Genomic DNA, 225021 nt, shown 5'->3' with positions numbered 1-225021 from the left:
CACCAAACACCCCCGGCGTGTGGCACCGGGGGCGTGTTTGATTACACCTTGATGTTCTGACGGATGTTCCAGCCGAACTTGACCGGACCACCTTCCTTGGTGCCGTCGGCTTTCTGTGGCTGGTAATCCACCAGCACCTTGGCGAAGTTCAGGGTGACGTTTTCAGTCAGGCGATCATCGCCGCCCGAGCCGCCGGTGCTCAGGGACGTGACCAGCACTTCTTCCAGGTTGATGATCATGTACTCGACCTGGCTTTCACCGCCGGCCTTGCGCACGGTCAGCTTGACCTTGTCGATGTGCTTGCCGCTGGCGCAGTGCATCATCAGGTTCGGCGACGCCTTGTCGACGTACTTGGTCAGGGACAGGTCCTGGACGTTGACCTTGCCCGCACCACCGCCGCTGCCCACGTGCATGTTGCCGGACTGGGACATGCCCCAGCTCCAGTTCAGGACATCGATCTCGTCCTTGTGGGCCTTGTCCATGGACTCGCCCTTGATGTCGCCAATCTTGATGAAAATATCAACAGCCATGTTTTCTCCCTGTGTGGTCTCTACCACATTGTTTGGTTGACGCTGACCTTGCGAAATCTGTGAACTCAATGAAGATCTCCTGTGGACCACCCTGTGGCGAGGGAGCTTGCTCCCGCTTGGGTGCGCAGCGCCCACAAGAAGGGGCCGCTACGCGACCCAGCGGGAGCAAGCTCCCTCGCCACAAAGGGCCTCCACAGGAAAGCCCATTTCAACTGTTGTTTACGCGCCCTTGGCCGACGGCAGTTTCGATACCAGGCGCAGCGACACGGTCAGCCCTTCGAGCTGGTAGTGCGGGCGCAGGTAGAACTTGGAGTTGTAGTACCCCGGGTTGCCTTCGACTTCTTCCACGATCACTTCGGCGGCAGCCAATGGATGCTGGGCCTTGGTGGTCTCGGTGGAGTGCGCCGGGTCACCGTCGACGTAGTTGAGGATCCAGTCCTGCAACCAGCGCTGCATCTCGTCCTTCTCTTTGAAGGAACCGATCTTGTCGCGCACGATGCACTTCAGGTAATGGGCGAAACGGCAGGTGGCGAACAGGTACGGCAGGCGCGCGGCCAGGTTGGCGTTGGCGGTGGCGTCCGGGTCGTCGTATTCGGCCGGTTTCTGCAGCGACTGGGCGCCGATGAACGCGGCGAAGTCGGTGTTTTTCTTGTGCAGCAGCGGCATGAAACCGTTCTTCGCCAGTTCCGCTTCACGGCGGTCCGAGATGGCGATTTCGGTCGGGCACTTCATGTCCACGCCACCGTCGTCGGTCGGGAAGGTGTGGGCTGGCAGGTTTTCCACTTCGCCGCCGGATTCCACGCCACGGATGCGCGAGCACCAGCCGAAGTGTTTGAACGAGCGGTTGATGTTCACGGCCATCGCGTAGGCGGCGTTGGCCCAGGTGTACTTGGAGCTGTCGGCGCCGTCGGTGTTTTCTTCGAAGGCGAAGGCTTCCACCGGGTCGGTCTTGGCACCGTACGGCAGGCGCGCCAGGAAGCGCGGCATGGTCAGGCCGATGTAGCGCGAGTCTTCCGACTCACGCAGCGAACGCCAGCCGGCGTATTCCGGTGTGGTGAAGATCTTGGTCAGGTCGCGCGGGTTCGACAGTTCCTGCCACGAGCCCATGCCCATCACGGTTGGCGAGGCCGCAGCGATGAACGGCGAGTGCATGGCCGCGCAGACTTTCGACAGCTCGCCCAGCAGCTCCACGTCCGGTGGCGACTGGTCGAAGTAGTAGTCGCCCACCAGGCAGCCGTAAGGCTCGCCGCCGAACTGGCCGTATTCTTCTTCGTACATCTTCTTGAAGAGCGGGCTCTGGTCCCACGCGGTGCCCTTGAATTTCTTCAGGGTCTTGTGCAGGTCAGGCTTGGAGATGTTGAGCACGCGGATCTTGAGCTGCTCATCGGTCTCGGTGTTGTTGACCAGGTAGTGCAGGCCACGCCAGGCGCTTTCCAGTTGTTGGAAATCCGGGTGGTGGATGACCTGGTTGACCTGGGCGGTGAGCTTGGCGTCGATGGCGGCGATGATCGATTCGATCGACTTGATGGCGTCGTTGGACACCAGGTCGGTCTGCGCCAGGGCTTGCTCGGCCAGAGTGCGCACGGCCGTTTCCACGGCTTCGCGGGCACGCTCGGTCTTGGGTTTGAATTCTTGCAGCAGCAGGGACGCGAACTCGCTGGTTTCTTCGGTTGCGCCCAGGTTCTGCACGCCTTCGCGGGCTGTATTGTCAGTCATGATCATTGGTCCTGTGCTGGCTTCGGCGCGCTCGCCAGGGCCTGCAACAGCGCTGGGTCCTTGATCGCCTTCATGATGATTTCTTCGGCACCGGTCTTGCCGTCCATGTAGGTCAGCAGGTTGGCCAACTGGGTGCGCGCTTCGAGCAGCTTGTTCAGCGAGTCGACCTTGCGGGCGACGGCCGCCGGGCTGAAGTCGTCCATGCTTTCGAATGTCAGGTCCAGGCTCAGGTTGCCTTCGCCGGTCAGTTCGTTAGGCACATGGAACGCCACGCGCGGCTGCATGGCCTTGAGGCGCGAGTCGAAATTGTCGACGTCGATTTCGAGGAACTTGCGGTCGGCCACCGGTGCCAGAGGCTCGGCGGGCTTGCCGGCGAGGTCGGCCATGACGCCCATGACGAAGGGCAACTGGACCTTTTTCTCGGCGCCGTAGAGCTCGACGTCGTACTCGATCTGCACTCGAGGCGCGCGGTTGCGCGCGATGAATTTCTGAGAACTTTGCTTCGCCACGTTGCTGCTCCTGGTCGCTTGAGCGACGGTGTTGGCGTCATCGGGGGTACCGGTGACGTGACTGCGTGATCCGCTCGCTTTTTATTCGCTGTCTGGGCCGCGCAGGTTTTCAAATTGACTCATGCCGTCGGGAATCAGGTTGCGCACGATGGCCGCGAAGTCGGCGTGCACCAGATTCTTGGCCCGGTTCAACAGCACCGGCAGCGGGCTGGAGGGCTCATGACGGGTGTAGTAAGCGAGAATCCGGTCCAGGCTGCGCAGCACGTCGTCGCGGTTGTTGATGTCGCCGCTGACGGTGCTGGTGTTGGTATTGCGCGGTGCGCTTGGCGCGCTGGCATATTCTGTTGTTGCGTCGCTGTCATCGCTGACAGGGTCGGCCTGGGCACTGTCGCCGCTCTGCGGGGCGAACTGACCGAGAATCTGCAGGGCCATCTTCAGCGGCTGCTTCAACGGGCCGAGGTCCACGCCTTGGGCGGAACCGACCTGGTCGCTGACTTGCTGCTCGATGGCTTCGGCGGCGCTGCGGGCTTCGAGCAGGGCGGCGCGGGTGATTGCCAACTGCTCGGGATCGCTGTCGAGCAGGGCCCCGGCGAGCTGTTCGGCGCCGAGGTTTTCATCCGGAAAACTTTGCAGGCCGCTGGCGTTGGCGGCGGCGCGCAGGCTGACGGCACCGAAGGTGCGCGAACGGGTGAGGATGCTTTCGCGTAACAGGCGGATGGTGACATCGGACGTCAGGCCAGCGAGGGCGTTGATGCGCACGGTGGGGTCGTTGTCGTCATCGGCGTCCAGGCGCGGATGCAGTTCGGCCCAGTATTGCTTGAGCAGCTCGCTGATCAGCGTCAGCACACGGGCCATGCCCGGCAGGCCTTCGAGGGCCAGGGAGCTTTGCATCAGGAAATGGGTGATGCGCAGGTCTTTGCTGCGTTGCAGCAGGTCCAGGCTCTGCTGCTGGATGCTGCGCCATTCAGGCGGTTCGGCAGGCAGGATCGAATCGCCCATGCTGCGCTCGGGTTGGCCCCGGGAGTCGCGTTCCAGGCGCAGGAAATCCGCGTCATATTCCAGGTCTTCACCGCACGGCGAAGTCGCGGAAACGGCGGCGAGCAACAAAGGCACATCCACTTGGATCGATCTCCCTATCACCCGCTTGAAGAAGTCGGGCAGTTCACACGCAAGTTTCGGATGAAACTCCACATGTTCCTTGACGGTAATGGCCCTTTAAGTCTTGGATGATCTTAAAGTGCCATCATGTATATTCAAGAAGTTGTGCATTTTTGGTGTAGTACTTATCGCTTGTCAAGGTAAGCTATTTCGCCTGTGTATGCCCTATGTAACAGTTGTGATGCGCTTAACAGCCTGCCCGACCCATCGGTCGAAGCGGCGACTGACGTGGGGTTTTTGTCACGCAAGCCGGTTATGATCAGCAATCATGCTGGCAAAAAGCCGTTTCCACGGTTGTTGGCAAGGTTGCCGGCGGGTCGTCAGGGCCTGAACCCTCACTCCCGCCCGCGCGCGAAGTATTCAGCAAGGAGGCAAGATGCCGCTGTGTTTGACTATCACTAGTTATCACAAAATTACCCCAGGCCAGTGTTCTGAAAAGTCCATGGATCAGGGGGTGATGGCAATTGGCCGTAATTCCGATAATGACTGGGTATTACCGGACCCTGAACGTCTGGTTTCCGGTAAACATTGCGTTATTCAATACAAAGATGGGCGCTATTACTTGACCGATAACAGCACCAATGGTGTGGAATTGGTCAAGGCTGGCGTGCGCTTGCGCAAAGGTAACAGCGAGCCCTTGCAAGACGGTGAAGTGATCCGCATCGGCGATTATGAAATCCAGGCCCGCGTCGATTTCAGCCTGCCGGTCACCGACAGTAACCCGTTCGCCGAGTCGCCCAGCAGTTTCGAAGCCTTGATGGGGCAGCAGAGCGCCCCCGCGTATGCGCCGTCGCCGATTCCCGGCCCATCACCGGTCCAAGTGCCTGCGCATTTCCAAGGTGTCTCGGCCATGGATACCCTGCCGGACCTGTTCGATTTCCTGGCCCCGAGCAGTGTCCCGCCGGCCACCCAGCCTGACCATGTCCCGGCTGAGCAACACAATTTCCTTCCGCCGACGCCGATTGCCCGACCGAGCCCACCGCCGGTGATCGAACCGGTGGCACCGCCGTCCGCTTCGGTGATCCCGGACGACTGGGACCCGTTCAGCGACAAGCCTGCGCCGGTGGCGGTTGCCCCGCTGCCCGTGGCCCCGCAACCTGTGTCGCCGCCCCCCGTGGTTGAGCCGGTCGCGACGCCTGTTGTGCAGCCGCCGCTCGTCGACATCTTTGCTGAAATCAGCGCGCCGCCGCCGGCCCCCGTGCCTGAAGCGTCGGTCACCCGCGTCGAGCCTCCGGTCGCGCCAGTTGCCCCAGTCGCTCCCACCGCTGCGGTCGAATCTGCCCAACCCGATTTGCTGCAAGCCTTCCTGCGCGGTGCCGGGCTGGATCAGTTGCGCCTGGACAAGGCCAACGCCGAAGCGCAGATGGAAAACATCGGGCGCAGTTATCGCTTGATGGTCGAAGGCCTGATCGATGTCCTGCGCGCCCGCAGCAGCCTCAAGGGCGAGTTCCGCATCCAGCAGACGATGATCCAGCCGGTGGAAAACAACCCGCTGAAGTTCGCCCCCAATGTCGATGAAGCCCTGCTGTTGCTGTTGCGCCACGGCAACCAGGCATTCATGGCCCCGGACGCGGCGGTGCGCGACAGTTTCGATGACTTGCGGGCCCACCAACTGGCGGTGATGGCTGGTGTGGAAGCGGCCATCAAGCATTTGCTGGGGCGCTTCGAGCCGTCGCAACTGGAAGAGCGCATGGCCAAGCCCGGTGGGCTGTCGGGCATTTTCAGCGGCTCGCGACAGGCGCAGTACTGGCAGCAATTCACCGAGCTCTACAGCAACATTTCCCGGGAAGCCCAAGAGGATTTCCAGGACCTGTTCGGTCGCGAGTTCAGTCGCGCCTACGAAGAACACAGCACACGACAGCGACGCCGTTGAGCGGCGTCGCCTTATAACAATACTGATCAAGTCAACAACGGATAGCTCAAACGTCATTGAGGACGCAGGATGATTCCCAGGTTTTTACTCGCAGTTGCCACCGTGCTTCTGCTGACGGCGTGCGCCAAGGATGCGGCCAACCCCCAGCCCGAAGAAGCTGAGGCCGACACCGCCGCCATCGAGCTGCATTTCCATGCCATTGCCGGCCTCAACCCCGGCGCCACCGGCCAACCGGCCCCGGTCCGGGTGCGCATTTTCGAACTGAAAAATGCCGCGACCTTTGGCCGTTCCGATTATTTCGCCCTGGCCGAACGGGCCCAGGCCACGCTCGGCGCCGACCTGATCGACCAGGACGAGGTGCTGATCCAGCCCGGCCAGCAACTGAGCCTGCAACGCGACCTCGACCCGGCCACGCGGCACATCGGAATACTGGTGGGTTATCGCGAGCTGGACCAGTCGCTGTGGCGCACGGTGATGAATGTCCCGGCGCGCGAATACACCGAATACCAGATCAGCCTCGATGTGCGCGCCGTGCGCAGCGCCGTCGTCGTTCCCCCATCCAGCCCTGCCCAATAAGCAATCGGAGCCCCCATGTCCTGGAACAATCGCGTGGTCTGGTCGGAAGGCATGTTCATTGGAACGCAGCACTTCCAGCAGCATGACCGTTACCTGGAAAACCTCATCGACGCACGCAGCCGCCCGTTGTCGGCCGGCGCCTGGGGTTTCTCCGAATTGCTGATCGACCAGGGCCTGTTGGCCCAGGGCAAGCTGGCGATCATCTCGGCGCGGGGCCTGTTGCCGGATGGTACGCCGTTCAATATTCCCCAGGATGACCTGGCGCCAACCCCCCTGAACGTCGATGACAACCTGCGCGATGGCCTGGTGTACCTGGCCTTGCCGCTCAAGCGTGCCGGTGCTCGCGACACCGTGGATGAAGGCGAAGACCTCGGCGCTGCGCGTTATGTGAGCCAAGTGTGCGAAGTGCGCGACGACAACGCGCCGTTCGAGAACCGCGCGCCGGTGGCCCTCGGCTCCCGGGCGTTGCGTTTGTTGACCGAACGGGATGGCATTGGCGACTACGCGGCCATCGGCGTGGTGCGCATCAAGGAAAAACGTGCCGACCGCGCGTTGGTGCTCGACGACAACTACATCCCGCCGCTGCTGGATGTCGTCGCGTCCAAGCCGTTGGCGGCGTTTCGCAGCGAACTGTTGGGCCTGCTGCATCAACGCGGCGAAGCCCTGGCCGGGCGGGTGGTGGCGTCCGGTGCCGGTGGCGCCTCGGAAATTGCCGACTTCATGCTGCTGCAACTGGTCAACCGCGCCCAGCCGTTGATCCAGCACCTGAGCCAGTTGAGCCCGTTGCACCCCGAGCGTTTCTACAGCGAATTGGTGAGTCTGGCCGGCGAATTTTCCACGTTTACCGCGTCCGGGCGACGACCGCAACAATACCCGCCTTACCAGCACGATGACCTGGCGCTCAGCTACGCGCCGGTGATGCAGGCCCTGCGCGAAGCCCTGTCGATGCTGATCGACAGCAAGGCGACGCCAATTCCGATTGTCGAGAAAGCCTACGGCATCCACGTGGCGATGCTGGCCGACAAGACCTTGCTCGACAGCGCCAGCTTCATCCTGGTGGTGCGCGCCGACGTGCCGGCCGAAACCCTGCGCGGCCGCTTCGGCCAGCAGAGCAAGGTCGGCTCGGTGGAGCACATCCGCGACCTGGTCAATCTGCAACTGCCGGGCATCGGCCTGCTGCCGTTGCCAGTGGCGCCACGGCAGCTGCCGTACCACGCCGGCTCCACCTACTACGAACTCGACCGGGGCAGCGATCACTGGCAGCAGTTGAGCAACTCCGGCGGCTTTGCGTTCCACATCGCCGGCCAGTTCCCAGGGCTGAACCTGGCGTTCTGGGCGATCCGAGGATAAACCGCGATGAGCAACGACGATCGTACCCAATTCATGCCGACGCCCGGTGGCCGTGGCGCCGATCCATTTCGCCCCGACCCTGGCCGTCCGGACCCGGGGCGTCCACAGCCTGCGCCGCTGTCTATGCCGGCCGCGCCGGTCCTGACCGGCAAGGCCGAGGGCCTCAACCCGCTGGAAAGCGCCGCCGGCCCGCTGCTGGCCCTGCTGACGCGCCTGCGCAATACCATTGCCCACCCGGCACCGGCCAGTTTGCGCGCCCAATTGTTGGCCTACCTGCGCCAGTTCGAAGAGCGCGCCGAGGCCGCCGGTGTGGTGCGCAACGACGTGTTGCTGGCCCGCTACGCCTTGTGCACCGCGCTGGACGAAGCGGTGTTGAGCACGCCTTGGGGCGGCACCAGCGACTGGGGCAAGCAAAGCCTGCTGATCACCGTGCACAACGAAGCCTGGGGCGGCGAGAAGGTGTTCCAGTTGCTGGAGCATTGCCTGCAAAGTCCGCGCGAGCGCCTGTATCTGCTGGAGCTCTTGTACCTGTGCATGTGCCTCGGCTTTGAAGGTCGTTATCGAGTGATGAACGACGGTCGCAGCCAACTGGAAGCGTTGCGTGAGCGCACCAGCGCCGTGATCCGCAGCGCCCGGGGCGACTACGAGCGCGAGCTGTCGCCGCATTGGCGCGGTGTCACCGTGGCCCGTGATCGATTGGCGCAATTCATGCCGCCGTGGATCGCCGTGGCCATTGGCGTGGCCTTGCTGTTGGCGCTGCTATTCGGCCTGCGCATGAAGCTCGCCTCGGATGCCGAGCCGGTGTTCAAGAACATCCACTTCCTCGGTGAGATCCCGGTGCAGACCATCGACCGTCCCGTGGTGCAGCCGAAAGTGATCGAGCGCCCACGCCTGGCCGGCTTCCTCGCCGATGAAATCCGCGCCAACCGGATTGCCGTGGAAGACGCGGTCGACCGCTCGGTGGTGACCATTCGTGGCGATGAACTGTTCGCCTCGGGCAGCGCCAGCATCAAGGACGATTTCCAGCCTCTGATGCTGCGCATCGCCGAGGCGGTGCGCAAGGTCAAGGGCCAGGTCCTGGTCACCGGCCACAGCGACAATCGGCCGATCGCCACCCTCCGGTTCCCGTCCAACTGGGCGTTGTCCGAAGCGCGGGCTCAATCGGTGCTGCAAATTCTCTCGGCCAAGACCGGCCAGCCCGAGCGCTTCAGTGCCGAAGGCCGCAGCGACACCGAGCCGTTGGCGTCCAACGCCACCCCGGAGGGGCGTGCGCGCAATCGTCGGGTTGAAATCACAGTATTGGCGGAGGGGGTCGAGTGAAGGCGTTTTTCAGTTTTATGACCCGCTGGGTCATCCCATTGCTGGGGCTGATCGCCCTGAGCCTGATCATCTGGTTCGTCGGTCCGCTGCTCGATTGGCTGGTGCCTGAAGGACGGCGCTGGGCCTTGATCATCCTGGTGTTCGCGGTGTGGATCGCCTACCGGGTGTTCCGCATCATCCAGGCGCGCCGCCAGGCCGCCGAAGTGATGCGCAGCCTGGCCGCGCAAACCCCGCCTGACCCGACCAGCATCGCCACTGCCGAAGAACTCGAAACCCTGCGCCAGCGCATGGACGAAGCCTTGGCCCTGCTCAAGAAAGCCAAGCTGGGTGGAGACGAGCGCCGTAACCTCTACGAGCTGCCGTGGTACGTGATCATCGGTCCGCCGGGTTCGGGCAAGACCACCGCGCTGGTCAACTCCGGGCTGCATTTCCCGCTGGCCGCGCAGCTGGGCGCCGGTGCCGTGCGTGGTGTCGGCGGTACGCGCAATTGCGATTGGTGGTTCACTGACCAGGCAGTCCTGCTCGACACCGCCGGCCGCTACACCACCCAGGACAGCGACGCGACTATCGACAAGGCCGCCTGGCTGGGCTTCCTCGGCCTGCTGAAAAAACAACGGGCCCGGCGCCCGATTGACGGGGCGTTCATCGCCATCAGCCTGTCCGACTTGTTGCTGGGCAGCGACGCCGAGCGCGCCGCCCATGCCGCGGCGATTCGCTTGCGGATCCAAGAGCTGTACACCCAACTGGGCGTGCGCTTCCCGATCTACCTGATGCTGACCAAGCTCGACCTCGTGCCCGGGTTCATGGAGTATTTCGATACCCTGAGCAAGGAAGAACGCGCCCAGGTCTGGGGCATGACCTTCGCCCTGGACGATGGCAAGAGCAGCGACAGCCCCCTGGCGCACCTGCAAAGCGAATTCACCGGCCTTGAGCAGCGCCTCAATGACCGTTTGGTCGAGCGCCTGCAACAAGAGCGCGATCCGGCGCGACGCGATCTGATCTACGGCTTCCCGCAGCAGTTCGGCGCCCTGAAGGATTGCCTGCAAAGCTTCCTCGAAGGCGTGTTCAAACCCAACGCCTTCGAAGAGCGGGTGTTGCTGCGCGGCGTGTATTTCACCAGCGGCACCCAGGAAGGCAGCCCGATCGATCGCCTGATCGGCTCCATGGCCCAGAGCATGAACCTGGACCGCCAACACCTGGCGCGCCAGACCGGCACCGGGCGCAGCTACTTCATCGAAAAACTCTTCACCGCCGTGGCCTTCGCCGAGCGCGGGCTGGTGGGCGTCGATCCGAAAGTCGAGCGTCGGCGCAAATGGATTGCCCGCGGTGTGCTGGCCTCGACGGTGGTGCTGGTGTTGGTGGTCAGCACGTTGTGGTGGGTCAGCTACCGGGCCAACCAAGCCTACATCGCCCAAGTCGATCAGAAGGTCGCGCCATTGGGCCAGACCGTGCAGAACCTCAGCCCGGCACAACGGGATGTGCTCGCGGTGTTGCCGTTGCTCAACGCCGTGAAACACCTGGCCGACGACGCTCCCGACTGGGCCGAAGGCCTGGGCCTGTACCAGGGCGACATGCTTGAAGCCGAGTCCGGTAGCGTCTACCGCAAGCTGCTGATCGCGGTGTTCGCGCCACGCTTGCTGACGCGCATCGAAGAGCAACTGCACAGCGGCGGCAATTCGGATTTCCTCTACGAAGGCTTGAAGGCCTACCTGATGCTCGCCGACACCGAGCATTACGACGCCGATTTCATCAAGGCCTGGATCGCCCTGGATTGGGACCGCAGCCTGCCGCGGGACTTGCCGGCCGAGCAGCGCCAGGCCCTGGCCGGGCATTTGCAGGCGCTGTTCGAGCGGCGTCCGCCCCTCGCGCGCCTCGACCCACGCCTGGTCGAAGACCTGCGCCGCCAGTTGCAGCAATTGCCGGTGGCCCAGCGGGTCTATGACCGGATCAAGCGCCAGAAACTGCCCGAAGGCATCCCGGGCTTCCGCATCAACGAAGCCGCCGGGCGTGACGCTGCGCTGGTGTTCAGCCGCAAGAGCGGCAAGCCATTGGGCGAACCCTTGAGCGGGTTCTTTACCGTCAAGGGTTACCGCCAGGGCTTCTTGCTCAGCAGCCTGAGCCAGACCGGCACCCTGGCCGAAGAGCAATGGGTGCTGGGCCACGAAGAGGCCGATCAGCAGAACGTCGCCAGCCTGGCCGCCGACGTGCGTCGCCTGTACTTCCAGGATTACCTGCGCCAATGGGACGCCTTGCTGGCCGACATCGACTTCGTGCCGATCACCAGCGTGGCCCAGGCCGCCGATGTGCTGCGGGTGATTTCCGGCCCGAGCTCGCCGTTGAAAAAACTGCTGGTGGCGGTGGCGAAGGAAACCGACCTGCAACAGGACGAGCGCCTGCTGGCCGCCCAAGGTGCGCCGGTGGAAGGTGGCGTGGACAAGCTCAAGGAACGCCTGGGCAGCTTGCTCGGCCAGGAGCAGGCGACGTCAAGCGCGCCGGCGACCAGCGATGATCCGATCACCGCGCACTTCGCCGAGCTCAACAGCATCGTCAGCAAAAGCGAAGGCGAGCCAGCGGCCATCGACGGCCTGCTGGCCGACATGAACGCCTTGTACGTGCAGGTCAGCGCCATGGTCGGTGCCAGCGGCGACGCCTTGCTCGGCGAAGCCAAGAACCAGGCCACGGCCGCCGCCACCCGCGTCAGCCTCAACGCCGAACGCCAGCCGCCGTTGGTGCAGGGCCTGGTCAAGTCGGTGGTCAATTCCACCACCAACAGCATGATGGGCGGGGTGCGCAACCAACTGAACGCGGCCTGGACCAGCGAAGTGGTGAACATCTATCGCCAATCCCTGGCCGGGCGCTATCCGATGTCGCCGGGCAGCGCGCGGGACGCGACCCTGGATGACTTCGGCCAGTTCTTCGGCGTCGGCGGGGTGATGGACAACTACTTCCGCAAATACCTGCAACCCTACGTCGACACCTCGACCCCGACCTGGCGCTGGCAGCCGGGCGCGGCGCAGAAGCTCGGCATCGCCCCCGGCGTGCTGCAGACCTTCCAGCGCGCGGCAACCATCCGCGATGCGTTCTTCCGTTCCGGCGGCACCCAGCCGATGGTGCGTTTCGAACTCAAGCCGGTGGCGATGGACTCGACCATCACCCAGTTCCTGCTCGACCTCGACGGCCAGCAACTGAGCTACGACCACGGCCCGAGCCGCCCGACCGCCATGCAGTGGCCGAACCCGGGCAGCATCGGCGTGGTACGGATCTCGATCATGCCGCCGTCGTCCAGCGGTCGCTCCGGCATCACCCTGGATGGGCCGTGGGCGTGGTTCCGGCTGCTGGAGCAATCGGACCTGACCGCCGGCAACTCGCCGGATCGCTTCAACCTGCGGCTGCGGGTCGATGGCGCCAGCGCCTCTTACGAGTTGCGGGCCAACAGCGCCTTCAACCCGTTCAAGAGCCGGGTGCTCAGCGGCTTCAGCCTGCCGGAGCGGCTATGAGTACGCCGGGCTTCTACGGAAAGTTGGCCAGCCGCGGCGACTTCGTCAGCCGTGGCTTGCCCCAGGGGTTTATCGGCCCGTGGGATTCGTGGTTGGCGGCGGGTTTGCTCGCCAGCCAGACCAGCCTCGGCGAGCGTTGGCTGGACGCCTATCTGGTCAGCCCGTTGTGGCGCTTCATGGTCGCGCCGGGTGTGTGTGGCCCGGACGCCGCCGTTGGGGTGGTGATGCCGAGCATCGATCGGGTCGGTCGTTATTTTCCGCTGACCATTGCCGTGCTGCTGGAGCCCGACGCGGACCCGGCGTCGGTGGTGGGCGGTGCGGACGAGTGGTTCGAGCGAGTCGAGAACCTGTTGCTGAGCACCTTGAGCGTCGAGGCCAGTTTCGAGGCGTTCAACGAACAACTGGAAACCCTCGGCAGCCCGATGTTCCTGCCACGCACGCCGAGTAGCCGTTTCGCCAGCCTGCATCGCTTCGATGCCACCGACCCGCAGCGGCGCATGAGCGCCCTGGCCGAGGCGGCCTGTGAAGGCGTGAGCCTGTGGTGGGGCCAGGGATCGGAGCGCATCGCCCCGGGTTTGATGCGCTGCCAGGGACTGCCGGCAGCGGCTGATTTTGCGCAATTTTTGCTCGGCCAAGAAGGTGTTGTGTAGATGCGTCCAAGTGCCGGAAAAGCAATCAAGTCTGCAAGCAAGAGCCATGTCGGGATGGTCCGTCAGGTCAACGAAGACGCCTGCCTGGACCTGCCGGAAAACGGCCTCTGGGTGGTGGCCGACGGCATGGGCGGGCACGCGGCGGGCGACTACGTCAGTAGCCTGATCGTCGACAGCCTGCGCGGTATTGCCGTGGGGCGTTCGCTGGACGAGTACGTCGCGGCGCTGCAAAGCGACCTGCTGCGGGTCAACGCCGCCGTGCGCGAGGAAACCGCCAACCGTGGCGTGACGATGATGGGCAGCACCGTGGTGGTGTTGGCCGCCCGCGACCTGCGCGGCATGTGCCTATGGGCCGGTGACAGTCGCTTGTATCGCCTGCGCGACGGCGTGCTCGAAGGCATTTCCCGGGACCACAGCTACGTCCAGGACTTGCAGGACAGCGGCCTGCTCAGCGAAGCCGAGGCGCGCGTGCATCCACGGGCCAACATCGTCACCCGGGCCATTGGTGTCGAGGCGCAACTGAACCTGGCGCTGACCGAACTGCTGCTGGTGCCCGGCGACAGCTACCTGTTGTGCAGCGACGGGCTGACCAAGACCGTCGAGGACGATGAAATCCGCGAAGTATTGAGCCACGACGAGCCCGGCGAGATCGCCAGCAGCCTGGTGTCCCTGGGCCTGATGCGTGGCGCGCCGGACAACATCACCGTGGTGGTCGTGAAGGTGCCGTCATGAGCTTGACCCTGAACATTGTCATCCCCGGCTACGACATCGAAGGGCCGATCGGTGAAGGCGCGATGGCCAGCGTGTACCTGGCGACCCAGCGTTCGCTGGAACGCAAGGTCGCGTTGAAAGTCATGGCGGCAGCCCTGGCCGCCGACCCGACGTTTTGCGAGCGTTTTTTGCGCGAAGGCAAGACCCTGGCGCGCTTGTCGCACCCGCACACCGTCACCATCCATGACATCGGCAACGTCGGTGAGCTGTATTACATGGCGATGGAATACCTGCCCAACGGCACGCTCAAGGAACGCATCGCCGCGGGCCTGACGCCGGAGCAAGGCCTGACCTACATCCGCCAGATCGCCTCGGCCCTGGGTTATGCCCACGGCTTGGGGCTGGTGCACCGTGACGTCAAGCCGGCCAACATCCTGTTCCGCGCCGACGGTACGGCGGTGCTCTCGGACTTCGGCATCGCCAAGTCCCTGGACGACCGCACCCAGTTCACCCAGGCCGGTTTCGCGGTCGGCACGCCCAGCTACATGAGCCCGGAACAGGCGCGCGGGCAGGACATCGACGGCCGCGCCGACCTGTACGCCCTGGGCGTAGTCCTCTACGAAATCCTCGTCGGCAAGCTGCCGTACACCGGCAACGACGCACTGTCCACGGCCCTGGCGCACCTGACCGAACCGTTGCCGGAATTGCCAATGCACCACGGCCGTTACCAGGACGTGTTGCGCAAGCTGCTGGCGAAGGATCCGGCGGAGCGTTTCCCGGATGCGGCGGCGCTGCTGCGGGCGCTGGATAACCTGCCTGAAGCATCGGCGGAAGCGACGCTGATCCGGCCGTTGTCGTTTGAACTGCCGGCCACGCCGCCACCGGTGGATGACTTGGCGGGCTTGACGCCCATGTCCATCGACATTCCCAGCGGCCCGGCTTACTCGCCGCCGCAACCGCAGCCCAAGCCTGTCCCGCCGCCAGCAAAACCGGCGCCTCAGTCGACGGTGTCGGAGCAGCGCAAGGGGCCGGTGTTCGCCCTGGCCGCCGTTGCGGTCGCCGTGGCACTGGCCTTGGGCGGCGCGGGTTATTGGTGGTTGGCCGGTGACGATGGCAAAGACGTAAAAACGCCCGTGGCCACGACCACCTCGGTCAAGCCACCGCAAGTGTCGCCGCCGAAGGCCCCGGAAGTGCCAGCGGTCAAACCACCCGTTGCACCGCCGGCTCAGCCGCCTGTGGCGACCGAGGCCGACGGCGGCCAGCGTCCGCTGTTGATGGCCGGCAAGAAAACCCTGTTCCAGCGCGTGCTCAGCAAACCGGGGGCGAAACTCGCCGAGGCGCCGGGTGCCGCAGTGGGCAAGGCACTGCCAGCGTTTTCGGTGTTGTATGTGTATCAGCGCAAGGACGTCGATGGCAGCGCCTGGGTACGGGTCGGCGCGGCCACCGACGGGCGCAGCGACGGCTGGTTGCCCGCCACCCAGGTCAGCGACTGGAAGCAAAGCCTGGTGCTCAAGTTCACCGAGCGTTCCGGTCGTGCGCCGGTGATGTTCCTGCGTCAGCCTGGCGAGGTGGAAAAGCTCCTGGCTAACCCTTCGGCGGCCAAGAACGTGCTGCTCAAGGCCCAGCAGAGCCCCCAGGAAGACCAGCAAGTGCTGGCCCTGGAGCCGGCCGCCAGTGCCGTGCCCCAGAGCCAGTTCTACCTGTTGCCGATCTTCGATTCCCGCGAGAGCCTCGATGAAAACGGCCAGCCGGTGCAGTTGCTGAATGTCGCCTCCATCGACCCAGGCAACACACCCAGGGCTTCGAACAACAACACGCCGATCACCACCGCCAACGCCGACGCGTTCCGCACCGCCGTGGTGCTGGTGGTGGACACCACGGTGTCGATGCAACCCTACATCGACCAGGTCCGCGACGTGGTCCACGAACTGCAAACCCGCATCGCCGAGCGCGGCGAGTTGGACAGTGTCAGCTTCGGCATGGTGGGTTTCCGCAGCAGCATCAAGAAAACCCCGGGCCTGGAATACGTGGCCAAGACCTTGATCACCCTCGAACAGGGCCGCGACCCGCAGCGCTTCATGGAGCTGGCGCGGCAGGTCAAGGCCTCGACGGTGTCCAGCCATTCGTTCAACGAAGATGCATTCGCCGGGGTCATGGAAGCCGTCGAAGGCATGGACTGGTCTGGTTACGGCGGACGCTTGATCCTGTTGGTCACCGACGCCGGCGCCCTGCGCAAGAACGACCCGTTTGCCGCCACGCAAATGAACGAGGCCGAAGTGCGCCAGGCAGCGCTGGGCAAGCAGATCAAGATCTACGCGCTGCACCTGCTCAGCGACGCCGGCAAGAAAACCCACGCTGGCGCCCAGAGCCAGTACCGCACCTTGACCGCCGACGCCAACCCGCAGATTGGCGACCTGTATATTCCGGTGCCGGGCGCTGATGTGCGCAAGTTCGGCGAGCGCGTCGACGAGATCGGTTCGGTGTTCGCCGACTTGGTCCATCAGGTGCGCGGCAACAAGGCGCAAAGCGTGCCGCTGCTCAGTGCCGCGCCAAGCCTGGCCGACAAATCGGCCGCGGTCGGCTACGCGATGCACATGGATTTCCTTGGGCGTAAATCCGCCAGCCAGGCGCCGCAACTGGTCAGTGCCTGGACCGCCGACCGCGACCTGACCAACCCGGCGCTGCCGGCGTTCCAGGTCTGCGTGATGCTGACCAAGCTGCAACTCAACGACCTGCAGCAGTCGCTGAAGCTGATCGTCGACGCGGCCCGCAAGACCCAGAGCTCGCCCAAGGATTTCTTCCAGGAAATCGCCAGTGCCAGTGCCTACATGAGCCGTGACCCATCGGCCCTGCGCAAGGGCGGCAACCTCGCGGATGGCGGGATTCTCGGCGAGTACCTCGAAGGGCTGCCGTACCGCAGCAAGTCGCTGAACATGACCCAGGACTTGTGGCTGTCTTTGAGCGTGGCCGAGCAGGAAGACTTCATCGACGAGCTGGATTCGAAAATCCGTCTCTACGAAACCTTCCACAACGACCTCGCCAATTGGGTGCGCTTCGGCGACGCCGAGCCGGGCGACGCCTTGTACCGCGTTCCGTTGTCGACGCTGCCGTGATGCTGACCCTGAACGCCGTGCACAAAAGCCGGGGCGCCGGCAGCCAGCGCTACAGCCTGGTGATTCCACGGCTGCATTTGCGCGGCGGTGAACAACTGGCGGTGGTCGGCCCCAGCGGTTGTGGCAAGAGTACCTTGCTGGATTTGCTGGCGCTGGTGTTGGCGCCGGACCAGGCCGGGCAATTCGACTTCACGCCCGCCGACACGCCGCTGGACGTCGCCAAATTGTGGCGTGCGTCGCAACAGGGCACCTTGGCCGAGCTGCGCAGCCGTTACCTGGGTTATGTTTTGCAAACCGGCGGCCTGTTGGGCTTCCTGGATGTGCGCGGCAACATCGCGTTGTCGCGCAAATTGCTGGGCTTGAAGGATGACGCAAGCGTGACGCGCCTGGCTGGGCAGTTGGACATCGCCGATCAACTGGACAAGAAGCCGGCGGACTTATCCGTCGGCCAGCGCCAGCGGGTCAGTTGTGCCCGGGCGTTGGCCCATGGGCCGCGCCTGCTGCTGGCCGATGAACCGACCGCCGCCCTCGACCCGCTCAACGCTGAGCGCGTCATGCAGTTGCTGGTGGCCCAAGCCCGCGAGCACGGCGTCTGCTGCGTGGTCGCGACCCACGACGAAGCGCTGGCCCGCGCCAGCGGTTTGCAGGTGCGCCGCATCAGTTGCCGTCGCGACGTCGACGGCGGTGTCACCGCCACCCTCGGGGAGGCTTGCTGATGCGCGGCGCGCTGGTGGCTTCCCTGGCCTGGCAGGATTACCGCAACGATGCCTGGCTGTCGGCCTGCTCGGTGCTGGCGTTGGTGGCGGTGGTGGCGCCGTTGCTGGTGCTGTTCGGCCTGAAGTTCGGCCTGGTCAGCAGCCTCACCGAACGCCTGCAGAACGACCCGGCCACCCGGGAAATCATCCCCTTGGGCGGCGGTCGCTTCAGTGCCGAATTCATCGACCAATTGAGCCAGCGCGGCGACGTGGCCTTTGCCTTGCCGCGCACCCGGCAGATCGCTGCGACGGCGGATTTGAGTGGCGAAGCGTCGGTCGTTACGGTCGAGATGATTCCCACCGCGGCCAACGATCCCTTGTTCGATCACCTGCCGGTGCCGCAAGGCCTGGATCAAGTGGTGCTCAGCCAGACCGCCGCTGAAAAGCTCGGGGCCAAGGCCGGCGATTGGTTGCAGGCCAGTTTCGGCCGGCAGGTGGCCGGTCGCAGCGAGGCCCAGCGCACTCGTGTGCAGGTGTTGCAGGTGCTGCCACTGGAAGCCTTCGTCCGGGACGGCCTGTTTGCGCCGTTGGCGTTGCTGGAGGCCGCCGAGGATTACCGCGACGGCCGTGCCGTGCCCGCGTTCGGCTGGCCGGGCGATACGGTGGGCGAGGCCGGACAGCGCGTGTATCCGGCGTTTCGCTTGTACGCCCGCAGCCTCGGCGACGTCGAGCCGTTGCGGCAGTATTTCGCCGGGCAGAACCTGCTGGTGTCGACCCAGGCCCAGACCATCGCACAGGTGCAATCGCTGAGCCGCAATCTGTCGATCGTGTTCTGGATCATCGCCGGGTTGGCCTTGGCCGGTGCGTTCGCGGCGATCTTTGCCGGCGCCCTGGCGGCGGTCGAGCGTAAGCGCCGGGAGCTGTCGGTGTTGCGCCTGCTGGGGGTTTCCACCGCGGCGCTGTTGCTGTTCGTGGTGTTGCAGGCGCTCTACAGCGCCACGTTTGCGGCCCTGTTGAGTGCCGGCCTGTATGGCCTGGCGCAGTCGGGCCTGAATTATTTATTTGCACAGATGCCCGGCGAATACGCCAGTCATCTGTTGGTGCGTCACTACACCTTGGCCCTGGTGGCCGTGCTCGGCGTCAGCGCCGTCGCGGCGGCTTGCGGTGGTTGGCGGGTGGCGCGCATCCAGGCGTGTGAAGGAATTCGCGATGTATAAGTTATTGGGCGCCGCCGTGGCGCTGAGCCTCGCCGGTTTGGTCTGGGCAGATGAAGGCACGGACAAGCTGGACAACCCCAAGCCGTTGCCCGACGACGTCAGCCTGCCGCTGCCGTGCGAAGGCCAGATGGTGTTCCGCTACGTCTACATCCTCGCCCAGGGCACCCTGGACGACCGCGAGATCAGTCTCGGTTACCCGTTCAGCGAAGGCGAGGCGGGCTATCAACAGTCGTTCATTTCCGGTTACCGGCGCGACTTCATCAACGGCCAGTTCACCCTCAAGGACCTGCCCAAGGATTGGAACACGACCATCACGCCGTTGATGCCCAAGACCGACGCCAAGACGCCGCTCAAGCCGATGCTGTATTTCATCGGCAAGTACGAGGTCACGGCCCGGCAATACGCCCAGGTCATGGCCCAGGCGCAATCGCTTGCCAGTGGTGAGCCGGCCCCGGCCTGCGAAGCCTTGCAAGCCGAGTTGCCCCAAGGCGTGGCGGGGCGTTTGCCCAAGGTGAAACTGTCGAAGTTCGAGGCCGAGCGCTTCTCGGCGGTGTACAGCGCCTGGCTGATGAAATACCACAAGGACCTGCTGCCGGTGAGCGGTCGCGGCACTTCCACCGAAGACGGCGGACTGGGCTTCGTGCGCTTGCCGACGGAAGTCGAATGGGAATTCGCCGCCCGTGGCGGCCAAGCCGTGAGCCGTCAGGACCTGGAAGGGCGACTGTTTCCGCGGCGCCTGGAAGGCAGTGAAAGCGACGGGCCCCTGGCCGATTGGGCGGTGTTCAACCAAGTCGCCGGCGGCACCGGCCAGGCGGCGCGACTGATGCCCATCGGCACCAAGTTGCCGAACCCCATTGGCTTGTTCGACGTGGTGGGCAACGCCGCCGAAATGGTCCAGGAATCCTTCCAATTGGTGCACGCCGGTCGCCGCCAAGGCGCCTATGGCGGCTTCGTGGTCAAGGGCGGCAACTACCTGGAAGGCGAGGGCACGCTGTTCACCGGCATGCGCCGCGAATACCCGTTGTTCACGGCCGATGGCACTGAGCAAAGCAACGAAACCACCGGTTTCCGCGTGGCCGTCGGGGCGTTGTCGGCGCCGCGTTCGCGCTACAAGGAATTGTTCGCCCAATGGCAGAAGGAGGGGCGGCTCGCGTCGCTGACTGACGCCATCGACGATGCCGACGACCCGACCAAGCGCCTGGACAGCATCATCGCCGCCAGCGTCGATCCGCGCCTGCAAGCCGAACTGGGCCTGGTCAACGAAGAGCTCAAGCGCAACGTCTCGCTCATCGCCCAGCAGCGCGAGGAAGCGGCGGGCAACCTGATTCAGTCGTCGGCCCTGGTGGCCGAGACCGTCAACAATTACAACATCCGCCTGACCAATCTGCAGAACAGTCGGCAAGCCGCTTTGGACGCCAAGGACGAGGCCAGCGCCAAGCTGTTCGCCACGGCCATCGACAACGGTCGCAGTGCGCTGGATGGCGCGGTGGCGATCTACATCGACAACCTGGCCACCGGCACGCGCTACACCGATGCCGTGATCCAGGCGCAGTTCCAGCGCATCAAGGAAGAATTGGAGCGCAAACCGGTACTGGGCAAGAGCCTGGTGGCGCGTGCAACGTTATTCGTTCGTCATGTCGGGGATTATCGTCAGCAAAAACGAGCCGACCCGGCGGCGATATTGAAGGAATTGCTCGCATCGAACGCTCAGCGGTCTTGAGTGTTCGTTGTCAGCGAGCTTGGAAGGGACTCAGTCGGCGATAGCGCCGTGCTGAGCTGGTCAACACTTAAATGAGAACACAACTATGCTTTTCTCCCGTAAACCATTTGGTTCGGTTTCCAAGCGTCACTTGCTGATGGTCGCTGTCGGCTTCAGCACCGTACTGACCGGCTGCGCCACGTCGCCGACCTCCAAGGTCGCCTCGAGCACCAAGGTCGAGTACTACCCGAACTGCTACGAGCCGGTGCAGCACCTGCGCTCCACCGAAGGCAACATGACCAAGTCGGTTGTTACCGGTGCGGCCGTGGGTGCGGTCGGCGGTGCGCTGCTGGGCGTCCTGACCGCCGACAAGGAAGACCGTGGCCGCAACGCCGCCATCGGTGCCGCGGGCGGCGCCCTGGCCGGCGGTGCAGCCGGTTACTACACCGAGCGCCAGAAGCAGATCGCCGATGACAACATGCGCATCGCCTCCTACGCTGCTGACGTCAGCAAGAGCGCTTCGGACATCGACCGCAGCACTGCTTACGCCAAGGCTTCGCAGCAGTGCTACCAGAACGCGTTCAGCAAACTGGTCGCCGATCGCAAGGCCAAGACCGTCAACGACACTGAAGGCCGCAAGCGCCTGGCAGAAATCGTCGCTGGCCTGAAAGAGTCGAACGACCTGATCGTCGCGGTCAATGGCAAGGCGTCCGAAGACCTGAACAACTACACCCAGGCATACGAGAAAGACCTGCAGCAAGTGGGTGTGCAGCGTACTGACGTGGTGACCGTGGCCACTGCCGACACCACGCAAGTTGTGGCGCAGACCACCAACAAGACCAAAATCAAGAAAGTGCAGCCGGCGAAGAAGAAAGAACTGCCAACCGTGCCTAAAGAAGCGGTCGCCACTGAGAAAACCTTGCAGGATGCCAAGGCCAAGCAGGATCAGAGCAAGCAGGTCGCCAGCGCGGGTACCACTCAGGTCAACAGCATGTGCAAAAACCCGGACCTGGGCGACTGGGCACCGGTGCCTTGCCCGAATGTCTGATTGAGTGAGGGCGGCTGATCACTTCCCTGGAGTGATCACTGCTTTAAAACCTGTGGGAGCGAGCTTGCTCGCGATAGCGTTGGTTCGGTTGGCATTCCTGTCGACTGACCCACCGCCATCGCGAGCAAGCTCGCTCCCACAGTTGTTTCTGGGTACATATCCGTTGTTGCGGTAACGGCGGCTTAGGGTTCCGCCCTGACGGCGGGTCACTTTTGAAGAGCGCAAAAGTAACCAAAACGCTTTTGCCCCACCACTTGGTGCCTCGCTTAGGCTCGGCATGCCCTCACTCCGGCATTGCTCCGTGGGCCCGCCGCGAAGGGCCATCCATGGCCCAGCGCGGCTATCCCGGCATCCATGCCGGGATGCCCACTCCACAATGCCTGCGTTCGGCCAGCGTGGTTAACGGGGCGCCCGAGATCAACGTCCACCGCGAGGCGGCCTAGTAGCCGACCTGGCTCTTGCGGTCGTACACCCGTCAGATCTGTTTGAGCTGGACCTGTGGGAGCAAAGCTTGCTCGCGAGGCGGCCTAACAGCCGACCTGGCTCTCCGGCCTTACCCCGCTCCCACAATGTATTGGTGTTGAACTTGAGATTCGGTTCGACACAGAACCCTGTGGGAGCGAGCTTGCTCGCGATGGCGCCGGTTCAGCCTGCATCAATGCAAAGCTCTACACCTTGGCGCCGGGCGCCACCGCCTCCTTGGTTTCCAGATGATCCAACGCCCGCTCAACCAACAACTGCACCCCATCGGCCATGCGGCTGATCGCCAGGGCGACGCAGCGGCGTGAGTCGTCCACGTCGTCAGCCAGGTCGGCGGCGATGGTGCTGATGGAGAGCAGGTCTTCGGAGGCGTTGGCGAGCAGGGTTTCGGTGTCGATGTGGGGGGACACGATGAAGAGTTGGTTTTTGTCGGGGTCGGGCGGTGAGGCGGGCTTGGGGTTGAGGTAGTAGTCGAGGGCGCGGGTGGCGGCGTCATCGAGCTTTTTTTCTTCCTGCGCTTGGACGCGGGATTTGTGGCCGTTTTGCGGGGGATTCGGAGTTGCTTTGAACATAATGATGCTTCCTGGAAGTGGAGCCGGCACCCTCCGATTGCACGTCGAAAAATGGGTGGCAGCTGTACGTAGGTGTGCAAGACCGGTCCAGGAACCCGGCAGACCCGAAGGTCTCCCACGCGCAGCCGCCATAACAGTCGGCGAGCATAGAAAAATGCTCGGCGAATAGCCATAACGAATGCGTTCCTAGTTCGGACTTGCACGTCCGTGTCACCGTTTTTTGGTGACGAACAGAGGTTAGCGGCGCTCGAAAGCGCTGCCTAGTTCATGAACAGCCCGGCGTGTTGAAGGAAATGTCCGAGGGTTTGGCAGGGGAAAAGGATCAAAAGATCGCAGCCTTCGGCAGCTCCTACGGAAATGGGTGTAGGAGCTGCCGAAGGCTGCGATCCTTTGATTTTTGGTTTCGTGACTTGGTAGTCATCTTTCGCGAAAACAAGCTTATCTTCCGCTAAAGCGATCCGATGATGGCGTTTCGCCGAAGAATCGCTAAACTGCCAGCCATTCATCTTTTCTCACGAGGCTGTGCCCATGAAATTTCGTTTTCTGCTGTGGATGCTGGGGTGGTTGATGGGCAAGGCCAGCCGGACCAATCCAGCGTTCCAGCAGCAGTTGGGCGACAAGGAATTGGTGTTCCAGCTGCAAACCCTGGACGGCAAGGTCGCCCGGCATTTCACCGTGAAGAACCAGCGCATCACTAGCCAGTCGGGTACTTACCCGGAGCCTGCGTTCGCCATCGCCTTCAAGGACGCCGCCTATGGCTTCGCCACGATGCAGGCCAAGAACAAGCAACTGGCGTTCATGACGGGGATCCAGGACAAGTCGATCCAGATCAAGGGCAACCCGGCGCTGGTGATCTGGTTCCAGGGGTTGACCAAGTATTTAAAGCCGAAGAAGGCCAAGCCGAAGTCTTGAAAAACGATTCGGTTTAGCAGATTAATTTTTATTCCTAAAAGTTTGAAAGAACTGTCAGCAATGACAGGTGTATGCGCGTCTGTTTGAAGGCTCCATGAAGGTTGATATCCGTATTGGATTTTCATTTCTTAATGGAGCAAAAAACATGACCCGATCATCTGATACCCCGGATGCAGGCACCTTGGACCCCAGCTTCGCCGAAGGAGGGGTGCTTAGGCTACCGACCCCCGAATTCACTGGGTATTACGTACAGACCATTCTGCCGCTAGCTGGAAAAGAACTGCTTTTTGGCATGCGCGTAGTGGGAGAGTTCGAACCGATTGGGCTAGCGAAATTGAACGAGGACGGTTCGGTTGATATGGCGTTTGGCGGGGCCGGGACAGGCTTGGTGGAGTTTTATATCAAAGGAGAACGTTTGTATGTCGATCAGCTCTGCGGTCTGAGCGATGGTGGATGGTTGGTGATAGGTACCTATCAGTCGCTCGGGCTTGGGTATGGCGGCAAATATCTGTTGCGGTACTTCCAGGATGGGCAGTTGGATAGGTCCTTTGGCGAGAACGGTCTTCGCTTGCTTCCTGTTAAAGAAGAGCAAAAGGGAGTTGAAAAAAAGCTGAGAGTTTCTGGTTGGGGTGACGGGCAATTCTCCGCCCATGGACCGCGTGCCCAAGGCCGTCAAGGCGCCGCTGCGGTGCAGCAATTGGATGGAAAGATCGTTCTGGTCAGTTATAAATATCCCGAGTCCGGCCCCGCACAAAGGATAGTCCTGCGTCTTAATCCAGATGGTTCGATGGATAAAACATTTAACGGGGCAGGTTTTGCGGTCATTGAGCTGAAAGATATTCCCTATGATTATCTCAATGCCGACGCTGTCGCCGTCCAGGCAGATGGGAAGGTAGTGGTCGCGGGCACTTATTCCCAGGACAGCCCGGCTTCAAGAGGTGCTTATGTAACGCGTTTCGATGCGATGGGGCGTCTCGATACCAGCTTCAACGGCGGCGTTGTGACCGTTCCGCATTCTGAGCTCATCTATGTGGAATCGATGGCGGTGAGACAAAACGATGGCGCCGTTGTGGTTATAGGTGAAGCCGATGTCGATCGAGTCAGCCATGGGCTGATGTTCGTTTTAACAAGTGGTGGATTCTTCGATTTTCATTTCAATCGCGGGCAGCCGCTTTTTTCCGCGCCGCTGCCTCAGGGGCAGAATTGGTTGCACTGCGCATTGCAAGCAGACGGCTCGATCCTGGTCACGGGTACTACGGGCGGAGCGTTCATTGAAAAGGGAACAACAGCGCTGACGGCACGTTTCCATTCGGATGGTTCTCTGGATCTCGCCTTCAATCGCCGTGGTTTTGCTGTTTTTGACGACGCCGGGAAATACCGGACGGTTGAAGCCATGGCGGTCATGACAGACGGGCGAATCGTCGTTGGCGGTTTTGCGTGGGAAGACGGCGTGGATTGGCCGTACATCGATAGCGGTTGGATTATTCGTTACCAGGCTTAGCCGCCACAGAATGTGGATCGGTCAGCAATAGCCATGACGGCTTGATAAGCCAGCAATCTGGCCTCCAATGACAGTAGGCCTGTTATTTCCTACAGGTGCGGGGCGGCTCGTTTAGGCGCTTCATCAAGCTTGATACGTTGATGGAGCAAAAAATCATGTCTCGATCCGCTCATCCTGTAAGCGCAGGTACGTTGGACCCGACCTTTGCCAAAGGTGGGGTACTGAAATGGCCGACCAGCGAATTAGGAGGCCCCCGCTCGCTAGCCATGTTGCCGCTAGCTGAAAACAAGCTACTGATCACCGTGCTCTTACCGGAAAAACCCGGCTCTTTCGGACTGGCGAAAGTGAACGAGGATGGGTCGATCGATATGGAGTTTGGTGAAGCCGGGACGGGCGTGGTGGAGTTCTCCAAAGAAAATACCGATTTGGACGTGATCGCCGACATCTGCGGCTTAAGCGATGGTGGATGGCTGGTGAAGGGAGAATATGTATTGTCCGGTGAGGTCGGCATTTATCTCGCGCGGTTCTTACAAGATGGGCGGCTGAATACACTCTTTGGCGAGGACGGTGTGCGCTGGCTTCCGTATCGTCTTGAGTCAAAGGGTGGACCGGTCACTTTTAGTCGGCGGGACGGAGAACCCTCCGCACAGGCTCCGCGATCTTCAGCCAGTAATGGCCCCTCTGCGGTTGAGCAGCCGGATGGAAAGATCATTCTGCGCAATGTGGTCTATAGCGGCCCCAACATTATTTCGCACTGGGTGGTGCTTCGTCTTAACGCGGATGGCACTTACTGACGAAACGTTTAACGGGACTGGATCCGTGGACATCGAGTTCCCAGATATTCCCCGTTCCGCTACCAGTGTCAGAGGTGTTGCCCTTCAAGCAGATGGCAAGGTGTTGGTTTTCGGGGAACATTCCCGAAACGCTCCGGCTTCCAGTATTTATGTGATGCGTCTGGATGCAACGGGACGTCTCGATACCAGTTTCAATGCCGGCAAAGGCTTTATGACCGTTCCGAATCTCAGTTACGCGAATGCGAATGCGCTGGCGGTGAGAGAAAGCGACGGCGCGATTGTTGTTGCAGGGGATTCTTTGCTCCACCTAGACCAAGGCTTGGTGAAGCATGGTCTGATGTTCGTGTTAAGTCGCGATGGATTCCTCGATTTTGCTTTCAATAGTGGGCAGCCACTGTTCTCTAAGTTGGTGGATGAGGGGCATAACTGGCTTCGCTGCGCATGGCAGGCAGACGGTTCCATCGTCGTTGCGGGCACTGTCGGTAGTAGGGACTTTTATGTTGAAACGGGAGTAACCAAAGCGCTGACGGCGCGTTTGCGCTCTGATGGTTCGTTGGACCTGACCTTCAATGGCAGTGGCTTCGTGCTTTTTAACGAAGAAGGTTATTTGGCGACTGTCGAGGATATGGCGCTAATGCCAGACGGACGGATTGTCGTTAGCGGTTTTACGCGGCTATACGGCCCAGTTTGGCCCCGCACCTTTGGAAGCTGGTTCATCCGCTATCTGGCTTGAATGGCCATGTATTTGTGGCGAGGGGGGCAAAGCTCTCTCGTCACGGACACGGCCAGATATTTGAAGCCGAAAAAGACCCAAGTCTGGCTTGAAAATGTTGGCTTGATAGGTCAGAAATCTGGCTTCAAGTGACAGTACGACTGTTATTTCCTACAGGTGCGGGGCGGCTCGTTTAGGTGCTTCATCAAGCTTGATACGTTGAGGGAGCAAAAATCATGTCTCGATCCACTCACGCTGTAAACGCGGGTACGTTGGACCCGACCTTTGCCAAAGGTGGCGTACTGAAGCTGCCGACCCCAGAATTCACTGGCTACTACATAGAAGCCATCCTGCCGCTTGCCGAAAACCAACTGCTGATCGCCGTGCTTTTACCGGGAGATCCCACTCCTATCGGACTGGCGAAAGTAAAAGAGGGTGGGTCGATCGATATGGTGTTTGGCGGAGCCGGGACAGGCTTGGTGAAATTCTCCCTGGAAGATTACGACTTGGACGTCCGCCAACTCTGCGGCCTGAGCGATGGTGGATGGCTGGTAATAGGTCAGTATTCACCGCTCGGTTCTGGCTCTGGAGGTGTTTATGTACTGCGGTACTTCCAGGATGGGTGGTTGGACACGTTTTTTGGCGAGGGTGGTGTGCGCTTGCTTCCGTATCGTGGTGAGGCAAGGGCTGGAGATAGAGAGGAGGGGCCGGCGCCTTTTGGTCGGCGGGACCGAGAAACCTCCGCAGGGGCTCCGCGAGCTTCAGGCGCTAAAGGCGTCTCTGCGGTTGTGCAGTCGGATGGAAAGATCGTTCTGTCCAGTGTTGTCCGTCTCGACTCCGGCCCGTCACAGGCAGCGGTATTTCGTCTTAACCCGAATGGTTCAATTGACGATACGTTTAACGGGAGCGGATTCGCGATTATTGAACTCCCGGGTATTCCCTATGACAGGCTCAATATCTACGCTGTTGTCGTTCAGGCAGATGGGAAAGTGTTGGTTGCTGGGGAATATATCCAAGACTCTCCCCCCGGAGGCGTTTATGTGATACGTCTGGATGCAACGGGACGTCTCGAGACCAGTTTCAATGGCGGCGTCGGCGCTGTGACCGTGGCCGTTCCGAATTCAACTCTCATCGATATAAATGCGATGGCGCTGAGAGCAAGCGACGGTGCGATTGTTGCTGCAGGTGAGATTAGGCGCGACCGATATAGCCATGGGCTGATGTTCGTGTTAACCCACGGTGGATTCTTCGATTTTGCTTTCAATCGCGGGCAGCCACTTCTCTCTTCCTTGGTGACTGATGGCCAGCAATGGCGTCACTGCGCATGGCAGGCAGATGGTTCCATCGTTGTCGCGGGTATTACCGGCAGGGGGTTTGTTGAAGAGGGAACGACAGCACTGACGGCGCGTTTCCGTTCTGATGGTTCGCTGGACCCGACCTTCAATGAAAATGGTTTTGTGCTTTTTGACGAAAAAGAACGGTACGAGACCGTCGTGGATATGGCGTTAATGCCAAACGGACGGATCGTCGTTGGCGGTTTTACGTGGTTAGGCGGATCAGGTTTGCCCGGTAAGGATAAAGGCTGGATCATCCGCTACCTGGCTTGAATGGCCATGGAGCGGTGGCGGGGGAAGCCAACTCCCCTGCCACAAAAAGGCTCCACATCCAGCCAGCAATCAGTGGCTGAACTGCGAAGCCAGTTCCCGCAGCAGCACTTCAGCTTCCAGCACCTTGCTCACCACATCGTTGGCCTTTTCCCGGGTCAGGCCCACGCGCTCGAGCAGCGCGTCGGGGATGTCTTCATCCGGGCCGGAGCCGATGCTGCGTGAGCGCAGCAGGCGCACGGCCAGACACACCAGGTTTGGGTAGGCGGCGTACTCGCCGTCGTAGTGCGGGTCGTGCTGGAAGCGCAGGGCGGTGGCCAGTTCGTCGGGCATGTCCCAGTAGCGCATCAGCCAGGCGCCGATCTGCTCGCGGCTGATGCCCAGCAGGTGCTGTTCCACGTAGCTGTGGCACAGGTGCGGGTTGACCTCCAAGTGCCGGCAGATCAGCGAGAAATGCGGCGGGAACACGTGGGCCAGCAGCAGGTAGCCGAAGTTGTGCAGCAGGCCGGACAGGTAGGTCAGGCCGCCTTCGGGACGCTGGGCCCGCGGCATGGCGCGGGTCAGGCCTTCGATGACGGCGGCGGTGTAGATCGACTGGTGCCAGTACGGCGTGGTGTGTTGCGGGTGGTCCTTGGGCAGGCTCAGGGTCTTGCCCAGGGCCAGGCCCAGTGCAAGGTTGATCACCAGGTCGAAGCCCAGCACCCGGACGATGGCGTCTTCCACCGAGCGAATCTTGCCCGGCGATGCGTAGTAGGGCGAGGCGGCCCAGCTCACCACTTGCGCGGCCAGGGCCGGGTCGGTTTCCACCACGCCGGTGATGTCGTCGATGGTGGCGTCGGGGTCGACCCGCAGCTTGATGATTTTTTGCGCGGTTTCCGCCAGCGGCGGGATCTCGATGGTCTCTTCCAGCCGTTGCTGGATACGCCGGGCGGTAAACGCTTGCACAGCCAGGGTGATTTCCGCGCGGTCGTCGTGCGGACGGTCCAGGTTGGGGGTGATGTTGCTCACGGCTTCGCCGAACGTCGCGGCGCTGGCCTTGGTGAGCATGGTCTTGAACGCTTCGCTGGTCACTTCCAGCAGCAGCCCCGACTCGCCGGAGTTGATCAGCAACTTCGGTTCGCGCAGCAGGCTTTCTTCGTACAGGCACGGTGAGCTGGTCAGCGCGGGCAGGCCGGGCAGCAGGCTCAGGTTGTGTTTGCCGAGCATGCGCTCCAGGCGTTCGGTCGGCACCGCCGTGAGCTTGCGACCGGTGAGTTCGGCCAGACGATTGAGGTCCAGCAGTTGGCTTTGCGGAAACAGCACCATGAGCGCGCCAACGGCATCGTGCAGCAACACTGCCTGCACTTTACGGGCTGGATTCAGGCCGGGTCGTTCGAGTACTTCGTCATAGCCGATGCCCAATTTCTCGAGCAACAGCCGAATAACAGACGGAGCGTGCGGGGCTTCGGGGACGAGGGCAGCTTCTGTCATGGTCTGTATCCGTTTTCCTACAAGTTGGTCAGTATAACCAGCTTGTCCGGCACGCGGGTCTTGAAAACTGAGCGCGTGCTCACACTTGGCCGTATTGCTGCCCATGACGCAGCCACCGATCCAGCAGCGGGCTGACGTGGTCGGGCCAGCGTTCCAGCAGGGCCTGGGCGGCGTCGCGGACGGCGGGGAGCAGGTCGGCGTCGCGCATCAGGTCGGCTACCTTGAATTGAAGCAGACCGGTCTGGCGCGTGCCGAGCATTTCACCGGGGCCGCGCAATTCGAGGTCTTTTTCGGCGATGACGAAACCGTCGTTGGTTTCGCGCATGATCCCCAGCCGCTGACGCCCGATCTGCGACAGTGGCGGGTGATAGAGCAAGACACAATGGCTGGCGGCGCTGCCCCGGCCCACCCGGCCGCGCAGCTGGTGCAACTGCGCCAGGCCCAGGCGTTCGGGGTTCTCGATGATCATCAGGCTGGCATTGGGCACGTCGACGCCGACCTCGATCACGGTGGTGGCAACCAGCAATTGCAGGGCGCCGGCCTTGAATTCGGCCATGACTGCGGCTTTTTCGGCGGGTTTCATGCGGCCGTGGATCAACCCGACCTTCAACTCGCCGAGGGCGGCGGTAAGGTCTTCATAGGTGGTTTCGGCCGCCTGGCAGGTCAGCTCTTCCGACTCTTCGATCAACGTGCACACCCAATAGGCCTGCCGTCCTTCGGCACAGGCGCTGCGCACGCGCTCGATCACTTCCACTCGTCGGGTATCGGTGACCAGCACGGTGTTGACCGGTGTGCGGCCGGGGGGCAGTTCGTCGAGGATCGAGGTGTCGAGGTCGGCGTAGGCACTCATCGCCAGGGTTCGCGGAATCGGCGTGGCGGTCATGATCAGCTGATGGGGGCACATCCGCCCGCCCACGCCTTTCTGTCGCAGGGCCAGGCGTTGTTGCACGCCGAAGCGGTGCTGTTCGTCGATGATCACCAGGGCCAGGTTCTTGAACTGCACTTCGTCCTGGAACAGCGCATGGGTGCCGACCACCATCGGCGCGCCTTCGGCGATCTGCGCCAGGGCGGCGACGCGGTTCTTGCCCTTGAGCTTGCCGGCCAGCCAGGCGACTTCGATGCCCAACGGTTCGAGCCAGCGCTGGAAGGTGATGAAATGTTGCTCGGCGAGGATCTCGGTGGGCGCCATCAACGCCACCTGATAACCCGCTTCCAGTGCCTGGAGCGCGGCGAGGGCGGCGACCACGGTCTTGCCGGCACCGACGTCGCCCTGGATCAGCCGCAGCATCGGCTCGGGCTGGCTCAGGTCGTAGGCGATTTCGTTGCCGACCCGTTGCTGGGCGCCCGTGGGGGTGAAGCCGAGGTTGGCCAGGTAGCGGGCCGGCAGAACCTTGGCCTTGGGCATGGCCGGGGCACGCAGGGAACGCAGGCTTTCGCGCAGGCGTTGCTGGGACAGTTGATGGGTCAGCAGTTCTTCGAACGCCAGGCGATGCTGGGCCCAGTGATGGCCGAGGGCGAGTTCGTCGACGTCGGCATCGGCGGGCGGATGGTGCAGGTAGCGGATCGCATCGGCCAGCGGCGCCAACTGGTAATCCCGGGCCAGTTCCGTGGGCAGCCAGTCGGGCAGGCTGCTGGGGCCGAGCAATGTCAGGGTCTGCTGGCAGAGCTGGCGCAGGCGTTGTTGGGTCAGGCCTTCGGTGAGTGGATAGACCGGGGTCAGGGTTTCATCCACGGGCGGCGGTTCGTCGCCGGTAATGCTGCGGTATTCCGGGTGATAAATCTCCAGTCCCGATGCCCCGGGCCGCGCCTCACCGTAGCAGCGCACGCGAGTACCGCGCTTGAGGCCTTCCTTTTGCGCATTGCTGAAGTGATAGAAGCGCAGGCTGAGCCCGCCGGTGCCGTCCTGCAGGCGCACCACCAGGCTGCGGCGGCGGCCCATGACCACGTCGGCGCCGCTGACGGTGCCTTCGATCACCGCATCCTGCCCCGGTCGCAGATGGCCGATGGGCACCACGCGGGTGCGGTCCTGGTAGCGCAACGGCAGGTGAAACAGCAGGTCCTGGAGGTTCTCCAGGCCGACCTTGGCCAGTTTCTCGGCCATGGCTTCACCGACACCCTTGAGTGTCGTGACCGGCACTTTCGACAGCTCAGTCATGACTGCGGCTTACTTGCCAGCGGGCGGCTTGGCCACGGAGCACAGGCGGATCGAGTCGGCGAGGATTTCGATGGCCTTGGGCCGCGGGAAACTGGCGCGCCAGGCGATGGCAACGGTACGGAACGGCACGGGTGGCGTCAGCGGGCGGACCTCGATCACGCCGGGGGAATAGTGATGGCTGTCCACCGCCGACAGCGGCAGGATCGAGATGCCCAGGCCCGACGCGACCATGTGGCGAATGGTCTCCAGGGAGCTGGATTCCACGGTGGTGTGCTTGGCGCCTTCGCTGCCCTTGGTCAGGGTCGGGCAGGCTTCGAGCACCTGGTCGCGGAAGCAGTGGCCTTCGCCGAGCAGTAGCAGGCTCTTGTCGTTGAGCAGGGCGGCGTCGATGGTTTTTTTCTGGGTCCAGGGGTGCTCTGCCGGCATCAGGACGTAGAACGGTTCGTCGTAGAGCGGCAGGGTCAGGACGTCGGCTTCGTTGAACGGCAGGGCGATGATGATCGCGTCCAGTTCGCCGTTGCGCAGCTTGTCGCGCAGCACGTGGGTGAAGTTTTCTTCGATGTACAACGGCATCTGCGGGGCGACCCGGTGCAGTTGCGGGATCAGGTGTGGGAACAGGTACGGGCCGACGGTGTAGATCGCGCCGACTTTCAGCGGGGCGGTCAGTTGGTTCTTGCCGGCCTGGGCCAGTTCGCGAATGCCCTGGGCTTGCTCCAGGACCTTTTGCGCCTGGGCAACGATGCCTTCGCCTACCGGGGTCAGGCGCACGGCGCTTTTGCTGCGCTCGAAAATCAGCACACCGAGTTCGTCTTCGAGTTTTTTCACACCCACCGACAGCGTCGGCTGGCTGACGTGGCAGCGCTCGGCCGCATGGCCGAAATGCTGCTCTTGGGCGAGGGTCACGATGTAGCGTAATTCTGTGAGGGTCATGGCGAGCGTCCGTGAAGTTGCGAGCCAAGCATACCGGCTGCAATCGATAGACGCACGTTATCAGACTGGGGGTGCGGTGTGACACTGGCGAATGTCTGGAGGGTCGTTGCCGGATATGAAAAAGGCATCTTTCGATGCCTTCTGCCGGTTGTACCCATTTTGTGGCGAGGGAGCTTGCTCCCGCTGGCCTGCGCTGTAGGCGCTGCCGAAGGCTGCGATCTTTTGATCTTTCGCTTGAGATTCAAGCGTCAGGGGAAAGATCGCAGCCTCGCTCCGCTCGACAGCTCCTACAGGCCCAGCGGGAGCAAGCTCCCTCGCCACAGGATTCAGCCTGCCATCGGGTTGCCAGGTTGGCTCAACGCCGGCGCTTGTCGATGGAGTACACAAACGGTGCCGTCAGTTCGATGGTGCCGTTGGTCAGCAGCTCCGCCGGTGGCTTGGGCAGCGGTTGGGCGCGGCGGATCATTTCCAGGGTGGCCCGGTCCAGCAGCTCCGTGCCGGAACTGCCCACCAATTCGAATGACAACACGTTGCCTTCGGCATCCACCACGAAACGCAGGCGGTTGGTGCCTTCCTTGTTCATCTGCTGGGCCCTGGGCGGGTACTTCTTGTACTTGCCCAGGTGCGCCAGCAGCGTGCCCTGCCAATTGGCCTTGGCAGCCGATTGCGCTGGCGACGGGCCAGGAGCCGGTTGCGCGGACTTCTCGGTCTGTGCCTGGGTTGGCGGGCTATCGCTCGGTTTCTGCTCCGACGGCTGTTCCTTCGGCGGCTCAGGTTTTTTCTCAACCACGGGCTTGGGTTTGGGCGGTTGAGGCTTGGGCTTGGGCTTGACCGGCTTGGGCACGGCGATTTCAGGCTTCGGTGCTTCGGCGAGTTTAGGCAGCGGCAGCTCTTCCACCGGCTCGGGCGGTTTCGGCGGTGTGACGACTTTTGGCGGTGCCGGTGGCGGTGGCGCTGGGACCGGCGCCAGCTCGACCATCATTGCCTGGGGCGGCAATTCGATGGGCGGGCGCGAAGTCCAGTTCAGCGCCAGGGCGATGGCGAGCGCATGCACGCCCAGCACCACGGCCAGGCTACCGCTGTAACGCGTCAGCTTTTGGCGCGTCGTGATCATTTCTTGGGCGCCGTCTCGAGCCCGACCAGGCCGACCTTCAGGTAGCCGGCGCTTCGCAGCGCGTCCATCACGCTCATCAGGTCGCCGTAGTCCACGCCTTTATCGGCCTGGAAGAAGATCGTCGTGTCCTTCTTGCCCTGGGTCTTGGCGTCGAGGGTCGCGCCGAGGGTGTCGGCCTTGACCTCTTCTTCACCGAGGAACAGGCGCTGGTCGGCCTTGACGCTGAGGAATACCGGTTTTTCCGGCCGCGGCGAAGGCTTGGCCGTCGACGCGGGCAGGTCAACCTTGATGTCCACGGTGGCCAGCGGGGCCGCCACCATGAAGATGATCAACAGCACCAGCATCACGTCGATGAACGGTGTGACGTTGATTTCGTGGTTCTCGGCCAGATCGTCGTCTGCGCCTTCTTTCAAATGCAGGCCCATGGCCGATTACCCCACTTTCACCATGTGCGGTTGCGAGCTGCGCTCGGTCGGCAGGTGATCGAGGTCACGGCTGACCAGCAGCAGGACTTCGGCCGAAGCGTCGGAGACCTGGGCCTTGTAGCCGGCAATGGAGCGCGCGAAGACGTTGTAGATCACTACGGCCGGGATCGCTGCGACCAGGCCCAGTGCCGTTGCCAGCAGGGCTTCGGCGATACCGGGAGCGACGACGGCGAGGTTGGTGGTCTGGGTCTTGGCGATGCCGATGAAGCTGTTCATGATGCCCCACACGGTGCCGAACAGACCGACGAACGGTGCGGTGGAACCGATGGTGGCGAGTACGCCGGTGCCGCTGCTCATGTTGCGGCCGCAGGCGGCGACCAGGCGCTCGAGGCGGAAGCTCACGCGTTCCTTGATGCCTTCCTTCTCGCGGCTGTTGGCCGACAGGCGCATCTCTTCGAGGGCGTCATGCACCAGCAGGTTGGCGAGGGTGCCTTCCTTCGCGGCGCTGGCACTCGCTTCCTTGAGGGTGGTGGCTTTCTTCAGGGCGGCGATTTCACCGCGCAAGCGGCGCTTGGCACCCAGCAGCTCGAAGCCTTTGGCGATCCAGATGGTCCAGGTGATGATCGAGGCGATGGCCAGGCCGATCATCACGATCTTGACGATGATGTCGGCGTTTTTGTACATGCCCCATGGCGACAGGTCGTGGGCCATGCCCAGGGTGTTGTCGGCTTCGAGCACTTCAGGTGCGTCAGCCTCGACGGCTTGGGCCGGATCGGTGGCTATCGGCGTCGCCACAGGAGCGGCCGGGTCGGCCGGTGCCTGGGCGGCAGGTGCAGCGGCCGCAGGCGTGGCAGGGGGCGTGGCGGGCGTCTGTGCATCGGCGAACGCGGCGGCAGGCGCCAGCAGCAGGCTGAACAGCAAGGCGGCTACCGTGCTCCAGGCACGAGGTCGATTGGTTGGCGAAGCGGGGGATAGAGAGCGTTTCATGCTGGCCGGACCTGAGGAAAAAAGAAGGTTGATGTTCTTCCAGGCCTCGTAGGGCCGAGAACAAAAGTGGCGTGCATTATTGCAAGTAATTCTTGTTAACAAAAGTAATACAGTTACTTTTTTTGTCGCACGGCTAGCCGCTCGTCCCCCATGGAGGCTAGTCTGCGGCTTTGCCAGAGGAGTTCTTGATGTCCGCGCCTTCTGTTTTGATCGCCGGCTGCGGTGATATCGGTGGCCGCCTGGCCCGCCAATTATTGGCCGAACAATGGCAGGTCCATGGCTTGCGGCGCACGGTTTCGAACCTGCCTGCCGGCGTGATCGGAGTGGCGGGGGACTTGTTCAGCGAGCAATGCCCCACCGACTGGCCCACCGGGCCGTTGGACTACCTGGTGTACAGCGCTGCCGCCACGGACCATGACGAAGCGGGTTACCGCACGGCTTACGTCGAAGGGTTGCAACATGTGTTGGGCTGGCTGAAGCAGCACGGGCAGCGACCCAAACGTCTGCTTTTTGTGTCCAGCAGCAGCGTTTATGGGCAGCAGCAGGGTGAGTGGGTGGATGAAACCTCGCCCACCGTGGCCGGCGGTTATTCCGGTCGGCTGATGCTCGAAGCCGAGCAAGTGGCGCTGGACAGTGGCATCCCGGCCAGCCGCGTGCGCCTGACCGGCATCTATGGACCGGGTCGGGAATGGCTGCTGAGCCAGGTGCGCCAAGGTTATCGCGTGGTGATCGACCCGCCGCTGTACGCCAATCGCATCCACGCCGACGACGCGGCCGGCTTGCTGGCGTTTCTGCTGGAGGCTGATCGTCAGGGCAAAGCGCTGGATGATTGCTACATCGGTGTCGACGACGCCCCCGCGCCACTGGCTGAAGTGGTGGGCTGGTTGCGGGAGTTCATGGGCGTGACCGAGTGGGCCGAAGACGCCAGTGTGCGTCGCGCCGGCAGCAAGCGCTGCAGCAATGCCCGGGCGAAGGCCCTGGGATGGACGCCGCGTTATCCGAGTTTTCGCGAGGGCTATGCGGCGATTCTGGAAGGGCGCTGCTGATTAGCCTGACACCCAAAAACGCCTGTGGGAGCGGGCTTGCTCGCGAAGGGGACCTGACATTCAACATCTTCGTTGACTGCCATGTCGTCTTCGCGAGCAAGCCCGCTCCCACATGAGAGTTGCGTCGTGGCTCCTACTGCTTTTCCAGCACCCACTGCCGGTTGCCCGGCGTGAACGAAGGCATTTCATCCGCCAGCGCCGCATTCACGGTCTGGAAAATTTCCAGCTTCTTGCCATCGCGGGCAAAGATCCAGGTATTGCCCTGGCCGTTCTGTTGTAGCCAGATGTTGTCGTTGCCACCGCTCATGGAGGCGCAATCGCCGGCCAGGCACAAGGCGTAGCGATCAGCACCCGGCAGGCCGCTGACCTGGCCGTCGGGCTGGAATTGCACGCTGGCACCCTGGCCGGGGCCTTCGGCGATTTTCCAGCTGCCACCCAGGTAGGCGGTATACAGTGCGCGCTCGAAACTGGCACCGATCGGTGCGCCTTCCGGTACCTGCACTTGCGCGCGCTCGAACACCTGCTGCGGTTCGTTCTCGGTGGCGGCCTGGCTCAATTGGTCGCCGTCGCGCTTGAGTTCGCTAGCGGAGCTGCCGTAGAAGTCGACTTTCCAGGCGCCGTCTTCTTCGCCCAGCAACTTGCCTTCGACGTTTTCAAAACCATTGGTGTAGCGCGCCTGGCCGGCCCGGGTGTTGACGTCCCATTCCAGGTTCGGGCCGTAGCCTTGCAGCGCTTCGCGCAGCGGACCGCCCTTGGCGGCAGCGTCGATGGCCGCCTGGTTGATCCAGGTGCCGCTGATGTCACGGTCGGCAGGGTCGCTGGCGCAGCCGCCCAGAAGCAGGGCTGCCAACGAGAGAGCAAGCGCTTTGCGCATGGTGGAATCCTTTCAAGACGAAAACGGCGCAGCGGGGGAGGCTGCGCCGACCTGATTACTCGAGGACCAGGATGGCATCCATCTCGACCTGCGAGCCCTTCGGCAGGGCCGCTACGCCGATGGCGGCGCGGGCAGGGTAAGGCTGGTCGAAGTACTTGCCCATGATCTCGTTGACCTTGGCGAAGTGACTCAGGTCGGTGAGGAAGATGTTCAGCTTGACGATGTCCTTGAACGAACCGCCAGCGGCCTCGGCCACGGCCTTGAGGTTTTCGAACACCTGCACGGTCTGGGCTTCGAAGCCTTCCACCAGCTCCATGGTCTTCGGGTCCAGTGGGATCTGGCCCGACATGTACACGGTGTTGCCGGCCTTGATCGCCTGGGAGTAAGTACCGATGGCGGCCGGGGCCTTGTCGCTGGAAATAACGGTCTTGGTCATTGATGACTCCTTGTAGATTGGGCTATTGCGGCGCTATGCACGCATGCGAGTGATGCGGATAACGCCGGTCAGGGCGCGCAGTTTCTTGATCACACGGGCCAGGTGCACGCGGTCGTGCACGCTGACCACCAATTGGACGACGCTGATGCGACCATCGCGCTCGTCCATGCTGATTTTTTCGATGTTGCCGTCGGCGGCGTTGACGCTGCTGGCCAGCAGGGCGATCAGGCCACGCTGATGCTCCAGCTCGACCCGCAGCTCGACGTTGAATTCGCCGGTGACATCCTTGGCCCAGGAGAGCTGGATGCATTTTTCCGGGTTGTGGCGGATTTCGCTGATGTTGCGGCAGTTGTCCAGGTGCACCACCATCCCCTTGCCGGCGGACAGGTGGCCGACAATCGGGTCGCCCGGGATCGGCGTGCAACACTTGGCATAGCTGAGCACCAGGCCTTCGGTACCGCGAATCGCCAGCGGGCCTTCGGGGCTTGGCAACTGTTCGCCTTCGCCGAGCAGGCGGCGGGCGACGACATAGGCCATGCGATTGCCCAGGCCGATGTCTTCGAGCAGGTCTTCGATCAATTCGAGGCGGTATTCGTGGAGCATCACTTGCACACGCTCGCCCGGAATCTTGTCCAGGGAGCTGTCGAAGCCGTTCAGGACCTTGTTCAGCAGGCGTTCGCCGAGGCTGATGGACTCGGAGCGACGTTGCAGCTTCAGCGCGTGACGGATATGGGTGCGGGCCTTGCCGGTGACCACGAAGTTGAGCCACGCCGGGTTGGGTCGCGCGCCGGGGGCGCTGACGATCTCCACCGTGGAGCCGCTTTGCAATGGTTCGGACAACGGTGCCAGGCGCCGATTGATACGGCATGCAATGCAGCTATTGCCGACGTCGGTGTGCACTGCATAGGCAAAGTCCACGGCCGTGGAGCCTTTGGGCAGCTCCATGATCCGGCCCTTGGGCGTGAAGACATAGACCTCGTCCGGGAACAGGTCGATCTTCACGCTCTCGATGAATTCCAGGGAATTGCCGGCGCGCTGCTGCATTTCCAACACGCCCTTGACCCATTGCCGGGCGCGAGCATGGGTGCTCTTGGGTTGTTCGTCGCCGCTGGATTTGTAGAGCCAGTGGGCGGCGATGCCGTTGTTGGCCATCTCTTCCATTTCGCGGGTGCGGATCTGGATTTCGATCGGCACGCCGTGCATGCCGAAGAGCGTGGTGTGCAGCGACTGGTAGCCGTTGGCCTTGGGGATCGCGATGTAATCCTTGAAACGCCCCGGCAACGGTTTGTACAAATTATGTACAGCACCCAGCACGCGGTAGCAGGTGTCGACCTTGTCGACGATGATCCGGAACGCATAGACGTCCATGATCTCGTTGAAGGCCCGACGCTTGCCGCGCATTTTCTTGTAGATGCCGTAGAGGTGTTTCTGCCGCCCGCTGACTTCGCCTTCGATGCCGTCGATCGCCAGGCAATGGCTCAGGGACTCTTCGATCTTGTTGACGATTTCCTTGCGGTTGCCCCGAGCGCGCTTGACGGCCTGGTTGATCCGCGCCGAACGCATCGGGTGCATGGCCTTGAAGCCCAGGTCTTCGAACTCGATGCGGATCGCATGCATGCCCAGGCGATTGGCGATGGGTGCGTAGATTTCCAGGGTTTCCTTGGCGATGCGCCGGCGCTTTTCGCCGGAGAGTACTTCCAGGGTGCGCATGTTGTGCAGGCGGTCGGCGAGCTTGACCAGGATCACGCGGATGTCGCGGGCCATGGCCATGGCCATTTTCTGGAAGTTTTCGGCCTGGGCCTCGGCCTTGGTCTCGAAGTTCATCTGGGTCAGTTTGCTGACCCCGTCGACCAGTTCGGCCACGGTTTCGCCGAACTGCGCTTGCAGCGCTTCCTTGGCAATACCGGTGTCTTCGATCACGTCATGCAGCATCGCCGCCATCAGGCTCTGATGGTCCATGTGCATGTCGGCCAGGATATTTGCCACGGCGAGCGGGTGCGTGACGTACGCCTCGCCGCTGCGGCGGCGCTGGCCGTCGTGGGCTTGTTCGGCGTAGAAATAGGCTCGGCGGACCAGGTTGACCTGGTCCGTGCCGAGGTAGGCCGATAAGCGATCGGCGAGGGCGTCTATGCTCGGCATGATGATGACTCCTGCCGTTTGCTGTGACCCCGCGCCGTGCTACGTCGACCAGGCATAGGCTTAGACCGCCTCGTTGGACTCGTCCTCGAACGCTGCGAACAGCGGTTCGTCTTCAACGATTTCAGCGTTGGCGATGAACTCGTAGCTCATCAGACCTTCGGCGATTTCACGCAGCGCTACCACGGTAGGCTTGTCGTTTTCCCACTGGACCAATGGCTCTTTGCCGCCGGTGGCCAGTTGACGGGCACGCTTGGTAGAGAGCATGACCAGCTCAAAGCGGTTTTCCACGTGTTCTAGGCAGTCTTCAACGGTTACGCGGGCCATGGTATTCCTCGGAGCGAATGCAATATGCGCGCTGCCCGGTTGGGCGAGCGGACTCGACAGTTTAAAAAAACACCAGCGTTTAGGGAAGCGCTGATTTTTTAACCAAACCCCTCGGCGCGCTGCGAGTACCAATGTAAAGCCGTCGCAGCGGTTTTGGGAAGGGCTGTTCAACCCAGCAGTTCGGCCAATAATTTACCGAAACGTTGCTGTTGGCGTTTTTGCTGGAGCTGGCTGGCGCGGAAAATCGCCTTCAGGTCGTCCAGCGCGTGGGCGAAATCGTCGTTGATGATCAGGTAATCGTAGTCGACGTAGTGGCTCATTTCGCTGACCGCTTCACGCATCCGGCCTTCAATGATCTCGTCGCTGTCCTGGCCGCGGTTGGTCAGGCGCTGGCGCAAGGCCTGCTGGCTCGGTGGCAGGATGAAGATCGAGCGGGCCTGGGGCATCAGCTTGCGCACCTGCTCGGCGCCTTGCCAGTCGATTTCCAGGATCAGGTCGTGGCCTTCGTCCAGGGTCTGCTGCAGATAGCTTTGCGACGTGCCGTAGAGGTTGCCGAAGACTTCGGCGCGTTCCAGGAAGTCGCCATGCTCGGCCATCTTCACGAACTCTTCGCGGTCGACGAAGTGATAGTTCACCCCGTTGACTTCACCCGGGCGCATGGCGCGGGTGGTGTGCGAGACCGAGACGCGGATCTGCGGCTCGGCGTCGATCAGCGCCTTGACCAGGCTGGTCTTGCCGGCGCCCGAGGGCGCGGAAATGATGTAGAGAGTACCGGTGCTGTGGGTCATGTCGGGTTAGCCTTACTCAATGTTCTGCACTTGTTCGCGCATTTGCTCGATCAACACCTTGAGGTTGACCGCAGCCTGGGTGCTGCGCGGGTCGAAGGCTTTGGAGCCCAGTGTATTGGCTTCGCGGTTGAGCTCTTGCATCAGGAAGTCGAGGCGGCGACCGGCCGCACCGCCGGACTTGAGCACGCGGCGGACTTCGATGATGTGGGTGCTCAGGCGATCCAGTTCTTCGGCCACGTCGCTCTTTTGCGCGAGCATGACCATTTCCTGTTCCAGGCGTTGCGGGTCCAGCTCGGCCTTCATGTCGGCGAAGCGGTCGAGGACCTTCTGGCGCTGGGTGGCGAGCATCTGCGGGACCAGCTCGCGCAAGGTGCTGACGTCTTCTTCGATAGCGGTCAGGCGCTCGTTGATCAGCCGGGCCAGTTCTGCGCCTTCACGCTCGCGTCCGGCCTTGAGTTCTTTCAAGCCTTGGTTGAACAGCGCCAGGGCCTCGGCATTCAGCGCCTGCGGGTCGCTCGCGTCACCCACCAGCACGCCGGGCCAAGCCAGGACTTCCAACGGGTTCAGGGCGGCGGGGTGCTTGATCAGGCTGGCGACGGTTTCGGCGGCGGCGACCAGTTGCGCGGCGCGTTCGCGGTCCACTTGCAGGGCTTTGCCGGTGCTTTCTTCGGTGAAACGCAGGGTGCATTCCAGCTTGCCCCGGGACAGGCCCTGGCGCAGCGCTTCGCGCACGCCGCCTTCCAGGTCGCGGAAGGATTCGGGCAGGCGCAGGTGCGGCTCCAGGTAACGGCTGTTGACCGAGCGCAGCTCCCAGCTCAGCGTGCCTTGGGCCCCGGCTTTCTCGACGCGGGCGAAAGCGGTCATGCTGTGCACCATGGGGGTTCCTCGCAATGCAAGCCGGCCACAACGGTGGTCGCGGGGCTTGGGATCTGTGGATAAATGCCGAAGGGCAGCAAAGGCGCAGGATTGTAGCGCAGTGGGACGCAAGCGCCCAAACCGCTCTGGCAACAAACCGCTGCAGCCCGTCGGCCGGGGCCTTGGGCGCGCTCACCGGTCGCGCCGGCTTTTTTAAACTGCCCTCTGGCGGCCCACGGCTCTATAATGTCCGGCAGTTTTCCGTCCTCTGTACAGGTGTTCCCTATGAAACGTCCAAGTGGTCGCGCTGCCGATCAGCTCCGCTCGATCCGCATTACCCGCAACTACACCAAACACGCCGAGGGATCTGTACTGGTCGAATTCGGTGATACCAAGGTCATCTGCACCGTCAGCGTCGAAAACGGCGTGCCACGGTTCCTCAAGGGCCAAGGCCAAGGCTGGCTGACCGCCGAATACGGCATGCTGCCACGCGCCACCGGCGAGCGGAACCAGCGTGAGGCCAGCCGTGGCAAGCAGGGCGGCCGTACCCTGGAAATCCAGCGTCTGATCGGCCGTTCGCTGCGTGCTGCGCTGGACATGTCCAAGCTGGGCGACGTGACGCTGTATGTCGATTGCGACGTGATCCAGGCCGACGGCGGCACGCGTACGGCTTCCATCACCGGCGCCATGGTTGCGCTGGTCGATGCCTTGAAAGTGATCAAGAAACGCGGCGGTCTCAAGGGCGGCGACCCGCTCAAGCAAATGATCGCCGCCGTGTCCGTGGGCATGTACCAGGGCGAGCCGGTGCTGGACTTGGATTACCTGGAAGACTCCGCCGCCGAGACCGACCTGAACGTGGTCATGACCAGCGCCGGCGGTTTCATCGAAGTTCAGGGTACCGCCGAGGGCGCGCCGTTCCAGCCGGAAGAGTTGAACGCTATGCTGGAGTTGGCGAAGAAAGGCATGAACGAGATTTTCGAATTGCAAAAGGCCGCCTTGGCCGACTGATCGTTTTCCGCTTCAAGACAAGGAGAGTGTCATGAGTGATGAACAAATCCTGCTGCCCCAGCCGAGCAAAGAGGCGCGTCAATGGGCAATGTTTTGTCACCTGTCCGCCTTGTTGGGGATCTGGATTCCGTTTGGCACGCTGATCGGGCCGTTGGTGCTCTGGCAGCTCAAGCGTGAATCCGACCCGTTCATCGATGCCCAAGGCAAGGAAGCGCTGAACTTCCAGATCACCGTTGCGATTGCCTCGGCGATCAGCCTGCTGCTGATGATTGTGGTGATCGGCTTCTTCCTGTTCGGCCTGGTGGCCATCGGTGCGTTGGTGCTGACCATCATTGGTGGCGTGAAGGCCAATGAAGGGCAGCCGTATCGGTATCCGTTTACCTGGCGGTTGGTCAAATAACCATCCATGAACACCTGTCCCTGTGGGAGCGAGCTTGCTCGCGATAGCGGTGTGTCAGCCGGCATTGATGCTGAATGATGGATTGCCATCGCGAGCAAGCTCGCTCCCACAATGAGTTTCCAGCGCCCACAAAAAAACCGACATGACTGTCGGTTTTTTTGTGGGCGCGAATGGCGCTTAGTTGGTCAGCGTCCAGTCGTAATCCACGATCAGTGGCGCATGCTGCGAGAACCGTGGCTGGCGCGGCAGGCGGGCGCTGCGTACGAAGCGGCGCAACCCGGGCGTCAGCAACTGGTAATCGAAACGCCAGCCGAGGTTGAGCATCTCGGCCTGTTCGTTATCTGGCCACCAGCTGTACTGGTCACCTTCGCGGCTGACTTCACGCAGGGCGTCGACATAACCCATATTGCCAATGATCTCGTCCATCCAGGCCCGTTCCGGCGCCAGGAAACCCGGAGATTGTTGGCTGTCGCGCCAGTTCTTGATATCCAGCTTCTGTTGCGCCACGTACAGCGAGCCACAATAAATGTACTCGCGACGTTTGCGCCGCTGTTTATCCAGATAACGGGCGAAGTCGTCCATCAACTTGAATTTCTGATTCAAATCTTCATCGCCGTTCTGCCCCGAAGGAAGCAGTAAGGTCGCGATGCTGACCTTGTCGAAATCGGCTTGCAGGTAGCGCCCGTAGCGGTCCGCCGTCTCGAAACCGAGACCGTTGATGACAGCCTTCGGTTGCAGCCGCGAGTACAAAGCCACGCCACCCTGGGCGGGGACTTCGGCATCGCAGGCATAAAGGAAGTAACCATCCAGTTGGAAGGCTGCATCGTCCAGTTCAAAGGCGGAGGCGCGGGTGTCCTGCAGGCAGATGACGTCGGCATTCTGTGCTTGCAGCCAACTGAGCAAACCACGCTCGACTGCAGCCTGAATACCATTGACGTTCACACTGATGATCCGCATAAATGGCCCCAAAAATCACGTGCGTGTATGATACACGCCGTGTACCTATTTAGCTAAATCCGCGGTATTTGAGGCTTTTTTCATGCAGGCGTATCAGCGCGATTTCATTCGTTTTGCCATCGATCGCGGCGTTCTGCGCTTCGGTGAGTTCACCCTCAAGTCCGGGCGCACCAGCCCGTACTTCTTCAATGCCGGCCTGTTCAACACCGGCACCGCCCTGGCGCAGTTGGGTCGTTTCTATGCGGCAGCCATCGTCGAGAGCGGCATCCCGTTCGACGTGCTGTTCGGCCCGGCCTACAAAGGCATCCCGCTGGCCGCCACCACCGCCGTCGCCCTGGCCGAACACCACGACCGCGACTTGCCTTGGTGCTTCAACCGCAAGGAAGCCAAGGCCCACGGCGAAGGCGGTAGCCTGGTCGGCGCACCGCTGACTGGCGAAGTCTTGATCATCGACGACGTGATCACCGCGGGCACCGCCATTCGCGAAGTGATGCAGATCATCGGTTCCCAGGAAGGCGCCAAGGCCGCCGGCGTGCTGATCGCCCTGAACCGCCAGGAGCGGGGCAACGGTGAGCTGTCGGCGATCCAGGAAGTGGAGCGCGACTTCGGCATTCCGGTGATCAGCATCGTGTCGCTGAACCAGGTGCTGGAGTTTTTGGCCGACGATCCGCAGCTCAAGCAGCATTTGCCGGCGGTGGAAGCCTACCGCGCCCAGTTCGGCGTCTAAAAAGCCCCGCTGATTTTGATCTTGTGGCGAGGGAGCTTGCTCCCGCTCGGTCGCGCAGCGACCGCAAAATGTTGGGGCCGCTGCGCAGCCCAGCGGGAGCAAGCTCCCTCGCCACAAAAGCATCATCTGAAAAAGTGGTGCAAAAAAAGACCCCGCTCAACCAGGTTGAGCGGGGTCTTTTTTTACCGGTATCGCTTAAGGACGCTTGCGATTGCTGATCAACGTACCCACGCCGGTATCGGTGAAGATCTCCAGCAGGATCGCATTCGGCACGCGACCGTCGATGATCAGCGAGCTGCCGACACCGCCCTGTACCGCTTCCAGTGCGCAACGGATCTTCGGCAGCATGCCGCCGTAGATGGTGCCGTCCGCGATCAGGTCATCGACCTGCTGGGTCGACAGCCCGGTCAGGACCTTGCCGGTCTTGTCCATCAGGCCGGCGATGTTGGTCAGCAGCATCAGCTTTTCAGCTTTCAGCGCTTCGGCAACCTTGCCGGCTACCAGGTCGGCGTTGATGTTGTACGACTCACCGTTGGCACCCACGCCGATGGGCGCGATGACCGGGATGAAGTCGCCCTTGACCAGCAGGTTCAGCAGGTCGGTGTTGATGCCGACCACTTCGCCCACGTGACCGATGTCGATGATTTCCGGCTGGGTCATCTCCGGGGTCTGGCGGGTGACGGTGAGTTTCTTCGCCCGAATCAGCTCGGCGTCCTTGCCCGTCAGGCCGATGGCGCTGCCGCCATGGCGGTTGATCAGGTTGACGATGTCCTTGTTCACCTGGCCGCCAAGGACCATTTCCACCACATCCATGGTCTGCGCGTCGGTGACGCGCATACCGTCGATGAAGTGGCTCTCGATCGACAGGCGCTTGAGCAGGTCGCCGATTTGCGGGCCACCACCGTGGACCACCACCGGGTTGATGCCCACGGCCTTCATCAGCACGATGTCGCGGGCGAAGCCGGTCTTGAGCTCCTCGCTTTCCATCGCGTTGCCGCCGTATTTGATCACCAGGGTCTTGCCGACGTAGCGTCGGATATAAGGCAACGCTTCGGACAGGACCTTGGCGGTGTTGGCGGCGGCTTCGCGTTCGAGGGTCATTCAGGGCTCCGGTAGTGCTTCAAAAAATCAAAACGGTAGTTGGAGATCAGGTGCAACACGTTTGAGTTGGGCGTGGAACACGTCCTTGATGCGCTGCAGTTCGGCTTCGTTGTCGGCCTCGAAACGCAGCACCAGCACCGGTGTGGTGTTGGAGGCGCGGACCAGGCCCCAGCCTTGTGGGTAGTCGACCCGCACACCGTCGATGGTGGTCAGTTCGGCGCCTTCGCCCCACTGGGCGTCGTGCAGTGCATCAATGATGCTGAATTTGCTCTCTTCGGTCACATGGATATTGATTTCTGGCGTAGAAATATCGTTCGGGAAGGTCGCGAACAGTTCTTCGGCCGTGGATTTCTCCTTGCTGAGGATTTCCAGCAGGCGCGCGGCGCTGTAGATACCGTCGTCGAAACCGAACCAACGCTCCTTGAAGAAGATGTGGCCGCTCATTTCGCCGGCCAGCAGGGCGCCGCTCTGTTTCATCTTCTTCTTGATCAACGAGTGACCGGTTTTCCACATGAGCGGGCGACCGCCATATTCCTTGATCAACGGTACCAGGCGACGGGTGCATTTCACGTCGAAGATGATTTCGGCATCAGGGTTGCGTGCCACCACGTCCTTGGCAAATAGCATCAGCAGGCGGTCGGGGAACACCACGCTGCCGGTATTGGTCACCACGCCCACACGGTCGCCGTCGCCGTCGAAGGCCAGGCCCAGGTCGGCGTTGGTTTCCTTGACCTTGGCGATCAGGTCTTGCAGGTTTTCCAGCTTGCCCGGGTCCGGGTGGTGGTTAGGGAAGTTGCCGTCGACGTCACAGAACAGCGGGATGACTTCGCAGTTCAGGGCTTCGATCAGTTGCGGGGCGATCACGCCGGCCGCGCCGTTGCCACAATCGACCACCACTTTCAGGCGGCGGGCGAGCTTCACGTCGTTGACGATCTCGTCGTTGTAGCGCGGCAGGATGTCGACCTTGGTCACACTGCCCTGGCCGCTGCTCAAGTCGTTGGTCTTGAGGCGGGTGTGCAGGGCCTGGATCTGTTCGTTGGCGAGGGTGTCGCCGGCGATGACGATCTTGAAGCCGTTGTAGTTCGACGGGTTGTGGCTGCCGGTGAGCATTACGCCTGATTTACCGGCCAGCACGTTGGCGGCGTAGTACAGCGCGGGCGTCGGGACCAGGCCCACGTCGCTGACGTGGCAGCCGCTGTCGGCAACGCCTTTGATCAATTGCTCGACCAGCTCGGGGCCCGACAAGCGGCCATCGCGGCCGACGCACACGTTCGGTTCGCCCTGGGCCAGGCTCTGGGAGCCAATGGCGCGGCCGATCCAGTAGGCGGTTTCGGCGGTGAGGGTTTCCGGTACCACGCCACGGATGTCGTAGGCGCGGAAAATGCTTTCAGGGAAGATCGGGGCGATTGCGGCTGGGGTGTTCATGGGCGGGGCGCTCTATCAGGAAAGTGACTGGACACACCGACACTGGGTGTCGGCAGGCTCAAGCTGAAGGGTATGACGGCGTTTTTGACAGAGAGTTCGTGGTGGGAAAGTGCCATGAGACAGCGTTACCCCGGCCTCGCTCGCCTAATACATTGATTCCGGATGGGAAACCTAGCAGAAAGCCATTGCGCATTTTTTGCCCTGAAACAGAAGCTTAACAAACGGGCCGGGCAGGACGCCCGGCCCGCAACCGCATGGTCAATGGCTGCCGGAATGCCCGAAGCCGCCGGCGCCGCGCTGGCTCTCGTCGAATTCCTCGACCAGCTCGAAGTGGGCCTGGACCACTGGCACCAGCACCAGCTGTGCGATGCGTTCGCCCACGGCAATGTTGAAGGCTGTTTGGCCGCGGTTCCAGCACGACACCATCAGTTCGCCCTGGTAGTCGGAATCGATCAGGCCCACCAAGTTGCCCAGCACGATGCCATGCTTGTGGCCCAGGCCCGAGCGCGGCAGGATCAGCGCGGCCAGGCCCGGATCGCCGATGTACACCGACAGGCCAGTAGGAATCAGCAGGGTCTGGCCTGGCTCCAGGATCGTGTCCTGCTTGAGCATCGCCCGCAGGTCGAGGCCGGCGGAGCCCGGCGTGGCGTATTGCGGCAGCGGGAATTCGCTGCCGATGCGTGGGTCGAGGATCTTGGCTTGTAGGGCGTGCATGACATTAAACCTGGTTCAGACGTTCGGCGATAAAAGTGATCAGCTGGCGGGCAATCTTGCTCTTGCTGGTCTGGGCGAAAAGCGTGGCGTGCAACTGGCGGTCGATCACGCTGCAGGCGTTTTCTTCGCTGTTGAAGCCGATGCTCGGATTGGCCACGTCGTTGGCGACGATCAAGTCGAGGTTCTTGTCCTTGAGCTTGCGGGCGGCGTAATCGAGCAGGTGTTCGGTCTCGGCGGCAAAGCCGACGCTGAACGGGCGGTCGGGGCGGGTGGCGATGCTGGCCAGGATGTCCGGGTTGCGCACCATTTGCAGGAGCAGGCCGTCGCCGCTTGTAGGGTCTTTCTTCAATTTTTGCGGGGCAACGACTTCGGGGCGGTAGTCCGCTACCGCTGCCGAGGCGATGAACAGGTCGCACGGAATGGCCGCTTCGCAGGCCGCGAGCATGTCCCGGGCACTGACTACGTCGATGCGCGTGACCCGGTCCGGGGTCGGCAAATGCACCGGTCCGGTAATCAGCGTCACCCGGGCGCCGGCTTCCACGGCGGCTTCGGCCAGGGCGAAGCCCATTTTTCCGGAGCTGTGGTTGGTGATGTAGCGCACCGGGTCGATGTTTTCCTGGGTCGGCCCGGCAGTGATCAGCACGTGCTTGCCGGTCAGGGCCTGGCGCTGGAAGCAGTCGGCGGCGCACTGGGCCAGGTCCGTGGCTTCGAGCATGCGCCCCATGCCCACGTCACCGCAGGCCTGGCTGCCGGAGGCCGGTCCGAAGACTTTCAGGTCGCGGCTTTCCAGCAATTGCAGGTTGGCCTGGGTCGCCGGGTCACGCCACATGGCCTGGTTCATGGCCGGTGCGACGGCAACCACGGCGTCGGTGGCGAGCACCAGGGTGGTTAGCAGGTCATCGGCGATGCCCTGGGCCAGGCGGGCGATCAGGTCCGCCGTGGCTGGGGCGATCAGCACCAGGTCGGCCCATTTGGCCAGTTCGATATGGCCCATGGCGGCTTCGGCCGCCGGGTCGAGCAAGTCCAGGTGGACCGGGTGCCCGGACAGGGCTTGCAGGGTCAGTGGGGTAATGAACTCGCTGCCGCCACGGGTCATGACGACCCGCACTTCCGCGCCCTGGTCGATGAGTCGGCGAACCAGCTCGGCGCTCTTGTAGGCGGCAATGCCGCCGCCGACGCCCAGAACGATGCGTTTCCGATACAGCCGCTGCATAGGCCTGCCTTTCGATTTCAGTGGTCAGTGCAGGACGAACCCCTTGGCAGCAGCCTGCCAGGGTGCAAATCGCCTGCAAAAAAGATGGGCTACGATATCACAGCGACCGCTACGGAACAGCGGCGCCCACAATCAGGGAGATGCTATGAGTATTCGCGATTGGCCTGTGGCCGAGCGGCCACGGGAGAGGTTATTGGCGCTGGGGGCGGGGAGTCTTTCAGATGCCGAGTTGCTGGCGATTTTCTTGCGAACCGGCGTGTCCGGCAAAAGCGCGGTGGATCTGGCGCGACAACTGTTGATTCAATTTGGCAGCCTGCGCGCGCTGCTTGAAGCCGATCAGATCACCTTCAGCAATCACATGGGGCTCGGGCCGGCGAAGTTTGCCCAACTGCAGGCGGCTCAGGAAATGAGTCGTCGGCATCTGGCCGAACGGGCACGGGAAAAGACCATGCTGGAAAGCCCCTTCGCGGTTCGTGAATACCTGAAGTCCCTGCTGCGCCACGAACCCCACGAGGTGTTCGGTTGCCTGTTTCTCAATTCCAAGCATCAGGTGCTGACTTTCGAGGCGCTGTTTCGCGGCTCGATCGACAGCGCCAGTGTCCATCCCCGGCAGGTGGTCAAGCGAGCCCTGGCTCACAACGCCGCTGCGCTGATCCTGTGCCACAACCACCCCTCCGGCAACACCGAGCCCAGCCAGGCCGACCGGTTGCTCACCGAGCGGCTCCAGGAGGCCCTGGAGCTGATCGACGTGCGGGTGCTCGATCATTTCATCGTCGGCGATGGCGAGCCGTTGTCGATGGCGGAGTGTGGGTGGATGTAGGCCCGATCTGACGAAACGAGGCCCTTTGTGGGAGCGAGCTTGCTCGCGATAGCGGTCGGTCAGCATAGATGTGTCTGATGCGCCGCTATCACGAGCAAGCTCGCTCCCACAGGGGGCTGTGGGGCTGGGGTTACTTGAGGCTGACCTTGGAGTAATCCTGCCGACCAAACGGGCTCACCCCATAACCCTGCACATCCTTGCGGGTGAGGGCGAAGGCGGTGGGGTGCGCCAGGGGCAACCATAGGGCCTGTTGCTGGATCTGGGCCTGGGCCTGTTCGTAGAGCTTGGCGCGCACGCCTTGTTCGCCGGTGGTCTTGCCGGCGCTGATCAGCTTGTCCAGATCGGCGTTGCAGTAGCGGGCGAAGTTGGTGCCGGACTTGACCGCCGCGCAGGAAAACTGCGGCGTGAGGAAGTTGTCCGGGTCGCCGTTGTCGCCCGCCCAGCCCATGAACAGCAGGTCATGCTCGCCGGCCTTGGCGCGGCGGATCAGTTCGCCCCATTCGATCACGCGGATTTCTGCCTGGATGCCGATTTCCGCGAGGTCCGATTGCAGCAACTGCGCCCCTAGGCTCGGGTTGGGATTGAGCAGGCTGCCGGAAGGTCGGGTCCAGATCGTGGTCTTGAAGCCTTCCTTCAAACCGGCCTTGGCCAGCAAGTCGCGGGCCTTGGCTGGGTCGTGGGCGTAGCCCGGCAAGTGCTTGGCATAGCTCCAGGTATTCGGTGGATAAGGGCCATTGGCGGCTTCGGCGGTGCCTTCGAAGACGGTCTTGAGGTAGCTGGCCTTGTCGAAGGCCAGGTTGATGGCTTGTCGCACCTCAGGTTTGTCCAGTGGCGCATGCTGGCTGTTGATCGCCACGAACGCAGTCATGAAGGCGTCGGTCTGGGCCACGCTGAGGGTCGATTCCTGCCGGGCGGCCTGCACGTCCAGCGGCTTGGGCGACAGGGCGATCTGGCATTCGTTGCGGCGCAGTTTCTGCAGGCGCACGTTGGCATCCGGCGTGATGGCGAAGATCAGCGGGTCCACGGTGGGCTTGCCACCGAAATAGGCGTCGTTGGCCTTGTAGCGAATCGAGGCGTCCTTCTGGAACCGGCTGAAAATGAACGGGCCGGTGCCGATCGGCTGGTTGTTGAGTTTTTCCGGCGTGCCGGCCTGCATCAACTGATCGGCGTATTCAGCCGAATAGATGGAGGCAAAGCCCATGCTCAACGTCGCCAGGAAGGTCGAGTCGGCGTGATCGAGGGTGAAGCGCACGGTCAGCGGGTCCAGGGCGTCGATTTTTTTGATCAGCGCCGGCAATTGCATGGACTGGGCGTGGGGGAAGCCGCTTTGCGCGACCTTGTGCCACGGGTTCGCCGGGTCGAGCATGCGCTCGAAGCTGAACTTCACGTCCTCGGCGGTCAGGTCGCGGCGCGGTGTGAAGTAGTCGGTGTGATGGAACTTGACCTGGGGGCGCAGCTTGAACACGTAGGTCAGGCCATCGGTTGAGACGTCCCAGTGCTCGGCCAGGCTGGGGACCACTTTGCCGCTGGCGGTGTCAAAATCCACCAGGCGGTTCATCAGCACGTCGGCGGAGGCGTTGGTGGTGGTCAGGGAGTTGTACTGGACGACATCGAACCCTTCCGGGCTGGCTTCGGTGCAGACGCTCAGGGCGGCGGCCTGGGCCAGCGGGCTGATCAGCAGAGGGGCGAGCAACAATGGTAGGGCAGCGAGGCGCATGGTCGGTTTCCTGTGCAAGTCGAAGGCCCATCTGCGAGTGCAGTCTGGAAAAGGCCTACCCTAGTGGGCTCGCTGGCAAATGACTATCCCCTTTTTGCATTTTCCGGCACTCTGCGGCGACGGCATGGGTGGCCAGAACCCGCCGCACGTGAAAAAAACCCGCGTGCAGCGACGAGCGGTAAAGGGCCGTGCCAGCCTCTGCCCCCGCCGTCCGGGGCGGTTAGCCGATGTTTCCCCATGAAGACAAATCACATCGACTGTTGTTGCACTGTGGTCTTTCTGGTATAAAGCAGCGCTCTTTTCTAGGGGCCCGGTTCCTTCACTGTAGGTGTAGCCGGTAAGACCCTTAAAGAAACGCGGCGCCTGGCGCCAAATGACTGAGAGATTAAGCGGCCAACCCATGCCGGGTTGGGCATGTGGTTTTAGAGGGCTGAGGCATGTCGAGAGTCTGTCAAGTTACCGGTAAGGGTCCGGTGACTGGGAATAACATTTCCCACGCAAACAACAAAACCCGTCGTCGTTTCCTGCCGAACCTGCAGCATCACCGCTTCTGGGTTGAAGAAGAGAAACGTTTTGTGCGTCTGCGCGTATCTGCCAAAGGCATGCGCATCATCGACAAGCGTGGCATCAGTGTCGTGCTGGCCGAACTTCGTCGCGATGGCAAGGTTTAAGGGAGCTAATCATGCGTGAATTGATTCGTTTGATCTCGAGCGCCGGTACTGGTCACTTCTACACTACCGACAAGAACAAGCGTACTACCCCGGACAAAATCGAGATCAAGAAATATGATCCGGTTGTTCGCAAGCACGTGATCTACAAGGAAGGCAAAATCAAGTAATTGATTTTTCCCTCTTACAAAAAAGGCCCGTATCGCGAGATACGGGCCTTTTTTGTTGCCTGTGAGGGCCTCGTCGCGAGCATGCTCACTCCCTGGGTTTCGGGCACGCCACAATCCCCTGTGGGAGCGAGCTTGCTCGCGATGAGGCCAGATCCAGCGACGCAAATCCTCAGGCCTTCTGCTCAAACACCACATAGATCTTGCGGCACGGCTCCAGCACTTCCCAAGTGCCCTTGAACCCGGCCGGGATCACGAAGCGGTCGCCGGCCCGCAGGGTCTTGGCGTTGCCCTCGTTGTCCCGCAGCACGGAAACGCCTTGGACGATCTCGCAGTATTCGTGCTCGGTGTAATTGACCGTCCACTGGCCAACGGCGCCTTCCCAGACCCCGGCATTCATTTGTCCGCATGGACTGTTGTAGTGGTTGAAAACCGCTTGTTCGGGATCACCCTTGAGCACCTTGGCCGGGTCCGGGCGATAACGTTCGACGGTGGTATTGGCCTGGCTGAAGTCGACGATGTCCTGAATGCTCATGCTGGTGATTCCCGGTGATCGCTTGGAAGGTCCGAGTCTATGTTTATTAAAACGAACATCGCAAGGCCGTTTGCCGGCGTTGTGTCAAATATATTGAAACATGACCAGCCGCTGGTTTAGGGTGGCGGGTGCCCCGTGCCGAAAACGGCGCCGAAAACAGGCTGGCCGGGCAGAATTCTTTGAGCGCTGCGCATTGCGCGGCGTTCGTACTCAATAAGAGGAGGACACACGCATGACCACCCTGACTCGTGCCGATTGGGAACAACGCGCCCGCGACCTGAAAATCGAAGGCCGCGCCTTCATCAACGGTGAATACACCGATGCGGTGTCCGGCGAAACCTTCGAATGCCTCAGCCCGGTCGATGGCCGTGTGCTGGGCAAGATCGCCAGCTGCGACGTGGCCGACGCCCAGCGTGCCGTCGAGAATGCCCGCGCCACTTTCAACTCCGGCGCCTGGTCGCGCCTGGCGCCAAGCAAGCGCAAAGCCACCATGATTCGTTTCGCCGGCCTGCTCAAGCAGCACGCCGAAGAGCTGGCCTTGCTCGAAACCCTGGACATGGGCAAACCGATCAGCGACTCGCTGAACATCGACGTGCCCGGCGCGGCCCAAGCGTTGAGCTGGAGCGGTGAGGCCATCGACAAGCTCTACGACGAAGTGGCCGCCACCCCGCACGATCAACTAGGCTTGGTCACTCGTGAGCCGGTAGGGGTCGTCGGCGCTATCGTGCCTTGGAACTTCCCGCTGATGATGGCCTGCTGGAAGCTTGGCCCGGCGCTGTCCACCGGTAACTCGGTGGTGCTAAAACCGTCGGAAAAATCCCCGCTGACCGCCATCCGCATCGCCGCGCTGGCGATCGAGGCCGGCATTCCGAAAGGCGTGCTGAACGTGCTGCCAGGCTACGGTCATACCGTCGGCAAGGCCCTGGCCCTGCACATGGACGTCGATACGCTGGTGTTCACCGGCTCCACCAAGATCGCCAAGCAACTGATGATCTATTCCGGCGAATCCAACATGAAGCGCATCTGGCTGGAAGCCGGCGGCAAGAGCCCGAACATCGTGTTCGCCGATGCCCCGGATCTGCAGGCCGCCGCCGAATCCGCGGCCAGCGCCATCGCCTTCAACCAGGGCGAAGTCTGCACCGCCGGTTCGCGGCTGTTGGTGGAGCGCTCCATCAAGGACACGTTCCTGCCGCTGGTGATCGAAGCACTCAAGGGCTGGAAGCCAGGCAATCCCCTGGACCCGGCCACCAACGTTGGCGCCCTGGTCGATACTCAACAGATGAACACCGTGCTGTCCTACATCGAGGCCGGCCACAGCGACGGCGCCAAACTGGTCGCCGGTGGCAAGCGCATCCTTGAAGAAACCGGCGGCACCTATGTCGAGCCGACGATTTTCGACGGTGTGAGCAACGCGATGAAAATCGCCCAGGAAGAGATTTTCGGCCCGGTGTTGTCGGTCATCGCTTTCGACACCGCCGAGCAGGCCATCGAAATCGCCAACGACACGCCGTATGGCCTGGCCGCAGCGGTATGGACCAAGGACATCTCCAAGGCTCACCTGACCGCCAAGGCCCTGCGTGCCGGCAGCGTATGGGTCAACCAATACGACGGCGGCGACATGACCGCCCCGTTCGGTGGCTTCAAGCAGTCGGGCAACGGTCGCGACAAGTCGTTGCACGCGTTCGACAAATACACCGAGCTGAAGTCGACCTGGATCAAGCTCTGACTCGGGGCTTCATGCCGCGCTGATCCCCTCTGTGGGGGCGGGGATGGGCGGAAGATCGGTCGGTACACATCCCCTGTGGGAGCGAGCCTGCTCGCGATAGCGGTATGACAGTCGACGACTTTGTTGAATGTTGCGCCGCTATCGCGAGCAAGCTCGCTCCCACAGTGTTTTGGGGGATGGCTGAGATTGATAACCCTCCACAGGAGCGTGGGAATGCGTTGGGCAACCTATTTCGCCGTGTTGGCCTCTGTCCTGAGCGTCGGTCTGGCCCTGGGCGTCAGCATGCCGCTGGTGTCGTTGCGCCTGGAGGGCTGGGGTTATGGCTCGTTTGCCATTGGCGTGATGGCTGCCATGCCGGCCGTGGGCGTGTTGCTCGGCGCCAAGGTGTCGAGCCGGCTGGCGGCGCGGTTCGGCACGGCGGCGTTGATGCGCCTGTGCCTATGGGGCGGGGCAGTGTCCATCGGGCTATTGGCGCTGTTGCCCAGTTATCCGGTGTGGTTGGTGCTGCGCTTGTTGATCGGCGTGGTCCTGACCTTGGTGTTCATCCTGGGTGAAAGCTGGATCAATCAACTGGTCATTGAGAAATGGCGTGGGCGACTGGTGGCGCTGTACGGCAGCAGCTACGCCCTGAGCCAGTTGTCCGGCCCGCTGTTGCTGGGCGCGCTGGGGACCGATCATGACTACGGGTTCTGGGTGGGCGTCGGCCTGCTGCTAGTCGCACCCTTGCTTTTGCTGGGCCGTAGCGGTGCGCCGAGCAGCGAGGCCGGCAACGTTACGTTTGGTGATTTATGGACGTTCTGCCGAGGCTTGCCGGCGATTGCCTGGGCGGTCTCGTTGTTCGCTGCGTTCGAAGCGATGATTCTCACGTTGCTACCGGTGTATTGTCTGCGCCAGGGCTTCACGGCCGACATTGCGCTGGCGATGGTCAGCACGGTGGTGGTCGGCGATGCTTTGCTGCAGCTGCCTATCGGTGCCCTGGCCGATCGCGTGTCTCGCCGGGCCCTGTTGACCGGGTGCGCGGTGGCGTTGATGTTATCGAGCCTGGCGGTTCCGTTGCTGATCGACACTCTGCTGATCTGGCCGCTGTGGGTGCTGTTCGGCGCCAGCGCAGGCGGTTTGTTCACGCTGTCGCTGATCCTGATCGGCGAGCGTTACCGCGACGATGCACTGGTGCGGGCCAACGCCCATGTCGCGCAACTGTGGGGGCTTGGTTGCCTGGTTGGTCCGCTGGTGGCGGGGGCGGGCAGCCAATGGGTCAGCGGCCATGCGCTGCCTTTGTTCATGGCGGCCGGAGCGTTCGGGTTGGTGATCCTGCTGTTGCGGCAAGGGGCGTTCGGGGCGACGCAGGCTGCCTGAATATCCCGAAGCGCTGTGGCGAGGGAGTTTTTGTGGCGAGGGAGCTTGCTCCCGCTCGGTTGCGCAGCAACCGCAAAGCCGGGACTGCTTCGCAGTCCAGCGGGAGCAAGCTCCCTCGCCACAAAAGCGGTCTGCCACAAGGCAGGCTGTCCACAAAACGGTCTGCCACAAGAGCGACCTGTCCACCTCTAAAGCATCCGCTCCAACCCGATCGTCGTGCTGAACCAGGCATTGAACCGGCGCCACCAGCTGCCCGGTTCGCGGTCCAGGTCGTGGGTCTGGCCGTTGTCTTCGGTGGTCCACACAAGCGCTTCATCTTTCAGTCGGGCCTGGTAGCTCAGGGCCGGCGCCATGCCTTGCAAGGCCAGTTCACGGACTTGTCCGGCGAGTTCAGGGCTGTCCACCAGTACGCCGACTTCGGTATTCCACAGCACTGAGCGCGGGTCGAAATTGAACGAGCCGATGAACGATTTCTGCTGGTCGAAGATGATCGCCTTGCTGTGCAGGCTGGAGTCCGATTCGCCGTAGGACTTGCTGTAGAACAAGTGAGCGCTGCCGCCGGTGTCGCCCGGTTGCCGGCGCAACTCAAACAGGCGCACGCCGTGTTGCAACAGGGCCTTGCGGTACGGCGCATAGCCGCCGTGCACGGCGGGCACGTCGGTGGCTTCCAGGGAGTTGGTCAGCAGGCTTACCGATACGCCGGCATCGGCGCGACTGGTCAGGTACACCAAGCCTGGCTGGCCGGGGACGAAGTAGGCCGAAATCATGATCAGTTCTTTGCTGACGCCCGTCAGCTCGGGGGCCAGTTGCGTGGTCAGCAATAGCTGCGGGTCCGGTTCGCCCTTGGCCAGCACTTTGCTGGGCGCGTCCCACAGCGCCTGGTTCCAGGCCCAGATCAACTGGTCGCGCCACGTGTCCAGGCGCGGTTGGGTCTTGTAGGCAGTCAATTGCTGGTAAAGCGCGTGGTTTTCCTGGTGGGTCTGCTCCAGCGACTCCTGCAGGCGCAGTCGACTGTTGGCCAAGTCCTTGGCCGTGGGGCGATGGGACAGGAACTGTTCGATGGGTTTGCTCAGGGCGCTGTTCCAGTACTGGTCGAAGCTGTGCCCCAATTGCTCGGCCACCGGACCGACACCGAGCAGGTCGATGTCGGTGAAGTTCAGGTTAGGTTCGGCGTCGAAATACTCATCGCCCAGGTTGCGGCCGCCGACGATGGCCATGCTGTTGTCGGCCAGCCACAGCTTGTTGTGCATCCGCCGGTGTTGCAGTGACAGATTGAACAGGCGCCCGAGACCGCGGGTCACGCCGGTGGCGCGACCCAGGTGCAGCGGATTGAACAGGCGGATCTGGATTCGCGGATGAGCGGCGAGGGTCGCGATGATCTGATCGAGGCCATCGCTGGTGGTGTCGTCCAGCAGGATCCGCACACGTACGCCGCGGTCGGCGGCCTTGAGCAATTCATCCACCAGCATTCGCGTACTGATGCCGTCGTGGACGATGTAGTACTGCAAGTCCAGACTGCCTTGGGCGTTGCGAATCAGCTCGGCGCGAGCGGTGAAAGCCTCGGTGCTGTCCGACAGCAGCCGAAAGCCCGAGCGGCCTTCATGGGGCGCGACCTGGGCCTGGACCGAACGGCCGAACGAGGATTCGGTGGCGGGCAAGGCCTGGGAGGGTTCGCGGGTGACATCAAGACCGGCGCAGCCGCTTAGCAACGAGGCGACTAACAGCAGCGCAGGCAGGATCGGTCTGGATCTCACGTAGGATCGTTCCGCTTGTTCACGTTGATCGGCTGTTGGGTGCCGCTTCCCTGGGTAAAGTTCAGACGACGTGGCGCTGGGTTTCGTTCAACAACGCGATGGCGGCCGCGCCGACTTTGCGCACGGCTTCTTCGATCTGGGCCGTTGGCTTGGCAGCGTAGTTCATCCGCAGGCAGTTGCGGTACTTGCCCGATGCCGAAAAAATGCTGCCGACGGCGACCTGTACGCCTTGGTCCAACAGGACCCGATTGAGCTTCAGTGTGTCGAAGCCGTCGGGCAATTCGATCCACAGCATGAAACTGCCCCGCGGGCGGCTGGCACGGGTGCCCGAGGGAAAGTAGCGGCTGACCCAGTCGATCATCACGTCGCGATTGCGCTGGTATTGCGTACGCATCCGCCGCAAATGGGGTTCGAAATGCCCGCCCTTGAGAAATTCGGCGATGGCGATCTGCGGCTGTGGCGCGGTAGAACCGGTGCTGATGTATTTCATGTGCAGCACCCGCTCCAGATACCGACCCGGCGCGACCCAGCCAATGCGCAGGCCGGGCGCCAGGGTCTTGGAAAACGAACTGCAGAGCAGGACGCGGCCATCTTCATCGAAGGACTTGATGGTGCGTGGGCGCGGGTATGTGTAGGCCAATTCCCCATACACATCATCTTCGATAATCGCCACGTCGAAGCGCTGTGCCAGGTTCAGCAGCGCGCGTTTGTTGGCGTCGGGCATGATGTAGCCCAGCGGGTTATTGCAGCTGGGGGTCAACTGTATGGCCTTGATGGGCCATTGCTCCAGGGCCAGTTCCAGTGCATCCAGGCTGATGCCGGTGAGCGGGTCGGTGGGGATTTCCAAAGCCTTCATGCCCAGGCCCTTGAGGGTTTGCATGGCCCCGTGAAAGCTGGGTGAATCCACCGCGACGATGTCGCCTTGTTCGCAGGTGGCGCGGATGCTGACCGACAGGGCTTCGTGACAGCCGGTGGTGACGATTAAATCGTTGGGGCCCAATTGGCAGCCAGAGTCCAGCGATAGCCGGGCGATCTGCTCGCGCAATGCAAGGTTGCCGTAGATGTTGTCGTAATACAGGCCGGGCATGTCTTGTCGACGGCTGATCTGCGCCAGGCTGCGCAGCAGCGGTTTCATGGTCGGCGAATTGATATCCGGCATGCCGCGTCCCAGTTGCACCACGTCCGGGCGCGGTACGGCGCGTATCAGCTCCAGCACCTGGTCCCACTGGGAAATATCCACAGGGCGCTGGGCCGGACGGCCTACCACCGGCAGGTCCGGCAATTCGCGGCTCACGGGTACGAAATAACCGGACTTGGGTCTGGGCATCGCCAGCCCACTGTCCTCCAACACACGATAAGCCTGCTGCACCGTACTCAAACTGACTCCGTGTTCCGTGCTCAATGCCCGCACCGACGGCAGCCGGTCGCCGGGGCGGTAGAAGCCCTGTTCGATGCGGGTGCCAAGCAGTTCGGCGAGGTTCACGTAGAGGGTCATGGTGCGCTCCCGATGAGATGGACAACTGCAACCAATACAGTTGGGTTGGAAAATGACGATTCAGTGTCGGAAATACCGAATCTGTATGCTTATAAAAGAAATTGTTTGAATCTGTATTGCTTTTAGCCGTCCGCGCATCATGAAACCTCTGGCTACCCAAGTAAACAGGAGCGATCAAAATGAACGGCTTGAGCGATGTGCGGCTGACGTTACACAGTCAGGAACTGGCGGCAGGGCAGGAGAAAGGGCTGCGCAGCGCGACGTTGCGCAATGCACCGTCCGGCCTGAGTCGCTGGGCCCTGTTCTGGCATCGTCTGCATACACGCAAGGCCTTGTTGGAACTTACACCCGAACAGTTGCGTGACGTCGGGCTGAGCCGGGAGCAGGCGCGGGAGGAGGGGCTCAAGCCGTTCTGGCGGCTTTGAAGCGATAAAGAACCCAGCACAATCCCTGTGGCGAGGGAGCTTGCTCCCGCTGGGTTGCGTAGCAACCCTTAGATTTTGCGGTCGCTGCGCAACCGAGCGGGAGCAAGCTCCCTCGCCACGGTTTTTGGTTAGACCAATTCTTTCAACCGATGCCACAACATCCCCAGCGCCAACAGCGGTGAGCGCAAATGCTTGCCACCCGGGAAGGTCATGTGCGGGACCTGGGCGAACAGGTCGAAACCGCTGCCGTGCTGCCCGCTGATGGCTTCGGCCAACAATTTGCCGGCCAGGTGCGTGGCATTCACCCCGTGGCCGGAATAGGCCTGGGCGTAATACACATTGGGTTGATCCTTGAGCCGGCCGATCTGCGGCAAACGGTTGGCACCGATGCCAATCATCCCGCCCCATTGATAATCGATTTTCACATCCCCCAGTTGCGGGAACACCTTGAGCATCTTTGGACGCATGTAGGCGCCAATGTCCTGCGGGTCGCGGCCGGAATAATGACAAGCCCCGCCAAACAACAAGCGTCGATCCGCCGAAAGCCGGTAGTAATCCAGCGCTACACGCTGGTCGCAGACCGCCATGTTCTGCGGCAACAGTGCCTGGGCCTGGGCCTGGCTCAGGGGCTCGGTGGCGATGATGTAGCTTCCGGCCGGCAAGACTTTGCCGCCGAGTTGCGGATTGAGTCCATTGAGGTAGGCGTTACAGCCCAGTACCAGCGTCTTGGCGCGGACCGAGCCCTGTTGGGTGTGCACCTTCACTTCAGGGCCGTAGTCGATACGCGTGACCGCTGATTGCTCGAACAGCCGGACCCCCAGTTGCTGCGCGGCGGCGGCTTCGCCCAAGGCCAGGTTCAGTGGGTGCAGATGGCCTGAACCCATGTCGATCAACCCGCCGACGTAGCGATCCGAACCCACGACGCTGTGCATTTCGTCGGCTTGCAGCAGTCGGGTCGGGTGGCGATAACCCAGGCTGCGCAATTCTTCGGCGTCTTCGGCGAAGCCTTCCAGGTCGCTGGGTTTGTTGGCGAGGTCGCAGTAGCCCCAGGTGAGATCGCACGGAATCCGGAAACGCTCAACGCGTTGCCGGACGATTTCCACCGCCTCAAGGCCCATGAGTTTCATCTGGCGCACGCCGTCGGTGCCGATGATCGGGGCGAACTGGTCGAGGCCATGGCCGACGCCACGGATCAATTGGCCGCCGTTGCGCCCGCTGGCGCCCCAGCCGATCCGGTGCGCTTCCAGCAGCACCACGCTCATGCCGCGTTCGGCCAGTTCGATCGCCGTGTTCAACCCGGAGAACCCGCCGCCGACGACGCAGACGTCCACTCGCAACTCACCCTGTAACACCGGATGGTCCGGTTGCGGCAGGCTGCTGGCGGCGTAGTAAGAGGCGGCGTGCGCGTGGTTCGGGACAGGTTGCTGAACACGGGCGTTCATGTGCGTAATCCTGATTATTGTGTTTGAGAAATTTTACGGAGCATAAGCCGGAGATTCCTCCCTGGGCAACACCGGTCGGTTGGCGCTGTCTGGCCTGCGGCTTTTAAGGCAAAATCCCGGACAGTCCTTCTCGGTAACCGTCTCGATGAGCTGCAACAGTCAAAAAATTCGCACGCTACGCCAGCAGATTCCCTCGTTCGAGTGCGTACCGGGCTGCCATGACTGCTGCGGTCCGGTCACCACCTCGCCCGAGGAAATGGCCCGCTTACCCCGCAAGACTCGCGCCGAACAGGACGCGGCCATGGAAGCCTTGGACTGCGTGCACCTGGGGCCCAACGGTTGCACCGTCTACGACGAGCGACCGCTGATCTGCCGGCTGTTCGGCACCACGGCGACCTTGCCGTGTCCCAATGGCCGGCGGCCGGTGGAGCTGATTCATCCGCGGGTCGAGAAGCAGATTCATGAGTACATGGCCAGCACTCGGCAGGTCTTAGTCTAATGAGATCGTTCCCACGCTCCGCGTGGGAATGCCTTTACGGACGCTCCGCGTTCGGCTCTTGGGGGACGCAGAGCGTCCCAGGCTGCATTCCCACGCGGAGCGTGGGAACGATCAACGATCAACAGTCCTTGCCTGGAGGCAGTCATCAATCCGGAATCGGCAGGTTCAAGCTCTCTTTCACTTCTTCCATCACGATGTAGCTCTTGGATTCGCGCACATGGGGCAACTTGAGCAGGATGTCCCCCAGCAGCTTGCGGTACGACGCCATCTCGGAAATCCGCGCCTTCACCAGATAGTCGAAATCCCCTGACACCAGGTGACATTCCAGCACATGGGGCAATTTCAGCACGGCGCGTCGGAATTCTTCGAAGGTGTCGCCGGATTTGTAGTCGAGGCTGATTTCGACAAACACCAGCAGGCTGCCCTTCAAGTGCTGCGGATTGAGTCGGGCGTTGTAGCCCATGATGATGCCTTCGCGCTCCAGGCGCCGTACCCGCTCGGTACAGGGCGTGGTGGAGAGGCCGACCTTTTCCCCCAGCTCGGTGAAGGAGATTCGTCCGTCCGCCTGGAGAATGCGCAGGATATTGCGGTCGATCTTGTCCAGCTCGCGTTTGGTCTGGGTGTTGGTACGCACAGGTGATGCGCCTCCATGAAAAGGGGTTTTGCCGAGAATTCTCGCCAAATATAGGTGTTTATATAGTGAAAAGCACTGGCTGATCTTTTTTACACTGCGCCCATCAAAGCTATGTACAACAAACGTCAGCGGTTCAGCCGCGATGAGGGCTTCAACATGCGCGTTCTGGTCTTGGGTAGCGGCGTCATCGGTACCGTCAGTGCTTATTATCTGGCCCGTGCCGGGTTTGAAGTGGTGGTGGTCGACCGTCAGCCAGCGCCTGCCATGGAAACCAGTTTCGCCAACGCCGGCCAGGTGTCGCCGGGTTATGCCTCGCCGTGGGCCGCGCCGGGCGTGCCGCTCAAGGCCATCAAATGGCTGCTGCAACGGCATGCGCCATTGGCGATCAAGGCCACCGCCGACGTTGATCAGTACCTGTGGATGGCGCAAATGCTGCGCAACTGCACCGCCAGTCGCTATGCCATCAACAAGGAGCGCATGGTGCGCCTGTCCGAGTACAGCCGTGACTGCCTCGACGAACTGCGCGCTGAAACCGGCATTGCCTACGAAGGCCGTAGCCTCGGGACTACGCAGTTGTTCCGCACCCAGGCCCAGCTCGATGGCGCGACGAAGGACATCGCCGTATTGAAAGAGTCCGGCGTACCGTTCGAAGTGCTCGACCGCGAAGGCATTGCCCGGGTCGAGCCGGCCCTGGCCAATGTCACCGACATCCTGGCCGGCGCCTTGCGCCTGCCTAACGACCAGACCGGCGATTGTCAGATGTTTACCACGCGCCTGGCGGAAATGGCGGTGAAGCTGGGTGTGCAATTCCGCTTTGGCCAGGACATCCAGCGCCTGGACTTCGCCGGTGATCGCATCAACGGTGTCTGGATCGACGGCAAGCTGGAAACCGCCGACCGCTATGTACTTGCCCTGGGCAGCTACTCGCCGCAATTGCTCAAGCCCCTGGGGATTCGTGCACCGGTGTATCCGCTCAAGGGTTATTCCCTGACCGTGCCGATCACCAACCCGGCAATGGCACCGACGTCGACCATTCTCGACGAAACCTACAAGGTCGCGATCACCCGCTTCGACAACCGCATCCGGGTGGGCGGCATGGCGGAAATCGCCGGTTTTGACCTGTCCCTCAACCCACGTCGGCGTGAAACCCTGGAGATGATCGTCAACGACCTTTATCCTCAGGGCGGCGATCTGGCCCAGGCCAGTTTCTGGACCGGTTTGCGCCCGACCACCCCGGACGGCACGCCAATCGTCGGCGCCACGCCTTTCAAGAATCTGTTCCTGAACACCGGCCACGGCACTCTCGGATGGACCATGGCCTGTGGCTCCGGTCGCCTGTTAGCCGACCTGATGGCCAAGAAAAAGCCGCAGATCAGCGCCGAAGGCCTCGATATTTCCCGTTACGGCAGTAAACACCAGGAGTCTGCAAAACATGTCAATCCAGCGCCAGCTCACCAATGACCGCATGAGTCAGGTTGTCGTGCACAACGGCACCGTTTACCTGGCCGGGCAGGTCGGCGACGACATGAACGCCGGTATTGAACAGCAGACCCGCGAATGCCTGGCCAATATCGAGCGCTTGCTGGACCTGTCCGGGACCGACAAGACGCGGCTGTTGTCGGTAACGATCTACCTGAAGGACATCGACGCCCACTTCGAAGGCATGAACGCGGTCTGGGACCAATGGTTGCCCAAGGGCGTCGCCCCGGCCCGGGCCACGGTAGAGGCCAAGCTGTGTGAGCCGGAGATCCTGGTGGAGTTGTCCGTCGTGGCTGCGCTGCCTTAATACCTGGCCCAAACGATCCCTCTCCCGGCGCTGCTAGTGGTTCATGCCGTCAGCCCGCGCCGGTTTTTTATTCATGACCGCCTAGAAGCCTGCCGCCATGCGTCCTGCCCGTGCCCTGATCGATCTCCAAGCCCTGCGTCACAACTACCAATTGGCCCGCGAAGTCACGGGGGCCAAGGCCCTTGCGGTGATCAAGGCCGATGCCTACGGGCACGGCGCGGTGCGGTGCGCCGAGGCGCTGCAGGACATGGCGGACGGGTTCGCCGTGGCCTGCATCGAAGAAGCCTTGGAACTGCGGGCCGGCGGGATCCGTGGGCCGATCCTGCTGTTGGAAGGTTTTTTCGAAGCCGATGAGTTGCCGCTGATCGTCGAACACGATTTCTGGTGCGTGGTGCATTCGTTGTGGCAGCTCGAAGCAATTGAAAAAGCTGCGTTGAGCCAGCCGATCAGCGTCTGGCTCAAGCTCGATTCCGGTATGCATCGGGTCGGCCTGCATCCGGCGGATTACCAGGCGGCCTACCGTCGCCTGCTCGCCAGCGGCAACGTGGCGAAGATTGTCTTGATGAGCCACTTCGCCCGTGCCGATGAACTGCACGATCCCAGCAGCACCGAGCAACTGGCGATATTCGACAAAGCCCGCCAGGGCCTGGTGGCGCAGATCAGCCTGCGCAACTCACCGGCCGTGCTGGGCTGGCCGCAGATACCCAGCGACTGGGTACGCCCGGGCATCATGCTCTACGGCGCAACGCCCTTCAACGAGCCCAACACCGTCGCTTCGCGTCTGCAACCGGTAATGACTCTGGAATCGAAGATCATCAGCGTGCGCGAATTGCCCGCTGGCGAGCCGGTGGGCTATGGCGCCCGCTTCGTCACCACGCAACCGACCCGGGTTGGCGTGGTCGCCATGGGTTATGCCGACGGCTACCCACGCCAGGCCCCCACCGGTACGCCGGTGCTGGTGGAGGGGCAGCGCAGCCAGTTGGTCGGGCGGGTGTCGATGGACATGCTGGCTGTCGACTTGACCCATGTCCCCCAGGCCGGGCTCGGCTCGACGGTGGAGTTGTGGGGCAAGCATATCCTCGCCAGCGACGTCGCCAAGGCCGCCGACACGATTCCCTACCAGATTTTCTGTAACCTGCGGCGGGTGCCACGGCTCTATTCCGGGGCCTGACAGCAAGCGCGACCTACCGAAAGTCGCTTCACCGCACAGGATTCGGGTCAAAGTGTTGTAAATACTGAACGCTGTCGCCATGATAACGCTCACTTTCCACACAACCTGATTCCCTGGAGGCTCCAGCATTGGACGTCGGTGAACGACTGCAATCCATTCGTAAACTCAAAGGCCTTTCCCAGCGTGAACTCGCCAAGCGCGCGGGCGTCACCAACAGCACTATTTCGATGATCGAGAAGAACAGCGTCAGCCCCTCGATCAGCTCGCTGCGTAAGGTCCTTGGCGGGATTCCCATGTCCATGGTCGAGTTTTTCTCCGAAGAGATCCTTCAGGAGAAACCGACCCAGATCGTCTACAAAGCCAACGAACTGATCGACATCTCCGACGGCGCCGTGACCATGAAGCTGGTGGGCAGGGCGCACCCGAGCCGGGCGATTGCCTTCCTCAACGAAATCTATCCACCGGGTGCTGACACTGGCGAAGAGATGCTCACTCATGAGGGCGAAGAAACCGGGATCCTGGTGGAAGGGCGGCTGGAATTGGTGGTCGGCGCCGAAACCTTCGTGCTCGAGGCTGGCGACAGCTACTATTTCGAAAGCACCAAGCCGCACCGTTTCCGTAATCCGTTCGATGTGCCGGCGCGACTGATCAGCGCAGCCACACCGGCCAATTTCTAGACGAAGAGGCGCCAGGCCCGCGTGGCAAAGGCGCCCACCTGTTGGACTGTCATGACAAACAAGACCCTTGCGACTTTGGGGTTGTTTCAGAGTGACAGGCTTACCGCTATACTTGCGCCCGCCTGCAAACCGTGGCCGCAGGCGTGACTAGCCACCATTGAGGGTGTACGCGTGAACCTAATTATGAAAATGCTGGCTGCACCAGCAACCGTATTGGCCCTATGGGCTGCGAGCGCTCAAGCGGCGCCGAACGACGAAATCGCCAAGCGCCTTGAACCCGTCGGCCAGGTTTGCGTCCAGGGCAAGGAATGCAAGGGTATGGAAGTCGTGGCTTCGGCGGGTGGCGCTGGTGGTGCCAAGGCGCCAAAAGATATCATTGCCAAACATTGCAACGCTTGCCATGGCACCGGCCTGCTGGGCGCGCCGAAAATCGGTGACAAGGCTGCCTGGAAAGAGCGCGCCGACCACCAGGGCGGTCTCGACGGCATCCTGGCCAAGGCCATCACTGGCGTCAACGCCATGCCGCCTAAAGGCACCTGCGCCGACTGCTCCGATGACGACCTCAAGGGCGCCATCAAAGAGATGTCTGGCCTGTAATACGCCAACATCTTTCACAAAAAAGCCGCTTACGAGCGGCTTTTTTGCGCCTGGTTTTTTTCGGGGCTGTTCATCGCAACCAAGACCCGGCAAGCTCGGTCCAACCCACATTCATGGAATGTCCTGGAGGGTCCGATGGTGCAGTTGTGTTCAATCGAACAGGCGGTGGACGACGTGCTTGAGCGCCTGCCTGCGCATATTCACCTCGGCATGCCCCTGGGGCTGGGCAAACCCAACCTGTTCGCCAACGCGCTGTACCGGCGCATCGCACAACTGCCCGAGCGACAGCTGACGATCTACACCGCCCTGAGCCTGGGCCGGCCGAACCTGGGCGACGGTTTGCAGAAGCGCTTCCTAGAACCCTTTGTCGAGCGAGTCTTCGGTGATTATCCCGAGCTGGATTACCTGGCCGATCTGCACCGGGACAGCTTGCCGGCAAACATCCGCGTCGAGCAGTTCTTCATGCAGCCCGGCAGCCTGCTGCACAGTGCGTCGGCCCAGCAGGACTACGTCAGCAGCAACTACAGCCACGCGGCCCGGGACATCAATGCCGCCGGCTTGAACCTGGTGGCGCAGTTGGTGGCGAGCGACCCGGCGCACCCGGATCGCCTGAGCCTGAGCTGCAACCCAGACATCACCCTCGACCTGCTGCCGATGATCGCCAAGCGTCGGGCGGCCGGGGAAACCATTCTGCTGGTCGGCCAGGTGCACAACGATTTGCCCTACATGCCGGGCGACGCGGAAATCGGCATCGACGCTTTCGACCTGTTGATCGACGAGAAGGACAGCCACACGTTGTTCTCCACGCCGAACATGCCGGTGGGCTTCCAGGACCATTTGATTGGCCTGCACGCCAGTACGTTGGTGCGCGACGGCGGAACGCTGCAGATCGGCATCGGCTCCATGGGCGATGCCTTGACCGCGGCATTGCTGGCGCGCCAGGCCGATAACGCCGGTTACCAAGCGTTGCTGGCGGACCTGAACCTTAGCCAGTGGGCGCAACTGATCGAGCGCGAGGGCGGGGTCGAGCCGTTTGCCAAAGGGCTGTACGGTTGCAGTGAAATGTTCGTCAACGGTTTGCTGGTGCTGGCCGAGGCCGGGATCATCCGGCGCAAGGTCTACCCCGACGAGCCGACCCAGGAGCGGGTGAACGCCGGGACCCTCGACGAGGCGGCGCAACCCGACGGCATCTGCATACACGGCGGATTTTTCCTCGGCCCGCGCAGTTTTTACGAGCGCCTGCGCGAATTGCCGCAAAGCCGTCTGCGCGAATTCAACATGACACGCATCAGTTACATCAACGAGCTGTACGGCCAGGAACAGCTCAAGCGCCTGCAGCGACTCGATGCACGATTCATCAACACGGTCTTCACCATGACCCTGATGGGGGCCGGGGTGGCCGACCAGTTGGAAAACGGACGGGTGCTCAGCGGTGTGGGCGGGCAATACAATTTCGTTGCCCAGGGCCATGCCCTGGAGGGCGGGCGCTCGATCCTGCTGCTGCGCAGTTGGCGTGAGGCCGGCGGCGAGATCAGCTCGAACATCGTCTGGGAGTACGGCCACTGCACGATTCCCCGACACCTGCGCGACATCGTGGTGACCGAATACGGCATCGCCGACCTGCGCGGCAAAACCGACGCCGCGGTGATCGAGGCGTTGCTGAACATCAGCGATTCTCGCTTCCAGCCCGGGCTGATCGAGCTGGCGCAAAGTGCCGGCAAGCTGCCGAAGGATTTCCGTCTCGATCCACGGTTCGCCGACAACACCTCGGAGCGTTTGCAGGCTATCCAGGCGCGCCATCCGAACCTGTTTCCCGAATACCCGCTGGGCTGCGATTTCGATGGGGTCGAGCGGGATCTGTTGCGGGCGCTGAACTGGCTCAAGAGCAAGTTCAAGCTCACCGAGATCCTGGAGTTGGGCAAAGCCGCCCTCGATGCGCCGGAGCCGTGGGAGTTTGCCGGGCATCTGGAGCGGATGCAGCTGACGAGCCCTGAGGGGCTGAAGGAGGAGGTAGGCCAGCGGTTGCTGCTGGCGGGGCTCAAGGCGACTGCGCAACAACAACCAACCTAAATCCCCTGTGGGGGCACTGGGTCAGTCGATGAAAGTCACGACCCCACCTGCCAGCGACTGCACCCGGGCCAACGACTCAACACGATAACCCTGGGCATCCAGTTCCGCACGGCCGCCCTGGAATGACTTCTCGATCACGATCCCCAGCCCGGCGACGGTAGCGCCGGCCTGCTTGATGATGGAAATCAGCGCCTGGGAGGCTTTGCCGTTGGCCAGGAAGTCATCGATGATCAACACCCGATCACTGCTGGTCAGGTGGCGCGGGCTAATGGCGACGGTGCTTTCGGTCTTCTTGGTGAACGAATACACGGTGGCCGACAGCAGGTTCTCCGTCAGGGTCAGGGACTGTTGCTTGCGGGCGAAGATCACCGGCACGCCAAGGTTCAGCCCGGTCATGATCGCCGGAGCAATGCCCGAGGCTTCGATGGTGACGATCTTGGTGATGCCCGAATCCTTGAACAGCGCGGCGAATTCGTCGCCGATCAGCTTCATCAACTGCGGGTCGATCTGGTGGTTGAGAAATGCATCAACCTTCAGGACCTGGTCGGACAGCACGATGCCTAGCTCGCGGATTTTCTGGTGCAGGGCTTCCATGAAGCCTCCTCTGATGGCGCGTGAGCGCCTGAAGTCGGTAAAAAGTGGTCAATTCTAGCGCTTTAACATCGCGCGTATATCCGCCAGGGCACTGTTGCCGCGAACGACTTTGACTTCCGTCGGCGTGTCGTCGTTGCCTTCCCAGGCCAGGTCGTCCGGCGGCAGTTCATCGAGAAAGCGACTGGGGGCGCAGTCGATCACTTCGCCGTATTGCTTGCGCTTGGCGGCGAAGGTGAAGGCCAGCGTCTGGCGTGCCCGGGTGATACCGACATAGGCCAGGCGCCGTTCCTCTTCGATAGTGTCGGCCTCGATGCTGGAACGGTGCGGGAGGATTTCTTCTTCCATGCCCATGATGAACACGTAGGGAAACTCCAGGCCCTTGGAGGCATGCAACGTCATCATCTGCACGCCCTCGGCACCTTCTTCCTCTTCCTGCTGGCGCTCGAGCATGTCCCGCAGCACGAGTTTGCCGATGGCGTCCTCGACCGTCATGTCGCCGTCTTCGTCTTTTTCCAAGGTGTTTTTCAACGCCTCGATCAGGAACCAGACGTTGCTCATGCGGTAGTCGGCAGCCTTGTCGCTGGAGCTGTTGGTGCGCAGCCAGTTCTCGTAATCGATGTCCATCACCATGCTGCGCAGCGCCGAGATCGGATCTTCGCCAGCGCATTGCTCGCGGACCTTGTCCATGAAGCGTTTGAAGCGCGCCAGGCGGTCGGTGAAGCGGCTGTCCAGGTGCTCGCCCAGGCCGATCTCATCGGTGGCGGCGTACATCGAGATTTTGCGTTCGGTGGCGTAGTTGCCGAGTTTTTCCAAGGTGGTCGAACCGATTTCCCGGCGCGGCACGTTGATCACCCGCAGGAAGGCGTTGTCGTCGTCCGGGTTCACGATCAGGCGGAAGTAGGCCATCAGGTCCTTCACTTCCTGGCGTCCGAAAAAGCTGTTGCCCCCCGACAGGCGATAGGGAACCTGGTGATGCTGCAGTTTCAGCTCGATCAGCTTGGCCTGGTAGTTGCCGCGGTACAGGATCGCAAAGTCGCTGTACGGCCGGTCCGTGCGCAGGTGCAGGCTGAGAATTTCCATGGCCACGCGCTCGGCTTCGGCGTCTTCGTTGCGGCAACGGATCACGCGGATCTCGTCGCCGTGGCCCATCTCGCTCCACAGTTGCTTTTCGAACTCGTGGGGGTTGTTGGAAATCAGCACGTTGGCGCAGCGCAGGATGCGGCTGGTGGAGCGGTAGTTCTGCTCCAGCATCACCACTTTGAGCGACGGGTAGTCTTCCTTGAGCAGCATCAGGTTTTCCGGCCGCGCGCCGCGCCAGGCGTAGATCGACTGGTCGTCGTCGCCCACCACGGTGAACTGGTTGCGCTTGCCGATCAGTAGTTTCACCAGCAAATACTGGCTGGCGTTGGTGTCCTGGTATTCGTCCACCAGCAGGTAGCGGACCTTGTTCTGCCATTTTTCGAGAATGTCGGCGTGTTCCTGGAACAGCTTGACCGGCAACAGGATCAGGTCGTCGAAGTCCACCGCGTTGAACGCCTTGAGCGTGCGTTGATAGTGGGTGTAGACGATGGCGGCGGTCTGTTCCTTGGGATTGCGAGCATTCTCCAAGGCCTCGGGCGGCAGGATCAGGTCGTTTTTCCAGGCGCCGATCATGTTCTTGATCTCATCCACGCCGTCGTCGCCCGAATATTCCTTCTGCATGATGTCGGTCATCAGGGCCTTGACGTCGGTCTCGTCGAAAATCGAGAAGCCCGGTTTGTAGCCCAGCCGCGCGTGTTCCTTGCGGATGATGTTCAGGCCCAGGTTGTGGAAGGTACAGACCGTCAAGCCGCGCCCTTCGCCGGCGCGCAGCAGGCCGCCGACCCGCTCTTTCATTTCCCGGGCGGCCTTGTTGGTGAAGGTCATGGCGACGATGTACTGGGCGCGGATGCCACAATTCTGGATCAGGTGCGCGATCTTGCGGGTGATCACGCTGGTCTTGCCGGAGCCTGCACCGGCGAGCACCAAAAGAGGGCCGCCGACATAGTTCACGGCTTCTTGCTGCCGGGGATTGAGTCGGGACATGACAGGGTTCAGGGAGTCGTTTGCGAAATGGGCCGGCATTTTAACAGGCTCAGAGAATTGTGCTGCTCTGTCCGACTTGTGACGCACACAGGATTGTCATTTGCCGCTTTTGTCACTTTCACGCAGGATGTGGAGCCAATTGAGTCCCGCGTAGCGTTTCGAGCGGAAAAAACCACCGAAAGCGCGTATTTGAGAACCATTGGCATTGGTCATTGCCCATCGGCAGGTCATAATGCCCGGCGCCTACCACCTTGCAGAGTCTAGGGAGTCAGCTTGTCAACGCCTGTCGAACCCTTGCGTTTGCTGTTATTGGCCCAAGAGCCTGAGTGGTCAGCAATATTGCGCGAGTGCCTGGTGCCCCTGGGTGCCTCGGTCGTATTGATCAGCGCCCCGAGCTGGGAGTCGGTCAGCAGCCTGTTCGAAGACAATCGCAATGCGGTGTTGCTGACGGTGACGGCGTTGCAGCCGGCGCCGGGCCGTTGCAGCCTGCCGACCATCCTCTTGCTTGAACACGAGCCAGCGATTGCCCCCGACGGCGTCAGCGACTGGCTGGTGCGCGATGTGCTCGACAGTGCGACCCTGCGTCGTTGCCTGCGCCATGTGCGCGAACGCGGCGTGCTGGAAAACACCTTGCAGCGCCTCGCTGAACAGGACCCGCTGACAGGCATCGCCAATCGCCAGGGCTTCCAGACCTTGCTGGCGGCGCGCCTGGCGGAAAATGACGGCCGTGGCCTGGCGCTCGGTCACCTGGACCTGGACAACTTTCGCCACGCCAACGACGCCCTCGGCCACCAGGCCGGTGACCGCTTGATCCTGCAAGTGGTGTCGCGGCTCAAGGGCTCGCTGGAGGCCGGCGATCAATTGGCGCGCCTGGGCAGCGACGAATTCGCCTTGCTGATCGACACCCGCCGCGCCCCGCAGCGGGCCGAATGGATGGCCGAACGTATCACCGAAGCCTTGGCCGAGCCCTATTGGGTGGACGGTGAAAGCCTGCTGATCGGCTGCAGCCTGGGCGTCGCCCATGCCCGCGCCCAGGCCGGCGCCGATCCGCTGATGTGGCACGCCCACATCGCCATGCAGCAGGCCAAGAGCACCCAGGGCTGCACCTTTCATATCTTCAACGAACGCATTAATCGCAATGCCCGCAGCCTCGCCGACCTGGAAAGCGAACTGCGCCGGGCACTGCGCCGCGACGAAATGGAGCTGCATTACCAGCCGCGGCTGAACCTCGATGGCGGCCATATCGTGGGTCTCGAAGCTCTGGTGCGCTGGCGTCACGGCGAGCGTGGCTTGCTGCCGCCGAGTGAGTTCGTGCCGCTGGCCGAACAGAGCGGCCTGATCGTGCCGCTGGGCTACTGGGTGATTTCCCGGGCGCTGCGGGACATGCAGGCCCTGCGCGAGCGGGGGCTGGCGCCGTTGCACATGGCGGTCAACCTGTCCTTCCGGCAGTTTCAGGACAGCCAGTTGCTGCCGACCTTGAGCCGGCTGATTGCCGAGCGAGGTGTCGAAGCGCAATGGCTGGAGTTCGAACTCACCGAAACTGCCGTCATGCGCCGCAGCGAACTGGTCAAGCAGACCATGGATGCCCTCGGCCGCCTGGGGGTGCGCTTCTCCCTGGATGACTTCGGCACCGGCTTCTCCTCGTTCGTGCACCTCAACAGCCTGCCGATCGCCTTGCTCAAGATCGACAAGAGCTTCGTCGGCGGCATGGAGCAGCGCGAAGAGAACCGCAAGCTGGTACACGCCATGATCAACCTGGCCCACAACCTCAACCTGGAGGTGGTGGCCGAAGGGGTGGAGACCCAGGAACAACTGGACCTGCTACGCGGTTTCGGTTGCGACCAGGTGCAGGGCTTCCTGATCAGCAAGCCGCTGCCGTTGCCGGAGTTGGTGGAGTACTTGACGTTCGAGGGTGATCAGCAGTCCACACTGGAAATGAGCTAATACAAACTCCTGTGGGAGCGAGCCTGCTCGCGATAGCGGTAGACCAGTCGACAGCTATATTGACTGACACACCGTCATCGCGAGCAGGCTCGCTCCCACAAGGGAAGCTCATTCAGTTTGAACGATCTCGAAAGCCGGTTTCCCGGGTTCACGCCTGATCATCCGCTTCATCTTCCATTCAAATGCCAGCGTCAGGCTCACGGCCGCGCAGGCCAGCCCCAGGGCCAGGCCCCACCAGACACCGGTCGGCCCCCAGGTCAGGTGAAACGCCATCCACCATGCCGCCGGCGCACCGATCAGCCAATAGCAACCCAGGCCCACCAGGAAAGTGGTCTTGGCGTCCTTGAGCCCGCGGATGCAGCCCATGGCGATGGTTTGCGTGCCGTCGAACAGCTCGAACCACGCCGCCACCGCCAACAGGCTCACGGCCAGGTTGATCACGTCGCGGAACGCCGGGTCGTCGTGGTCCAGGAACAGGCCGATCAGTTGATGCGGCAGCAACCAGAACACCATGGCGAACGCCAGCATTGCGGCCGCGCCAAAGCCGATCCCGACCCGCCCGGCCAGGCGCGCCATCAGCAATTGCCCGGCACCGTAGTGCTGGCCGATGCGCATGGTGATGGCGTAGGACATCCCCGCCGGCACCATGAACGCCACCGAGACGATTTGCAGGGCGATCTGGTGGGCCGCCAACGGCGTGCTGCCCATGGTGCCCATGCACAGGGCGGCGAATGCGAACAGCCCGACTTCCACCGCGTAGGTGCCGCCAATCGGCAGGCCCAGGCGCCACAGTTCCTTGAGGTACTGGCGATTGGGCCGCGACAGCCCATCAAGCAGCGGATAGGCGCGATAGGCCGGGTGCCGATGAATGTGCCAGGCCAGCGCCAGGGCCATGCAGTTGGCGACGATGGCCGTGACCAGGCCGATGCCCATCAAGCCGAGCTTCGGCAGGCCGAACATGCCGGTGATGAGCGCGTAGTTGAGCAGGAAGTTGGCCACCGTGCCACCCAGGCTGATCACCATGACCGGCGTGGCCCGGCCGATGGCACTGGTGAAGCCGCGCAGGGCCATGAAGCTCAGGTAGCCGGGCAGGGCGAACGGCAGCGCGAGCAGGAATTGCCCGGCGGACAGCACGTTGGTTTCGGTCTGGCCGAACATCAGCAGTACCGGCTTGAGGTTCCACAGCAGCAACCCGGCCATCAGCGCCATCAACCAGGCCAGCCATAATCCGGCCTGGGTCAGCCGGGTGGCGCCCTCGACATCGCCTGCGCCCTGGCGGATCGCGACCAGGGTGCCCACCGCAGCGATCACGCCGATGCAGAAGATCGACACGAACGAATAGGTGGCCGCCCCGAGCCCGCCACCGGCGAGGGCTTCGGGGCTCAGGCGCGCCATCATCACCGTGTCGGTGAGCACCATCAGCATGTGCGCCAACTGCGAGGCAATCAACGGCCCCGCCAGCCGGAGGATGGCCCAGAGTTCGGTACGCACAGGATGCCGCATGATCATCACGCTCCATGTTCAAACAAGGCAGTAAAGCGACGATTCTCGGCGCTCCTGGCGGATTGCACAAAAGGATAAAAAAGATCGCTGGCATGATTAAAACTCATGCTGGATGGGTTTCTGGTAGGGTTTGCAAACCACGCCATGGAGCTTTTGCGATGTCTCGTCGTCTTCCTCCGCTTTATGCGCTGCGGGCATTCGAAGCCGCGGCGCGCTACAGCTCGTTCACCCGGGCCGCCGAAGAGCTGTCGATCACCCAGAGCGCTGTCAGCCGGCACATTCGCACGCTGGAAGATCACTTTGCCTGTCGGCTGTTCCAGCGCAGTGGCCGCAACCTGCAATTGACCGAGGCGGCGCGGTTGTTGTTGCCCGGCGTGCGTGAGGGTTTCATGGCGCTGGAGCGGGCCTGCCACACCTTGCATGGCGAAGACGGCATCCTGCGCATGAAAGCGCCGTCCACGTTGACCATGCGCTGGCTGTTGGCGCGCCTGAGCCGTTTTCGGCATCTGCAGCCGGGCAACGAGGTGCAACTGACCAGTGCCTGGATGGACATCGATTCGGTGGACTTCAATGTCGAGCCCTTCGATTGCGCCGTATTGCTGAGTAACGGGCATTTTCCGGCGGACTGGGAGGCCAGTTTGCTGTTCCCCGAGGAGTTGATTCCGGTGGGCGCGCCGAACCTGTTGAACGATCAGCCTTGGGATGTGGCGCGGTTGGCCAATGCTGAATTGCTGCACCCGACCCCGGATCGCCGGGACTGGCGCAACTGGCTGCAACGCATGGGGCTTTCCGACAAGGTCTCGCTCAAGGGCGGGCAGGTGTTCGATACCCTGGAGCTGGGTATGATCGCGGCGGCGCGCGGCTATGGGGTGTCCATGGGCGACCTGCTGATGGTGGCCGAGGACGTTGCTCAAGGGCGCCTGAGCCTGCCGTGGCCGACGGCTGTCGCCAGCGGTGAACACTATTACCTGGTCTGGCCGAAAACCCGGCCGGGAGGTGAACGTTTGCGCCGGCTCAGCGACTTTCTCCAAGGCGAGGTCAAGGCCATGCAATTGCCCGATGTGCAGCGTCTGGGCTGAAACGTTGCAGTTGACGTGCTAGCCACTTGGCATTAATCCGTCCGAACCGCTCAAGTATTTGGCTTTGCCGCCGAATCCGTGAAGATAGAACCCTCGTTCAGAAAGGGCCTACTTACACCTCACCCGAATAAAATGCCGAGCGTGCGACGTGATCAGGATGATCCGGTCTCTCGGCCAGGAGCCATCATGTCTCAACCCCGCGCCCGGATCGCCTCACAGCTAGGCCTTGCCCTTGCCGTGATACTGGCGGTCGTGATCTCCGGCAGTACCGTCTTCGCCTTGCGTTCGCTGGACGCCGCCAACCTTGCCACCCGTGAAGAGCACTTGGCCAGCGAAGCGCGCCTGATGGCCGATCAGCTCAATACCTTCCACAGCACCTTGCGCGAGAGCACCCAGCGTTTGGCCGGTCTGTTCGAGAAGCGCTTCAGCGCGGGCCTGAGCGTGCATCCGGACCAGCCGGTGACAGTGGCCGGCGTGCAAACCCCGGGCTTGAACCTGGGCAGCGAAGTGTTGAACAACAATTTCATGGAAGTGGACGACTTCAAAGCGATGACCGCCGGGGTGGCCACGGTTTTTGTGCGCAGCGGCGACGATTTCATCCGCGTCAGTACCTCGGTCAGCAAACAGGACGGTACGCGGGCCATCGGTACCGTGCTCGACCGCGCTGGCCCGGCCTACGGCCCGGTGATCAGCGGGCAAAGCTACATCGGCCGGGCCCTGCTTTTCGGACGCTTCTACATGTCGCAGTACACACCCGTGCGCGACAGCGGCGGCAAGATCATCGCCGTGTTGTACGTAGGCTTCGACTACACCGATGCGCAGAACGCGCAGTTCGAAAACCTCAAGCGCTTCCGCATCGGCCAGACCGGTTCCCTGGCGCTGCTGGACGAGCAAAACAAATGGCTGGTGCCGCCCGCTGGCGTACAGGCGCTGGACAACGCGACCGCGGCCATCACGGGCTTGATCAAAAAGCCGGGCAAGGGGGCGTTCTGGGACGACACCGCGGAAGCGTTCTACAGCGTTGCCGTGCCGTTCGAGGGCGGGCCGTGGTCGGTCGTGGCGAGCATGCCGAAAACCGAAATCAACGCAGTGACCTGGAATGTCGGTACGCAACTGGCGATCGGTAGCCTGCTGGCAATGTTGCTGGCGGTTGGCGCAGCGATGTGGCTGTTGCGCAGCAAACTGGCACCGCTGGGGGATCTGGTACGCCAGGCCGAAGCCTTGGGCGCTGGCGACCTGAGCGTGCGCCTGAACGTATCGAGCCACGACGAGATCGGTCAGTTGGCCCGCGCCTTCAACCAGATGAGCCAGGCCCTGTCGACCATGGTCGAGCACATCCGCAAGGCCTCCCAGGAGGTCAACAGCCGCGCCCAGGCCCTGTCCGGGTTGTCCAGCGGGGCGTACGAAGGCATGGAGCAGCAGTCCGGCGAGATCACCAGCATGGCCGGCGCGGTGGAAGAGTTCAGCGCGACCTCCTTGAACATTGCCGACAACATGGGCAACACCGAACGCCTCGCCCAGGAGAATGCCCAGCAAACTCGTATTGGCCGGACCTCGATGGACGAAGCGTCGTCGTCCCTGGAGCAAATTGCCGGCGCGCTGAACAGCACCGCTTCGGTCATCAATACCCTGGGCCAGCGTTCCCAGGAAATCGGTGGCATCGTGGGCGTCATCACCTCGATTGCCGAGCAGACCAACCTGCTGGCCTTGAACGCCGCCATCGAAGCCGCCCGCGCCGGCGAGCAGGGCCGCGGTTTCGCCGTGGTGGCCGATGAGGTCCGCAGCCTGGCGTCCCGCACTCGCCAGGCCACTGACGAAATTTCCAGCATGATCAACAGCATCCAGCAGGAAACCGGCAATGCCATCAGCACGATGGAGCAGGGCAACCTGCTGATGCAGGAAGGCCTGTCGCGCAACGCCAACGTGGCCTCGGCCCTGGCGCGCATCGATGAGCAGAGCCGCTCGGCTGGCCAGCAATTCGCGGCGATCACCACCGCCACCCAGGAACAAAGCAGCACCGCGACCCTGCTCAGCAGCAACCTGCAGAGCATCGCCATGGCCAACAGCGAACAGCGCCAAGTGGTCTCGAACCTGGCCCTCACCGCCAAGGAACTGGAAAAACTGGCCCAGGACCTGCGCCAAGAGGTTGATCGGTTCCGCTGAGGCCTCTGTAACCAGCGCGAGCAAGCTCCCCCGAGATTTGTGTGGGAGCGAGCCTGCTCGCGAAGGCGGCTTTCCAGCCAGATTTCTGCCAGATGACCCACCGCCATCGCAAGCATTCCCCACAGTCCTTTCAGCCCACCACTGAACCTCAAGCCTATCCATCTCCTGTGGCGAGAGAGCTTGCTCCCTCGCCACGGGTTCTGGGTTGCCCAGGCTGACGTCATCGCGAGCAAGCCCGCTCCCGCAAAAGCCCCATTCTTATGATCCCTCCCTTTTTAAGAAAATTGCTGTTTTTAAGCTTGCTGAAACGTTTCTTCAAGTCTATAAAAACCGCACAACTCCAATAAAAGGTCACGTCCATGACTCCGCTCAAACTCCTCGTTACCCTTGGCGCCCTGGGTGCTGCGTCCCATGCGATGGCTTGGGATTACGTCCTGCTGGATACCGATAAAGCCGCCCAACCCTGGCAAATCACCAGCCAGCAACTCGGTGTGAAGACCGACAAGCCCTTTTCCGTGACGATGCGCACCCTGCATGGCGGCCGGCAGGAGGGCGTCAGCGTGGTCGATATCGACAACGGCACCCTGAAACTTTCAGTCGTTCCGACCCGTGGCATGAACGTGCTGCAGGCATCGGTTGGCGACGTGCGCATGGGCTGGGATTCTCCCGTCAAGGAAGTGGTCAACCCGGCATTCATCGAGCTCAACGGCCGAGGCGGGTTGGGCTGGCTCGAAGGCTTCAATGAACTGGTCACCCGCTGCGGCTACGAATGGGTCGGCCATCCCGGCATGGACAATGGCGAGCTGCTGACCCTGCATGGCCGCGCCGCGAATATTCCGGCCAACAAAGTCACCTTGCACATCGATGAAAAGCCGCCCTACGCCATCACCCTGCGGGGCGAGTTGAAGGAGCAGGCGTTCAAGAAAGTCGATTTCTCGGTACAGACCGAACTGGTCACCGAGCCCGGCAGCGTGACATTCGCGCTCAGCGACACACTCACCAACAACGGCGACTATCCGAAGGAATACCAAGCGCTCTACCACAGCAATTTCAGCACGCCTTTCCTGGAACAGGGAGCCCGTTTCGCGGCCCCGGTCAAGCAGGTCTCGCCGTTCAACGACAAGGCCAAGGGCGACTTGGGCGATTGGCAAACCTACCGGGGCCCGACCAAGGATTACGACGAAACCGTCTATAACGTCGTGCCCTACGCCGACGCCAAGGGCGACACCCTCACCGTGCTGCACAACAAGGCCGGCAGCCTCGGTGTGTCGGTGGGCTTCAACACCCGCACGCTGCCCGTGTTCTCCCTGTGGAAAAACACCGATACCCAAGGCCAGGGCTACGTGACCGGGCTGGAGCCAGGCACCAGTTTTTCCTATAACCGCCGGTATCAGCGCCCCCTGGGCCTGGTGCCCACGATCGCGCCGAAAGAGCACAAGCAATTCCAGATCCACTACAGCCTGTTGGCAGACAAAGGCGCTGTGGATAAGGCGCTCAAGCGCATCGATGCGATCCAGAACGGTCAAAAAACCGAGGTTCGGCAAACACCGTTGGTAGACCTGAGCAAACCGTGAAGCGGTTCAAGCCGTAGCCGGCCGATATTGCAACGCTTCGGCCAAGTGCTCGCGACGAATGCTCCCCGCTTGCTCCAGGTCCGCCAGTGTCCGGGCGACCTTGAGCAAGCGGTGGGCGGCACGCAACGACAGGGTCAGCCGCTCGCAAGCGGTTTCCAGCCAGGTTTCATCGGTTGTGGATAACTTGCAATGCCGGCGTAACCCCGGCAGATCGAGGAAGGCGTTGGCGCAGCCCTGGCGGTCGTGCTGGCGTTCCCGGGCTTCGGCGACGCGCTCGGCGAGCGTGGCCGTATCGTCCCCGGATTCGCGCTTGGGGTTCAACGCCGTGGCTTCCCGGGCGACGGTCAGGTGCAGGTCGATGCGGTCCAGCAGTGGGCCGGAGAGTTTGTTGCGGTAGCGCTGCACCATGTCCGGTGTACAGGCGCAGCGGCCACTGGGTTCGCCAAGATATCCACAGGGGCAGGGATTCATCGCCGCCACCAATTGGAAACGCGCCGGGAAGCGCACGCGGTCTCGGGCGCGAGACACCACGATGTGCCCGGACTCCAGCGGTTCTCTCAAGACCTCCAACACCTTGCGGTCGAATTCCGGCAACTCATCCAGAAACAGCACGCCGTGGTGGGCGAGGGTGATCTCCCCTGGCTGTGGTTTTGACCCGCCACCCACCAGTGCCGGGCCGGAAGCCGAGTGGTGTGGCTGGCGAAACGGACGTTGCGGCCAATGGCTCAACGGCACGCAACTGGCTACCGACTGGATGGCCGCGACCTCCAAGGCTTCGCTCTCGGCCAGTGGCGGCAGCAGCCCTGGCAAACGGCTCGCCAGCAGGGTCTTGCCGGTGCCTGGTGGCCCGCTGAACAACAGGTTATGAGCCCCCGCCGCGGCAATCAGCAACGCCCGCTTGGCCCCGGCCTGGCCTTGTACTTCATTCAGGTCGGGGTAGGGCTTGCTGGCCGAGAGCAGGCCATTGGACACGAACGGCTCGACCGGCGTGTGGCCGTTGAAATGCGCCACCGCTTCGAGCAAATGATCCACGGCGATCACCTTCAGCCCCGAGGCCAGGCAGGCTTCCTCGGCATTGGCCCGTGGCACCACCAGCATGCGCCCGGCCTTGCGTGCCGCCAGCGCCGCGGGCAACACCCCTCGCACCGGGCGCACCGCGCCGGACAAGGCCAGTTCACCGAGGCACTCCACGTCGTCCAGCGTCAGGGTCGGCACCTGCACACTGGCCGACAGGATCCCCAAGGCGATGGCGAGGTCGAAGCGGCCGCCGTCCTTCGGCAGGTCCGCCGGCGCCAGGTTCAAGGTGATGCGCCGCGCCGGAAAGCTCAGCCCCGAATTGATGATCGCGCTGCGCACCCGATCCTTGCTTTCCTTTACCGCGGCTTCCGGCAGGCCAACCATCGTCAGCGACGGCAAGCCATTGGCCAGGTGGACTTCAACGGTAACGGCAGGAGCCTCGACCCCTACTTGGGCGCGGCTGTGGACAATGGCGAGCGACATGAATCGTTCCTTGAGTGAATGGGACACCGCGTCCTGCGGCTCCTGAAGGTTAGTCGTGGGGATGAACTTGGGTGAGGCGATTGAAGGGGGAAAATTTGGCAGGATGTTTCGAGGGGAAGTGACAGCCGAAGGACGGCCAATACCCTATCGCTCAGCCCGTGCCGACGCGAAATATCCGGCCGCCACCCCTCTGCTAGACTCGATTTTGCCCAGTCGGCACTTGGCGGTATCAACGGCACAGCGAGGAAGTAGCCATGAACGATCTGCTGGCTCTGTTAACCGACAAGCGCTTCATGCCCCACGGGCATTGCTATATGTGGCGTCCGGATCTGCTGTGGACCAATGTGATCGCCGACGGCTTGATCACCTTGTCCTACGTCACCATCCCCTTCACCCTCCTGTACTTTATCCACAAGCGCAAGGACGTGCCGTTCGACTGGATGCTGGCGGCCTTTGGCGTGTTTATCCTGGCCTGCGGGACCAGTCACGTGATGGAAATCCTGACCATCTGGCAGCCGTATTACTGGCTGTCGGCGCTGGTCAAGGTGATCACCGCGATTGCCTCGGTGATTACCGCCATCCTCCTGGTCCGGCTGGTGCCGGCGGCCCTGAAGATCCCCAGTCCGCAGCAACTGGCCAAGGTCAACGACGAGTTGCGCGAGGCGCAGGCCGAACTGGTGACCACTGCGCGCCGGGCCGGCATGGCGGAGATCGCTACCAATGTGTTGCACAACGTGGGCAATGTGCTCAACAGCGTCAACGTGTCAGCCCAGGTCCTTTACGAAAAGGTGCACACCTCCAAGGGACCCGGGGTGGCCAAGGTCGTCCAGTTGATGAAGGAGCACCCCGATGACCTCGGCGACTTCATCAGCAGCGATCCGAAAGGCCGCGCGTTACCCGACTATCTCGACAAGCTGGCCGACGCGCTGGCCGTCGAGCAGCAGGGCATGATCGCCGAGTTGGCGCAGTTGGCCCGTCGGATCGACCACATCAAGGAAATCGTCGCCACCCAGCAGTCCTATGCCGGCAACGCCAGCGTACTGGAGCCGGGCTCGTTGCGAGCGCTGCTTGAGGATGTCGTGCGCATTTGCGATGTGTCCCTGGCCCGCCACCACATCACCCTGATCAAGGAATTCAGCGATATCCCGCAAATGCCGCTGGATAAGCACCGAGTGCTGCAGATACTGGTCAATCTCATCAACAACGCCAAGCAGGCACTGGACGCGGGTACGAACCGGCCGCCGCGGATCGTCCTGCGTCTGAAGGTCGTTGACGAGGAGCGCGTGCAGGTCGAGATCGAGGACAACGGCGAGGGAATTGCGCAGGACAATCTTGCGCGGGTGTTCGAGCATGGCTTCACCACGCGCGTCGACGGCCACGGTTTTGGGCTGCACAGCTGCATCCTGGCTGCGCACGAGATGGGTGGCGACCTGACCGTGCAGAGCGCCGGGCCGGGCCGCGGCGCGCTGTTTATCCTGGAGCTGCCGCTGGTAATGACTCCGGACCCGTCTCAACACGCTGCGAGTGGTTGAGTGGCCCGTAGGGGGTTGCTTATTCCTGTGCCGGAGCCAGTCGCGCTTCCAATTCCGCGACCTTGGCCTCCAGGCTTTCCAGCCGTGCCCGGGTCCGGGCCAGCACGACCATCTGGCTGTCGAATTCTTCCCGGCTGACCAGGTCCAGCTTGCTGAAGCCGCTTTGCAGCAAAGCCTTGAACTGGCTTTCTATTTCGCTTTTGGGCAGCGGCGTGTCGCCACTCAAGAGGCGGGAGGCATGGCCACTCAGGGCGTCGAGGAGGTCTTTGGGCGCAAGCATGGGCAGTGTCCTGAAAACAATGGCGGGCAGTGTACCACGCACTGTCTATAGTCAATTCGCACGCCAGGGATGCACGCTTTTCGCGCATGGGGCCGGGCGGCGCTGCACTGTTGTTGTGCGTATCGCTGCGGTTGGTGGTGCGGTGCAGGTCGAGCAGGTGGCTAAGAGACTGAAATCAGAGGGTTTGGGTGCAGATGGCAAGGTTTCTGCTTAGAGGCTGATGACCCATGCACTGATGCAGTCGCTGTGACGAATGCAGTGCAGCAGGCGGAGCGGGGAGTTCCGTCAGGATCGGTTAACTGGCACCTGTCGGGCAACTTGGGCCGACGACGCGTTACAAAGCCAGGCACTGCGCTTAGACTTGAGTCGGGTTTGTTTTCCTGGGGCAAGTCCACCAATTCGGGAGAAAGTTTCATGAAGCTAGTCACTGCCATCATCAAGCCGTTCAAGTTGGACGACGTGCGCGAGTCGTTGTCCGAGATCGGCGTGCAGGGCATTACCGTTACTGAGGTCAAAGGCTTCGGTCGGCAGAAAGGTCACACCGAGCTGTATCGCGGCGCGGAATATGTGGTCGATTTCCTGCCCAAGGTGAAGATCGATGTCGCCATTGACGACAAGGATCTTGACCGGGTGATCGAGGCAATCACCAAGGCCGCCAACACCGGCAAGATCGGTGACGGGAAGATCTTTGTGGTCAATCTGGAACAGGCTATCCGCATCCGTACCGGCGAAACCGATACCGACGCCATCTAAGCCGCCAAACCCAACGCCCCAGGAGAAAACAATATGACTCTGCGTAAATTCGCAGGGCTAGGAGCCCTGTTGTCCTTCGCAATGCCTGGCCTGGCCATGGCAGAAGAAGCGGCAGCCCCTGTCCTGAACTCCGGCGACACCGCCTGGATGCTCACGGCCACGATTCTTGTACTGTTCATGACCATTCCCGGCCTGGCACTGTTCTACGGTGGCATGGTCCGGTCGAAAAACCTTCTTTCCGTGATGATGCAGTGCTTTGCCATTACCGGTCTGATCAGCGTCCTGTGGGTCATCTATGGCTACAGCATCGCGTTCGACACCACCGGCATGGAGCAGGGCGTCGTCAACTTCAACTCCTTCGTCGGTGGCCTGGGCAAGGCGTTCCTGGCAGGCGTCACGCCAGCCAGCCTGACCGGCCCGGCGGCGCTGTTCCCTGAAGCGGTGTTCATCACCTTCCAGATGACCTTCGCCATCATCACCCCGGCCCTGATCGTCGGTGCATTTGCCGAGCGGATGAAGTTCTCCGCCATGCTGATCTTCATGGGCGTGTGGTTCACCCTGGTGTATGCACCGATTGCGCACATGGTCTGGTCCGGCAACGGCGGCCTGCTGTGGGACTGGGGCGTGCTGGACTTCGCTGGCGGCACCGTGGTGCATATCAACGCCGGTATCGCCGGCCTGGTGGCGTGCCTGGTATTGGGCAAGCGCAAAGGCTTCCCGACCACGCCAATGGCGCCGCATAACCTGGGTTACACCCTGATGGGCGCGGCCATGCTGTGGGTCGGCTGGTTCGGCTTCAACGCTGGTTCCGCGGTTGCCGCCAACGGCACTGCCGGCATGGCGATGCTGGTGACCCAGATCGCGACCGCGGCGGCGGCGCTGGGCTGGATGTTTGCCGAGTGGATCACCCACGGCAAGCCAAGCGCACTGGGCATTGCCTCGGGCGTGGTGGCCGGCCTGGTTGCAATCACCCCGGCTGCCGGCACCGTGGGCCCGATGGGCGCCCTGGTCATCGGCCTGGCGGCGGGCGTGGTGTGCTTCTTCTGCGCGACCACCCTCAAGCGCAAGCTTGGCTATGACGACTCCCTGGACGCCTTTGGCGTGCATGGCATCGGCGGTATCCTCGGCGCGATCCTGACCGGTGTGTTCGCCGCACCGGCCCTGGGTGGCTTCGGCACCGTGACCGATATCGGCGCGCAAGTGTGGATTCAATTCAAGGGCGTGGGTTTCACGGTGGTCTACACCGCGATCGTCACCTTCATCATCCTCAAGGTGCTGGATGCCGTCATGGGTCTGCGCGTCACCGAGGAAGAAGAAGCCGTGGGCCTGGACCTGGCCCAGCACAACGAGCGTGGCTACAACCTGTAAATACACGCAATAAAAAATGCCCGGTTCGCCGGGCATTTTTTTGTCTGGAATTTGTCATTGCTCACAGGGTGAGCGGTTTTTCCGACGCCTTTTGTTGTGGATGCGACATGGGTTTTTATACCGCCAAAGGCTTACATCGAAGCAAGAATATTAGGGCCTTTGTTTTTTCCCAGAGCGCGCTAGAATGCGCGCCGAACGTGCGGAGATCTGTATGTGGCAACAGACGCTGATAACCCTGCGGGCGAGGTCCCGGGGCTTTCATCTGGTGACGGACGAGTTGCTGGCCGGCCTGCCTGAACTCCAGGCCTGTCGTGTCGGTCTGTTGCATCTGTGGCTGCAGCATACCTCGGCCTCGTTGACCATCAACGAGAACGCCGATCCGGCGGTACGTCGAGACTTCGAACGATTTTTCAACCGGCTGATCCCACAAGGAACCGCCGGTTATGAGCACAACGACGAAGGCCTGGACGACCTCCCGGCGCACTTCAAGGCCAGCGTGCTCGGTTGCCAGCTCAGCCTGCCGGTGACGGCGGGACGGCTGGCATTGGGAACCTGGCAAGGTGTTTATCTGGGCGAGCACCGTGATCATGGCGGTGCTCGTAAAGTCCTCGCCACCTTGTACGGTGAAGGGGCATAACCGCTGATTGCCGGCGGATGTTGAATTTTTTCTGGCAGCCTTCGAACAGATGGCGAAGCTGGGCTATAACTAATCTGCTTTTCGCAAGTCATGAGGTAGAACATGAGCGACGATGATCTGGAAAACGACGACCTCGAAGTAGGCGACGAAGACGAGACCGAAGAAGGCCTTGAAGCGGTGGCTGAAGACGTTGCCGAAGACGATGGCGCCGATGTTCCGGCACCTACCGCCAAAGGCAAGGCAAAAGCGGCTGTGTCGGTCGACGAGTTGCCGAGCGTAGAGGCCAAGAACAAGGAGCGTGATGCGCTCGCCAAGGCCATGGAGGAATTCCTGGCCAGAGGCGGTAAGGTGCAGGAAGTGGAGGCCAACGTGGTCGCTGATCCGCCCAAGAAACCTGACAACAAGTACGGCAGCCGCCCTATCTGAGTACTGGCTTCTTGCTTGCTGAAAAAGCCCGCCGTCGCTGCGGGCTTTTTCATGGGTGCGATTCTGTTCCAGGCCCGGCGCAATCCCTGTGGGAGCGGGCTTGCTCGCGAAAGCGGTGTATCAGTCAACTCATTTGTCGAGTATGAAACCGTCTTCGCGAGCAAGCCCGCTCCCACAGGGGGGGTGTGTTGGGCGGGGGGCTTCGGTGCACCACAGATCCAGGGTGGGAGCGAGCTTGCTCGCGATGGCTTTTGCCCAGGCAACCCAATTCCGGTGGCGAGGGAGCTTGCTCCCGCTCGGCTGCGCAGCAGTCGCAAAACCAGGCAACACGGTTAGCCTGGAAGAATGCCGGGGCCTGCTTCGCAGGCCAGCGGGAGCAAGCTCCCTCGCCACGAATCGGATTGAGGCTCAGGTAGAGGGCGGGTGGTGATCGCCTTCGCAAGCAGGCTAGCTCCCACCAAAAGTTTTGGCGGCTGCGAAGCAGGGTTCAGCGCTGGCTATGCCACCCTGCCAACAACCCCGGCAGTTCGGTCAGGCTACGGATCTCTGCGTCGGGGGCGTGATCGGCGTTCCAGGGCTTGCCTGTGGGGTTGAACCACACCGCGCGCAGGCCGGCCTGTTGGGCGCCGGCGATGTCGTCGCCCGGGTGGTCGCCGATGTGCACGGCGGTCTGCGCCGTGGCGCCGCCGCGTTGCAGGGCTTCGTGGAACAGCCGGGCGTCGGGCTTGGCGATGCCGATGTCTTCGGCGCACAAGGCGAACTTGAAGTAGTCCGCCAGCCCCAGGCGTCGCACATCGGCGTTGCCATTGGTGACCACGCCGAGGGCGAAATGATTGGCCAGCACTTCCAAGGTGGGCTGCACTTCGGGAAAGATGTCCAGTTGATGACGGGCGTGCAGGAACGTCTCGAAGGCCTGGTCGGCCAGCTCGGACGCCTGCCACTGGTCGTAGCCGGCCTCCTGCAAGGCGCGGAACAGCACCCGTCGGCGCAGCGCACTGATGCGATGCTTCAAGTTGGGTTCTTCGCGCAACACCTGCTCGCGAATCGAAAAAAGATGCTCCACCGGCAAGCCGCCCAAGTTCGGTGCGTTGTCGGTCAGCCATTGGCGGAGTACGGCTTCGGCGCTGGCGATCACCGGGGCGGTGTCCCACAGGGTATCGTCCAGGTCGAAAGTGATGAGTTCGATGGTCATGATTCGTCGCCCTTGATGCGTTTGGCCCTGGGGTGGGCACTGTCATAGACCGATGCCAGGTGCTGGAAGTCCAGGTGGGTGTAGATCTGTGTGGTTTTGATGTCCGAGTGGCCCAGCAGCTCTTGAACGGCGCGCAGGTCCTGGGAGGATTCCAGCAGGTGGCTGGCGAAGGAATGCCTGAGCATGTGTGGGTGCAGGTTCTGTCCCAGCTCGCGCTCGCCGGCGGCCTTGACCCGCAATTGGATCGCCCGCGGGCCGAGGCGCCGACCGCGTTGGCTGATGAATACCGCGTCGTCGGCAGGGTTGGCCAGCGCTCGCAGGGGAAGCCACTGCTCCAGGGCTTCACGGGCCTTGCGGCCGACGGGCAGCAGGCGGGTCTTGCTGCCCTTGCCGAGTACCTGGACCATGCCATTGGCCAGGTCCAGTTGATCCAGGTTAAGCCCCGTCAGCTCTGAAAGCCGCAGGCCGGAAGAATAGAACAGTTCGAGAATCGCCTGGTCGCGCCGGGCCAGGAAATCATCCTCGACGGCGCCTTCAAGCAATTGCAGGGCACGGTCGGTGTCGAGGGTCTTGGGCAATCGGCGCTCGCCCTTGGGGGGAGCCAGGCCGGTGGCCGGGTCGTGATCGCACAGGCCTTCGCGATTGAGGTAGTGATACAGGCCGCGCACCGCTGACAACAGGCGGGCCAGGCTGCGGGACGACTGCCCCTGTTGATGCAGGCGGGCGATCAGGCTGCGCAAGCGCTGGATATCCAGGGCCGACCAGCTGCCGATATTCTGCTTCTGGCACCAGCCCAGTACTTTTTCCAGGTCGCGGCGATAGGCCGACAACGTATGGGGCGACACCTGGCGCTCACTGCGCAGGTGTTCGCAGTAGGCGTCCAGTTGCCGTTCCATCATCAGCGTACCGGGCGCAGCGAACCGGCGACCCTTGGCAGCACCCGGCCGGTGACTTCGGCGATGTAGCTCAGGAACAGCGTACCCACCGAACTCTTGTAGTGCTGCGGATCACGGCTGGCGATGGCCAGCACGCCGTGAACGCCTTGGTGGGCGATGGCGACAACGGCCGTGGAGCCGATCTGCTTGCGCTGTTCTTCACCAAACAGGAAGTCCAGCTCATGCTCGCGCAGGCTGCCGCTGACGCTTTTGTCTTCCGTGAGCAAGCCACCGATGGCGGTCTGCGCTTCGGCGTGGGTCACCCAGCGGCCCACCGGCATGGCGTTATCGCCGAACAGGATCAGGCTGACGAAGGGCACCTGGAAGTCCTGGCGCAGGCTGTCTTCGACGCTCATGACCAGGTCTTCGAGGGTGCTGGCGTCCATCAAGGCCAGGATCAACCGACGGGTCTTGTCGAAGAGACGGTCGTTGTCCCGGGCCACGTCCATCAGGTGCGAAAGCCGATGGCGCATTTCGATGTTGCGCTCACGCAGGATTTTCATCTGGTGCTCCACCAGCGACACGGTGTCGCCGCGTCGGTGGGGGATGCGCATCGTCGCAAGCAGTTCTTCATGCTCGACGAAGAAGTCCGGATGAGCCTCCAGGTACGCAGCCACGGCCGCCGTTTCTGGAAGGCTGGGGGATTCGTCGGGCTGTGGGGCTGGAACCTGTGGCTGATCGGTCATGGGTTGGGCTCACTCAAAGACGAACTTGTCCTTCGTATACGCGTACTGCCGGGCCGGTCATCATCACCGGTTGGCCAGGGCCTGCCCATTCGATGGACAAGCGCCCGCCGGGCAGGTCGATCAACAATGGCGAATCCATCCACCCCTGGCTGATCGCAGCGACGGCGGCCGCACAGGCGCCGGTACCGCAGGCCTGGGTTTCCCCGGCGCCGCGTTCCCAGACGCGCAATTGTGCGCGGTGGCGGTCGATGACTTGCAGGAAGCCGACGTTCACCCGCGCGGGGAAGCGCGGATGGTGCTCGATCTTCGGCCCCAGCTCATGCACTGGGGCACTGTTGATATCGGTCACTTGCAGCACCGCATGGGGGTTGCCCATGGAGACTGCGGCCAGTTCCACCGTGGTGCCGTCGACGTCCACCTGATAGCTCAAGGCCTGGGCCGGTGCCTGGAACGGGATGTCCGCCGGTACCAGGCGCGGAGCGCCCATGTTCACGCCGATCTGGCCGTCGCTGCGCACATCCAGTTCGATGATGCCGCTCTTGGTCTCGACGCGGATCTGCCGCTTGGCGGTCAGGCGCTTGTCCAGCACGAAGCGGGCGAAGCAGCGCGCACCGTTGCCGCATTGCTCCACTTCCGAACCGTCGGCATTGAAGATCCGATAGCGGAAATCCACGTCCGGGTTGTTCGGCGCCTCGACGATCAGCAACTGGTCGAAACCGATGCCGGTGTGGCGGTCGCCCCATTGCTTGGCATGCTTGGGCTGGATGTGCGCGTGCTGGCTGACCAGGTCGAGGACCATGAAGTCATTGCCCAGGCCGTGCATCTTGGTAAAACGCAGCAGCATGGTTTTACTCCGGCAGCAGGCTTTCGCCGGCAAACAACTCGGCTACCGTCTCGCGGCGACGCACTTCGAATGCCTGATCACCGTCCACCAGCACCTCGGCGCAGCGGCCGCGGGTGTTGTAGTTGGAACTCATGACAAACCCGTAGGCACCGGCCGAATGCACGGCCAGCAGGTCGCCTTCTTCCAGCGCCAGCTCCCGGCCTTTTGCCAGGAAGTCACCGGTTTCGCAGATCGGCCCTACGATGTCGTAGTGACGGGCCGCGGTGTCGCGAGGGCGCACGGCGGTGACGTCCATCCAGGCCTGGTACAGCGCCGGGCGGATCAGGTCGTTCATGGCCGCATCGACGATGGCGAAATCCTTGTGCTCGGTGTGCTTGAGGTATTCGACCTGGGTCAGCAGCACGCCGGCGTTGGCGACGATGTAGCGGCCGGGCTCGAACATCAGCGCCAGGTCGCGGCCGTCGAGGCGTTCGCGCACGGCCTTGATGTAGTCGGCCACCAGCGGCGGCTCTTCATCGCGATAACGTACGCCGACACCGCCACCCAGGTCGATGTGGCGCAGGTAGATGCCGCAGTCGCCGAGGCGGTCGACCAGTGCCAGCAGGCGATCGAGGGCATCGATGAACGGTTCGAGGGTGGTCAGCTGCGAGCCGATGTGGCAATCGACACCCAGTACTTCCAGGTTCGGCAGTTGGGCGGCGCGCACGTACACGTCTTCGGCGTCGGCAATGGCGATGCCGAACTTGTTTTCCTTCAGACCGGTGGAAATGTACGGGTGGGTGCCAGCGTCGACGTCCGGGTTCACCCGCAGGGAAACCGGCGCGCGGACGCCCAGCTCGGCGGCGACGATCTGCAGGCGCTCGAGTTCATCGGTGGATTCGATGTTGAAGCAGTGCACGCCGACTTCCAGGGCACGGCGCATGTCTTCACGGGTCTTGCCGACGCCGGAGAACACAATCTTGTCGGCGCTGCCGCCAGCGGCCAGCACTCGCTCGAGCTCGCCGCCGGAGACGATGTCGAAACCGGCGCCCAGGCGCGCCAGGACATTGAGCACACCCAGGTTCGAGTTGGCTTTCACCGCGAAACACACCAGGTGCGGCATGCCCTCGAGTGCATCGGCGAACGTGCGGTACTGGGCTTCGATGTGGGCACGGGAATAGACGTAGGTCGGCGTGCCGAAACGTTCGGCGATCGCGGACAGGGCAACCCCTTCCGCGAACAGCTCCCCGCCACGGTAGTTAAAAGCGTCCATGGCGTTCCCTTAGTAAGTGGTGTGGGTGTCGTGCGAGTGTGACTTGGATTGCGACGACTTGGCCTGTTCTTCAGGGGACTTGCTGTCATCAGGCAGGTACAGCGGACCTTTTTGACCACAGGCTGTCACGAGGCAGGCAACCGCGACGAGCGCAGCAAGGGAAGAGATCAGGCGCTTCATGGCGAAATCCTTGAAAATGCGTTAATTGCGCCGGAGTATACCGGCCACCCGTCAGCTTGCCTATGCAACGGGGCGCCCGTCCGGCGGCACTGGGGTCGTCAGTCGGTATATCCTTTGCAATCGCCGGGAAGCGTCCGTATCTTGCGGCGCTTGAGCATGAGCAGACATTTTCGAGGTTGCCGCAATGAGTTTGACTGAAGCCCGTTTCCACGATCTGGTCGATGCGACCCAGCAAACGCTGGAGGATGTGTTCGATGACAGTGGCCTGGACATTGACCTGGAAATCTCTGCCGGTGTACTCACCGTCAGGTTCGAAAACGGTACCCAGTTGATTTTCAGCCGCCAGGAGCCGTTGCGGCAGTTGTGGCTGGCGGCGGTCTCCGGTGGCTTTCATTTCGACTATGACGCGGAAAGCGAGCGCTGGATGTGTGACAAGAGCGAAGAGCAATTGGGCGAGATGCTCGAGCGCATCGTCAAGCAGCAGGCCGGTGTGGAATTCGATTTCGAAGGCCTGTGACCCCGTGAGCCAGTCCGCCTCGCCACGGCCGCCCAAGCCGCTCTACAGCAACGTCAGCCCCGCCGTACCGTCGCCGTGCACCGGCGTGTGCAAGCTGGATGAACAGCGGGTCTGCCTCGGATGTTTGCGCCATGTGGAAGATATCCGCGAATGGCGCTCGGCCGACGATGAGCGCCGGCGGGGCATCTGTGCCGAGGCGCTCAAGCGCAGATCCCCGTAGGAGCTGCCGAAGGCTGCGATCTTTTGATCTTGATCTTGAGGCTTTCGCTTAAGACTCAATTGTCTGGGTCAAGATCGCAGCCTCGTTACACTCGTCAGCTCCTACAGGCAAGATCGCAGCCTCGTTGCACTCGTCAGCTCCTACTGATAGTGTCCGGCTACGCCTCAATTCGCCGAGGCCCGTGAAAACCCCGCCTTTTTGTGGCGGGGTTTTGCTTTTTTTGTGCAGAAGAAAGGAGTCTGCCTCGATCATGACCGCACCTTCCATCACCCTTACCCGCCTGGACGTACAGCGTCTGGAACGCCTGATCGACAGTCTTGATGAAACGCTGCCGGGCGTGATTGCGTTGCAAACCGAACTGGATCGCGCCGAGAACGTGGTGGGCCACGATGAAGTGCCTGCCGATGTCGTGACCATGAACTCGCGTGTGCATTGCCGCGAAGAAAGCAGCGGCAAGGACTATCACCTGACGTTGGTTTACCCTCAGGACGCCAAGGCCGACGAAGGCCGGATCTCGATCCTGGCGCCGGTGGGCAGTGCCTTGCTGGGCCTGAAGGTCGGCCAGCACATCGACTGGCCGGCCCCGGGTGGCAAGACGTTGAAGCTGACCTTGCTGGACGTCGAATACCAGCCCGAAGCCGGTGGCGATTTCCACCTCTGAGTGCCTGGGCGCGTCAGACCAGGGCCAGCGCTTCGTTCAGGGCGCGTTCCAGGTCGGCCTTGTAGCGCAGGTACAAGTTGGTTGAGCAGGCGCCGTCGCCCACCAGCCCCGAGAGGTCCAGGTCGGTGATGTAGCAGCGATAGCGCTGGGCTTCGCGGCGCTGTTCGACGATCTCCCTGGCGACCACGCGGAACAGTTGGTCGCCATGTTCCAGTTCGGAAAACTCCTGCTGATCGCAGTACAGGGTGACGTGCACCTGCCCGTGTGCCGCTTTGCCGATGATTGCCTGCACGTCATAGAACGGCTTGTTGACCGGTGTCTGCGGGGCTTGCCGCGCTTCGATCCGCCGTGCCCGGCCGCCTGAAGGCAGCAACTGGTAGTACAGGGTTTCCAGGCTCAGCGGTTGGGCGGCATCCAACGGCAGCAGGGCGTCGCGGCGGTACAGCACCGATTGCAGAAAGCGCTGTAACGGTACCAGCAGGCTTTGTTCGTCGTGATACGGCACGTGTTGTTGCCACAGTGCGTTGAATTCATCGAGCACGTACAGATCCGCTTCGTCCTCGTTGGTCCGGTAGAACACCTGGATGCACTCGGGCTGCCCCATGGGCAGGATCAGCGCCAGGTCGTGGTCTTCCAGGGCCATCGGGTCCAGGTGCAGGGGGCTGTAGGCCGTCAGTTCCTCGCCCAGGTAATCCATCAGCGCCGACAAGCTGCCCAGGGCCACGTGATTGACCTGGCCGGGCACCAATTCCAGCACGTGATAATGCTGCTGGACCTGGAGCAGGTAGCGGTGATTGAGCCTGCTCAACAGCAGCGTCTGCGCCGTTTCGATGACTTCTTCGACACGCCGCGCAATGAATTGGGCGCGGTTGTGGCAGAAGCAGCGCACCTGCAGGCGTGGCTGGCGCTGGGTGACGGGCAGGTCGTTGAGGTAATCGCGCAGGCAATCGAGCAGGGCGTGTTCGCCGTCAAAGCGGTTGACCAGCACTTCATTCCAACTGTTGAGCGTAACCTGGTCGAGGGTCAGCACCAGGTTCTCCCGGACTCCGGCATAGCTCAGGGAGTCGGTACGCTCGGTGGTCATCAGGATATTCAAGTCGCGGTGGTGCTTGAGCGGGTCGACGCCGACGTTCACCAGGATCAACACTTCGCTGGGCACGCTGGCCCGCAGCAACTGCGCTTCGTCCACCGTGACCAGGGGCAGGGCGATGGACTGCTGCAGGCTGCCCAGCAGGTTGAACAGCTCGAACTCGCTCAGGTCGCTGTCACCGGGGTGCAGCGCCAGGCGCGTGCTGCTGTCGATCACGCCGTTGCGATGGCACCAGGTCAACAGCTCCAGCAACTCGCGGCAGCGCTTGATTGGCGCGAAGTTCTCCCACTCCAGGGCGTTGAGGCTGCCGTTGTACAGGCCCCACTGGTTCTGCCCGGGTTCTTTCTTGTTGGGCGACTGGACCAGCGTCAAGGTGTCTTCGGCCAGGTCCGGCGCGATGCCGGGGTTGATGAACTCGACCTTGTCGGCCTTGCGCTCGAAGGCGGCGTACAACCGCCGACCCAGCACGTTGAGATCGCGCTTGTTGATCAGGCTGACGGTTTTCTCGGTGCGGGCGAACTGGGTCAGGAAGCGGTAGCTGTGGGTGAGTTCGTTGACCAGCGCGCGCCGCTCGTGGCTGACCTGGCGGACTTTCCACTGGCTGCGGCTGTCCAGCAACGCCAGCTGACGCTGGTCCCAGCCCCATTCCCGGGCCAGTCGTTCAAGCAGCACCCTTTGCCAGCCACTGCTGCGCCCCTGGCCGGTGAGTTTGCGATTGACCTTCAGGTACAGCGCGCGGCGGATCAACTCCAGGCGTTCGGGTTCGCCACGGGCATTGAGGTATTCCTCGATGCGGCGGTAAACCAGCATGTACGGGTCCAGTTCTTCCAGGTCCAGGCGATTGGCGAACACCGCCTGTTTGAAACGCAGGCTCAGGCAGCGCACGTTCGGGTGTTCGCTGGCATAGACCTCGGTCAGCAGCAGCTTGAGCACGGACTTGTAGGGCGATTCGATGCCCTTGAACAGTTGCCAGAGCCCGGCGCCGACGAATTCGCCCGGCGGAATGTAGGCCAGATGCCCCAGGTCCAGGGTTTCATCTGCACGAATGAAACGCTTGGACATCAGCGTGTGGGTGTACTGCTCGTAATTCTCTTCTTCATAGACCGGCACCAGCCACCAGATCGGCGTGCGCCCGGCCAGCCAGATCGCCGTGCGGTAGAACTCGTCCAGCAACAGATAGTGCTGAGTGGTGCCGCAATCGTCGGAACTGAGCTGGTTGTCCCGCTCGCCCCGCACGAAACGCGCCGGGTCGATCAGGAAAAAGTGCGCTTCGGCGCCCTGGGTCGCGGCCCAGATCTCCAACAGTTGGCATTTCTTGCGCAGCTCGGCCAGTTCATCGTCGCTCAGGTCCGGCCCGTGGCACACCCACACGTCCATGTCGCTCTGGTCGGCCTGGGCCAGGGTGCCGAGGCTGCCCATCAGGTACAGGCCCAGGATCGGGCGCGGTGGGTTGCTGCCGTGCCGGGGCTTGTAGGAAAAAGAACGGGTCAGGCGCTGGGCTTCGGCCAGCACATTGGCGTCAGGCTCGTAGTTCGACAGCCCGGCGGGTGTGCTGCCGGAGACGTAGCCGGGCAGCAGCGGATGGTTGACGTGAAAAAACAGCGGCAGCAGCGTCAGTACGCCCTGCTGGCGGGGCGACAGGCCTTCGAGGGCGCGCTCCATCCGCACGGTGTTGAGCTTGAGAAAACGCGCGCGCAACTGGCTCAGCACCTTGCGGTCGATTCCCTCGTCCAGATCGGGGCGTATTTCGTGATTGCGGGTCATGTCAGCTCAAACCGGCTCGCGGCGTCGAACGTGGGGTGATGGCAGGTTAGCGCCCGGTCTTGGGAATACTTAAGCTGAAAACAGGATTTTGAGGCTGGTTTTTTACGCAGGGTGCCAGTGCGCCTGCGGAAATCCCGTAGAGGAGATTTCCGTGGGCGGCAGGAGGGATCAGGCGGCTTCTTGTTGAACGCTGAGTATCGTCAGGACGGTTTGTACATTTTGGGCGGCATCCCGTCCCAGGCTGGTCAGGTAACCACCGTCGGGCTGGGTGATCAGGTCTTTTTCGAACAAGCGTTGGGCAGCGGCAATCGCTTTAGGGGCGGCGGTCTGATGAATTTTCAGGCCTTCCTGGGAACTGTCCAGGTTGAAGAGTGCAAGGATTTCCAGTTCGGCAACCAACTCAGGGGTAAGCGACATAAGGACTCCAGACTTTCTAGGAATTTTGGTCGACAGCGTCACTAAGGTGAGCGCACTCGGCCGAGCTGTCCAGTGTCAGTGTCATGCTTTTTTTGTTTAAAGCGATTTTCTGTGGCCCGCAGAAGCAGCGTTGGAGCTATGTAGGAGCTGACGAGTGCAACGAGGCTGCGATCTTGTCCCAGACAATTGAGTCGAGAGCGAAAGATCAAGATCAAAAGATCGCAGCCTTCGGCAGCTCCTACAGGGCGCAGCCGAGCGGGAGCAAGAGCCGTTCAGTTCTTTTCCGGCGGCAACTCAGGCAAGGCGCGCAAGGCGGCTTCGTACCACTCGGTATTGAATGGGCGGTCTTCTTCCAGGATCGCGTCGATTTCCACTGCCAGCACATGGGCCATCAGGTTCAGAATTTCTTCGCGTTCATAACCCACCAGGGTCAATTTATTGAAAACGGCCTTGGCCGCTGGCGGGTTGTCACTTTCGATCTGGTTTTCAATCGCCTCGATCAGCGTTTTCTCGGCGAACTCTTCGTCGTCAATTTCGATATCGGTTGGCTCGCTCATGGCAGGCTCCTGTAAGAAAGGTCGCCAGTTTACCTGCATTCAGCGGCGTGATGCGCCTGGCAAGAACTGCCCCGACGGTCTATAACGCAAGGCTGCCCACCCCGCACGGCCTGGAGGCTTTGTAATGCTCAAGCTTTATGGTTTCTCTGTCAGTAATTATTACAACATGGTCAAGCTGGCATTGTTGGAGAAGGGCGTGCCCTTCGAAGAGGTGCAGTTCTTTGGCAATCAGACCCCGGAAGCCCTGGCCATCAGCCCACGCGGCAAGGTGCCGGTGCTGAAGACCGAGCAGGGTTTTATCAACGAGACCAGCATCATCCTCGAATACATCGAGCAAACCCAACCGGGTAAGGCCCTGCTGCCAGCCGACCCGTTCGAGCGCGCCCAGGTACTGGCTTTGTGCCGGGAAATCGAGCTGTACATCGAACTGCCGGGGCGGGCCTGCTATGGCGAGGCGTTTTTCGGCATGCCGGTGGCCGATGCCATCAAGGAGAAGTCCAAGGCCGAATTGCTGCTGGGATTCGCCTCGCTCGGTCGACACGGCAAGTTCTCGCCTTACGTGGCGGGCGACAGCTTGAGTCTTGCGGACCTGTATTTCTATTACAGCCTTTCGCTGGCTTTGCAGGTGGGCAAGAAGATCTTCGATATTGATTTGCTGGCGGACATGCCAGCGGCCAAGGCGTTGATGGAGCGGTTGGGGCAGAACCCGAACGTGCAGCGGATCGCTGCGGACAGGGAGGCAGAGATGCCGGCGTTTTTGGCGATGATTGCTGCCAAGAAGTAAGCTTTTTGCTGCTTTGAAGGACGCTATCGCGAGCAAGCTCGCTCCCACATTTGATTTCCATGTTCACAGAATATGTGTTCACTGAAGATCCACTGTGGGAGCGAGCTTGCTCGCGATGCTTTTGGCTTTTAGCGGTTGGCGATCAGCGCCTGGCCACGCACCACGGCTGCCTTGACCTGTGCCGGCGCGGTGCCGCCGATGTGGTCGCGGGCATTGACCGAGCCTTCGAGGGTCAGCACGGCAAACACGTCCTGCTCGATCTGGTCGCTGAACTGGCGCAGTTCGTCCAGGCTCATTTCCGCCAGGTCCTTGCCGGTGTCTACGCCGTATTTCACGGCATGGCCGACGATCTCATGGCAATCGCGGAACGGCAGGCCGCGGCGTACCAGGTAGTCGGCCAGGTCGGTGGCGGTGGAGAAACCGCGCAGGGCCGCTTCGCGCATTACCGCGTGCTTGGGCTTGATGGCCGGGATCATGTCGGCGAAGGCCCGCAGCGAATCGCGCAAGGTGTCGGCGGCGTCGAACAGCGGTTCCTTGTCTTCCTGGTTGTCCTTGTTGTAGGCCAGCGGCTGGCCTTTCATCAGGGTCAGCAGGCCCATCAGTGCGCCGAACACCCGGCCACTCTTGCCGCGCACCAGTTCCGGCACGTCGGGGTTTTTCTTTTGCGGCATGATCGAGCTGCCGGTGCAGAAGCGGTCAGGCAAATCGATGAATTGGAATTGTGCGCTGGTCCACAGCACCAGCTCTTCGGAGAAGCGTGACAGGTGCATCATCGCGATGCTCGCGGCGGCGCAGAATTCGATGGCGAAATCGCGGTCCGAGACATTATCCAGCGAGTTGCCGCCGACGGCGTCGAAGCCCAGCAACTGCGCGGTGTATTCACGATCGATCGGGTACGTGGTGCCGGCCAGCGCGGCGCTGCCCAAGGGCATGCGGTTGGTGCGCTTGCGGCAGTCCACCAGACGCTCGTAATCGCGGCTGAGCATTTCGAACCAGGCCAGCATGTGATGCCCAAACGTTACAGGTTGAGCGGTTTGCAGGTGCGTGAAGCCCGGCATGATGCTCTCGGCCTCGCGCTCGGCTTGCTCCAGCAGGCCTTTTTGCAGGCGCGTGATTTCGGCCAGGATCAGGTCGATTTCATCCCGCAGCCACAGGCGGATGTCGGTGGCGACCTGGTCGTTGCGGCTGCGGCCGGTGTGCAGTTTCTTGCCGGTCACGCCAATGCGGTCGGTCAGGCGGGCTTCGATGTTCATGTGCACGTCTTCAAGGTCGACGCGCCAGTCGAACTGGCCGGCCTCGATTTCAGTCTCGATGGTCTTCAGGCCGTCGATGATGCTGTCGCGCTCGGCATCGGTCAGCACGCCGACCTTGGCCAGCATGGTGGCGTGGGCGATCGAACCCATGATGTCGTGGCGATACAGGCGCTGGTCAAAATTGACGGAGGCGGTGAAGCGGGCGACGAAGGCGTCGACGGGTTCACTGAAGCGGCCGCCCCAGGACTGATTGGTCTTGTCAGTGCTCATGAATTCGCTCGTGATCGGCTGTGGAGAAAGTAGCGGTTAAAGGCTGCGGCGGATGATAGCAGGGTTGCCGGGACTGGCGCTGGCACTGGTCGGCAGGTTTTTTCGATCGAGCCCTGGGATCCAAGAAGGTTTTCGCACAACGATATTTTTCGATTGAGCAATATCGTCGTGGCAACCGTCTACAGTGGACGGTAGGACTTTTGCTTTTTCCATCCATGGCGCACCGGAAATATAGAAGAAGGGGGAGCTCATATTGGTCAGATCGACAGTTAACAATCCCTACGGCGACGCCGTGCGACAACGGGCCTCGGGCATCGATCGGCAAGCGCTGGTAAAGATAGGCAACCGCCTCGCGGCACTTTTTGGCCCTCGAACGAGTCTTAGCGTGGATCGCGGTGACGGATGTCACTTCCCCTGTCTACGCTATCCTTGTGCGAGACTCACGCAGGAATCCAGCGCAATATGAATGTCCTGATCGTTGATGACGAACCACTGGCCCGCGAGCGCCTGAGCCGAATGGTTGGCGAGCTCGAGGGTTACAGTGTCCTGGAGCCGAGCGCCACCAATGGCGACGAGGCATTGGCCCTTATCGACAGCCACAAGCCGGATATCGTGCTGCTCGACATTCGCATGCCTGGCCTGGATGGCCTGCAAGTGGCGGCGAAGTTGTGCGAACGAGAGTCGCCGCCCGCCGTGGTGTTCTGTACCACCCGGGACGATTTCCCCCCCGAGGTGTTGCAGGCCGGTTCCGTGGGCTATCTGGTCAAGCCCGTGGCGTCCGAAGCATTGCTCGAAGCCTTGCGCAAGGCCGAGCGACCCAACCGCGTGCAACTGGCGGCGCTGACCCGTCCGGCCGCCGAAAGCGGCAGCGGCCCGCGCAGCCACATCAGTGCGCGCACCCGCAAAGGCATCGAATTGATCCCCTTGAACCAGGTGGTCTACTTCATTGCCGACCACAAATATGTGACCTTGCGCCATGAGAGTGGCGAGGTGTTGCTGGATGAACCCCTCAAGGCCCTTGAAGACGAGTTCGGCGAACGCTTCGTGCGTATCCACCGCAACGCTCTCGTGGCCCGCGAGCGCATCGAGCGTTTGCAACGCACCCCCCTTGGGCATTTTCAGTTGTTTCTCAAAGGCCTCAATGGCGACGCGCTGATTGTCAGCCGGCGGCACGTGGCCGGCGTACGCAAGATGATGCAGCAGCTTTAGCCGGGCGGTCCAAGGCGTCCAATGCGCGTCATTTCCAGGATTCTGGCGGCCAGGGAGGCCTTGGGGTCGTGATTCAAATCAAAGCGGTTTTGGCTGAGCTGTTATTATCTGCCGTATCTTTTAAGTACGGATTGATCCATGTCCCCTCGCGAGATCCGCATCGCCACCCGTAAAAGTGCCTTGGCCCTCTGGCAGGCCGAATACGTCAAAGCCCGCCTGGAAGCGGCCCATCCCGGCCTGATCGTGACCCTGGTGCCCATGGTCAGTCGCGGTGACAAACTGCTGGACTCGCCGCTGTCGAAAATCGGCGGCAAGGGTCTCTTCGTCAAGGAACTGGAAACCGCGCTGCTGGACAACGAAGCCGACATCGCCGTGCATTCGATGAAAGACGTGCCCATGGACTTCCCCGAAGGCCTGGGCCTGTTCTGCATCTGCGAGCGAGAAGACCCCCGCGATGCGTTCGTCTCCAACACGTTTTCCAGTCTTGAGGCGCTGCCTGCCGGAAGCGTGGTCGGCACGTCCAGCCTGCGTCGCCAGGCCCAATTGCTGACGCGGCGTCCGGACCTGCAAATCCGCTTCCTGCGCGGCAACGTCAATACGCGCCTGGCCAAGCTCGATGCCGGTGAGTACGACGCCATTATCCTCGCCGCCGCCGGCCTGATCCGCCTGGGCTTCGAAGACCGCATCACTTCGGCCATCAGCGTCGACGACAGCCTGCCGGCCGGCGGGCAAGGGGCGGTGGGTATCGAGTGCCGCAGCGCCGACAGCGACATTCATGCCCTGCTGGCGCCGCTGCACCATGAAGACACCGCCACGCGGGTGTTCGCCGAACGCGCGCTGAACAAACATCTCAACGGCGGTTGCCAGGTGCCGATCGCCTGTTACGCCGTGCTGGAGGGTGAGCAGGTCTGGTTGCGCGGCCTGGTGGGGGATCCCAATGGTGGTCGGCTGCTCAGCGCCGAGGCCCGGGCGCCACGTCACGATGCCGAGGCGCTGGGTGTGCGCGTGGCTGAAGACTTGTTGAGCCAGGGTGCCGCCGACATTCTCAAGGCGGTCTACGGCGAGGCCGGCCACGCGTGACGGGCTGGCGGCTGCTGCTCACCCGGCCGGCGGACGAATCGTCGACGCTGGCGGCTGTCCTGGCCGAAGCGGGGGTCTACAGCAGCAGCTTGCCGTTGCTGGAGATCGAACCGGTCCCGCTGTCCGATGCCGGACGGGCGATATTCAAGGCGCTGGATCAATACTCTGCTGTGATCGTGGTCAGCAAACCGGCCGCACGCCTGTGCGTCGAGCTGTTGCGCCAACACTGGCCCCAGCCTCCAGATCAACCCTGGTTCAGCGTGGGTGCTGCCACCGGACAGATTCTCGTCGATGCCGGCCTCACGGTGTTTTATCCCGATAACGGCGATGACAGCGAAGCCTTGCTGGAACACTTGGTCTTGCGCCAGGCTGTATCGCGGCCCGACCCCAAGGTCTTGATCGTGCGGGGCGAAGGCGGCCGAGGCTTGCTGGCAGAGCGTTTGCGCGAGCAAGGTGCTAGTGTCGATTATCTGGAATTGTACCGACGCCACCTGCCTGGTTACGGCGAAGGAGCGTTGTCGGCAATAGTCGAAGCGGAACGCTTGAACGCACTGGTGGTCAGCAGTGGGCAGGGCTTCGAGCATCTGCAGCGGCTGGCCGGCGATGCGTGGTCGGCCCTGGCGCGCTTACCGTTGTTTGTGCCAAGCCCGAGGGTGGCCGAGATGGCGCGTGCCGCCGGGGCCCGAACAGTTGTGGATTGCCGTGGCGCCAATGCCGCGGCTTTGCTGGCGGCGTTACGGGAACACTCCGTGCCGTTTTCTAATGCAAAGGATGGATACGTGAGCGAAACAGCCTTGCCAAAAGAAGATCTGGACCAGCCAGCGATCGATGCGCCGGTTGAAACTCCGCCACCCGTGGTGCCGCGTCGCGGCAACGGGCTGGCCGTTGTTGCACTGTTGCTCGGCGCTGCCGGCGTCGCCGTTGGCGGCTGGGCCGTGTGGCAGGTGCGTCACCTGCAAACCAATAATCAGCAGCAGTCCGCCCAGGTCCAGGCGCTGAATGACCAGGCCCAGGCCCTCAAGCTCAACGAGCAACGCTTGAGCGAGCGCCTGGCGCAACTGCCCCCGGCTGAAGAGCTGGAGGAAAGGCGGCGCCTAGTGGCCCAGTTGCAAGGTGATCAGCAGCAGCTGAACCAACGCCTGGAAACCGTGCTCGGTGCCAGCCGCAAGGATTGGCGCCTGGCAGAGGCCGAGCACTTGTTGCGCCTGGCCAGCCTGCGTCTTTCCGCCCTGCAAGACATCAACAGTGCCCAGGCGCTGGTCCAGGGCGCTGATGAAATCCTGCGCGAGCAGAACGATCCCGGCTCGTTCGCTGCCCGCGAGCAACTGGCCAAGACCCTCGCTGCGCTGCGCAGCACCGAACAGCCGGATCGCACCGGGCTGTTCCTGCAACTGGGCGCCTTGCGTGACCAGGTGCTGCAACTGACCGAACTGGCACCTGAGTACAAGGATCGCGGAGAGTCGCTGCTGGGCCTGACCGCCGATGGCGATGGTGCCAGCCGGTGGGCACAGTGGTGGGATCAGATTTCGCGCTATATCCGCATTGACTTCAACGCCGATGAGAACGTCCGGCCGCTGCTGGCCGGGCAAAGCCTCGTGCAAGTTCGCCTGGCCTTGAGCCTGGCCTTGGAGCAGGCGCAGTGGGCCGCCCTCAATGGTCAGGCACCGGTATACACCCAGGCGCTGACCGAGGCGCGGGACGTGTTGAAAAACAATTTCAACCAAGACAATCCGCAAAGCAAAATCATGCTTGAGCGGGTGGGTGAGTTGTCCAAGCAACCGGTGACAGTGGTCACCCCGGACCTGACGGGCACGCTGAGCAGCGTCCAGGCTTACCTTGAACGCCGCAACCTCAACGCCCAGGACTCGGTCAAGCCGCTGCCCGCGTCTGGCGCGCAGGAGGCCACGCCATGAAGCGTCTCTACGTGATTCTGTTCGTGGTCATCGCTGCCGCCGGCTTGCTGGGCGTGGCGATTGCCGAACACTCGGGTTACGTGCTGGTGGCGTACAAGAACTTCCGTTATGAAGCCGGCCTGTGGGTCACCCTGGCGCTGGTGGCGGTGATTTGGCTGGTGTGGCGAGGCCTGAGGTTCCTGATCGGGCTGGTGACCACGTCCAGTGGCGTGGTCAACCCGTGGTCGCGGCGCAACCGCAGCCGCCGGGTGCAGGTGGCGATCGAACACGGCCAGTTGGACCTGGCCGAAGGCCGCTGGGCCAGTGCCCAGCGGCACCTGCATCGCGCCGCCGAAGCCGAGCGCCAACCGCTGCTGTATTACCTGGGCGCCGCCCGCGCGGCCAACGAACAGGGTCTTTACGAGCAGAGCGACAGTTTGCTGGAGCGCGCCCTGGAGCGTCAGCCCCAGGCGGAACTGGCCATTGCCCTGACGCATGCGCAACTGCAGACGGACCGGGGCGACACGGACGGTGCACTGAGCACGCTGCAAACCATGCATGAGCGTCATCCCCATAACGTCCAGGCCTTGCGCCAACTGCAACGACTGCATCAACAGCGTGGCGACTGGTCGGCGGTGATCCGGCTGTTGCCCGAGTTGCGCAAGGATAAGGTCCTGCCGCCGGCCGAGCTGGCTGAGTTGGAGCGTCGCGCCTGGGGCGAGAATCTCAGTCTGGCGGCGCACCGCGAGGAGGACGGCAGCGTTGGCTTGCAGTCGCTCAATCGCGCCTGGCAACAACTGACTTCCGCGCAGCGCCAAGAGTCGGCGTTGGTGCTGGCCTATGCCGAGCAACTGCGCCAGCTGGGTGCCCAGGTCGAGGCTGAAGAGATCTTGCGGGGCGCGCTCAAGCGTCACTACGACAGTCACCTGGCGCGGCTGTACGGCTTGGTTCGCGGCAATGATCCGATCCGCCAGTTGCAAACGGCCGAAGGCTGGCTCAAGGACCACCCGGCGGATCCAAGCCTGCTGCTGACCCTGGGGCGCCTATGCCTGCAGAACAGCTTGTGGGGCAAGGCGCGGGATTATCTGGAAAGCAGTTTGCGCGTTCAGCGCAATCCCGAAGCCTGCGCTGAACTGGCGCGCCTGCTGGCGCAACTGGGGGATACCGAGCGCAGCAACCAGTTGTTCCAAGAGGGGTTGGGGTTGTTGGATGAGCGTCTGCTGGCCGCGCCGTTGCCGGTTCCGGCCCAGGTCTTGTCCACTTGAAAAGGGCATGACTCAATTCCTGAGTATGTATGAATCCTTTTGTGGCGAGGGAGCTTGCTCCCGCTCGGCTGCGCAGCAGTCGTAAAAACCTGCTCACTGTTTTTTCCTGATGCACCGCGTTGAATGGCTTTGGGGCTGCTGCGCAGCCCAGCGGGAGCAAGCTCCCTCGCCACGGGTTGGAAACCTTGAATAAGGGGTGCGAATACCACCCCGGTTTTGGGGCTTTGGTCATACCTTCAGCAAAGTCCTACAGTCGATCGCGCCGAATCACCTTCGAGCTGTCGGGAATTCCCTACACCCTTGGTGAAGTGTCTGCGCGGGGCCGCCTTGAAAGGCCCGAGGGCTTTCCTCTACCGTAACTGCCTGTCTCTTCTGTTACGGAATCGCCATGTCTTCGGCCAGCTCACGCTTCTTGTTTCTCATGGCTTCCATCGCCGCCGCCCTGGCTTTGGGCATCAGCACTTATCTGGAATATTCGGTCGGCCTGAAGCCTTGCAGCCTGTGTGTCTTGCAGCGGTTGTGCCTGATGCTGTTCCTGGCGAACAGCCTGGTGGCGTGCGTACACGGTCCAGGCCGAAGAGGCAGTCTCTTCTATGGTGCGGCAGGGCTGGTTTCGGCGACGGCGGGAATGACCCTGGCATGGCGTCAGGTCCTGATGCAAAGCCATTCGTTCGAGCCGTTTCCTGATTGCATTGTCCAGCCCAAGCCGATGGATTCCTGGTGGTGCGCGTTGCATCGTATCCTCGATGGCGCCGTCGACTGTGCGAATATCACCTGGACGTTGTTCGACCTGAGCATCCCCGAGTGGAGCCTGCTGTTTTTTCTCGCGGTGTCCAGCGCGATGACCTATCTACTCCTGCGCCTTGCCTGGAGTGCTCTGGTACGACCGCTCGGCGGCGATACGTCGCAGTTGGTCCGGGCCATGGATTAAACACTTGTATGAACTTTATCTCCTGCGTACCTTGAAGCCATTGTCGCGCGGGCATAATCTGGCCCGCACGTGTTATTGGAATTGTGCCGCTCGATCATGTTGTGTCTGGCTTGTCCCTGGTCCATCAGGCGTGCACAGGCTGCGAGTGGCATGACTCACAAGGGAAGAAATCACCATGCTCGAAAGTTGTCAGAATGCTCAGGAACGCTGGGGTGGGGTGCATCTGCTGATCGATCGCTGGCTGCAGGAGCGTCGCGAACTGATTCGGGCCTACGATGATCTTGGCGACAAGCCTGAAGCCCTGAGCGAAAGCCGCAAACCCTTGCAGGAGTTCTGCGGTGTGCTGGTCGACTATGTGTCTGCCGGTCATTTCGAGATCTACGAACAACTGACGGGCGAGGCCAAGGCCTTCAACGACAAGCGCGGCCTGGAACTGGCCGAGACGATCTACCCACGCATCGATGTCATCACCGAGAAGCTGCTGGCGTTCAACGACCTGTGCGATGAAGGCAAGTGCGTGGCGGAAAAATTCAAGGAGCTGGGCGGCTTGCTGCACGAGCGTTTCGAATTGGAAGACTGCCTGATCGAAGTGCTGCACAACGCTCACAAGGAAGAAGATACCGTCCAGGCCTGAGGGTTTGCGGTCATGAAAAAACGGTGCGCATTGCGCACCGTTTTTTATTGGGCCAACGTCAGGTCGTCGCGCCCAGCAACTCGATTTCAAACACCAATGGCGTGTACGGCGGGATCACATCCCCGGCCCCTTCGGCGCCATAGGCCAAGGACGACGGAATCACCAGCCGCCATTTCGCGCCGACCGGCATTTGCGGCAATGCACTGCGCCACCCGTCAATCACACTGTCGAGACTGAACCACTGTGCCTGGCGGTTTGAATCGAATACGGTGCCGTCCGGCAAACGACCGATATATAGCACCTGGACTTTGCCGTGAGGGCCGGCCTTCGCACCGTGGCCTGGTTTGATTTCGGTCAGCAGGATGCCGTCTGAAAGTTGCTGGACGCCGGGTCGGTTCTTTTCTTCGATGAGAAACTTCTGCTCGGTCTTCAACGCTGCTTCGAACTGCGGTGTTGTCGATGGTGCGTTCAGTTGCGCCTGGTGCTCGGCCAGGATCTGTTCGATGCGTTCATCCTTGAGCGCCAGCGGCTTGCCCAGGTAGGCCTGTTGCAAACCTTCGACCAAGGCTTTGATCTGCAGGTCCGGCACGTCCTGGCGTAGGCGTTCGCCGAGGCTGGCGCCCAGGCTGTAAGCCAAATCGTGAGCATCGTCTGTAGCGGATTTTTCAACGGCCTGGGCCGTGGCGCAAACCATGCACAGGATAAAAAACAGGTGACGCGACATGTGTGCTCTCCGGCCTCGAATCGAGGAATTATGCCAGTGCCGATATCTGTAGAGGTGGATTGCCAAGGCACTGGCGCAGAAGATTTTTCGTCTCTTGCAACGCAACGTCTTGTGTACTGTCAACATGCCCTAGCGGCGGTTGCAGCAGAGGTCTAGTATGAGCCGCACTCACGTCAGTCAGGAGGTAAACCATGTCGGCCACCAAGAAGCCTGTAAACACTCCGTTGCACTTGCTCCAACAACTCTCGGGCAGCTTGCTCGAACATCTGGAAAATGCCTGCTCCCAAGCCCTGGCTGATGCTGAAAAACTGCTCGCCAAACTGGAAAAGCAACGCGGCAAAGCGCAGGAAAAACTGCACAAGTCGCGCACCAAACTGCAAGACGCAGCCACCGCCGGCAAGGCCAAGGCACAAGCCAAGGCCAAGGACGTCGTGAAAGAACTCGAAGACCTGCTCGATGCCTTGAAGGATCGTCAGTCCGAAACCCGCGCCTACATCCTGCAACTCAAGCGTGATGCCCAGGAAAGCCTGAAACTGGCCCAAGGCGTCGGTCGCGTGCAAGAAGCCGCGGGCAAGGCGCTATCGCTTCGTGCTGCCAAGCCTGCCGCTGTATCGGCCAAGAAGCCGGCGGCTAAACCCGTCGTGGCAAAAGCACCGGCCAAAGTCGCTGCCAAGCCTGCCGCCAAAGCACCGGCCAAAGCCGCCAGCAAGCCGGCTGCCAAACCCGTCGCTGCCAGCGCTGCAAAACCTGCGACCAAAAAACCAGTCGTCAAGGCGGCTGCCAAGCCAGCCGCAAAAACAGCGGCCGCTAAACCTGCCGCTGCCAAGCCCGCTGTAAAAGCTGCTGCAAAACCAGCCGCCAAACCTGCGGCAAAAGCTGTCGCCAAACCTGCCGCTAAAACCGCCGCTGCCAAACCTGCCGCTAAAACCGCCGCTGCCAAACCTGCCGCGACGAAAACCGCTGCCGCTAAACCGGCTGCCAAAGCGGCGGTAAAAGCCACTGCAAAACCGGCTGTCGCTAAGCCTGCGGCCAAACCAGCAGCGAAGCCTGCGCCAGCCAAAACGGCTGCGGCCAAGCCCGCTGCAAAAACCGCTGCCAAGCCAGTCGCTGCCAAAGCTCCCGCCAAAGCGACGGCTAAAGCCGCTGCCAAGCCGGCCGTGGCAAAACCTGCTGCAGCGAAGCCAGCCGCTACCAAGCCAGCCGCGAAACCGGCCGCGAAAAAACCAGCCGCTGTAAAACCTGCGACTGCGCCAGCTACCAAGCCGGCGACACCGACCCCGGCTCCGACCGCGGCACCTGCGCCAACCGCCAGCACTCCGGCCGCGGCGACCAGCCCAGCTGTCGTTGCGCCGAGCACCAGCAGCACCCCAACCAGCGCTTCCTAAGTGCCGGACACCGCGACGCGCAGCTGATGCAGCGCGTCGCGGCTCGCTGGCCCGGCATTCGCCGCCAGCCCTTGCAGCCATTGGGCTGAATCGTTCTGTTGTGCCCCGGGCCAATCCTTGGCCATCGCCTCCAATCGCTCCAGCAATCGCCGTTCGGCTGTCAGCTCCAGTTGCTTGACCTGCTCGCGCAGGCTATCGAGTGCCGTGTCCTGGAGGGCGCTGGCTTTCCATTGGCTGCGAAGCCTACGCAGAGGACGCACCACCTCGGCATCCCACGGCTCGGCCAGTTTTCGCAGTTGTTGCAGCCTGTCTTCATTGCAGGCCACGCCGCGCTGCGCCAGCCACAGGCCGCAAAGCAGCAGGCAGACGTTCGCGCCGGCATCTTGTGACGCCAGGCAGGCGGGCTCTACGCCAGGCTTGGCATAGAGGTCGAGGGAAAAACTCCACAGGTCAGGGGACATCGTGCTACTCGCGCCAGTTGCGAGCGAAGCTGGTAGACTCCGCCGCCATTATGATCCGACTTCAGAACCTGACTTTACAGCGTGGCCCGCAACGTCTGCTAGAAGACGCCGAGCTGACCCTGCACGCCGGCCACAAAGCCGGCCTCATCGGTGCCAACGGCGCCGGCAAATCGAGCCTGTTCGCCTTGCTGCGAGGCGAGCTGCACCCGGACTCGGGCGACTGCCTGCTGCCGGCCGATTGGCGCATCGCCCACATGCGCCAGGAGGTCGACACCCTCGAACGCCTGGCAGTGGACTATGTGCTCGACGGCGACCTGCGCCTGCGCCAGGTGCAACGTGACCTGGCGGCGGCCGAAGCGGCCCACGACGGTGCCGCACAGGCCCGTCTGCACGCGGAACTCGACAGTGCCGATGGCTACACCGCCGATGCCCGCGCGCGTAAATTGCTCGCCGGCCTGGGCTTTACCAATGAGCAGATGGATCGCCAGGTCGGGGATTTCTCCGGTGGCTGGCGGATGCGCCTGAACCTGGCGCAGGCCCTGATGTGCCCTTCGGATCTGCTGTTGCTCGATGAACCGACCAACCACTTGGACCTCGACGCCATCATCTGGCTCGAAGACTGGCTCAAGAGCTACCCGGGCACGCTGCTGCTGATTTCCCACGACCGCGATTTCCTCGACGCGGTGGTGGATCACGTCGCCCATGTCGACCAGCGCAAGCTCACCTTGTACCGCGGTGGCTACAGCGCCTTCGAGCGTGCCCGTGCCGAACGCCTGGCCCAGCAACAGCAGGCCTACGAGAAGCAACAGGCGCAACGTGCGCACATGGAAAGCTACATCGCCCGCTTCAAGGCCCAGGCCACCAAGGCCCGCCAGGCCCAAAGCCGGATCAAGGCGCTGGAGCGGATGGAAGAGCTGTCGGCGGCCCACGTCGATTCACCGTTCGATTTTGTCTTCCGCGAATCGACCAAGATCTCCAGCCCGTTGATCGACCTGTCCGACGCACGCCTGGGTTACGGCGACAAGACCGTGCTGGAGAAGGTCAAGCTGCAACTGACTCCAGGTGCGCGGATCGGTCTGCTGGGCCCCAACGGTGCCGGTAAGTCGACCCTGATCAAGAACCTTTCCGGCGAACTCGAGCCTTTGGCCGGGCGCCTGACCCGGGGCGAGAACACCGTCGTCGGCTATTTCGCCCAGCACCAGCTCGACTCCCTGGATTCCAAGGCCAGCCCGCTGCTGCACCTGCAACGGTTGGCACCGACCGAGCGTGAGCAGACCCTGCGCGATTTCCTCGGCGGTTTCGATTTCCGTGGGGCGCGCATCGACGAGCCAGTGTTGAATTTCTCCGGCGGCGAAAAGGCCCGCCTGGCGCTGGCGTTGATCGCCTGGGGTCGGCCGAACCTGTTGCTGCTCGACGAACCGACCAACCACCTGGATCTGGAGATGCGCCTGGCCCTGACCATGGCCTTGCAGGAGTTCAGTGGCGCGGTGTTGGTGGTGTCCCACGATCGACATCTGCTCAAAAGCACCACGGATAATTTTTTCCTGGTCGCCGATGGCAAGGTCGAGGAATTCGACGGCGATCTGGAAGACTACGCCCGCTGGCTGGTGGAATATCGCCAGCGCAACGCGCCGGTCAGCAACACGCCGGTCAACCCCGACAAGACCGACAAGAAGGCCCAGCGCCAAGCCGCCGCCGCACTGCGCCAGCAACTGGCGCCGCACAAGCGCGAGGCCGACAAGCTCGAAGCCGAGCTGGGCAAGCTGCATGAAAAACTGCAGAAAATCGAAACCAGCCTGGGCGACAGTGGTCTCTACGAGGCGGCGCGCAAGGATGAGTTGCGTGACCTGCTGGCCGAACAGGCCAGGCTGAAGGTTCGGGAAGCGGAGCTCGAGGAGGCGTGGATGCAAGCGCTGGAGTTGCTGGAAAACCTGCAAGCGGAGCTGGAGGCTTTGTCCTGATGGAAGCGTTGACGTTGCCTGTCCCTGTCCTGTGGATCGAGCCGATCTGGCTCGGTGTGCAAATCCTGCTGATCCTGGTGGCCGGTTATGTCTCGCAGCGCTTTGTCGCGCGTGCGCTCACGGGCCTGGGTGAGCGTTACCCGCTCCCACCCCAACTGGTGATTATCCTGCGGGGCGTGCTGCGCTGGCTGATCATGGGCACTGCGGTACTGGTGGTGCTCGAGCGCCTGGGCGTCTCGGCCACGGTACTGTGGACGGCCCTGTCGGGTTTTGTCGCGGTGGCAGCGGTGGCGTTCTTCGCCATCTGGAGTGTGCTGTCTAATCTGTTTTGCGCCGTTTTGATCTACACCGTCGGACCGTTTCGCCTGGGCGATGTGGTCGAGCTGGTGGACACCACCGACAAGCCCGGCATCAAGGGGCGCGTGGTGGCGATCAATCTGTTGTACACCACGCTGATCGAACCCGAGGAACTCGGCACCGGCAGCGCCATGGTGCAAGTGCCCAACAGTCTGTTCTTCCAGCGCTCGGTACGGCGCTGGCGGGGTAGCGAAGCGTTTCCGGTGGGTGGGTTCGTCGAATAACGCAAAGGGCTGCTAGGCGGCCCAGCGGGAGCAAGCTCCCTCGCCACGGCTCATGCCCGCTTAAGTGCTCGTGCAAAAAAACGATGGTCAACGACGTGGCGGCGCATTAGCTTAGTCGTTTCGACGAATCCGAGCCGAGGTGTGCAATGTTGCTGGAGACATGGCTGGCGTTTTTTGCCGCCTGTTGGGTGATCAGTCTTTCCCCTGGTGCCGGTGCCATTGCATCGATGTCCAGCGGTCTGCGCTATGGTTTCTGGCGCGGTTACTGGAACGCCTTGGGCCTGCAATTGGGTCTGGCGTTGCAAATCGTGATCGTCGCCGCCGGTGTTGGCGCGATCCTCACCGCGTCGGCCACCGCGTTCTATGCGATCAAGTGGTTCGGCGTGGCCTACCTGGTCTACCTGGGGGTCAAACAGTGGCGAGCCATTCCCGGTGACATGACTGACGACGCGGTCCCGCGGCCCATCGGCAAGCCCCTGGCGCTGGTGTTTCGCGGCTTTCTGGTCAACGTCAGCAACCCCAAGGCGCTGGTGTTCATGCTGGCGGTGCTGCCGCAGTTCATCAATCCCCATGCGCCGTTGATCCAGCAATACCTGATCCTGGGCGTCACCATGATCGCTGTCGATCTCATCGTCATGGCCGGCTATACCGGGCTGGCGTCCAAGGTCCTGCGTCTGTTGCGCACACCGAAACAGCAGCGGCGGATGAACCGGGCCTTCGCGGGTATGTTCATTGGCGCGGCGGGGCTGCTTGCGACGATTCGCAAGGCCGCGGCATAAAGCAAAATCTGTGGCGAGGTAGCTTTTGTGGCTGGCTTTTGTAGAGGGCTTTTGTGGCGAGGGAGCAAGCTCCCTCGCCACAAAAGCATTCAGCTCATCACAGAAGCCAAAACAGCTAGCTCGCCACAAGAGCCGCTAAACAGCTACCCGACGGTATGCCTTAGCGCAAGATCACCGGCGCGGTATCCCGAGGCAGGTTGTTGCGCTGCACCGGCTCGCCAGGTTGTTCATAGCTCGGGCCGCCGAGCTGTTCGCTCAGTTGCCGTGCCACGTCTTCACCCAGCGCCTTGGACACCTCGCGTACCACCCGTGGACGGTTGAGGCTGATGTGCACGTCCCGGTGGTTCAGCAACTTGGTGTCCTGGCCTTCGCCCATGGCCGTAAAGGCCGAGGTGATTTCATACGTCTTGGTGTTGATCAGGCTGAAGTCCGCCACCAGGGTCAACGCCAGCACAGCCGAGTAGCTGTCGGTATTGGCCAGCTCGTTGATGTCGCGGGTGAAGTCGATGTCCGACACCGTGCCGAACAGCACGTAGTCGGCACCCTTGAAGTTGCCGGCCTTGATGCGCTTGATCACGTCATACACGTCGCCATTGGACGCCGCGGTGTGGGGCGTGCCCTGGGTCAGTTGGAACATCCCGCTGCGCAGGATCTCGCCCTTGATGTCACCGGTGAACTTGCGCAGTTCGCCCTGTTCGATGTAGCTGCTGGTGGCTTCCATCTCGTCGTAGCTCGAGGAAGCGCTGGCGCTGTAAGGGTTCGCCTGGAAGTTGCTTTGCGCCGAAACGGTGTGGATGTACTCCTCCACCCGTTCCTGGTACGCCAGGTCGGTCACTGCGACTTTTGGGGCCGCCTGCGCGCTGAATGCGCAGGCCAGGGCCATGATGCCTATCCATGTGCGCATGGCTTAGCGCTCCGTGGTCTTGCGGATTTCTTTTTCGTCCATCCACTCGGCCAGGCCGCTCTCGACGTCGATCAATTGCAGGCTGAATTTGTAGAAGACGTCCTTGTAGTCGCTGCTGCGCTTGACGATCGAGCTGATGGAGCCCTCGAGGCGGTACTTGGCAGCGATCATGTTGCCGGTCTTGGCCACGGTGCTTTTCTTGTACAGGCCGCTCTGGTTCTGCAGCTTGAGCTGGTCGACCTGGCTCTCCATGGCGGTGTTGTCGCTGGCGAAACGGGCGGCGCCGGTCTTCATCAGCTGGGTCTTGATGCTGGTGGTGATTTCGCGGGTGTCGATGTATTCGCTGGTCTTGTTCTTCACGTCATAGACCTGGACCACCGGGCGACCCTGCAAGATGCCGGACTGGGCCAGGGAACGGGTCATGGACTCGGCGATCATCTGCAGGTCGGTGGAGCCGAACTCGTTGGTCACGGTTTCCACGGCCTTGGTATCGCCGTAGCTGATGTTCTTGTTGCCCAAGACCGGCGAGTTGTTGGCACAGCCGCTGACTAGCAGGGCGGCGAGGGCGAGGGAGGAAATGCGTACGAACATATGGGTGCTCTCGAAAACTGAATGAATATGGGCTCAGGTGCAATGCCGATCAGCAAAGGAACTTGTGCCGACGATCCCTGTGGCGAGGGAGCTTGCTCCCGCTCGGTTACGTAGCAACCGCAAGATTTTGGGGCCGCTTCGCGCCCCAGCGGGAGCAAGCTCCCTCGCCACGGGGCCGGTGTTGGCTTGGCTGACCGGGATCAGGCTCAAGGGGTATTGATTTCCAAACGGAAATCCACGGCCTTGGGGGTCGGTGCGATGGCCGGCAGGAAGCTGGTCTGTTCGCCGTATAGCGTCAGGCTTTTCCAGGTTTCTTCCTCGGCGATCGGAAAACCTTCCGGCCCCAGCCAGGCAAAGCGGTAGTACATCGTCTTGTTGTTGTAGCTGGTGTTGCTCAACTGGACATTGACGGTCATGTAGCCGTTTTCCCGGGCCACGCGCATGGCACCGACCACGATGTTCTTGGTCTTGCCCATCGCCACGACCTTGCTCGCGGCGCTGCCTGGCTCCGGTGGTGGCGGGGTGGCGCAACCGGCCAGCAAGGCCAGGGCACCGACGGCGATCAGTTTTAAACGCATGTGAACAAGACTCCGTTCTTAAGGTTGCTTGAGGGCAATGGCGGTCGGGGTGGTGCCTGGTATCACCTGGGCCGCCAGGCCGCCGGCGAACACCTGGTTACCCACCGCCCGCAGGCTGATGACCTGGTAGCGCTGGTCGACGGTGATCTTGACCACCGAGCCGCCCACCGCGCTTGGCAGGGTGACCTGGTGCTCACCTTTCTTCAGGCGCAGGCGCACCACCTGGGTGTAGTCGGGCAGGGTGCGCCAGGTCCGGGTGTCGGCCCCTTCGAGTACGGCCGAGGTGAGGCCGACGGCCAGGCCGGCCAGGGGGTTGGTTTCGTTGATCTGCTTTTGCGCCACGCCACGGGTGACGGCGCGCACGGTGGTGCGCAGGATGATGCCCGGCATGTCGTCGCGCAGGGCCCGGCGAGACATGGCGGTGGTGCTGTTGAGTTGGGTCAGGTCCAGCTGACGACCGTCGACACCGATCTGGCCGAAGGTGGCCGTGGAGGTGTCAGGCTTGATCAGCGGGAACGACAATGGCGTGATGACCAGGTTGCCGCTGATTGGCAAGGGCAGAGGGATGCGGATCGAGTCCCGAGACGGCGCCAGGCCACTCTGCACCACGATCAGGATGTCGCTGTCATCGCTCTTGGCGGCGGGTTTGTCGAGGTCACGCAGGGCCTGCTCCAGCAATGGCGTGTTGGGACGCAGTTCGGCGGCCTTGCGATAACCCGGTGCGGCCAGGTCCTTTTCACCCAGGGCTTCGTAGACGAAACCGGCCAGGTAATGGCTGAACGCGCTCTGGTAACTGTTCTTGAGGCTGACCACTTCCGGGGCGTCGAGACTGGCCACCGGATAACCCTGGAGGTCCTTGTATTCGGTCTTGACCCCTTGTTTCTCGGCTTCTTCCTCGCGCTTGAGGTATTCCTTGTCCCGCAGGTCGGCGATCACCGCTTCGCGTTCGTGGGTCTTCTTGATCTGGGTCCGCGCGCCGTCGAAGTCATTCACCGCCAGCAGGTTCAGGGCCATCTGTGTGGTCAGCATGACCTTTTCGTAGTCGTAGCCTTCGTAGCGGCGGACTTTATCATTGACCAGGAAACTGCCGAACTGGGCCAGGTACTTGGCCGTGTCGAGCTTGACTGCATCTTCCCACTGGCCCACCTGCTGGTCGGCGCTGCTCCAGGCTGTCTGGCTGCCGGACAAATCGCCCTTGGCACGCAGCAGCTCACCTTTCTCGAAGTAGTACAGCAGGTCTTTGTCTTGGCTGGAATTGTTCTTTTCCAGCAGGGTCAACGCGCCGTCGACGTTGCCGGACGCCAATTGCTGGTTGGTCTGGGCCAGTTCGCTGTCGTAGTTGCGAAAGGCCGCGCAGCCGGACAACAAGGTGATCGCGCCAAGGGCGACCGAAAGAACGGCACGGGATGCCATGAACATTTTCTTCCCTGATAGCAGCCAAGGTGTGCGGGTCGGGCTGGAGCGATCCCACGGACGAGCGTCATGACGCTGTCGGTTCCTCATGAAAAGAGGAGCTTTTATGCCGTCAAATGATAAGAAGGCCGCCGGATTATAAACATGGCGCTTGGCTATGTAATGGCTTTTCAATTCCTAAATGCCGTTTTTGTGACATCACCTCCAAAGCATGAAAATCCGATGAAAACAGACCGCTAGAACACATCAGCCCTTGAGCCAAAGCCATTGGAAGTGAACAATGTGTTACTTCTTATTACCAACTGAGAGTCATTCATGACTGTGCCGTTTCGTTTCCTGGCCTGGCTTGTACTGCCATTGCTTGCGCTGTGCAGCACTTCGCTGCTGGCCGATACCGTCGAGAGTGCCCCTCAGGCGCTGCATTTGTTGGATTACATCGGGGCGGATTACCCGGCCACGGTCGAGGCGGGCAAGGTCATCGACGATGCGGAATACCGTGAGCAGCTGGAATTTACCCAGGCACTGGAAGGGTTGATCGCCGGGCTGCCGGCCAAGCCGGAAAAGGACGAACTGGTCCAGGGCATCGGCAACTTGCGCTCCGCGATTACCCAACGCCAGGACGGCGGCGATGTTGCCCGTCTGGCGCGGCAATTGGGAGCCAAGCTGGCGGTGGCGTATGAAGTCAGCCAGGCGCCGGTCATCACCCCGGATCCCGCCCGCGGCGCGCCGCTGTATGCGCAGAACTGCTCGGTGTGCCACGGCGCCAACGGTGCCGGCGACGGGCCTGCCGGTGTCGGCATGGAACCGCCGCCTGCCAATTTGCGCGACGCCCAGCGCCTGGACCGCCTGAGTCTCTATGCGATCTACAACACCCTCGGCATGGGGGTTGAAGGCACCGACATGCCAGCCTTCGCCGATCAGCTCGACGACCGTCAGCGCTGGGACCTGGCGACCTATATCGCCAGTTTCAGCGCCGATCCGGCCGCAGCCAAAAGTGAACAGGCCTTCAACCTCGCTGACCTGGCGCGCCAGACCCCGGCCGAAGTCCTCGCCGCGCAAGGCCCCGCCGCAGCGGCGACATTCCGTGCCCAGCGGGCCCAGCCGCCGCAGGTACAACGTGGCCCGGCGCAGTTGCTCGACTACACGGCCGCGACCCTGGACAAAAGCATCGCGGCGTATCGCGCCGGTGACCATGACCAGGCCTATGACCTGTCGGTAGCGGCTTACCTGGAAGGTTTCGAGCTGGTGGAAAGCTCGCTGGACAACGTCGACGCCAATGTGCGCAAGGACACCGAAAAGGCCTTGATGGCCTACCGTCAGTCGCTGCAGGACGGTTTGCCGGTGGAACAGGCTGAACAGCGCCTGGACACAGCCAAGGCCAAGTTGACGGAGTCCGCCGGCTTGCTGGGCGGCGATGGCTTGAGCTGGTCGCTGAGCTACATCTCCGGCTTGCTGATCCTGCTGCGCGAAGGGCTGGAAGCGATCCTGGTGCTGGCGGCGATCCTGGCGTTCCTGCGCAACACCGGCCAGCAGTCGGCGGTGCGCAGCGTCAATGTCGGTTGGGGCCTGGCATTGCTGGCTGGCCTGGCGACCTGGGGCCTGGCGGCGTATGTGATCGACGTCAGCGGTGCCCAACGTGAACTGCTCGAAGGCGCGACGGCGCTGTTCGCCAGTGTGATGGTGCTGTGGCTGGGCGTCTGGATGCACGACCGTCGCCACGCGGCGGCCTGGCAGGATTACATCAAGAGCAGCCTGGTGGGCGGCGGCGGCCGGTTCGGTTTTGCGATCCTGGCGTTCTTCTCGGTCTATCGCGAACTGTTCGAAGTGATCCTGTTCTACGAAACCCTGTGGCTGCAAGCGGGCCCTGCCGGGCATAACGCCGTGCTGGCCGGCGGCGCGACGGCGCTGGTGTTGCTGGTGGGGCTGGCCTGGGTGATCCTGCGCGGCTCGGCGAAACTGCCACTGGCGCTGTTCTTCAGCATCAACGCCGCGTTGCTGTGCGCACTGTCGGTGGTATTCGCCGGTCATGGCGTGAAGGCCTTGCAGGAAGCCGGGATCTTCGGCACCCATCCGGTGGCGTTCTTCGACTTCGACTGGCTGGGCATTCATGCCGATGCCTATTCGCTGGCCGCCCAAGTGGTGGCGATCCTGGCGATCGTGGTGCTGTATGGGCGCAGTTGGGTGGCGGAGAAGCGCCGGGTCCAGGTTTCCTGAACAACAGCATTCGCTGCGCTCATCATCGCGAGCAAGCTCGCTCCCACAGGAGGTAGGCTGTCCCTGTGGGAGCGAGCTTGCTCGCGATGCTTTTTAAATAGAGGAAACCACTCAATGCGCGTATGGATCGACGCCGACGCCTGCCCCAAGGCGGCGAAGGAACTGGTGGTCAAGTTCGCCCTGAAGCGCAGGTTCCTGGTGGTACTGGTGGCCGGTCAGCCGCAGATCAAGCCGGCCCTGGCTTGTGTGAAATTGATCGTGGTGCCCAGCGGCCCCGACGCGGCGGACGACTACCTGGTGGAGCACGCGGTGCCGGGTGAATTGGTGATTTGCAGCGACGTGCCCTTGGCTGATCGGCTGGTGAAGAAGGGCGTTGCCGCCCTCGACCCGCGGGGCAAGGAGTTCGATGCGCAGAACATGGGCGAACGGCTGGCAGTGCGCAACCTGTTCACCGATTTGCGTGAACAAGGGCACATGGGCGGGGGCCCGGCGGCGTACAGCGAGCGGGACAAGCAGGGGTTTGCCAATGCGCTGGATCGGATCCTGACGCGTTTGACCCGAATTTCCTGAGACTTGCCCAAACCCCTGTGGGAGCGAGCCTGCTCGCGATGGCGGTGTGTCAGCCAGCAGCTATGCCAGCTGAACCGTCGCTATCGCGAGCAGGCTCGCTCCCACATTGGATTGGCGGTGCTGCTGTTAAACGTCGTTCTCGTGCGTCAGCTCCAACACCCGGTCCACCAGCTTGTTGATGCCTGAAGCCGCTTCGCTGATGTTCTGCGCCAGCATGTAGGCCGGGGTGCTGACCAGTTTGCGTGCGCGGTCTTCGACGATGTCGGTTACCGCGCAATCTTCATGAGTACCACCCATTTTGCTCACGGCCGCCGCAGTGTCCGGGTCGTTGCCGATGGTGCAGGTCACCCCCGGGCCATAAATTTTTGCCGCCAGGGCCGGAGAGATGCAGATCAGCCCGACCGGTTTGCCCGCCTCGGCAAAGGCCTCGGTCAAGGCCAGGACCTCTGGCTGGACGGTGCAGCCGGCGCCTTCGACGGCAAAGTTGGAGAGGTTTTTCGCCGAGCCAAAACCACCGGGTACGATCAGTGCGTCGAAATCCTCGACGTTGGCGTCACGCAGATCCTTCACATTGCCCCGGGCGATCCGCGCCGACTCCACCAGCACGTTACGGCTCTCGGGCATTTCTTCGCCAGTCAGGTGATTGATCACATGCAACTGGGCAATGTTGGGGGCGAAGCACTGGACCTGCGCCCCACGCTGATCGAGGCGCAGCAAGGTGATCACGCTTTCGTGGATCTCGGCGCCGTCATACACGCCACAGCCGGAAAGGATCACTGCAATTTTTTTGCTCATGGGCTTTTCTCCAGATTCATGGCGTTAAATGTCTACTAATTTGTCACTCGTTGCCATAGGGGGATCGGGCAGCTACACCTAATCTGCCGACTATCTCCCTGCCTTGCCTGCCCGGGTTGCGTCATGAATTTCATCCTGTATGCCGTGCCGTTCTTCTTCGTGCTGATCGCCGTCGAGTTGCTGGCCGATCGCTGGCGGGGTGTGAGCCACTACCGCGTGGCAGACGCGATCAACAGCGTGAGCACCGGGGTGCTGTCGACCACCACGGGCCTGCTGACCAAAGGCGTGGGACTGGTGACCTATGCCTTTGCATTGGAACACCTGGCGGTCATCGAGCTGCCCGCCGACCGGGCCTGGACCTGGGTGTTTGCCTTCGTGCTCTACGACTTCTGCTACTACTGGCTGCACCGCATGGGCCATGAGCGCAACATCCTCTGGGCCGCCCATTCGGTGCACCACCAGAGCGAGGACTACAACCTGTCCACCGCGCTGCGCCAGACCAGCACCGGGTTCCTGTTGAGCTGGATCTTCTACGTCCCGCTCGCCGTACTGGGCGTGCCGCTGGTGGTCTTCGTCAGCGTCGCGGCGTTGAATCTGCTGTACCAGTTCTGGGTCCACACCCAGCACATTCCCAAGCTCGGCTGGCTGGAGTGGTGCTTCGTGACGCCGTCCAATCATCGTGCCCACCATGCACAGAACCCTCTCTACATGGATCGCAACTACGGCGGGGTGTTCATTATTTGGGACCGTCTGTTTGGCACCTTCCAAGAAGAAGACGATAACGAACCGGTGATTTTTGGCGTGACCACGCCCCTGGCGAGCTGGAATCCGTTATGGGCCAACCTGCAGTTCTATGCCCAATTGTGGGCCGACGCGCGGCGGGCCGGGCGCTGGTGGGACAAGCTGCGGATCTGGTTCATGCCCACCGGCTGGCGCCCGGCGGATGTCGCGGCGCAATACCCGCTGAACAAGCCGGACCTGAGCCGGTTCCGCAAATTCGAAGTGCCGCTGGAACCTCGCCAGCAGGGGTACGTGGGGCTGCAGTTCTGCGTCTACATTGCCTTGGGCAGTTACTTGATGAACCTTGAAGGCAGCCTGCCGGTCGCCGCCCTGGTGCTGGGCTGGGGCGCGGTGGCATTCGGTCTGTTCGTGTTGGGCGTGGCCCTGGAGAATCGCCCGTGGGCGCTGAAGCTGGAGCTGTTGCGGCTGGCCTCGAATCTGCCGCTGGTGTGGCTGGCGCCGTTGGCCGGGTTGTGGCCGGCCAGCGCTGTGATGAGCCATGGGGCCTGGGTCGGGTTGCTCAGCTACAGCCTGCTCAGCGGCATCGGGCTGTACTGCTGTCGCAGCCGGTTTACTCGGTTGGCGTCGTAGGTTCGCCGGACCGAGCTTGTTCCAGGCGCTCGGCTTCAAGGACTTTTTTGGCCAGCCGCGCATTCTTGATGCGTCGGCGCAGCCACAGGACCAGGCCCAGCACCAACAACGCGCCGAGCACCCACAACTCGTATTTCTTGATGCTGCCCAGCATGCCTTCGAGCACCGCGCCGAAGTGATACGCGGCGGCGGCCAGGGCCGTGGCCCAGATCGCCGCGCCGATGCCGTTGAGCAACAGGTAGCGGCCCGGCGGATAGCCTGACAGGCCGATCGCCACCGGCATCACCGTGCGCAGGCCGTAGACAAAGCGGAAGCTCAGGACCCAGATGTCCGGATGCCGGCGGATGTGCTCCAGTGCGCGATCCCCCATCAACTGCCAGCGCGGCTTGCGCGCCAGGAGCTTGCGACCGTGCTTGCGGCCCAGGAAATACCACAGCTGGTCGCCCGCGTAGCTGCCGCAGAACGCCACGACCACCACCAGGTTGATGTCCATGTAGCCACGGAACGCCAGGAAGCCTGCGAGCACGAGGATGGTTTCGCCTTCGAAGAACGTGCCGATAAACAGGGCCAAGTAGCCGAAGTCATGCAGAAATTGTTGGAGCATTGTCTGGGTGCTGGCGAAATGAACGCGCAGCCTAACCCTTCAGGCACATTCAGGAAAGTATCGAAATGTGTCTCGACGTGAACAATTCCTACAGAAGACAATGACTGCGACTACCGGTCGCGCTTTAGCACAACTGTCACACGTTCGTCATAATGGCCGCTTATAACTGTCACGCTCGCCCGTCTGCGGGCTCAGGAGTCTGCCGTGAGCTTTACCCCCGCCAATCGTCTGTTCCCTGCTACCCGCCTGCGTCGCAACCGCCGTGATGAGTTCTCTCGTCGGCTGGTGCGTGAAAACGTGCTGACCACCGATGACTTGATCCTGCCGGTATTCGTGCTGGACGGCGAGAACCGTCGCGAAGCGGTGGCGTCGATGCCTGGGGTGGAGCGCCTGACCATCGACCTGCTGCTCGAAGAAGCCGCCCACTGGGTCGAGCTGGGTATCCCGGCGCTGGCCCTGTTCCCGGTCACGCCACCGGCGCTCAAATCCCTGGACGCCGCCGAAGCCTGGAACCCGGAGGGCATTGCCCAACGTGCGACCCGTGCCCTGCGTGCGCGTTTCCCGGAACTGGGGGTGATCACCGACGTGGCGCTGGACCCGTTCACCACCCACGGGCAGGACGGTATCCTCGATGAAGACGGTTACGTGCAGAACGACATCACCGTCGATGCGTTGGTCCGACAGGCGCTGTCCCACGCCGAGGCCGGTGCCCAGGTGGTGGCCCCCTCGGACATGATGGACGGGCGCATCCAGGCGATCCGCGAAGCCCTTGAAGTGGCCGGTCACGTCAATGTGCGGATCATGGCCTATTCAGCCAAGTACGCCAGCGCCTACTACGGCCCGTTCCGCGATGCGGTCGGCTCAGCCCTGAACCTGGGCAAGGCCAACAAGGCCTCTTATCAGATGGACCCGGCCAACAGTCAGGAAGCCTTGCACGAAGTGGCGGCTGACTTGTCAGAAGGGGCAGACATGGTCATGGTCAAGCCTGGCATGCCTTACCTCGACATTCTTTGCCGGGTCAAAGACGAATTCAAAGTGCCGACCTTTGTTTATCAGGTCAGCGGCGAGTACGCCATGCACATGGCCGCGATCCAGAACGGTTGGTTGGGCGAAGGGGTGATCCTGGAGTCCTTGACCGCTTTCAAACGCGCAGGCGCTGATGGCATCCTGACTTACTTTGCCGTGCGCGCCGCCCAATTGTTACGAGAGCAGAAATAGCCTCCCAGGAACTTGCGATGAATACCGAAGGACTCTCCGAAGTTGCCGTAAAAGACGCTCAGCCCGTGGTCGAGCAAATCGCCGAGACGCCGCCTGAGCTGGAACCCGCTCCGCCGGCTGTCGTCGAGCCCGCCCCGGCCCCGGCGATTGCCATTCCGAACCTGGATGACAGCAGCCTGTACATCCATCGCGAGCTGTCGCAACTGCAGTTCAACATCCGCGTGCTGGAGCAGGCGCTGGACGAGTCCTATCCGCTGCTGGAGCGGCTGAAGTTCCTGCTGATCTTTTCCAGCAACCTGGATGAGTTTTTCGAAATCCGCGTGGCCGGCCTGAAGAAGCAGATCACCTTCGCCCGTGAACAGGCCGGCGCCGATGGCCTGCAACCGCACCAGGCCCTGGCCCGCATCAGCGAGCTGGTCCACGGTCACGTAGACCGGCAGTACGCGATCCTCAACGACATCCTGTTGCCGGAGCTGGAAAAGCACCAGGTGCGCTTCATCCGCCGGCGTAACTGGAACACCAAGATCAAGACCTGGGTGCGCCGCTACTTCCGCGACGAGATCGCGCCGATCATCACGCCGATCGGCCTCGATCCGACGCACCCGTTCCCGCTGTTGGTCAACAAGAGCCTGAACTTCATCGTCGAACTGGAAGGCATCGACGCCTTCGGTCGCGATTCCGGCCTGGCGATCATCCCGGCGCCGCGCCTGTTGCCGCGCATCATCCGCGTGCCGGAAGACGTCGGCGGCCCCGGCGACAATTATGTGTTCCTGTCGTCGATGATCCACGCCCACGCCGATGACCTGTTCCAGGGCATGAAGGTGAAGGGTTGCTACCAGTTCCGCCTGACCCGTAACGCCGACCTGTCGGTGGACACCGAGGACGTCGAAGACCTGGCCCGCGCCCTGCGCGGCGAGCTGTTCTCCCGTCGCTACGGCGATGCGGTGCGCCTGGAGGTGGCCGACACTTGCCCGAAACACCTGTCCGACTACCTGCTCAAGCAGTTCAACTTGCATGAGACCGAGTTGTATCAGGTCAACGGCCCGGTCAACCTGACCCGACTGTTCAGCATCACCGGCCTGGACAGCCACCCGGAACTGCAATACCTGCCGTTCACGCCGCAGATCCCGAAACTGCTGCAGAACAGCGAGAACATATTCAGCGTGATCAGCAAGCAGGACATCCTGCTGTTGCACCCGTTCGAGTCGTTCACGCCGGTGGTCGACCTGCTGCGCCAGGCCGCCAAGGACCCCCACGTCCTGGCGGTGCGCCAGACCCTGTACCGCAGCGGCGCCAACTCGGAGATCGTCGATGCCCTGGTGGACGCCGCGCGAAACGGCAAGGAAGTCACGGCGGTGATCGAATTGCGCGCGCGTTTTGACGAGGAATCCAACCTGCAACTGGCCAGCCGCCTGCAAGCGGCCGGTGCAGTGGTGATCTACGGCGTGGTCGGCTTCAAGACCCACGCCAAGATGATGCTGATACTGCGCCGTGAAGCCGGTGAGATCGTGCGTTATGCCCACTTGGGCACCGGCAACTACCACGCCGCCAACGCCCGCCTGTACACCGACTACAGCCTGCTGACCTCCGACGATGCCCTGTGCGAAGACGTCGGCAAGCTGTTCAGCCAGTTGATCGGCATGGGCAAGACCCTGCGCATGAAAAAGCTGCTGCACGCGCCGTTCACCCTGAAAAAGGGCATGCTCGACATGATCACCCGGGAGACGCAGTTCGCCCTGGACGGCAAACCGGCGCACATCATTGCCAAGTTCAACTCGCTGACCGATCCGAAGATCATCCGTGCGTTGTACAAGGCCAGCCAGTCGGGCGTGCGCATCGACCTGGTGGTGCGGGGCATGTGCTGCCTGCGGCCAGGCATCCCGGGGGTGTCCCACAACATCCACGTGCGCTCGATCATCGGGCGGTTCCTGGAGCACACACGGGTGTTCTACTTCCTCAACGGCGGTGAGGAGCAGATGTTCCTGTCCAGCGCCGACTGGATGGAGCGCAACCTCGACAAGCGGGTCGAGACCTGCTTCCCGGTGGAAGGCAAGAAGCTGATCCTGCGGGTCAAGAAGGAGCTGGAAAGCTACCTCACCGACAACACCCACAGCTGGAGCCTGCAGTCGGACGGCCGTTACATCCGCAACACGCCGACCGGCAACCAGAACCCGCGCAGCGCCCAGGCGACGTTGCTCGAGCGCTTGAGCAGCCCGGTGTTGGCGGTTCGCTAAACGTCCTGGGGCGAGCTTGGCTTTTGTGGCGAGGGAGCTTGCTCCCGCTGGGCTGCACTGTAGGAGCTGCCGAAGGCTGCGATCTTTTGATCTTTCGCTTGGGACTCAAGTGTCTGGGGAAAGATCGCAGCCTCGTTGCACTCGACAGCTCCTACACAGCCCAGCGGGGATAAATCCCCTCGCCACAAGAGATTTGTGTTGGCGCTGGGCTCAGTGGATGTTCAGCACAATCCCGACCCGGGTCAGCCATTCCGCCTCCTGGGCGAAGTCGGCCTGGGTCAGTTGGTTCTCTTCCAGCCAGCCGTCGGGGAACATCACGTCCAGTTGATCACCGTCGGCATGCAGGGCCACTTGCGGCATTTCCTGGGTGCCACGGATGTGGTGGAACAGAATCGCAAAACGCAGCAGCACGCACAGGCGAATCAGCTTGATGCCGTCATCGCCGAACTCGGCGAATTTATCCTTGGGAATGTTGCGTCGATGGCCGCGCACCAATAGCGCGAGCATTTGCTGGTCTTCCCGGGAGAAACCGGCCAGGTCCGAGTGCTCGATCAGGTAGGCGCCGTGCTTGTGGTAGTGATAGTGGGCGATGTCCAGGCCCACTTCATGGACCTTGGCGGCCCAACCCAGCAACTCGCGCCAGACCCCGTCGTTCAGGTCCCAGTCGTCGGCCACCTGGTCGAAGGCATGCAACGCCTTGCGTTCGACCCGTACGGCTTGCTCCTGGTCGACGTGATAACGCTCCATGAGCGAGCCCAGGGTGCGCTCGCGCACGTCTTCGTGATGATGACGCCCCAGCAGGTCGTAGAGCACGCCTTCGCGCAGGGCGCCTTCACAGTGGTCCATGCGTTGCAGTTCGAGCGCGTCGAAAATCGCCTCGAGGATCGCCAGGCCCGCCGGGAAAATCGCTCGGCGGTCGGGCTTGATGCCTTCGAAATCGATCTTGTCCGCTTCACCGAGCTTGAATACCCGGCGCTTGAGCCAGGCCAGGCCCTCGGCGTTGACCTCGCCGGTGCCGTAACCACCGGCCTTGAGGGCCAGGCCGATGGCCCGGATGGTCCCTGAGGAGCCGATGGCTTCGTCCCAGGTCAGGCGGTGCAGGGCGTGCTCGATGCTCATGATTTCCAGGCGCGCCGCGGTGTAGGCCTGGGCATAGCGGGCCGGGGTGATCTTGCCGTCGCGGAAATAACGCTGGGTGTAGCTGACGCAGCCCATTTGCAGGCTTTCGCGCAGCAGCGGCTCGAAGCGCTGGCCGATGATGAATTCGGTACTGCCGCCGCCGATGTCCGCCACCAGGCGCTTGCCCGGGGTGTCGGCCAGGGTGTGGGAGACACCAAGGTAGATCAGGCGGGCTTCTTCACGGCCGGAAATGACTTCCACCGGATGGCCGAGGATGGCTTCGGCGCGGCGGATGAACTCGCCACGGTTGCGTGCCTCGCGCAGTGCGTTGGTGCCGACGATCCGCACCGCGCCCAGAGGCATGCCGTTGATCAGTTGGGCAAATCGCTTGAGGCAGTCGAGCCCGCGCTGGATGGATTCTTCGCTCAGCTGGCGTTCTTCATCGATGCCGGCGGCCAGTTGGACCTTTTCGCCGAGCCGCTCAAGAATGCGAATTTCCCCGTTCTGGGCCTTGGCGACGACCATGTGGAAGCTGTTGGAGCCCAGGTCGATGGCAGCGATCAGGGACAGATTCTTGGCTTGGGATGGCGGCATGGTCAAAAAGTCTCGGTCGATAACCTTGCCATCCTGCCACGATCGACCGCTTACGCCAACGCACCTGAAGCAAACCCTTGAGCCAGAGCAGCCTGCAGGGTGTCTTTGTGGCGAGGGAGCTTGCTCCCGCTGGGTCTGTAGAAGCTGTGTAGGAGCTGTCGAGTGCAACGAGGCTGCGATCTTTCCCCAGCCACTTGAATCCCAAGCGAAAGATCAAAAGATCGCAGGCTTCGCCAGCTCCTACAGAGTCGAGCGGGAGCAAGCTCCCTCGCCACAAAGGCTTTCACCGACCGTCAGGCAGGCTCGACCATCCCGATGAAGTTCGCCAGCTCCGCCGTCTGCGGATTGGCGAACAGCACCTTGGGATCGCCCACCTCATGCACCTTGCCCTGGTGCATGAACACCAGTTTGTCGCCGACTTCCCGGGCGAAGCGCATTTCGTGGGTGACCATGATCAGCGTCATGCCTTCCTTGGCCAGTTGCCGCACCACGCTAAGCACTTCGTTGACCAGTTCCGGGTCCAGGGCCGAGGTGATTTCGTCGCACAGCAGCACTTTCGGCGACATCGCCAGCGCGCGGGCAATCGCCACCCGTTGCTGCTGGCCGCCGGACAAGCGGTCGGGGAAGGCATCGAATTTCTCGCCGAGCCCGACCCGCTCCAGCATCTGCCGCGCCAGCTCGGCCGCCTTGGCCTTGGGCACTTTTTGCACAACCTGCGGCGCGAGCATGACGTTCTCGCCGACCGTCAGGTGCGGGAACAGATTGAACTGCTGGAACACCATCCCGACTTTCTGCCGCAGGCTGCGCAGATCGGCACGGGCGGCGTCGAGGTATTCGCCGTCGACCTCGATGACACCGTCATTGATCGATTCCAGGCCATTGAGGGTGCGCAGCAAGGTGGATTTGCCCGAGCCGCTGCGGCCGATGATCGCCACCACCTGGCCTTCCTCGACACTCAGGTCGATGCCTTTGAGCACGTGATGATCGCCGTAGTATTTATGCAGGGCGGTAATTCTAAGCAGAGGCATGCAGTCTCCTTTCCAGGTAGCGCGCACTGAGGGACAAGGGGTAGCAGAGCAGGAAGTAACCGAGGGCGACCAGGCCATAGACCATGAACGGCTCGAACGTGGCGTTGGCGAGCATGCCGCCGGTCTTGGTCAGTTCGGTGAAGCCGATGATCGACGTCACGGCCGTGCCCTTGACCACTTGCACGGAAAAGCCCACGGTCGGCGCCACGGCAATGCGCAGGGCCTGGGGCAGGATCACGTAGCGCAACTGCTCCAGCGGGTTGAGGGCCAGGCTCGCGGAGGCTTCCCACTGGCCGTTGGAAATCGAATCGACACAACCGCGCCAGATCTCTGCCAGGTAGGCGCTGGTAAACAGTGTCAGGGCAATCGCCGCCGCCATCCACGGGGAAATCTCCACCCCGGCCAGGGCTACGCCGAAGAACACCAGGAACAACTGCATCAACAGCGGTGTGCCTTGGAACAGCTCGATGTAGGTGCGGGCGATGTTGCGGGGCAGGGCGCTTTTGGAAATGCGCAGCACCATCACCAGCAAACCGATCACGCCACCGCCGATAAACGCCACCAGCGACAGCGCCAGGGTCCATTGCAGCCCGGTGAGCAGGTTGCGCACCACGTCCCAGAAAGTGAAATCGCTCATTGGCTGCTCCTGGCAATGTAGCGACGCCCGACCCAATTGAGGAACTGGCGGATCAACAGCGCCATGCACAAATAGATCAGCGTGGTCAGCGCGTACGTTTCGAACGCGCGGAAGTTGCGCGACTGGATGAAGTTGGCGGCAAAGCTCAACTCTTCGGTGGCGATCTGCGAACAGACCGCCGAGCCGAGCATCACGATAATGATCTGGCTGCTCAAGGCCGGCCAGACCTTGCCCAGTGCCGGCAACAGCACCACATGACGGAACGCCTCGAAGCGGCTCATTGCCAGGGCCGCGGCGGCTTCCAATTGCCCCCGTGGGATCGCCTGGATGCCGGCACGGATGATCTCGGTGGAGTAGGCGCCAAGGTTGATCACCATCGCCAATACCGCGGCCTGCCATTCAGAAATCTGCAGGCCCAGGGACGGCAAGCCGAAGAAGATGAAAAACAGCTGCACCAGGAACGGCGTGTTGCGGATCAACTCCACGTACACGCCGAAGATCGCCGCGAACGGGCGAATGTTCCACGCCCGCACCACGGCCCCGACGATGCCCAGGCTGACCCCGAGCAACGTGCCGATGGCCGTCAGTTCCAGGGTGAACAGCGCACCGCGCAACAGCAGCTCGGTGTTTTGCACCACCGGTAGAAAATCGAACTGATAAGCCATGCTCAGCCTCTCAAGCGACGGTCAGAGATCGGCCGGCAGCGGCTGCTTGAGCCAGGTCTGGGAGTTTTTCTCCAGGCTGCCATCGGTCTTGGCGGTGGCGAGGATCTGGTTGACCTTGTCCAACAGCGCCGGCTCGTTCTTGTTCACGCCCACGTAAACCGGCGAGTCCTTGAGTTTTACCTTCAGCGCCGGAACACGCTTGGGGTTGCGTTCGCTGATGGCGACCATCACCACATTGCCGCTGGCGATCAAGTCGACCTGGCCGGCCAGGTAGGCGGCGATGGTCGAGTTGTTGTCTTCGAAGCGCTTGATGGTGGCGCCTTCGGGGGCTACTTTGGTCAGCTCGATGTCTTCGATGGCGCCACGGGTGACGCTGATGGTCTTGCCCTTGAGGTCGTCCAGGGTGTTGATCGCGGCATCAGGCGGGCCGAACACGGCCAGGTAGAACGGCGCATAGGCGCTGGAAAAGTCGATGACCTTTTCCCGCTCCGGGTTCTTGCCCAGGCTGGAAATCACCAGGTCGACCTTACCGGTGGTCAGGAACGGGATGCGGTTGGTGCTGTTGACCGGCGTCAGTTCAAGCTTGACCTTGAGCTGGTCGGCCAGCAGTTTCGCGGTGTCGATGTCCAGGCCGCGGGGTTTCATGTCCGGGCCGACCGAACCGAATGGCGGAAAGTCCTGGGGCACGGCGACCTTGAGGGTGCCACGCTTGACCACGTCTTCCAGGCCATCGGCGTGGGCGGGTAGCTGACAGAGCATCAGGCTGGCAAACAGGGCTGTGAGCAGGACGCTGCAACGCTGAATCATGGCGAATCTCCGCAATCGGTGATGTGATTTCTGCGTTCGGACAGAGCACAGGCCATGCCAAGGCGGCTATATATCGAGCAAAGCCACGGTTTTGCTGGCGGGGAGCGGTCTTACTGGTCTGAACAGTTGTGCCGCGTTTCGCACCGTTATCGGGCGTCGGCATTTGCCGCCGAACCCTGCTGGGGCACGACTTGCCGGGCGCGGCGAATAGCTTTACAACTAGCCGCTCACTGGCCCGGTTCGTCTGAAAAAACCATGAATTCCATCGCTCGCGCCGTTCCTGAAGTGGCCCTGCAAGCCATCCGCAAACTGATCGTCGATGAAGGCTTCGGCCCCGGCGATGCGCTGCCGTCGCAACGGGACCTGGCGCTGCAACTGGGCGTGAGCCGGGCGTCGTTGCGCGAAGCACTGTCCTCCCTGAGTGCCTTGGGCATGATCAGCGTGCAGCCGGGCAAGGGCGTGTTCGTGCAGGTGCCGGTAGAAGCCCCGCGCAACGAGGCGGCGCCGGGTTGGCCGTTCGCGGCCCAGGCTTCGCCAGTGGACATCTTCCAGTTGCGCTACGCCCTGGAGGGTTTCGCGGCGGGGTTGGCGGCGGTGACGCTCAGCGCCGATGAGCTCGATCGGCTGCAAGACAATGTCGAAGCCATGCGCCGGGAATTGAAGGTCGGCGATTTCGACGCCGCCGCGCGGCTGGATTTCGAATTCCATCGGCGAATCCTGCTGGCCAGCGGCAACCAGGCGATGCTGAGCATCCTCACCGCCAGTGCCGACATCTTCCTGGAGAGCCAGAAACTACCGTTCATCAGGGCGGAGCGGGCGATGGAAACCTGGCAGGAGCATCGCAAGATCCTGCGCGCCCTGGCCCGTCGGGCGTCAGGCGCCGCGCAAAAAGCCATGCAGGAACATGTACGTAACGCTGCGCTGCGTACCGGCATTTCCTTTGTAGCTCCCGTAGCTTCTTGAACCGGGCCATACTCAAATACATCGTGCGCCATAGCGAGACTCAATCAACTGCGGCTTCCTGAACCCGGGAAGGGCCGCTATGATGGGCCACGTTTTTTTGCTGATGACCCCGGAGATTTCCATGAGCAGCGATCTGATCAAACACGTTAGCGACGCTAGCTTCGAAGCTGACGTTCTCAAGGCCGAAGGCGCGGTACTGGTCGACTATTGGGCTGAGTGGTGCGGTCCTTGCAAAATGATCGCTCCGGTCCTGGACGAGATTGCCGAGACCTACAAGGGCAAGCTGACCGTTGCCAAGCTGAACATCGACGAGAACCAGGAGACGCCGGCCAAGCACGGTGTGCGTGGTATCCCGACCCTGATGCTGTTCAAGAACGGCAACGTCGAAGCCACCAAGGTCGGTGCGCTGTCGAAGTCGCAACTGGCCGCTTTCCTCGACGCCAACATCTAAGCGCCGAATGCCACTGGAAAAGCCCCGCAAATCGCGGGGCTTTTTCGTTATTCGGGGCTAGACGCTTGCAAACCCAGGTGGTACATTCGGCCCCGCACTGGTTTCTCCATTGCCCCCTGCAAGCCGTCGCCGACGCTCTCCTTTCGAATAAGTACGCGATCCTGTCGCCTTCTCCGCGGCGCGGCCTCATTAAGCCAAAAGCTTAATTTCCCCCCCTCCATAAATGATTACGTCATTCCTATATGAATCTGACTGAACTCAAGCAAAAGCCGATTACCGAACTGCTCGAATTGGCCGAACAGATGGGCATAGAAAATATGGCCCGTTCGCGCAAGCAGGACGTGATTTTCTCCCTGCTCAAGAAGCACGCGAAAAGCGGCGAGGAAATCTCCGGTGATGGCGTGCTGGAGATTCTCCAGGACGGCTTCGGCTTCCTTCGCTCCGCAGACGCTTCCTATCTCGCCGGCCCAGACGATATCTACGTCTCGCCGAGCCAGATCCGTCGCTTCAACTTGCGCACCGGTGACACCATCGTTGGCAAGATCCGCCCTCCGAAGGAAGGCGAGCGTTATTTCGCGCTGCTCAAGGTCGACACGATCAACTTCGATCGTCCGGAGAACGCGAAGAACAAGATTCTCTTCGAGAACCTGACCCCGCTGTTCCCGACGGTGCGCATGAAGATGGAAGCCGGCAACGGTTCCACTGAAGACCTCACCGGTCGTGTCATCGACCTGTGCGCACCCATCGGCAAAGGCCAGCGTGGCCTGATCGTGGCGCCGCCGAAAGCGGGCAAGACGATCATGCTGCAGAACATCGCGGCCAACATCGCCCGTAACAACCCTGAAGTTCACCTGATCGTGTTGCTGATCGACGAGCGTCCGGAAGAAGTGACCGAGATGCAGCGCACCGTGCGCGGCGAAGTGGTCGCCTCGACGTTCGACGAGCCGCCAACCCGTCACGTGCAGGTTGCCGAAATGGTGATCGAGAAGGCCAAGCGCCTGGTCGAGCACAAGAAGGACGTGGTGATCCTGCTGGACTCCATCACCCGTCTGGCCCGCGCCTACAACACCGTGATCCCGAGCTCCGGCAAGGTGCTGACCGGTGGTGTCGATGCCCACGCGCTGGAAAAACCGAAGCGTTTCTTCGGCGCCGCGCGGAACATCGAGGAAGGCGGTTCGCTGACCATCATCGCCACCGCACTGGTTGAAACCGGTTCGAAGATGGACGAAGTGATCTACGAGGAATTCAAGGGCACCGGCAACATGGAGCTGCCCCTGGACCGTCGTATCGCCGAGAAGCGTGTGTTCCCGGCCATCAACATCAACCGTTCCGGTACCCGTCGCGAAGAATTGCTGACCGCCGATGACGAGTTGCAGCGCATGTGGATCCTGCGCAAGCTGCTGCATCCGATGGATGAAGTCGCTGCCATCGAGTTCCTGGTCGACAAGCTGAAGACGACCAAGACCAACGATGAGTTCTTCCTGTCGATGAAGCGCAAGTAAATCATCAGGACAGGCCAGCAAGAGCCGGGGAAACCCGGCTTTTTGCTATCTGTGCATTCACTATTCTGGACGGGCGGCGTTAAACTCGGGCCCCCGAACGCCACGGCGACCATGAGGCTTTTGCATGCAGTATCGCGATTTGCGCGACTTTATCAGTGGGCTGGAACAGCGCGGCGAACTCAAGCGCATCCAGGTGCCGGTGTCCCCCGTCCTGGAAATGACTGAGGTCTGCGACCGCACCCTGCGCGCAAAAGGCCCGGCGCTGTTGTTCGAAAACCCGACGGGTTATGACATTCCGGTGCTGGGCAACCTGTTCGGCACGCCGGAGCGCGTGGCCCTGGGCATGGGCGCCGAAGCCGTCAGCGAGCTGCGCGAAATCGGCAAGCTGCTGGCGTTCCTCAAGGAACCCGAGCCGCCGAAAGGCCTGAAGGATGCTTGGTCCAAGCTGCCGATTTTCCGCAAGATCATCTCCATGGCGCCGAAAGTCGTCAAGGACGCGATCTGCCAGGAAGTGGTCATCGAAGGCGACGACGTCGACCTGGCCATGCTCCCGGTGCAGACCTGCTGGCCGGGCGACGTGGGCCCGCTGATCACCTGGGGCCTGACCGTCACCAAAGGCCCGAACAAGGACCGCCAGAACCTGGGCATCTACCGTCAGCAGGTGATTGGCCGCAACAAAGTCATCATGCGCTGGTTGAGTCATCGGGGCGGCGCGCTGGACTACCGTGAGTGGTGTGAAAAACACCCCGGCCAGCCCTTCCCGGTGTCGGTGGCCCTCGGCGCAGACCCGGCGACCATTCTCGGCGCCGTCACGCCCGTGCCCGACAGCCTCTCCGAATACGCCTTCGCCGGACTGTTGCGGGGTAACCGTACCGAACTGGTGAAGTGCCGCGGCAATGACCTGCAAGTGCCGGCCACCGCCGAGATCATCCTTGAAGGCGTGATCCATCCCGGCGAAATGGCCGATGAAGGGCCGTACGGCGACCACACCGGTTACTACAACGAAGTCGACAGCTTCCCGGTGTTCACCGTCGAGCGCATCACCCATCGGATCAAGCCGATTTACCACAGCACCTACACCGGCCGTCCACCGGATGAACCGGCCATTCTCGGCGTGGCGCTGAACGAAGTGTTCGTGCCGATCCTGCAAAAGCAGTTTCCGGAAATCACCGATTTCTATTTGCCGCCGGAAGGCTGTTCGTATCGCATGGCCGTGGTGACCATGAAGAAGTCGTATCCGGGGCATGCCAAGCGGGTGATGCTCGGGGTCTGGTCGTTTTTGCGACAGTTCATGTACACCAAGTTCGTTATCGTCACCGACGACGATATCAACGCACGGGACTGGAACGACGTGATCTGGGCCATCACCACGCGCATGGACCCCAAGCGCGACACGGTGATGATCGAGAATACGCCGATCGACTACCTCGACTTCGCCTCGCCGGTGTCTGGCCTGGGGTCGAAGATGGGGCTCGATGCCACGCATAAATGGCCGGGTGAGACCACTCGCGAGTGGGGCCGGGTTATCGTCAAGGATGAAGCCGTTACCCAACGGATCGATGCCATCTGGAATCAGTTAGGAATAGATTGATGCGTGTAACCTTGCAGCCTTCCGGGGCGGTGCTGGAGATACAGCCCGCCGAGCGGATTCTCGATGGCGCGCGGCGTCTGGGCTATGAATGCCCGCAAAGCTGCCGCAACGGCAACTGCCATGTGTGTGGTGCGTTGCTGGTGGAAGGTCGTGTGGAACAGGCGGGCGAGGTGCGCGATCACGGTGAGATCTTCACCTGCATCGCTGAGCCGCTGGAAGATTGCGTGGTGCTGTGGGACGGCGTGCTGTCGCCGGGCGAGCTGCCGGTACGCAACCTGGCCTGCCAGGTGGTCGAGTGCGCCGACGTGGGGGGCGATGTCTGGCGAGTGCGCCTGCGGGCGCCAGCGGGCAAGCCACCGCGCTATCACGCCGGGCAATACATGATGATCGAACGGGAAAACGGCGAGAAATCGGCGTTCTCCCTGGCCTCGGCGCCGCATTCGGGGCGCGAGCTGCAATTGCACGTCTTGGTGCGCGAAAGCAGTGCACAGGCGCTGCTGGAACAACTGCGACGCAACCCCAGCGTGCGCGTCGAAATGCCCTTTGGCGACACGCATTTGTCCGAGCTGCCAGACGGACCGTTGGTACTGATCGCTGCCGGAACCGGCATGGCGCAGATGCACAGTCTGATCGAGCATTGCCGTGCAGCGGGTTTCAAGCACCCGGTGCACCTGTATTGGGGCGTGCGTCGGCCGGACGATTTCTATGAAATCGAGCATTGGGACGAATGGAAAAAACTGCCGAACCTGTTCCTGCATAAAGTCGTCAGCGACTTGTGCGGCTGGGAAGGGCGTTGCGGGATGCTCCATGAGGCGGTGTGCGAGGACATCAGCGATCTTTCCGGCGTGCACGTCTACGCCAGCGGCTCGCCGGCCATGATCTACGCCACGCTCGATGCCCTGGTGGAGGCTGGCATGGACGCCCATCAAATGCGCGCCGATGTGTTTGCCTATGCGCCGCGGGCTTGAGCCATACGCTCCGCATCACGACTAAGCCTTGAGCTGTGCTGTTGTGGCGAGGGAGCTTGCTCCGGCTGGACTGCGAGGCAGTCCCAGAAGAGGCGGTCGCTGCGCAACCGAGCGGGAGCAAGCTCCCTCGCCACAAAAGCCTCATGTCCATCCAGCGATATAACTTCATATATTTCGTTTCGATATTTAGTCTTGGGGCTAGATACCGATAACGTATATAGGGTTCGCAATGGCATTCAACTTGCGTGAATTCCCCTGACCGTCAACACCATGACGGCACACCGACCACCTTCCGACCGCGAGGAGCCTACCGCTACCGGCCATGACCGCTATCGAATCCGCCATTACCTGTGCCTTGTACCCGCCACGACTCGAGCTGGGCCCGCAGCTGACCCGTGAACAATTGCTCGCCTCGATGCAATTGACCATGAGTCTCCACCAGGGCGGTCCGGTCTGGCTGTTCGCGTACGGTTCACTGATCTGGCGGCCGGAATGCACGGCGGTGGAGCGGGTGCGCGGCCGGGTCCATGGTTATCATCGCGGTTTGTACCTGTGGTCCCACGAACACCGCGGCACCCCGGAGTTGCCAGGGTTGGTGTTCGGGTTGGATCGCGGCGGTTCGTGCAGCGGTTTCGCCTACCGGTTGCCGGAAGAGAATCTCGAAGACTCGCTGTTTGCCCTGTGGCAGCGCGAGATGCCGGTCCCGTCCTATCGTCCGCACTGGCTCAGTTGCCGTCTTGAGGATGGCAGTCGGGTACAGGCCTTGGGTTTTGTGTTGGAGCGACACCTGCCCAGCTATGCCGGCAATTTGCCGGACCATGTGCTGAGCCAGGTGTTCGAAAGCGCCTGTGGGCGTTACGGCACCACTCGCGATTACGTCGAGCAGACCGTCCACGCCCTGCGCAGTCACGCCATGCCAGACCGGAATCTGGAGGCGCGGCTCAAGCGCTGCCAATCAGCGCCGGATCAGGCCACCGCTTCGCGGCTCTGACTGGCGATCTGCTTGTGCCATAGGGTTGGCGCGAGGAATGCCATCGCCAGCAGGCACGCACCGATCAACAGCACAAAACCACCGTTCCAGCCAAAATGGTCCACGGTGTAGCCCATGGCGGCACTGGCCGCGACCGAACCCCCCAGGTAGCCAAACAGGCCGGTGAAGCCTGCGGCGGTACCGGCGGCTTTTTTCGGCGCCAGTTCCAGCGCCTGCAAACCGATCAGCATCACCGGGCCGTAGATCAGGAAGCCGATGGAAACCAGGGCGATCATGTCGACGGTCGGGTTGCCGGCCGGGTTCAGCCAGTACACCAGGGTTGCCACGGTCACCAGGGCCATGAACACCATGCCGGTCAGGCCACGGTTGCCACGGAAGATCTTATCCGACATCCAACCACACAGCAGCGTGCCGGGAATGCCCGCCCACTCGTAGAAGAAATAGGCCCAGGAGCTCTTGTCCACCGTGAAGCCCTTGGCTTCCTTGAGGTAGGTCGGCGCCCAGTCCAGCACGCCGTAGCGCAGCAGGTAGACAAACACGTTGGCCATGGCGATGTACCAGAGCATCTTGTTGCGCAGCACGTACTTGACGAAGATTTCCTTGGCGCTGAATTCGTTCTCGTGGCTGGCGTCGTAGCCTTCCGGGTAGTCGTTCTTGTACTTCTCGATCGGCGGCAGGCCCACCGATTGCGGGGTGTCGCGCATGGTCGCGAAGGCAAACACCGCAACGACGAGCGCTACGGTAGCGGGCACGTAGAATGCCGCGTGCCAATCATTGAACCAGGCCATCCCCAGCAGGAACAATGGGCCGATCAGGCCGCCACCGACGTTGTGCGCCACGTTCCACACCGACACCACGCCGCCACGTTCCTTCTGCGACCACCAGTGCACCATGGTCCGTCCGCTTGGCGGCCAGCCCATGCCTTGGGCCCAGCCGTTGATGAACAGGAGGATGAACATGATGGTCACGCTGGACGTTGCCCAGGGCGCGAAACCGAACACGAACATCACCCCCGCCGAGACCAGCAAGCCGAAGGGCAGGAAGTAGCGCGGGTTGGAACGGTCGGACACCAGGCCCATCAGGAACTTCGACAGCCCATAAGCGATGGCGATGGCCGACATGGCCAGGCCCAGCTGGCCACGGGTATAACCCTCGTCGATCAGGTACGGCATGGCCAGGGAGAAGTTCTTGCGCAGCAGGTAATACCCCGCGTAGCCAATGAAGATCCCGGCGAAGATCTGCCAGCGAAGGCGTCGGTAGGTGCTGTCTATTTTTTCTTCAGGCAGGACTGCCTGGTGTGCGGCAGGTCGAAAGAAAGCAAACATTCAAGTGCTCCAGGTTCTTGTTATGGCGGCGGATGCGAATGTTACAGTTTCGTTACCGAAAATAGCATCGCTCGTTGTCGCATAAACAGCGGAAATTTCGATTGGTCATGTTCTTAAGTGAACATGTCGCTCAGACGTAAGCGAAGGGCGTCGTAGGAAATGCCTTCGCGACGCCCTTTCATGCGCCGCATCGGTAAATACGGGGCAAAGCAGTGGGAAACATCCTTCGCCCAAATAGGAAGTCTCGCTATAGGGCCCATGAGCCATGGCCTTTACCCTTTACGTTTCTGCCAGGTCTGGCATTTCAACTGAGGGGTAGGGGCATGAGGTGGTCCGTGGTGATGCTGTTGCTGTGCTTGGCCGGTACGAGCGGGGCAGCGGAAATGTTGTTGGTGCCCGAGCACAATCCCAGGCCGGATTACCCGACGGCCCTGGTCCACAAGGGCATCATGGGTATGGCCCGGGTCGGCTTCATGGTGCATGCCGATGGTCGTGTCGATGAGGTCACGATCTTGCACAGCGATCATCCGGATTTCGCCGAAGCCGCACGGGAGGCCGTGAGCCAATGGCGCTTCAAGCCTTGGCCGGTGGATCTTGAACACCCGGCGAAGACGCATGTCGTAGCGCCCTTCGAGTTCCGCCTGGATGACTTGCCACTGGACGCCAATAAATGGATCAAGACGTGGAAGTGCTCGGACATCAACGCCCACGCCAACGGCCAGTTATGGGTGCAGGACTTGCTCCCGTTCCATTACACACGCCTCTACTTATCCAATGTGTTTTTCGTCAAACAGTTACCGGAAACCGAGCGCCTGGCCTTGATCGCTCGGTTCAACAGGCTCCTGCCCTTGATCGTGCAGCGTTGCGGAGGTTTTCCAGCGGCGCGGTATATGCGGATGTTGCCGAAGGAGGTTCGTGAGTTGCTTTAGCCTCGTTTTTAGGGCATCGCCGTTGGCGATGCCCCTACTTGTTATTCTGGCTTGAAACCGGGCCTTCCGTTTTGTTCTCGCCAGATTTTAATTTCATTCAGGATTCCTTCCGGACTGTCTTCTCGACCTTGTTTAGGGTAGAAAATAAGTGCGGATTTTTCTGGGTGCTCAGTAACCTTCTCAAAATGCTTTGCAAGTTTACTGGTGTATTCACCCAGCTCATCTCCAGTAAGTTCGTTATTGTCTTCGAAAAATTCCTTAACAAAGGATAGAAACTCTGCTTCGGTATAGTCCTCGATTTTTTCTTTGAAGATCATGGCTTTGTTCCTTTTTTGTGAAGCTCAATGTGTTCTTTAGGTGTCATGATGCTTAGGTTGTCCAAATCGTAAACTGCACCGCCCTTGGAAATCCATTGTATATGATGAATTTCAAATTTGTTCCTTTCACCTACGTGGCCGTCTGGAATAGTGAACGGGGCAGCGCCGTTACGCATCAGCTTCAGGTTGGCTCTACTGAACTGTGCTGATAATTTTTCATCATTGGCTACCATCTCCCAAAATTTTTCTCGGAAGGCATCAAAGTCTCTGAAGTCCTGACCTCGAAGTAGATTTGCTATCTCGCGAGGAATGGGGGCACCAACGCCGTGCTCGGTACTTCCTAGCCAGTTTTCCCCAACCTCCTGACCTGCTCCAGTCACCGTCCCCGGTTCATATCGCGGCCCAGTACGACTCGCCATGACATAGACTGGCTGGATTCCCGATTCCATTGGGAATACCAGCACATAATCGTCAATGTCAGCGTCATCGCAGGTTGGATGCTCGTCTATTCTCCCCTCTATCTGGGTAATCCTGGCCCCGGGAAGGATCCTGATTTCCGGCTGCGTCACAGGCAATTCGGTCGATCCAAGGAGACTATCCCCTGGAGGGCTGTTCGGCGTCCAAGTCAGTGTCCTTGGAAGAATCCCCTCGGTCGTGAAAGTGTAGAGATTGGTGTGTGGATCAAGTGTTACGTATCTGATCCGAACCTCGTTGGATAAACTTCCACCGGTCGGTGAAAGGTAAAACTGAGTATGCTCCCCGCGAACAGATGACACGACGCGAAACGGTAGGTGGTCTGTTTCAGTATTTGGGGTTAGTTTGAAATTCTCATCCAGTTGGGACAGCGGAATACTGATCACCACTGGATTACGCTGAAGTTCGCTATTGCCGAGTGTCGGAGAGTATGAAACCGCCACGCCAAATACCGTCAACGGACCACCCGCCAGGGTGGCACTCGCTTTCTTCAGTAGGTCGATGGCACCTTGCAACGAAACGGGCGAACCCTCATACCCAGCGATCAAGCCGTCGGGAGTCGTCATGAGTGGCCGCACCGATGCTGTCGCGCCGCTGGCGGTGGACAGTTGTATATTTCCGATGTGATGCTTCAACCGAAAAGTCGCATCGATATCGGCTTGTGCTTTACGCAGCGACGTCTTTCGTGAATCACTCGTCAATACATTGCCTACTGCATGCTCTGCTTTGGCTGCGTCCTGGTGCGCGATAGACAATTCCCGGTGTTTTTGCTGCATCCAAGGCAGTTTTTGATTGATGTCTTCAGGCTGGGCTTGGTTGAACTGATGAAGTAGCGCGTTAAAACGGTCTGCCAATGCCGCCGCGATTTTCTGTTTTCGTTCTTGTTCGGCTCGTTGCGCCTCAGCTCGGGCTTGGGCTTGCTTTAGAGCTTGTGCTTTTTTCTCGGCAGCAACACGTAGCTGTTCTTGTAAGCGTTCGGCTGCTAAGGCCCGATCGATGAGTCCAGCAAAGGCGTTAGTTGTTTTCGTTAAATGTCGAACGGATTCTGAGTGAAGAAGGGATACATGGTAGTCCTGCCATCGCTTTCCTAAGTTTGTTTTTGCTTGTAGCGCCACAAGATTGTTGAGGGCTTCGAGCTCAGGTTTACTCAAGGGAGGCTTGATGTTCGGATTGGCTTTCGCAAAAGCAGCGATAGCTGCACGCTCAGTTGCAATCATCTTGGCTAAGGCTGCTTTGTAGTTCCTAAGCGACTGGGAGGAGGTTAGCCCGCCTGTTGCACCCAGCGTCGATGAGACCTTTTTTAGTAAAAAGCTTGGTAGAAGCTGGAGGTGAATATTTTTTTCCTGATTGATAACCCTAAGCTTTTCATTTGCTGTTGATGCGGAATCACTTTGTCCAGATTTGACAGCAGCCTGCTCGACTTTTTTTGATACGTGTTCCAGTTGTCCAGCAAGGATGTCTTTTTGCAATGAAAGTCGTTTCAGCTCTAACGCTGATCGGTATGCGTTATCAATCGCTGAGTAAGCGACGGCGATATTGGGCGGGGAGGTCTGCAGGCTTTCCATTACTCTTTTAAAAGACAGTTCCTTCATAAGGAAAAATGGATTGTGGCCATACAGCGAGTAAGCATTTTTGGTGCGTGCTTGATACTCGGATTCTTTGGATTGAATAGCCTTAAGCGTTGCATCCTGTTCTGTCTTCGCTTTTTCCAATGGCGAAAGTGGGCGAGCGCCTATCGCTGATCTTTTTGCTTGTTCGAGTTCTTTTATGGTTGTCTCGGTAAGTTTTATAAAAGTATTACGATACTCGGCGTCGATGACTTCGCTATTTGCTATGCGCTCCTTCATCATGTCATCCCACGCGTGGGGAATAGACGCGTTGTGTCTTTTTGAACTTCTAGTGACTCCTCTAGGAGGCCCCTCGTACAAACCCCAAGCCCCTTGGAAATATCCGCCAGTGAAATTTTCACCTCTGATCGATAAAGGGCCTATTTCGTATGAGCCGGGTCCCAGTTGCTTATGAGGTCCTAAATAGGTATTCGCATCGCACATATGACTTATCCATGTCGGTTTGTCCGTGACTGAATGGCTCCCCGCTGCTGCGGGGGGCTTTGTGTGCGAGGAAGGTTTGCGCATTTCTTTGGCGAGGATGCGGTATATATCTATCGCCAAATCAAATTTTATTTATGGCTGCTAAGAATTCCGACATGGGCCAAATGGAATAAAAAAAGGCCAGGGCCACCCTCATCGGTGGCCCTGGCCTTTTTTGTCTGATGCGGTTTCAACGCACCTGCACAACCACCTTCCCCACCGCCTTGCGCTGCCCCAGGTCATTGATCGCCTGGGCGGCGTTGCTCAGCGGATACACCTGGGACACCAGCGGCTTGAGCTTGCCCTCGGCGAACCAGCCGAACAGTTGCTGGAAGTTGGCGGCATTGTCCTTCGGTTGGCGCTGGGCGAAGGAGCCCCAGAACACGCCCACCACGGCGGCGCCCTTGAGCAGGGCCAGGTTCACGGGGAGTTCCGGGATACGCCCACTGGCAAAACCCACCACCAGCAACCGGCCGTTCCAGGCGATGGCGCGGATGGCCTGGTCGAACAGGTCGCCGCCCACCGGGTCGTAGATCACGTCGGCGCCCTGGCCGTCGGTGAGGCGCTTGATTTCATCCTTCAGGCTGGTTTCGCTGTAGTTGATCAAGTCGTCGGCACCGGCGGCCTTGGCCACGGCGAGTTTCTCCGCACTGCTGGCGGCGGCGATCACCCGGGCGCCCATGGCCTTGCCGATTTCCACGGCCGCCAGGCCTACGCCACCGGAGGCGCCGAGTACCAGCAGGGTTTCGCCGGGTTGCAGGTTGGCCCGCTGCTTGAGGGCGTGCATCGAGGTGCCATAGGTCATGCTGAAGGCGGCGGCGGTGTTGAAGTCCATGGACGCGGGAATCGGCAACACGTTGTAGCTGGGGACTGCCACCTGTTCGGCAAAGCTGCCCCAGCCGGTCAGTGCCATCACCCGATCGCCGACCTTCAAGTGGCTGACTTTCTCACCCACCTGACTGACTACGCCTGCGGCTTCGCCGCCGGGGGAAAATGGGAAGGGGGGCTTGAATTGGTATTTGCCCTCGATGATCAGCGTGTCAGGGAAATTCACCCCGGCGGCGTGCACGTCCAGCAGCACTTCGTTCTTCTTGGCAACGGGGCTGGCGACGTCTTCCAGCACCAGCGATTCGGCGGGACCGAATTCTTTGCACAGCACGGCTTTCATCAGGGCTATTCCTTTGGGAGTGATGGCCGATAAGTGTAGGTGTGAGAGACAACGGGTCAACGAGCATGCCCCGCCCTGATAGCCGGCCATAAGCTTGTGCTTGAACGGCGGGTCGGTATGCTGGGCCGCAAACCGGATGAGGAATCAGATGTGAAAGCGTGGATCATGTTGATGCTGGCCCTGTCGTTGCCTGTGGCGGCGATGGCTGAAGAGGCCAAGGAAGTGAAAGAGGGCGAGGCGCCGAAGGTCAGCTACATCACCCTCAGTCCGCCCTTCGTGGGCAACTACGGCTTGGACGGCACGGCGAAGCTGAAGGTCTACAAGGCCGACGTGGCCCTGCGCGTGACGGGCGATGCCGCCGCTGCGGCGGTCAAGGCCAATGAGCCGCTGATTCGTAACCAATTGGTGGCGTTGTTCGCCCAGCAGACCACCGAGACGATGAATAACCTTGAAGCCAAGGAAAAGCTGCGCCAGGAAGCGTTGAAGCAGACCCAGCAGGTGATGAACGACGAGACTGGCAAGCCGATGGTTGAGGATCTGTTGTTCAACAACCTGATCATTCAATAAGTTCTGCGTTGATGGGGCGGTTTTATCGCGAGCAAGCTCGCGATAGCGGCCTATCGGACAGCGATCGCTCAAGGCTTGAGCGCAACCACCGCCGCCCACTGCTCAGCGGTCACCGGCATCACCGAAAGCCGCGAGCCTTTCTGCACCAGCGGCATTTCCGCCAGCGCGGTCTGTTGCTTGAGGTAGTCGAGCTTCAGCACGTGGCGGAACGTTTCGACATGGGCCACGTCAATCGCGGTCCAGGGGTTTTTGTCCGGGCTGGCCTTGAGGTCGAAATAATGGCTGTCCGGGTCCAGGGCCGTCGGGTCGGGATAAGCGGCCTGGATGATTTTGCCGATCCCGGCGATGCCGGGTTCGGGGCAGCTGGAGTGGTAGAAAAAGAACGTATCGCCCACCGCCATGGCCCGCAGGAAATTGCGCGCCTGGTAGTTGCGAACCCCGTCCCAACGGGCCTGGCCGAGCTTTTCCAGGCCCTGGATAGACAGTTCGTCAGGCTCGGATTTCATCAGCCAATAGGCCATGATTGCTACTCCTTGGCGGTGCGGAAAAAAATAGTTCAGCGATTTTATGACAAACCGACAGTCGGTTGACGCCAGAGTTTGCGTGTCGGGGCCGGTTGCCGCAAAATGCCGGCCTTCCAAGCTTGACGCTGCTGCACGGCCAATAAGAAAACCGCTGCTGTCATCGTGTGTGATATGCCTTGAGGGGGGCAATCGATGAAACGCAAACCGGATTTGTTGTGGATCTTGGTCATTCTGTTCGGTCTGGGTGTCGTGACCACGGGTTATGCCCAAAGCCTGTGGGCCAACAAGACCGAGGCGCCGGTGGATATGACCCAACCCGCGCCATCGCTCAAACGCTGAATCTTTCCAGACGCCGCTGATGACCGCGGCGTCTATCCCGCGATATACCACTGCCTGTCGCTGACCGTTCCCTGCAGCGGCACGTCCCAGCTTGCCTGCGCCAATCGTTCGACCTTCTGGCATTCATGGGCCAGCCCCAACAGCGTCGGCTTGCGCCACTGCTTGCGTCGCGCCAGGTACGCCAGGCTGCGGTCGTAAAAGCCGCCGCCCATACCCAGTCGACCTCCCGCATCGTCAAACCCCACCAGTGGCAACAGCACCAGGTCCAGTGTCCAGACCTTGCGTTGCCGGGCGATGTTCTTGCGCGGTTCGGGGATACGAAAGCGATTGGGCTGCATTTTTTCGCCGGGGTGGATGCGCTGGAACACCATCTTGGTCTGCGGCCATGGGCTGAGCACCGGCAGGTAAGTGGCCTTGCCCCGGCGTTGGGCGGCGCGCAGCAGCAGGCGCGGATCGATCTCGCCATCGTTGGGCAGGTACAGGGCGATGTGCTTCGCGCGGCGAAACAGTGGATGCTGGGCCAATTGTTTGTACAACCCATGGGCGGCTTGCCGTTGCTGGGCGGGCGTCAGGGCACGACGGGCCTGGCGCAGCAGGCGTCGAAGTTGCGGGCGGGGCAGTAGCGCGGGTTCGGTCATGTCGAGGTTTCACGCAGTGGCGATGCCACAGCGTAACCGCAAACCAGGACGCTCAGAAATGCCTGCGCCAGAAACGACAATGCCAGTTCATATGAACTGGCATTGTCTGGAGTCAGGCTCCCCGGATGAACCGCTGTCGGCTTAGCCCTTGAACCCGAAAGTTCAAGGTGGAAGTTGCAGGGGGCGTTAAGGCTTTCCGTCAAGCGGACATGCACACCGGCCCCAACGTGCAACCCCCGTGGTTGTGCGTATCGGCTCAGGGACATCACCAACTGGCAAGCACCCCAGGGAGTGACGCGAGTATACCCCAGGCAGCTTCGCGAATCAGCCCTTGGCGACGTCTGGATCGGTGGCGAGCACCAGATCCACCCGATCGAGCAGGTCGCGCACCTGTTCTCGGGTCGAGCCGCTGACCTGTACGTCCGGCGTATCCTGGCGATGCAACAGGTCGTGGGTGATGTTCAAGGCGGCCATCACGGCGATGCGGTCGGCGCCGATGACTTTGCCGCTGCTGCGGATCTCGCGCATCTTGCCGTCCAGGTAACGGGCGGCGCTCACCAGGTTGCTGCGCTCTTCCTGGGGGCAGATGATCGAATATTCTTTGTCGAGGATCTGCACGGTAACGCTATTGCTTGAACTCATGAGTCTTGCTCCAGGGCCTTGAGGCGCGAAATCATCGATTCGACCTTACGCCGGGCGATTTCGTTTTTTTCAATGAGGTGCGCGCGTTCCTCGCGCCAGGTTTTTTCCTGAGCTAATAGGAGTCCGTTTTGGCTCTTAAGTTGCTCGACCCGGTCAATTAGCAGTTCGAGTCTGGCCATCAGCGCTTGCAGGTCGGTGTCTTCCATTGTGTCCACTGAAGATTGTGTCTGATGGAGGGATGTGGGTTGCACAGCCTCTGATAGTCTTGGCGAGTCTGTCGATGTAGGATACAAGGCCTCCATTCTAGACATAGCGCCGTCTGGCGCCTAGCTGCCCATGCCCATTCAGAATTCCCCGTATCAAGCATTCGCCACCCTGCTGAGCACCAGCGGTCATCCTGTCTCGCCTGCCGAACTGCACGGCCTGCTGCTCGGCCGCAGTTGCGCCGGTGCCGGTTTCGAGGCCGATGGCTGGTTGGCCGACGCCACCGAGCTGCTGGAAGGCGAGCCGGCGGACAACGTCCGTAACGCGCTGATCGGCCTGCAGGAAATGGTCAAGGGCGAGCTGACCAGCGATGACATGACTGTCGTCCTGTTGCTGCCCACTGACGACGCCCCCTTGGCCGAACGCGCCGCCGCGCTGGGCCAATGGTGCCAGGGCTTCCTCGCCGGCTTCGGTCTGACCCGTCGTGAATACGCGTTGAGCGAAGAAGCGAAGGAAGTGTTGCAGGACTTGGCCGCGATCTCCCAGGTCCAGGATGCCCTGGAAGAGTCCGATGACGGCGAAAGCGACTACATGGAAGTGATGGAGTACCTGCGGGTCGCGCCATTGCTGCTGTTCACCGAGACCAAGAAAACCGATGCAGCGGCCCCCAAGCCGTCCTTGCATTAATTTCTAGAGGGAACCCCGTCTGCCCATGATTCATATCCCGAAATCGGAATACAGCCGTCGCCGCAAGGCCCTGATGGCGCAGATGGAACCCAACAGCATCGCAATCCTGCCCGCCGCCGCCGTTGCGATCCGCAACCGCGACGTCGAGCATGTCTACCGCCAGGACAGTGATTTCCAGTACCTCAGCGGCTTTCCCGAGCCGCAAGCGGTGCTGGTGCTGATGCCCGGCCGCGCCCATGGCGAATACATCCTCTTTTGTCGCGAGCGCAACGCCGAGCGTGAGTTGTGGGACGGCCTGCGCGCCGGCCAGGAAGGGGCGATTCGTGACTACGGCGCCGATGACGCATTTCCCATCACCGACATCGACGACATCCTGCCGGGCCTGATCGAAGGCCGCGACCGGGTCTATTCGGCCATGGGCAGCAACCCGGAATTCGACCGGCACTTGATGGAGTGGATCAACGTGATTCGCTCCAAGGCCCATCTCGGCGCGCAACCGCCGAACGAATTCGTTGCCCTGGATCACTTGCTGCACGACATGCGCCTGTATAAATCGGCGGCGGAAGTGAAGGTCATGCGCGAAGCCGCGCGGATTTCCGCCCAGGCGCACATCCGGGCGATGCAGGCGGCGCGCCCGGGATTGCATGAGTTCAGCCTGGAAGCCGAGCTGGATTATGAGTTCCGCAAGGGCGGGGCGAAGATGCCGGCTTATGGCTCGATCGTCGCGGCGGGGCGCAACAGCTGCGTCCTGCACTACCAGCAGAACGACGCGCTGCTCAAGGATGGCGACCTGGTGTTGATCGACGCCGGTTGTGAAATCGACTGCTACGCCAGCGATATCACCCGTACCTGGCCGGTCAGCGGCAAGTTCTCGCCCGAACAGAAGGCGATCTACGAAGTGGTGCTGGCCGCCCAGGAAGCCGCGTTCGCCCAGATCGCGCCAGACAAACACTGGAACCAGGCCCACGAAGCGACGGTCCGGGTCATTACCGAAGGGTTGGTGCGCCTGGGGCTGCTGGAAGGTGAGGTGGACGAGTTGATCGCCAGCGAGGCCTATCGGGCGTTCTACATGCACCGCGCCGGCCACTGGCTGGGCATGGACGTGCATGACGTGGGCGAATATCGAGTGGGCGGCGAGTGGCGGGTCCTGGAAATCGGCATGACGCTGACAGTGGAGCCGGGCATCTACATCAGCCCGAACAACCGCAGCGTCGCGAAAAAATGGCGCGGCATTGGCGTGCGCATCGAGGATGACGTGGTAGTGACCAAGACCGGTTGTGAAATTCTGAGCCGAGGCGTGCCGAAGACGGTCGCCGACATCGAGGCCCTGATGGCCGCTGCCCGGACGCAAGCGGCATGAGCCGGGTCAATCTGGCGATCATTGGCGGCGGCCTGGTCGGCGCGAGCCTGGCGTTGGCCCTGCAAGCGGGTGCCAAGGCGCGGGGCTGGAAGATCATGCTGATCGAACCCTTCGCCCCCGGCGACGCCTGGCAGCCAAGCTACGATGCCCGGTCCTCGGCTTTGTCCTACGGTGCCCGGCAGATCTATCAACGCTTGGGTGTCTGGCAGGAAATCTCGCGCCGCGCCGAGCCGATCAAACAGATCCATGTGTCCGACCGGGGGCGGTTTTCCACGGCGCGGCTGTCAGCCATGGAAGAAGGTGTACCCGCGCTGGGCTATGTGGTGGAAAACGCCTGGCTCGGCCAGTGCCTGTGGCAAGGCCTGGACCCGGAGGTGGTCAGTTGGCGCTGCCCGGCGCAGGTGACCCGCATGGAGCCACTGGTCGGCGGTTATCGCCTGACCCTCGATGATGAAACCACCCTGGAGTGTGATCTTGCCGTACTGGCCGATGGTGGTCGCTCCAGCCTGCGTGAGCAGTTGGGCGTCGGCGTGCGCAGTCGCCCTTATGACCAGAGCGCCTTGATCGCCAACATCACCCCCAGCGAAGCTCACAATGGCATGGCCTTCGAACGCTTCACCGATGACGGCCCGATGGCCTTGTTGCCGCTGCCGGAGAACCGTTGCGCGCTGGTCTGGACCCGCCAGGGCATGGATGCGCAACGGCTGGCGGCCCTCGACGAGCGCAGCTTCCTCAGCGAATTGCAGGGCGTGTTCGGTTATCGCCTGGGGACGCTGAAGCAGGTGGGCGTGCGACACCTGTACCCGCTGGCGTTGGTGGAGGCCGAAGAACAGGTCCGTCCGCACCTGGCGATCCTCGGCAATGCCGCCCACAGCTTGCACCCGATTGCCGGACAGGGGTTCAACCTGTCCTTGCGCGATGCCCAGGCCCTGGCCGATGCCTTGCTCGACAGTGACTGCGAACCGGGGGATTTTGCCGTGTTGCAGGCCTATCGCGAGAGCCAGCGCATGGACCAGGCCCTGACCGTGGGCTTCTCCGACCAGGTCACGCGGCTGTTTGGCAGCAACCTGCCGCTGGTGTCCCTGGGTCGTAACCTCGGCCTGCTGGGCCTCGACCTGCTGCCGCCAGCCAAGCGCTGGTTCGCCCGCCAGGCCATGGGGCTGGGGACCCGTCCCGATGCGTGAGGCTGGGCTGGTCATTTCTTTTCATGGGCGGCCAATGCCGCCAGCAAAACAGGCTTAGAGCATGGAATTGCGTGCAGATCTGCTGATTGTCGGCGCCGGTATGGTCGGCAGCGCCCTGGCGCTGGCGTTGCAGGGCAGTGGCCTGCAAGTGCTGTTGCTCGACGGTAGCCCGATGAGCGTCAAGCCCTTCGATCCCCAGGCCGCGTTCGAGCCCCGGGTCAGTGCCTTGTCGACGGCCAGCCAGCGAATCCTCGATCGCCTGGGCGTATGGGACGGCATCACCGCCCGGCGCGCCAGCCCCTATACCGACATGCACGTCTGGGACGGCAGCGGCACCGGGCAGATCCATTTTTCCGCTGCCAGCCTGCATGCCGAGACGCTTGGGCACATCGTCGAGAATCGCGTGGTGCAGGATGCCCTGCTGGATCGGCTGCATGACTGCGACCTGGGCCTGCTGGCCAATGCCCGGCTGGAACAGATGCGCCGTTCCGGCGACGACTGGCTGCTGACCCTGGCCGATGGCCGCACCCTGCGCGCGCCCCTGGTGATTGCCGCCGACGGTGCGAACTCCGCTGTGCGCCGCCTGACCGGTGTGGCGACGCGCGAATGGGATTATTTGCATCATGCCATCGTCACCAGCGTGCGCAGCGCCCGGCCGCATCGAATGACGGCCTGGCAGCGCTTCACTGATAACGGTCCACTGGCGTTCCTGCCCCTTGAGCGTGACGGCCAACACGATTGGTGCTCGATCGTCTGGTCTACCACGCCCGATGAAGCGCAGCGCTTGATGGCGCTCGATGACATTGAGTTCCGTAACGAGCTGGAGCGCGCCTTCGAAGGCCAGCTCGGCACGGTACTGAGCGCCGACCCGCGCCTGTGCGTGCCGCTGCGCCAGCGCCACGCCAAGCGCTACGTGGCCGAAGGGCTGGCGCTGATCGGCGACGCGGCCCATACCATCCATCCGCTGGCCGGACAGGGGGTGAACCTGGGCTTCCTCGATGCCGCCGTGCTGGCCGAAGTGCTGCTGCAAGCGGCAGGGCGTGGCGAGCGGTTGGCGGACGTGAAGGTGTTGAGCCGCTACGAGCGGCGCCGCATGCCTCACAACCTGGCGCTGATGGCGGCGATGGAGGGGTTCGAGCGGTTGTTCCAGGCCGATCCGCTGCCGGTGCGTTGGTTGCGCAACACGGGGCTGAAACTGGTGGACCGCCTGCCTGAAGCCAAGGCGTTGTTCGTGCGCGAGGCGCTGGGGTTGATTGGGGATCTGCCGGATCTGGCCAAGGCCTGAGAGGTGGCTTGGGGCTAATGGCCTCATCGCGAGCAAGCTCGCTCCCACAGGCGTCACCTGATCAACTGTGGGAGCGAGCTTGCTCGCGATGAGGCCGGAACAACCACCTCGACCCCACTGCTGCAACATTTGGAAATGTGTCCGCCTACTGTTCGATTGTGATGGCAAATGTGAGTCCTTATCATTTGCGCTTCGTTCACAATCCAGAGACCGCTACCATGTTGGCAACCAAGCGCCTGCTGTCCGCCCTCGCCCTGACCCTGATCGGCTCCACTGCCGCCCAGGCCGCCGATGAGGTGGTGGTCTACTCCTCGCGTATCGATGAACTGATCAAGCCGGTCTTCGATGCCTATACCAAGAAGACCGGCGTGTCGGTGAAGTTCATCACTGACAAGGAAGCGCCGTTGATGCAGCGGATCAAGGCCGAAGGCGAGAACGCCACCGCCGACCTGCTGCTCACCGTCGATGCCGGCAACCTCTGGCAGGCCGAGCAGATGGGCATTCTCCAACCGTTCACCTCCCCGGTGATCGACGCCAACATCCCGTCTCAATACCGCGCGTCCTCCCACGCCTGGACCGGCTTGAGCCTGCGGGCGCGGACCATTGTCTACTCCACCGATCGGGTCAAACCGAGCGAATTGACCACCTATGAGGCGCTGGCTGGCAAAGAGTGGGAAGGCCGCCTGTGCCTGAGGACCTCGAAAAAGGTCTACAACCAGTCCTTGACCGCCACGTTGATCGAAACCCACGGCGCGGAAAAAACCGAGGAAATCCTCAAGGGCTGGGTCAGGAACCTGTCCACCGACGTGTTCTCCGACGACACCGCGTTGCTTGAAGCGATCAACGCCGGGCAGTGCGACGTCGGCATCGTCAACACCTACTACTATGGTCGCCTGCACCAGCAGAAGCCGGACCTGAAGGTGAAGCTGTTCTGGCCGAACCAGGCTGATCGCGGCGTGCACATCAACCTCTCGGGCATTGGCTTGACCCAGCATGCACCGCATCCGCAAGCCGCGAAGGAACTGGTGGAGTGGATGACCACGCCAGAAGCGCAGAGCATCTTTGCCGACGTGAACCAGGAATTCCCGGCCAACCCGAAGGTCGAGCCGTCCAAGGAAGTGGCGGCCTGGGGCACGTTCAAGGCCGATACCCTGCCGGTGGAAGTCGCGGGTAAACGCCAGGCCGAAGCCATTCGCATGATGGATCGCGCTGGCTGGAACTGAGATCTGTGGCGAGGGAGCTTGCTCCCGCTGGGTCGTACGAGCTGTGTAGGAGCTGTCGAGTGCAACGAGGCTGCGATCTTTCCCCAGACACTTGAATCCCAAGCGAAAGATTAAAGATCGCAGGCTTCGCCAGCTCCTACAGAGCCCAGCGGGAGCAAGCTCCCTCGCCACGTGACTGTTTGTTTTACGAGAGTATTCCTTGGCCCACCCCGCCCAACGCCGCTGGTACCCCCTGGTCTTCGCCATCGCCGCGCTGGTCCTGTTGCCCCTGAGCGTCTTGCTGCTGTCCTGGCAGAGCATCGATCAGCAGATCTGGTCCCACTTGTGGGACACGCAAATGCCACGCTTGTTGGGCAATACCTTCACGTTGATCGTTGGCGTGGGGATCGGTGTGACGCTGCTGGGCGTCAGTCTCGCCTGGCTCACCAGCCTCTGTGAGTTCCCGGGACGTCGCTGGCTCGACTGGGCGTTGATGCTGCCGTTTGCGATTCCGGCCTATGTGTTGGCGTTTGTCTTCGTTGGCCTGCTGGATTTTGCCGGCCCCGTGCAGACCCTGATGCGAGAGTGGTTCGGCAGCGGCCTGCGCCTGCCCCGGGTGCGCTCCACCGGCGGGGTGATCCTGGTGCTGGTCCTGGTCTTCTACCCTTACGTGTATCTGCTGGCGCGCAGTGCCTTCCTGGCCCAGGGTAAAGGTTTGATGGAAGCTGCCCGGGTGCTGGGGCAGTCGCCGTGGCAGGCGTTCTGGCGCGTGGCGCTGCCGATGGCCCGGCCGGCCATCGGCGCGGGCGTGGCGCTGGCGCTGATGGAAACCCTGGCGGATTTCGGCGCGGTGTCAGTGTTCAACTTCGACACCTTCACCACCGCCATCTATAAGACCTGGTACGGCTTCTTCAGCCTCTCCAGCGCTGCCCAACTGGCCAGCCTGCTGTTGCTGGCGGTGATGCTGGTGCTCTACGGCGAGCGCCGAGCCCGCGGTGCCCACCGAGCCAGCAACGAGCGGCCCCGGGTCAAGGCGTTGTACACGCTGCGCGGCTTCAAGGCCGTGGCGGCCAGTGGTTGGTGTTTCCTGGTGTTTGCCTGCGCGTTTGTCATCCCGGTGCTGCAATTGGTGGTGTGGTTCTGGCAACGCGGCCGTTTCGACCTGGACGAGCGTTATGCCGGGCTGATCGTCCACACGCTCTACCTGGGCGGCCTGGCGGCGCTGGTCACCGTTTGCGTGGCCTTGCTGCTGGCGTTCGCCCGCCGTCTGGCGCCGACCCGCCCGATTCGTGCCGGCGTCGGCCTGGCCAACCTGGGGTATGCCTTGCCCGGTTCGGTACTGGCGGTGTCGATCATGCTTGCGTTCAGCTATCTGGACCGTGAGCTGGTCATCCCGCTGTCGACCTGGCTCGGCGGTGCAGGCAAACCGTTTTTGCTGGGCAGCCTGTCAGCGCTGTTGCTGGCGTATCTGGTGCGTTTCCTGGCCGTGGCCTACGGTCCGTTGGAAAGCAGTCTGGCGCGCATCCGTCCGTCCTTGCCCGAGGCGGCCCGCAGCCTTGGGGTCAGTGGTCCACGACTGTTTTTCAAAGTGTATCTGCCGTTGTTGTTGCCCGGCACCTTGAGCGCGGCGTTGCTGGTGTTTGTCGACGTGCTCAAGGAAATGCCCGCGACCCTGTTGATGCGCCCGTTCGGCTGGGACACGCTGGCGGTGCGGGTCTTCGAGATGACCAGCGAAGGGGAGTGGGCCCGGGCCGCGCTGCCGGCGCTGACGTTGGTACTGGTCGGGCTGTTGCCGGTCATCGGATTGATACGACGTTCGGCCCATCGAAACAGCTAGGGAATGTTCTCAATTATTGAGAGCCCCCCTAGGTGCTAGTCCTACCTCATGCGGCTACAATGCGCGGCATTCGGTGCGGTCCGTCTGTCGGACCGGGCAACTGAGAATGTCAGAAAACTCCTTTTTCCGGACGTTCGAGCTATGCAGTGCCCGTCCGCACCTTCGCCAAGCCCGGAAGGAGAAACCCATGGGACAGCGTACGCCTCTGTATGACCTTCATCTCGCTCTTGGCGCGAAGATGGTCGATTTTGGCGGTTGGGATATGCCTTTGCACTACGGTTCGCAAGTCGAAGAGCACCATCAGGTGCGTCGCGACTGCGGTGTGTTCGATGTATCCCACATGACCGTGATCGATGTCGCCGGCCCCCAGGCCAAGGTCTGGCTGCAGCGTTTGCTGGCCAATGACGTCGATCGTTTGCAGGACACAGGCAGTGCCTTGTACAGCGCGATGCTCAATGAGCGCGGCGGCATTGTCGACGACATGATCATCTACCGTGTCGAGGATGGCTATCGACTGGTCTTCAACGCCTCGACCCGCGATCAGGACCTGGCCTGGATGCAGGCACAGCTCGGTGATTGCGACGTGCAACTGCACGAGCGCCCCGAACTGGCGATGCTGGCGATCCAGGGCCCCCACGCCCGGCAGAAGATCGCCGAACTGGTCGCACAATCGCGTGGACAAATCATCCAGCAACTCAAGCCCTTCGAAGGGCGCGCCGACGGCGAATGGTTCATCGCCCGGACCGGCTACACCGGCGAAGATGGCCTGGAAATCGTCCTGCCCGCCCAGGAAGCCCCGAGTTTCTTCAACGACCTGGTCGGTGCCGGCATTTCGCCCATCGGCCTCGGCGCCCGCGATACCTTGCGCCTGGAGGCCGGCATGAACCTCTACGGCCAGGATATCCACCAGGATGTTTCACCACTGGCCTCGAACATGGCCTGGAGTATCGCCTGGGAACCGGCGAGCCGTCAGTTCATCGGACGCAGTGCGCTGGAGGCCGAGCTTGCCAGCGGTGTGCAGCACAAACTGGTCGGGCTGGTGTTGGAAGAGCGGGGTGTCTTGCGCGCCCATCAGGTGGTTCGCATCGCCAATGTTGGCGAAGGGGAGATCACCAGTGGTAGTTTTTCTCCTACGCTTAGCAAGTCGATCGCCCTGGCACGTGTTCCGATGGCAACCGCCGACCGGGCCGAGGTAGAAATTCGTGGTAAGTGGTACCCGGTACGGGTGGTCAAACCGACCTTCGTCCGCCATGGCAAAACCCTGATCTAACCTTTTGCGGCGGGCCGCCGGCCGCTGACACTTCTCTTGAGGACACAGAATATGAGTGATATCCCTGCCGAACTGCGTTTTGCCGAAAGCCATGAGTGGGCCCGCCTGGAAGCTGACGGTAGCGTCACCGTGGGCATCAGCGATCATGCGCAGGAAGCCTTGGGCGATGTGGTGTTTGTCGAGCTGACTGAAGTCGGTAAGGTCTTTGGCGCGGGTGACCAGGCCGGTGTGGTTGAGTCGGTCAAGGCCGCTTCCGACATCTACTCCCCGATTTCTGGCGAAGTGATCGCGATCAATGAAGACTTGGGCGGTTCGCCGGAGCTGCTGAATTCCGATCCGTACGGCGCCTGGATCTTCAAGCTCAAGCCAAGCGACAAGGCCGAATTGGACAAGCTGCTCGATGCGGCGGGCTACAAGGCCGCTATCGGCGAATAACCCGACTGTACCTGTGGGAGCGAGCTTGCTCGCGATAGCGGCGGATCAGTAGCCTTGTTGTTGACTGACACGCAGCTATCGCGAGCAAGCTCGCTCCCACAGGGGGTTGGGACAGCCTTGGGATATTCACGGGCAAAAAAATGCCGCTCCCATCGAGCGGCATTTTTTATTGGCCGGGCATCAGTCCTGGGCGACGGCGTTTTTCGCCAGGATCGCGTTGGCCAGTTCCATGTCGGTGGCTTGCAGGCCTGGGTTGTCGGCACGCACTTTCTGCATCGCCGCTTCCAGGTAAGGGCCACGGATACCGCCATCACTGGCGACGAAGCTGCCGGCATCGTCCTGGGCGGCGACGATCAGTTTGTGATCCTTGAAGGTCAGGTAGGTGGAACCGGTGGTCGCACCGGATGAGATGACGTTACGCCAAAACGTGTCGGCCATTGCCGAGCCAACAGGAAGAGACAGCAAGGCTAGGGTAGCGACAGCAAGTTTGAGACGCATGATAGGTGACTCCACTGGGTTAACTATGACGTTGGATTACCTGCGTCTCGATTCAGTTCCATGACTCGTCAGTCAGCCTGCTCCACCTGCAGCACCGCGCCTTCCTGCCCCACCACCTTGACCCGCGTACCAACGGGCGACTCGGGCCCCTTGGCCAGCCAGAAGCTGTCGGCCACCTTGATCTTGCCGCGGCCATCGACGATCGCTTCATGGACCAGGAAGACCTTGCCGATCAGTTCCTGTCCGCGCAGGTTCAGGTGCGGCTGGTCGCTTTGGCGCACAGCGCTGCGCTGGCGTTGCCACCAGTACAGTGCCGTGGCGATGGCGAACAGGCCGAACAACAGGAACTGCAATTCCCACGGCATCTGCGGCAGGATGAACGTGAGCACGCCGACTGCCGCGGCGGCCATGCCGATCCACAGCAAGTAGCCACCGGCGCCGAACACTTCAAGGATCAGCAGGATGACGCCCAGCGCCAGCCAGTCCCAGTACGACATGTGTTGCAGGAACTCCCACATACGCGCGCGCCTCAGGCTTTCTTGCTGTCGAAGGTAGCCTTGACGATCTCACCGATGCCACCGACCGCACCGATGACCTGGCTGGCCTCCAGCGGCATCAGGATCACCTTGCTGTTATTGGCCGACGCCAGTTTGCCCAGCGCATCGATGTATTTCTGCGCGACGAAGTAGTTCACGGCCTGGACGTTACCGTCGGCAATGGCCTGGGACACCACCTGGGTGGCCAGCGCTTCGGCTTGCGCCTGGCGCTCGCGGGCCTCGGACTCCAGGAACGCCGCCTGGCGGCTGCCCTCGGCCTCGAGGATCTGTGCCTGCTTCTTGCCTTCAGCGGTGAGAATCGCCGACGCTCGCAAGCCCTCGGCTTCGAGGATCTGGGCGCGCTTGATACGTTCGGCTTTCATTTGCCCCGACATGGCGGCCATCAAGTCGGCCGGTGGGCTGATGTCCTTGATCTCGATCCGGGTGATCTTGATGCCCCACGGCGCCGTGGCTTCATCGACGGTGCGCAGCAGTTTTTCGTTGATGCCGTCGCGCTGGCTCAGCATCGCGTCCAGCTCCATGGACCCCAGCACGGTGCGGATATTGGTTTGCAGCAGGTTGCGGATGGCGTGTTCGAGGTTGTTGACCTCATAGGCCGCCTGGGCCGTATTCACCACCTGGAAGAAGCACACGGCGTCGATCTGTACCGTGGCGTTGTCGGCGGTGATGACTTCCTGGGGCGGGATGTCCAGCACGCTTTCCATGACATTGATCTTGCGCCCGATGCGATCCATCACCGGGATGATGATGTTCAGGCCAGGCTTGAGCGTATTGGTGTATCGGCCGAACCGCTCGACGGTCCATTGGTAGCCTTGGGGTACGACCTTGAACCCCATGAATAGGATGGCGACTACGAGGCCGATGAAAAGTAGAAGTACGCTACCGATCTGCATGACGGTTCCCTGTGCGAATTGAGATGGACCTGCGAGCCCTGAGTGTAGGGCAAGCGGCCATTATCTTCGCTACGGTCCGTTCCGGTTTGTTTGTGGGATCTTTCTGTCCCTGAGCCGGATGGTTCCTACTTCTGCTCGCTTTGTGGCGTAACCCGCAAAACCTCCTCGACAGTGGTCAAGCCTGCCGCGACCTTTTGCGCCCCCGACAGCCGCAGGCTGCGCATGCCTTCCTTGAAGGCCTGGCGGCGTACCGCCAGGAGGTCGGTGTCGGGATGGATCAAGGCCTTGACGCTGTCGGTCAGTTGCATGATTTCGTAGACGCCAGCGCGGCCGCGGTAACCGGTGTCGCGACATTCCAGGCAGCCGACGGCCTGTTGGGCATTGCTCGGCAACGGTGCCTGCCAGGGCCGGGTCAGGGTCTGCCAGTCGTCTTCGTCCAGGGTCAGCGGCGCCTTGCATTGCGGGCACAGGGTGCGCACCAGTCGCTGGGCCATGACCCCGAGCACGGTGGCCTTGATCAGGTAGTGGGGCACCCCCAGCTCCAGCAGGCGACTGATGGCGCTCGGCGCGTCGTTGGTATGCAGCGTCGACAGGACAAGGTGCCCGGTGAGCGCTGCCTGGATCGCCATTTCAGCGGTTTCCAGGTCGCGAATCTCACCGATCATGATGATGTCCGGGTCTTGTCGCATCAGTGCCCGCACCCCGGCGGCGAAGGTCAGGTCGATGTTGTGCTGGACCTGCATCTGGTTGAAGGACGCCTCGACCATTTCAATCGGGTCCTCGATGGTGCAGAGGTTCACTTCCGGCGTCGCCAGTTTCTTGAGGGTGGTATAGAGGGTGGTGGTCTTGCCGGAACCGGTAGGCCCGGTCACCAGGATGATGCCGTTGGGTTGGCGGGTCATGTCCTGCCAGCGGCGCAGGTCGTCGGCGGAGAAACCGAGCTGGTCGAAATCCTTGAGCAGCACTTCCGGGTCGAAGATCCGCATGACCATTTTTTCGCCGAACGCCGTAGGCAAGGTCGACAGGCGCAATTCCACTTCGCCGCCGTCCGGGGTCTTGGTCTTGACCCGGCCGTCCTGGGGTTTGCGTTTTTCCGCGACGTTCATCCGCCCCAGGCTCTTGAGGCGGCTGACGATCGCCATCGTGACCTGCGGCGGGAACTGATAGACGGTGTGCAGCACCCCGTCGATGCGAAACCGCACGGTGCCCTGCTCGCGTCGCGGTTCGATGTGGATATCGCTGGCGCGCTGCTGGAAGGCGTACTGGAACAGCCAGTCGACGATATTGACGATGTGGGCGTCGTTGGCATCCGGCTCCTGGTCGCTGGCGCCCAGGTTGAGCAACTGTTCGAAATTGCTCAGGTTGCTCGGTTGCTGATCGACCGTGGTAGCGCCGCTGACCGATTTGGCCAACCGATAGAACTCCACGCTCAGGCGCTGGATGTCCACCGGGTTGGCCACCACCCGCTTGATCGGCAGCTTCAGCACGTGGGTCAGGTCGGCTTCCCAACTGCTGACATAGGGTTGTGCGCTGGCGACGGTGACGGCGTCACGATCGACCGCCACCGCGAGGATCTTGTGGCGTTGGGCAAAGGCATAGGACATCAAGGGCGTCACGGCCGCCACGTTGATTTTCAGCGGGTCGATGCGCATGTAGGGTTGGCCGGCCTGCTGGGACAACCACAGGGTCAGGTTCTCCAGGTCCAGGCGCTTGCCGGGGCGACTGAGGTCGTCCAGGTGCTGGTTGGCAATGAACTCCAGCGGATGTAGCTGGCTATTGGCGCTGTGGCGTCGGCGGGCATTCAGCGCGGTTTCGGCTGAATCCTGGCTGATGAAGCCCTGGGTGACCAGTTGGCGCAGCAGATCGTTGAGGTCCAGCCAACGGTCCTGAGTGGCGTGTTTGGTGGACATGCGGGTTCCTATTGGACAATTGCAGCAAAGCCGCGATACAGACGCTTCGGCGTCCTCGCTCGGTCTGCAAAAGAATAGTCCCGACCCGGTGGTCCGTTGGGCCACTACCCGACCAATGCGTTACCAATTCTTGCCCGTGGGGTGCTCAACCGGCCGCTTGGGCCGGCTCAACTCGCGCAATATCAGCGCCTTGCAGGTCCACCGAGCACATGCCGATCAGGTTGCGTAATTTTTCTGCGATGACCTGGGCGCGGTGCCAACTCAGCCCGTCCATGACGATGTCCAGCGACAGCAGATCGTCGAGGCGATCGACGCGCACATGCCGTGGCGTCAGGCCCTGCAAGGCAAACAGGTTCAACGCCCGGCAGAGCAGATCCGGCTCGGCCTCGGCCAGCATCTGGTAGTGCACGCGGCAATGGGCATTGGCGGCGTGCCAGACGTCGGCGCGGGTCGGGGCTGTGGCAACGGCTTCAAGTGGGGGCATATGGGGTCTCCTTGGGTGCGGAGAAATATTTACATGCGGCACCGGGTATTTCTTATCTAAGATGGGGGCTTTCGGCGATGTTTTGAATCGCTTGATTCTCCAAATCATTCATTTTGGATTTGTTTATGCAGAACGAGCTGGATAGCTACGACCGCCGAATACTGGCGCTGCTGCAAGAGGATGCCTCGCTGTCCAGCGCGCAGATCGCCGAGCAGGTTGGCTTGTCTCAATCGCCGTGCTGGCGGCGGATCCAGCGGATGAAGGAGGAGGGCATCATCCGCGCCCAGGTGACCCTGCTGGATCGCAAGAAAATCGGCCTCAACACGCAGATCTTCGCCGAAGTGAAACTCAACGCCCATGGCCGTTCGAACTTCACCGAATTCACCGACGCGATTCGCGGCTTCCCCGAAGTGCTGGAGTGTTACGTGCTGATGGGGTCGGTGGATTTTCTGCTGCGTATCGTCACGGCGGACATCGAGGCGTATGAGCGATTCTTTTTCGAAAAGCTGTCGATGGTGCCGGGGATCCAGGAGGTGAACTCGATTGTGGCGCTGTCGGAGATCAAGTCGACGACGAGTTTGCCGGTGGTGCGCTGAGCTGGTTTTTGCGGTGTTTGGGCTGGCCTCATCGCGAGCAAGCTCGCCCCCACAGTTAATTTTCAGCGGCCACAAGACGTGCTTACAACGCTGAACCCTGTGGGAGCGAGCTTGCTCGCGATGGCGGCATCACAGGCGCAACAAAGTCTTCCAAGCCCGATTCTGGTAAACCGCAATCGCCTGCTGCTTGCGCGCATCCAGCGTTTCGTCGGTGATCGGTTGGTTGGCCAGTTGTGCCAGCTTGTTCAGCTCACCGTAGAGCCGATCCATTTCCGGGATCTCCAGCACATGGCGGGCGTGGTGCAGCCAGGCCTGGATGCGTTCGATGCGCGGCAGTTGCTCGGCGAGATCTTCCGGTTGCTGCTGATAACGTTGCAGCTGCAGGGACGAGGATTCTTCGCCCAGCAGGCGCGGCAACCAGCTGCCCAGTTGCGCCGCACCCTGGCGATTGCCACGGGTGTTGCGCTCGGCGGCCCAACTGCGGGCCAGCAGCCAGCGCGAAGTGTTGAGGGAAAACAGGCCCCAGCGTGGGTCTTGCAGCTCTTCCAGGAACTGTTCCGGCGCGGCCTTGCGCACGTCTTCGTCGTCCAGGCCGGCCTGGACCAGCGGGCGCCAGTCTTCCAGCAACGCGTCCAGGGCCAGGCGCAAGTCGTGGGTCGATTGGCGCGGCGCGGCCTGGCCGAGGCTGCTGAGCAGGGCGCGCAGTTCGGCGAGGTTTTCCACCCAGTCCTGCAGCAGGCGCCAGTGGCCGTTGAAACGGTATTGCTCGGCCAGGCGCTGGCTGCTGCCGAGCAAATGCCAGCTCAGCGCGGCGAAGGCGTCATCCAGCGGCGTTTCGGCGGTCAGCTGCGGGACCGGCAGGCTCAAGGCGTAGCTGCCCGCGTCATGCAGGCGGTAGCCACGCTCGGCCTTGCTGATGTCGCAGGGCATCAAGGGCAGGGTCGCGGCCAGCTCGGCGGCCAGTTCCAGCAGGGCGGCGGGCTCGCCTTCGCGCAGCTCCAGCTCCAGTTCGCAGATTTCTTCCTTCTGCTTGCCGACCACGACGTGGCCCAGGTCCAGGGCCGCCTCGATGACCACCTTGCTTTTGCCACGGCCCCAGGCGATTTCAGCGCGTTCGCGGACGAAGTCGGTGGTGAAGATGGCCTTGAGGGTTTTCTTGTCGAGTTCGGCCAGGGCCTCGGGCCAGCATTCGCCGTCGAGTTTCTTCAGGTCGAGCTTGGCCTTGGGCAGGTGCCAGTCGTATTCGTTGCGCTCGGACAGGCCGGCGACGCTCTGGCCGCGGGTCTTGAGGGTCTGGATCACCTCTTCGCCGTCGCGACGCAGGCGCAGGGCGACCTTGGCCCGGGCCAGGTCACGCTCTGGCGTGTCGAAATACTGGTTCATCAATTCGTGGCGTTCCCAGCCACTCTTGTTGCGTTTTTTCAGCAGCGGATGCTCGCGCAAGGCTGCCAGGGTCTCGCGGCTGACGCGGAGTTTGATTTCGGTTTCTTTCTGCATGGCCGGAAAATCCAGGGATCGGGTGCGCAGCCGGGGGGAGGTGTGGCTGCCAAGGCCGTGCAGTGTACAGGACTCACCGACCCTAGGTGCTGCGACGGTTTATTCCTGACGCCAGATGGTTCTATGATGAACGCCAATCTGCAAGCCCGGAGCCAGCGATGCCTTTGCCGTCCATGAAAGATCAATTCGCTGCCCTGATCGCCACGCCTTCGGTCAGTTGCACCCAGCCAGGGCTCGACCAGTCCAACAGTGCCGTGATCGAGCTGCTGGCCGGCTGGCTCACTGAGCTGGGGTTCTCCTGTGATATCCAGCAGGTCAGCCCAGGCAAATTCAATTTGCTGGCCAGTTTTGGCAGCGGCCCCGGCGGCCTGGTCCTGGCGGGCCACAGCGACACGGTGCCGTTCGACGGCGCGTTGTGGCAGACCGATCCGTTGAAGCTCACCGAGGTCGATGGCCGTTGGGTGGGCCTGGGCAGTTGCGACATGAAGGGGTTTTTCGCCCTGGCCATCGAAGCGGTCAAGCCGCTGCTGGACCAACCGTTCAAGCAACCGCTGCTGATCCTCGCGACCTGTGACGAAGAAAGCTCCATGTCCGGCGCCCGGGCCCTGGCCGATGCTGGGCGACCGCTGGGGCGCGCGGCAGTGATCGGCGAGCCGACCGGCCTGCGGCCGATTCGCCTGCACAAAGGCGTGATGATGGAGCGCATCGACATTCTTGGGCGTAGCGGCCATTCGTCCGATCCGCGCCTGGGCCACAGCGCGCTGGAAGCCATGCACGATGCCATGGGCGAGTTGCGCGGCCTGCGCCTGCAATGGCAGCGTGAATTCCGTAATCCGCAGTTCAGCGTGCCACAACCGACCCTGAATTTCGGTTGCATCCACGGTGGCGACAACCCCAACCGCATCTGCGGCCAGTGCTCCATGGAATTCGACCTGCGCCCCTTGCCGGGCATGGATCCGCACGTGCTGCGGGCAGCGATCCGACAGAAGCTCGAGCCGATTGCCGAGCGACATCAGGTCAAGATCGACTATGCGCCGCTGTTCCCCGAAGTGCCGCCGTTCGAGCAGGCTGAGGACGCCGAGTTGGTCCGCGTGGCCGAACGACTGACGGGCCATCGTGCCGAAGCAGTGGCGTTCGGCACCGAAGCGCCTTATCTTCAGCGCCTTGGCTGTGAAACCCTGGTGCTCGGTCCTGGCGATATCGCCTGTGCCCACCAACCGGGCGAGTACCTTGAAATGTCACGTTTGCAACCTACCGTAGAGCTGTTGCGGCAGTTGATCGGCCATTACTGCCTGACACCGGCCACGGCCGATTAAATTGCGCCCTTGCGGGCCCGTATTCATCACATGAGGAGAGCGCGCGTGTCGCCAAGCCTGTTCCGACGATAACCACCAGCCCCGTTGTGCGTTCTGTTTCGTCTTTTTTTGGCTGTTATTTATTACAGGTCCAGGTTCATGCCCGAATACGTCAATTGGCTTCGTCACGCTTCGCCCTACATCAACGCCCACCGCGATTGCACCTTCATCGTCATGCTGCCCGGCGACGGAGTGGAACACCCTAATTTCGGCAACATCGTCCATGACCTGGTGCTGCTGCACAGCCTTGGCGTGCGCCTGGTGCTGGTCCATGGTTCGCGCCCGCAGATCGAGACCCGCCTCGCTGCGCGGGGCCTGACGCCCCATTACCACCACGGCATGCGCATCACCGATGCGGCGACCCTGGAGTGCGTGATCGACGCGGTCGGGCAGTTGCGCATCGCCATCGAGGCGCGCCTGTCCATGGACATGGCCTCCTCGCCCATGCAGGGTTCACGGCTGCGGGTCGCCAGCGGCAACCTGGTCACCGCCCGGCCGATCGGCGTGCTCGAAGGTGTGGATTACCACCACACCGGTGAAGTGCGCCGGGTCGACCGCAAGGGCATCAACCGCCTGCTGGACGAGCGCTCCATCGTCCTGCTGTCGCCGTTGGGTTATTCGCCCACTGGAGAGATCTTCAACCTGGCCTGCGAAGACGTCGCCACCCGGGCGGCCATCGACCTGGCGGCCGACAAGCTGCTGCTGTTCGGTGCCGAGCAAGGGCTGATCGGCGAGGACGGACGGCTGGTGCGCGAATTGCGTCCGCAACAGGTCCCGGGCCACATGCAACGCCTGGGCAGCGACTATCAGGCCGAACTGCTGGACGCGGCGGCCCAGGCCTGTCGTGGCGGCGTCGCGCGCAGCCATATCGTCAGCTACGCCGAGGACGGCGCGCTGCTGGCCGAACTGTTCACCCGCGATGGCAGCGGCACGCTGGTGGCCCAGGAGCAATTCGAAGTGGTGCGCGAAGCGGCCATTGAAGATGTCGGCGGCCTGCTGGACCTGATCAGCCCGCTGGAAGAGCAGGGGATTCTGGTGCGTCGCTCCCGCGAAGTGCTGGAACGCGAGATCGAACAGTTCAGCGTGGTCGAGCGCGAAGGCATGATCATCGCCTGCGCGGCGCTGTACCAGATCGCCGATTCGGATGCCGGGGAACTGGCCTGCCTGGCGGTCAACCCGGAATACCGCCACGGTGGCCGGGGCGATGAGCTGCTGGAGCGGATCGAAACCCGCGCCCGTGCCCAGGGGCTCAAGACGTTGTTCGTGCTCACGACCCGTACCGCCCACTGGTTCCGCGAACGCGGTTTCGAACCCAGCAGCGTCGACCGCCTGCCAGCGGCGCGGGCGTCGCTCTACAACTATCAGCGTAATTCGAAGATCTTCGAAAAAGCCCTCTGAGCGACGCCTTCTAAAAATACGTGCTGCCGCGATCTTCTTGATTTCAGACAATGAGCGACTAGTCTGGGAGGGCTCAAGATCGCGGCATGCACGAGCAGTGGTACGCCTGACCACCGCTGCGACGAAACACGCTTCAGGATTCCTCAACGTCGCCGATAAGCCTTGTCACGGTTTGATGACGCTCTGATGGCAACCATATGTCGAAATGAGCTGAAAACTGATGAAACAATTCTTTTTGGATTTATAGAGAATCCATTATCCTGCGGGCCGGTGTAGCGGGGTTAGACCATGGTCGTAGTCACAAATGGTTACGATTGACTTGTTAGTCACGGTCTGGCGCTAATCGCGCATCCGCGGATTCCGGGCGTTCGATCCGGTACCAAAGACACACAAGAATTAGAAAACGAGAGGAGCGAAGCATGAACAAGTCCACCTTGGCCCTGGCTGTGGCCGTTGGGGTATTGGCGCAGCAGGCAGGCGCCGCTGGTTTTATCGAGGACAGCAAGGCGTCCGTCAGTTCTCGCACCATGTATTTTGACAACGATAACCGCGAAGGCGCTAATGATCAGCGTGAAGCAGCCACTGGCCTGAAGTTCGACTACAAGTCCGGCTTCACCCAAGGTACCGTTGGTTTTGGTCTTGATGCCCAGGCGTTGGTTGGTCTTCACCTCGATGGTGGCAAAGGTCAGCACCCGGACAACAACTCTTTCTCCCCAAGCGACTCCGACGGTTCTGCCGAACACAGCTGGAGCCGTGTGTCGGGTAACGTGAAGGCGTTGTTCTCCAAGACCGAGGCTCACCTGGGTGGCGCACTGCAGCCTAACCTGCCGATCCTGATTGCCAGTGATGGTCGTCTGCTGCCGCAAACCTTCGAAGGTGGCACCATCACCTCCAAGGACCTGGACAACGTGACGTTCAACGCCGGCCAGCTGGAACACGCCGTGGGCCGTGCCGGGACTAACAGCACTGGCCTGGCAGTGGCCGGTGGTACCGAAGACAGCAACCAGTTCCGTTATGCCGGTGCTGACTGGAAGGTCACCAAGGACCTGACGCTGCAGTATTACTACGCCAACCTGCAGGATTACTACAAGCAGCACTTCCTGGGCGCAGTACACGTTTTCCCGATCAGCGAAGGCCAGTCGTTCAAGACTGACCTGCGTTACTTCGACAGCAGCTCGGATGGCCGTAATGGCGACGCCGGCTATCGCTTCAACAACAACGGTGGCTATGCCAAGACTCCGGGCGAGGTCGATAACAAGACCTGGAGCGCCATGTTCACTTATACCCTGGGTGGCAGTGCGTTCCTGTTGGGGCATCAACAAGTTGGTGATGACGGAGGCTTCGTCTACCTGAACCAGGGCAGCCTGCTCAATGACGCCGGTCGTAACGAAGGCGCGGGTGGTTCCAGCTTCTACCTGTTCACCGACAGCATGATCAACGCGTTTGTCCGTGCCGGTGAAAACACCACCTTCGGTCAATACTCCTACGACTTCACGGCCCTGGGCGCTCCAGGCCTGAAGGCTTCGATTGCCTACCTGCACGGCGATGACATCAAGTCCGCTACCGGCGGAAGCGAAACTTCCGAGTGGGAACGCGACATGCGTCTGGACTACGTTGTCCAGCAAGGTCCACTCAAAGGCTTCGGCACTACCCTGCGTCATGGTTCTTACCGTGGCAGCAGCACCGGTATCGCCGACCAGGATCAAACCCGCCTGATCTTCAACTACACTTACAACTTCATGTAAGACGTAGCGAAGTAAAAAAGCCCCGCCCGGCGACACGCCGGGCGGGGCTTTTGCGTTTTTGGGGCACGTAGCAGGTTCCGCCCCGTGCTCCTACCGTTATCGCGCGGACTCCGTTGCGTCCTTACGCAGGATGAACGCGCTGAACGCCAGGAAATCACCCAAGTGCAGGGTAATGATCGCAACCATGATCGGCAATTGCAGGGTTTGGTAGTCATGCACGGCGATGTTCCTGAAGCCCACCATGTTCTTCAGGTTTCTCACCAGGCCTTCTTCCACCCAGCCGCCTTGAAAAAGCAATTCGAATGTATCGCGGGCACTTTGCGGGACACCCAATCGCTCACGGCGAATCAAATGCTGTCCCATGTCCAGTGCCGCTTCACACGCGCGCTGAATGTTCAGGACGGCCGAATCCTGACGAGTGAAATCCGTGGCGAAGGTAGCGGGATCTTTCTCGTATTCTTCCCGCACCCTGGCGACGCAACGCTCGATACTCGCTGCTTTGTTGATCAGTACATCATCGGCCATACACGCTGCCTTCTTCCTGAATGTCCTTGAGCAAACCTGCCCGAGCCTCATCGAGAGCGGTTTTTTCGCTGAGGATAAAACATTCGAACAACCCCGCCTGTACGTCTCTAGCCCAGAGTCTTCGACCACGGGTCAGGATCTGGTATTGCATCACGGTCGTTGCCGCGCGTAGATCGATCAGATCCACGGGACTGCCCGCGATATCCGCCAAATCACCTGAAAGCTGCCATAACGACATAGGGTCGACGTCGCCGGACAAAAGCACAGCCAAATCGACATCACTGTCGGACCCGGCGGTGCCCTGTGCATGGCTGCCGAACAGGTAAACCGCCAGCAGGCCAGGGAGGTGGTTTTGCAGATGAGTCAGCAAGGCTTGAGTGTTCATGCTGCCTATCCTAGCCGCTCGTCCTGAAATCGCGTCAATAATTTCCGTAGTGTGGGTACAAAACAAAAAAAGCCCCGCCCGGCAACACGCCGGGCGGGGCTTTGCGTTTTCGAGTCAGGCCCACCCCTGTAGCCCTTCTCGAAACCTCTCCTCTTTTCAGCAACTCGAGGCCTTCTCGAACCTCGTTGACGATCTTGTGCCGGTATGCGAAATGGCGCCAGTGAACAGTTTTTTATATTCACTATTGATCTAGATAAATGGATATTCATTCTTTTTAAAGCAATCAAAACCGGTGCAAAGTCTGGGCTCACAACAACTCATCCAGGAGCCGCACCATGAGCCTCAGACTCGGCGACATCGCCCCCGACTTCGAACAGGATTCCAGCGCCGGCAAGATTCGCTTCCACGAATGGCTCGGCGACAGCTGGGGCGTGCTGTTTTCCCACCCGGCGGACTTCACGCCGGTATGCACCACCGAGTTGGGTCTCACCGCCAAGCTCAAGGACGAGTTCGCCCAGCGCGGGGTCAAGGCCATTGCCCTCTCGGTGGACCCGGTGGATTCGCACCACAAGTGGATCGAGGACATCAACGAGACCCAGAATGCCGTGGTCAATTTTCCGATCCTGGCCGATGCCGACCGCAAGGTGTCGGACCTGTATGACCTGATCCACCCCAACGCCAGCGACACCTTGACCGTGCGCTCATTGTTCGTGATCGATCCGAACAAGAAGGTTCGCCTGACCATCACCTATCCGGCCAGCACCGGGCGCAATTTCAACGAGATCCTGCGGGTGATCGACTCCCTGCAACTGACCGACAACTACAAAGTCGCCACCCCGGCCAACTGGCAGGACGGCGATGAAGTGGTGATCGTGCCGTCGCTCAAGGATGAAGAGGAACTCAAGCAGCGCTTTCCCAAGGGCTACCGTGCCGTGAAGCCTTACCTGCGCCTCACCCCGCAGCCCAATCGCTGACGCAAAACCTGAACCCGCAATGATCGTTCCCACGCTCTGCGTGGGAATGCAGCCAGGGACGCTCTGCGTCCCAAAGCCGAACGCGGAGCGTCCGGTGAGGCGTTCCCACGCAGAGCGTGGGAACGATCAGTCAAGCGCGCTCTTGCATAGATGACTGTGCACCAAGGGTTTTGGCCGTTTCGACGGCCTTTTTTTATTGCGCCAAGGAAAGCCAATCACATATCTCAAAATTGCATAACCAAATGAATAAATATGATTTAAAGATATATAAATCCCCTGTTATGGTTTGCTCCATACAGCGAGATCGCCCGCCGCGAATCGCACGTGACAGTTAAGGAAGGGTAGGCATGTTGGTCGTCTCACTCGGTGGCAGTCCCAGCCAACGCTCCCGCTCCGGGGTGCTGCTGGAACGCTCGCAACGCTGGTTGCAGCAGCAAGGTGTGGAGGTGGTGAGTTATCAGGTGCGCGATTTCCCGGCCGAAGATCTGCTCCACGCCCGTTTCGATAGCCCGAAGGTGGTCGACCTGCTCCAGCAGATCGAAAACGCCGACGGCCTGGTGATCGCCACGCCGGTGTACAAGGCGTCTTTTTCCGGTGCGCTGAAGACCGTGCTGGACCTGCTGCCTGAACGGGCCCTGGCCCACAAAGTGGTGTTGCCGATGGCAACCGGCGGCAGCATCGCCCACATGCTGGCGGTGGATTACGCCCTCAAGCCGGTGTTGTCGGCGCTCAAGGCCCAGGAAATGCTCCATGGGATCTTTGCCGAAGACAACCAGATCGCGTACGGCGAAGGCAGCGGCCAGGCGCAATTGGCGCCGGCCTTGCAACAGCGCCTGGACGAGGCGCTGGAACAGTTTTACAGCGCCATGGCCCGGCGGCCCAGGCCGCTGGACCCCCGTGTATTGAACGAACGTTTGTTGAGTGCTCGCTGGAGCATTTGAACCCCGAACAACCCTGATTCAACTCACCTTACTCAGCCGCCAACGGCCCAGCAGGTGCAGCCAAAACCCCACAGCAAAAAGGAGAGGCGCCATGCGCACTGTCATTTTGCGTCGCGGGCTGGTCGCTCTGTTTGCTGCGGCTGTGTCCCTCGGCGTCATCACCCAAGCTCAAGCCGAGACCTTGCGGATCGGTTATCAGAAATACGGCACCCTGGTGCTGCTCAAGGCCAAGGGCTCGCTGGAGACACGCCTCGCCGCCCAAGGCGTGGACGTGCAATGGACCGAATTCCCCGGTGGCCCGCAGTTGCTGGAAGGCTTGAATGTCGGTTCCATCGACTTTGGCGTGACCGGTGAGACCCCGCCGGTATTTGCCCAAGCCGCAGGCGCCGACCTGCTCTACGTCGCCTACGAACCGCCGGCGCCCACCAGCGAGGCCATCCTCGTGCCCAAAGGGTCGGCCATCCAATCGGTACAAGACCTCAAGGGCAAGAAAGTCGCGCTGAACAAAGGCTCCAACGTCCACTACCTGCTGGTGCGGGCACTGGAAGATGCCGGCCTGAAGTATTCCGATATCCAGACGGTTTTCCTGCCGCCGGCCGACGCCCGTGCTGCGTTCGAACGGGGCAGTGTAGACGCCTGGGTGATCTGGGACCCGTACCAGGCGGCCGCCGAACAACAGTTGCAGGCACGCACCCTGCGTGACGGCAAAGGCATCGTCGATAACCACCAGTTCTACCTCGCCACCAAACCTTACGCGCAAAAAAATCCCCAGGTCATTACCGCCCTGGTGGAGGAAGTGCGGGCAGTGGGGGAGTGGTCCAAGGCCAACCCTGAAGACGTGACCAAGCAAGTATCGCCGCTGCTCGGCCTGCCGGTGGACATCACCCTGACGTCGGTGAAGCGCCAAGGCTACGGGGCGTTGTTCCTCACGCCGGAGGTGGTGGCGGCGCAGCAGACAATCGCCGACAGCTTCTACCAGCTCAAATTGATTCCCAAGCCCTTGAGTATCAAGGACGTGATCTGGACGCCGCCGGCGGCCGTTGCGAACGCGCAGTAATTCGATCCCTTAGGAGACCACTCCATGAGCCTCAATATTTTCTGGTTCCTGCCTACCCACGGCGACGGCCATTACCTTGGCACTGCCGAAGGCGCTCGCGCCGTCGATCACGGTTACCTGCAGCAGGTCGCCCAAGCGGCGGATCGCCTGGGTTTCGGCGGTGTGCTGATCCCCACCGGACGTTCCTGCGAGGACTCCTGGCTGGTGGCCGCTTCGTTGATTCCCGTGACCCAGCGCCTGAAATTCCTTGTCGCCCTGCGCCCCGGGATCATTTCCCCGACGGTGGCGGCGCGTCAGGCTGCGACCCTCGACCGGTTGTCCGGCGGGCGGGCGTTGTTCAACCTGGTGACCGGCGGCGACCCGGATGAGCTGGCCGGCGATGGCCTGTTCCTCGACCACGAACAACGCTACCAGGCGTCGGTGGAATTCACCCGCATCTGGCGCCGGGTGCTGGAAGGCGAGACCGTCGATTACGACGGTGAGCACATCAGCGTGAAGGGCGCCAAGCTGCTCTATCCGCCGATCCAGCAACCGCGTCCGCCGCTGTATTTCGGCGGTTCGTCGGAAGCCGCCCAGGACCTGGCGGCCGAGCAAGTGGAAATGGTGCTGACCTGGGGCGAGCCGCCCGCAGCCGTCGCGCAGAAAATCGAACAAGTACGCGCCAAGGCCGCGAAGCTTGGGCGTACCGTGCGCTTCGGCATCCGCCTGCATGTGATCGTGCGGGAAACCAACGCCGAGGCCTGGCAAGCGGCGGATCGGCTGATCTCCCACCTGGACGACGACACCATCGCCCGTGCCCAGGCTTCCCTGGCGCGTTTCGACTCGGTGGGCCAGCAACGCATGGCCGCGCTGCATGGTGGCCGTCGCGACAAGCTGGAAGTCAGCCCCAACCTCTGGGCCGGTGTCGGCCTGGTACGCGGCGGTGCCGGTACGGCGTTGGTGGGCGATGGCCCGACCGTGGCGGCGCGGGTCAAGGAGTATGCCGACCTTGGCATCGACACCTTCATCTTCTCCGGTTATCCACACCTGGAAGAGTCTTATCGCGTGGCGGAACTGTTGTTTCCACACCTGGACGTGGAGCGCCCGGAGCTGCCGAAAAGCCAGGGTTATGTGAGCCCGTTCGGTGAAATGGTCGCCAACGACATCCTGCCCAAAGCCGCGTCCCAGAGCTGAGGCGGCCATGAAAAAAATCATCCACAACCTCGCGCCCTGGGCGGTGCCGCTGCTGTTGCTGGCGGTCTGGCAACTGTCGGTGTCGGCCGGCTGGTTGTCCACGCGCATCCTCCCGGCACCGGTGGCAGTGATCGAAGCCGGGGTCAGCCTGGTGCGCAGCGGCGAGATCTGGACCCACCTGGCAATCAGCGGTTGGCGGGCAGCGGTGGGCTTCCTGATCGGCGGCGGCATCGGCCTGGCCCTGGGCTTCATCACCGGTCTGTCGAAATGGGGCGAGCGCCTGTTGGACAGCTCCGTGCAGATGGTGCGGAACGTCCCGCACCTGGCGCTGATTCCGCTGGTGATCCTGTGGTTCGGCATCGACGAGTCGGCGAAGATTTTCCTGGTGGCGCTGGGCACGTTGTTTCCCATCTATCTCAACACCTACCACGGCATCCGCAACGTCGACCCGGCGCTGGTGGAAATGTCCCGCAGCTACGGCTTGTCCGGCTTCAGCCTGTTTCGCCAGGTGATCCTGCCGGGCGCCTTGCCTTCGATCCTGGTGGGTGTGCGCTTTGCCCTGGGTTTCATGTGGCTGACGCTGATCGTGGCGGAAACCATCTCGGCCAGCTCTGGTATCGGTTACCTGGCGATGAATGCCCGGGAGTTCCTGCAAACCGATGTGGTGGTGCTGGCGATTCTCCTGTACGCCGTGCTGGGCAAATTGGCCGACCTGGCTGCCCGTGGACTTGAGCGGGTCTGGCTACGCTGGCACCCAGCCTACCAAGTGAACAAGGGAGGTGCCGCATGACCGCCCAACAACCTCCGCGCCTGCTACGTGGCATTCCACTGGCGGTGCGCAAGCTGCAAAAAACCTTCGGTACGCGCCAGGTATTGCGCGACATCGACCTGCATATCCCGGCTGGGCAATTCGTGGCCGTGGTCGGTCGCAGCGGCTGTGGCAAAAGTACCTTGCTGCGGTTGCTGGCCGGTCTCGATCAACCCACCGACGGCCAACTGCTGGCGGGCTCGGCAGCGTTGAGCGCGGCGCAGCAGGACACGCGGTTGATGTTCCAGGAGGCGCGTCTGCTGCCCTGGAAAAAAATCATCGACAACGTTGGCCTCGGGCTCAAGGGCAACTGGCGGCCTCAGGCCTTGCAGGCACTGGAAGCCGTCGGCTTGGCCGACCGCGCCCATGAGTGGCCGGCGGCGTTGTCCGGCGGCCAGAAGCAACGGGTGGCTCTGGCCCGTGCGTTGATTCATCAGCCGCGCCTGTTGCTGCTCGACGAACCCTTGGGAGCGCTGGACGCCCTGACCCGCATCGAGATGCAGCAACTGATCGAAAACCTCTGGCAGCAGCACGGTTTCACCGTGTTGCTGGTAACCCACGACGTCAGCGAGGCGGTGGCGATTGCCGACCGGGTGATCCTGATCGAAGACGGCCAGATCGGCCTCGACCTGTCCATTGATCTGCCACGCCCACGGGTTCGCGGCTCTCATCGCCTGGCGAGCCTGGAAACCGAAGTCCTCAACCGTGTGTTGTCCTTGCCCGGCCAACCGCCGGAACCCGAACCCGTTTCACCCTTGCCTACGCAATTGCGTTGGGCGCAATAACTTCATCCAGACAGGAATCGACACCATGACTATCAAAGCCATCAACGTACGCAATCAGTTCAAAGGCACCATCAAGGAAATCGTCGAAGGCGACGTGCTCTCGGAAATCGACGTGCAGACCGCCTCCGGCATCGTCACGTCGGTCATCACCACCCGCTCGGTCAAGGAGCTAGAACTGGCGATCGGCAGCGAAGTGATTGCCTTCGTCAAATCCACCGAGGTGTCTATCGCCAAATTGTGAACGATGCTTGACCCGCAGCCCCGGATGGCGTGAGCCCTTCGGGGCTTATCGTTCCCACGCTCCGCGTGGTCACGCCTCTACGGACGCTCCGCGTTCGGCTCTTGGTGACGCAGAACGTCCCTGGCTGCATTCCCACGCGGAGCGTGGGAACGATCAATAAGAGCGCTTGGGGAGGTACGGCGGCAGATACAGCCCCAGGTACGCGTCGAACACCCGCATGCCTTCTTCGGCCATGCGTGGTGTGATCTGGCCGTGTTGTTGGACCGAGCGGGCGTAGACGCGGTCGCCCAGTTCCATGGCCAGGGCGAACACATCGACATCGTCCGGCAGGGGTGGCAGGGCGAAATGGTGGTCGAAGACCTTGTGCATCAAGTCGCTCAGCTCGAGGTCGTGCTGGCGGTCGGCCTGGGTGACTTCGGTCAGGCCGTGCTGGGCCAGGATCAACTGGCGAGCGGCGGCGTCCTGGCTGTAGATGGCGAGCATGCGTTGTTCCACCAGCCGTGACAGGTCATGCCAGTGGTTCAGCGCTGCGTGGTCGATCGGTGCTTGAAGGGCGGCGCGGAAGGCCGCGTGGACGTCGGCGGTCAAGGCTTCGAGCAGGGCCGGGACGCTGGCGAAGAAGTGGTACACGGAAGAGGGCGGGATCCCGGCGCGCTCGGCGACGCTGTAGATCGACAGGCTGGCCACGCCTTCGGCGGCAAGCAGCGTACGGGCGGCATCGAGAATGGTGTCGATCCGGGCCTGGCTGCGTGCGCGGGGTTTGCGGGGTGTGGCGATGCGCGTCATGGACGTCTCCTGCGGGGCTGCCGGGCATTGTACGCAGAGCGGGCGGATGGTCCATACCTGGACTTGTGAGGAGAGCAAATCCTGTGGCGAGGGAGCTTGCTCCCGCTGGGCTTTGTAGGAGCTGGCGAAGCCTGCGATCTTTTGATCTTTCGCTCCAGACTCAATGGGTAGTGAAAGGATCGCAGCCTCGCTTCGCTCGTCAGCTCCTACAGACCCAGCGGGAGCAAGCTCCCTCGCCACAATGTTCGGCGGCAGACATAAAAAAACGCCACAGGCCATAAGGCCTGCGGCGTTTCTTTTTTACCGCAACCGCTTACACGGTATGCAGGTACCAGTTGTACTCGAGGTCGGAGATGGAGTGTTCGAACTCCTCCAGCTCGCTTTCCTTGCAGGCTACGAAGATATCGATGTATTTCGGATCGATGTACTTGGCCATGACTTCGCTGTCGTCCAGCTCGCGCAAGGCATCGCGCAAGTTGTTCGGCAGGCTCTGCTCGTTCTGCTCGTAGCTGTTGCCTTCCACCGGCGCACCGGGCTCGATCTTGTTGACCAGGCCATGGTGCACGCCGGCCAGCACGGAGGCCATCAGCAGGTACGGGTTGGCATCGGCGCCGGCGACGCGGTGTTCCAAGCGCACGGCATCGGCCGAGCCGGTCGGCACGCGCAAGGCCACGGTGCGGTTGTCCAGGCCCCAGGTCGGCGAGTTCGGCACATAGAACTGCGCGCCGAAACGACGGTAGGAGTTGACGTTCGGGCAGAGGAAAGCCATCTGCGCGGGCAGGGTCTCGAGCACACCGCCGATCGCGTGACGCAGTGCGGCGTTCTGCTCGGGATCCTCGCTGGCAAAGATATTCTTGCCGTCTTTATCCAGAATCGAAATGTGGACGTGCAACCCGTTGCCTGCCTGGCCCGGATACGGCTTGGCCATGAAGGTCGTGTCCATTTCATGGTCGTAGGCGATGTTCTTGATCAGGCGCTTGAGCAGGACCGCGTAGTCGCAGGCCTTGATCGGATCGGCCACGTGGTGCAGGTTCACTTCGAACTGCGCCGGGGCACTTTCCTTGACGATCGCGTCGGCGGGAATGCCTTGCTCCTTGGCCCCTTCCAGAATGTCCTGGAGGCAATCGACATATTCGTCGAGGTCATCGATCAGGTAGACCTGGGTCGAATGCGGGCGTTTGCCGGAAATCGGCGAGCGAGGCGGTTGTGGGCGTCCATTCACGTTCTCCTGGTCGATCAGGTAGAACTCCAGCTCGAATGCGGCGCAGATGGTCAGGCCCAGTTCATCGAACTTGGTCACGACCTGGCGCAGGACTTCACGCGGGTCGGCGAAGAAAGGTTCGCCTTCGAGTTCGTGCATGGTCATCAACAGTTGCGCGGTAGGGCGCTTCTGCCAAGGCTCGTTGCACAGGGTGTCAGGGATTGGATAACAGATCCGGTCGGCATCGCCGATGTCCAGGCCCAGGCCGGTGCTTTCCACCGTAGAGCCATTGATATCCAGAGCAAATAAGGAGGCCGGCAGGTTGATGCCTTTCTCGTAAACCTTGTGGAGGCTGGTGCGTTCTATGCGCTTGCCGCGCACCACACCATTCATATCCGCAATCAGAAGGTCAACGTACAGAACCTCAGGATGTTCCTTAAGGAACGCGTTCGCTTCGTTAAGCTGAACGGCACGCGGGGGTACCGACATGATGCAACACCTTTGTTGTTAAAAATATCAATCATTGATCTCTTCGAAAGCCAGTCAACCCGAACGGCATGCCGAAGTCAAGCAGGGCCTTTTTTGCCCTAAAAAAGCACCTGCAGGGCTTTTTTGAGGCAATTTAGGGCGTTTTTTTCCCTTTAATGGCCTTGGCGCCCGCAGGCTTGAGCGGGCCGTGTTGTATTTTTTACGGGGGTGTTGTGTAAAAAAATGAACAAGGCTAAGCTCGATTCAAACCCATAACAGCAATAATACCGGGGTGCTTCATGTCTCGCCTGCCGTTAATCGGCGTCACCACCTGCTCCAGGCAGATCGGTCTGCATGCTTATCACACCAGTGGCGATAAATATTCCCGGGCTGTCGCGACAGCCGCCAAGGGCTTGCCAGTGCTGGTTCCGTCCCTGGCGGATCTGTTCCAGCCGTCCGATATTCTGGACGCCCTGGACGGTATTCTCTTTACCGGCTCTCCTTCCAATGTAGAACCTTTTCACTACCAGGGCCCAGCCAGTGCGCCGGGCACTGCCCATGATCCTGCACGGGACGCCACCACCCTGCCGCTGATCCGCGCCGCTGTCGAAGCGGGCATCCCGGTGCTGGGCATCTGCCGGGGCTTCCAGGAGATGAACGTAGCCTTTGGCGGTAGCCTGCATCAGAAGGTTCATGAAGTCGGAACGTTCATCGATCATCGTGAAGACGAGACTCAAGCGGTGGAGGTCCAATACGGTCCTGCCCACGCCGTGCATATCCAGCCCGGCGGCGTATTGGCGGGCGTGGGGTTGCCTCAATCGATAGAGGTCAACTCGATCCACAGCCAAGGTATCGAGCGCCTGGCGCCTGGGCTGCGGGCCGAAGCGGTGGCGCCGGATGGCCTGATCGAGGCGGTTTCGGTGCCAGAAGGCAAGGCTTTTGCTTTAGGTGTGCAATGGCACCCTGAATGGGAGGTAAGCTCTAACCCGTACTACCTTGCGATTTTCCAGGCATTTGGCGATGCCTGCCGAGCAAGGGCAACACAACGCGACGCGGATGCGTCAAACAACGCCTGACGATTAATAGCAGTCAGGAAACTCACGCCTAGAGGCATTTATGAGTAACAACCTCGACCAGCTCACCGATTGGTTGAAAGACCACAAGATCACAGAAGTCGAATGCATGATTGGCGACCTGACCGGTATCACCCGGGGCAAGATCTCGCCGACCAACAAGTTCATCGCCGAGAAAGGCATGCGCCTGCCCGAGAGCGTGCTGCTCCAGACCGTGACCGGCGACTATGTCGAAGACGACATCTATTACGAACTGCTCGACCCGGCTGACATCGACATGATCTGCCGCCCGGACGAGAACGCCGTGTTCCTTGTGCCTTGGGCCATCGAGCCCACCGCCCAGGTCATCCACGACGCCTACGACAAGCAAGGCAACCCCATCGAGCTGTCGCCGCGCAACGTCCTCAAGAAAGTGCTCAAGCTCTATGCCGACAAAGGCTGGCAGCCGATCGTCGCGCCGGAAATGGAGTTCTACCTGACCAAGCGCAGCGATGACCCGGACTTTCCGCTGCAGCCGCCCATTGGCCGCTCCGGCCGCCCGGAAACCGGTCGCCAGTCTTTCTCGATCGAAGCGGCCAACGAATTCGACCCGCTGTTCGAAGACGTCTACGACTGGTGCGAATTGCAGGAACTGGACCTCGATACCCTGATCCACGAGGACGGCACGGCGCAGATGGAAATCAATTTCCGTCACGGTGATGCCCTGTCCCTGGCCGACCAGATCCTGGTGTTCAAGCGCACCATGCGCGAGGCGGCACTCAAGCACGACGTGGCCGCCACCTTCATGGCCAAGCCCATGACCGGCGAGCCGGGCAGTGCGATGCACTTGCACCAGAGCATCATCGACAAGGAAACCGGCAAGAACGTCTTCTCCAATGAAGACGGGACCATGAGCGATCTGTTCCTGCACCACATCGGTGGCCTGCAGAAGTTCATCCCCGAGCTGTTGCCGCTGTTCGCCCCCAACGTCAACTCGTTCCGCCGCTTCCTGCCGGATACTTCGGCGCCGGTGAACGTGGAGTGGGGCGAAGAGAACCGCACCGTGGGCCTGCGCGTGCCGGATGCGGGGCCGCAGAACCGTCGGGTGGAAAACCGCTTGCCGGGCGCCGACGCCAACCCGTACCTGGCGATTGCCGCCAGCCTGCTGTGTGGCTTCATCGGCATGGTCGAAGGCATCAGCCCGAGCGCGCCGGTGGTGGGCCGCGGCTACGAGCGTCGCAACCTGCGTCTGCCGCTGACCATCGAAGACGCCCTGGAACGCATGGAAAACAGCACCACCATCGAGAAATACCTGGGCAAGAAATTCATCACAGGCTACGTCGCGGTCAAGCGGGCCGAGCATGAAAACTTCAAGCGCGTCATCAGTTCGTGGGAGCGGGAATTCCTGCTCTTTGCCGTCTGAAGCGCCGGGCGGAGCTGCTTCAGGCAGCTCCGCCCTCACCGATAACAGGAGAATTCGCATGACCCGCAATAACCCGCAAACCCGTGAATGGCAGGCCCTGAGCAACGATCACCACCTGGCGCCGTTCAGCGACTTCAAGCAGCTCAAAGAGAAAGGCCCGCGCATCATCACCCACGCCAAGGGCGTCTACCTCTGGGACAGTGAAGGCAACAAGATCCTCGACGGCATGGCCGGCCTCTGGTGCGTGGCCGTCGGTTACGGCCGCGAGGAACTGGCCGATGCCGCCAGCCAACAGATGCGCGAACTGCCGTACTACAACCTGTTCTTCCAGACGGCCCACCCGCCGGTGCTGGAATTGTCCAAAGCCATCGCCGACATCGCCCCTGAAGGCATGAACCACGTGTTCTTCACCGGCTCCGGCTCCGAGGGCAACGACACCATGTTGCGGATGGTCCGCCACTATTGGGCGATCAAGGGCCAGCCGATCAAGAAAGTCATCATCAGCCGCAAGAATGGCTATCACGGTTCGACCGTGGCCGGCGCGAGCCTGGGTGGCATGACCTATATGCACGAGCAGGGCGACCTGCCGATCCCGGGCATTGTCCACATCGCCCAGCCGTACTGGTTCGGCGAAGGCGGCGACATGAGCCCCGAAGAGTTCGGCGTGTGGGCAGCCAACCAGTTGGAAGAAAAGATCCTGGAGATCGGCGTGGACAACGTCGGGGCCTTCATCGCCGAGCCGATCCAGGGCGCTGGTGGCGTGATCGTGCCGCCTGACAGCTACTGGCCGCGCATGAAGGAAATCCTCGCCAAGTACGACATCCTGTTCGTGGCTGACGAAGTGATCTGTGGCTTTGGCCGTACTGGTGAGTGGTTCGGTACCGACCATTACGGGTTGAAGCCGCACATGATGACCATCGCCAAGGGCCTGACTTCTGGCTACATCCCCATGGGCGGACTGATCGTGCGTGACGACGTGGTCGCGGTGCTCAACGAAGGCGGTGACTTCAACCACGGCTTTACCTATTCCGGTCACCCGGTGGCTGCAGCCGTGGCCCTGGAGAACATCCGCATCCTGCGCGACGAGAAGATCATCGAGCGTGTCCACAGCGAAACGGCACCCTATTTGCAGCAACGTCTGCGGGAACTGAACGATCATCCGCTGGTGGGTGAAGTGCGCGGGGTCGGTTTGCTGGGGGCGATCGAACTGGTCCAGGACAAAACCACGCGCAAGCGCTACGAAGGCAAGGGCGTGGGCATGATCTGCCGGCAGTTCTGCTTCGATAACGGGCTGATCATGCGCGCGGTGGGCGACACCATGATCATTGCGCCGCCGCTGGTGATCAGCAAGGCCGAGATCGATGAGTTGGTGACCAAGGCGCGGCAGTGCCTGGACCTGACGCTCAGTGCGTTGCAAGGCTAAGTGCTAGGCTCTGAGCGAGGTGCCTGCGAGGGCCTCGCCCAGCGTGAATAAAAGGCTGGGCTTGTGTTGAAAGCCTGGCCTGTAACTTGCCAGACTACCGACTGTTCAGGTTGCCCGCGAGCTGGCTAATGAACTGTGGCTAAGAAGAATAACTGGAGCATTTTTTCATGAAGGCATTAGGTATGAAGATAGCTGGCAAGACCCTCCTCGCCATGTCCCTGATGGGCGTGATGGCGGGCGCCGTCCAGGCGGACGACAAAGTGCTGCACGTCTATAACTGGTCCGACTACATTGCGCCGAACACCGTCGCCAAGTTCGAAAAAGAAACGGGGATCAAAGTCGTCTACGACGTGTTCGACAGCAACGAAACCCTGGAAGCCAAGTTGCTGGCCGGCAAATCCGGCTATGACGTTGTGGTGCCGTCGAACAACTTCCTGGCCAAGCAGATCAAGGCCGGCGTCTACCAGGAGCTGGACAAGTCCAAGCTGCCGAACTGGAAGAACCTGGACACCGACCTGCTCAAGGCCGTCGGCGATGCCAGCGACCAGGGCAACAAACACGCCTTCCCCTACATGTGGGGCACCATCGGCATCGGTTACAACCCCGAGAAGGTCAAGGCCGCATTGGGTGTCGACAAGATCGACTCCTGGGACACTCTGCTCAAGCCCGAGAACATCGCCAAGCTCAAGAGCTGCGGCGTGAGCTTCCTCGATTCGCCAACCGAAATGATTCCGGTGGCCCTGCATTATCTTGGCTACCCGACCGACAGCCAGGACAAGAAGCAACTGGCCGAGGCCGAAGCGCTGTTCCTCAAGTTGCGTCCATCGATCGGTTATTTCCACTCGTCCAAATACATTTCCGACCTGGCCAACGGCAACATCTGCGTCGCCGTGGGTTACTCCGGTGATATCGAGCAATCCAAGAGCCGTGCCGCCGAGGCTGGCGGCAAAGTGAAAGTGGCCTACACCATTCCGAAGGAAGGTGCCGGTTCGTTCTATGACATGGTCGCCATCCCGAAAGATGCCGAAAACGTCGAAGCCGCTTATAAGTGGATGAACTTCATCATGCAGCCGGAAATCATGGCTGAGATCACCGACAACGTGCGTTTCCCTAACGGCAACAAGGCCGCCACCCCTCTGGTGGACAAGGAAATCTCCGGTGATGCGAGCATCTATCCATCGGACGAAGTGAAGGCCAAGCTGTACGCCATCGCCGACCTGCCAGCCGCGACCCAGCGGATCCTGACCCGCAGCTGGACCAAGATCAAATCCGGTAAATAAGCCGGCTTGAAGCACCCTCCTGTTGTCGCGGCCAGTGCGGCGGCGGCAACAGGAACCCATAAATAACTAAAAGTTTTGCTGGATCGGTTTATCGAGGGTAAGTTGCGCGCCGGTTTTGTTGCAGGGCCCCAGCGTGGGCCACGTAACGGGGGCAACTTGGGCCCAACTATTTAAGAGGACCTCCACGTGCCAGTCTTTTCTTTGTTACGCAACGCCTTGCTGGTGGGCGCCGGCCTGACGCTCGCCGTCAGTGTCCAGGCTGCCTCCACCGTGCATATTTATAATTGGTCGGACTACATTGGCGAGACCACCCTGGCGGATTTCGAAAAAGCCACGGGCATCAAGCCGGTGTATGACGTGTTCGACTCCAACGAAACCCTGGAAGGCAAGTTGCTGGCCGGGCGCACCGGCTACGACGTGGTCGTGCCGTCCAACCACTTCCTCGGCAAGCAGATCAAGGCCGGGGCGTTCCAGAAGCTCGACAAGGCGCAGTTGCCCAACTACGCCAACCTCGACCCGGTGCTGCTCAAGCGCCTGGAAAAGAACGACCCGGGCAACCAGTACGCCGTGCCTTACCTGTGGGGCACCAACGGCATCGGCTATAACGTCGAGAAGATCAAGGCAGTCCTGGGCGTCGACAAGATCGATTCGTGGGCCATGCTGTTCGAGCCGGAAAACATCAAGAAGCTGTCCAGCTGCGGCGTTTCGTTCCTCGACTCGGGTGACGAAATGATCCCGGCGATGCTCAATTACCTGGGCCTGAACCCCAACAGCGAAGACCCTGAAGACTACAAGAAGGCCGAGGCCCAGCTCCTCAAGATCCGGCCCTACGTGACCTACTTCAATTCTTCCAAGTACATCTCCGACCTGGCCAATGGCGAGATCTGCGTGGCCGCCGGTTTCTCCGGTGACATTTTCCAGGCCCGCGAACGTGCCAGCGAAGCCGGCAAGGGCGTCAACATCGCCTACGTGATTCCCAAGGAAGGCGGCAACCTCTGGTTCGACATGCTGGCGATCCCCCGTGATGCCACCAACGTCAAGCAAGCCCATGCCTTCATCAACTATGTGCTCAAGCCTGAGGTCATCGCCCAGGTCAGCGACGTTGTCGGTTATGCCAACCCGAACCCCAAGGCTGGCGAACTGATGGACCAGAAAGTACGCACCGATGAAGCGGTTTATCCACCGCAAGCGGTCGTCGACAAGCTCTACGTCAACTCCGAGTTGCCGCCCAAGATCCAACGACTCATGACCCGCAGCTGGACCAAGGTCAAGTCGGGTAAATAAACGTCAACACTCTTGTTCGCCTCCTTGGGGCGAACTGCAAATTCTGTGGGAGTTTCGTAAATGGCAGTTGCCTCCGGCGCCTATAAGAAAGCCCTCGAGGGCGACCAGACACCCAAACAGGTGCTGGTCAAAATCGACCGGGTCACGAAGAAGTTCGACGAGACGATTGCCGTGGACGATGTGTCCCTGGAAATCAAGAAAGGCGAGATCTTCGCCTTGCTCGGCGGTTCGGGATCGGGCAAATCCACCTTGCTGCGCATGCTGGCCGGTTTCGAGCGGCCCACCGAGGGGCGGATTTTCCTCGATGGCGTGGACATCACCGACATGCCGCCCTATGAGCGGCCGATCAACATGATGTTCCAATCCTACGCCCTGTTCCCGCACATGACCGTGGCGCAGAACATCGCCTTCGGCCTGCAGCAGGACAAGATCCCCAAGGCCGAGATCGATGCCCGCGTGGCGGAGATGCTCAAGCTGGTGCAAATGAGCCAGTACGCCAAGCGCAAGCCGCATCAGCTGTCCGGCGGCCAGCGCCAGCGGGTAGCCCTGGCCCGTTCCCTGGCCAAGCGGCCGAAGCTGTTGCTGCTCGACGAACCCATGGGCGCGCTGGATAAAAAACTGCGCTCGCAGATGCAGCTTGAACTGGTGGAGATCATCGAGCGGGTTGGCGTGACCTGCGTCATGGTGACCCACGACCAGGAAGAGGCCATGACCATGGCCGAACGCATCGCGATCATGCACCTGGGCTGGATCGCCCAGATCGGCAGCCCGATCGACATCTACGAAACCCCGACCAGCCGGCTGGTCTGCGAATTCATCGGCAACGTCAACATCTTCGAGACCGAAGTGGTGGACGACGCCGAAGGCCACGCGGTGCTGACCTGCAAGGACCTGGACCGCAGCATCTACGTCGGCCACGGCATCAGCACCTCGGTGCAGGACAAGTCCGTGACCTACGCCATTCGCCCGGAAAAACTGTTGGTCACGTCCGAGCAGCCGACCTGCGAGCACAACTGGTCCAGCGGCAAGGTCCATGACATCGCCTACCTGGGCGGCCACTCGGTGTTCTATGTCGAATTGCCGAGCGGCAAGCTGGTGCAATCCTTCGTCGCCAACGCCGAGCGCCGTGGCCAGCGTCCGACCTGGGGCGACCAGGTGTTCGTCTGGTGGGAAGACGACAGCGGCGTGGTGCTTCGCTCATGAACATGCGCAAACTCAAACGCCGACTCGATCGAATAACGCCCGGTGGCCGCCAACTGGTCATCGGGGTGCCCTTCATCTGGCTGTTCCTGTTCTTCATGCTGCCGTTCTTCATTGTCCTGAAGATCAGCTTCGCCGAAGCCGACGTGGCCATTCCGCCGTACACCGAGATCTACAGCTACGTCGACCAGAAGTTGCAGGTGCTGCTCAACCTCGCCAACTACGTGATGCTGAGCGAGGACGAGTTGTACATCGCCGCCTACCTCGGCTCGCTGAAGATGGCCTTGATCAGCACGGTCTTGTGCCTGTTGATCGGTTATCCGATGGCCTACGGCATCGCCAATGCCCGCAAAGAGATGCAGACGGTGCTGGTGCTGTTGATCATGATGCCGACCTGGACCGCGATCCTGATCCGCGTCTACGCGTGGATGGGGATTCTCAGCAACAACGGCTTGCTCAACGGTTTTCTACTGAGCATGGGCTGGATCAGCGAGCCGCTGCAGATTCTCAACACCAACCTGGCGGTGTATATCGGAGTCGTCTATTCCTACCTGCCGTTCATGATCCTGCCGTTGTACGCCAACCTGGTGAAGCATGACGCCAGCCTGTTGGAAGCCGCGTCGGACTTGGGTTCGAGCACCTTCAACAGCTTCTGGAAAATCACCGTGCCGCTGTCCAAGAACGGCATCATCGCAGGCGCAATGCTGGTGTTCATCCCGGTGGTGGGCGAGTTCGTGATCCCGGAACTGCTGGGTGGCCCGGAAACCCTGATGATCGGCAAAGTGCTGTGGCAGGAATTCTTCAATAACCGAGACTGGCCGGTGGCGTCCGCCCTGGCGGTGGTGATGCTGGCGATCCTGATCGTGCCCATCATCCTGTTCAACCGCAGTCAGGCCAAAGAAATGGAGGGCAAGGAATGAAGCGCTTCAGTTTTTCAAGCCTGATGCTGGTGCTGGGTTTGCTGTTCATCTACGCGCCGATGCTCATTCTGGTGATCTACTCGTTCAACGCCTCGAAACTGGTGACGGTATGGGGCGGCTGGTCGGTGAAATGGTACGTCGGCCTGCTGGACAACAGCCAGTTGATGGGCTCGGTGATGCGCTCGCTGGAAATCGCCTGCTACACGGCGATTGCCGCGGTGGCGCTGGGGACGCTGGCGGCCTTCGTGTTGACCCGCATCACCCACTTCAAGGGCCGCACGCTGTTCGGTGGCCTGGTCACCGCGCCGCTGGTGATGCCGGAAGTGATCACCGGCCTGTCGCTGTTGCTGCTGTTCGTGGCCATGGCGCAGATGATCGGCTGGCCCCAGGAACGTGGCATCGTCACGATCTGGATCGCCCACACCACGTTCTGCGCAGCCTACGTAGCGGTGGTGGTCTCGGCGCGCTTGCGTGAGCTGGACCTGTCCATCGAAGAGGCGGCCATGGACCTCGGTGCGCGGCCGTGGAAGGTGTTCATCCTGATCACCATCCCGATGATCGCGCCGTCACTGGCGGCGGGGGGCATGATGTCGTTCGCGTTGTCCCTGGACGACCTGGTGCTGGCGAGCTTCGTCTCCGGCCCTGGCTCGACGACCTTGCCGATGGAAGTGTTCTCGGCGGTGCGCCTGGGGGTAAAACCGGAAATCAACGCCGTGGCGAGCCTGATCCTCCTGGCGGTGTCGCTGGTGACCTTCCTGGTCTGGTACTTCAGCCGCCGCGCCGAAGAAAATCGCAAGCGCGCGATCCAGCAAGCCATCGAAGAAAGCGCCGCCGATTCCTGGAAACAACCGGAAGTCCGCCGGGCAGAGACCGCGTTGGTCTAAATGTGGGAGCGAGCCTGCTCGCGATAGCGGTGTGACAGTCAATGAAGATGTTGGATGTCAGGCCGCCATCGCGAGCAAGCTCGGCTCCCACAGGTGTTTTCTGTCGCCTGCAAAACCGTGGTCGGGCGCAGATCCCATTGTGGGAGCGAGCTTGCTCGCGATAGCGGTCGGCAGGTTATTGGCCTTTCACTTCTTCAACGCGTCATGGGCTTCCAGCGCTCGCAGGGAGTAGATGTACGCCGCACCCGCGTTGAGGGACACCGCGGTAGCCAGGGTGGCGGCGATTTCTTCGCGGGTGGCGCCGGCCTTGATGGCGGCGTCGGTGTGTACGCCGATGCAGCCGTCACAGCGCGTGGTGATGGCGACGGCGATGGAGATCAGTTCACGGGTCTTGGCATCGAGTACATCGTTCTCAGCCGCGGCTTCGTCCAGGGCCATGTAGGCCTTGACCATCTTCGGATTGCTTTTGCCCAGGGCACCAAAGGCGCTCTTGATGGTGGGCAGCAGCTCGGACCAATTATTGAACATAGCGTTGACTCCTGTGGAAGAGGCGGGGAGGTGTGCCCCTGTAGTCTTGACCATCCATGACGATCAAGCCCGGTAAATGATGAAAAAAGACCTGCGCACCCGATTCAGGGCGCCCGGGCCGGCAACAGTTTCAAGGTGCCATGGGTATTGGCCGTCACTTCTTCCTCGGCCAGGTGCGCCTGGTGATACAGCCCCTCGATGTACGCCTCGGCTTGATCCTCGTAATGCTTGTCGAACGGCACGCCGCTCTGGCCGACCGGGTTGACGGTGACGCTGTGGCTCGGGTCGGCGAAGTCGATGATGCGCCGGGTCGACGGCCCGTAGGTCACCGGCCATGGCGCGGGGCCGATCCTGGCGGAGAGGTTGTTGGGCACTTCATGGGTGCCCGGCGCGGCGAACGGGCCGACGTTGAAGATCCGGTCCAGTGGCTTTTGCATGCCCAGCGGGTGGCCGTGGGTCAGGGTGTGGGCCTTGCCCCATTGCCATTGCGTGGCATCGTCGCCGAGGGTCGTCTTCAGGTGGGCGAGGCTCTTGTTCCAGGCCTTTTTCACGGTGTCGGCACGGGTCTCGGTGCCGAGGGTGGTGCGGTCATCCCACCACGGTGAATCCTCGGAGGCCGCCAGGCGTGGCAGGGCCGCGTCGATCACCCGGGTCGACAGGGCGGTTTCGAAGAACCCGTCGCCCAGTTCATCGTGCAGGGCCGCGTCGGCCAGGTTGAACAGGAACTGGTTGAACAGCGTGGCGCTGATGGAATCCAGGGGGTAGTCGCCCGGCCATTGGGCCAGTTGCTCCACCCATTTGCGTTCCTGCGGATCGCTGACCACCTCACGCAGCACCGGCAACAACGGCGAGAGCAGGCGAGGTCCGTAGGCAGTGGTGGTGCCCAATTGCAGTTTCTGGGTGCTTTCCAGGTCCCACTTCGCCTGCTTGTCGCTGAGCTGATGGTTGAGTTGCTGGCCACGATCGGCGAGGTTGTAATAGCCGGGGATCTCGATGCCGCTGGCCGGCACCGGCTGGAAGTTGGCCGAGACGATATAGCCCCGCGCCGGGTTCTCTTCCTGCGGGTTGCTGCTGAACGGGTAGAAACCTTCCTTTTCCGCCTCCGGGCTGCTGCCATCGAGGATGAAGCCAGGCTTCACCCCGGCCGGCCGCTTGGGCAATTGCGCGGCGGCCCACCAGCCGATGTCCCCCTTGGCGTTGGCCCATACCACGTTCAGCCCGGGGGCGTGGATCTTGGCCGAAGCGCCGCGGGCCTTGGCGAGGGTGTCGGCGCGGTTGAGTTGGTAGAAGGCGTCGAGGATCGGGTTGCGGCTTTCCAGGAACCCCCACCACATGGCGATCGGCGTCTTGCCCGCATTCGCGCCGAGGGCATCGTTGACGATCGGACCGTGGGGCGACTGGCGCAGCACCAGCGTTACCGGCGCCTGGCCCTTGACCGCGATCTGCTGCTCGCTGCGGGTCATGTCCACCCATTGGCCGCGATACCAGACCTGCTCGGGATTGTCCGGGTTGACCTTCTCTGCGATCAGGTCCAGGTCGTCGTTCTGGAACATGGTGACGCTCCAGCCGAAATCCTTGTTCATGCCCAGCGTCGCAAAGGGCATCAGCGCCTGGTAATGCCCGTAGAGCTCAAAGCCGGGGGCGGACAAGTGCGCCTCGTACCACACCGATGGCGTGGAAAAACGAATGTGCGGGTCGCCCGCCAACAACGGCTTGCCGCTGCGGGTGCGGCTGCCGGCGACCGCCCAGGCGTTGCTGCCTTCGAACTGCGGCAAGCCGTTGTCGGCCAGGGCCTGCTCGCTCAGGCGGGCCAGGGTGTTGAGGTCCTTCCAGTCGGCGGCGGCCAGGGGCAGGCCGCCCTTGCGACCTTCGGCCAGCACGCCTTGGGGCTGCCAGTCGAGGTCGAAAATATTCAGGTAGTTGGCACCCAGCACATCGCGCACGTAGGTCAGCAGGGGCTCGGTGCGAAAGGCAGCGGCGAAGCTGTAGGCCATGTAGCCGGTAATGCTCACGGTGTCTTCGACGGTGAACGGGCGCTTGGGAATGCCCAGCACATCGAACTCCACGGGCCGGGTGTGGCTGTCCTGGTAGGCGTTGATTCCGTCCAGGTACGCCTGCATGGCGACCCAGGCTGGGGATTGCGGGTCCTGCTCGGTCACGTAGGCCGCGGCGCGCTCGCGGATACGCAGGCTGCGCATCAGCTTGTCGGTGTCCAGCAGTTTCGGCCCCAGCACCTCGGCCAACTCGCCCCGGGCGAGGCGGCGCATGATTTCCATCTGGAACAGCCGATCCTGGGCATGGACGTAACCGAGGGCGCGGTACAGGTCGGTTTCGTTCTCGGCGCGGAGATGCGGCACACCGCGTTCGTCGTAGCGCACCGTCACCGAGCCATGCAGCCCTTGCAACTGCACCGTGCCCTGGCGGGTGGGCTGCTTGCTGTAGAGGTAGCCGCCCGCGACGATGATCGCGGTGACGATCAATGACAGGAAGGCGATGAGGGTGCGTTTCATGGTGAGTCCTTATTCGGGTGACAGCGGTTCCATGGTCTCGCTGTTGATTCCCTGTTTAGCATACGGCTGCTTCCCGGCGCATCGCCCGTCGGAGGGATTTTCTCCAAGTCGTCTCGCGGGCCGGAGTATAGGCGGTGGAAGGTCTCGGGCTGCGGCTGGGCTTTGGAGGCCGGCGCCGCGACTCGGAAGGCTATCGTTGATCGCCACGGCAATCACGTCTGTCGTCGTCGAAGCGCAAAGGGATGTGAGTCGGCGTGTGTCGCGAGGGCCGGCCACAGGAGGTTCCTGCGGCCGGCGTAGAGGGACGGTTTCAACCAGTGGTCGTCAAGCCAGCGAACGATGGCCCGGCGAACTCATCAGCTTGGCCGGGTAGTGGGTGCAGGTTCGTTGGACGGTCCGCCCTGGGGCCGCGCTTCGCCTCGCTCTGCCAGTTGAATGTCATCGCCAGAGGCTTTTTTGGGCCTCGTTGCCAGGCTCTGGGCCCATTCGGTACCCAGGTTAAGCCCCGCGATAGCGGTTTGCGGAACGACCTGGGTAAGGCCGCGGGTCACGTGGTAGGTGTTTTCGAGGTCGCGCCGCCAGCCTTCCGGCTGGGTGTGGGGCAGGCCGTCCCGGTTTGGGCTTGTCACGTTCTGCAGCGGTACGTTTGCTCGCTTGGTCAGGTCGTCTTTGCCGCTCAGCGCCTTGTTTTCGAGCGGTGCCGCTACACTGTTGGCGAAGAACGGAAGCAGCGTCAGGCCGGAGGAGAAGAAGGTTGTGACAATCTGCTCCATCTTTTCCCGCACTTCCGGGTTTTCACCCACCGCGGCTGCGTCCCCCACGGCTGTACGCATGGCGACCCCTTCGCCTACGCCAACAATCCGGTTGGCGTAGTCGCTGACGTTGGCCATGCTGATCGGGTTGAGCTTTCCTGTCGCTTCGGAAAACGCCTTGGGCAACAGTTCGCCCCAGTTGCGGTTTTCCTTTGTCACCCGGTAGGTGGGGATCTCCTCGTCACCGTGGGTTTGCGCATATTTCGCCACCGCCTGGCCGCCTGCCATGAAGGTGCCACCCACTGCGGAGGCCGCCGTGCGGGCGACGATGCCGCCAGCGTTTACCGAGGAGAATTGATCAATGGTATCGCGCACAGCATGGGCGGCACCGAAGGCGAGGTAGCCGGTGAAGTCACCACTCATGGTGCCAAAGTTGTTCGCATTCTGCTTGAGCTTGAAGTCGTTGCGCTTTTGCTCCTGTGTGAGGTTGAGCGCATCGCGTCCAGCGTTCTCGACCCGACGTCCGTCCTGCGTGACGACTTGCAAGGCCTTGGGATAGACCGACATCGGATCGACTTTTTCCAGGCCGGCACCGATGGTCTTGTCGACGACGACCTGGACGAATGGGCGGATGCCGTCGCTGATCACCTTGTGAGCGGCGCCAAGGACAGTCGAGGTCGCTGCGACATGTTTACCGTAGGAGGCGTCCGCCATTTTTTCATCAATCGACGCAGTGATGGCGCCAAAGTGGCCCGCAGACGCCACGCCCTGCGGGATCCCCGCGCCGGCGAACACCGCCAGGCCCGTGACAAAGCCGCTCTTGGTCTTGAGGTCGGCGACATAGTCCTGGCGTGCGACGTTCTTCAGCGCGGTATCCAACACTTCGTTTTTCTTCGTCGCCGTTGCCAGTTCGCTTGGCGTGTTCGGCTTGTCGTCATCGGTCTTGAGCAACTCGCCAAGCTCCTCCTGGACCTCGCGCAACTGGCCCAGTTGATCCCTCGCCTGGTCGCGTGCGGCCGAGGGCAGGCTCTCGTTGCTCGCCGCTTGTTGCGCATGCTCGATTCGGCTTTCCATGAAGGTATTCAAGCGTGTGGGCATTTCTTGGGTCATGGCCTGCATGACACCTTTGGCATAACCGCGGAAGGCTTTGTGGCTATCTTGCAGCAGCTTGCGATCGCCCCCTTCCGGGGTTTTATCGATGACTTCCTGGCACAACGAATGATAGGCGCCAAGGGTATTACCCATGCGGTCGCAGTGTTTGTCCCAGACCGCTTTGAAACCGCCGTCTTCTTTCCTGGCGTCCTCGTTCTTGCCCAGGTATTCGTTGAAATCCTTGACGAATGCTTCGGTTTCTTCGTGGCCCGACAGCATCGGGTGGGGCGTGCCGCCGAGGTCGGCCAAGTGCTTCTGGACGTCTTGATAGCTTGTTCCCGGCGCAAAGTCCAAGACCGTACCTTCCAGGGTCATATGCGCTCGTGCGTAGCCAATGGGGTCGCTGTCGGGGCTTATTTTTCCGAGGTTCCTGACCTGTCCCGTCAGGCGGTGCTGCCTTGTCTGGAGTGTTTGCTGGGTCTGCTCGGTCGGTTTTCCTTCGAAGTGATAAGGCACCAGGGGGTTTGTGGAAGGACGCACCTGCCCGGACAGGCTGGTTCCCACCGGCGTGATCCGATCGTCCTGCTGGTGCAACGCCGCCGAGCTGGTGCTTCGTCCTACTGATAAATCTGGCATGTCGTGCTCTCCTAGATTGACAGGGCGCTGTTGAGCCCGGTGCTACGGGGGGTGGGTGTGTGCTGGGTGGTCTTGGCGGTGTCGTTTGGGCTGGCGCCGTCGAAGAAGTAGCCATCGCGCCAGATCAGCGCCATGTCGGCGGCGCCGCCCATCAGCCCGAGCAGGCGCTCGGCCGTGAGGGTTTCCAGGGGGACGTGGCCGATCAGGATCACCTGTTCGCTGTCGCGGTTGTAAGACAGGGAAGGGCAGAACGCCCCGCTCAGCAGGTACAGGTTGGTTTCCAGCAGCCGTTGCAGAACCGCTTCCCGGTTTGCCACCGGCAATGGTCCGAAGCTGCAGTAGATAAAGACGTCTCCCTCACCCACGCCAGGGGTGTGCTTGAGGGAGAAGTCCACATCCTTGACCGACAGGTTCGCCTGTTCGTAGAACGCTGACGGTGTGGGAATCATCGTGATTGCGCAGAGCTGATCGATCAGCTTGCAATAGGTGGGTGACGCCATGAGTGACCTCGCATTGTCATCCAGGCGCCGACGAGCGCCTGCTGCCCATGGTGAGTGACACCTGCGGCATTTCGGTTCCAACCGAGCGCCGTGGAACCGCAGCCCTGTGATCTGCCACCCAATGGCGCCACCTCATTCAAGGTTGACCGTCCATGTCCCGATCACTTGCACCTTTGCCGGCTCTTCGATTCGTCCCCAAAGGGTTGTCCATGCTGGCCGTGGGGACCTTGCTGTATGGCTGCCAGCACCTCGAACCGCAATTGACCATTGGCGATCCGTCCGCCAACGAGCCTTATCGCTCGCAACTGCGCTGGCTCGAGCCGGCGCCTACGGACACGATCATCCAGATCGGCGAGTCAGCCCCGCAAAGCGGTGGCAGCCTGTGGGCGCGCATGCGCCAGGGATTTTCCTTGCAGGCCAAGACCCAGGGTGTGGCGCGCATCGATGAGCAGCGCCGCTGGCTGATGGAACGCCCGGCGTTCCTCACCCAGACCGGACGCGCCGGCAGCCGTTATTTGCATTTCATCGTCGGAGAATTGAACAAGCGCAACATGCCGCTGGAGCTGGCACTGTTGCCGGCCATCGAGAGCGGGTTCAATCCAAACGCCCAGTCGCCGGCCCAGGCCCTGGGCCTCTGGCAGTTCATTCCCGCCACGGGACGCCGCTACCAATTGCAGCAGCGAGGTGACTATGACGAGCGCCGGGACATTCCGTCATCGACGCGGGCCGCCCTGGATTATCTGTCCTACTTGCACGATTACTTCGACGGCGATTGGCTGCTGGCGCTGGCCGCCTACAACGCCGGGGAAGGGCGGGTACGCGATGCGATCACGCGCAATCGCGCCCGCGGCCTGGCGACCAACTATTGGAACCTGTCGTTGCCCGGTGAGACCCAGAACTATGTGCCGCGACTGTTGGCGCTGTCGCAACTGGTGAATGCGCCGGCAGACTATGGCGTGAGCCTGGCGCCCATTGCCGACCAGCCGTACTTCCAGATGGTCGCCTTGGCGCAGCCCGTGGACTTGGCGCACCTGGCGCGGTTGTCCGGTGTTCATGAGCGAGAGTTGCGCATGCTCAACCCTGCCGCGCGTGGCCGGGCCAGGGGACGCTTGCTGATGCCCTTGGAAGCGTCGCGCAGGTTGCAGGCCCAACCGGACATGATCGCCAAGGCGGCGCTGCCTCGCGTGGCCGGTAGCGAAGAGCAAGTGGTTGCTTCACCCGATACCGGCACGGCCGAGCCGCAGGTGGCGGAGGTGGTAGTGCCACCAGGGGTGTGAATTGATTATCCGCCATGCTGCTGTTTGATCCATGGCCAGGGATTGCTCACGCTGGGCTTGTGTAGGAGCTGCCGAAGGCTGCGATCTTTTGATCTTTTGATCTTTCGCTTGAGATTCAAGTGTCTGGGGAAAGATCGCAGCCTCGTTTCACTCGACAGCTCCTACAAGGCTTTACGGCCGAGCGGGAGTAATCGCTCGGCACGAAGCAGCATTGAGCTGATCGTCTACAGGCAGCCCATCGCGACATGGGCCAGGCCGCGTGCGCGTGGGTCCATCAAGACGTAGGAACCGATGGTGTTGCAGGCGAAGCCGAACGCCACCCCGCGTTCAGGGTCGGCAAACCCGATGGTGCCGCCGGCGCCCATGTGGCCGAACGCCTCGTCGCCCATGCCATAACTGCCGTTCGCCACGTCCGGCTGGTTGAGCATGATGCCCAGGCCGAAACGCGTGGGGGTCTGGAGGGTCGGGTCGTATTCGGCGCTGTGCTCGCGCAACATTTCGTTGAGCAGCGGCGACTCCAGCAGTTGCCCGTCGAGCAGACCGGTGTAGAACGCCGCCAGGCTGCGGGCGTTGCCGTGTCCGTTGGCTGCGGGCTGGGTCATGCGTTTCCAGCCGGCCTCGTTACTGCGCCCCAGCACCATCGGCGGGTTGGCGAAGGCCAGCGCACTCATGGCAGTTGGTTCGTTGAGTACGTCCCTCAGCACCCGACCAAAAGCCTCATCGTCGATCTCGTCTTTGGTCCGCGCCATGTAGGCGCAACGGGCGATGGTCGCGTCATCCAGGCCAAGGTGGAAGTCCAGCCCGAGCGGCACCGCCACCCGCTGGTGAATGCTGTGCGCTGGCGCCCGGCCATCCACCCGGCGTAGCAGTTCGCCGAGAATCCAGCCGAACAGCAAGGGCGAATAAGTCTGCTGTTCTCCGGCCGCGGCCCAGGGATGCTCCTCGGCGATCAGGTCCGTCATGGTGTGCCAGTCGTAGAGGGTTTCCGGGGCCAGGGGCGTGCGCAGCGCCGGTAGCCCGGCCCGGTGGCAAAGCACCTGGCGCACGGTTATCGAGGCTTTGCCGGCGTTGGCGAAGGCGGGCCAGTAGCGGCAGACCGGCGCGTCCAGGTCCAGGCGTCCTTCACCGACCAGTTGCATGATCGCCACCGCCGTGAAGGGCTTGGTGCAGGAAAACAGATTGAGCAGCGTGTCGCGCTGCCAATGGCTCTCCGGCTCCGGTCCGGCAATGCCGGCCCACAGGTCGATAACGGTCTCGCCGTCAACCTGGATGCACAGGGCAGCGCCGCGTTCGAAAGGGCTCTGCATCAGCCGGATAAAAGCGTCTTTGACCGGTTCGAAGCGAGTATCGCATTGGCCATGGATAGCAAGTGCACGCGTCATGTCAGCTCCACGCAAGGGTTGGGTTTTCCCTTGAGTGACCGTGGCCGTGCAAACGGTTCACCGGCAGGCCTGCCCCCCCTTGTGGGAGCGAGCTTGCTCGCGATAGCGCTGGGTCAGCCAACCTTGAAGTGACGGATACACCGCCATCGCGGGCAAGCTCGCTCCCACAAGGATCTTTCCCACTGGGATCTTTTTGGCGAGCCCTGCCACTCAGGAGCAACGACTCATGCCCCTGGAGAGTGTTCATGGCTTACGAACGTACCCTTGATTTGAATAGCGACGCGTTTCGCGGCGAGGCTTATCGGCATTATGCGGCGCTGCGCCAGGCGTCTCCGGTATTCCTCAGCCAGGCCGAAGGGCAGTTGCCGATGTGGTACGTCACCGGTGCCCGGGAAGTCGAGGAGGTGTTGCTGGATAACGAGCGCTTCGCCCGTGACCCGTCGCGGATCGATGCGCAGTTCGCCGCGATGCTCGGTGGCGAGCAATCCATCGCGTTTCTCAATGACCACATGCTCAACCGCGATGGCGACAGTCACCGCCGCTTGCGTCGCCTGGTCAACAAGGCCTTTACGTTGAAGGCGGTGAACGCCCTGCGGCCGCGCATCGAACAGATCGCCGAGACGTTGTTGGAACCCGTGCGGTCGAGCGGGCGAATGGATGTGGTGAGCCAATATGCATTCCCGTTATCGATCACCGTCATCGCCGAGCTGCTTGGCGTCCCTGCACAAGACCGTGACGACTTCCGCCGCTGGTCCCACATGATTGTCCAGCAGGTGGGGCACGACCTGAGCGAGTTGCAGCGTTGCTACAACGAGTTCGCGGGCTACATGCTCGCGTTGATCGACCAGCGTCGAGCACAGCCGGGCGACGACTTGGTTTCGGCGTTGGTGCAGGTCGAGGAAGAGGGCAGCAGGCTCAGCCAAAGTGAACTGTGCAGCATGATCGCACTGCTGATCATTGCCGGGCACGAAACCTCGGCGTCGATGATCGGCAATGCTGTGCACATGCTCGTGCAGCACCCGAAGGCGCTGGCGCGCTTGCGTGACGAGCCGACGCTGATGCCTGGCGCGGTCGAAGAGCTTTTGCGCTACGACTCAGCGGTGGAGCGGGCCATGGTCCGCTTCGTTACCCGGGACACCGAACTGGCGGGGCAGCGTTTGCAGCGCGGGCAGCTGCTGATCGCGGTGGTGGGCTCGGCCAATCGTGACGAAGCGTTGTGTGCAAATCCTGACACGCTCGACATCACCCGCCCGGCCTGTCCGCATATGTCTTTCGGCAAAGGCACGCACTATTGCCTGGGCGCCTCGCTGGCCCGGCAGGAATTGGAGATTGCGTTGAATACGCTTCTTCGGTGCTGCCCTGGGCTGCGATTGGCGGTCGATCCCGGCGCTGTACGCTGGCGCTATGTGCCCAACTTCAGGGGGCCGGAGGCGTTGCCGGTGTGCTGGTCGGTGGATTGAGGTGTATGACCGAGACGAGGGAGCAAGGTCGCGCTGGGTTTTGTAGGCGCTGGCGAAGCCTGCGATCTTTTGATCTTTCGCTCCAGACTCAATTGGCAGTGGAAAGATCGCAGCCTCGTTGCACTCGACAGCTCCTACGCAGCTCCTACGCAGCTCCTCCAGCGGGAGTCACTGGGTTGTGCAAGAAATGGCATCGGCTCGAATGAGCGCCGGCCCGTGCCTGAGAAAGAGGCGGCTCGTCCGAGGTCCAGCCGGACGAGCCGTGGACTCACGCCAGGCTGGCCTCCTCGTTTTGCGCTGGCGCTGAAAGGGTGGCGGGCAACGTGTCGCTTGGCGTCAGGTGCAGTCCATAGAGCACGACGTCCGCACGGCTATCGGCGAACCGGGCGATCCCGGGGAAGCGTCCCCATTGCGTCGCGCCAAGCCCCTGTACGCCGCGTTTGCTGGCCTCGTTGTGCTCGATGATCCAGGCCACCAGCGTCTCGAAGCCATAGCGCTTGGCCAACACCACCGCGGCTTGGCCAAGGCGAATGCCTACGCCGCTGCCGATGTGATCGTTGCGCACGTAGATCGACACTTCGCCGGTCAATCGACAGGCCTGGGCGCCCCAGCAGAAGCGGTTGACGATCAACCAGGCGACGACTTCACCTGCGCGTTCGAGCACGTAGATCGGGTCACCCTCCTTGACGAAGCAGTCGACGAAAAACGTCATTTCCTTCAGGGAAAACGCTCTGAGTACGGGGGAACTGGTTCCCCCCAGAGCGCTTTCGTTGAAGATAGCTGTCATCACCGGCAAGTCGTCAGCGGTGTAGCGGCGTACGCCGCGTGGCAGGTCGTGCCGGCTGTTCAAACGGTTCTCGCTCATGGCCGGGCTTCTCCGTAGACGCTTCGCTTGAGTTGCTCGCGTGCACGAAACAACCTCGAGCGCACGGTGCCAATGGGGACGCCGAGCCGTTCGGCGGCATCGCGGTAGCTGCTTTCGGTGTCCACGGCGGTCCACAGGGTATCGCGCATGTCCTTGGGCAACGCGTCCATGGCGGACAGCGTCCGGTCCAACAACCGCCGGTTATCGCACAGTTCACTCAAGTCAATGTCGTCACTGGACTCGTTGAACTCGCTTTCATCGAACGTGCTCAATGGCGGCTGCGCGTAGAAACGGCGGAAATGGTTGCGGATCAGGTTCAGGGCGATACCGCATAACCAAGTGTCCTGCTTTGCCAGCCCTTTGAATTTCTGCTGGTTGCGCCAGGCTTCCAGATAGGTGAGCTGGATGATGTCGTCGGCGTCGTCCTGATTGAGTACACGTTTTTGCACAAACAGACGCAGTTTGCGCTCCTCGCCGAAGCGGATGCCTGGCGCACCTGCTGTGGGTGCCGGGGAGGTTTGCGGGAGTGCCATGAGATTCAGGCTGTTCATCAATAAATCCCTCTGGGTAGGTTCCATAACGTCGATCAAAATGTCGACGTTCCCCCCATCAGCAGGACCTGTGCCAAGCCGGATTTACTGACTATCTAATTGATAGATAAGTATTTTTATCTAGTGCGTTTGCTCTATTTGTGCAAGGACGTGCACGGCCGTCCCGAGCGCCACTGCATGAAATTGCACCGAGCGAACGCTTGGGCAACAAACCTCCCGGACTCGTCAAAAAGGGCCACGACCGGTGATGGAACTGAATGCGGGATCGTCGCCACCCACTGAGCGTCCGAAACCACGCTCACGGCCATCATGAAAGTAGAAGCCCCGACAAATGCGCATATTGCCGTCAACCTAGCCCAGGCCGCTTCGGCCGTCGTGGGCATGGGCAAGCCTGTCGAATCGTTCCAGGCCGTGCAGTCCAATTCGATGGAGGAGGTCGGCATGACCTTCAGCCATCACGTGGAGCGCAATACCAAGGCGCTGAGCCAGCGGCGCATACGCAATGCCCGTAGCGAGGTGGGCCAGGTGCGGGTCGAGACGCGCGAGCAGTTGGAGGAGTGGTACGACCAACTCGGCCACCCCGGCAAGCAGAGCCTCGGGGCAATGGCGGCCCAGGCCGGTTTGTTGCTGTGTGGCGAGCCGGTGCTTGAAGAGGTGGTGCAGTCCACCGGCGGTGATCCGGCCCGTACCGACCTGATCCTGCAGCAAGCGTTGCGCGATGCCGAAGTGCAAGGTCGTCTCGTCGAAGCCCAGCGCGCTCGCGATTACCTGCAACTGTTGCGCGAGCGTTATGGCGCGCAGATCCAGGCGGGCATGAACATCGCCGAAGCCTTGCGCGCTTCGGGCGGCGATCCAGAACTGCGCCAGGCGGTACGGCGGCTCTACTACGACACCGTGGTGCTCAAGCAGTCATTGCCCACCATGATGCAGGCCTTGCTTGGCTTGTTTGGCGAGGCGGCGTTCGTGCCGGGGCTGGACATGATGCGCCGGGCACTGGCTGACGACATCGCCGCCCACACACCTTCACGCCCGACCGCGCTGTTGCGCACGTTGTTGATCGGCCTGGCCGCCTCGACGCAACTGGGCAGTGTCCTGCACAGCTGCCGCCGTTTGCTCGAACAACTGGCCTACAGTTGCCCGTCCAGTCAGCTCACGGCCGTGTTGCTGCTCCAGCGCATGCTGGGGTTTGTCAGCAGCGGCCTGTCGGCGGCGGAAGTACGGCGTATCGGGCGTGAATTGGGTGGAGAAGAGGAGCGCGACCAACTGGTCTCCCTGAACGGCCTGTACCCCTTGCTCAAGCGTTTGCCGCTGCCGCTCTGGCGCGATGGAAAAAGCCGCCAGAGCGCGTTGAAGAATCTGTTGGTGCTGCTCGATGAACGTTCCCGTGGCGAGCCCCGAAGCCAGACCGCTGCCCCGGTGATTGGAGCGCGCCCATGATCGCCCTGTTGAACAAAGTCGCCAATGAAGCGGTGCGGCGCATCGAGGTGGTTGGGGCGTTCGTGGTGCTCGGCATTGTGTTCATGTTGATCCTGCCCTTGCCGACCTCGGTGGTCGATGCGCTGATCGCGATCAACATCTGTATCTCCTGCCTGTTGATCGTGCTCTCGCTGTACCTGCCACGGCCGCTGGCATTTTCCTCGTTCCCCGCGGTGCTGCTGCTGACCACGTTGTTCCGGTTGGCATTGTCGGTGGCGACCACTCGGTTGATCCTGCTCCAGGGCGACGCCGGACATATCGTCCAGGCGTTCGGCAACTTCGTGGTCGGGGGCAACCTTGCAGTCGGGTTGGTCATCTTCCTCATTCTGACGGTGGTCAACTTCCTGGTGATCACCAAGGGCTCGGAGCGGGTCGCCGAAGTGGCGGCGCGCTTCACGCTGGATGCATTGCCAGGCAAACAGATGTCCATCGACAGCGACTTGCGCGCGAACCTGATCGATGTCAGCGAAGCCCGGCGGCGTCGCGAGGAGTTGAACAAGGAAAGCCAGCTGTTCGGTGCGATGGACGGGGCGATGAAGTTCGTCAAGGGCGATGCCATCGCGGGTTTGGTGATCGTCGTGATCAACCTCATCGGCGGCTTTTCCGTTGGCATGATGCAGCACGACATGGGCGCGTCCGAATCGATGCACCTGTACGCCGTATTGACCATCGGTGACGGCCTGATCGCACAGATTCCGGCCCTGCTGATTTCCCTCACCGCAGGCATGATCATCACCCGGGTATCGCCGGAAGGGCAGCCGGCGGGTAGCAGCGTCGGCAAGGAAATCGCCCAGCAGTTGACCGCCGAACCCAAGGCCTGGGTGATCGCTTCGGTGGGGATGCTCGGCTTCGCGGCCTTGCCCGGCATGCCCACGCTGGTGTTCATCGTCATCGCCCTGATCACCGGCACTGCCGGCATCGTTCAGCTCTACACGCGCGCCCGGCAGGCCCGCCAGGGCGACCAGCCAAGCGAGGTCGTGGCCCCCGCGCAGAACGGCGCTGAAGACCTGCGCAGCTTCGACCCGACCCGTGCCTATCTTTTGCAGTTCTCCAAAGCCATGGAAGGCAACGCGGCGGCCGAGGCGGTCATCCAGGCGATCCGCAAGAAGCGCAATGCCCTGGTGGCCGGCTTCGGCCTGACCCTGCCGCCCTTCGAAATCGAATACAGCGCGCTGCTGGAAGACGACGAGTTCCGCTTCTGCGTGCACGAGGTGCCGATGTTGCGAGCAACCTTCGGTGAGCGTGTGGCCGTTGCACGCGGGCCGCTGCCGTTCGAGCCGCGCGACGGGCAGGTGGGCAGCGAGGTGCGTGACGAGCATCAGTGGCTGTGGCTGACGCCCGACGATCCGTTGTTGGCGGACGAACGCGTGGAGGCGGTGTCTGCCGCCGAGTTGCTGGTGGAGCGGATGAGCCGCGCCATGTTCGCCACGGGCCCGCAATTCTTGGGGCTCCAGGAGAGCAAGTCGATTCTCAGCTGGCTCGAAGCGGGCCAGCCGGAGCTGGTGCAGGAGCTGCAGCGGACCATGCCCTTGGCCCGTTTCGCCGCCGTGCTCCAGCGCCTGGCCGGCGAAGGTGTCCCGCTGCGCGCGGTGCGCCTGATCGCCGAGTCCTTGATCGAGCATGGGCAACACGAACGTGACATCGGCGCGCTGACCGATTACGCGCGCATCGCCCTGAAGTCGCAGATCTATCACCAATACCGCGATGAAGACGGTCTGCACGTGTGGCTGTTGACGCCGGAAACCGAAGGCCTGTTGCGCGACGCGCTGCGCCAGACCCAGACGGAAACCTTTTTTGCCCTGGAAAGCCTGCATACCCGTGCCTTGGTGATGCAGTTGCGCGAGGGCTTCCCATTGCGCGCCAAGCGCGTGGCCGTGCTGTTGGTGGCGCAGGACCTGCGGGCGCCGCTGCGTGACTTGTTGCGCGACGAATTCAATCACGTGCCTGTGCTCGCCTTCAGCGAGTTGCACAGCAACGCCCAGGTCACCGTGCTGGGGCGCTTTGACCTCGAGCAGGAAAAACTACAGGTGGAGGATGCCGCGTGACGGGTGGGTCTTGGCGCGTCGGCGCAGCCTCCACGTAACGATGTAATCCAGGTGCGTTCGATGGCCTGGCTGTGACAGAGGACGGGTGCCGCCAGTGCCCCGTCGTACAACCGGAGCGTGGGCGAGCGTCTGTCGCCCCTTGAGGAATTGACCATGTTCGAACTGCGTGTCTTGAGTGGTCTGCACCGAGGTGCGGCGTTGCCGTTGGTTGGCGAGCGATGGGTGGTCGGGGCGACGGAAGATGCCGACCTGGCGCTTTATGATCCGGGCATCTGTGGGCGTCACGTGGGCCTGCGGCAGGTGCAGGGCCAATGGCTGCTGGATCTGCTGGAGGGCGCGGTATGCGATGCGCAGGGCCAACCCTGGGCAGCGGCTGAGCCCTTGCAGAGCAATGCCCCATTTGCCGTGGCAGGCGTCTGGCTGTGCCTGGCCCCGGCCGATCAGCCCTGGCCCGAAGAGGCCGCACTGGATGACGCTGCGCATGTGGCGGACCAGGAAACCCCGAAGCCCGCCGTGCGGCCGTCGTGGCCCAAGCGCCTGGCAATCGCTGCGGCGGTGATTACCGTGGCCTCCAGCGCCTGGGCCTTTACCAGCCAGCCGACGCAGGCCGTGACACGCAGCCCGGCCCAGGCGCTCAAGCAGAGCAAGGTGGCATTGGACAACGTCGAGGCGGTCCGCCTGGAGCTGGATCGCATGCTGCAGGAGCGTGATCTGGGCGCCGCTGTGCGGGTCGAGAACCAGGGCGACCGCCTGGTCCTGGTGGGCGAGCTGCCGCGCCAACGCCTGGCGGTGGTCGAGCGGCTGATCGAACGTTTCCACAACCGCTACGAGACGCCAGTGGGGATCACTGCCGACGTGAAGGAGCGGCTGACGCAGTTGCCGTTCCAGATCGCCCAGATCGTCGGCGGCAAACATGGTCACGTGGTCACGGCCGATGGACGTCGGTTGTTCCTGGGCGACCAGATCGATGGCTTGCGCTTGACCGCCATCGACAGTGGCAAAGTCACCTTCGAGGGCGACCAACGCTACGAGGTCACGTGGTGATGACGCAGGCGGCCATCGCGCGACTGGAGGCTTGGGAGGCCGGGCAACTGGCGCACTTGCGTCGCTTCGCGCCGGTCAGGGTGCGTGGCCGGGTGCAGCGGGTCAGCGGCATCCTGTTGCAGTGCCGGCTGCCGGGGGCGCAGATCGGCGACCTCTGCCGGGTCGAGCGCGACGCTCGCGAGTCGCTGCTCGCCGAAATTGTCGGCTTCGACCAACACGATGCGTTGCTCAGCGCCTTGGGCGGCCTGGAGGGCGTCCGGGTCGGTGCGGCGGTGGAACCACTGGGCATGCCGCATCGGGTGTGCGTGGGGCCTGAGTTGCTGGGCCAGGTGCTGGATGGATTCGGCCGACCCCTGGTGGACGGCGGCGCGGGCGCGTTCGCCGGTTCGCACGTGCCGCATGCATCGCAGGTGATTGGCGAGGCGCCTGCGCCCACCGCACGACCGCGCATCCAACGGCCCTTGATGACCGGCGTACGGGCCATCGACGGTCCGCTGACCCTCGGCGAAGGCCAGCGCGTGGGGCTGTTCGCCGGCGCTGGCTGCGGCAAGACCACACTGTTGGCGGAGATTGCCCGGAACGTTGACTGCGATGTCATCGTGTTCGGTCTGATCGGCGAGCGCGGGCGTGAACTGCGCGAGTTTCTCGACCATGAACTGGATGATGAACTGCGTGCCCGTGCGGTGCTGGTGTGCGCCACCTCCGACCGCTCCAGCATGGAACGCGCCCGTGCGGCGTTCACTGCGACGGCATTGGCCGAGGGGTTTCGTGCCCGGGGCCAGCGCGTCTTGCTGCTCATCGATTCGCTGACCCGCTTCGCACGGGCTCAACGTGAAATCGGCCTGGCCGCAGGCGAACCGTTGGGGCGCGGCGGCCTGCCGCCATCGGTCTACAGCCTGCTGCCGCGCCTGGTCGAACGGGCCGGACTGACCAACGAGGGCGCCATCACCGCGTTGTACACGGTGCTCATTGAGCAGGACTCCATGAACGATCCCGTGGCGGACGAAGTGCGTTCGCTGCTCGACGGCCACATCGTGCTGTCGCGCAAACTCGCCGAGCGCGGCCACTACCCGGCAATCGATGTGCTGGCCAGCCTGTCGCGCACCTTGGCCAACGTGGCCGAGGCGGAGCACCTACGGGCGGGTATCAACCTGCGGCGATTGCTGTCGGCCTATGAGCAAATCGAACTGATGTTGCGCTTGGGCGAATACCAGGCCGGCGCCGACCCTTTGACCGACCTGGCGGTGGAGTCACGTGGCGCCCTGGACGCCTTCCTGCGCCAGGACCTGCGCGAGCCGGAGCCGTTTGCGTCGACGTTCGCCCACCTGCAGCAGTTGACCGCTTATGTCCCGGCTTGATCTGGACGCCCTGGCGCCGATACGCCGCCACCGTGAAGCGCAAGCCGAGCGGGTGTTGCGCCAGCAGCGTGAACTTTTGCGTGAACGTGAAGCCGCGGTCGCCGCCGCGCGGGCACGCATGCAGGCGAGCAGTGAACAACAGGCGGTGCAGCGCGAGGCGTTGTACGGCGAGCACCGTGGTCGGGCGCTGAGCGTGTGCGAACTGAATGCCTGGAGTACCCAGGAACGTCGTTTGATCGGCGAACTGGCCGAGCAAGCGCGGGCATTGCAGGCACTGGACGCGGAACAGGCGCAACAGGCCCAGGACACGGCCGCCGCCCAGCAACGGCTGCAAGGGCGCCGGCATGACCTGGAAAAGCTCAGCGCAATGATGGAGCACCTGGCGGAGACCCCCAGTGATGAATGAACGCAGTGTGCGCGGTGGGCCGACACCGCACAGCAATCCCTCGGCCGCCCCGGTTCGGCATTCGCCTCGGGCGTACGAGCAACCGCCTGCCCAGGTGAGCCGGACGCTCCGTCCGGCGGTGCGCGACGCCGTGTCTACCACCGGGCGCGACCCCGACGTGACGGCGGGACGCAGTGACGGATACTGGTTTCGCCAATGGGTCGATGCGCCACAGGGCGGCACGCAGGATGACACCGCCGGCACCGGTTCGCTGGCGGGCCAGGCGAACCTTTCCAACAGCGAAGTGGAGGCGTTTGTCGACCAGCTCACGCCACGCTTGCGCGCCACGCTCGACCGGCAATTGGACCTGCTGCTGCACCTTCCCCACCTGGGCCGCATCAAGGTGTCCGCCCGGCGGCTGGGCGGGATGTCCGGGTGGGACATTGGCCTGAGTGGCGAAAGTGCAGACGTTCAGGCGCGGTTGTCGAGTCGAACCGATCGCCTCGAAGACGCGCTGGCCCAGAGCCTGGGCCAGCCGGTGAGCGTGCGTGTGGCGCGGGAAGAGGAGGCCAGCGCGACATGACCGCCCATGCATTGAGGCTGCCGCCTGTGGGCATCGAAGTCGTCATCGCCCGGCGGTTGTTAGGGGGCGGCGTCAGTTTGCCCTTCGAGGTGGCGGGCGAGACGGGCCTGCTCGAGTTGACCCCTGGCGGCGCTGCGGCCGAGGGAACGACGTGTGTGCTGGCGTGTGCCCATGGTGTCTTTACCTTGGGCGAGCCCGGCGCGGTGCTCAGCCTGTTCGGTGAATGCCCGGTGGTCTTGCCCGCCGAACCCGGACCGGATGACGCGTGGTTCTGGTCGCTGTTCCAGCAAACCTTGAGCGAGCCCCTGCGCCAGGCGTTCGGTTTTCTCAAACCGACCGCCGAGCCCGCGGTGCAGGGCATTGCCTGCCGGCTCGACGTGAGGGTGGGCGCGGCCCGCGTCACCAGTCATCTGGACATGACCGGGGCGACCCTGCTGGGCCTGCTTCGTGCCGCGCCTTGGCAGCGGCGAACCGCGCCAGGAATCGAGGGTTTTGCCCTGCATGTCCCGCTGGTGCTGGGACACCTGGCGCTGGCTGCCGGGCAGTTGGCGAGGCTGCGCCCCGGTGATGTGCTGGTGCCGGAAACCGCTTTGTTCGACTCATCCGGCCAAGGGCAGATTCGCCTGGGCCGGCACTGTTTGCAGGTGCGGGTACACAGCCGTGCCGCGCCGTTGCGCCTGACCTTGCTCGCTCTGGAGGAGACCGTTATGAGCACCACCGCCGACACCGACATCCTGACGCCGGACTGGGACGACACCACCGGCTACGAACCTGACGCCCAAGGCCCCGAGGCGGTCGAGTACCCGGCGTCGGCCTATGCCGCCGCTGAAATCGATGAGGTGTCGGTGACGGAGCCGGTCGCGGCCGATCTCCCCGAGCGCTTCGACGACCTGCCGCTGGCGCTCACGATACGTTGCGGCCATTTGCACCTGACGCTGGGTGAACTGCGCAATCTGGCGCCCGGCGCCGTGCTGCACGTGCAGGGCGTGACACCGGGGGCAGCGGCGCTGTTCTATGGCGAACGAGCCCTGGCCCATGGCGAGTTGGTCGAGGTCGATGGCCGGTTGGGCCTGCAAATCGCCCGCGTGGATGTGGCTGGATGAGCTTCCAGGGGGTCGACCCCTTTCTGCTGGCGCTGTTCATCGGTGGGATCTCGTTGGTCCCCCTGCTGCTGATCATTTGCAGCGCCTTTCTCAAGATAGCCATCGTGTTGACGATCACCCGTAACGCCATCGGCGTGCAGCAGGTACCGCCGAATATGGCGCTGTATGCCATTGCCCTGGCCGCGACGCTGTTCATCATGGCGCCGGTCGGCCACAACATCGCCGAAGAGCTGAAGGAGCGGCCGCTGGACTTCAGCAGCACCGAGGCGTTGCAAGGTTCTGCCTTGAATGCGGTAAAACCGTTGCAGGCCTTCATGTCGCGCAATACCAACCCGGACATCCTCGCTCACCTGCTGGAAAACACTCAGCGGATGTGGCCCAAGGAGCGCGCCGAGCAGGCCAGTCGCGACGACCTGATGCTGCTCATCCCGGCCTTCATGCTGTCGGAACTTGAGGCCGGCTTCCAGATGGGCTTCCTGATCTATATCCCGTTCATTGTCATCGACCTGATCGTGTCCAACCTGCTGCTGGCACTGGGCATGCAGATGGTCGCGCCCATGACCATTTCGTTGCCGCTCAAGCTGCTGATTTTTGTCCTCGTGCAGGGCTGGACGCAATTGCTCGACAGCCTCTTCTATTCCTATCTTTGAGGACGTGCGATGGACGCGCTGACGTTGTTTAAGGAAGGCATGCTGCTGGTGGTCCTGCTCTCCGCGCCGCCCTTGATCGTGGCGGTGATCGTCGGTGTGCTGACGTCCCTGGTGCAGGCATTGATGCAGATCCAGGACCAGACCTTGCCCTTCGGCATCAAGCTGGTGGCGGTCGGGCTGACCTTGCTGGTCACTGGCCGCTGGATCGGTGTGGAATTGCTGGGGCTGCTGCGTCGGGCATTCGAAATGATGGCCAACATCTGATGACGGCCCAGGCTTTCGTTCCCTATTTCGACTTGCTGCTGTCGATCGCACTCGGCATGGCGCGCATTTACCCGGTGGCTTACCTGGTCCCGGTGTTTTGCTTCCAGCACCTGCGCGGCTTGCCACGCCATGCCGTTGTGTTTGCCCTGGGCATGTTGCCGGCGCCCGGTATTCGCCAGGCGCTGATCGACGCCCAGGTCAATTGGCTGTCGTTGGCCGGGTTGATGTTCAAGGAGCTGGTGTTGGGCTTCTTGCTCGGGGTGTTGCTGGCGATGCCGTTCTGGTTGTACGAATCGGTGGGCGCCTTGCTGGACAACCAGCGCGGTGCGCTCATCGGTGGCCAGTTGAACCCGGCGCTCGGCACCGACACCACGCCCTTGGGCCTCCTGTTCAAGGAAATGACAATCCTGCTGCTGGTCACCACCCTGGGCATCGGCACATTGACCCAGGTGATCTGGGACAGCTACCTGGTGTGGTCGCCCACCGTTTGGTTTCCACTGCCTGGCGCGGATGGCTTCGGCGTGTTTCTCGGGCTGCTCGCCGAAATGTTCATGCACATGATGCTCTACGCGGCGCCCTTTATCGGCTTGCTGTTGCTGGTGGAGTTCAGCCTGGCGCTGCTCAGCCTGTATAGCCCGCAATTGCAGGTTTTCGTCCTCGCCATGCCGGCCAAGAGCCTGATCGGCCTGGGCTTCCTGCTGTTCTACCTGCCCACGCTGTGGGATGCGATGACAGGTCGTCTTGGCCGCTACGGCGAAATCCGGCATCTGCTCCACCTGTTGTTGCAGGGGCCTTGAAGGAGGGTTTCGCCCATGAGCGAAGACAGTGGCGAAAAGACCAAGCAGGCGACGCCGAAGAAGATTCGCGACGCGCGCAACAAGGGCCAGGTCGGCCAGAGCCAGGACTTGAGCAGCCTGCTGGTGCTTGCTGCGATCACCGAAGTGGCATTGACCCAGGCCGACGACAGCATGCAGGCCCTGGGAGACATGGTGGCGTTCCCGTTGCATCGGCTGGATGTCGATTTCGTGCGGGCCTTCGAGGAAACCTTGGCCCATGCCGGTGGCGTGCTGCTCAACTTCACCTTGATGACCGTGGGGCTGGCGATCGTCACGCGCCTGGTGGCCGGCTGGATACAGTTCGGCTTCCTGTTCGCGCCCGAGGCCCTGCAGCCTGACCCGAACCGCTTGAACCCGCTGAACCAGGCCAAGCAGATGTTCTCCGGCCAGGCGCTGATCAACCTGTTCATGGGGCTGGTCAAGGCGGTATTTATCGGCACCGTGATTTATCTGGTGACGCTGCCGGCACTCGGCTCGTTGATCGGCCTGGTCAACGGCGATCTGCACAGCTATTGGCGCGGCTTGGCCAGCCTGTTTCGGCACATCATGCATGTCTGCCTGGGTGTCTTGCTGGTGCTGGCGATTCTCGACTTCGGCTTGCAGAAATATTTTTTCGCCAAGCGCCTGCGCATGAGCGAGGAGGAGGTGCGCAAGGAGTTCAAGGAAATGGAAGGCGACCCACACGTAAAAATGCATCGCCGCAACCTGGCCCGGCAATTGGTCGACCAGCCCGTCAACAAAGAAACCAAGCCGGTGGAAGAGGCCGATATGTTGGTGGTCAACCCGACCCACTTTGCCGTCGCGCTGCTGTATCGCCCCGAGGAAACGGCACTGCCGCAGTTGATCGTCAAAGGCGTCGATGCCGAGGCACGGGCGCTGATCGAGCGGGCCAAGGCGGCGCGGGTTCCGGTCATCCAATGTATCTGGCTGGCACGAACGATCTACCGCGAAGACGTCGGTGGGTATATCCCCCGGGAAACGCTCCAGGCGGTGGCGCACATTTATCGGGTGCTGCGTGAGCTGGATGACGAGGCCAAGGGCGAGGTGATCGAGATTCCGGAATTGAACCAGCGTTGAGGTCGATGGAACCGATGCACACGGGGTTGCCACTCAGGGAGTGAGCCAGGCTCGCCTGGGCGATGCCGGCTTGCCGAGAGTGTCCACCGCAAAATATCGACTCGTGGAGATTTCCCATGCCTGAACCCAATTCATTGACCAGCCCCTTGAGGGGCACGGGTGGCCTGCACGGCATCGACAGCCAGCAGCCCTCACGCTCGCGCTCGTTGAGCCAGCGGCCTCGCGAGGCCCAGCAGCCCCCAGGTATCCAAAGCCTGCACGCCCGGGGACGTTCGTCCTCGACACCACCGGCGGTGCATCAGCGTGGCCGCACCCGAACGCGGGACGCCAACCACACGGCGACGCCGAACGACGCTCAACCACTGGGTGACGCGCAAACGTCCAACCCCACTTCGGCCTCTCGAACTCCAGACTCTTTCATGCACGAGATGGAAACCCGTCAAAAGCAGTTGATGGAGAAGCAGTTCGAGATGCAGATGGGAATGGAAGAGCGCCAGAGCACCATGATGCTCATTAAAAGCTCCGCCGACATGGCCAAGTTGATGAGCGATACGGTGACGGAGGTCACCAAGGGCTTCATGGACAGCGCAAGGAAAGTCATGCAGGAGGGTGGCGAGGCGATGAAGCTTCGATAAACATCTCCAATGCTGACCATTTGGGGAAAATGATGAGCCTGTGGCGAGGGAGCTTGCTCCCGCTTGAGTGCGAAGCACTCACAAAAATGGTCTGCTACGCAGCCCAGCGAGAGCAACCCCTGGCCATGGGTGTACCGACTTTTGCTCCACGGCCCTCTAGCCCAATCGGGTGCGGCTTGTGCCGAGCGAGGCCGGGCGAGGATCGCTCGGCGTTGCAGGCACCACCAAGCGTGCCCTTACCTCGCTGACCTGGGCGATGAAACCGACGATCCAATGGCAGAACTGCACCTCATCGAGCATCGACAACGGACAATGGGCACACAAGCGAACGCTGCCCTTATCGTCCAGGGCCAACCAACTGCCGCCGAGCAGATCCAATCGGAAGTTGAGTTCCAGCAAGCGCTTGTGCAAGCCGGGCGCGTGGGCCGGTACATCGATCGCACAATGGAGGATGGCGACGTCGCCGTGATCGGGCAGCTCGATGACCACGGCTTCGCGATTGCTCGTGTCATACAGCGCGCATACGCCACCTTCCAACTGCAAGTCCGCATGCAGATGTTCCGCGAGGGCCGAGATCAAGCGCTGGGCAAGTGGTGCGACGGTCATGGAAAACCTCCCTCATAAAGTCTCTGGATGAATCACTGTGGCGAGGGAGCTTGCTCCCGCTGGGCCGTACGAGCTGTGTAGGAGCTGTCGAGTGCAACGAGGCTGCGATCTTTCCCCAGACACTTGGATCCCAAGCGAAAGATCAAAAGATCGCAGGCTTCGCCAGCTCCTACAGAGCCGAGCGGGAGCAAGCTCCCTCGCCACGGGTTCAGCGTTGCTCCTGAGTGAACAGCATTGCCCTCAATACGTGGCCGAGTAATCGTCAAGGTCTTCCAGGCCCAGCAGCGACAGCTGACGGGACTGGATTTCATCGAGCAGCTCCGTGGACAGTGGCGCGTCAGGCAGCGCCTGCCAGACCACCAGAGCTCGCTGCGGATCGAGAAACACGAACAGCTGCGCGTAGTCGGTGGGGTGGGCGAAACGCCGTTCGAGCGCATGCTGGATCTGGTTTGCGCGTAGCGCCTGGCTTTGTATTTGTAAGGCGAGCCCCACGCTGTGAGGCTCGCGTCGCAGGCAGAACTCAATGCCAGGGGCGATTTCCCAATACGTCGCGATGCCGGCGATGATGTTCTTCTGGAAGGCCTGGCGAGTGCTTACGCTGTGTACCGAAAAAGACATAGCGTTTCAGTTCTCCAATGGGACGACCGTATGGTCCAGTGGGTGTTCGGGAGAGCCAAGGCCGCCGCGCATGCCCGGTGACCACCAGATCACCAGTCGCCCGTTGTCCGGTTCGGCGCGGTTGCAGGCCTCGCCCTGGCAGCCGAAGCGGTTCGCGCAGCCGGCGAACACCGGCAGGCTCAGCAATAAAACGAGCAGCAGTGGCGTGCGACTCATGGCAAGGTCCTCGCGCTGGTTTGCAGAAGAGAAGGGCGCTCGCCACCTGGCGTTCGCGTGGGTTGTTTCATGACCACGAACACTTCCGTTTCCTCGCCGGGCTCGAGCCACACCTTCGGCCAGGCGGAGGTGGCCAGGGCCCAGCGGCTGCCGCAGCTCGCCTCGTCGAAGCGCAATCGCTGCTGGCCGTCGTTGCGCACCACGCCCACGGCGATGCCGTAGTCGGGGCCTGCGAACCATTGGGCCCGTGCAGCGTCCAGCGATAGCCCGGGTTGCAACGCGCACAAGGTGTCGGGCGAATAGGGAATCGACGCAGCTTGCTTGAACGTGGCCGGAATGTTGCCATCGGCGAGTTGGGCGAGCACATCGCTGACTTCGATACGGCCAATGGGGCGGGTGCCGTTGCGGCGCTCTTCCAGGCGGGCCATGGCGCTGTCGACCTGTTCGCGGTCGAGGGCGGAGATGTAGCGGGCCGGGTCGACCTGGTCACCGATCAGGCGGGGCGTCAGGATGAACACCCGTTCGCGGCGGCTGGTCTCGCGTGTGGTCGATGAAAACAACAGCGGCCCGATCAGCGGGATGCGGCCCAGCCACGGCACTCGCTCGAGGTTATCGCCAGTCTCTTCGGTATGAAAACCGCCAACCACCAACGACCGGCTTTCCCCCATGACGGCCTGCGTGCTGACCACGCCCCGGCGTACGCTGGGCGTCTGTTGGCCGACCTCTGAGGGTTCGATGCGGCCGTCCTCGATGTCCAGGGACATCTGGATCTGGTTGCGGCCCCCGGTCTCGATGGCATGAGGCACCACCTGCAGGCTGGTACCCGCCGTGATGGGCTCGACGGTGGCCACGCGCTCGCCGATGGCGGAGATGTACTCGGTCCGGCTGAAGTCGATGACCGCCGGCTGGTTCTCCAGGGTCAGTACCGATGGGTTCGCCACCACCGAGGCCAGGCCACGGCCCTCCAGGGCCCGCAGTTGCGCGGAAAAGTCGCCGTAGTCCTGAATGAACACCGTCGAACTGGCGCCGGGGCGAATCATCGATGCTCCACCGATCAGATCGCCGCTCTCGACGTTCCAGTTCGAGGCCAGCTCGGCCAGTTGCGTACGGTCGATGTCGAGGATGATCGCATCGATCTCCACCAGCTTGCGCGGTACGTCGACATCGCGAATCAGCGGCGTATAGATTTCCCGCCGCTTGGGCGCGTCATAGATGAGCACCGCGTTGTTGCGCACGTCGGCTTCGACGCGGATCTTGCCCCGACCGCCTCCACCGCTGCTACCGCCGGAGGGGACACGGCTGGTGTTCGGACGACCCATGCCGTTGAGTGCCAACTGTTCAATGTTGCCCATGGTCGTGGCTTGCTGGGTCTGCATATTCTGGAACGATGCTTGGGGCGAGGCCGTCTGCATACCCCCCGACACCGCGCTGCGGCTTTCCAGCAAACCTTTCAGGATGCTGGCGACCCCGGGAATGACCAGCGTTTCGCCGCGGTACTTGACGTTGCGGTCGGCGGCGGTGGCGTAGCGCAATGGGAAGCTGATCACTTCCTGCTTTTCCTCGGGGGTCTTGCGCGCTTCGGCAAACTGCGCCACCAGGCGCACATAACGCTCCGGACCGGAGACCAGGACCACGCCTTCGTCGGGCAATTCGCCCCAGCCGAAACGCGGATCCAGCAGGCCGATATCGGTCAGGGCTTGCTTCATGTCCGGCACGGCGTCGGCGGACACTTCCAGGCGCGTGGAGTCCTGGTTCTGCAAGGGGCTGACGTACAACGTATTGCCGTACATGAACCACTGGAAGCGATTTTCCAGGCCGAGCCTGTCGAGGAACGCCTGGGGACTTTCGGCGCGCATCCGCCCATCGACGGTGCCTTTTACCGTGCCGTCGATCACCAGCTGCACCGCGAAGGTATTGGCAAAGTCGCCGAGTACCTTGGCCAACGGTGTGCTCTGGGCGTCGTAGGCGTAAGGCGTGTTCTTCCAGTCGGTCGGTACGGCCGCCTGTGCCGGCATGCCTGCGCCAAGCGCGCCGGCCAATGCCAGTGCGATCAGCGAAGGTTTCGCCCAGCGGCGTGGGATCCACTGGCGAAGGTGTACCTTGCCTGCGGTCATCAAGCGGTACGGTGCAAGCCACCTGTTAGGCATGGCGGATTCCTGTTCCGAGCAAGTGAGAGTGCGAGAGACGTCGCGCCACAGGCGCCGCCACGGCACGTTGGTCTTTATTGAGAATGGATTGCCAGGTGTCACGCTGGTTGAGCAGCGCTTCGAGCACCTCGATCAGGTCGTCGATGTGCCCGCCCGGCACCGGTTGCGCCACCAGCCATAACCGACCGTCTTGCGGCGAACGGGCCAGCGCGCCAGGGAATCGTGAGAGGCTTGGGTGCGCCAGCCGAAGCAGGTCTTCCAGAGCCGCCTCGTGGGTCATCGGGACGGTCAGTTCGACCGATACCAGCAAACCCTCTTCGAGTTTGCTGAAGGTCGCCTCGCCATCGTCGATGACCAGGGTGAAGTGCCCCGGGCCATCGACGCTGGTGCTCCAGTGGGTGAGCTGTGTGCGCAGCTCATGGCATTGCATCGATGATCGCCTTGGCGAGGTTGTGATGGGCAGTGGTCTGTTGTGTCGCCGCGTTCACCGCGACGGACATGCCGTTCATGCTGGTCAGGAACGAATGCATGTCGTCGAGCGACTGACTTTCTGCCGCGTTTATAGCAGCGTTGTTGACGTTGTCGGTCGCGCGTTGGAAGTAGGTGTCGAGGCGGCGCTGGACGGCATCGGTGGAAGACATGGGCGGTTCCTCTGGGCTAGGCATATTCACGAGGTGAGTGGTGGTTATGCCGTTGGCGGTTCCGCGCAAATCAGGAAAAAACGTCGCCGGGGTGGGGCTGGCTTGTGATCGCGGTGGGTCAGCTTGCAGAAATGTTGGATGTGCCGCCGTCATCGCGAGCAAGCTCGCTCCCACAGTTTTTTCCGGGGTGTTCACAGGCATCACGCCCGCCCCAAATCCCCTGTGGGAGCGAGCTTGCTCGCGATAGCGGTGGGTCAGTTGGCGGAGTTGTGTGGTGGTTCGGGCAGGCGCAGGGCTTCGACGGCGGTAGGCCAGTCGAGCAGGTAGGTGCCGCCGGGTGTTTCCAGTTTCAGTTGATGTCGTTGCATGTCGGCATCCGCCACCGGCGTCCAGGGGCGTCGGCTATCGGTGCCCAGGCTCTGCGTCAGGCTTGCCAGGTCTTCGGGGTGGCAGCGAAGGGTGGCGCTGACCGGGTCGTCCTGACGCGATGCAATCTGGCGGACGAGTGCATCGATGCGTGCCTGCTCCGGTACCTCGTCCAACAGCCTCCCCAAGGCCTCGTTGACCACGTGTGCCGCACTCGCCTCGATCCGCTCCCACAGGGCTTGGCGCTGGGCTTCCCAGGTGGCGAGCAGGGTTTCGGCTTTTTCCCAGAATCGCGCTTGGGCCTCGAGTACGCTCGCTTGCGCCTCGGCGCGAGCGCGTTCAAGCAATTGCGCCGCCTGCACCTGGGCCTGTTCGAGGACGACTTGCGCGCGAGCACAATCCACAAGGGTTTCGCGCGCGATATAAGGCTGTGACAGGCCCTGGCCATCAGGGCGCAGTTCAAGTGATCGCCGAGCGAGCATCGTGTCTCTCCGTTGGAATAGTGGCCGGGGCGGCGAGGCTTTGCTCGGCCTTCCAGCAGGCGGACTGCCAAAGCGTGTTCAGCTTGGTGGCCGGTGGTTGAGGGGCGGGTGCCGATTCGATGGCGATGATCCTGCTGCGTGGGAATGCCAGGCGTGCACGTTCCCAGGCTCGCTCACCCAGCCAGGCGCGCAGCAGTGCCAGCGGATCCTGGCTGTGTTCAAGCCAGTGCCCCGGACGCAGGGCTTTGGCGGTGCGCTCGCACCAGGCCCGGTCCTGCGCCGAAAGTGCCTGTGTGGCCGTTAAGGGTGAGCACGTGCTCGCCACCAATTCGCAGGCAAGGAGCAAGGTCCGTGGCGTACCGCAGAACAGCGATTGCAGCATCGGGCTCGGTGGTGGTGGCGTGCACGGCGTCATACCAAAACTGCGCGCAAGCGCGGCATGGTGCCCCCGGGCGAGGGTGTCGATTTGCGGCGCGGTCAGCCGGCAAATCGACAATGGATACCAGTCCCGGTCTGCTTCGCGCCATGGGTGGCTCCACCAGCGCACCCATTCAATCTCCGCCGTCATGCAGCGGTCCCGTTACTGTCGGGCTTGGCCCCCGGAGTTTTCACGGCAAACAGTCCAGGTGTCATGCTGCTTTGAGGTGAGGCGAGCGTCCCGGTGGGCTTGGCAAGCTTGTGGTCGAGAAATCGTGGCAGCACCCACACGCCTTTGCGCCATAGCCGATAGAGGCCATACAAGGCGCCCAACAGGATGGCGAGCAAGGCGATGCTTGCCGCCACGGTCACCGCCCGCCAATAGCCGACATCATCGGCCTGCATGAGGAAGGGGCCGAAATACGCCATCTTGCGCCGTTCCTGATACGGCGCGGCGGGCACGAATACCACCGACAGTTTGGTCGGGTTCTGAGCGGCGTCGGCCATGCCGGGAATCCCGCTGGCGACCAGATTGCGCACACGTGGGGTGATGCTGTCGGGGTCCAGGGCACTGGTGTGCTTGATAAATACCGAGGCCGATGCGGGCTGGACCGGCTCACCCGGGGCTACCCGTTCCGGCAGGACCACATGGACCCGGGCGAGCACTACGCCGTCTATTTGTGAAAGCGTCGATTCGAGCTCCTGGGACAGCGCATAAATGTAGCGGGCACGCTCTTCCATGGGCGTGGAAATGACCCCTTCCTTGCGGAAGATTTCCCCCAGGCTGGAGCGGGATCGACGCGGCAGGCCGGCGGCTTCGAGTACCTGGACGGCGCTGTTCATGTCGCCAGGCTCGACCAGCACCGTCAGCCCGTCCTTGTCGACTTGCTTGCTCGCCTCCACGTTCTTGTTCGCCAGTTCGGCGATCACTTCGTTGGCATCCTGCTCGGAAAGATGGCTGTGCAACGCCGTTCGTTCGTCGCAACCGGTGAGCAGCAGGCACAGCAACAGTGTTGGGAACGCGCGCATGGACATGACCGGCCTTCCCTTTACTGAAGATTGGTGAGTTTCTCGATGGCCTGGGAGCCTTTGCTGACGACTTTCGCGGTCATCAGGCTTTCGAGGTGGAAGGACGACAACGATCGGTTCGACTGCAACATATCCTGCGGGTCGGCGGTGCGGATGGCCTTGAGCATGTCCCGGTTGGCGCGATCATCCAGGCGCTGCAGCTCACCGGAACGGCTCGACAACGAATCAATGATGCGTGCCGCGACATTGTTTTCGCTGTCCGGGGCGGGGGCTTTTTCGCGCATTTGTGCGTTGAACCAACTGACATCGCTGGTCTCGGCGCTCGCCTGTGGTCTGGCGCTCGTTTTGGCGGAAGTGGCGGCGAGGTTGCTGGGATCGATAGCGTGTATGTCCATGGGAAATCTCCTGTTTCAAAGGCCGGTTAGAACATTCAAAGCGTGGGTGCCTTCAGGCGCACATCAGCCTCAAGACGTTGCGAGCGCTACCGCTGACGCTCAGGTGAAACTCGATGTCCTCCCGGCTGCGTCGGACACGTTGGCGTATCGGCGCCTGCTGACCGGTCAGGCGGGCCAGGGCGAAGTCCAACTCTTCGAGGGCAAGCTGGAACAACCGTGTTTCGCGAGCATCCAGCGCTGTGCCGCGGGCAATGCGTTCGGTCCATGTCCACCGTTCTGCGTCGAGGGTCGCCGGTGGGGGATAGCGCGCCGGGTGCTGGTCCATGAATGCGGCGATCTCGAACAACAGGTCCTGGTCGTCCGGTTCATACCGCGCCTGGCCGTCACCTTCATCGATGTCCAGCAGCGTCAATAGCTTCCTTCGGCCCAGGACGGCGATGATCTTGAGCAACAGCGACAGGCTCGCCTCACGACCCCGTCGCGTGGCGTGATCGCCCTCCCTCTCCCATGCGCCGAACAACGCGCCACAGAAGGGGTTGTTGGCATTGCCGAAATCGCTTTGGCTGTCGACATCGTTGTCACCGATAGGCTGCCGGCGATGGGCGAACATCTGGGCCAGATCGTTGAACAGGTCCTCATTGGAATAGGCGTCATCGATGTCGACATCGAGATTGGAACCGGTGCCGCTGTTGATCTCTTCCAGGATGTCTTCCAGCACCAGGCGCAAAGGGTCTTCGGTCTCGGCGGCCAATCGGTCCTGGGGATTCGGCCAGCCAAACCGCGACTGTCCGCCCGTCGAACCGTGTTCGTCGCCCCACTGGACAAGCGACTCCCGCAACCGGTCGCCGACCCCATGCAGCGCCAGGTGCAGGTCCGGCGGAGACGGGGCAGGGCGCAGCGTGGGCTCGTCATGGGACAGGTCTCTGAGAGCACGAAGGCTGTCTGGCAAGTCGATGTGCATAGGGCCTCCTCGCATCGCGCTTGAGGTTACCCCGCCGGAGCGGGGCTCAAGCGCGAGGTCAGAATCGTATGTTTTTCGAGGCCTCCCCCATGGCGGTGATGGCTTTGGTTGCGGTGTCCATCGACCCTGCCGCGATTGCGTTCATGGTGTCGGCGACCAGCTTCTTCTGGTCGAATTCGGATTTCATGGTTGTCATCGCAGCCGAGGTCGCGTCCATCTGCTGCATGGCAGCCGTGGAAGCCGCGAGAGAAAGTCCACCAAAACTCATAGTCGTATCTCCGGGTTGTGGAATGGCGAGACGATCGTGAACGTCTCGAAGGTTAAGTGGCGACCGTTGCGTAAACGGTTCCACCGAACCGACTCAACTCGTCGATATTTGCAGGCACTTCATGCGGTAATACAGCGTGCGCCGGGCGATACCCAGCTCAGCGATGACCTTGTCGATGCAATGATGGTGGCGGCGCATGCAGTCCTCGATGAGGATTTTTTCGAACTGCTGCAGGTGTTCCTTCAACTTGAGCGTCGAGCTGTTGTGTTCCAGTTGCTCGGCGCGGGGCAGTGCCGGCAAACCCAGCACGTAGCGCTTGGCAGCCGATTGCAGCTCGCGGATGTTTCCAGGCCAGGCGTAGCCGAGCAGTTGGCGCAACAACGCTGGCGACGGTGCGACATAAGGCCGGTCGAGTGCCTGGGCCTCCCGGTGCACCAGCGACTGGAACAGTGGCACGATGCGCTCCTTGCGGCTGCGCAGTGGCGGCAGCTTGAGACTGATGATGTTCAGGCGGAAATACAGGTCCCGGCGAAACTCGCCACGTTCGACCATTTCTCCCAGCGGGCATTGGGCGGAGGCGATAACCCGCATGTTCACCGGAATGTTCTGGGTCGAGCCCAGCCGCTGGACCGTCCTGGACTCCAGGACTCGCAGCAGCTTGGCTTGCAGGCCCAACGGCATGCTGTCGATTTCGTCCAGGTACAGCGTGCCGTTATGCGCGGCTTCGACGAACCCCGCGCGATTCTGGCTGGCGCCGGTAAACGCACCGGTGTTGGCCCCGAAAAGCTGGCTCTCCGCGAGGGTTTCGGGAATGGCGGCGCAGTTGATGGCCACGAACTTGCCGGAGCAGCCGGACATGCGATGGATCTTTTCTGCGAGCGTGTCTTTACCGGTGCCAGTCTCGCCGCGCAGCAGCACGTCGATCATGAGCGGGGCGACACTTTGGACAAACGCCTCGAGGTTGAGGGCGTCTTCTTTGTGGGGATTGGAAAGTGCAGCGCATAACAGCTTTTGCATCACTGACGATTCCATTTCTTGTTTGGTTAGGAGGGTCGACAAGTTGAAAGATCAAAAGGCGTATGGAACTTCCTCTAGTTAGCGCCGCCGCGCGACTGCACAGGTAATGAACATTTTGCGGGTCACGAGGTTTAGAGAAGAGATTAAAAAAAAGTTCATGCTGGCACGGACGCTGTTAATCGATTCAGCTAAACGGTCAGCGAGGGTCAATCGTCCTGTACAAGCCGTCTGGCACGGGGCACAGGCCGAAAGGGAAGGGTAATGGCGTTCTTTGAAGAAATTGGATCCGACAAACGGTTCAGCCCAGGCCCTTAGTTTGAGCAAGAACTCTAGAGATGAGCACTAGGCTCAACTTTGTGTCGTTGCCGAAGAGGAAGCTGGAAATACAAGTTGTAGTTAATTGATCAGTTTGAAACCGACCATGGGCAATAACAGCCCACCGCCAACGTGTGAGTCGCATTAACTTCCCGGCCGACACTCAACGCTTCGAGAATCGGCTCGATGAAGCTGTTGCTCGAGTTGCAGGTCAGGCCTTCGCTGTAGGGGCCGAAATATGCCAGTTGACCGCTGCGATCCCAGATCGCCACAGCCGGGCTGGCGGGGATCTGGCTTGAGCCGGGAAGTGTCGGGAGGGTTTTCAGGCTGCTCAACGTGGCCGGCAGCCGACCTTGGCTGCCGGCTTTTTGTACCGCATAGAACTCGACGCCTTGCGGTACATATTTATCGACCAGCTCGGCAAGGTGTTGCTGGTTGCCGACGTTGCACGGGCAGGCCGGGTCCCAGAAATGCACCAGGCGGATCGCGCCGGGGCCGGCCAGGTCGGCAGGCAGGCGCAGAGGGTCGCCGGAAAACACGGCCGTGTGTTGACTGAACGTTCGCAGGAAACGGCCCTGGAACCAGTCGTAGGCCACCCACAAGACGACGGCGCATCCGAGGACTAGCAGGCTGGCAAGCAAGGTCGTGCGGTGGGACGGGCGCATGGAGTCGATCCTCTGAAGCCGCGTAGCTTGCCATGCTTGCCGCGACAGATGAATATCGCAGGCCAGTAAAGTCTGTTTCGCGCGCTGCGCCCATGCCTGGAAACCTTGATGCCTGCCACTTTCGATCCCGATCTCTTGCGTGCCAGCCTGCAACCGTTGGCCCAGTGGCAAGCCCTGTCCGAGCAAGCCCAGGCCTACCAGCGGTTCTATGGCCTGGATTTTCCCCAGCGCAGCGTGCGCAAGGGGTTGGGACGTTTCGAGGTGGGCGGGTATGAGCTGGTGAACCAGCTCTGGTGGCCGGAAAAAGCCGTGGCGACGATGTTTGTGTTCCACGGCTACTACGACCACATGGGGCTGTACCGGCACTTGATCGAGTGGGCCCTGGAGCAGAAGTTCGCGGTGATCGCCTGCGACTTGCCGGGCCATGGCCTGTCCAGCGGAGAACGCGCCAGCATCGAGGATTTCGCCGAGTACCAGGCCACCTTGCAGGGGCTGTTAGCCGAGGCCGCGACGCTGGACCTGCCGCAGCCCTGGCACCTGTGTGGGCAAAGCACCGGCGGCGCCATCGTGGTCGATCATGTGCTCAACCACGGCGCGCAGAGCCCGGCCCAGGGCCAGGTCATCCTGCTGTCACCCCTGGTGCGGCCGCGGGCCTGGGGCTGGTCGCGCCTGAGTTATTACCTGCTCAAGCCGTTCGTGACCGGTATCGCCCGGCGTTTCAGTGAGAACTCCACCGATCCGCAGTTCCTGCCGTTCCTGCAAGCCGACCCGCTGCAGCCGCTGCGCCTGCCCACCGCGTGGGTGGGCGCGTTGGGGCAATGGATCAAGCGTATCGAAGCCGCTCCGAGCAGCCCGCGCCAGCCATTGATCGTACAGGGGCAGGCGGACATGACGGTGGATTGGGTGCACAACCTGAACGTACTGCGCAGCAAGTTCGACCGGCCGCAGGTATTGATGCTGCCTGAGGGGCGGCATCATTTGGCGAACGAGGCGCTGGCGATGCGGCAGGAGATGTTTGGGTTCTTGACCAAGCGGATGAGCAGGATTCGGCGGTGAGCGGGCTATTGCTATCGCGAGCAGGCTCGCTCCCACACGGGATCTTAATCGATCACAAAACCTGAATTCGTCCAAATACCCTGTGGGAGCGAGCCTGCTCGCGATAGCGGTCTCAAGGATACTGAAGAGCTATTGCCCGAGATTCTGCCCCACCGCCAACCCCGCCCGAATTGCCGCCAAAGCCGCTTGATAATAGGCCTGGCCCTCGGTCGACTCGGCGAAGGTGGCGAATTCTTCCAGCTCGGTGTCCGTCAGGTCACGGTAAACGTACAGCAGCGTGTTGTTCAGGTCTGCGCCGATCTGATCCATCAGTCGCTGGCGCTGGCCGTTGAGCATGCCCTGGGCCTGGCCGGCCCCCAAGAGCCCCGGGATCATCGAACTCAGGCTGTCAGCCGCCACGCCAGCAATCGCCAGGCTGACTTCGGCGCCGGCTTCGCGGGCGGGCAGGGCCTGGGCCAGGTGGCCGATGATCAACAGGCGGTTGTCGCTGGCTTGCATCTTCGGCAGGCCCTTGGCGTTTTTCGCCAATTGATCGCGCCGGGTCGCCAGCAACTCGGCCGCCACGACTTTGCGGCCCAAAGGCGATTGGAAGAAGCCCAGGGCCGGCTGAGGGTCGCGAAGATTCTGGCGCATTTGCGCCTCGGCCCGCTGGTCCATGGCCTGGGGGGCGAAACGTTGATTGCTGTTGTTGACCAGCGCCTGGAACACCGCGGGCGGCAGGCTGCTCTGGTAGCGCTGCTGGGCGGCGCTCAAGGCGTCATTGAAATGCGCCCGCTGTTCCGGCCAGCCGGCGACCTTGTACAACTGGTCGTAGCTGTCTGCCCAGGCGGGCAAAACGCAGAACATCAACAGTGAGAAAAGCAAACGGCGCATAGGGACTCCTGTCAGCAGCCGACTATTCTCCGTGGGGTGTGGGGTCTTGTCGAGAATTCGTATCAAGTTCGTACGACGGCGCTATTTGACGCAGCGAACCCGCTGCGTGGCGCTGTCGGTTTTGCAGGCACAGGCATACTATGCGCGCCATGCAAATACCTTCTGATCACCCGCTGCTGTTACGTATCGTCGATGACCTGGCCGAGCGCGGCTGGTCGCAGCAGAACCTCTTCCTGCCGGAGGCGCTGACCCGTGCCCTGGCGGCCGAATGCCGCCAGCGTGCCGCCGAGGGCGAGCTGGCGCCGGCGGCGGTCGGGCGCGGGCCGTTCTCGGAAATTCGCGAAGGGATTCGGGGTGATCGCATCCAATGGATCGAACCTGGCCAGGCGCAAGCCTGCGACCATTACCTGGCGCTGATGGACAGCCTGCGCGAGGCGATGAATCGCGGGTTGTTCCTGGGCCTGGAAGACTTCGAAAGTCACTTTGCCCTCTATCCACCTGGTGCGTTCTACCTCAAGCATGTCGACCGCTTTCGTGACGACGACCGGCGCATGGTGTCGGCGGTGCTTTACCTCAATGACGATTGGCTGCCGGAACACGGCGGCCAGTTGCGCATGTACCTGGAGGACGGCGTGGAGCGTGACGTGGTGCCCATCGGTGGTTGTCTGGTGGTGTTCCTGTCGGGAGACATCCCCCATGAAGTGCTGCCGGCCACACGGGATCGCCTGTCCTTGACCGGTTGGTTCCGCCGTCGCGGCAACGAGTTGTTCTGACGATGGAAAAGATCCTGGTCAGTCGCTGCCTGCTCGGCCATCGCGTGCGCTACGACGGCGGTGCCAGCGGGCCGTTCGATCAGCTCCAGCAATGGCTCGACGAAGGCCGGGTCGTGCCGCTGTGCCCGGAAGTCGCCGGCGGCTTGCCCACGCCTCGGGCGGCGGCGGAGATTCCTGGCGGGCAGGGCGGGCAAGTGCTCGACGGCCAGGCAGCGGTGATTACCACCGATGGCGAAGATGTGACCACGCAGTTTCTCTCAGGCGCGTATCAAGCGCTGGAACACGTGCGTGAACACGGCATCCGCATCGCCGTGCTCAAGGCCAACAGCCCGTCGTGCGGCAACCTGCTGACCTATGACGGGACCTTCAGCGGTGTGAAGGTCAGCGGCGAAGGCGTGACGGCGGCGTTGCTCAAGCGCCATGGGGTGCAAGTGTTCAGTGAGCTGGAGTTGCCTGAAGCGGCGGCGGCCCTCAAGGCCTTGAGCAACGAATGATTGTCGGCAGACCGCTTTTGTGGCGGGGGAGCTTGCTCCCGCTGGGCTGCGAAGCGGCCCCAAAAATGTCGGAGCACGGTTGGCCTGACACATCGAGGTGTCAGGTTTTAGGGTTGCTTCGCAACCCAGCGGGAGCAAGCTCCCTCGCCACAGGGTTGGTATGCGTGCCACAGGGCTTTGTATTGCTCAGAGCTGCTGGGCCAACTGCCCGATCTGCTCCTGCCGCTCCGCCTGGCTCAATCGCGCCTGGGGATTGAGCGATGACCATTGCGGATGCGCCCGGGCCTTGTTCAGGGCTTCGGGTAGCTTGCCTTCGCGCCAGGTCTTGTCCTGGGGCGTGGCGATGCGGATGCTGTCCAGCGCCGCGTGGCCGCGCAGGTTGAGGGCATGCAGCAATTGTCGTTGGCGCAGGGCCAGCAGGCGCAGCACGCTGTCGTCCACCGTCAGTTCCCGTTGCCCCTTGAGCTTGCCCATCAGCCGGTTGCCGTAGCTGCGGGCGGTTTGCAGGGTGCCGCCGACAATGGCCCCGGCCAGGGCCGCGGCACCGAGGGTCAAGCCGCCCACCAGCAAGTCCACCCCAGCGCCGGCCGCTGCGCCCGCCGCGATCCCGCCGCCGACGCGTACACCCAATTGCTTGAGGGTCTCGGGGTTGAACAAATCATCGCCCCAGCGCCCGTCGAGCAACGGCAGGTCGCTGGCAGCAGCGTCCTGGGGGCGGAACGCGTAGAGCTTGAGCAGGGCTTCGACACAGCGCTGTTCGCGTTGACGTACGGCGTTGCGCAATTCGCCGATGGCCTCGCGCTCCAATTCGGTGTCGCTGGCGACGCTGCGTCGGCAGGCGGCACAGTCGATCAGCAATTCGGCGATCAAGCGCGCCGCGCTCTGCTGGCGCGCCAGGCGTTGAGCCTGTTGGTCGGCGACCAACCGTTCCAGTTGCCCACGGGCGCTTTCCAGCAACAGTGCGAGGCTTTCGTACAGGCGTCGTTCGCCGTCCTCGGGGGGAGCGACGCTGTCAAAACGCACCAGGGCGTGCAGCCCCAATCGCGCCAAGGCTTCGCGCCAGTCGGGCTCGCGATGGTGAGCGCTGCTGACGAAATTCAATACCGGCAGCAGCGGCTTGCCACAACTGGCGAGGACTTCCAATTCATCGCGGTACTTGGCCAGCACCGGCTCCCGAGCATCGATCACATACAAGCCGGCGTCGCTGGCGAGCAATTGCCGCAGCACCTTGGCTTCCTGTTCGAAGCGTTGCCGGGCCTCGCTGCCCTCGAGGAAACGAGCCAGGCGTGCCGGGCCGTCGAGGCGTTCGCCAGGGCGCTCCAGGCGCTCGAGGTAATCGAGCAGGGCGATGGCGTCCTCCAGGCCCGGCGTGTCGTATAGCTCCAGCAATGCTTCGCCGTCCACCGACAAGCGCGCACCCTCGACATGCCGGGTGGTGCTCGGACGGTGGGACACCTCGCCGAAGCCGACATCACGGGTCAAAGTCCGCAGCAGCGAGGTCTTGCCCACATTGGTGTGGCCGACCACGGCCAGCTTCAGCGGCTTCACGGGGTCAGTCATGGCCGCTCTCCAGCCAGTTCAAGGGCATGCAATCGGCGAAGGGCAGATGCAACTGTTGCAGTGCGCTGTGCCAGTCGCCCAGGCGCTCGGCGTCCAGTGCTTCGCCGGGCGGTGCCTGCAACAGCCAGACGCGGGTGGCGCTGGCGCTGCGGGCCAGCTCGGCGATCAGCGCCAGGCTGCCACGGTCCGGTGAGCGGCGTGGGTCACAGGCTATCGCCAGACGTGCCGGCGGAAAGCGCGACAGTTGTTCGAGGAGTTTATGGCGCGACTCGCGACTGTCGAGGGTACCGGCGTTTTTCACGGTTTCGGGCAGCTTGGGCGGCCAGGGCCGATCGTCCAGTTCGATCGCCACCAACAGCGCGCCGTCGCTGTCCACCATGCTGACGGCACTTTCAATGGGATGCAATTGCGCGGGTGCGGCGTCGTTGACGCCCAGGCGTTCGCTGCTGGGCATCAGCCGTTCACGCAATTGGGCGTAGCCCGGCAGGTTCAAGTCCAGGCGCAATGTGGTGCGACCACGCCGCCAGAGCCATAGGCACAGCAATACCAGGCCCAGGCGCGGCAGCAGGCCATAGACCAGCAGCACGCCGACCAGCCAGGCGGCCCAGGCCTGGCGGGCGCTCTCGATGTTCAGCGCGGCGTCGCCACTGGCGCGGATCATGTCCACCGTCGGCACGCTGAAGCCCAGCAGTGCCGGCAGCGCGCCGAGGGCCTGGGTCATGGCGACGAAGGTCTCGCTGCCCAGCAGGGTGGTTTCCCAGACGAAACCGTAGCGCCGAGTCGCCATCAGCAACAGGACGATGACCAGCGCGCTGAGCATCGCCAGCAACCACAGGCCATTGACCAACACACCGAGGGCCCAGCGATTGAGTTTGTGCCGTTGCAGCAACAGCAGCAGGGCCGGCGCCAGTTGGGCGGCCTTGGCGTCGCGGGCGAGTTTTTCGCTGAGCCACAGCCACAGGCGCCCCAGTACTGCATCGTGCTCACCGGCGAAGACCAGGCCCAGGGCCCAACCGATGAGCAGCATTAGGTTCAGCCCCAACAGACTGCCCAAGGCCCAGAACACGTTGACCGGTGTCTGGCCGTCACCGAGGGCAGCAAAGCCCAGGCCGGCACCGCTGATGAGGGCGAGCAGCGCCAACGCGATCAGCGCCAGGCGCGCCCCTTGCAGCCAATGGCGCAGGGCTTGCGTGAGGCCATCGCGCTCGGCCAGCCAGCGGGCGCGCTGATGGATGCGGGTGGAGAGATCGCCGCCTGCCGCACGGGCCAGGCGATTGGCTTCCTGGTCTTCGAGCGGGCCGGCGTGCTCTTCGCGCAGGCGGATCGTCTCGGTCAACCAGAGGTTCTGCAGTACTGTCACGGGGGCTTCCGTTGCTCGAATGAGGGTTGAGCATAACCGCTGTGATGCCTGTCAGGGTACGCCGGGCCTCTGGTATCCTCGCGGCCATGAACAAAACTCTCCCCCTAAGCCTGATCGCAGCCCTCGGTGAAAACCGTGTGATCGGCGTCGACAACAGCATGCCCTGGCACCTGCCGGGGGATTTCAAATACTTCAAGGCCACCACCCTGGGCAAGCCGATCATCATGGGACGCAAGACCTGGGATTCCCTGGGTCGACCGCTGCCGGGGCGCTTGAACATCGTCGTCAGTCGCCAGTCGGGGCTGGTGCTGGAGGGCGCGGAAGTGTTTTCCACCCTGGAGGCCGCAGTGGCGCGAGCCGAGGCGTGGGCCCTGGAGCAGGGCGTTGGCGAATTGATGTTGATCGGCGGCGCCCAGCTGTACGCCCAGGCCCTGGAGCAGGCGGATCGACTGTACCTGACCCGCGTGGCGCTGAGCCCTGAGGGTGACGCGTGGTTCCCGGCGTTCGATTCGAACCAGTGGCAGCGGGTCTCGAACCGGCCGAACCCGGCCGAAGGGGACAAGCCGGCCTACAGCTTTGAGGTGTGGGAAAAACGTTGAGTCAAGCGTGGATCATTCCCACGCTCTGCGTGGGAATGTAGCCCGTGACGCTCCGCGTCACTGGACGCTCCGCGTCCCTTGAGGCATTCCCACGCAGAGCGTGGGAACGATCAATCATCAGGCGCCGCCAAATCAAGCGTGCACCAACTCCCCATGCGCCTCGGCATCGAGCAAGGCCTTATCAGTCTGCTGCATCACCTGGCTGGTGATCGCCCCGGCGGTGATCGAACCGCTGACGTTCAACGCCGTACGACCCATGTCGATCAAGGGTTCGACGGAAATCAGCAAGGCAACCAGCGACACCGGCAAACCCATGGCCGGCAGCACGATCAGCGCGGCGAACGTCGCGCCGCCACCGACCCCGGCCACCCCGGCCGAACTCAACGTCACGATTGCCACCAGCGTCGCGATCCAGACCGGGTCCAGCGGGTTGATGCCCACCGTCGGTGCGACCATCACCGCCAGCATGGCCGGATAGAGGCCGGCACAGCCGTTCTGGCCGATGGTGGCGCCGAACGAGGCGCTGAAGCTGGCAATCGCCCGTGGGATGCCGAGACGACTGGTCTGGGCTTCGATGCTCAACGGGATGGTGGCGGCGCTGGAACGGCTGGTGAAGGCGAAGGTCAGCACCGGCCAGATCTTGCGGAAGAAGCGCAACGGGTTGATCCCGGCCGCGGACACCAGCAGGCCATGGACCACGAACATCAGGCCCAGGCCGAGGTAGGACACCACGACAAAACTGCCGAGCTTGATGATGTCCTGGACGTTGGAACCGGCCACCACCTTGGTCATCAGCGCCAGCACACCGTACGGCGTCAGCTTCATCACCAGGCGCACCAGGCGCGTCACCCAGCTTTGCAGGGTGTCGATGGCGTTGATCACTTTCTGGCCTTTCTCCACGTCATCCTTGAGCAACTGCAACGCCGCGACACCGAGGAACGCGGCGAAGATCACCACGCTGATGATCGACGTCGGCTTGGCCCGCGCCAGGTCGGCAAAGGGATTCTGCGGAATGAACGAAAGCAGCAGTTGCGGGATGTTCAGGTCGGCGACCTTGCCGGCGTAGTCGCTCTGGATCACTTGCAGGCGCGCCAGCTCCTGGGTGCCGGCCACCAGGCCTTCGGCGGTGAGGCCGAACAGGTTGGTCAGGCCGATGCCGATCAGCGCGGCAATGGCGGTGGTGAACAGCAGCGTGCCAATGGTCAGGAAGCTGATCTTGCCCAGGGACGAGGCGTTATGCAGGCGGGCCACGGCGCTGAGGATCGAGGCGAAGACCAGCGGGATCACGATCATTTGCAGCAACTGCACATAGCCGTTGCCC

215 protein-coding genes, 1 other RNA gene and 3 pseudogenes (1 of these 219 only partly in view) are annotated in these 225021 nt (G+C 62.0%); 118 read left to right on the top strand and 101 right to left on the bottom strand.

Annotated features, from left to right (window positions below):
• Window positions 1-41: 41 nt before the first annotated feature.
• The 4 genes from AD659_RS27320 to tssA all read right to left on the bottom strand — a co-directional run bounded on the left by AD659_RS27320 (window position 42) and on the right by tssA (window position 3874).
• Complete coding sequence (locus AD659_RS27320; protein ID WP_018611756.1) at window positions 42-530, bottom strand: Hcp family type VI secretion system effector; 489 nt, start codon at window positions 528-530, stop codon at window positions 42-44.
• Between the two features lie 219 nt (window positions 531-749).
• Window positions 750-2246, bottom strand: a complete 1497-nt coding sequence (gene tssC, locus AD659_RS27315) for a type VI secretion system contractile sheath large subunit (protein ID WP_053126615.1) — start codon at window positions 2244-2246, stop codon at window positions 750-752.
• 2 nt (window positions 2247-2248) lie between these two features.
• Window positions 2249-2755 carry a type VI secretion system contractile sheath small subunit gene (gene tssB, locus AD659_RS27310; RefSeq protein ID WP_003177230.1) on the bottom strand — a complete coding sequence of 169 codons (507 nt, stop codon included), beginning with the start codon at window positions 2753-2755 and terminating at the stop codon, window positions 2249-2251.
• Between the two features lie 81 nt (window positions 2756-2836).
• Complete coding sequence (gene tssA, locus AD659_RS27305; RefSeq protein WP_053126613.1) at window positions 2837-3874, bottom strand: type VI secretion system protein TssA; 1038 nt, start codon at window positions 3872-3874, stop codon at window positions 2837-2839.
• Window positions 3875-4289: 415 nt separating this feature from the next.
• Here tssA and tagH point away from each other — a divergent pair, with 415 nt between their 5' ends.
• From tagH to tagQ, 12 genes are all read left to right on the top strand, one after another.
• On the top strand, window positions 4290-5786 hold the full coding sequence (gene tagH / locus AD659_RS27300; RefSeq protein WP_053126611.1) for a type VI secretion system-associated FHA domain protein TagH: 1497 nt from the start codon (window positions 4290-4292) through the stop codon (window positions 5784-5786).
• Between the two features lie 69 nt (window positions 5787-5855).
• Window positions 5856-6362, top strand: coding sequence for a type VI secretion system lipoprotein TssJ (gene tssJ / locus AD659_RS27295; RefSeq protein ID WP_014340883.1), 507 nt, complete (start codon window positions 5856-5858; stop codon window positions 6360-6362).
• A 15-nt stretch (window positions 6363-6377) separates the two neighbouring features.
• Window positions 6378-7712 carry a type VI secretion system baseplate subunit TssK gene (gene tssK, locus AD659_RS27290; RefSeq protein ID WP_053126609.1) on the top strand — a complete coding sequence of 445 codons (1335 nt, stop codon included), beginning with the start codon at window positions 6378-6380 and terminating at the stop codon, window positions 7710-7712.
• 6 nt (window positions 7713-7718) lie between these two features.
• Window positions 7719-9032: a DotU family type VI secretion system protein gene (locus AD659_RS27285; protein WP_053126607.1), complete on the top strand. Its 1314-nt coding sequence runs from the start codon at window positions 7719-7721 to the stop codon at window positions 9030-9032.
• The gene (gene tssM, locus AD659_RS27280) at window positions 9029-12529 is read left to right on the top strand and encodes a type VI secretion system membrane subunit TssM (RefSeq protein WP_053126605.1); all 3501 of its coding nucleotides are present in this window, start codon (window positions 9029-9031) and stop codon (window positions 12527-12529) included. Before AD659_RS27285 ends, tssM begins: the two co-directional genes overlap by 4 nt.
• Window positions 12526-13179, top strand: a complete 654-nt coding sequence (gene tagF, locus AD659_RS27275; protein ID WP_053126604.1) for a type VI secretion system-associated protein TagF — start codon at window positions 12526-12528, stop codon at window positions 13177-13179. The genes tssM and tagF overlap by 4 nt, the downstream gene beginning before the upstream one ends.
• A complete protein-coding gene (locus tag AD659_RS27270; RefSeq protein WP_003206909.1) occupies window positions 13180-13911 on the top strand; it encodes a PP2C family protein-serine/threonine phosphatase in 732 nt (243 codons plus the stop codon). It begins immediately after the preceding gene.
• Entirely contained in the window at window positions 13908-17003 is a 3096-nt protein-coding gene (locus tag AD659_RS27265; protein WP_053126602.1) for a serine/threonine-protein kinase, read from the top strand. Before AD659_RS27270 ends, AD659_RS27265 begins: the two co-directional genes overlap by 4 nt.
• The gene (locus AD659_RS27260) at window positions 17003-17719 is read left to right on the top strand and encodes an ABC transporter ATP-binding protein (protein WP_053126600.1); all 717 of its coding nucleotides are present in this window, start codon (window positions 17003-17005) and stop codon (window positions 17717-17719) included. The genes AD659_RS27265 and AD659_RS27260 overlap by 1 nt, the downstream gene beginning before the upstream one ends.
• Window positions 17719-18915 carry an ABC transporter permease gene (locus AD659_RS27255; protein ID WP_053126598.1) on the top strand — a complete coding sequence of 399 codons (1197 nt, stop codon included), beginning with the start codon at window positions 17719-17721 and terminating at the stop codon, window positions 18913-18915. The genes AD659_RS27260 and AD659_RS27255 overlap by 1 nt, the downstream gene beginning before the upstream one ends.
• Window positions 18908-20635 (top strand): formylglycine-generating enzyme family protein, encoded by a 1728-nt coding sequence (locus AD659_RS27250; RefSeq protein ID WP_053126596.1) that lies wholly within the window; start codon window positions 18908-18910, stop codon window positions 20633-20635. Before AD659_RS27255 ends, AD659_RS27250 begins: the two co-directional genes overlap by 8 nt.
• 85 nt (window positions 20636-20720) lie before the next feature.
• Window positions 20721-21662 carry a type VI secretion system-associated lipoprotein TagQ gene (gene tagQ, locus AD659_RS27245; protein ID WP_053126595.1) on the top strand — a complete coding sequence of 314 codons (942 nt, stop codon included), beginning with the start codon at window positions 20721-20723 and terminating at the stop codon, window positions 21660-21662.
• Window positions 21663-22330: 668 nt separating this feature from the next.
• Here the strand turns inward: tagQ and AD659_RS27240 are convergent.
• Both AD659_RS27240 and AD659_RS29905 read right to left on the bottom strand, forming a co-directional pair.
• Window positions 22331-22714, bottom strand: a complete 384-nt coding sequence (locus AD659_RS27240; RefSeq protein ID WP_053126593.1) for a DUF6124 family protein — start codon at window positions 22712-22714, stop codon at window positions 22331-22333.
• Window positions 22715-22974: 260 nt separating this feature from the next.
• The gene (locus AD659_RS29905; protein ID WP_153043961.1) at window positions 22975-23220 is read right to left on the bottom strand and encodes a hypothetical protein; all 246 of its coding nucleotides are present in this window, start codon (window positions 23218-23220) and stop codon (window positions 22975-22977) included.
• Window positions 23221-23242: 22 nt separating this feature from the next.
• On the opposite strand from AD659_RS29905, the gene AD659_RS27235 reads away from it, so the two are divergent.
• From AD659_RS27235 to AD659_RS27215, 5 genes are all read left to right on the top strand, one after another.
• Window positions 23243-23626: a hypothetical protein gene (locus AD659_RS27235; protein ID WP_053126591.1), complete on the top strand. Its 384-nt coding sequence runs from the start codon at window positions 23243-23245 to the stop codon at window positions 23624-23626.
• Between the two features lie 94 nt (window positions 23627-23720).
• Entirely contained in the window at window positions 23721-25127 is a 1407-nt protein-coding gene (locus tag AD659_RS27230; protein ID WP_082343621.1) for a hypothetical protein, read from the top strand.
• Window positions 25128-25267: 140 nt separating this feature from the next.
• Complete coding sequence (locus AD659_RS29900; protein WP_153043960.1) at window positions 25268-25921, top strand: NHL repeat-containing protein; 654 nt, start codon at window positions 25268-25270, stop codon at window positions 25919-25921.
• A gap of 25 nt (window positions 25922-25946) precedes the next feature.
• A complete protein-coding gene (locus AD659_RS27220) occupies window positions 25947-26654 on the top strand; it encodes an NHL repeat-containing protein (RefSeq protein ID WP_162277313.1) in 708 nt (235 codons plus the stop codon).
• A 215-nt stretch (window positions 26655-26869) separates the two neighbouring features.
• Window positions 26870-28240, top strand: a complete 1371-nt coding sequence (locus AD659_RS27215; RefSeq protein ID WP_053126583.1) for a delta-60 repeat domain-containing protein — start codon at window positions 26870-26872, stop codon at window positions 28238-28240.
• A 69-nt stretch (window positions 28241-28309) separates the two neighbouring features.
• Here the strand turns inward: AD659_RS27215 and AD659_RS27210 are convergent, their stop codons facing one another.
• The 6 genes from AD659_RS27210 to exbB form a co-directional block, all read right to left on the bottom strand.
• Complete coding sequence (locus tag AD659_RS27210; RefSeq protein WP_053126581.1) at window positions 28310-29707, bottom strand: aminoacyl-tRNA deacylase and HDOD domain-containing protein; 1398 nt, start codon at window positions 29705-29707, stop codon at window positions 28310-28312.
• A 79-nt stretch (window positions 29708-29786) separates the two neighbouring features.
• Complete coding sequence (gene recG / locus AD659_RS27205; protein WP_053126579.1) at window positions 29787-31862, bottom strand: ATP-dependent DNA helicase RecG; 2076 nt, start codon at window positions 31860-31862, stop codon at window positions 29787-29789.
• A 9-nt stretch (window positions 31863-31871) separates the two neighbouring features.
• Window positions 31872-32792 (bottom strand): hydrogen peroxide-inducible genes activator, encoded by a 921-nt coding sequence (locus tag AD659_RS27200; protein ID WP_053126577.1) that lies wholly within the window; start codon window positions 32790-32792, stop codon window positions 31872-31874.
• A gap of 355 nt (window positions 32793-33147) precedes the next feature.
• A complete protein-coding gene (locus AD659_RS27195; RefSeq protein ID WP_053126575.1) occupies window positions 33148-33906 on the bottom strand; it encodes an energy transducer TonB in 759 nt (252 codons plus the stop codon).
• Entirely contained in the window at window positions 33903-34331 is a 429-nt protein-coding gene (gene exbD / locus AD659_RS27190) for a TonB system transport protein ExbD (RefSeq protein WP_053126573.1), read from the bottom strand. The genes AD659_RS27195 and exbD overlap by 4 nt, the downstream gene beginning before the upstream one ends.
• A gap of 6 nt (window positions 34332-34337) precedes the next feature.
• Window positions 34338-35318 (bottom strand): tonB-system energizer ExbB, encoded by a 981-nt coding sequence (gene exbB, locus AD659_RS27185; protein ID WP_053126571.1) that lies wholly within the window; start codon window positions 35316-35318, stop codon window positions 34338-34340.
• 188 nt (window positions 35319-35506) lie between these two features.
• Here exbB and AD659_RS27180 point away from each other — a divergent pair, with 188 nt between their 5' ends.
• Window positions 35507-36364 carry an SDR family oxidoreductase gene (locus AD659_RS27180; protein WP_053126569.1) on the top strand — a complete coding sequence of 286 codons (858 nt, stop codon included), beginning with the start codon at window positions 35507-35509 and terminating at the stop codon, window positions 36362-36364.
• A 133-nt stretch (window positions 36365-36497) separates the two neighbouring features.
• Here AD659_RS27180 and AD659_RS27175 read toward each other — a convergent pair whose 3' ends face one another.
• From AD659_RS27175 to AD659_RS27150, 6 genes are all read right to left on the bottom strand, one after another.
• Window positions 36498-37238, bottom strand: coding sequence for a hypothetical protein (locus tag AD659_RS27175; protein WP_053126566.1), 741 nt, complete (start codon window positions 37236-37238; stop codon window positions 36498-36500).
• 55 nt (window positions 37239-37293) lie between these two features.
• Window positions 37294-37674, bottom strand: coding sequence for a RidA family protein (locus AD659_RS27170; protein WP_053126564.1), 381 nt, complete (start codon window positions 37672-37674; stop codon window positions 37294-37296).
• A 33-nt stretch (window positions 37675-37707) separates the two neighbouring features.
• Window positions 37708-39813, bottom strand: coding sequence for a bifunctional GTP diphosphokinase/guanosine-3',5'-bis pyrophosphate 3'-pyrophosphohydrolase (gene spoT, locus AD659_RS27165; protein WP_053126562.1), 2106 nt, complete (start codon window positions 39811-39813; stop codon window positions 37708-37710).
• A 60-nt stretch (window positions 39814-39873) separates the two neighbouring features.
• Window positions 39874-40137: a DNA-directed RNA polymerase subunit omega gene (gene rpoZ / locus AD659_RS27160; protein WP_003177259.1), complete on the bottom strand. Its 264-nt coding sequence runs from the start codon at window positions 40135-40137 to the stop codon at window positions 39874-39876.
• Window positions 40138-40304: 167 nt separating this feature from the next.
• Window positions 40305-40925, bottom strand: coding sequence for a guanylate kinase (gene gmk / locus AD659_RS27155; RefSeq protein ID WP_053126561.1), 621 nt, complete (start codon window positions 40923-40925; stop codon window positions 40305-40307).
• Window positions 40926-40937: 12 nt separating this feature from the next.
• The gene (locus AD659_RS27150; protein WP_053126559.1) at window positions 40938-41801 is read right to left on the bottom strand and encodes a YicC/YloC family endoribonuclease; all 864 of its coding nucleotides are present in this window, start codon (window positions 41799-41801) and stop codon (window positions 40938-40940) included.
• A gap of 264 nt (window positions 41802-42065) precedes the next feature.
• On the opposite strand from AD659_RS27150, the gene rph reads away from it, so the two are divergent.
• Both rph and AD659_RS27140 read left to right on the top strand, forming a co-directional pair.
• Entirely contained in the window at window positions 42066-42788 is a 723-nt protein-coding gene (gene rph, locus AD659_RS27145) for a ribonuclease PH (RefSeq protein WP_003177262.1), read from the top strand.
• A gap of 31 nt (window positions 42789-42819) precedes the next feature.
• The gene (locus tag AD659_RS27140; RefSeq protein ID WP_053126557.1) at window positions 42820-43188 is read left to right on the top strand and encodes a DUF4870 domain-containing protein; all 369 of its coding nucleotides are present in this window, start codon (window positions 42820-42822) and stop codon (window positions 43186-43188) included.
• 177 nt (window positions 43189-43365) lie between these two features.
• On the opposite strand, the gene AD659_RS27135 is transcribed toward AD659_RS27140, so the two are convergent.
• Window positions 43366-44145 (bottom strand): catabolite repression control protein Crc, encoded by a 780-nt coding sequence (locus tag AD659_RS27135; protein ID WP_053126555.1) that lies wholly within the window; start codon window positions 44143-44145, stop codon window positions 43366-43368.
• Window positions 44146-44227: 82 nt separating this feature from the next.
• Between AD659_RS27135 and pyrE the strand changes: the two genes are divergently transcribed.
• Entirely contained in the window at window positions 44228-44872 is a 645-nt protein-coding gene (pyrE, locus tag AD659_RS27130) for an orotate phosphoribosyltransferase (RefSeq protein ID WP_053126553.1), read from the top strand.
• 195 nt (window positions 44873-45067) lie between these two features.
• On the opposite strand, the gene argB is transcribed toward pyrE, so the two are convergent.
• The 4 genes and pseudogenes from argB to coaBC all read right to left on the bottom strand — a co-directional run bounded on the left by argB (window position 45068) and on the right by coaBC (window position 49325).
• Window positions 45068-45973 carry an acetylglutamate kinase gene (gene argB, locus AD659_RS27125; RefSeq protein WP_025216133.1) on the bottom strand — a complete coding sequence of 302 codons (906 nt, stop codon included), beginning with the start codon at window positions 45971-45973 and terminating at the stop codon, window positions 45068-45070.
• Window positions 45974-46000: 27 nt separating this feature from the next.
• Window positions 46001-47404: pseudogene (locus AD659_RS27120) on the bottom strand (phosphomannomutase/phosphoglucomutase); the annotation flags it as partial.
• A gap of 252 nt (window positions 47405-47656) precedes the next feature.
• Window positions 47657-48112 carry a dUTP diphosphatase gene (gene dut / locus AD659_RS27115; protein WP_053126549.1) on the bottom strand — a complete coding sequence of 152 codons (456 nt, stop codon included), beginning with the start codon at window positions 48110-48112 and terminating at the stop codon, window positions 47657-47659.
• A 4-nt stretch (window positions 48113-48116) separates the two neighbouring features.
• Window positions 48117-49325 carry a bifunctional phosphopantothenoylcysteine decarboxylase/phosphopantothenate--cysteine ligase CoaBC gene (coaBC, locus tag AD659_RS27110; RefSeq protein WP_053126546.1) on the bottom strand — a complete coding sequence of 403 codons (1209 nt, stop codon included), beginning with the start codon at window positions 49323-49325 and terminating at the stop codon, window positions 48117-48119.
• Window positions 49326-49470: 145 nt separating this feature from the next.
• Between coaBC and radC the strand changes: the two genes are divergently transcribed.
• Window positions 49471-50145: a RadC family protein gene (gene radC, locus AD659_RS27105; protein ID WP_053126544.1), complete on the top strand. Its 675-nt coding sequence runs from the start codon at window positions 49471-49473 to the stop codon at window positions 50143-50145.
• A gap of 130 nt (window positions 50146-50275) precedes the next feature.
• Here radC and AD659_RS27100 read toward each other — a convergent pair whose 3' ends face one another.
• Window positions 50276-51862 (bottom strand): ABC transporter substrate-binding protein, encoded by a 1587-nt coding sequence (locus tag AD659_RS27100; protein WP_053126542.1) that lies wholly within the window; start codon window positions 51860-51862, stop codon window positions 50276-50278.
• A 437-nt stretch (window positions 51863-52299) separates the two neighbouring features.
• Here AD659_RS27100 and rpmB point away from each other — a divergent pair, with 437 nt between their 5' ends.
• Window positions 52300-52533 (top strand): 50S ribosomal protein L28, encoded by a 234-nt coding sequence (gene rpmB / locus AD659_RS27095; protein ID WP_003177273.1) that lies wholly within the window; start codon window positions 52300-52302, stop codon window positions 52531-52533.
• 11 nt (window positions 52534-52544) lie between these two features.
• The gene (gene rpmG / locus AD659_RS27090) at window positions 52545-52700 is read left to right on the top strand and encodes a 50S ribosomal protein L33 (protein ID WP_003177274.1); all 156 of its coding nucleotides are present in this window, start codon (window positions 52545-52547) and stop codon (window positions 52698-52700) included.
• A gap of 169 nt (window positions 52701-52869) precedes the next feature.
• Here the strand turns inward: rpmG and AD659_RS27085 are convergent, their stop codons facing one another.
• The gene (locus AD659_RS27085; protein WP_053126540.1) at window positions 52870-53232 is read right to left on the bottom strand and encodes a cupin domain-containing protein; all 363 of its coding nucleotides are present in this window, start codon (window positions 53230-53232) and stop codon (window positions 52870-52872) included.
• A gap of 232 nt (window positions 53233-53464) precedes the next feature.
• Here AD659_RS27085 and AD659_RS27080 point away from each other — a divergent pair, with 232 nt between their 5' ends.
• Together AD659_RS27080 and AD659_RS27075 are read left to right on the top strand one after the other, a co-directional pair.
• Window positions 53465-54958, top strand: a complete 1494-nt coding sequence (locus tag AD659_RS27080; protein WP_053126538.1) for an aldehyde dehydrogenase — start codon at window positions 53465-53467, stop codon at window positions 54956-54958.
• Window positions 54959-55171: 213 nt separating this feature from the next.
• A complete protein-coding gene (locus AD659_RS27075) occupies window positions 55172-56314 on the top strand; it encodes an MFS transporter (protein ID WP_053126537.1) in 1143 nt (380 codons plus the stop codon).
• 188 nt (window positions 56315-56502) lie between these two features.
• Here AD659_RS27075 and AD659_RS27070 read toward each other — a convergent pair whose 3' ends face one another.
• Window positions 56503-58068 (bottom strand): phospholipase D family protein, encoded by a 1566-nt coding sequence (locus AD659_RS27070; protein ID WP_053126534.1) that lies wholly within the window; start codon window positions 58066-58068, stop codon window positions 56503-56505.
• A 61-nt stretch (window positions 58069-58129) separates the two neighbouring features.
• Window positions 58130-59563 carry an aminotransferase-like domain-containing protein gene (locus AD659_RS27065; RefSeq protein ID WP_053126533.1) on the bottom strand — a complete coding sequence of 478 codons (1434 nt, stop codon included), beginning with the start codon at window positions 59561-59563 and terminating at the stop codon, window positions 58130-58132.
• Between the two features lie 179 nt (window positions 59564-59742).
• Between AD659_RS27065 and AD659_RS27060 the strand changes: the two genes are divergently transcribed.
• Window positions 59743-59988, top strand: coding sequence for a DUF1127 domain-containing protein (locus AD659_RS27060; RefSeq protein WP_053126531.1), 246 nt, complete (start codon window positions 59743-59745; stop codon window positions 59986-59988).
• 128 nt (window positions 59989-60116) lie between these two features.
• Here the strand turns inward: AD659_RS27060 and AD659_RS27055 are convergent, their stop codons facing one another.
• Window positions 60117-61430, bottom strand: a complete 1314-nt coding sequence (locus tag AD659_RS27055; protein ID WP_053126529.1) for an NAD(P)/FAD-dependent oxidoreductase — start codon at window positions 61428-61430, stop codon at window positions 60117-60119.
• 145 nt (window positions 61431-61575) lie between these two features.
• Between AD659_RS27055 and AD659_RS27050 the strand changes: the two genes are divergently transcribed.
• Complete coding sequence (locus tag AD659_RS27050) at window positions 61576-61929, top strand: YkgJ family cysteine cluster protein (protein ID WP_003206850.1); 354 nt, start codon at window positions 61576-61578, stop codon at window positions 61927-61929.
• 145 nt (window positions 61930-62074) lie between these two features.
• Here the strand turns inward: AD659_RS27050 and AD659_RS27045 are convergent, their stop codons facing one another.
• Window positions 62075-62563 carry an Lrp/AsnC ligand binding domain-containing protein gene (locus AD659_RS27045; protein WP_003206849.1) on the bottom strand — a complete coding sequence of 163 codons (489 nt, stop codon included), beginning with the start codon at window positions 62561-62563 and terminating at the stop codon, window positions 62075-62077.
• A gap of 156 nt (window positions 62564-62719) precedes the next feature.
• On the opposite strand from AD659_RS27045, the gene dadA reads away from it, so the two are divergent.
• The 6 genes from dadA to AD659_RS27015 all read left to right on the top strand — a co-directional run bounded on the left by dadA (window position 62720) and on the right by AD659_RS27015 (window position 68864).
• Window positions 62720-64024 (top strand): D-amino acid dehydrogenase, encoded by a 1305-nt coding sequence (gene dadA, locus AD659_RS27040; protein WP_053127124.1) that lies wholly within the window; start codon window positions 62720-62722, stop codon window positions 64022-64024.
• A complete protein-coding gene (locus AD659_RS27035) occupies window positions 63996-64349 on the top strand; it encodes a RidA family protein (RefSeq protein ID WP_053126527.1) in 354 nt (117 codons plus the stop codon). The genes dadA and AD659_RS27035 overlap by 29 nt, the downstream gene beginning before the upstream one ends.
• Before the next feature lie 97 nt (window positions 64350-64446).
• Complete coding sequence (gene alr, locus AD659_RS27030) at window positions 64447-65520, top strand: alanine racemase (protein ID WP_053126525.1); 1074 nt, start codon at window positions 64447-64449, stop codon at window positions 65518-65520.
• 128 nt (window positions 65521-65648) lie between these two features.
• Window positions 65649-66197: a cupin domain-containing protein gene (locus tag AD659_RS27025; protein ID WP_053126523.1), complete on the top strand. Its 549-nt coding sequence runs from the start codon at window positions 65649-65651 to the stop codon at window positions 66195-66197.
• A 183-nt stretch (window positions 66198-66380) separates the two neighbouring features.
• Window positions 66381-66794 (top strand): c-type cytochrome, encoded by a 414-nt coding sequence (locus AD659_RS27020; protein ID WP_053126521.1) that lies wholly within the window; start codon window positions 66381-66383, stop codon window positions 66792-66794.
• Window positions 66795-66929: 135 nt separating this feature from the next.
• Window positions 66930-68864 (top strand): acetyl-CoA hydrolase/transferase C-terminal domain-containing protein, encoded by a 1935-nt coding sequence (locus tag AD659_RS27015; RefSeq protein ID WP_053126519.1) that lies wholly within the window; start codon window positions 66930-66932, stop codon window positions 68862-68864.
• A 21-nt stretch (window positions 68865-68885) separates the two neighbouring features.
• Here AD659_RS27015 and AD659_RS27010 read toward each other — a convergent pair whose 3' ends face one another.
• Entirely contained in the window at window positions 68886-69458 is a 573-nt protein-coding gene (locus AD659_RS27010; RefSeq protein WP_053126518.1) for a xanthine phosphoribosyltransferase, read from the bottom strand.
• Between the two features lie 54 nt (window positions 69459-69512).
• Window positions 69513-71522: a DNA helicase Rep gene (rep, locus tag AD659_RS27005; protein WP_053127122.1), complete on the bottom strand. Its 2010-nt coding sequence runs from the start codon at window positions 71520-71522 to the stop codon at window positions 69513-69515.
• Between the two features lie 273 nt (window positions 71523-71795).
• Between rep and AD659_RS27000 the strand changes: the two genes are divergently transcribed.
• Complete coding sequence (locus tag AD659_RS27000; protein WP_053126517.1) at window positions 71796-73466, top strand: putative bifunctional diguanylate cyclase/phosphodiesterase; 1671 nt, start codon at window positions 71796-71798, stop codon at window positions 73464-73466.
• Between the two features lie 108 nt (window positions 73467-73574).
• Here the strand turns inward: AD659_RS27000 and AD659_RS26995 are convergent, their stop codons facing one another.
• A complete protein-coding gene (locus AD659_RS26995) occupies window positions 73575-74969 on the bottom strand; it encodes a NorM family multidrug efflux MATE transporter (RefSeq protein ID WP_053127121.1) in 1395 nt (464 codons plus the stop codon).
• 158 nt (window positions 74970-75127) lie between these two features.
• Between AD659_RS26995 and AD659_RS26990 the strand changes: the two genes are divergently transcribed.
• The 4 genes and pseudogenes from AD659_RS26990 to AD659_RS26980 all read left to right on the top strand — a co-directional run bounded on the left by AD659_RS26990 (window position 75128) and on the right by AD659_RS26980 (window position 79785).
• Window positions 75128-76048, top strand: a complete 921-nt coding sequence (locus AD659_RS26990; RefSeq protein WP_053126516.1) for a LysR substrate-binding domain-containing protein — start codon at window positions 75128-75130, stop codon at window positions 76046-76048.
• Between the two features lie 132 nt (window positions 76049-76180).
• Window positions 76181-77308 (top strand): annotated as a pseudogene (locus tag AD659_RS30610) (Cache 3/Cache 2 fusion domain-containing protein); the annotation flags it as partial.
• Window positions 77309-77350: 42 nt separating this feature from the next.
• A complete protein-coding gene (locus AD659_RS30605) occupies window positions 77351-78211 on the top strand; it encodes a methyl-accepting chemotaxis protein (RefSeq protein WP_408003329.1) in 861 nt (286 codons plus the stop codon).
• A 359-nt stretch (window positions 78212-78570) separates the two neighbouring features.
• Window positions 78571-79785, top strand: a complete 1215-nt coding sequence (locus tag AD659_RS26980) for an aldose 1-epimerase family protein (protein WP_053126513.1) — start codon at window positions 78571-78573, stop codon at window positions 79783-79785.
• 6 nt (window positions 79786-79791) lie between these two features.
• On the opposite strand, the gene AD659_RS26975 is transcribed toward AD659_RS26980, so the two are convergent.
• Window positions 79792-81285 carry a YifB family Mg chelatase-like AAA ATPase gene (locus AD659_RS26975; protein WP_053126512.1) on the bottom strand — a complete coding sequence of 498 codons (1494 nt, stop codon included), beginning with the start codon at window positions 81283-81285 and terminating at the stop codon, window positions 79792-79794.
• A gap of 254 nt (window positions 81286-81539) precedes the next feature.
• On the opposite strand from AD659_RS26975, the gene AD659_RS26970 reads away from it, so the two are divergent.
• Window positions 81540-82817, top strand: a complete 1278-nt coding sequence (locus AD659_RS26970) for a sensor histidine kinase (RefSeq protein ID WP_053126511.1) — start codon at window positions 81540-81542, stop codon at window positions 82815-82817.
• A 19-nt stretch (window positions 82818-82836) separates the two neighbouring features.
• Here AD659_RS26970 and AD659_RS26965 read toward each other — a convergent pair whose 3' ends face one another.
• On the bottom strand, window positions 82837-83097 hold the full coding sequence (locus AD659_RS26965; protein WP_053126510.1) for an accessory factor UbiK family protein: 261 nt from the start codon (window positions 83095-83097) through the stop codon (window positions 82837-82839).
• A 414-nt stretch (window positions 83098-83511) separates the two neighbouring features.
• Between AD659_RS26965 and glnK the strand changes: the two genes are divergently transcribed.
• The 4 genes from glnK to sutA all read left to right on the top strand — a co-directional run bounded on the left by glnK (window position 83512) and on the right by sutA (window position 86281).
• Entirely contained in the window at window positions 83512-83850 is a 339-nt protein-coding gene (gene glnK, locus AD659_RS26960; protein WP_002555808.1) for a P-II family nitrogen regulator, read from the top strand.
• A gap of 33 nt (window positions 83851-83883) precedes the next feature.
• A complete protein-coding gene (locus tag AD659_RS26955; protein WP_053126509.1) occupies window positions 83884-85218 on the top strand; it encodes an ammonium transporter in 1335 nt (444 codons plus the stop codon).
• A gap of 211 nt (window positions 85219-85429) precedes the next feature.
• Window positions 85430-85855, top strand: a complete 426-nt coding sequence (locus tag AD659_RS26950) for a secondary thiamine-phosphate synthase enzyme YjbQ (RefSeq protein ID WP_053127118.1) — start codon at window positions 85430-85432, stop codon at window positions 85853-85855.
• Between the two features lie 102 nt (window positions 85856-85957).
• Window positions 85958-86281 carry a transcriptional regulator SutA gene (gene sutA, locus AD659_RS26945; protein ID WP_053126507.1) on the top strand — a complete coding sequence of 108 codons (324 nt, stop codon included), beginning with the start codon at window positions 85958-85960 and terminating at the stop codon, window positions 86279-86281.
• A 487-nt stretch (window positions 86282-86768) separates the two neighbouring features.
• Here sutA and AD659_RS26940 read toward each other — a convergent pair whose 3' ends face one another.
• From AD659_RS26940 to lptM, 6 genes are read right to left on the bottom strand one after another with little or no spacing between them, the layout of a single operon-like run.
• Complete coding sequence (locus AD659_RS26940; protein WP_053126505.1) at window positions 86769-87473, bottom strand: HAD family hydrolase; 705 nt, start codon at window positions 87471-87473, stop codon at window positions 86769-86771.
• Complete coding sequence (xerC, locus tag AD659_RS26935) at window positions 87470-88369, bottom strand: tyrosine recombinase XerC (protein WP_053126503.1); 900 nt, start codon at window positions 88367-88369, stop codon at window positions 87470-87472. Before xerC ends, AD659_RS26940 begins: the two co-directional genes overlap by 4 nt.
• A gap of 2 nt (window positions 88370-88371) precedes the next feature.
• Window positions 88372-89094 carry a DUF484 family protein gene (locus tag AD659_RS26930; RefSeq protein WP_053126501.1) on the bottom strand — a complete coding sequence of 241 codons (723 nt, stop codon included), beginning with the start codon at window positions 89092-89094 and terminating at the stop codon, window positions 88372-88374.
• A 13-nt stretch (window positions 89095-89107) separates the two neighbouring features.
• Window positions 89108-89938 (bottom strand): diaminopimelate epimerase, encoded by an 831-nt coding sequence (gene dapF, locus AD659_RS26925; protein ID WP_053126499.1) that lies wholly within the window; start codon window positions 89936-89938, stop codon window positions 89108-89110.
• Between the two features lie 4 nt (window positions 89939-89942).
• Entirely contained in the window at window positions 89943-91190 is a 1248-nt protein-coding gene (gene lysA / locus AD659_RS26920) for a diaminopimelate decarboxylase (RefSeq protein ID WP_053126497.1), read from the bottom strand.
• 9 nt (window positions 91191-91199) lie between these two features.
• Entirely contained in the window at window positions 91200-91370 is a 171-nt protein-coding gene (gene lptM / locus AD659_RS29630; RefSeq protein ID WP_041024539.1) for an LPS translocon maturation chaperone LptM, read from the bottom strand.
• A 184-nt stretch (window positions 91371-91554) separates the two neighbouring features.
• On the opposite strand from lptM, the gene cyaY reads away from it, so the two are divergent.
• From cyaY to rnk, 3 genes are all read left to right on the top strand, one after another.
• Window positions 91555-91887 carry an iron donor protein CyaY gene (gene cyaY / locus AD659_RS26915; protein ID WP_053126496.1) on the top strand — a complete coding sequence of 111 codons (333 nt, stop codon included), beginning with the start codon at window positions 91555-91557 and terminating at the stop codon, window positions 91885-91887.
• Between the two features lie 4 nt (window positions 91888-91891).
• Complete coding sequence (locus tag AD659_RS29620; RefSeq protein ID WP_082343619.1) at window positions 91892-92107, top strand: DUF1289 domain-containing protein; 216 nt, start codon at window positions 91892-91894, stop codon at window positions 92105-92107.
• A 250-nt stretch (window positions 92108-92357) separates the two neighbouring features.
• Window positions 92358-92768 carry a nucleoside diphosphate kinase regulator gene (gene rnk, locus AD659_RS26905; RefSeq protein WP_053126492.1) on the top strand — a complete coding sequence of 137 codons (411 nt, stop codon included), beginning with the start codon at window positions 92358-92360 and terminating at the stop codon, window positions 92766-92768.
• 13 nt (window positions 92769-92781) lie between these two features.
• Here rnk and AD659_RS26900 read toward each other — a convergent pair whose 3' ends face one another.
• From AD659_RS26900 to AD659_RS26890, 3 genes are all read right to left on the bottom strand, one after another.
• Window positions 92782-95622, bottom strand: coding sequence for a class I adenylate cyclase (locus AD659_RS26900; protein ID WP_053126490.1), 2841 nt, complete (start codon window positions 95620-95622; stop codon window positions 92782-92784).
• A gap of 168 nt (window positions 95623-95790) precedes the next feature.
• On the bottom strand, window positions 95791-96039 hold the full coding sequence (locus AD659_RS26895; protein ID WP_053126488.1) for a TIGR02647 family protein: 249 nt from the start codon (window positions 96037-96039) through the stop codon (window positions 95791-95793).
• Between the two features lie 272 nt (window positions 96040-96311).
• Window positions 96312-96596, bottom strand: coding sequence for a hypothetical protein (locus AD659_RS26890; RefSeq protein WP_053126486.1), 285 nt, complete (start codon window positions 96594-96596; stop codon window positions 96312-96314).
• Between the two features lie 124 nt (window positions 96597-96720).
• Here AD659_RS26890 and AD659_RS26885 point away from each other — a divergent pair, with 124 nt between their 5' ends.
• Window positions 96721-97380: a glutathione S-transferase family protein gene (locus AD659_RS26885; protein ID WP_053126484.1), complete on the top strand. Its 660-nt coding sequence runs from the start codon at window positions 96721-96723 to the stop codon at window positions 97378-97380.
• Window positions 97381-97508: 128 nt separating this feature from the next.
• Here the strand turns inward: AD659_RS26885 and argH are convergent, their stop codons facing one another.
• Window positions 97509-98903: an argininosuccinate lyase gene (gene argH, locus AD659_RS26880; RefSeq protein ID WP_053126482.1), complete on the bottom strand. Its 1395-nt coding sequence runs from the start codon at window positions 98901-98903 to the stop codon at window positions 97509-97511.
• A gap of 462 nt (window positions 98904-99365) precedes the next feature.
• On the opposite strand from argH, the gene AD659_RS26875 reads away from it, so the two are divergent.
• From AD659_RS26875 to AD659_RS26850, 7 genes and pseudogenes are all read left to right on the top strand, one after another.
• The gene (locus tag AD659_RS26875) at window positions 99366-100112 is read left to right on the top strand and encodes a LytR/AlgR family response regulator transcription factor (RefSeq protein WP_053126481.1); all 747 of its coding nucleotides are present in this window, start codon (window positions 99366-99368) and stop codon (window positions 100110-100112) included.
• A 138-nt stretch (window positions 100113-100250) separates the two neighbouring features.
• Window positions 100251-101192: a hydroxymethylbilane synthase gene (gene hemC, locus AD659_RS26870; RefSeq protein ID WP_046065757.1), complete on the top strand. Its 942-nt coding sequence runs from the start codon at window positions 100251-100253 to the stop codon at window positions 101190-101192.
• Window positions 101189-101935, top strand: a pseudogene (locus AD659_RS30310) (uroporphyrinogen-III synthase); the annotation flags it as partial. The gene hemC and the pseudogene AD659_RS30310, both read left to right, overlap by 4 nt.
• Before the next feature lie 36 nt (window positions 101936-101971).
• Window positions 101972-103105 carry a uroporphyrinogen-III C-methyltransferase gene (locus AD659_RS30305; RefSeq protein ID WP_053127116.1) on the top strand — a complete coding sequence of 378 codons (1134 nt, stop codon included), beginning with the start codon at window positions 101972-101974 and terminating at the stop codon, window positions 103103-103105.
• Window positions 103102-104349 carry a heme biosynthesis protein HemY gene (locus AD659_RS26860; protein WP_053126479.1) on the top strand — a complete coding sequence of 416 codons (1248 nt, stop codon included), beginning with the start codon at window positions 103102-103104 and terminating at the stop codon, window positions 104347-104349. Before AD659_RS30305 ends, AD659_RS26860 begins: the two co-directional genes overlap by 4 nt.
• Window positions 104350-104737: 388 nt before the next feature.
• Window positions 104738-105280, top strand: a complete 543-nt coding sequence (locus AD659_RS26855) for a disulfide bond formation protein B (protein WP_053126477.1) — start codon at window positions 104738-104740, stop codon at window positions 105278-105280.
• A 175-nt stretch (window positions 105281-105455) separates the two neighbouring features.
• Entirely contained in the window at window positions 105456-105914 is a 459-nt protein-coding gene (locus AD659_RS26850; RefSeq protein WP_053126475.1) for an Rsd/AlgQ family anti-sigma factor, read from the top strand.
• A gap of 58 nt (window positions 105915-105972) precedes the next feature.
• Here the strand turns inward: AD659_RS26850 and AD659_RS26845 are convergent, their stop codons facing one another.
• Window positions 105973-106638 (bottom strand): FKBP-type peptidyl-prolyl cis-trans isomerase, encoded by a 666-nt coding sequence (locus AD659_RS26845; RefSeq protein WP_053126473.1) that lies wholly within the window; start codon window positions 106636-106638, stop codon window positions 105973-105975.
• Window positions 106639-106829: 191 nt separating this feature from the next.
• On the opposite strand from AD659_RS26845, the gene AD659_RS26840 reads away from it, so the two are divergent.
• The gene (locus AD659_RS26840; protein WP_053126472.1) at window positions 106830-108023 is read left to right on the top strand and encodes an AlgP family protein; all 1194 of its coding nucleotides are present in this window, start codon (window positions 106830-106832) and stop codon (window positions 108021-108023) included.
• Here the strand turns inward: AD659_RS26840 and AD659_RS26835 are convergent.
• Window positions 108020-108484 carry a TIGR02444 family protein gene (locus tag AD659_RS26835; RefSeq protein WP_053126470.1) on the bottom strand — a complete coding sequence of 155 codons (465 nt, stop codon included), beginning with the start codon at window positions 108482-108484 and terminating at the stop codon, window positions 108020-108022. The two genes, AD659_RS26840 and AD659_RS26835, sit on opposite strands and share 4 nt — an antisense overlap.
• 50 nt (window positions 108485-108534) lie before the next feature.
• Between AD659_RS26835 and abc-f the strand changes: the two genes are divergently transcribed.
• The 3 genes from abc-f to rhtB all read left to right on the top strand — a co-directional run bounded on the left by abc-f (window position 108535) and on the right by rhtB (window position 111805).
• A complete protein-coding gene (abc-f, locus tag AD659_RS26830; protein WP_053126468.1) occupies window positions 108535-110445 on the top strand; it encodes a ribosomal protection-like ABC-F family protein in 1911 nt (636 codons plus the stop codon).
• Window positions 110445-111026: a mechanosensitive ion channel family protein gene (locus AD659_RS26825; protein WP_053126466.1), complete on the top strand. Its 582-nt coding sequence runs from the start codon at window positions 110445-110447 to the stop codon at window positions 111024-111026. Before abc-f ends, AD659_RS26825 begins: the two co-directional genes overlap by 1 nt.
• A gap of 146 nt (window positions 111027-111172) precedes the next feature.
• On the top strand, window positions 111173-111805 hold the full coding sequence (rhtB, locus tag AD659_RS26820; protein WP_053126464.1) for a homoserine/homoserine lactone efflux protein: 633 nt from the start codon (window positions 111173-111175) through the stop codon (window positions 111803-111805).
• 160 nt (window positions 111806-111965) lie between these two features.
• On the opposite strand, the gene AD659_RS26815 is transcribed toward rhtB, so the two are convergent.
• From AD659_RS26815 to AD659_RS26800, 4 genes are all read right to left on the bottom strand, one after another.
• Complete coding sequence (locus tag AD659_RS26815) at window positions 111966-112709, bottom strand: hypothetical protein (protein ID WP_053126462.1); 744 nt, start codon at window positions 112707-112709, stop codon at window positions 111966-111968.
• Window positions 112710-112712: 3 nt separating this feature from the next.
• Window positions 112713-113300 (bottom strand): penicillin-binding protein activator LpoB, encoded by a 588-nt coding sequence (gene lpoB, locus AD659_RS26810; protein ID WP_053126460.1) that lies wholly within the window; start codon window positions 113298-113300, stop codon window positions 112713-112715.
• A 206-nt stretch (window positions 113301-113506) separates the two neighbouring features.
• On the bottom strand, window positions 113507-113878 hold the full coding sequence (locus tag AD659_RS26805; protein WP_003206754.1) for a YcfL family putative periplasmic lipoprotein: 372 nt from the start codon (window positions 113876-113878) through the stop codon (window positions 113507-113509).
• Window positions 113879-113896: 18 nt separating this feature from the next.
• Window positions 113897-115291 (bottom strand): COG3014 family protein, encoded by a 1395-nt coding sequence (locus AD659_RS26800; RefSeq protein ID WP_053127114.1) that lies wholly within the window; start codon window positions 115289-115291, stop codon window positions 113897-113899.
• 315 nt (window positions 115292-115606) lie between these two features.
• On the opposite strand from AD659_RS26800, the gene AD659_RS26795 reads away from it, so the two are divergent.
• On the top strand, window positions 115607-117505 hold the full coding sequence (locus AD659_RS26795) for a cytochrome c/FTR1 family iron permease (RefSeq protein ID WP_053126458.1): 1899 nt from the start codon (window positions 115607-115609) through the stop codon (window positions 117503-117505).
• A gap of 114 nt (window positions 117506-117619) precedes the next feature.
• The gene (locus tag AD659_RS26790) at window positions 117620-118075 is read left to right on the top strand and encodes a YaiI/YqxD family protein (protein WP_053126456.1); all 456 of its coding nucleotides are present in this window, start codon (window positions 117620-117622) and stop codon (window positions 118073-118075) included.
• A 126-nt stretch (window positions 118076-118201) separates the two neighbouring features.
• Here the strand turns inward: AD659_RS26790 and elbB are convergent, their stop codons facing one another.
• Window positions 118202-118870 (bottom strand): isoprenoid biosynthesis glyoxalase ElbB, encoded by a 669-nt coding sequence (elbB, locus tag AD659_RS26785; RefSeq protein WP_053126454.1) that lies wholly within the window; start codon window positions 118868-118870, stop codon window positions 118202-118204.
• A gap of 123 nt (window positions 118871-118993) precedes the next feature.
• On the opposite strand from elbB, the gene AD659_RS26780 reads away from it, so the two are divergent.
• Entirely contained in the window at window positions 118994-120241 is a 1248-nt protein-coding gene (locus tag AD659_RS26780) for a sterol desaturase family protein (protein ID WP_053126453.1), read from the top strand.
• On the opposite strand, the gene AD659_RS26775 is transcribed toward AD659_RS26780, so the two are convergent.
• Complete coding sequence (locus tag AD659_RS26775) at window positions 120222-120845, bottom strand: DedA family protein (RefSeq protein WP_053126452.1); 624 nt, start codon at window positions 120843-120845, stop codon at window positions 120222-120224. The two genes, AD659_RS26780 and AD659_RS26775, sit on opposite strands and share 20 nt — an antisense overlap.
• 204 nt (window positions 120846-121049) lie before the next feature.
• Between AD659_RS26775 and hemB the strand changes: the two genes are divergently transcribed.
• Together hemB and ppk1 are read left to right on the top strand one after the other, a co-directional pair.
• Entirely contained in the window at window positions 121050-122063 is a 1014-nt protein-coding gene (gene hemB, locus AD659_RS26770; RefSeq protein WP_053126450.1) for a porphobilinogen synthase, read from the top strand.
• Window positions 122064-122080: 17 nt separating this feature from the next.
• Window positions 122081-124297 carry a polyphosphate kinase 1 gene (gene ppk1 / locus AD659_RS26765; RefSeq protein WP_053126448.1) on the top strand — a complete coding sequence of 739 codons (2217 nt, stop codon included), beginning with the start codon at window positions 122081-122083 and terminating at the stop codon, window positions 124295-124297.
• Between the two features lie 210 nt (window positions 124298-124507).
• On the opposite strand, the gene ppx is transcribed toward ppk1, so the two are convergent.
• The 5 genes from ppx to AD659_RS26740 all read right to left on the bottom strand — a co-directional run bounded on the left by ppx (window position 124508) and on the right by AD659_RS26740 (window position 129147).
• Window positions 124508-126010, bottom strand: coding sequence for an exopolyphosphatase (ppx, locus tag AD659_RS26760; RefSeq protein WP_053126446.1), 1503 nt, complete (start codon window positions 126008-126010; stop codon window positions 124508-124510).
• A 293-nt stretch (window positions 126011-126303) separates the two neighbouring features.
• Window positions 126304-127038 (bottom strand): amino acid ABC transporter ATP-binding protein, encoded by a 735-nt coding sequence (locus tag AD659_RS26755; RefSeq protein ID WP_053126444.1) that lies wholly within the window; start codon window positions 127036-127038, stop codon window positions 126304-126306.
• Window positions 127025-127675 carry an amino acid ABC transporter permease gene (locus AD659_RS26750; protein WP_053126442.1) on the bottom strand — a complete coding sequence of 217 codons (651 nt, stop codon included), beginning with the start codon at window positions 127673-127675 and terminating at the stop codon, window positions 127025-127027. The genes AD659_RS26755 and AD659_RS26750 overlap by 14 nt, the downstream gene beginning before the upstream one ends.
• Entirely contained in the window at window positions 127672-128340 is a 669-nt protein-coding gene (locus AD659_RS26745; RefSeq protein WP_053126440.1) for an amino acid ABC transporter permease, read from the bottom strand. Before AD659_RS26745 ends, AD659_RS26750 begins: the two co-directional genes overlap by 4 nt.
• 21 nt (window positions 128341-128361) lie before the next feature.
• Window positions 128362-129147 (bottom strand): transporter substrate-binding domain-containing protein, encoded by a 786-nt coding sequence (locus tag AD659_RS26740; protein WP_053126438.1) that lies wholly within the window; start codon window positions 129145-129147, stop codon window positions 128362-128364.
• 255 nt (window positions 129148-129402) lie between these two features.
• Between AD659_RS26740 and AD659_RS26735 the strand changes: the two genes are divergently transcribed.
• The 6 genes from AD659_RS26735 (at window position 129403) to AD659_RS26710 (ending at window position 135613) form a co-directional block, all read left to right on the top strand.
• Window positions 129403-130110, top strand: coding sequence for a FadR/GntR family transcriptional regulator (locus tag AD659_RS26735; RefSeq protein WP_053126436.1), 708 nt, complete (start codon window positions 129403-129405; stop codon window positions 130108-130110).
• Between the two features lie 121 nt (window positions 130111-130231).
• Window positions 130232-130561, top strand: a complete 330-nt coding sequence (gene trxA / locus AD659_RS26730) for a thioredoxin TrxA (protein ID WP_003206727.1) — start codon at window positions 130232-130234, stop codon at window positions 130559-130561.
• A 242-nt stretch (window positions 130562-130803) separates the two neighbouring features.
• Window positions 130804-132063 carry a transcription termination factor Rho gene (rho, locus tag AD659_RS26725; protein WP_003206716.1) on the top strand — a complete coding sequence of 420 codons (1260 nt, stop codon included), beginning with the start codon at window positions 130804-130806 and terminating at the stop codon, window positions 132061-132063.
• 124 nt (window positions 132064-132187) lie between these two features.
• Complete coding sequence (ubiD, locus tag AD659_RS26720; protein WP_039590257.1) at window positions 132188-133654, top strand: 4-hydroxy-3-polyprenylbenzoate decarboxylase; 1467 nt, start codon at window positions 132188-132190, stop codon at window positions 133652-133654.
• On the top strand, window positions 133654-134622 hold the full coding sequence (locus AD659_RS26715) for a CDP-6-deoxy-delta-3,4-glucoseen reductase (RefSeq protein WP_053126434.1): 969 nt from the start codon (window positions 133654-133656) through the stop codon (window positions 134620-134622). Before ubiD ends, AD659_RS26715 begins: the two co-directional genes overlap by 1 nt.
• Before the next feature lie 322 nt (window positions 134623-134944).
• Window positions 134945-135613 (top strand): gamma-glutamylcyclotransferase, encoded by a 669-nt coding sequence (locus AD659_RS26710; RefSeq protein WP_053126432.1) that lies wholly within the window; start codon window positions 134945-134947, stop codon window positions 135611-135613.
• On the opposite strand, the gene glpT is transcribed toward AD659_RS26710, so the two are convergent.
• Window positions 135589-136938: a glycerol-3-phosphate transporter gene (glpT, locus tag AD659_RS26705; RefSeq protein ID WP_053126430.1), complete on the bottom strand. Its 1350-nt coding sequence runs from the start codon at window positions 136936-136938 to the stop codon at window positions 135589-135591. The genes AD659_RS26710 and glpT overlap by 25 nt on opposite strands.
• 323 nt (window positions 136939-137261) lie before the next feature.
• On the opposite strand from glpT, the gene AD659_RS26700 reads away from it, so the two are divergent.
• Window positions 137262-137867 (top strand): energy transducer TonB, encoded by a 606-nt coding sequence (locus tag AD659_RS26700; RefSeq protein ID WP_053126428.1) that lies wholly within the window; start codon window positions 137262-137264, stop codon window positions 137865-137867.
• Between the two features lie 41 nt (window positions 137868-137908).
• Here the strand turns inward: AD659_RS26700 and AD659_RS26695 are convergent, their stop codons facing one another.
• From AD659_RS26695 to AD659_RS26685, 3 genes are all read right to left on the bottom strand, one after another.
• Window positions 137909-138184, bottom strand: coding sequence for a bacteriocin immunity protein (locus AD659_RS26695; protein WP_053126426.1), 276 nt, complete (start codon window positions 138182-138184; stop codon window positions 137909-137911).
• A complete protein-coding gene (locus AD659_RS26690) occupies window positions 138181-140508 on the bottom strand; it encodes an S-type pyocin domain-containing protein (protein ID WP_053126424.1) in 2328 nt (775 codons plus the stop codon). The genes AD659_RS26695 and AD659_RS26690 overlap by 4 nt, the downstream gene beginning before the upstream one ends.
• Window positions 140509-140938: 430 nt before the next feature.
• Entirely contained in the window at window positions 140939-141916 is a 978-nt protein-coding gene (locus AD659_RS26685) for an NADPH:quinone oxidoreductase family protein (RefSeq protein WP_053126422.1), read from the bottom strand.
• 150 nt (window positions 141917-142066) lie between these two features.
• Between AD659_RS26685 and AD659_RS26680 the strand changes: the two genes are divergently transcribed.
• A complete protein-coding gene (locus AD659_RS26680; RefSeq protein ID WP_053127112.1) occupies window positions 142067-142483 on the top strand; it encodes a flagellar basal body-associated protein FliL in 417 nt (138 codons plus the stop codon).
• Between the two features lie 68 nt (window positions 142484-142551).
• Here AD659_RS26680 and AD659_RS26675 read toward each other — a convergent pair whose 3' ends face one another.
• Window positions 142552-143004 carry an EVE domain-containing protein gene (locus tag AD659_RS26675; RefSeq protein WP_053126421.1) on the bottom strand — a complete coding sequence of 151 codons (453 nt, stop codon included), beginning with the start codon at window positions 143002-143004 and terminating at the stop codon, window positions 142552-142554.
• A 195-nt stretch (window positions 143005-143199) separates the two neighbouring features.
• Between AD659_RS26675 and AD659_RS30055 the strand changes: the two genes are divergently transcribed.
• Window positions 143200-143346: a hypothetical protein gene (locus tag AD659_RS30055; protein WP_167352852.1), complete on the top strand. Its 147-nt coding sequence runs from the start codon at window positions 143200-143202 to the stop codon at window positions 143344-143346.
• Between the two features lie 32 nt (window positions 143347-143378).
• On the opposite strand, the gene AD659_RS26670 is transcribed toward AD659_RS30055, so the two are convergent.
• From AD659_RS26670 to AD659_RS26660, 4 genes are all read right to left on the bottom strand, one after another.
• The gene (locus AD659_RS26670; protein WP_053126419.1) at window positions 143379-143984 is read right to left on the bottom strand and encodes a 5-formyltetrahydrofolate cyclo-ligase; all 606 of its coding nucleotides are present in this window, start codon (window positions 143982-143984) and stop codon (window positions 143379-143381) included.
• 114 nt (window positions 143985-144098) lie between these two features.
• A non-coding RNA gene (gene ssrS, locus AD659_RS29610) (6S RNA) lies at window positions 144099-144278 on the bottom strand.
• 30 nt (window positions 144279-144308) lie between these two features.
• On the bottom strand, window positions 144309-144626 hold the full coding sequence (locus AD659_RS26665; RefSeq protein ID WP_053126417.1) for a cell division protein ZapA: 318 nt from the start codon (window positions 144624-144626) through the stop codon (window positions 144309-144311).
• Complete coding sequence (locus tag AD659_RS26660) at window positions 144623-144832, bottom strand: TIGR02449 family protein (protein ID WP_003177365.1); 210 nt, start codon at window positions 144830-144832, stop codon at window positions 144623-144625. The genes AD659_RS26665 and AD659_RS26660 overlap by 4 nt, the downstream gene beginning before the upstream one ends.
• A 130-nt stretch (window positions 144833-144962) precedes the next feature.
• Between AD659_RS26660 and AD659_RS26655 the strand changes: the two genes are divergently transcribed.
• The 8 genes from AD659_RS26655 (at window position 144963) to gcvH (ending at window position 154090) form a co-directional block, all read left to right on the top strand.
• On the top strand, window positions 144963-145517 hold the full coding sequence (locus tag AD659_RS26655) for a YecA/YgfB family protein (protein WP_053126415.1): 555 nt from the start codon (window positions 144963-144965) through the stop codon (window positions 145515-145517).
• A gap of 25 nt (window positions 145518-145542) precedes the next feature.
• On the top strand, window positions 145543-146877 hold the full coding sequence (pepP, locus tag AD659_RS26650; RefSeq protein ID WP_053126413.1) for a Xaa-Pro aminopeptidase: 1335 nt from the start codon (window positions 145543-145545) through the stop codon (window positions 146875-146877).
• Window positions 146874-148061: a 2-octaprenyl-6-methoxyphenyl hydroxylase gene (ubiH, locus tag AD659_RS26645; protein WP_053126411.1), complete on the top strand. Its 1188-nt coding sequence runs from the start codon at window positions 146874-146876 to the stop codon at window positions 148059-148061. The genes pepP and ubiH overlap by 4 nt, the downstream gene beginning before the upstream one ends.
• 67 nt (window positions 148062-148128) lie before the next feature.
• Window positions 148129-149346: a 2-octaprenyl-3-methyl-6-methoxy-1,4-benzoquinol hydroxylase gene (locus AD659_RS26640; RefSeq protein WP_172681769.1), complete on the top strand. Its 1218-nt coding sequence runs from the start codon at window positions 148129-148131 to the stop codon at window positions 149344-149346.
• Window positions 149347-149564: 218 nt separating this feature from the next.
• On the top strand, window positions 149565-150569 hold the full coding sequence (locus AD659_RS26635) for an extracellular solute-binding protein (RefSeq protein WP_053126407.1): 1005 nt from the start codon (window positions 149565-149567) through the stop codon (window positions 150567-150569).
• A 199-nt stretch (window positions 150570-150768) separates the two neighbouring features.
• On the top strand, window positions 150769-152385 hold the full coding sequence (locus AD659_RS26630) for an ABC transporter permease (protein WP_053126406.1): 1617 nt from the start codon (window positions 150769-150771) through the stop codon (window positions 152383-152385).
• Between the two features lie 187 nt (window positions 152386-152572).
• On the top strand, window positions 152573-153655 hold the full coding sequence (gene gcvT / locus AD659_RS26625) for a glycine cleavage system aminomethyltransferase GcvT (RefSeq protein ID WP_053126404.1): 1083 nt from the start codon (window positions 152573-152575) through the stop codon (window positions 153653-153655).
• 51 nt (window positions 153656-153706) lie between these two features.
• Entirely contained in the window at window positions 153707-154090 is a 384-nt protein-coding gene (gcvH, locus tag AD659_RS26620; protein ID WP_053126402.1) for a glycine cleavage system protein GcvH, read from the top strand.
• Window positions 154091-154270: 180 nt separating this feature from the next.
• Here the strand turns inward: gcvH and AD659_RS26615 are convergent, their stop codons facing one another.
• The 5 genes from AD659_RS26615 to AD659_RS26595 form a co-directional block, all read right to left on the bottom strand.
• Window positions 154271-154591 carry a DUF2388 domain-containing protein gene (locus AD659_RS26615; RefSeq protein ID WP_170846005.1) on the bottom strand — a complete coding sequence of 107 codons (321 nt, stop codon included), beginning with the start codon at window positions 154589-154591 and terminating at the stop codon, window positions 154271-154273.
• Between the two features lie 65 nt (window positions 154592-154656).
• Window positions 154657-155106 carry an NfeD family protein gene (locus AD659_RS26610; RefSeq protein WP_053126401.1) on the bottom strand — a complete coding sequence of 150 codons (450 nt, stop codon included), beginning with the start codon at window positions 155104-155106 and terminating at the stop codon, window positions 154657-154659.
• Between the two features lie 11 nt (window positions 155107-155117).
• Window positions 155118-156038 carry an SPFH domain-containing protein gene (locus AD659_RS26605; RefSeq protein WP_003206668.1) on the bottom strand — a complete coding sequence of 307 codons (921 nt, stop codon included), beginning with the start codon at window positions 156036-156038 and terminating at the stop codon, window positions 155118-155120.
• 125 nt (window positions 156039-156163) lie between these two features.
• On the bottom strand, window positions 156164-157948 hold the full coding sequence (gene tfpB, locus AD659_RS26600) for a type IV pilus assembly ATPase TfpB (protein WP_053126399.1): 1785 nt from the start codon (window positions 157946-157948) through the stop codon (window positions 156164-156166).
• 145 nt (window positions 157949-158093) lie between these two features.
• Window positions 158094-158432 carry a hypothetical protein gene (locus tag AD659_RS26595; RefSeq protein WP_053126397.1) on the bottom strand — a complete coding sequence of 113 codons (339 nt, stop codon included), beginning with the start codon at window positions 158430-158432 and terminating at the stop codon, window positions 158094-158096.
• A 125-nt stretch (window positions 158433-158557) separates the two neighbouring features.
• Here AD659_RS26595 and AD659_RS26590 point away from each other — a divergent pair, with 125 nt between their 5' ends.
• The gene (locus AD659_RS26590) at window positions 158558-159028 is read left to right on the top strand and encodes an Lrp/AsnC family transcriptional regulator (protein ID WP_053126395.1); all 471 of its coding nucleotides are present in this window, start codon (window positions 158558-158560) and stop codon (window positions 159026-159028) included.
• Between the two features lie 129 nt (window positions 159029-159157).
• Here the strand turns inward: AD659_RS26590 and AD659_RS26585 are convergent, their stop codons facing one another.
• The gene (locus tag AD659_RS26585; protein WP_053126393.1) at window positions 159158-160525 is read right to left on the bottom strand and encodes a CYTH domain-containing protein; all 1368 of its coding nucleotides are present in this window, start codon (window positions 160523-160525) and stop codon (window positions 159158-159160) included.
• Window positions 160526-160683: 158 nt separating this feature from the next.
• Between AD659_RS26585 and argE the strand changes: the two genes are divergently transcribed.
• From argE to AD659_RS26570, 3 genes are all read left to right on the top strand, one after another.
• Window positions 160684-161841, top strand: a complete 1158-nt coding sequence (gene argE, locus AD659_RS26580; RefSeq protein WP_053126391.1) for an acetylornithine deacetylase — start codon at window positions 160684-160686, stop codon at window positions 161839-161841.
• 138 nt (window positions 161842-161979) lie between these two features.
• The gene (argA, locus tag AD659_RS26575) at window positions 161980-163278 is read left to right on the top strand and encodes an amino-acid N-acetyltransferase (protein WP_053126389.1); all 1299 of its coding nucleotides are present in this window, start codon (window positions 161980-161982) and stop codon (window positions 163276-163278) included.
• A gap of 419 nt (window positions 163279-163697) precedes the next feature.
• Window positions 163698-165023, top strand: a complete 1326-nt coding sequence (locus tag AD659_RS26570) for an OprD family outer membrane porin (protein WP_053126387.1) — start codon at window positions 163698-163700, stop codon at window positions 165021-165023.
• 96 nt (window positions 165024-165119) lie between these two features.
• On the opposite strand, the gene hepT is transcribed toward AD659_RS26570, so the two are convergent.
• Window positions 165120-165548, bottom strand: a complete 429-nt coding sequence (gene hepT / locus AD659_RS26565) for a type VII toxin-antitoxin system HepT family RNase toxin (RefSeq protein ID WP_053126385.1) — start codon at window positions 165546-165548, stop codon at window positions 165120-165122.
• On the bottom strand, window positions 165538-165933 hold the full coding sequence (gene mntA, locus AD659_RS26560; protein ID WP_053126383.1) for a type VII toxin-antitoxin system MntA family adenylyltransferase antitoxin: 396 nt from the start codon (window positions 165931-165933) through the stop codon (window positions 165538-165540). The genes hepT and mntA overlap by 11 nt, the downstream gene beginning before the upstream one ends.
• 335 nt (window positions 165934-166268) lie before the next feature.
• On the opposite strand from mntA, the gene AD659_RS26555 reads away from it, so the two are divergent.
• From AD659_RS26555 to AD659_RS26525, 7 genes are all read left to right on the top strand, one after another.
• Entirely contained in the window at window positions 166269-166907 is a 639-nt protein-coding gene (locus tag AD659_RS26555) for a peroxiredoxin (protein ID WP_053126381.1), read from the top strand.
• Between the two features lie 347 nt (window positions 166908-167254).
• Entirely contained in the window at window positions 167255-167848 is a 594-nt protein-coding gene (gene ssuE / locus AD659_RS26550) for an NADPH-dependent FMN reductase (RefSeq protein ID WP_053126379.1), read from the top strand.
• A 91-nt stretch (window positions 167849-167939) separates the two neighbouring features.
• Window positions 167940-168905, top strand: coding sequence for a sulfonate ABC transporter substrate-binding protein (locus AD659_RS26545; RefSeq protein ID WP_053126377.1), 966 nt, complete (start codon window positions 167940-167942; stop codon window positions 168903-168905).
• Between the two features lie 24 nt (window positions 168906-168929).
• Window positions 168930-170078, top strand: a complete 1149-nt coding sequence (gene ssuD, locus AD659_RS26540; protein ID WP_018610594.1) for an FMNH2-dependent alkanesulfonate monooxygenase — start codon at window positions 168930-168932, stop codon at window positions 170076-170078.
• A gap of 7 nt (window positions 170079-170085) precedes the next feature.
• Window positions 170086-170868: an aliphatic sulfonate ABC transporter permease SsuC gene (gene ssuC, locus AD659_RS26535; RefSeq protein ID WP_053126375.1), complete on the top strand. Its 783-nt coding sequence runs from the start codon at window positions 170086-170088 to the stop codon at window positions 170866-170868.
• Window positions 170865-171671 (top strand): aliphatic sulfonates ABC transporter ATP-binding protein, encoded by an 807-nt coding sequence (gene ssuB, locus AD659_RS26530; protein ID WP_053126373.1) that lies wholly within the window; start codon window positions 170865-170867, stop codon window positions 171669-171671. Before ssuC ends, ssuB begins: the two co-directional genes overlap by 4 nt.
• A 25-nt stretch (window positions 171672-171696) precedes the next feature.
• A complete protein-coding gene (locus tag AD659_RS26525; protein WP_003177394.1) occupies window positions 171697-171912 on the top strand; it encodes a TOBE domain-containing protein in 216 nt (71 codons plus the stop codon).
• Window positions 171913-172065: 153 nt separating this feature from the next.
• Here the strand turns inward: AD659_RS26525 and AD659_RS26520 are convergent, their stop codons facing one another.
• Both AD659_RS26520 and AD659_RS26515 read right to left on the bottom strand, forming a co-directional pair.
• Window positions 172066-172698, bottom strand: coding sequence for a TetR/AcrR family transcriptional regulator (locus tag AD659_RS26520; protein WP_053126371.1), 633 nt, complete (start codon window positions 172696-172698; stop codon window positions 172066-172068).
• Window positions 172699-173011: 313 nt separating this feature from the next.
• Window positions 173012-174388, bottom strand: coding sequence for a glutamine synthetase family protein (locus tag AD659_RS26515; RefSeq protein WP_014340747.1), 1377 nt, complete (start codon window positions 174386-174388; stop codon window positions 173012-173014).
• Between the two features lie 278 nt (window positions 174389-174666).
• Here AD659_RS26515 and AD659_RS26510 point away from each other — a divergent pair, with 278 nt between their 5' ends.
• From AD659_RS26510 to AD659_RS26475, 8 genes are all read left to right on the top strand, one after another.
• Window positions 174667-175443, top strand: a complete 777-nt coding sequence (locus AD659_RS26510) for a gamma-glutamyl-gamma-aminobutyrate hydrolase family protein (RefSeq protein ID WP_053126369.1) — start codon at window positions 174667-174669, stop codon at window positions 175441-175443.
• 40 nt (window positions 175444-175483) lie between these two features.
• Window positions 175484-176842, top strand: a complete 1359-nt coding sequence (locus tag AD659_RS26505; RefSeq protein ID WP_053126367.1) for a glutamine synthetase family protein — start codon at window positions 175484-175486, stop codon at window positions 176840-176842.
• 58 nt (window positions 176843-176900) lie between these two features.
• Complete coding sequence (locus AD659_RS26500) at window positions 176901-178265, top strand: aspartate aminotransferase family protein (protein ID WP_053126365.1); 1365 nt, start codon at window positions 176901-176903, stop codon at window positions 178263-178265.
• A gap of 182 nt (window positions 178266-178447) precedes the next feature.
• Window positions 178448-179545 carry a polyamine ABC transporter substrate-binding protein gene (locus tag AD659_RS26495; RefSeq protein ID WP_053126363.1) on the top strand — a complete coding sequence of 366 codons (1098 nt, stop codon included), beginning with the start codon at window positions 178448-178450 and terminating at the stop codon, window positions 179543-179545.
• A gap of 186 nt (window positions 179546-179731) precedes the next feature.
• Complete coding sequence (locus tag AD659_RS26490) at window positions 179732-180829, top strand: polyamine ABC transporter substrate-binding protein (RefSeq protein ID WP_053126361.1); 1098 nt, start codon at window positions 179732-179734, stop codon at window positions 180827-180829.
• 60 nt (window positions 180830-180889) lie between these two features.
• Window positions 180890-182032, top strand: a complete 1143-nt coding sequence (locus AD659_RS26485; protein WP_030138093.1) for an ABC transporter ATP-binding protein — start codon at window positions 180890-180892, stop codon at window positions 182030-182032.
• Window positions 182029-182949, top strand: a complete 921-nt coding sequence (locus AD659_RS26480; RefSeq protein ID WP_053126359.1) for an ABC transporter permease subunit — start codon at window positions 182029-182031, stop codon at window positions 182947-182949. The genes AD659_RS26485 and AD659_RS26480 overlap by 4 nt, the downstream gene beginning before the upstream one ends.
• Window positions 182946-183833, top strand: coding sequence for an ABC transporter permease subunit (locus AD659_RS26475; protein WP_053126357.1), 888 nt, complete (start codon window positions 182946-182948; stop codon window positions 183831-183833). The genes AD659_RS26480 and AD659_RS26475 overlap by 4 nt, the downstream gene beginning before the upstream one ends.
• A gap of 186 nt (window positions 183834-184019) precedes the next feature.
• Here AD659_RS26475 and AD659_RS26470 read toward each other — a convergent pair whose 3' ends face one another.
• The 4 genes from AD659_RS26470 to AD659_RS26455 form a co-directional block, all read right to left on the bottom strand.
• Window positions 184020-184361: a carboxymuconolactone decarboxylase family protein gene (locus AD659_RS26470; RefSeq protein WP_003206631.1), complete on the bottom strand. Its 342-nt coding sequence runs from the start codon at window positions 184359-184361 to the stop codon at window positions 184020-184022.
• Window positions 184362-184465: 104 nt separating this feature from the next.
• Window positions 184466-186871, bottom strand: coding sequence for a penicillin acylase family protein (locus tag AD659_RS26465; protein WP_053126355.1), 2406 nt, complete (start codon window positions 186869-186871; stop codon window positions 184466-184468).
• Between the two features lie 356 nt (window positions 186872-187227).
• On the bottom strand, window positions 187228-189351 hold the full coding sequence (locus AD659_RS26460) for a hypothetical protein (RefSeq protein ID WP_053126353.1): 2124 nt from the start codon (window positions 189349-189351) through the stop codon (window positions 187228-187230).
• An 11-nt stretch (window positions 189352-189362) separates the two neighbouring features.
• Complete coding sequence (locus AD659_RS26455) at window positions 189363-189851, bottom strand: type III secretion system chaperone family protein (RefSeq protein ID WP_053126351.1); 489 nt, start codon at window positions 189849-189851, stop codon at window positions 189363-189365.
• A 152-nt stretch (window positions 189852-190003) separates the two neighbouring features.
• Between AD659_RS26455 and AD659_RS26450 the strand changes: the two genes are divergently transcribed.
• A complete protein-coding gene (locus AD659_RS26450) occupies window positions 190004-191128 on the top strand; it encodes a transglycosylase SLT domain-containing protein (RefSeq protein WP_082343617.1) in 1125 nt (374 codons plus the stop codon).
• 224 nt (window positions 191129-191352) lie between these two features.
• Here the strand turns inward: AD659_RS26450 and AD659_RS26445 are convergent, their stop codons facing one another.
• A complete protein-coding gene (locus AD659_RS26445; protein WP_053126347.1) occupies window positions 191353-192510 on the bottom strand; it encodes a serine hydrolase domain-containing protein in 1158 nt (385 codons plus the stop codon).
• Between the two features lie 245 nt (window positions 192511-192755).
• On the opposite strand from AD659_RS26445, the gene AD659_RS26440 reads away from it, so the two are divergent.
• Window positions 192756-193970 carry a cytochrome P450 family protein gene (locus tag AD659_RS26440; RefSeq protein WP_053126346.1) on the top strand — a complete coding sequence of 405 codons (1215 nt, stop codon included), beginning with the start codon at window positions 192756-192758 and terminating at the stop codon, window positions 193968-193970.
• Between the two features lie 268 nt (window positions 193971-194238).
• Here AD659_RS26440 and AD659_RS26435 read toward each other — a convergent pair whose 3' ends face one another.
• Window positions 194239-194835, bottom strand: coding sequence for a GNAT family N-acetyltransferase (locus tag AD659_RS26435; protein WP_053126344.1), 597 nt, complete (start codon window positions 194833-194835; stop codon window positions 194239-194241).
• Window positions 194832-195386: an RNA polymerase sigma factor gene (locus AD659_RS26430; protein ID WP_053126342.1), complete on the bottom strand. Its 555-nt coding sequence runs from the start codon at window positions 195384-195386 to the stop codon at window positions 194832-194834. Before AD659_RS26430 ends, AD659_RS26435 begins: the two co-directional genes overlap by 4 nt.
• 309 nt (window positions 195387-195695) lie before the next feature.
• On the opposite strand from AD659_RS26430, the gene AD659_RS26425 reads away from it, so the two are divergent.
• From AD659_RS26425 to AD659_RS30050, 12 genes are all read left to right on the top strand, one after another.
• A complete protein-coding gene (locus AD659_RS26425; protein ID WP_053126340.1) occupies window positions 195696-196823 on the top strand; it encodes a TyeA family type III secretion system gatekeeper subunit in 1128 nt (375 codons plus the stop codon).
• Window positions 196820-198907 carry a type III secretion system export apparatus subunit SctV gene (gene sctV, locus AD659_RS26420; protein ID WP_053126339.1) on the top strand — a complete coding sequence of 696 codons (2088 nt, stop codon included), beginning with the start codon at window positions 196820-196822 and terminating at the stop codon, window positions 198905-198907. Before AD659_RS26425 ends, sctV begins: the two co-directional genes overlap by 4 nt.
• 153 nt (window positions 198908-199060) lie before the next feature.
• Window positions 199061-199951 carry an FHA domain-containing protein gene (locus AD659_RS26415; protein WP_053126338.1) on the top strand — a complete coding sequence of 297 codons (891 nt, stop codon included), beginning with the start codon at window positions 199061-199063 and terminating at the stop codon, window positions 199949-199951.
• Window positions 199951-201309 carry a FliI/YscN family ATPase gene (locus AD659_RS26410; RefSeq protein WP_053126336.1) on the top strand — a complete coding sequence of 453 codons (1359 nt, stop codon included), beginning with the start codon at window positions 199951-199953 and terminating at the stop codon, window positions 201307-201309. The genes AD659_RS26415 and AD659_RS26410 overlap by 1 nt, the downstream gene beginning before the upstream one ends.
• Window positions 201296-201715, top strand: a complete 420-nt coding sequence (locus AD659_RS26405; RefSeq protein ID WP_053126334.1) for a hypothetical protein — start codon at window positions 201296-201298, stop codon at window positions 201713-201715. The genes AD659_RS26410 and AD659_RS26405 overlap by 14 nt, the downstream gene beginning before the upstream one ends.
• Window positions 201708-202277: a type III secretion protein gene (locus AD659_RS26400; protein ID WP_231987657.1), complete on the top strand. Its 570-nt coding sequence runs from the start codon at window positions 201708-201710 to the stop codon at window positions 202275-202277. Before AD659_RS26405 ends, AD659_RS26400 begins: the two co-directional genes overlap by 8 nt.
• Entirely contained in the window at window positions 202274-203380 is a 1107-nt protein-coding gene (sctQ, locus tag AD659_RS26395; protein ID WP_053126332.1) for a type III secretion system cytoplasmic ring protein SctQ, read from the top strand. Before AD659_RS26400 ends, sctQ begins: the two co-directional genes overlap by 4 nt.
• Window positions 203377-204030: a type III secretion system export apparatus subunit SctR gene (sctR, locus tag AD659_RS26390; RefSeq protein WP_053126330.1), complete on the top strand. Its 654-nt coding sequence runs from the start codon at window positions 203377-203379 to the stop codon at window positions 204028-204030. Before sctQ ends, sctR begins: the two co-directional genes overlap by 4 nt.
• 9 nt (window positions 204031-204039) lie before the next feature.
• Window positions 204040-204294: a type III secretion system export apparatus subunit SctS gene (sctS, locus tag AD659_RS26385; protein WP_053126328.1), complete on the top strand. Its 255-nt coding sequence runs from the start codon at window positions 204040-204042 to the stop codon at window positions 204292-204294.
• Window positions 204294-205091 (top strand): type III secretion system export apparatus subunit SctT, encoded by a 798-nt coding sequence (gene sctT / locus AD659_RS26380; protein WP_053126326.1) that lies wholly within the window; start codon window positions 204294-204296, stop codon window positions 205089-205091. Before sctS ends, sctT begins: the two co-directional genes overlap by 1 nt.
• A 15-nt stretch (window positions 205092-205106) precedes the next feature.
• Complete coding sequence (gene sctU / locus AD659_RS26375; RefSeq protein WP_053126323.1) at window positions 205107-206207, top strand: type III secretion system export apparatus subunit SctU; 1101 nt, start codon at window positions 205107-205109, stop codon at window positions 206205-206207.
• A 116-nt stretch (window positions 206208-206323) separates the two neighbouring features.
• A complete protein-coding gene (locus tag AD659_RS30050) occupies window positions 206324-206842 on the top strand; it encodes a type III effector (RefSeq protein ID WP_169788905.1) in 519 nt (172 codons plus the stop codon).
• Between the two features lie 156 nt (window positions 206843-206998).
• On the opposite strand, the gene AD659_RS26365 is transcribed toward AD659_RS30050, so the two are convergent.
• The 14 genes from AD659_RS26365 to AD659_RS26300 all read right to left on the bottom strand — a co-directional run bounded on the left by AD659_RS26365 (window position 206999) and on the right by AD659_RS26300 (window position 216985).
• Window positions 206999-207448: a type III secretion system chaperone gene (locus AD659_RS26365; RefSeq protein WP_053126321.1), complete on the bottom strand. Its 450-nt coding sequence runs from the start codon at window positions 207446-207448 to the stop codon at window positions 206999-207001.
• 240 nt (window positions 207449-207688) lie between these two features.
• Window positions 207689-208066 (bottom strand): hypothetical protein, encoded by a 378-nt coding sequence (locus AD659_RS26360; protein ID WP_053126319.1) that lies wholly within the window; start codon window positions 208064-208066, stop codon window positions 207689-207691.
• Between the two features lie 6 nt (window positions 208067-208072).
• Window positions 208073-208282 carry an HrpT family type III secretion system protein gene (gene hrpT / locus AD659_RS26355; RefSeq protein WP_053126317.1) on the bottom strand — a complete coding sequence of 70 codons (210 nt, stop codon included), beginning with the start codon at window positions 208280-208282 and terminating at the stop codon, window positions 208073-208075.
• Window positions 208279-210429: a type III secretion system outer membrane ring subunit SctC gene (sctC, locus tag AD659_RS26350; protein ID WP_053126315.1), complete on the bottom strand. Its 2151-nt coding sequence runs from the start codon at window positions 210427-210429 to the stop codon at window positions 208279-208281. Before sctC ends, hrpT begins: the two co-directional genes overlap by 4 nt.
• The gene (locus tag AD659_RS26345; RefSeq protein ID WP_053126313.1) at window positions 210422-210859 is read right to left on the bottom strand and encodes a type III secretion system chaperone; all 438 of its coding nucleotides are present in this window, start codon (window positions 210857-210859) and stop codon (window positions 210422-210424) included. Before AD659_RS26345 ends, sctC begins: the two co-directional genes overlap by 8 nt.
• On the bottom strand, window positions 210846-211070 hold the full coding sequence (locus AD659_RS26340; RefSeq protein WP_053126311.1) for a type III secretion protein: 225 nt from the start codon (window positions 211068-211070) through the stop codon (window positions 210846-210848). Before AD659_RS26340 ends, AD659_RS26345 begins: the two co-directional genes overlap by 14 nt.
• 254 nt (window positions 211071-211324) lie before the next feature.
• Window positions 211325-211918 carry a type III secretion system stator protein SctL gene (gene sctL, locus AD659_RS26335; RefSeq protein WP_053126309.1) on the bottom strand — a complete coding sequence of 198 codons (594 nt, stop codon included), beginning with the start codon at window positions 211916-211918 and terminating at the stop codon, window positions 211325-211327.
• Window positions 211896-212486 (bottom strand): hypothetical protein, encoded by a 591-nt coding sequence (locus tag AD659_RS26330; protein WP_053126307.1) that lies wholly within the window; start codon window positions 212484-212486, stop codon window positions 211896-211898. The genes sctL and AD659_RS26330 overlap by 23 nt, the downstream gene beginning before the upstream one ends.
• On the bottom strand, window positions 212483-213370 hold the full coding sequence (gene sctJ / locus AD659_RS26325) for a type III secretion system inner membrane ring lipoprotein SctJ (RefSeq protein WP_053126305.1): 888 nt from the start codon (window positions 213368-213370) through the stop codon (window positions 212483-212485). Before sctJ ends, AD659_RS26330 begins: the two co-directional genes overlap by 4 nt.
• A gap of 14 nt (window positions 213371-213384) precedes the next feature.
• A complete protein-coding gene (sctI, locus tag AD659_RS26320; protein WP_053126303.1) occupies window positions 213385-213759 on the bottom strand; it encodes a type III secretion system inner rod subunit SctI in 375 nt (124 codons plus the stop codon).
• Window positions 213760-213811: 52 nt separating this feature from the next.
• Window positions 213812-214720, bottom strand: a complete 909-nt coding sequence (locus AD659_RS26315) for a type III secretion protein (RefSeq protein ID WP_053126301.1) — start codon at window positions 214718-214720, stop codon at window positions 213812-213814.
• A gap of 58 nt (window positions 214721-214778) precedes the next feature.
• Window positions 214779-214988: a type III secretion system major pilin HrpA gene (locus AD659_RS26310; protein ID WP_003177441.1), complete on the bottom strand. Its 210-nt coding sequence runs from the start codon at window positions 214986-214988 to the stop codon at window positions 214779-214781.
• Window positions 214989-215081: 93 nt separating this feature from the next.
• The gene (locus AD659_RS26305) at window positions 215082-216005 is read right to left on the bottom strand and encodes a sigma 54-interacting transcriptional regulator (RefSeq protein WP_053126299.1); all 924 of its coding nucleotides are present in this window, start codon (window positions 216003-216005) and stop codon (window positions 215082-215084) included.
• Between the two features lie 404 nt (window positions 216006-216409).
• Window positions 216410-216985 (bottom strand): DUF6436 domain-containing protein, encoded by a 576-nt coding sequence (locus AD659_RS26300; RefSeq protein WP_053126297.1) that lies wholly within the window; start codon window positions 216983-216985, stop codon window positions 216410-216412.
• A gap of 108 nt (window positions 216986-217093) precedes the next feature.
• Between AD659_RS26300 and bipL the strand changes: the two genes are divergently transcribed.
• Window positions 217094-218041 (top strand): phospholipase BipL, encoded by a 948-nt coding sequence (gene bipL, locus AD659_RS26295; protein WP_053126295.1) that lies wholly within the window; start codon window positions 217094-217096, stop codon window positions 218039-218041.
• Window positions 218042-218170: 129 nt separating this feature from the next.
• On the opposite strand, the gene AD659_RS26290 is transcribed toward bipL, so the two are convergent.
• The gene (locus tag AD659_RS26290; protein WP_053126293.1) at window positions 218171-218914 is read right to left on the bottom strand and encodes a DUF2059 domain-containing protein; all 744 of its coding nucleotides are present in this window, start codon (window positions 218912-218914) and stop codon (window positions 218171-218173) included.
• A 140-nt stretch (window positions 218915-219054) separates the two neighbouring features.
• Between AD659_RS26290 and AD659_RS26285 the strand changes: the two genes are divergently transcribed.
• Together AD659_RS26285 and AD659_RS26280 are read left to right on the top strand one after the other, a co-directional pair.
• A complete protein-coding gene (locus AD659_RS26285) occupies window positions 219055-219687 on the top strand; it encodes a 2OG-Fe(II) oxygenase (protein ID WP_053126291.1) in 633 nt (210 codons plus the stop codon).
• Window positions 219688-219689: 2 nt separating this feature from the next.
• Complete coding sequence (locus tag AD659_RS26280; protein WP_053126288.1) at window positions 219690-220181, top strand: 2-thiouracil desulfurase family protein; 492 nt, start codon at window positions 219690-219692, stop codon at window positions 220179-220181.
• Between the two features lie 186 nt (window positions 220182-220367).
• Here the strand turns inward: AD659_RS26280 and AD659_RS26275 are convergent, their stop codons facing one another.
• Window positions 220368-221741, bottom strand: coding sequence for a GTPase/DUF3482 domain-containing protein (locus AD659_RS26275; RefSeq protein ID WP_053126286.1), 1374 nt, complete (start codon window positions 221739-221741; stop codon window positions 220368-220370).
• Window positions 221734-223101: a DUF2868 domain-containing protein gene (locus tag AD659_RS26270; RefSeq protein ID WP_053126283.1), complete on the bottom strand. Its 1368-nt coding sequence runs from the start codon at window positions 223099-223101 to the stop codon at window positions 221734-221736. Before AD659_RS26270 ends, AD659_RS26275 begins: the two co-directional genes overlap by 8 nt.
• An 86-nt stretch (window positions 223102-223187) precedes the next feature.
• Between AD659_RS26270 and AD659_RS26265 the strand changes: the two genes are divergently transcribed.
• Entirely contained in the window at window positions 223188-223700 is a 513-nt protein-coding gene (locus AD659_RS26265) for a dihydrofolate reductase (protein ID WP_053126281.1), read from the top strand.
• 132 nt (window positions 223701-223832) lie between these two features.
• Here AD659_RS26265 and AD659_RS26260 read toward each other — a convergent pair whose 3' ends face one another.
• Window positions 223833-225021, bottom strand: partial view of an L-cystine transporter gene (locus tag AD659_RS26260; protein WP_053126279.1) — the 3' portion only. 203 nt of this gene lie beyond the right edge of the window; the window shows 1189 of its 1392 coding nt (coding positions 204-1392); its start codon lies beyond the right edge, outside the window; its stop codon occupies window positions 223833-223835.

Origin of the sequence: Pseudomonas thivervalensis (genome assembly GCF_001269655.1) — a bacterium.
In the GTDB taxonomy this organism is placed as follows: domain Bacteria; phylum Pseudomonadota; class Gammaproteobacteria; order Pseudomonadales; family Pseudomonadaceae; genus Aquipseudomonas; species Aquipseudomonas thivervalensis.
This window is presented reverse-complemented; position numbering and strand designations above follow the sequence as displayed.

Excerpts from the sequence above, each read along its gene's own strand:
- AD659_RS27020 (WP_053126521.1), top strand. The coding sequence starts at position 66,381 with ATGAAAATGCTGGCTGCACCAGCAACCGTATTGGCCCTATGGGCTGCG.
- argB (WP_025216133.1), bottom strand. The coding sequence starts at position 45,973 with ATGACCCTCGAACGCGAAGCCGCCGCCAACACCGCCAAGGTCCTGTCC.
- rnk (WP_053126492.1), top strand. The coding sequence starts at position 92,358 with ATGACCGCACCTTCCATCACCCTTACCCGCCTGGACGTACAGCGTCTG.
- AD659_RS27035 (WP_053126527.1), top strand. The coding sequence starts at position 63,996 with ATGTCAATCCAGCGCCAGCTCACCAATGACCGCATGAGTCAGGTTGTC.
- AD659_RS27200 (WP_053126577.1), bottom strand. The coding sequence starts at position 32,792 with ATGACCCTCACAGAATTACGCTACATCGTGACCCTCGCCCAAGAGCAG.
- ssuB (WP_053126373.1), top strand. The coding sequence starts at position 170,865 with ATGACCGCCCAACAACCTCCGCGCCTGCTACGTGGCATTCCACTGGCG.
- AD659_RS26690 (WP_053126424.1), bottom strand. The coding sequence starts at position 140,508 with ATGATGAAGGAGCGCATAGCAAATAGCGAAGTCATCGACGCCGAGTAT.
- AD659_RS26990 (WP_053126516.1), top strand. The coding sequence starts at position 75,128 with ATGTCTCGTCGTCTTCCTCCGCTTTATGCGCTGCGGGCATTCGAAGCC.
- AD659_RS26890 (WP_053126486.1), bottom strand. The coding sequence starts at position 96,596 with ATGAGCGAGCCAACCGATATCGAAATTGACGACGAAGAGTTCGCCGAG.
- AD659_RS26455 (WP_053126351.1), bottom strand. The coding sequence starts at position 189,851 with ATGGCGTCACCCACCTATTGCAAGCTGATCGATCAGCTCTGCGCAATC.
- AD659_RS26465 (WP_053126355.1), bottom strand. The coding sequence starts at position 186,871 with ATGAAACGCACCCTCATCGCCTTCCTGTCATTGATCGTCACCGCGATC.
- argA (WP_053126389.1), top strand. The coding sequence starts at position 161,980 with ATGCCCGAATACGTCAATTGGCTTCGTCACGCTTCGCCCTACATCAAC.
- pepP (WP_053126413.1), top strand. The coding sequence starts at position 145,543 with ATGATTCATATCCCGAAATCGGAATACAGCCGTCGCCGCAAGGCCCTG.
- AD659_RS26930 (WP_053126501.1), bottom strand. The coding sequence starts at position 89,094 with ATGACCGATCAGCCACAGGTTCCAGCCCCACAGCCCGACGAATCCCCC.
- AD659_RS26330 (WP_053126307.1), bottom strand. The coding sequence starts at position 212,486 with ATGACGGCGGAGATTGAATGGGTGCGCTGGTGGAGCCACCCATGGCGC.
- AD659_RS26815 (WP_053126462.1), bottom strand. The coding sequence starts at position 112,709 with ATGCGCACATGGATAGGCATCATGGCCCTGGCCTGCGCATTCAGCGCG.
- AD659_RS26460 (WP_053126353.1), bottom strand. The coding sequence starts at position 189,351 with ATGCCAGATTTATCAGTAGGACGAAGCACCAGCTCGGCGGCGTTGCAC.
- lpoB (WP_053126460.1), bottom strand. The coding sequence starts at position 113,300 with ATGTTCGTACGCATTTCCTCCCTCGCCCTCGCCGCCCTGCTAGTCAGC.
- AD659_RS26345 (WP_053126313.1), bottom strand. The coding sequence starts at position 210,859 with ATGCAATGCCATGAGCTGCGCACACAGCTCACCCACTGGAGCACCAGC.
- AD659_RS26425 (WP_053126340.1), top strand. The coding sequence starts at position 195,696 with ATGAAAGTAGAAGCCCCGACAAATGCGCATATTGCCGTCAACCTAGCC.
- AD659_RS26275 (WP_053126286.1), bottom strand. The coding sequence starts at position 221,741 with ATGACTGACCCCGTGAAGCCGCTGAAGCTGGCCGTGGTCGGCCACACC.
- AD659_RS26360 (WP_053126319.1), bottom strand. The coding sequence starts at position 208,066 with ATGTCTTTTTCGGTACACAGCGTAAGCACTCGCCAGGCCTTCCAGAAG.
- AD659_RS26585 (WP_053126393.1), bottom strand. The coding sequence starts at position 160,525 with ATGCAGAAAGAAACCGAAATCAAACTCCGCGTCAGCCGCGAGACCCTG.
- AD659_RS26475 (WP_053126357.1), top strand. The coding sequence starts at position 182,946 with ATGAAGCGCTTCAGTTTTTCAAGCCTGATGCTGGTGCTGGGTTTGCTG.
- AD659_RS26400 (WP_231987657.1), top strand. The coding sequence starts at position 201,708 with ATGAATGAACGCAGTGTGCGCGGTGGGCCGACACCGCACAGCAATCCC.
- AD659_RS27065 (WP_053126533.1), bottom strand. The coding sequence starts at position 59,563 with ATGACCCTCTACGTGAACCTCGCCGAACTGCTTGGCACCCGCATCGAA.
- AD659_RS27100 (WP_053126542.1), bottom strand. The coding sequence starts at position 51,862 with ATGCGCCTCGCTGCCCTACCATTGTTGCTCGCCCCTCTGCTGATCAGC.
- dut (WP_053126549.1), bottom strand. The coding sequence starts at position 48,112 with ATGCACGCCCTACAAGCCAAGATCCTCGACCCACGCATCGGCAGCGAA.
- AD659_RS26470 (WP_003206631.1), bottom strand. The coding sequence starts at position 184,361 with ATGTTCAATAATTGGTCCGAGCTGCTGCCCACCATCAAGAGCGCCTTT.
- AD659_RS27055 (WP_053126529.1), bottom strand. The coding sequence starts at position 61,430 with ATGAACGCCCGTGTTCAGCAACCTGTCCCGAACCACGCGCACGCCGCC.
- AD659_RS27085 (WP_053126540.1), bottom strand. The coding sequence starts at position 53,232 with ATGAGCATTCAGGACATCGTCGACTTCAGCCAGGCCAATACCACCGTC.
- AD659_RS26415 (WP_053126338.1), top strand. The coding sequence starts at position 199,061 with ATGTTCGAACTGCGTGTCTTGAGTGGTCTGCACCGAGGTGCGGCGTTG.
- sctR (WP_053126330.1), top strand. The coding sequence starts at position 203,377 with ATGAGCTTCCAGGGGGTCGACCCCTTTCTGCTGGCGCTGTTCATCGGT.
- AD659_RS26845 (WP_053126473.1), bottom strand. The coding sequence starts at position 106,638 with ATGTCGCGTCACCTGTTTTTTATCCTGTGCATGGTTTGCGCCACGGCC.
- AD659_RS27230 (WP_082343621.1), top strand. The coding sequence starts at position 23,721 with ATGAAGGTTGATATCCGTATTGGATTTTCATTTCTTAATGGAGCAAAA.
- AD659_RS26965 (WP_053126510.1), bottom strand. The coding sequence starts at position 83,097 with ATGCTTGCGCCCAAAGACCTCCTCGACGCCCTGAGTGGCCATGCCTCC.
- AD659_RS26780 (WP_053126453.1), top strand. The coding sequence starts at position 118,994 with ATGAATTTCATCCTGTATGCCGTGCCGTTCTTCTTCGTGCTGATCGCC.
- gcvT (WP_053126404.1), top strand. The coding sequence starts at position 152,573 with ATGGGACAGCGTACGCCTCTGTATGACCTTCATCTCGCTCTTGGCGCG.
- AD659_RS27210 (WP_053126581.1), bottom strand. The coding sequence starts at position 29,707 with ATGACAGAAGCTGCCCTCGTCCCCGAAGCCCCGCACGCTCCGTCTGTT.
- AD659_RS26875 (WP_053126481.1), top strand. The coding sequence starts at position 99,366 with ATGAATGTCCTGATCGTTGATGACGAACCACTGGCCCGCGAGCGCCTG.
- ssuD (WP_018610594.1), top strand. The coding sequence starts at position 168,930 with ATGAGCCTCAATATTTTCTGGTTCCTGCCTACCCACGGCGACGGCCAT.
- AD659_RS26950 (WP_053127118.1), top strand. The coding sequence starts at position 85,430 with ATGTGGCAACAGACGCTGATAACCCTGCGGGCGAGGTCCCGGGGCTTT.
- AD659_RS26805 (WP_003206754.1), bottom strand. The coding sequence starts at position 113,878 with ATGCGTTTAAAACTGATCGCCGTCGGTGCCCTGGCCTTGCTGGCCGGT.
- AD659_RS26515 (WP_014340747.1), bottom strand. The coding sequence starts at position 174,388 with ATGTCGGTACCCCCGCGTGCCGTTCAGCTTAACGAAGCGAACGCGTTC.
- AD659_RS26970 (WP_053126511.1), top strand. The coding sequence starts at position 81,540 with ATGAACGATCTGCTGGCTCTGTTAACCGACAAGCGCTTCATGCCCCAC.
- AD659_RS27015 (WP_053126519.1), top strand. The coding sequence starts at position 66,930 with ATGGTGCAGTTGTGTTCAATCGAACAGGCGGTGGACGACGTGCTTGAG.
- AD659_RS26500 (WP_053126365.1), top strand. The coding sequence starts at position 176,901 with ATGACCCGCAATAACCCGCAAACCCGTGAATGGCAGGCCCTGAGCAAC.
- AD659_RS26510 (WP_053126369.1), top strand. The coding sequence starts at position 174,667 with ATGTCTCGCCTGCCGTTAATCGGCGTCACCACCTGCTCCAGGCAGATC.
- AD659_RS26405 (WP_053126334.1), top strand. The coding sequence starts at position 201,296 with ATGTCCCGGCTTGATCTGGACGCCCTGGCGCCGATACGCCGCCACCGT.
- AD659_RS27075 (WP_053126537.1), top strand. The coding sequence starts at position 55,172 with ATGCGTTGGGCAACCTATTTCGCCGTGTTGGCCTCTGTCCTGAGCGTC.
- rpoZ (WP_003177259.1), bottom strand. The coding sequence starts at position 40,137 with ATGGCCCGCGTAACCGTTGAAGACTGCCTAGAACACGTGGAAAACCGC.
- AD659_RS27050 (WP_003206850.1), top strand. The coding sequence starts at position 61,576 with ATGAGCTGCAACAGTCAAAAAATTCGCACGCTACGCCAGCAGATTCCC.
- AD659_RS27150 (WP_053126559.1), bottom strand. The coding sequence starts at position 41,801 with ATGGTGCACAGCATGACCGCTTTCGCCCGCGTCGAGAAAGCCGGGGCC.
- AD659_RS26980 (WP_053126513.1), top strand. The coding sequence starts at position 78,571 with ATGACTCCGCTCAAACTCCTCGTTACCCTTGGCGCCCTGGGTGCTGCG.
- ssuC (WP_053126375.1), top strand. The coding sequence starts at position 170,086 with ATGAAAAAAATCATCCACAACCTCGCGCCCTGGGCGGTGCCGCTGCTG.
- AD659_RS26775 (WP_053126452.1), bottom strand. The coding sequence starts at position 120,845 with ATGCTCCAACAATTTCTGCATGACTTCGGCTACTTGGCCCTGTTTATC.
- AD659_RS26835 (WP_053126470.1), bottom strand. The coding sequence starts at position 108,484 with ATGTCCCCTGACCTGTGGAGTTTTTCCCTCGACCTCTATGCCAAGCCT.
- elbB (WP_053126454.1), bottom strand. The coding sequence starts at position 118,870 with ATGAGCAAAAAAATTGCAGTGATCCTTTCCGGCTGTGGCGTGTATGAC.
- AD659_RS30050 (WP_169788905.1), top strand. The coding sequence starts at position 206,324 with ATGCCTGAACCCAATTCATTGACCAGCCCCTTGAGGGGCACGGGTGGC.
- AD659_RS26520 (WP_053126371.1), bottom strand. The coding sequence starts at position 172,698 with ATGACGCGCATCGCCACACCCCGCAAACCCCGCGCACGCAGCCAGGCC.
- AD659_RS26555 (WP_053126381.1), top strand. The coding sequence starts at position 166,269 with ATGAGCCTCAGACTCGGCGACATCGCCCCCGACTTCGAACAGGATTCC.
- AD659_RS26695 (WP_053126426.1), bottom strand. The coding sequence starts at position 138,184 with ATGATCTTCAAAGAAAAAATCGAGGACTATACCGAAGCAGAGTTTCTA.
- dapF (WP_053126499.1), bottom strand. The coding sequence starts at position 89,938 with ATGCTGCTGCGTTTTACCAAGATGCACGGCCTGGGCAATGACTTCATG.
- AD659_RS27265 (WP_053126602.1), top strand. The coding sequence starts at position 13,908 with ATGAGCTTGACCCTGAACATTGTCATCCCCGGCTACGACATCGAAGGG.
- AD659_RS27140 (WP_053126557.1), top strand. The coding sequence starts at position 42,820 with ATGAGTGATGAACAAATCCTGCTGCCCCAGCCGAGCAAAGAGGCGCGT.
- AD659_RS26860 (WP_053126479.1), top strand. The coding sequence starts at position 103,102 with ATGAAGCGTCTCTACGTGATTCTGTTCGTGGTCATCGCTGCCGCCGGC.
- AD659_RS26410 (WP_053126336.1), top strand. The coding sequence starts at position 199,951 with ATGACGCAGGCGGCCATCGCGCGACTGGAGGCTTGGGAGGCCGGGCAA.
- ppk1 (WP_053126448.1), top strand. The coding sequence starts at position 122,081 with ATGAATACCGAAGGACTCTCCGAAGTTGCCGTAAAAGACGCTCAGCCC.
- rpmB (WP_003177273.1), top strand. The coding sequence starts at position 52,300 with ATGTCGAGAGTCTGTCAAGTTACCGGTAAGGGTCCGGTGACTGGGAAT.
- hepT (WP_053126385.1), bottom strand. The coding sequence starts at position 165,548 with ATGGCCGATGATGTACTGATCAACAAAGCAGCGAGTATCGAGCGTTGC.
- AD659_RS26885 (WP_053126484.1), top strand. The coding sequence starts at position 96,721 with ATGCTCAAGCTTTATGGTTTCTCTGTCAGTAATTATTACAACATGGTC.
- sctU (WP_053126323.1), top strand. The coding sequence starts at position 205,107 with ATGAGCGAAGACAGTGGCGAAAAGACCAAGCAGGCGACGCCGAAGAAG.
- spoT (WP_053126562.1), bottom strand. The coding sequence starts at position 39,813 with ATGCCGAGCATAGACGCCCTCGCCGATCGCTTATCGGCCTACCTCGGC.
- AD659_RS27250 (WP_053126596.1), top strand. The coding sequence starts at position 18,908 with ATGTATAAGTTATTGGGCGCCGCCGTGGCGCTGAGCCTCGCCGGTTTG.
- AD659_RS27260 (WP_053126600.1), top strand. The coding sequence starts at position 17,003 with ATGCTGACCCTGAACGCCGTGCACAAAAGCCGGGGCGCCGGCAGCCAG.
- AD659_RS26995 (WP_053127121.1), bottom strand. The coding sequence starts at position 74,969 with ATGCGGCATCCTGTGCGTACCGAACTCTGGGCCATCCTCCGGCTGGCG.
- ubiH (WP_053126411.1), top strand. The coding sequence starts at position 146,874 with ATGAGCCGGGTCAATCTGGCGATCATTGGCGGCGGCCTGGTCGGCGCG.
- pyrE (WP_053126553.1), top strand. The coding sequence starts at position 44,228 with ATGCAGGCGTATCAGCGCGATTTCATTCGTTTTGCCATCGATCGCGGC.
- AD659_RS26715 (WP_053126434.1), top strand. The coding sequence starts at position 133,654 with ATGCGTGTAACCTTGCAGCCTTCCGGGGCGGTGCTGGAGATACAGCCC.
- ppx (WP_053126446.1), bottom strand. The coding sequence starts at position 126,010 with ATGCCGCCATCCCAAGCCAAGAATCTGTCCCTGATCGCTGCCATCGAC.
- AD659_RS27195 (WP_053126575.1), bottom strand. The coding sequence starts at position 33,906 with ATGATCACGACGCGCCAAAAGCTGACGCGTTACAGCGGTAGCCTGGCC.
- bipL (WP_053126295.1), top strand. The coding sequence starts at position 217,094 with ATGCCTGCCACTTTCGATCCCGATCTCTTGCGTGCCAGCCTGCAACCG.
- dadA (WP_053127124.1), top strand. The coding sequence starts at position 62,720 with ATGCGCGTTCTGGTCTTGGGTAGCGGCGTCATCGGTACCGTCAGTGCT.
- coaBC (WP_053126546.1), bottom strand. The coding sequence starts at position 49,325 with ATGCAGCGGCTGTATCGGAAACGCATCGTTCTGGGCGTCGGCGGCGGC.
- AD659_RS26430 (WP_053126342.1), bottom strand. The coding sequence starts at position 195,386 with ATGAACAGCCTGAATCTCATGGCACTCCCGCAAACCTCCCCGGCACCC.
- trxA (WP_003206727.1), top strand. The coding sequence starts at position 130,232 with ATGAGCAGCGATCTGATCAAACACGTTAGCGACGCTAGCTTCGAAGCT.
- exbB (WP_053126571.1), bottom strand. The coding sequence starts at position 35,318 with ATGAAACGCTCTCTATCCCCCGCTTCGCCAACCAATCGACCTCGTGCC.
- AD659_RS26825 (WP_053126466.1), top strand. The coding sequence starts at position 110,445 with ATGGAAGCGTTGACGTTGCCTGTCCCTGTCCTGTGGATCGAGCCGATC.
- sctQ (WP_053126332.1), top strand. The coding sequence starts at position 202,274 with ATGACCGCCCATGCATTGAGGCTGCCGCCTGTGGGCATCGAAGTCGTC.
- sctC (WP_053126315.1), bottom strand. The coding sequence starts at position 210,429 with ATGCCTAACAGGTGGCTTGCACCGTACCGCTTGATGACCGCAGGCAAG.
- AD659_RS26310 (WP_003177441.1), bottom strand. The coding sequence starts at position 214,988 with ATGAGTTTTGGTGGACTTTCTCTCGCGGCTTCCACGGCTGCCATGCAG.
- AD659_RS26685 (WP_053126422.1), bottom strand. The coding sequence starts at position 141,916 with ATGAAAGCCGTGCTGTGCAAAGAATTCGGTCCCGCCGAATCGCTGGTG.
- AD659_RS26290 (WP_053126293.1), bottom strand. The coding sequence starts at position 218,914 with ATGCGCCGTTTGCTTTTCTCACTGTTGATGTTCTGCGTTTTGCCCGCC.
- AD659_RS26570 (WP_053126387.1), top strand. The coding sequence starts at position 163,698 with ATGAACAAGTCCACCTTGGCCCTGGCTGTGGCCGTTGGGGTATTGGCG.
- recG (WP_053126579.1), bottom strand. The coding sequence starts at position 31,862 with ATGACTGAGCTGTCGAAAGTGCCGGTCACGACACTCAAGGGTGTCGGT.
- AD659_RS26895 (WP_053126488.1), bottom strand. The coding sequence starts at position 96,039 with ATGTCGCTTACCCCTGAGTTGGTTGCCGAACTGGAAATCCTTGCACTC.
- rep (WP_053127122.1), bottom strand. The coding sequence starts at position 71,522 with ATGTCCCGACTCAATCCCCGGCAGCAAGAAGCCGTGAACTATGTCGGC.
- AD659_RS26670 (WP_053126419.1), bottom strand. The coding sequence starts at position 143,984 with ATGACCGAACCCGCGCTACTGCCCCGCCCGCAACTTCGACGCCTGCTG.
- AD659_RS29905 (WP_153043961.1), bottom strand. The coding sequence starts at position 23,220 with ATGAATGGCTGGCAGTTTAGCGATTCTTCGGCGAAACGCCATCATCGG.
- AD659_RS26525 (WP_003177394.1), top strand. The coding sequence starts at position 171,697 with ATGACTATCAAAGCCATCAACGTACGCAATCAGTTCAAAGGCACCATC.
- gmk (WP_053126561.1), bottom strand. The coding sequence starts at position 40,925 with ATGACCCACAGCACCGGTACTCTCTACATCATTTCCGCGCCCTCGGGC.
- AD659_RS26285 (WP_053126291.1), top strand. The coding sequence starts at position 219,055 with ATGCGCGCCATGCAAATACCTTCTGATCACCCGCTGCTGTTACGTATC.
- sctV (WP_053126339.1), top strand. The coding sequence starts at position 196,820 with ATGATCGCCCTGTTGAACAAAGTCGCCAATGAAGCGGTGCGGCGCATC.
- AD659_RS30605 (WP_408003329.1), top strand. The coding sequence starts at position 77,351 with ATGAGCCAGGCCCTGTCGACCATGGTCGAGCACATCCGCAAGGCCTCC.
- AD659_RS26750 (WP_053126442.1), bottom strand. The coding sequence starts at position 127,675 with ATGAGCGATTTCACTTTCTGGGACGTGGTGCGCAACCTGCTCACCGGG.
- tfpB (WP_053126399.1), bottom strand. The coding sequence starts at position 157,948 with ATGTCCACCAAACACGCCACTCAGGACCGTTGGCTGGACCTCAACGAT.
- AD659_RS27175 (WP_053126566.1), bottom strand. The coding sequence starts at position 37,238 with ATGCGCAAAGCGCTTGCTCTCTCGTTGGCAGCCCTGCTTCTGGGCGGC.
- AD659_RS26605 (WP_003206668.1), bottom strand. The coding sequence starts at position 156,038 with ATGCAGATCGGTAGCGTACTTCTACTTTTCATCGGCCTCGTAGTCGCC.
- AD659_RS26795 (WP_053126458.1), top strand. The coding sequence starts at position 115,607 with ATGACTGTGCCGTTTCGTTTCCTGGCCTGGCTTGTACTGCCATTGCTT.
- AD659_RS26745 (WP_053126440.1), bottom strand. The coding sequence starts at position 128,340 with ATGGCTTATCAGTTCGATTTTCTACCGGTGGTGCAAAACACCGAGCTG.
- AD659_RS26265 (WP_053126281.1), top strand. The coding sequence starts at position 223,188 with ATGAACAAAACTCTCCCCCTAAGCCTGATCGCAGCCCTCGGTGAAAAC.
- AD659_RS27235 (WP_053126591.1), top strand. The coding sequence starts at position 23,243 with ATGAAATTTCGTTTTCTGCTGTGGATGCTGGGGTGGTTGATGGGCAAG.
- cyaY (WP_053126496.1), top strand. The coding sequence starts at position 91,555 with ATGAGTTTGACTGAAGCCCGTTTCCACGATCTGGTCGATGCGACCCAG.
- sctS (WP_053126328.1), top strand. The coding sequence starts at position 204,040 with ATGGACGCGCTGACGTTGTTTAAGGAAGGCATGCTGCTGGTGGTCCTG.
- AD659_RS26340 (WP_053126311.1), bottom strand. The coding sequence starts at position 211,070 with ATGTCTTCCACCGATGCCGTCCAGCGCCGCCTCGACACCTACTTCCAA.
- AD659_RS26495 (WP_053126363.1), top strand. The coding sequence starts at position 178,448 with ATGAAGATAGCTGGCAAGACCCTCCTCGCCATGTCCCTGATGGGCGTG.
- AD659_RS30055 (WP_167352852.1), top strand. The coding sequence starts at position 143,200 with ATGAAACGCAAACCGGATTTGTTGTGGATCTTGGTCATTCTGTTCGGT.
- tssK (WP_053126609.1), top strand. The coding sequence starts at position 6,378 with ATGTCCTGGAACAATCGCGTGGTCTGGTCGGAAGGCATGTTCATTGGA.
- lysA (WP_053126497.1), bottom strand. The coding sequence starts at position 91,190 with ATGGACGCTTTTAACTACCGTGGCGGGGAGCTGTTCGCGGAAGGGGTT.
- AD659_RS26435 (WP_053126344.1), bottom strand. The coding sequence starts at position 194,835 with ATGAGCGAGAACCGTTTGAACAGCCGGCACGACCTGCCACGCGGCGTA.
- AD659_RS26840 (WP_053126472.1), top strand. The coding sequence starts at position 106,830 with ATGTCGGCCACCAAGAAGCCTGTAAACACTCCGTTGCACTTGCTCCAA.
- AD659_RS26940 (WP_053126505.1), bottom strand. The coding sequence starts at position 87,473 with ATGACCATCGAACTCATCACTTTCGACCTGGACGATACCCTGTGGGAC.
- AD659_RS26790 (WP_053126456.1), top strand. The coding sequence starts at position 117,620 with ATGCGCGTATGGATCGACGCCGACGCCTGCCCCAAGGCGGCGAAGGAA.
- AD659_RS27215 (WP_053126583.1), top strand. The coding sequence starts at position 26,870 with ATGTCTCGATCCACTCACGCTGTAAACGCGGGTACGTTGGACCCGACC.
- sctT (WP_053126326.1), top strand. The coding sequence starts at position 204,294 with ATGACGGCCCAGGCTTTCGTTCCCTATTTCGACTTGCTGCTGTCGATC.
- gcvH (WP_053126402.1), top strand. The coding sequence starts at position 153,707 with ATGAGTGATATCCCTGCCGAACTGCGTTTTGCCGAAAGCCATGAGTGG.
- AD659_RS26305 (WP_053126299.1), bottom strand. The coding sequence starts at position 216,005 with ATGCAAAAGCTGTTATGCGCTGCACTTTCCAATCCCCACAAAGAAGAC.
- AD659_RS26485 (WP_030138093.1), top strand. The coding sequence starts at position 180,890 with ATGGCAGTTGCCTCCGGCGCCTATAAGAAAGCCCTCGAGGGCGACCAG.
- AD659_RS26610 (WP_053126401.1), bottom strand. The coding sequence starts at position 155,106 with ATGTGGGAGTTCCTGCAACACATGTCGTACTGGGACTGGCTGGCGCTG.
- argH (WP_053126482.1), bottom strand. The coding sequence starts at position 98,903 with ATGAGCACTGACAAGACCAATCAGTCCTGGGGCGGCCGCTTCAGTGAA.
- AD659_RS27060 (WP_053126531.1), top strand. The coding sequence starts at position 59,743 with ATGAACGGCTTGAGCGATGTGCGGCTGACGTTACACAGTCAGGAACTG.
- radC (WP_053126544.1), top strand. The coding sequence starts at position 49,471 with ATGAGTATTCGCGATTGGCCTGTGGCCGAGCGGCCACGGGAGAGGTTA.
- AD659_RS26280 (WP_053126288.1), top strand. The coding sequence starts at position 219,690 with ATGGAAAAGATCCTGGTCAGTCGCTGCCTGCTCGGCCATCGCGTGCGC.
- AD659_RS26480 (WP_053126359.1), top strand. The coding sequence starts at position 182,029 with ATGAACATGCGCAAACTCAAACGCCGACTCGATCGAATAACGCCCGGT.
- exbD (WP_053126573.1), bottom strand. The coding sequence starts at position 34,331 with ATGGGCCTGCATTTGAAAGAAGGCGCAGACGACGATCTGGCCGAGAAC.
- sctL (WP_053126309.1), bottom strand. The coding sequence starts at position 211,918 with ATGCTCGCTCGGCGATCACTTGAACTGCGCCCTGATGGCCAGGGCCTG.
- sctJ (WP_053126305.1), bottom strand. The coding sequence starts at position 213,370 with ATGTCCATGCGCGCGTTCCCAACACTGTTGCTGTGCCTGCTGCTCACC.
- mntA (WP_053126383.1), bottom strand. The coding sequence starts at position 165,933 with ATGAACACTCAAGCCTTGCTGACTCATCTGCAAAACCACCTCCCTGGC.
- AD659_RS26315 (WP_053126301.1), bottom strand. The coding sequence starts at position 214,720 with ATGCACATCGACTTGCCAGACAGCCTTCGTGCTCTCAGAGACCTGTCC.
- rho (WP_003206716.1), top strand. The coding sequence starts at position 130,804 with ATGAATCTGACTGAACTCAAGCAAAAGCCGATTACCGAACTGCTCGAA.
- xerC (WP_053126503.1), bottom strand. The coding sequence starts at position 88,369 with ATGGAACGGCAACTGGACGCCTACTGCGAACACCTGCGCAGTGAGCGC.
- rpmG (WP_003177274.1), top strand. The coding sequence starts at position 52,545 with ATGCGTGAATTGATTCGTTTGATCTCGAGCGCCGGTACTGGTCACTTC.
- AD659_RS26975 (WP_053126512.1), bottom strand. The coding sequence starts at position 81,285 with ATGTCGCTCGCCATTGTCCACAGCCGCGCCCAAGTAGGGGTCGAGGCT.
- AD659_RS26660 (WP_003177365.1), bottom strand. The coding sequence starts at position 144,832 with ATGGAAGACACCGACCTGCAAGCGCTGATGGCCAGACTCGAACTGCTA.
- AD659_RS26440 (WP_053126346.1), top strand. The coding sequence starts at position 192,756 with ATGGCTTACGAACGTACCCTTGATTTGAATAGCGACGCGTTTCGCGGC.
- AD659_RS27135 (WP_053126555.1), bottom strand. The coding sequence starts at position 44,145 with ATGCGGATCATCAGTGTGAACGTCAATGGTATTCAGGCTGCAGTCGAG.
- tssJ (WP_014340883.1), top strand. The coding sequence starts at position 5,856 with ATGATTCCCAGGTTTTTACTCGCAGTTGCCACCGTGCTTCTGCTGACG.
- AD659_RS27285 (WP_053126607.1), top strand. The coding sequence starts at position 7,719 with ATGAGCAACGACGATCGTACCCAATTCATGCCGACGCCCGGTGGCCGT.
- AD659_RS26505 (WP_053126367.1), top strand. The coding sequence starts at position 175,484 with ATGAGTAACAACCTCGACCAGCTCACCGATTGGTTGAAAGACCACAAG.
- abc-f (WP_053126468.1), top strand. The coding sequence starts at position 108,535 with ATGATCCGACTTCAGAACCTGACTTTACAGCGTGGCCCGCAACGTCTG.
- ssuE (WP_053126379.1), top strand. The coding sequence starts at position 167,255 with ATGTTGGTCGTCTCACTCGGTGGCAGTCCCAGCCAACGCTCCCGCTCC.
- AD659_RS26300 (WP_053126297.1), bottom strand. The coding sequence starts at position 216,985 with ATGCGCCCGTCCCACCGCACGACCTTGCTTGCCAGCCTGCTAGTCCTC.
- ubiD (WP_039590257.1), top strand. The coding sequence starts at position 132,188 with ATGCAGTATCGCGATTTGCGCGACTTTATCAGTGGGCTGGAACAGCGC.
- AD659_RS26665 (WP_053126417.1), bottom strand. The coding sequence starts at position 144,626 with ATGAGTTCAAGCAATAGCGTTACCGTGCAGATCCTCGACAAAGAATAT.
- AD659_RS26445 (WP_053126347.1), bottom strand. The coding sequence starts at position 192,510 with ATGACGCGTGCACTTGCTATCCATGGCCAATGCGATACTCGCTTCGAA.
- tagF (WP_053126604.1), top strand. The coding sequence starts at position 12,526 with ATGAGTACGCCGGGCTTCTACGGAAAGTTGGCCAGCCGCGGCGACTTC.
- AD659_RS27080 (WP_053126538.1), top strand. The coding sequence starts at position 53,465 with ATGACCACCCTGACTCGTGCCGATTGGGAACAACGCGCCCGCGACCTG.
- AD659_RS26450 (WP_082343617.1), top strand. The coding sequence starts at position 190,004 with ATGTCCCGATCACTTGCACCTTTGCCGGCTCTTCGATTCGTCCCCAAA.
- AD659_RS26740 (WP_053126438.1), bottom strand. The coding sequence starts at position 129,147 with ATGATTCAGCGTTGCAGCGTCCTGCTCACAGCCCTGTTTGCCAGCCTG.
- AD659_RS26955 (WP_053126509.1), top strand. The coding sequence starts at position 83,884 with ATGACTCTGCGTAAATTCGCAGGGCTAGGAGCCCTGTTGTCCTTCGCA.
- AD659_RS26710 (WP_053126432.1), top strand. The coding sequence starts at position 134,945 with ATGACCGCTATCGAATCCGCCATTACCTGTGCCTTGTACCCGCCACGA.
- AD659_RS26755 (WP_053126444.1), bottom strand. The coding sequence starts at position 127,038 with ATGCCTCTGCTTAGAATTACCGCCCTGCATAAATACTACGGCGATCAT.
- AD659_RS27240 (WP_053126593.1), bottom strand. The coding sequence starts at position 22,714 with ATGTTCAAAGCAACTCCGAATCCCCCGCAAAACGGCCACAAATCCCGC.
- AD659_RS26590 (WP_053126395.1), top strand. The coding sequence starts at position 158,558 with ATGCAGAACGAGCTGGATAGCTACGACCGCCGAATACTGGCGCTGCTG.
- sutA (WP_053126507.1), top strand. The coding sequence starts at position 85,958 with ATGAGCGACGATGATCTGGAAAACGACGACCTCGAAGTAGGCGACGAA.
- AD659_RS26655 (WP_053126415.1), top strand. The coding sequence starts at position 144,963 with ATGCCCATTCAGAATTCCCCGTATCAAGCATTCGCCACCCTGCTGAGC.
- AD659_RS27255 (WP_053126598.1), top strand. The coding sequence starts at position 17,719 with ATGCGCGGCGCGCTGGTGGCTTCCCTGGCCTGGCAGGATTACCGCAAC.
- tagH (WP_053126611.1), top strand. The coding sequence starts at position 4,290 with ATGCCGCTGTGTTTGACTATCACTAGTTATCACAAAATTACCCCAGGC.
- AD659_RS29900 (WP_153043960.1), top strand. The coding sequence starts at position 25,268 with ATGGAGCAAAAAATCATGTCTCGATCCGCTCATCCTGTAAGCGCAGGT.
- AD659_RS26855 (WP_053126477.1), top strand. The coding sequence starts at position 104,738 with ATGTCTTCGGCCAGCTCACGCTTCTTGTTTCTCATGGCTTCCATCGCC.
- AD659_RS26595 (WP_053126397.1), bottom strand. The coding sequence starts at position 158,432 with ATGCCCCCACTTGAAGCCGTTGCCACAGCCCCGACCCGCGCCGACGTC.
- lptM (WP_041024539.1), bottom strand. The coding sequence starts at position 91,370 with ATGAAGCGCCTGATCTCTTCCCTTGCTGCGCTCGTCGCGGTTGCCTGC.
- AD659_RS26545 (WP_053126377.1), top strand. The coding sequence starts at position 167,940 with ATGCGCACTGTCATTTTGCGTCGCGGGCTGGTCGCTCTGTTTGCTGCG.
- glnK (WP_002555808.1), top strand. The coding sequence starts at position 83,512 with ATGAAGCTAGTCACTGCCATCATCAAGCCGTTCAAGTTGGACGACGTG.
- AD659_RS27170 (WP_053126564.1), bottom strand. The coding sequence starts at position 37,674 with ATGACCAAGACCGTTATTTCCAGCGACAAGGCCCCGGCCGCCATCGGT.
- rhtB (WP_053126464.1), top strand. The coding sequence starts at position 111,173 with ATGTTGCTGGAGACATGGCTGGCGTTTTTTGCCGCCTGTTGGGTGATC.
- AD659_RS26700 (WP_053126428.1), top strand. The coding sequence starts at position 137,262 with ATGAGGTGGTCCGTGGTGATGCTGTTGCTGTGCTTGGCCGGTACGAGC.
- rph (WP_003177262.1), top strand. The coding sequence starts at position 42,066 with ATGAAACGTCCAAGTGGTCGCGCTGCCGATCAGCTCCGCTCGATCCGC.
- AD659_RS26635 (WP_053126407.1), top strand. The coding sequence starts at position 149,565 with ATGTTGGCAACCAAGCGCCTGCTGTCCGCCCTCGCCCTGACCCTGATC.
- tssC (WP_053126615.1), bottom strand. The coding sequence starts at position 2,246 with ATGACTGACAATACAGCCCGCGAAGGCGTGCAGAACCTGGGCGCAACC.
- AD659_RS26365 (WP_053126321.1), bottom strand. The coding sequence starts at position 207,448 with ATGACCGTCGCACCACTTGCCCAGCGCTTGATCTCGGCCCTCGCGGAA.
- AD659_RS27180 (WP_053126569.1), top strand. The coding sequence starts at position 35,507 with ATGTCCGCGCCTTCTGTTTTGATCGCCGGCTGCGGTGATATCGGTGGC.
- alr (WP_053126525.1), top strand. The coding sequence starts at position 64,447 with ATGCGTCCTGCCCGTGCCCTGATCGATCTCCAAGCCCTGCGTCACAAC.
- AD659_RS27270 (WP_003206909.1), top strand. The coding sequence starts at position 13,180 with ATGCGTCCAAGTGCCGGAAAAGCAATCAAGTCTGCAAGCAAGAGCCAT.
- hemC (WP_046065757.1), top strand. The coding sequence starts at position 100,251 with ATGTCCCCTCGCGAGATCCGCATCGCCACCCGTAAAAGTGCCTTGGCC.
- AD659_RS27320 (WP_018611756.1), bottom strand. The coding sequence starts at position 530 with ATGGCTGTTGATATTTTCATCAAGATTGGCGACATCAAGGGCGAGTCC.
- AD659_RS26675 (WP_053126421.1), bottom strand. The coding sequence starts at position 143,004 with ATGGCCTATTGGCTGATGAAATCCGAGCCTGACGAACTGTCTATCCAG.
- AD659_RS26735 (WP_053126436.1), top strand. The coding sequence starts at position 129,403 with ATGAATTCCATCGCTCGCGCCGTTCCTGAAGTGGCCCTGCAAGCCATC.
- AD659_RS26850 (WP_053126475.1), top strand. The coding sequence starts at position 105,456 with ATGCTCGAAAGTTGTCAGAATGCTCAGGAACGCTGGGGTGGGGTGCAT.
- hrpT (WP_053126317.1), bottom strand. The coding sequence starts at position 208,282 with ATGAGTCGCACGCCACTGCTGCTCGTTTTATTGCTGAGCCTGCCGGTG.
- AD659_RS26800 (WP_053127114.1), bottom strand. The coding sequence starts at position 115,291 with ATGGCATCCCGTGCCGTTCTTTCGGTCGCCCTTGGCGCGATCACCTTG.
- glpT (WP_053126430.1), bottom strand. The coding sequence starts at position 136,938 with ATGTTTGCTTTCTTTCGACCTGCCGCACACCAGGCAGTCCTGCCTGAA.
- tagQ (WP_053126595.1), top strand. The coding sequence starts at position 20,721 with ATGCTTTTCTCCCGTAAACCATTTGGTTCGGTTTCCAAGCGTCACTTG.
- sctI (WP_053126303.1), bottom strand. The coding sequence starts at position 213,759 with ATGGACATACACGCTATCGATCCCAGCAACCTCGCCGCCACTTCCGCC.
- AD659_RS27010 (WP_053126518.1), bottom strand. The coding sequence starts at position 69,458 with ATGGAAGCCCTGCACCAGAAAATCCGCGAGCTAGGCATCGTGCTGTCC.
- argE (WP_053126391.1), top strand. The coding sequence starts at position 160,684 with ATGCCTTTGCCGTCCATGAAAGATCAATTCGCTGCCCTGATCGCCACG.
- AD659_RS26900 (WP_053126490.1), bottom strand. The coding sequence starts at position 95,622 with ATGACCCGCAATCACGAAATACGCCCCGATCTGGACGAGGGAATCGAC.